Source organism: Pyxidicoccus xibeiensis, assembly GCF_024198175.1.
GTDB lineage: Bacteria > Myxococcota > Myxococcia > Myxococcales > Myxococcaceae > Myxococcus > Myxococcus xibeiensis.
Genome location: NZ_JAJVKV010000005.1, coordinates 517,463 through 748,148, shown reverse-complemented (window position 1 = coordinate 748,148; position 230,686 = coordinate 517,463). Strand labels below are relative to the sequence as shown.

Genomic DNA, 230,686 nt, shown 5'->3' with positions numbered 1-230,686 from the left:
TTCGCCAGGCGGCCTGCTACCCGTAGGACCTCTTCAGGCGGGCCTGGGAACACGCTCCCGGGCCCGCCTCTCGCGCCCGGCCTCCGGCGCGTCGGCGGCGTCCCCGGTGATGCGCAGCTCGCGCATCAGCCGGCGCCCCAGGAGGAGGCCGAGCACCATGCTGAGCAGCATCCCGCTGGCGGACACCACCGTCGCGACTGTCTTGCCCTGCCCCAGCGAGCTGCCGAAGTACGCGGTGAGCAGCGTCCCCGGCAGGGTGCCGACGAGCGCGCCCAGGCCCAGCGGCCAGAAGCGGGCCCCTGACGCAGCCGCCGTCGCGAGCAGCACGTCCGCCGGAATCACCTGATTCACACAGGCGAGGAACCCGAGCTGGAAGCCGTGCTCCCTCGCCGCGCGCTGGATGGCGGCGTGATTGGCCCCCACGAGCCGCTTCATCGGCTTGCGCCCCAGCCGGCTCGCCAGCAGGTGGATGAGCCCGGTGGCCAGCAGACTGCCGGCGAGCACGTAGGCCGTCCCCCGCGCCATCCCGAAGACGAGGCCGCCCACCGCCGAGAAGAGCTGCCCGGGCAGCAGCGTCACCGGCCGCACCGCGAGCAGCAGGATGAAGGCCGCGGGCGCCAGCGGCCCCAGCGGGCGCAACCACCCGGCAAGCCGCGCCTGGTCCAGGTACTGCGGCCCCAGCAGCCGCAGCCCCACCAGCAACCCGATGGAAGCGCAGAGCGGCGCGAGGAGCTTGAGCCAGCCACCTGGCCCCAGCCCTCCGGAACGAGGGGGCGCGGACATGTCGCAAACCTGGGGGGCTCGCCGATGCGAGGCAACGGCGCCTGCCGAGGCCCGTCGAGCGGGCGGGCGGACGGGCAGCAGGCGCCCCGCATGCGCTCGCGCCCCGGCCTCCCCGTTTCGGGCCGCGCCCCACCCGCATTAAGGTACGCCCCTTTGAACTCAAAGGGACTTGGGGACCCATGCAATTCGAGCTGGCCTTCGTACTGATTTTCGCCATCGCGACCGCGGTGGCCATCGCCGCGCGCTACTTCAAGTTCCCCTACACGGTGGCACTGGTGGTGGCGGGGCTGACCTTGGGCGCGGTGCATGTCTTCGAGCCGCCGCACCTCACGAAGAACCTGCTCTTCGCCATCATCCTCCCGGGGCTGCTCTTCGAGGCGGCTTTCCACGTGGAGTTCCGCAAGTTCTGGAAGAACAAGCTGGCCATCCACTCCATGGCCATCCCCGGCGTGGCGGCGTCGGCGGGACTCACCGCGCTCATCCTCTCGCCCGTGGTGCAGGGCATGGACTTCGTGAGCGGCTTCGGGCTGCTGCCCGCGCTGGTGTTCGCCGCGGTCATCGTCTCCACGGACCCCATCGCGGTGGTGGGCCTGTTCAAGACGCTGGGCGCGCCCAAGCGGCTGCTCATCCTGGTGGAGGGAGAGAGCCTGCTCAATGACGGCACCGCCGTCGTGCTCTTCACGCTGGTGGTTGCGGTGGCCTCCGGTGGGAAGTTCACCGTGGGCGGGGCCATCTTCGACTTCGTCAAGGTGGCGGGGATGGGGGTGCTCATCGGCAGCGCGGTGGGCTACGTGGTGGCGCAGGTCATCAAGCGCGTGGACGACGCGATGGTGGAAATCACCCTCACCGTCATCGCCGCGTATGGCTCGTTCGTGGTGGCGGAGAACTTCCACTACTCGGGCGTCATCGCCACCGTGGTGGCGGGCATGCTGTGCGGCAACTGGGCCACGCACGAGGGCATGAGCCCCACCACGCGCGTCGCGGTGGAGAGCTTCTGGGAGTACCTGGCCTTCGCGCTCAACTCGGTGGTGTTCCTGCTCATCGGCCTGGAGGTGCAGCTGGGCTCGCTGCTGGCCTCCTGGAAGCCCATCCTCGCGGCGTACGTGGCGGTGGTGGTGGGCCGTGCGGTGATCGTCTACGGCATGTCCGCCCTGCTGCGCCTCACCAAGGAGCGCATGCCGTGGACGTGGAGCGCGGTGCTCACCTGGAGCGGGCTGCGAGGCGCCATCTCCATGGTGCTGGTGCTCAGCCTCCCCACGGACTTCCCCCACCGCGAGCTGCTGGTGAACATGACGTTCGGCGTGGTGGTGCTCTCCATCATCGTCCAGGGGCTCACCATGGCGCCGCTGCTGGCGCGGCTGGGCATCACCGGCCTCAAGGACGCCTACCAGGAGCAGTACGAGCTGGCGCGGGGCCGGCTGGGCGCCGTCCACGCCGCGCTGGCCGCGCTGGAGGGCCTGCGCCGCACCCGCGAGATTCCCGCCGACGTGCTGACGCAGCTGGAGAAGGAGTACCAGGACAAGGAGGCCGCCGCGGAGAAGGAGCTGGCGGCGCTGAAGCAGCAGTCGATGCGCTTCCACGAGGAGGAGCACCAGGAGGCCGTCCGCCGCATGCTCATCGTGGAGAAGGCGTCGCTGCTGAAGGCCTACCAGTCAGCCACCATTGGCAAGGAGGCCTTCGAGCGTCTGTCGGCGGAGCTGGACGAGCGCATCGCCCAGGCGGACGCGGCCGAGGCCCACACGCCCTCCGAGGGCGCCCCACCCTCCAACGTGGGCGCCGTCGGCACCTGAGGACGCTCAGCGGGCCCCGGACGCTGCCGGGGCGTCCGGCGGAGGCTCGTGGCCACGCAGGGCGATGGCAGGCAGGGACGCGTTGAGGGTCCCCACGTCGAGGAAGCCATGGAACCCCTCGTCCAGCGCCGGGAGCATCCGGATGGAGGGAGCCCCCTCCGCCCGCGCCGCGACGCGGGGGCCGGGCGTGATGCCCATGACGTCGCAGTGGAGCGAGCCGTCCGGCTCGAGGTCACAGCCCCACCGCCGGCCCTGCGCATAGCCCAGCTCCAGGATTCGCAGGCCCGGGTCCGTCTCCGCGAGGTGCCGGGACATGGGGACGAAGTTCTCGTTCCAGGCCGCCTCCGCGACGAGCCGCGTGTGCGCGTTGCCGGCGAGCACCAGGAGGACGTCATTGGGGCGCACGGCGCGCCGGTTCAGCACCGCGCGGGCCATCCGCGCATCACGGGTGCTGCCGTGGGCCATGTCCGTGTCGAAGGCCACCACGGCCACGGTGCTGCCCCTGGCGCGCAGGGCCCGGACGCGGTCGATGAGGTCCATGACGGCCCGGCTTCCGCGCCCGTCCTGCTGCGCCTTGCGCCAGAAGTCCCCCGACAGCAGCGCATCCTGGTCCGGCGGCGCGCCGGGGCTCGCCACGTAGGCGTCGATGCGCTCCTGCTCGGTGGAGGGGATGGAGAGCGCCAGCGTGACGGACAGGCCGGCCTCGGTGGCCTCGCACACCAGGTCACCCACGGCCGCCGGGGCCTCCCGGGTGCCGAGCTGCTCGCCGATGAGCACCGTCAGCCCGGCGCGCAGCAGCGGCTGGAAGCCGGCCACCTTCCGCTCGCACGTCTCGGGGGACGGGCGCCGCCAGCGCTTGAGGTAGAACGACGGGTCTCTCGCGAAGGCGTCGTCGCCCTTGATGCGCAAGGAGCCGGTGAGCGTCTCCAGCGAGGGCCGCGACTCCAGCCGCAGCATGAGGTCCCGCTCCAGCTTCAAGTCGCGGGTGCCCTTCACCGGCCCATCCAGCTCCACCCAGGGCGCGGGCTCCTCGCGCTGCGCGAGCTGCACGGGCTGCCCCATCCGCCGGAAGCTCTGCTCCACCTCCGTCTGGAGCATGTGGTTCCAGATGAGGTTGTGGTTCGCGTCGGTCTTGATTTCCGCGTCGTTGCTGAAGGCCACCCGCGACATCCGGAAGATGCGCACGACGGACTGGCGCGGCGCGAGGGGCTCGCCCACCACGAGGTAGCGCACGTGGTCCCCGTCGCTCCGCCACTTGCGCCCCTCGGTCAGCTCCGCGGACCGCCACTGCGTGAGCAGGAAGTTGCGGTTCTCCATCGGGTGCAGCGTCCACCCGTTCTGCTTCATGAGCTCCGTGGCCTCGGCCAGCGCCCGGTCCACCGGCAGCATGTAGATGTGCTCGAAACGAGGGGTCGCCAGCTCTGCCTCCTCGCGCTGCGCGGCGTCGGCGTCGGACGGACGCGTGCCCCGGGCACAGCCCGTCGCGAGCAGCAGGAGACACGTCAGCACACGGCGCATGGGCGCGACTTCCTTCTTCCAGCGGAGACCCTGAGAACGTCCGGAGCCGGGGAGGATACCGGAACGCCTCCGCCCGCCGCTTGCCTGGCCCCTGGAGGCCCATGCGGAACCCCAGGACTCAACAGAAATGCATGGGCCCCACCACGCTCAGGCGGCAGGGTTCTTCGGCGTGTCCGTGGCCGCTTCGGCCTGGGGCTGCTCGGAAGGCGTCGCCTGCGATGCGGCCTCGCGCTGCTCCAGGCGCTCCCCGCCCTGCTCCGCGGCGCGGAGGAACTCGTCGTACTCGGACTTGCGCTCCTGGGCCTTGGCCTGGGCCTTCACGGTCTGCTGCGCCGCCGCGGCGCGGCCCAGCTTCACGGCGCGGGCGCTGAGGACGATGCCCACGGCGAAGGCCGCCAGGTTCAGCACCGACATCAGCCCGCCCAGCCACAGGCCGTCCGCGCCGCTCTGCACGAAGTTGAGCGCCAGGACGAACACCGCGCCGGAGGTGGCCGAGCCCGCCGCCGTGCTCCACGGCTTGAGCTCCATCACCCGCGCCGCGCCGTAGCAGAGCAGCGGCAGCACCCCGAGCACCCAGAGGTTCTCCAGCAGCACCGCCATCAGCACCCGCATGAACCCGAGTGGCAGCGTCTGCACCCGCGCGCTCAGCCGCATCGCCAGCGACACGCTCAGCACCGAGCCTCCGACGAGCGCCAGGAAGCCCAGTCCCACGATGAACTGGAAGCGGCGGACGCGGACGCGCAGCGGTTCGAGGACACTCGTCTTGGGGCTCACGGCCGGCAGCCTACTCCAATTCAGCCCTCGTCCTCGTCCACGTCCGGTGCGCCCCCCGGCGTGCGAGGGGGCGGGCCGTCCCCGTAGAAGACCTCCTCCAGCACCAGCCCCTGCGGCGGCGCGGTGGGCCCGGCCAGCTTCCGGTTGCGCGAGGCCAGCACCTCGGCCACCCACGCCTCCGGCCGGCGCCCCTTCCCCACCTCCACCAGCGTCCCCGCCAGGTTGCGCACCATGTGCTTGAGGAACGCCGTGCCCTCCACCACGAAGGCCATCGCGTCCCCGGCCTCGCCCTCCACCGCCACTCGCCGCAGCTCGCGCACCGCGTGCTTCGCCTGGCAGTCCGCGGCCCGGAAGGCGGAGAAGTCATGCCGGCCCAGCAGGTGCGTCGCGGCCCGCCGCATGGCCTCCACGTCCAGGGGGGCAAAGACTTCCCAGTGCGTCAGCCGGCGCAGCGGCGAGCGCGTGCGGCGGTTGCTCAGCCGGTACCGGTAGCGCTTGCCCCGGGACCAGCGGCGCGGGTCGAAGTCCGCCGGCACCTCCACGGCCTGCACCACCGCCACGTCGTCCGGCAGCAGGCTGTTGAGGCCCATGACGTACGCCTTCATGGGCAGCACCCGATGCGTGTCGAAGCAGGCCACCTGCCCGGTGGCGTGGACGCCCGAGTCCGTGCGCCCCGCGCACTCCAGGGACACCTGCTCGCCCAGCAGCCGGGCCAGCCCGTCCTCCAGCGTCGCCTGCAGCGACGGGCCGTTGGGCTGCACCTGCCAGCCCACGTAGCGCGTCCCGTCGTATTCGAGCGTCAGCTTCAGCCGGGGCATGTCAGCGGTACTTCAGCCAGGACTCGAGCAGCTCCGACACCAGCCGCCCCATGGGGACGTCGTTGCGGCGGGCCACGGCCTCCAGCGCCTCGTAGGCGGCCGGGCTGAGCGGCACCGCCAGCATGCGCGGCTCGGTGCGCTCGTCGCTCGCGGCGGCCGGGGTGGCGGGGGCCGGCGCGGGCGAGCCCTTCTCGGTGTCGAGCGCGGCCACCACCTCCGCCAGCTCCAGCGCCTCCTCGGAGGTGGGCGCGGAGGCGGCGCGCGTCGCCATGCGGCGCTGCTCCGCCTGCAGCTCCTCCTCGAAGAGCTGCTTGATGAAGTTGGACAGGTGCAGGGCCGTGGGGGTGAACTCGTACGCGTCCAGGAAGGCGTCCAGGTCCTTCTGCATCTGCGCGGCCGTCTGGTAGCGCTTGTCCCTGTCTCGCTCCAGCGCCTTCATCAGGATGGCTTCCAGCCGCTCGGGCAGGTCCTCCCGGAAGTACGAGGGTGCGTAGATCTTCCCCTCGGTGATGCTGCGCATCACCGCCACCTCGGACTCACCGGTGAAGAGCTTGAAGCCGGTGAGCCACTCGTAGAGGACGACGCCCAGGGAGAAGATGTCGCTGCGGCAGTCCAGCGGGCTGCCCAGGCACTGCTCCGGGCTCATGTAGCTGAGCTTGCCCTTGATTTCGCCGGTGCGCGTCTGGCCCACCTGGTTGGCGGCCTTGGCGATGCCGAAGTCGAGAATCTTCACCGAGCCGTCGAAGGCGACGACGACGTTCTCCGGCGACACGTCCCGGTGGACGATGTTGAGCGGGTTTCCGTAGAGGTCCACCTTGGTGTGCGCGTGGTGCAGGCCCGCGCAGACACACGAGGCAATCTTCACCGCGTACACCAGGGGGAAGGGAATCCCGAGCGCCTCCGCCTTGGGCACCACCCGACGCATGTCGCGCCCGGCCACGTACTCCATGGCGATGAAGTGGCTCTCCGCAATCTTCCCCAGGTCGTGGATCTGCACCACGTTGGGGTGGTTGAGCTGCGCGGCGAGCCGGGCCTCGTTGAGGAACATCTTCACGAAGGCCGCGTGCTTGGACAGGTGCGGGCGGATGCGCTTGATGACGACCGGTGACTCGCGGCCATCTTCGCCCTGCTGGTGCGCGAGGAAGATTTCCGCCATCCCCCCCACGGCGATGCGGTCGATGAGCCGGTACTTGCCGAATTCTCGTTGCTGCTGCTGTGCGGCGGGAGGCATGCGGTCCAAACCTACCCCTGCCGGGCCCTGGTGCGCTAACGAAGTTCGACCACGTGCACCTTGAGGGGCGGCTCGTGGCCCGACGGTGGCGGGAAGTCGAGCGGAGAGGGGCCGAGCGAGCCCACCGCCTTCCCCTTCCGGCCCGCGAGCGCGACGCCCTCGGCCACCATGGTCTCGAAGCGACGGGCGGGCAGGCCCGCGTGGTTGCAGCAGGCGACCAGCCGACCCCCAGGGGCCACCACCCGGGCGGCCGCCTCGGCCAGCTTCGCGTAGTCGCGCGCGGCGGAGAAGCGCGCGGCGCGGGTGGTGGAGAAGGACGGCGGGTCGGAGATGACGACGTCGAACGTCTCGCCCTTCTTCGCCAGGCGCTTGAGCCAGTCGAACACGTCCCCGGCCACGTAGTCGTAGCGGTCCACGGGCTGGCCGTTGAGGCGCGCGTTCTCCTCGCCCCACTCCAGCACGCGGCGGCTGGCATCCAGGTTGAGCGCCCGCTTCGCGCCGCCCGCGGTGGCCACCACGCCGAAGGCACAGGTGTACGCGAAGAGGTTGAGCACGGTGAGGCCGCGCACCTGGTCCAGGAGCCACGCGCGCGTGTCCCGCATGTCCAGGTACAGGCCCACCGACAGGCCCTGGGCAGGGCGGATGAGGAAGGACAGCCCGTTCTCCAGCGCGGTGAGCGACTCCACCGGCTCGCCCCGGGCGGGGACCTCGGGCGCGAGCGACTCCTTGGCCACGTTGGCCAGCACGCGCGCCTCCCGGGGGCGGCGCTTGAGGTAGACGCTGCGGGGGGCCCACGCGGCCACCGCGGCGTCGAGGAGCGCTTCCTCCTCCGCGGGGGTGAGGTCGCGGTAGAGGCTGATGACGTACAGGTCGCCGAAGGCGTCCGCCGTCACCTCGGGCACGCCGTCCGCCTCGCCGTTGAGGACGCGCAGGGCGGTGGTGCGGGCGTCGGTCAGCAGCGGCCCGCGCTGCTCGCGCGAGGCGCGCAGGGTATCCACCAGGGAGGAACCCATGACGCCCTCAGCTGCCCAGCCGGGCGCGCGTCCAGACGCGGTGGAGCGCGTCCGTGGCGGCGCGGGCCAGCTCCACGTAGTCGTGGCCCAGCAACTGGCCCTCGCGCACGCAGACGCGGCCGTTGACGATGGTCCACGACACCGGCGAGCGCGCCATCTGCCCGAGCAGGTGCGGCGAGTAGCCCGTCTCCGGGTCCGCCGGGGGCACGGAGTCGTAGACGACGAGGTCCGCGATGCTCCCCTCCTCCACGTTGCCCGAGGGGAGGTCGAACAGCCGGGTGCACAGCTCCGCCGGGCCGTTGATGAGCAGGTGAGCCAGGGTGCCGTCCACGTCCGGCAGGCGTCCCGCGCGGGAGATGCGCAGCACGCCCTCCATGGCGGCGTTCAGCTCATCCTGGGGGGTGCCGTGACCGCCGGTGCCCAGGCCTAGCAGCTGGACGCGGGACACCACCGCCTCCAGCGGGTCCACGCCCCGCTCCAGGGTACGGGCGTCGCGAGGGGCGAGCGCGACGAAGGTGCCGCTGTCATTGAGACGGCTGGCCTCGGCGCTGTCCAGGGCGCGGGCGTAGCCGGCGATGGCGCGGGGGCCGAGCAGCCCGAGCGCATCCAGCCGGGGCACCACGCGCTGACCGTGCCGGGAGTACGTGGTGGCGAGGTCGTCCTCGCTCTCCGCGAGGTGGAAGACGGTGGGGGCGTCCAGCTCGCGGCTCAGCCGGGAGACGCGGGTGAGCAGGGCGTGGTCACAGGTGAAGGACGCATGGAAGCCGATGGCGCCGCGCACGAGCGGGTGCTCGCGGTGGCGGCGGGTGAAGTCCGCGTTGGCGTCCAGCCACGTCTCTGCCTGAGGGGCGCCGTCCAGGCTGTGGGTGGCGTGGCTGGTGACCATCCGGAGGCCCACGTCCTGCGCCGCGCGCGCCTGGGCGGAAAGCCCTCCGGCCACGTCGAGGCACGACAGATGCTCCACCACCATGCTGACGCCGTCGCGCAGGGCCCGGGCGGCGGCGAAGCGGGTGAGAGCCTCCACGTCCTCGTTGGACAGGAGCCGGGCCACCCGCAGCGACCGCTCCAGCCGCTCGCGCTGCGGCATCAGCAGGAAGTAGCCGGTGGCGGGCAGCAGCTGCCCGTTGACCATGTGGGAGTGACAGTCCACGAGTCCGGGAGCGACGAGCCGGCCCCGGCAGGCGACTTCCCAGTCCCCTGGGAGCACGGGCACCTGGGTGTCAGGTGCTACCCGGCGGATGACGTTCTCCTCCACCACCACGGCCATGCCGGTGCGGACCCGTCCATCCGCGCGGAACACGGCGCAGTTCTTCAACAGCAGGCGGCCTTCCATGAACGGGAAGGTTCTAGCACGGCTCGGGATGGAATGTGGGCATCCAGAATACCCTCCGAGAAAGGTCCGCGCGACGAACCAGCCAACACAGACGATTCCGGGCCGACGAAGGGGACGGCTTCTTTGAGTCAGCCCTACTTCCCGATGAGGGCTGCGGGCTCCATGCCACGCACCGGCTCCGGCCCGGCGAGCGGCAACTCTGGCGGAGACAGGGGCACTGTATCAGGACTGCCAGGGCCACTCCGCCCCCCTCTAACGGACGCAGTCAAGCTGCAGAAATCCCCCCGTCGCGCTGAAGCATCCGGAGGAGGACCCGGCGTGGGTCCTCACCGGCCGGGCTGGATGGCATCGGCTGGGCGAGGAGCCTCCGGACACTTGCTCGAACTCCCGCAGCAGTCTGGCCCGGTCTCGCCCTCGGCACAGACAACCCGTAGGGAATCAAAGAAGAGACTCGCTTCCGGGAATGGGTCGCCCTCAAGCGAGACCGCCTGGAGGAAGACGACGTTCCTTCCAAGAGCGATGTGCCGGTTCACAATCCGGCTGCCGATCTCTACGGGCGAGGACTGCCACCCTAGCCAGCGGCCTTCCAGGCGAGAGGGCTCGCCGAACGCGCCCTCGCGCAGTTGGAACACCTCCCGCATCGTGTTCAGGCATTGCGCACCGGAGAGACATCCTGGAAGGATGCCTTCATACCAGTAGAAGCTCAGCGACCGTGAGCTGGGGCCATACCAGCCACACGCCACCTTCGCCGCGTTGGGGTCCTTCTGTGGCGCCATCCTCCTGCATGGCGTCGCGTCCATCGACTGATTCGTTCGTGCCTGCGTGAACGAGCGCGCCGGAGCCAGGACGCTAATGCCTTGTACTGGCTCAATGCGATCCAGCTCCATCGGCTCGGGCCAGCGCGCCCCCTCTGGTCGCGCCACCGGACGGGCCGCGCAACCTGCCACGAGCAGCCCACACGCGAGCAGAGTCGGCACGATTCGGCCTGAAGATATTCCTCTGTTGCTCAAGGAAGGACCGATTCCCAGTTAGGAGTTCCCATGGGGCTAGTCGTCTGATCGAGCATATGAAAGACAGCCCCCTGGGCATTCATGAGATAAAAATCGAGGCCGGGCACTTTCTTGGACGTACCTTTATCCCCTGGCGAGAACGCCGGATTGCATTCGGCCGGGTGCGTGTGACAGAAGGCCTGTGTCCCCGTCGCAATGAGTACTTTGCCTCCATCACACTTGTTCTGCTTTCCTGCCGGCCGTGGTATCTCGAACGGCTCCGAGTAGGCGAATTTTCCCCGGGACATGAAGATATAGAAAGCGACCTCGTAGTTACTCAGCATGAATTTCTCCCGGACGTATCTGAATCCCGCCACGGCCGCGTCAAACTCCGTATTGAACCTATACTCGAACGGCGCCAAGCCATTCACATCCACCAGCCACACTGGATTGCTCATGGCATAGGCATACACAGGCAACACAGTGGGCCCCGATGAGATCCGTGGCTCCGGCTGCAGATACCTACCAATACTGGGGTCATAGTACCGGTTCCAGTTCTCGAACAGGTCCGTCTCCGCGTCGTGGTACTGGCCCGGAAAGCGCAGCGGAGTCCAGAAGGGCTGAGCGCCCGATTGGTAACGCTGGTACTCGTACCCATCCACGACCGCCCCTTGATACGCCGGGCCACCAGCGGGCCCCGACGAGAACCTGACGGACACATTGCTTGCCGACGGAGTCACCCAGGGCGTCGTAACGCGTCCCCTGCGTGCACCGGATTGTTGGTCGAGCGTCGTTCCCGAGCTCGCATCCACTAGCCGGATGAAGTCCACCCCAGCCTCGGAGTCCACCAGGTGGTAGCGCGCACGGAGGCGGACGACGACGGAGCTGTTCTCCTTCGGCTGCGAGAACGTCGCCAGCGTGGTCGTCGTCGCGTCGGGATACGGGTGCGCCGTCTCCACGACCTGCGAGACGCGGTTAACGTGGCCGAAGGGGTCATGGTCCGCCGCAGCCGTCACGCGCCGGGAGCCATCCAACATCAGCACCGGCTTGCCGATGTGGTCCGTCACCGGGAAGTAGACGCCACACGCCGCAGGCTCTCCGTCTCGCGAGCAGTCGCCCGTGCTGTCGGGCTGTCTCACCCACGCACTGCTGAACTTCGCCCGGACCAGGGCCACGGGCCGCCCCCCCAGCCAGACATAGTCGTCCGTGGTGTAATGCCCCACTGGCACCGTGAAGGCATTGCTTCCCCGGTCGGTCAGGAGGTGACTGGCGATGTCGTGGAAGAACTCATCCGTCGTCCCGCCCGGATGGGACTTCAGTCGCCGCCGTCCCATCGCATCGTAAAAGTAGTTGTAGAAGACGCCGTTGACGTTGACGGAGCGGAACACGCTCTCGGTTGCAACCCCGGTCGTCTGCCCATACTCGAAGCCCAGGGTGTAGACAGGTGTCCCGCTCATCCCGGCAGCCCAGCGCTTCTGGGTCACCCGGCCGTCCGCATCGTGACTGAGCGCATAGCGGAAGAGACTGCCCGCAGCAGTCGAGCCCCACCCGGACAGCCGGTCCACGGCCGGGGATGCGGCCAGATCGACGTCATGGACGAAGCCGTCCTCGGACAATCCCGTGCGGTTGCCACGGCCGTCATAGCCGTAGCTGCGACTCGCGAACGCGCCTCCCGTCGCCGCGAAGTTCCCCGTCGGGCGGCCCGCCGCCTTCAGCCGCAAGGTCCGGTCGTACTCGAAGGTCTCGATGCGTGGCGTCGTAGCCCCCAGGAGGCAGGTGTCGAGCCGGGCTACCTGGTCTCCCGCCCACGTATAGGTGCGCTTGTAGATGTCGCCACTGCTGGTACCGGGAGAGAAGCTTCCGGTCGACACCCGCAGGGCCCTCAACCTGCCGGTGAGGTCGCTGCCAGCCATGCTGGGAGCCGCCGTGGGACAGGCGGAAGGCGCCTGGGAGGCGTTGTCCCCCAGCAGGTACTCGACCGCGCTGCTGGTCGCCGAGGCCGGATGATTCAGTCGGTATCCGCGCAGGCCGCCGAAAGGCTCCCAGGCAATGCCTTCGATGAGCCGGGTGTCCGCGAAGCCAGACGAGTTCCACAGCCTCACGTCGATGGCCTGGACCCTATCCAGGTTCGCACCTGTTCCATACGCATAGGTCACGACCCGTCCGTGAGGATAAATCACAGAGGCCAGATTGCCATTGGCCGTATACGTGTAGAACGTGTGGGGACGGTCAGCGAGGCCCGCGACGGAGCAACTGGTCTGCCCTTCACGCAGGCGAATCTCCCCCGCGACGCGCCCGTGCGTGTCGTACTGGTACCAGGTCCGCCCGAACGAGTCGTGCCGGTAGCGAAGGCGCCCCGCCGTGCGTGCCGGCTGCGGGCAGGTGGCAGGTGGCGTGCTGGTGGCATCCCCGGGGTCGTTCACGTCATACGACAGGACGTACAGGTTCTCCTGTCCGGCCTGCGGTGACGTGTAGTGGCGCTTCGCGCGAAGAAGGCGTCCCTGCATGTCGTACTCGTACGAGACCCGCTCGCCTCGGGCCCGCATCTCGGGCGTCTCCTTCAGAAGCATGCGGCCCAGCGCATCGTACACATAGCGGGTCACCCCGGCGCCGCCCGCCCCATCGCTGCTGTGCGGCAGCTTCACGGAGACGAGGTTGCCAAAGTCGTCATGCACATACTCCGTGGCAGGCGTGCTCGCCGAGCAACTCGCGCAGTCGCTCGTCCCCGTCGTCGCCGCACAGCCCTGACGCACGGACGTCACGTTGCTCTGGGCGTCATAGGTGAAGCAGGTACGCTGGCTGCTCCCATCGGCTGGAAACTCATCGACCTTCGCCAGCCGATCCAGGCGGTCGTAGGCCAGTGCGGTGCACAGCGCCGAGCCGGGCTGTCCCGACGAGTCCGGCCCGCCACAGACGTCCGGTGGGCCGTTGTACGGGAAACCGATGCCCGTCAGGTTGCCCTCCGCGTCGAACAGCCGCGACGCCTTCACCGGAGAAGGCAGGTTCCCCAGTCCCTGGAAGGTGGGCCTGCGGCGGGCATCCGCGCTGAACGTCATCACCCGCCGTGCCTCGGCAGTGCTCCCGTTCCACTTCAGGAAGGTGGCGGACTTCACCGTCTCGTCCGGCCAGTAGGAGTATTCGACCTTCTCGGACCAGCTCGCACCGTTCGCATCCGCCGCCTTTGCCCTCCACTGCAGCAGATACGTCGGTGCGCCACCCGTGCACCCCTGGCCCGCGGTGGTCCCCGTGCGGTAGCAGAACACGTCGTGGTTGCCCTGAGGATGCTGGATGGCCTTCAGCCGTCCCTGGTCGTAGGAGAACAGGGTCGTCGTGGACGCCGCCCCCTCCACGATGGATTGCCGCGCCAGCTGGTCCTGGTTGTACACGCGCTCGGTGATGACGCCATTCGCGTCCTGCACGCGGGTCGCGTTCCCAAAGGCGTCGTACTCCAGGTACTGGGTTTCGAGGGACGCGCCAACCCCACAGCCCGATGGATGCATCGACTGCTTCTTCAGGCGATTGCGCCGGTGCCCCGTCTCCGCTTGAGACCAGTATTCATACTTCGTCACCGGGAAGGGCGCGGTGGTGGGGCAGCCAGTGATGCTGGCGACGTTGGTCGTGGTTGCATCCACCAAGCAGGGACCATGGGTTTCGAGCACCCGCCCCTGAGCATCTTCTGCGCCCGTTCCGCCACATTGAGGGGCTCGGAGATGAAACACGCCGATACGACGCTTCTGCACGCTCCAGGCCCCGTTGCTGTCACGCACCTGCGTCCACCCGGTGTGGAACGTGGCCTTCAACCGGTTGGTCGTCGAATCATAGACGTACTGGGTCCGGGCGTTGGGGTCTGCCGTGCCCGAAGGAGCCAGGACACTGGCGGTCTCCTGTCGCTCCACGAGCTGCTCGTACGCGGGCAGTGAACGCGACGTGCTCCCGTAGGTATAACCAAACCGGACCTCAGCCAAGCTACCAGTGCCGCTCGAATCCAGAGCGCCCGCGCGCACCTGCGTCAGCAGCTTCAGCTGCTTGACGGGAACACCCTGCGCCTCGGGCACACCGGCATCAGGGACATGATGCACATAGCTCTCCCAAGAACCTCGCATGTCCTTGTGTGCCTTGGTCATGGCTGGAGCGACGGAGCTGTCCAAGCCCGGGCATTCATATTCCCAGGTCTCGGTGCCGGGAACGATGCCAGGGCAGGAGGTCCCGTCACAGCGTTGCTCGTATGAAGTGAGGCGCCAGCTCTCGTGCGAATAGAAGGCCGCGGCCGAAGTGAACCGGGAGGTCAGCGTCGTCTGTCCCGTCTGCCCGGTTCCCAGGCTTGCCCTGGAGTCGGCGAACTCACGCGTGGGCACGCTCCCGCCCATGGCGATAGAGCAGGCATCCTTGGTTCCAGGCCGAGAGCTCAGTACGTCCTCGATGGCGAAGTCATGCCCCTCCGCCTCGTCGCGCTTCGGATCTTCGCTGCTGTAATAGTAGGTATGCCGGCTCTTCAGGGCGCCCCCTTCACGCGCCTCCATGACGTCGTTCGGGCTGTTTCCCAGGGGGTAGGTGTATTCGAAGCTCCGGCCTGTCTGGGGATGGTCCACGCGCGCCAACTCGTTGCCCCCGGACGCGTACTGATATTGGACCAGGGTCCGCTCGGCGGTGCCGCCATCCGCCGTGGCTTCGACGTTGACGTGGTCAAGGACGCACTCCGTCCGCCCCCGCGTATTCTCGAGTCGCCGGTAGTAGAAGTGGAGCTTCGTCCCATCCCGGTCCGTCACCGTCCTCAGGTATGGCACGCCTGGGGTGGAGCCTGCCGCACCGCTCGGGCAGAGGGGGTCGGGCGCTGTGCCGCCATCCGTGGAAGGCTGTGCATACTCCAACGTCGCGCGAGGTACTTCCACCTGCCCGGGAGATACGTAGGCGGTGTCCTCGATGCGGCCCAGGAAGTAATGCCTGGCACCGGAACCGTCACCATGGACATACACCGCATCGTAGGTGTAGCGCCCGCTTCCTTCACGGTAGTACACGAACTTCTCGGGCCACCCGCCGTCCGCCTTGTCCTGCCAGAGGCGATCACGGCTGCCCGCGGCATTGCCATTGACGTACCACTTGCCGGCCACTGCCGGCTGATTGCTCCACTGGAGGCTGTTCCGGAACCCATCCACATCCCGGACTTCCACCTCGGCACTGGTGGGCGAGTCCTTTCGCACCGAGCTGTAGAAGTTGTGCCACCAGTTGAGACTTCCACCATTCCTGTGCTCGCCAAAAGGCCTTGGCACGTAATTCGTGTGGGTGCTGGGCAGGAAGCCCTGCGGAAAGTGCGAGTATCCGTACGAGCGCGCGGGAGTCACATACATCCGGATGAACGGAAGACTTCCCTGGCTCAGTGGGATTTCAAAGTCCGTCTCCCGTATATAGGTATAGCCGTCCGCGATGTTGACGGGATCACCAAAGAACTGAGGCCCGGCGCCCGCGCTGGGTGGAGGCGGCGGCGCGCCACCTCCACTGGGGGGAGGACTGCTAGGAGGCGGTGGACCGCCTCCGGAAGGAGGCGCTCCCCCTCCCCCACCCGGGTTTCCCTGGGAGCCGTCACAACGCGGAAGGACGTCCGCAGGGCAGAACTGAGCCTGCGCCGTCACCGGGCCGACCAGCACCAGGATGCTCACGGCCTGAAAAATCCATCTCATGGCACATCTCCGAAAGCAAAGATGCGGGTCACGGTCGAACCGGAAAGCCTCATGACGGCGTTCTCATCCTGGAAGAACAGCTCTCTTGCATCAGCGCCATACTGGGCGCGAGCCCGCCCGTCCTCTACGAGCTGGAACCTGTGCAGGACGCGCGCCGGCCGCTTGAGTGATGTCCACTCCTTGAGCAGGACTTGTGGACCGACCCGCGAAACGAAGACCAGCCGCCGACCATCAGGTGAGAATGACGGTTCATTCAGCTCTTCGGAGGCAAGAACCTCCGGCTGCACGACTCCGTTCTTCATCAGCCGCAAGCTCTTCTGCGTGACGCTGCAGAGGGTATGGACATAGACGAGCTCGCCATCCGGCCGGAATGACGGGCTGAGGTGACATCCCTGCTCGTTGCTCAGCGCCGTCAACTCGAGACCGTCGAGTCGTACACGGTAGAGCTGCGCGTTGGCTTTTGGCTGATGACGCCCCGGCGGGCCACCCATTCTGGGATGATGGGCGAAGTAGACCCACTTCCCGTCGGGACTGATGGCGGGATCCGCGTGGAACCCCTCCTCGGCCCCGATACGGACAGGACGCCCTCCCGTTCGCCAGTCCCAGCGATACAGAAGGTCATTCCGAGCAGCCTCGTCATGAGCGGTAAAGACGACATGCTGACCATTGGTCGAGATGGCCAGCGTCCGCGCTCGGTAGGGGGCAGGGAGGCGGAGCCGCTCTGGCTTTCTGGAGTGGACTTCCAACACCACCCAGCCATCCGCCCCGCCAAATGCAAGGTAACGTTCGCCTGAAACAGGAGCCGCCGACAGCAGTGCGAGAACGAGAGCGCCTGCGATCACTGGCTTCCCCCAGGCATCCTGGCAGCGCGAGGAGTCCAGTCAGCAGGAGGGATACAGAACGAGGCCCCCGGTCCCGGATGTACCGCGCCACACCGCCAGCTGTCAGGGCAGGCGGCGTCTTCCTCACATGCCTTGGAGCAGATGAACCCTTCGCCAGGGTCGGGCTTCGTATGAAGACATACTCCCGACAGACAGTCCGACTGCCCTGCCCCGGTACACGCTTCACCTACCTGCTTCGTACGCTCCGCGGCCCGCGCCTGGCGGTGCTCCCCGAAGACTTGCCCCACGGGCGCGCTCGGCTCCCCTGGCGACGGAGGCTCGTTGCAACCTGACGCCATGAGCATCACAAGCAATCCCAGCGGCACTACGTATCGAGAGCCCATGCCCACTCCTGACGAGGAACGGCGTCCTGCATCGAATGTCAGTAACTGGACTGTTGGAAATCCACAAGACACAACTCAACCCGCCACTCGATTGCATGAAGTTCGTATGCGATTTCAATTTTCCATGAGGCATTCCTGCTCCGCCACGCCGCAGCTCCAGTCGCGGTGTCGCTGAGGGCGGCCGGTACGGCACTGAAGCCCGCCCGTGGGTCCAGACCGACTGGAAGGAGCCGACACGAGGGGTGCAGTCAGGGGACGCGCGGAACGCGGCTGGAAGAGACGGGCGAGGCTCTGTCATGGTTCCGAGCACGCATGGACGCGCCCGCCCGACTTCCGATTCCACCCGTGAGCCTGCTCTTCCGGCTGCTCGTCTTCCTGGGCTCGTTCCTGCTGTTCCAGGTGGAGCTCATCGTCGCGCGCCTGCTGCTGCCCGAGTACGGGAGCAGCGCGGCGGTGTGGACGACGTGCATGATGTTCTACCAGGGCGTCCTGCTCCTCGGTTACCTGTACGCGAGCCGGCTCTCGCCGCTCGTACTGGCCGGGCGCTACCGCTGGGCCCACCTGGCCTTCGTGCTGCTCCCAGCGGTGACGTTCCCCTTCCACTTGCGGAGCGTGGAGCTGCACCCCATCGGGGCCATCCTGGTGACGCTGGCGCTGTCGCTCGGCTGGCCCTTCCTGGCCCTGTCCACCACGAGCCTCGTGGCGCAGGCGTGGCTGACCCGCACGGACCACCCGTCCCGGAGCGACCCGGCCTTCCTCTACGGCACGTCCAACGCCGGCGCGCTGCTGGCGATGCTGACCTTCCCCTTCCTCGTGGAGCCGGCGCTCGACACGACCACCCAGCTCACCGTCTGGTACACGGCCTATGCCGCCTTCGTGCTGCTCACCGCCCTGTGCATCCGGACCGTGCGGCCCGCGGAGGCGGCTGCCGCCACGTCCCCTCCCATGGTGGACGCCGGCGTTCCCACGTCCGCGACCCGGGCGGCCGGGGCCTCGCGGCTCGCCTGGCTCCTGCTCGCCGCGGGCGCAAATGCCTTGCTGATGGCGGTGACCAACGTCCTGACGCTGGACGCGTCCATGCCGCTGCTGTGGATCGTCCCGCTCACGCTGTATCTGCTCACGCTCATCATCTGCTTCGCGCGCAAGCCGCTGACGGCAACCGGCCTCAATCGCCTGTGCATCGCGGGGCTCCTGGTCGCGGGAGGGGCGGCGGTCGCCGCGCTGGCGCGAGTGCAGTCGGTGCTGCCCTCGCTCGCGCTCCACGGCTCGGTGTTGTGGGTGGGCTGCCTGCTGCTGCACGCCAACCTCGCGCGCTGCCGGCCGGAAGAGCCGCGCCTGCTGGGCTCGTACTACCTCCACATGTCGGTGGGCGGCTGGCTGGGCACGGCGCTCATCGTCCTGGGCGTGCCGCTGCTGCTGGGCTCGCTGGCCATGGCGTACGTAGACTATGGCATCGCGGGGCTGCTCGTCCTCGCGGCGCTCGCCGCGCGGGATGCCGCCCTTCAAGCGCGAGGCGAGGCCCGGCACCGGCTCGCGCCGCTGATGGCGGGGGGCACGGCGGTGGTCATGGCCGGCATCCTGGCGCTCGCCGCGGTGAAGCTCCTGCACAGCCGGGTCGATGGCTCGCGGACGTTCTACGGGCTCTACACCGTGAAGGACGAGAACGGGCTGCGCCACTTCCAGCATGGCAGCACGGTCCATGGCATCGAGAGGCTGGATGCCGAGGCGCGGGGAGAGCCGCTCCTGTACTACCACCGGGGCTCGCCGGTGGGCCGGGTGCTCACCGCCGCTCCCCCGCTTCAGCGGGTCGGCGCCGTGGGGCTCGGCATCGGAAGCCTCGCCGCGTACGGCCGCGAGGGTGAGCGCTGGGACTTCTACGAGCTGGACCCGGAGGTGGAGCGGCTGGCGCGCAGCCACTTCACCCTGCTTTCGAGCAGCGCCGCCACGGTGCGGGTCATCACAGGTGACGCCCGGCTGCGGATGCAGGAGGCGGAGGACCAGGCGTACGACGTCATCATCCTGGACGCCTTCTCCAGCGACTTCGTCCCCACTCACCTCCTGACGCAGGAGGCGCTCGGCCTGTACCTGCGCAAGCTCCGGCCCGGGGGGCTCCTGCTCTTCCACATCTCCAGCCGGCTGTTCGACCTGGCCCCGGTCCTCACCCGGCTGGGAGCCTCGCTCGGCCTGCACTCCGCGCTCAGCGGGGACGAGGTACTGAGCGAGGAGGCGCTGGCCCGGGGCCAGTCCCCGAGCCGCTGGTTCGCCCTCACCACCAGCCCGGACCAGGCCCGCTGGCTGGAGGACCGGCTCGGGTGGACCCAGGTCCGGGCCACCGAGGACCTCCTGTCACGCAGGGTCTGGACGGATGACTATGTCAACCTCCTCCAGGCCCTGCGCTGACGCCGTCCCTCGGGAGGCCCGCCGAGCGGTCCTTGCTTAGCGCGGCGCGCGAAGCGCGATAGCCTGCGCCCCTCATGCGGATGCGGTCCCTCCTCCTCCCCGGGCCGGCGGCCCTCATCGCGTTGGTGCTCGCCGCGCGGCTGGGGATGTCGCCGCTCAAGAACTTCGACCTCTTCTTCCACCTCGCAGGGGGCCGTTTCGTCCTGGAGCATGGCTTCAGCCGCGTGGACCCCTTCAGCGTCACGGGCACCGCCGGCTGGGTTCCCCATGAGTGGGGCTTCGGGGTGCTGTGCGTGATGTTGCTGCGCTGGCTGGGCGCCGCCGGCCCCGCGCTGCTCGTCGCCGCGCTGGTCTCCGCCAACCTGCTGCTCTTGTGGAAGGCCCTGGGCCGCGCCGCGTCCGGCCACAGGGGGCTGCTCGCCCTGGCCGCCCTGGGCGCCATCCTCGTGGTGCACGCCCCCACCTGGCCCCAGGAGCGGCCCTACCACGTGGGCCACCTGCTCTTCACCGTCGCGGTGCTGTGCGTCCAGTCCTGGCGCGCTGGCAATGACCGCGTCCTCTGGGTCTTCCCCTTTCTGGGCGTGGCGTGGGCCAACCTGCACGGGAGCTGGCTGCTGGGGCCCGCCCTCCTCGGCTCCACCGCCGTGGGCGCCGCGCTGGACTCGCCGGGCCCCGAGTCCCGGCGCCGTGCCGTGCGCGCCCTCGCCTTCTGCGTGGCCGCCTTCCTCGGCGCGGGCCTGGGACCGGATGGGCCGAACATCTACCTCTATCCCCTGCACCACTCGCTGCTGCCCTCCACGCAGACCATCGTCGAGTGGCGGCCCATCGACCTGAACGCGGGCTCGAGCTGGGCCTACCTCGCGCTGGCGGGCGCCCCCCTGTTCGCCGTGGGCGCGGCGTCGAAGCGCAGCGTGGCCAGCCTCCTGCCCGCCGCCGTGCTGGGCGTGGCCGCCATCAAGGTGCAGCGCCATGCGCCCTTCGCCGCCGTGCTCCTGGCGCTCGTGCTGCTGGAGCATGCCGCCGCGGCCCGGACCGTCACCGGGACGCCGGGCCCCCTCCGGCGCTTCTGGAGCCGGCTCGACGACGCCGTGGCCCGCTGGAGCGCCGGGGCCCGGGGTGGCCTGTGGCCCGCGCTGTTGCTGGTCATGCTCACGGCGGTCCATGCCCTGCACCCGACGCCCGTCGAGCAGGGCGTGCGGCGCTCGACCATCCCCCTTACGGCGCTGGCCACGCTGCGCACGCTGCCGCCGGGCAAGGTGCTCAACGGGTTCGTCATCGGCGGGCCCATCTCGTACTTCGCCGGGCCGGACTACAAGGTCTTCATCGACAGCCGCAACGACCCGTTCCCCATGTCGGTCCACGAGGACCACGACAAGCTCCTGTGGGGCGAGCCCGGCTGGGAGGAGGTCCTCACGCGGTATGACCCGGACTACCTCCTCTGGGAGGAGGAGAACCCCGGCAACATCCTGCTCGACCGGCTCCGCGCGCGCGGCGGCTGGCGCGAGCTGAGCCGGGACAGCGGCTACGTGCTCTGGGTCCGCGAGCGCTCCCAGGCGACGGGCCGGCCATGAGCCTGGCAAGAACCCAGAGGACGCGGGTGCTCCTCACCTGCGCCGGCCTGCTGGCGATGCTCGCCTTCGTGTACAGCCCCGTGCTGCGAGGGCACCTGCTCGCGGGCCGGGACGTGTTCCGCATCTTCTTCCCGGACTCGGCCTTCCTGCTGGAGTCGCTGCGCGCGGGCGAAGTCCCGCTGTGGAACCCCTACCTGCGCCTGGGGCAGCCCTTCGCCGCCACGCTCTACTCGCAGGTGTACTACCCGCCGCGCTGGGTGGCGGTGCTGCTGGCCGGCCCCATCGCGTCGATGACGGTGCTGCACGTCGCGCACGTCGCGCTCGCGGCGGTGGGCGTGTTCCTCCTGGCCCGCCGGCTGCGCGCCTCGTGGCCCGCGTCGCTGGTGGCGGGCGCGATGTTCGGCCTGTCGCCGCTGATGACGGACCTGGGCATCCAGGAGAACGTCGTCGATGCGGCGGCCTGGAGCGGCTTCATCCTGGGCGCCGCGCATGACGTGGTGCACGCCCGGGGGCGGGCGCCCTGGGTCCGGCTGGCGGTGTACACCGCGCTGTCGCTCGTCGTGGGCTCGCCGGAGACGACGCTGTGGCAGGGGCTGCTCGCGGTGCTGGTCGCGGGGATGGGGCGGAGCGCGAACGTCCGGGCGCGCGGCACGGCGATGGTCCGCGTCGCGTCGGGGCTCGCGGTGGCGGCGGTGCTCGCGGCGGTGGCGTTGCTGCCCGCGGCGGAGTTCGCGCAGCACTCGGTGCGTTCGGGCGGCGACTGGTCCGGGCAGCTCGACTGGTCCATGTCCGGGCACCAGGTGCTGGCTGCCTTCTGGCCGCTCGCGGACCTGCCGCGCGGCCCGTACTGGGGCGGGGACCAGTGGTTCCTGCTCACCCTCTTCGTCGGCGCGCTGCCCTGCGCGCTCGCCGTCCTTGGGGGCATTGGCGGGCCCCGTCGCGCCAACCCCTTCGCGGTGGGCGCCCTGCTCCTCGTGTCGCTGAGCCTGGGGCGCCACTTCCCGCCGGCGGCGTGGTTCCTCCAGGAGGTGCCGCCCTTCTCCCTCTTCCGCTTCCCCGCGAAGTACTTCGTGGGCGCGGCCTTCTGCATCTCGGTGCTCTCCGCCTTCGGCCTGGACCTCGCGGGACGGCTCGCCCGACGCGTCACGCCCTCGCTCCGGCGCGCGGCGGTGGGCCTCGTGGGCGTGGGCGTGGCCATCGCCGCGTGCGGGCCGGTGGTCCGCAGCCTGCCCCTGCGCACCTACGCCGAGGCCGGCGCGCCCTGGGTGCCCTTCGTGCTCGGGCTGGCCGTTCTCGTAGTGCTCCTGATGCCCGCGTCCCTCGCGAGGCCCCGTCGCGTGAGACACGGGCTGGCGGCGCTCGTGGTGCTGGAGCTGGCGGGGGCGCACCTGCTGCTGAAGGTCCCCGACTACACGCTCGCCGAGACGTTCGTTCGTCCCTTCGCCCTGAGCCCCTTCTTCCCCTCCCCCTTCGAGGGCCGCATCAGCGCGGACATCGAGGGCCCGAAGGAACCGGAGAAGGACGGGGAGTCGAGGACGCTCGAGCACAGCCTGGACCGGCTCACCCCCAACCGCTTCGTGGAGGAGCGCCTGACGGCGCTGGAGGGCTACGGCGCTCCCGAGCCGCGCTTCTCCCCGTACTTCAATCTCGCCGGAGAGCGCAGCGTCTATGACCTGGCCGGCGTCACCCACTACGTGCGCCGGGGCCCGCCGCCCTTCGAGGACCTGGAGCTGCTGCACCGGGCCGACGACGGCACCACGCTGTCCCGCTCACGCACCGCCCTGCCCCGCGCCTTCCTCGTGCAGCAGGCCCGCCGGGTGACGGACCAGGAGGCCCTGGAGGCGGTGCTCGACGAGGACCAGCCCTTCCGGGATATCGCATTCCTCGCCTCCGGGGAGCCGCTGGACAGGCCCGAGTGCGAGGGCACCGTGCGCATCGTGAGCAGCGGAGCCCAGCACCTGGAGCTGGACGTGAGCGCCTGTGACGAGAGCTACCTCGTCGTCACGGACACGCACTACCCCGGCTGGCTCGCGACGGTGGACGGGAAGGAAGTCCCCCTCCACCGCGCGAACCTCGCAGTGCGCGCGGTGCGCGTCTCACCAAACGCCCACCGCGTGCGGTTCGACTACCGGCCCCTGAGCTTCCGCGTCGGCCTCGCCCTGTCCCTCTTCGGATGGGCGGGGCTCGCCGTGGTGGGGCTCATCGGCTTGCGCGGCCGCCGCCGCCGCGCCTGAGCGTGGCGACACCTACTCGCCGTGCCGCTCCGCGTTGGCGATGATGGCGTCACGGGTGAACTGCGCGAGCCCCGGCCGCACCCGGTCGATGTTCTCCATGAAGCGCGAGTCGCTCACGTACATCTCGCCCAGCCCCCGGTGCATGACGTACGAGCACGGGTAGAACCACTTCGAGATGTGCTGCCGCCACGCCTCGACCAGGTCCATCGCGGCCGCGTCCGTGGGCGGGCGCCCCGCGCCGAGCAGCTCCGCCAGCCCCTTCTGGAGGCCGTCCAGCTCCGCCTTCATGCCCTGCCAGTCCTGCTTCGTGTAGCGCGCCGCCCGGCGGGCGGACTCCTTGTACGCCTCCGTCTCGCCCCAGCGCTCCTTCACCTCCGCCTCGTACTTCGACGGGTCGAAGTCGCCGAACGCCTCGAACATCTTCTCCTGGTCCATGGTCTTCCCCTTCTCCAGTGCTTCCAGCGCCGAATCCACGGCGCCCAGTAGCGCGTCCAGCCGTGCGGACCGTTCGGACAGCAACTGCCGCTGCATCAGCAAGGCGGAGCGGAGGTCGAAGGAGGGATCTCCCAGGATGCGACGAATCTCCTCCAACGGGAAACCCAGCTCCCGGAAGAAGAGCACCTGCTGCAGCCGCTGCAGGTCCCCCTGGGTGTACAGCCGGTAACCGGCCTCGCTGCGCTCCGAAGGGCGCAGCAGGCCAAGCTCGTCGTAGTGGTGCAACGCCCGGACACTGACCTTCGCCAGGCGGGCCACCTGGCTGACTGTAAGAGCCATATCCCTCCACCTCGGAAGTGAGGTGTAGGGTCTCACGTCGCGTGAGGGTCAACCCCCTGCGCCGGAAAATACGAAGGGGGGCCCGGCCGAAGCTCGGTGCCCCCCTCGAGTGCTGCCTTGGCAGCGGACGACGAACTAGTAGGCGTTGTTCTCGCCGAAGTTCTTCATCGTCTTCTTGTTCAGCGTCTCGTTGGAGCTGACGCCGTCGTTCTTCACGTTGGCGTTACCGGCCAGGGCCGCGGCGGAGGCGCCGAACAGCTTGCGGATGTTGTCGCCGAACAGCGTGATGACGCCGATGGCGGCGATCGCGATGAGGGCAACGATGATGATGTACTCGGTCATGCCCTGACCACGGGCCTTGCGCAGGTTCTTCTTGGGAAGCGTCTTCATGAGCGTCTCCAGGGGGTTTCGGGCGAGGAAGCGAACCCTGACTGCTCAGGGTTGAAAGCACCCTAGATGGATCCCCGCCCCGGCTCCATCCGTCATCGGGAGGATGCCCGGAATCCTTAGCGATTCCGGCAATTTAGCGAATTCGTGAGAGATCCGGCGGCCTTTTCAGGGGGCTTCCGGGGCCGCGACGGAGGGTCTGGACGGGGTGCACCGGCCGGCCGGGAGGGCCTTGCAGAGGGCCCCGAGCGCCCGCGTCAGCGCGGCGTCCTGCGGGTGGGCGGCGGACACCTCCTGGCCCAGGGCCAGCGCCTTGTCGGCCTCCGTGGCCGTCCACACCGTGCGGGTGTTCCACAGGCGGTCGGTGGCCATGTCCAGGTACGCGGCGATGAGCGCGGGCTCGCGGCCGCCCTTGGCCACCTCCGCCTCCAGCAGCGAGGCCGCCAGCGTCACGTCGTCCATGGCCAGCGCCGCCTTCGCCAGCGCCACCGCCGCGTCCCGGCTGTCCGGGGCCACCTCGTGCCACCGCGCCGCCACGCCGCGCACCAGCGGATCATCCCCCCGGTGGTAGCGGGACATGTTGCGGTACAGCCGCTCCAGCTGCTCCGCGGTGGGCGGGTGCTCGCGCACGTAGTCGTGGATGAACAGCCGCGAGCCGCCCTCCGGGGAGCGCCGCTCGTCGCGGTAGCGGTCCTGCTCCGCCAGGAAGAAGGCGATGGGCGACGCGTACTCCAGCAGGTTGTGGTCGTCGGTGTTGATGGGGCCCTTGCCGGCGAACTCCAGCTGCCCCTCCTGGCTGTGCACCTGCTTGGACAGGAGCGCGAAGACGTCGTGGATGTCCACCCGCGCCAGGTCCGCCTTCGCGTCCGGGCGGGCCATGCGCTCGGCCACCTGCCGCGCGTCGAAGGTCAGCGGCTTGCGGCTGGCCACCAGCACCAGGTCATACGGCCCCAGCCACGTGGTGGCGTGCGGGAAGGTGTCGCGCAGCGTGCGCACCACCAGCTGGATGAGCTCCTCCTGGTTCTCGTAGGTGTGAATCCACTGCACCAGCACGCCGTCGTCCGCCAGGTGCCGGTCCACCGTCCGGAAGAAGTCCTGGGTGAAGAGGCCGGACACACCGGCCACCCACGGGTTGGAGGGCACGCTGATGACCAGGTCGTACTTCACCGGCGCCAGCGCCATGAACGTCTTGGCGTCGTCCACCGTCACCCGCGTGCGCGGGTCGTCGATGGCATTGCGGTTGGCCTCCTTGAACAGGCGCGCCGCGTCGATGACGGACGGGGAGATTTCGACCAGGTCCATCCGCTCGATGGGGTGCGCCAGCACGCTGCCAGCGGTGATGGCGGCGCCCGCGCCCACCACCAGAACGTTCTTCGGCTCTCGCGGGTGCAGGAGCACGCCCAGGTGGCCGGCCACCACCTGCGTCTCCACGTCGCTGCCGGTGGAGGCGTCCACCTTGCCGTTGATCTTCATGAACCGGTGGCTGCCCGGGCTGTCGCCGACCAGCACCGTGGCGAAGGTGTCGTCCTCGTAGAAGACGGGGACGGTGTCCTTGGCGGCGACCGCCACCAGCTGCTCGTAGCTCTCCGCCGGCTGGCGCACGCGCGGCGAGGTGATGCTGCTCAGCCGAATGGCCCAGCCGCTCATGCTGCCCAGCACCACCAGGGCCATGGCGGCGGCGGCCCCCACCGGCCAGAAGGCGCGGGCGGGACTCTTCGGGCGGCCCGGGACGGCGGCGTAGGCCAGGCCCGCGGCGAGGAGGTTGACCACCGCGCCCGCCACGAAGTTGCCCTCCATGCCCCACCACGGCATCAGCACCATGCCGCCCAGCACCGAGCCGCTGATGGTGCCCACCGTGTTCCACAGGTACACGCCGCCCAGCTGCCGGCCCACCTCGGACACCTTCGCCGTGGCCACGCGCGCCGCCGCGGGGAAGGCCGCGCCCATGAAGAAGGTGGGAATCAGCAGCACCAGACAGCAGAAGCCGAAGGTGGCCAGCTGGTACAGGGGCCACGCATCCAGCGTCCGGTTCAGCATCCAGCTCGCCTGGCGGAAGTAGTACGGCAGCCGCACGTACAGCGGCAGCGCCACGCAGAGGCTCACCACCAGCGCCACCTGCATCCGCGCGTACAGCCGCAGCGAGTCTTCCTTCCCGTCGCGCGTCATCAGCCAGAAGCTGCCCAGGCCGATGCCCAGGATGAACGCGGTCAGGATGAGGGTGAAGGCATAGGTGGAGGCGCCCAGGACGATGGACAGCAGGCGGATCCACGTCACCTGGTACAGCATGGACGTGAAGCCCGACAGCGCCACGCCGAGGAGGGCCGCGCGCACCGCCGCCCGGGGGTAGGCCACCTCCGCCCCACCCTCCACGTCGGGTGCCGCCTGGCCCGGGGCCAGCGACGGCGGGTGCTGCCGCGCCAGCGCCAGCGCCGCCAGGGCCAGCAGCACGTTGATGGCCGCGGCGCCCTGCGCGGACGCCGCCAGGCCCACCGACGGCACCAGCTTGGTGCCCGCGAGGAACACGCCCAGCGCCGCGCCCAGGCTGTTGACGGCGTACAGCCGCGCCAGCTCCTTCTGGACGCCCGCCAGGCTGGAGGCGAAGTGCCGCACCAGCGCCGGCAGCGTGCCGCCCATCAGCAGCGTGGGCACCACCAGGGAGAGCGAGGCAATCAGCAACCGGGGCGCCACCCGTCCCCCTTCCGGGAACAGGGGGGCGAGCGCTAGCCAGAGCGCCCCCAGGGCGTCCAGCACGTACGGGAAGGCCAGGGCGTACAGGGCCACGCCCAGCTCCAGGAAGCCGTACAGGGCCAGGGGGCTCTTCACCCGGTCGGCTGTCTTGCCAAAGACAAAGGCCCCGAGCGCCAGGCCACCCATGAAGGTGGCGAGCACCACGGCATGCGCCTGTCCGCTGTTCCCCAGGACGTTCCCGAGGTACTTGGACCAGACGAGCTCGTAGACGAGCGCCGTGGCGCCTGACAGGAACAGCAGAGCCGCCACAAGGTTCTTCGGAAGACGTGCCGTGATGGACATAGGGACAGCACGCGACCTTACTCGGTATGTTTCAGCCCCATCAAATGAACGCCCAACTCTTGCAAGCCGTGTTGCTCGCCTGGTCTCCAAGCCTGCGGGTGACCCGCGTCGAGGGCGATGCCGCCAACATCCTCCGTCAGCCGGCGCAGGAGCTGCTGGAGCGTCCCCTGTACGTGGCGCTCGGCGTGTCGGCCGAGCGCGCCCGGGAGCTGGACGCCCGGGCCCGCGAGGACCGGCGGGTGGTGGAGTTCATCTCCGCGCGGCTCGGCGGCGAGGACCCCATCCCCCTGCGGCTGACGCTCGGCCTGGACGGCGGCGAGGCCTGTGCCGGGGTGCTGGACCTGAATGCCGTGCTGGAAGGCGCCCCGCCGGTGCAGATTTCGCGGCTGTCCTCGTCGCTCAGCCATGAGATTCGCAACCCGCTGTCCTCGGTGAAGATGGCGGTGCAGACGCTGGCCCGGAACACCGGGCTGAACGACAGGGACAAGCGCCGGCTCACCATCGCCAACCGGGAGATCCGCACCATGGAGCGGATGCTCTGGCTGCTGTCCGAGTACGGCCGCGACACGACGCCCAACCTGGACGCGCACCCGCTGCGCTCGGTGCTACAGGAAGCCACGGGCATGGTGGCCCCGGAGCTGGCCGAGCGCCGCATCGAGGTGCGCGTGGACGAGGAGCCGGACCTGCCGAAGGTGCGCGTGGACCCCAACCGCCTGCGGCCCGTGCTGGCGCAGGTGCTGCTCAACGTCGCCATGGGCCAGCCCGAGGACAGCCCCGTGCAGGTGGCCCTGCGCCGCGGACCCCCGGGCCAGGTGCAAATGGTGCTCAACGACCCGGCCGCGGCCCTGCCCCCGGAGGAGCGCAACACCCTCTTCGAGCCCTTCGGCTCCCGGCTGGCCCGGGGGGCGGGCCTGTCCCTCGCGGCCCTGCGCCGGGTGATGCTGGGCCAGGGCGGGGACCTGGCGGCCGAGGGCAGCTCCACGCCGGGCACCATCTTCACGCTGACGTTCGCCACCTGAGACGCCATGGAGACCCTTCTCATCGTCGACGACGACGTCTCGCTCCTCGAAACGCTGAAGATGCACTTCGAGGAGATCGAGCACGATGGCCAGCCGCGCTACCAGGTGGCCACCGCCACCAGCGCGGCCGCGGGGCTCAGGGCCGCCCAGGACAGCATGCCCAGCGTGGTCATCCTCGACATGATGCTTCCGGACCGCACGGGCCTGGAAATCATCGAGGAGATGAAGGGGCTGTGCGGGGACGCGCGCATCATCCTCGTCACCGCCTACCACGACATGGAGACCACCATCCGGGCCATGAAGGCCGGGGCCTTCGACTACATCCACAAGCCCTTCCCGGACCCGGCTGCCCTGGACCTGGTGGTGGAGCGCGCGCTGGAGTACCGCCAGCTGTCGCGCCGCGCGGACGAGGTCAACCGGGAGAACTCCGCCGCCCGCCTGGGCGACATCGTGGGCACCAGCCCGTCCATGCAGCAGCTGGTGAAGGAGATTGGCAAGGTCACCGGCAGCCACGCCACCGTGCTGATTACCGGCGAGAGCGGCACCGGCAAGGAGCTCATCGCCCGCGTCATCCACAACTACTCGTACGACGAGCCCCGCCCCTTCATCGGCATCAACTGCTCGGCCATCGTCGACACGCTGCTGGAGAGCGAGCTGTTCGGCCACGAGAAGGGCGCCTTCACCGGTGCCACCGCCGGCAAGCAGGGCAAGTTCGAGGTGGCCGAGGAAGGCACCGTGTTCCTGGACGAGATTGGCGACATGTCGCTGATGCTCCAGGCCAAGCTGTTGCGCGTGCTGCAGGAGCGCGAGTTCGAGCGCGTGGGCGGCGTCAAGCGCATCAAGCTGCGCGCGCGCGTCATCGCCGCCACCCACCGCAACCTCTCCGAGGAGGTGGCCCAGGGCCGCTTCCGCGAGGACCTCTACCAGCGCCTCAAGGTGATTACGCTCCTGATTCCCCCGCTGCGCGAGCGGCGCGAGGACATTCCCCCGCTGGTGAAGCACCTGCTCGAGCGCATCAACGAGAAGGTCCACAAGCGCGTCACCCGCGTGCCCATGGAGGTCATGGAGCGCCTCACCCGGCTGCCCTGGCGCGGCAACGTGCGCGAGCTGGAGAACGTGCTCACCCGCGCCGTGGTGCTCGCCCCCGGCGACGTGCTGCGCGGGGACGACCTGCCCGCCCTGGACGTGCCTCCCGCCGCGCCCGAGGCGGGCCGCCCCATGACGGCGGGCTCCATGTTCGCCGCCCCCGCCGTGGACGATGTCAGCCTCATCCCCACCCTGGAAGAGGCCGAGCGGCAGCTGATCGCCCGTGCGATGGCCGTCACGAAGGGGCACAAGGGTCGTACCTGCCAGATTCTTGGAATCAGCCGCCCTACCCTGGAGCGCAAGCTCCAGAAGTACGGTCTCGCACAGGGACAGGGCCCTTCAGTGCACACCTTCCCCGTGAAGGATGCTTCCTGAACACTGTTACTGCTCCGACACTCAGCCCTCGGGTTTGAACGTTTCGTTCAACTTGATCATACTGTTTGAACGTTCTGTTTCAGGTTTTGGACACAGAGCCTGGGGTGATGCGGACCTGTAGCGCTAAGTACCCGGCATTCCTGGATGTGTTACCCCACTAGCACTTCATTCCCCCTTGGCACGTAACTTGGAGAAGGGAAGGCCCGTTCGCCGCCGAAGCAGACGGCCAGTCTTTCCCTACCTTCCCTACCTGGAGTGAATGCCATGCACGGTTTCAATCGCCCCCTCGGCCCTATCGGTTCCAACGTCGTGGCGCCGCTGCAGACGACGAGCTCCGGGATGATGGTCACCGCGAACAAGCTCATCCCCGGGCAGGAGGCCATCGACTTCAAGGGGTACTTCAAGGTCGAGTCCTTCCCGCACAACTCCACCATCTACCGCCCCGGCGACAACACGGACCGCGTCTACCTGCTGAAGTCCGGCCGCGTGCGCCTGATGCGCATTGGCAAGAACAGCACCCGCTCGGTGGTGTCCATCCTCCGCCCGGGCGACCTGTTCGGCGAGCTGTTCCGCCCCGAGGGCACGCCCATCGAGGAGATGGCGGTGGCCGCGGGTGAGGCCGAGGTGTGGAGCATCGAGGGCCGTGACTTCCGCGCCCAGCTCGAGGCCCGCCCGGCCCTGGCGGTGGACGTGGTCCGCGCCTACGCCGAGCGCGTTCGCTCGCTGCGCAAGCGCGTGCTGGGCCTGACCTTCAAGGAGGTTCCGGCCCGCCTGGCGGACACCCTGCTCACGCTGGTGGAGGCGCACGGCGAGCGCTGCCCGCACGGCGGTGAGACGGACCTGCGCGGGATTACGCAGCAGGACCTCGCGGACCTTGTCGGCGCCTCGCGCTCCTTCGTGTCCACGCTCATCAACGAGATGAAGCGCGAGGGCGTGCTCGGCAACGTCGGCCGCATCCTCTGCGTGCGCGACCAGAAGGCGCTGCGCAAGATTGCCTCCAAGGAGAAGTGAGCTCCGGCTCACCGCTCCAGCGGTTTTCACCCTCGGGCCTGTCCGCGCGGAGCATGCGTGGCCGGGCCCGTGGTGCGTTCAGGGCCCGCGACTCGACGTTTCGTTCAGGCGCGGGGCGCGCGCAGCTCCTCCACCTCGGTGCGCAGCAGCCAGTCGTCGGGGAAGTCCGTGGCGGCGGCGGCAATCTGGGCCAGCCGCTCGGGCTTCACGGCGCGAGCCTCGCGCATCTGCCGGACCTCGCGGTAGAGCGCGGCCAGCGACGGGTGCAGGGACAGGGCCTTGCGCGAGCGGGCCTTCGCCTCTCCGTCCCCTTCCGAGAAGGCGCTCAGCTCACCGAACCAGCGGTCCCACGACTCCGGGTCCGCGGGGCCGCCCGCCACCGAGGGCAGGTGCGAGGTGATGAAGAGCCGGGCCACCGCGGGCAGCTCCAGCGGGCGCCCCTCCATCCGGCCTCGCAGCACCAGCACCTCGCCGCCGTCGGTGGCGAAGCCCTCCAGCTCCAGGCCGCTCTCCAGCGACAGCTTGAAGGCGCCGCGCTCGGGCAGCTTCCCCGCGCCGAAGGCGACCAGGGCCTGACCATTCCACGGCTTGACGTCCACGGCCTTGCCCCCGCGCGACGCGAGGATGGGGCCGTCCAGGCGGACCAGCGCGGTGGACAGTCCCTCCGCCACCGGCTTCGGCGCGGCCACCATGCCCACGACCTTGCCCGTCACCTCGCGGCCGTCGGCCAGCACCAGGTGGTTGACGGTGCGGGCGCGCAGCGCCTCCTCCAGCCCGAAGTCCCCGCCGCGCTTCCACGCCATGGTGGACTCGAACTCGTTCAACACCTCGAAGAGGTGCTCGAAGTCGCGCGCCACGAAGAGCTGCGGCTGCATCCGGGTGATGTCGTATTCCGTGTCGGCACAGGCCACGCTCAGCGGCAGCTTCTTCACCTCGGGGGTGAGGCAGTGGTGCGCCTCGCCGATGCTGGACAGCAGGCCGGCACCGTAGATGCGCGGGCGCTCCACGTCGCCGATGAGGCCGTACTCGGCCGTCCACCAGTACAGGCGGCTGGCCCGGGTGCTCTCGCTGACGTAGCGGCGGCTGGCGCTGGCCGCCTCCAGGCGTGCCTGCGCGTGGGAGACCTCCTCCTCGGTGGCCTCCGGGTCCTCCTTCACCACGGACAGGTTGCGGATGGCCTCGAAGACGGCCTGGTCCTCCACGCTGGCAATGGCCTTGAAGCCCACCAGCCCGCACGCCTTGAGGTACTCCGCGTACCGGCGGTTGGCGATGATGGGCGCATGGCCCGCGCTCTCGTGGACGATGTCCGGCGCCGGCGTGTACTCGATGTGCTCGTGCGTGCGGATGTCCGCCGCAATCGCCAGCACGCCCAGCGCCTGGAGCTCCGTGAAGACGGCGGGGGGAATGAAGCCGCGCACGCCCACGCAGGCCCAGCCCAGCCGCGACAGCTTCTCGTTCATCTCATCCAGGCTGGGGATGCACTCCGCGCCGATGCCCGTCGCCGCCAGGCCCTCCAGGTAGACGGGGTGGGCCTTGTCTGCTAGGTGGCCGCGCAGCTTGCCCAGGATGTTGCGCCACACGGCCTGGTCCCGAGCCGTGTAAGCCGCGTAGTCCTGGCTCACCACGTAGCGCCGCAGATGGGCGGGGAGGCGGGCAATCGTCCGTTCCGTGGGAGTCATCGTTGTTCACCCCTGACGTAATCTTCTATCCAATGAAGATAGCGCGTCCAGGGGAAAACGGAAATCCGACAGAATCCGACGTCTTCGTCGTTTTATCGTCCACCCATGAGAGGGCGACGCAGCCCGTCCAGGAGCCGCCCGGCCCCTGGGCTGAGGGAGCCCGAGGGCCAGAGGGCCACCACCTCCACGGCCTGGGGCTCCTCCTCCCGGAGGGGCCAGGCCCGGATATCGGGTGGGAAGGGGTGCATCAGGCGCAGGTCCGGGGCAATGGCGCAGGCATGGAAGGCGCGCAGCAGCTCATAGATGAGGAGGAAGCTCTCCGCGCGAGCCACCTCCACGACAGTCACCCCATGGGTGGTGAAGCGGGCGCTGTTGGCCCCTCCATAGGGGTCGTCCCGCAGCCAGTCCACGAAGGGCTGCCCCTCCAGCTCCTTCACGTGCAGCGTCCGTCGGGAGGCGGCGTCACGCACCAGCGCGTTCTCCGGGCCCGCGAGCACCACGAAGGGCATGCGCAGCAGGGACTCCGACTCCACTCCCTCGTGGGGAGGCAGCGGGGTGAAGTCCAGGGCGAGGTCGAGCTGTCGCGTCTGGACCTGCCGGGTGAGCTCGTGGGGGCCGCCGAAGCTCAGCACCAGCTTGAGTCCGGTGGCCGCGGCCTCGCGGGCGACGTTGCCGAGCAGGGACAGCGACAGGGTGGGATTGAGGCCCAGGCGCACCACCGGCTCGGCGCTGGCCAAATCCCTCAGCCGCTTCATGTCCAGCTGGTGCAGCGGCGTCTGCGTCCCCGCGAACAGGCGCTCACCGCGCGCGGTGAGCTGCAGCCGGCGGCCGGGGCCCCGCTCGAGGAGGGATGCGCCCTCCGCCAGCGCCTCTTCCAGGGCGCGGATGTGCTCGCTCACCACGGAGCGCGCCACGCCCAGGTGCACCGCCGCGGCCTCGATGCTGCCGGCCTCCACCGCGGCGGCGAAGGACTCCAACCAGACGAGGTGCCGGACGAGCTTGCGCGGGGGCATGCGGCGCATCCTGGCACCGGCCTTCCCGTGCGACACGCGGCTTGTGGCACGCGCTCGCACCCGGGCCTCGAAGGGCAGCGTCCGGCCTCCCTGCCTCCCGGGAAGGGGGGCAGGCGGGCTTCCGTCACTTCTTGAACATCCGCCGGGAGCGGGCTAGCAGGAACCGCGATGTCACACCCGATTCACGCCTCTCCCGCCGCGAGCACGGGGCTCCGCCGCCGGTGGGATGAGGCCCGACCGCTCCTGGGCCCCGCGCTGCTCTGGTGCGTGCTGCACGGCCTTGTCTCCCTCCTGCTCTTCGGAGGCTCGCTGCTGTCCGCGGTGGAGCGGCTCGCCCCCTCACTGCGGCCGCTGCTGCTGGCGGGCAGCGTCGTCCAGGCGCTGTTCCTCGGGCTGCTGACGTTCGTGGTGACGCTGCCGCTGGTGTCCCTGGGCCGCCGCTATGCGCTCGTCCCGCCCGTGCTCTCAGCGGTGGCCGTGGCGATGCTGGGCGTGGACGCGCTGGTGCTGTCGTCCCTCGGCTTCCACATCAACGGCCTGGTGCTGGCGGTGGCGCTCCAGCCGCGCGCGCTGGCGGAGACGGGCCTGTCCTCCTCCGAAGTCTGGCTGGCGGCGTTGGGAGCGGTGGTGCTGCTGGGGCTCGACGTCTGGGCCGGCGTCCGCTTCGTGCGGCGGCGCCAGGGGCCGCACCGGGTGCTCCGGGCGGTGCTCGTGCTCCTCGCCCTCTGCGCCGGGGAGCGCCTGCTGAGCGCGTACCTCATCTTCGCTCACGGCGGCGCCGTCCAGCATGCGGCCACCACCCTGCCCCTCCAGGCGCCCGTGCGGATGAACACGCTGCTGGTGCGCCTCACCGGCCACCCGCCCGCCGCGGGCCTGCGCCTGGGCGTGAGCCCGGAGGCCGGCGTCCCCGCGGCGACCATCGACCCCACCGCCGTGCGCTTCACGCGCCGCCCCGACATCGTCGTCATCCTGGTGGAGAGCCTGCGCGACGACTTCTTCCGTCCGGACGTGATGCCGTACCTGTGGCGGAGGGCGGGCAGCGGGACGCGCTTCCTGCTGCACCACAGCGCGGCCAGCTCCACGGACTATTCCCTCTTCAGCCTCTTCTTCGGGCTGGAGGCCCAGCGGCGTGACGCCGTCGTGGGCGCCGGGCGGACGCCGCTGCTCTTCCCGGCGCTGAAGGCCAATGGCTACCACCAGGCCTTCTTCGCCGCGTCCTCGGTGGACTGGATGGGGCTGAAGGACACCGTCTTCCGCGACGTGCAGGGCGGGCTGCGCACCGACTACCAGGGCCGCAGCCACGTCCGCGACGCCGCCATGGTGAAGGACGCGCTCGCGGTGGTGGAGACGGCGCCGAAGGACACGCCCCTGTTCCTCTTCCTGTTCTTCGCCGGCACGCACTTCGACTACGACTATCCGCCGCGCTCGGCCGTGTTCTCCCCCGCGTGGGATGGCAAGGGTGGCCTCGCCACGGCGCGCGTGCCGGCGGAGCACCTCAAGGCCCGCGCGTGGAACGCGGCCTACGAGGTGGACACCAAGGTGGAGGCGCTGCTGTCCCGCTTCGAGGCCGTGCGCGGCACCCGGCCGCTCATCCTCTTCACCGGGGACCACGGCGAGGAGTTCCGCGAGCACGGCCGCGTCGGCCACGCCAGCGACGTGACGGCGTCCCAGCTCCACGTCCCCATGCTGATGTTCGACGAGCGGCTCCCCCCGGGCGAGGTGGACGCCGTCACCGGCCACATCGACGTGGTGTCCACGCTGTTCGACCTGCTCGGCGACACCCACGACCCGGCGGACCTGGGCGACGGGATTCCGATGAGCCGGCCGGACCCGGAGCGCTACCTGCTCACCACCATCGGCTGGGAGCCGCGCTACGCGCTCATCGGACAGAAGCTCAAGGTGCGCTTCGGCGCGGGACTCCCCGGCACCGAGCTGACCGACATCCATGACCAGCCGCTGCCGGACGGGCAGGCCCGCTTCGCCGCCGAGGCCCCGCGCATCCTCCGCCGGCTGCGCGGTGACAAGGAGCCGCCCGCTTCCGTGCCGGCCTCCGCGCCCGCCGCCGCGAGCCCCGCACTGCCCTGAACAGACACGCTCCGCGCCCGCCGCCGCGAGCCTCGTGCTGCCCTGAGAAGACACGGGCGCCGCGAGCCCGCGGTGCCCCGTCAGAACCGGAGCCGCGCGCCCAGCGCCAGCGAGAACAGCCCCGTCTCCACGGTGACGGGGTTCCGGAGGAAGTGGACCAGGCGGTAGTCGGTGGCCACGAGCTCGACGTAGCCCTCCAGGTTGCGCAGGCCCAGCGCGGGCACCGGCCGCCCCACGCTGCCACCCAGGAGCAGGGCGGGTCGCAGCCCCGTCTTGAACCAGTAGTACCCGTCCGGGTAGCGGTCCGGCAGCGTCACGAAGTACTCATCACCGAAGGTGTAGCTGAGCAGCAGCCCTACCGTGAGGGGCCGCACACTCCAGCCGCTCCACCGGAGCCGGAACGGGTGCCACTGCCCCTTGAGGGTGACGGTGAGGAAGTCCTCTCCCGCCACGGCCGGTGGTGCCCAGCCCAGCAGCAGCTGTGCATCCAGCGCGTCGTCCAGGAAGCCCCACCCGGGCCCCGCGGACAGCAGGCCGATGGAGCCCGCGAGCTGGAGCGCCGCATGGTCCGGGACGTACCAGGGCCGCTCGTCCGGAGGCCCCTCCGCGCGCACGTCGAGCGCCAGGAGGAGCAAGGCGAGCGCGAGGGCGCGCGAATGCCACCGCGCCGCCATCAGTAGAAGACCCGCTCGACCTCCACCACCCCACCCTGCACCGTGACGAGCAGGTAGTTGCGGTGGTCGAGCGAGTCCGCGACGAAGTAGCGCACGCCCCGCCGCACCTCGTCGCGGAAGTCGTGGATGTGCGCGTGGAAGGAGATGGAGATGCCGCGCTCGGCCTGGAGCTGCTCCAGCGGCTCGACGAGGGAGGCATCGAAGTCGCCATGCCCCGGAGGCACGTGGGAGAAGGTGAAGGTGTGCGCGATGCCCAGCTCCGGTTCGAGCGCGTCACGCAGGGCCTCCAGGTCCGGGACGTTCCCCGGGAAGCCATACTCGCGCGAGTTGGAGTCGTAGAGGACGAAGCGGCTCCCCGCGTGGCGGAAGGAGAAGAACGTCGGCCCGAAGGCCCTCCGGTAGATGTCCGCGCCGTTGCCGAGCACGTCATGGTTGCCGATGACGGCGAAGGACGGCACCGGCAGCCTGTCGAGGAGCCGCGCCACCCAGTCGTACTCCTGCGCGGAGCCGAACTCGGTCAGGTCCCCGAGCTGCACGACGAAGTCCACGTCGTGCCGCTCCAGGTCCTTCATGGCCGACGCCGAGTCGTCCAGGAAGAGCTGGATGTCTCCGAGCACCGCGAAGCGCAAGGGCCCCTCATGCGCATCGCGCCGCAGCTGCTCGAGCGACGCGGCATGCCGGTCCCGGTCCGCCCCGCGCAGCTCGTAGGGGTGGAACTCGAGAGCGCCGCAGCCCGCGCAGAGCAGCAGCCATGGAACCCAGAAACGCACGGCACTCCAGCTAAGGGCCGGTTCCTCCGTCTTCAACTCGCGGTGCCCACAAATCGATGCGTCCCCAGCGGAGCACCCCGGTCCCATCGACTCCCGGACAGATGCCTCGCGTCCCGGGTCCCCTCGCCGCCGTGGCGCGTCCGCCCGTCTGTCGGAAGGCAGGCATTGCGTTTCATGTGAGTGATTTGCGATGTTCCCGCGTGCCGCGGGCCGGCGGCAGTTGCGGAGTCACGACACGCCGAGGCCCGTGTGCCCACGCACCTGGCGCTGCCGTGCCTCCATTGGACGTACCACGGCAATCCATGGGGAAGTCTGCAATGAACCGTATCTACCTGGGGTGTGCCCTGCTGCTGGCCCTGACGGCCTGCCAGGAGGCCCCGACCGAGCACCAGCCAGGCGCTGAAGAGCTGTCCACCCGCCGTAGCGCGGTGCTTCAGGCCTCACGACCGCTGTTCATCACCACGAACTCGCTGCCTCCGGGTGAGTCGGGCGTGGGCTACGTCGCCACGCTGACCTCCACCGGTGGCAGGCCTCGGCATGAATGGAGGCTCGTTTCAGGACCGCTGCCCGTGGGGCTGACCTTCTCACCACAGGGGACGCTGTCCGGCACGCCCATCACCGAGAGCCGGTCCGTCCTCATCGTGGAGGTGACGGACGGCACCCAGTCCGCGCGCAAGGCGCTGGGGCTCGTCGTCCAGTCCGGACTCGTCCTCGCCTCGGAGTCCTTCCCGACGGCCACCGAGGGCATCACCTGGCTCGCCGCGCCCCAGACCGCGGTGCGCGTGGCGACGCGAGGCGGGACGCCGCCCCTCGTCTTCAGCGCGGGCCCCCTGCCCGAGGGCCTCTCCCTGGACACCACCGCCGGCACCCTCTCCGGAGTCCCCACCCAGGGCAGCGCGGGCCGCTACGCGGTGACGGTGCGCGTCTCGGACGCGGCGGGCCGCGCCGTGGAGCGGGCGCTTCCACTGGAGGTCGTCACTCCGCGCCCCATCACCGGAGGTGGCACCGCGAGCGTCCCGCCCCGGGGCAGCCCGCTGACCGATACCCTCACCGTCTTCACCGTCGACAGCGACGGGCGGAGGCTGGCGGGCGTGGGCGTCCGCGTGCGCCGGAATGGCCAGGAGTATGACCCGCCGAGGCAGGCCCTCAGCGATGCGGCTGGCAAGGTCGTCTTCACCGGGCTGGGGCTCGATGGCGCCTCCGACACGGTGGACGTCACCGCCAATGGAAGGCAGCTGCAGAACCTGACGATGGCGAAGGTGAACGCCGCGCTGGTGACGCTGTCGATGACGGACGCCTCGCTGCCGATGCCGCGCACGGGCTTCGTCTCCGCCACCGACCCCGCCACCGGGCGCAGCCTCGTCACGGGCGGCTACAACGCCCTGGGCACCTGGGGGTGCATCGACAACGTGCTGGAGCTCGACGAGGCCAGCGCGAACGCCTGGCAGGAGCCGGTGCCTCACGGCATGCCGGGCATCATGCCCTCGCGGGTCTACGGCGCCGGGGCGTTCGCGCGCGGCACCCTCGTCGTCTTCGGAGGCATCTCGTGCCGTGACTCCTCGGACCTTCGGGAAACGTGGGAGTACGCGCCGGACACGGGGACCTGGAGCCGGTGGGACGTCGAAGGCCCGGAGGCCCGGATGTCGCCGGTGATGAGCGGAGACGGCTCGGGCGAACGCGTCCTCCTCTTCGGCGGCCTGTCACGGGGCGCCGTGGCTCCGCTCGACGACCTCTGGGAGTACGCGCCCCAGACGCACGGCTGGACGCGGCGGTTCCCCTCCGGCCCGAGGCCGCAGGCGCGCCACAGCGCGGGCGCCGCGTTCGATCCGGTCCAGGGAGAGCTGGTCGTCTGCGGAGGCCGTGGCCCCGCCGCGGCCGAGCTCGCCGACTGCCATGCGTACTCCCCGCCGGACAACACCTGGAGGCCCCTGCCCCCGCTGCCGGCGGCGCGCCGGGACTTCGCCATGGCCTTCCACGCGGGCACCGGTGAGCTGTACGCCTTCGGAGGTCAGGTCGCCGGGCAGGACCAGAACGACCTGCTGGTCCTCCGGGACGGCGCCTGGGTGACGCGGGTTCCGGATGGAGCGCCAGGGGCCCCACCCCGGCTCCATGGCCACGCGCTCCTGTCGGATGCGCGGAGCGGTCAGCTCCTCCTCGCGGGGGGCGCCAGGCAGGCGACCAACGCCATGAGCGGCGAGGTCTGGACCTTCGCGCCCGCCACGGGCCAGTGGACGTGGCGCAACGCTCCGCCGGCGCCTACCGGCCCGACGGTGCGGCTGTCGGGGAGCCTGTCCGGAGGCGCGGTGGGCACCCGCATCCAGGCCTCGGTGAACGTCGTGGGGAGCTCCGGCTACCGGGGCTTTGCGCGCGTGAGCCTGGTGAACGGCGCCGGCACCTACGAGGTGGCGGACGTGCCTCCCGGCGAGAAGCTGATGATCAGCGCCTACGTCTCGGACCGGAGCGCCTTCCCCCCCGCGCCCCTGTCCTACGTGGACCTCGGGATGGTGGGCCCGCTCACGGTCGACACGTCGCTGGACCTCCGCTTCCCGCCAGGGCCGCTGCCACTCATCACCACCACGGCCACCTTCACGCTCCCCGCGTCGTGGACGGAGGTCCACTCGCTGGCGGGCGGGGTGACGCGGCAGCGCCCTGGCTTCCCGGGGGCCGCCAATGGCTTCGTCAGCCTGTTCGACTTCGAGGGCCCCAGCCTCCAGTTCAACACCTTCGCAGTGTCACCGGGCTCGGCCCAGCGGTTCAACGCCAGCCTGTGGGCGCAGACGCCGACGGCGTGCGAGACCGCGACGCTCAACTGGGAAGGCGCGCCCACCCAGCCCCTGGTCATTCCCCGCGCCCCCACGTCAGTCGCACCCGGCGTCGCGGAGTGCCTGGGCGGCGAGCCGCCCGTGGTCGAAGGCGAGTCCTGGTCGCTCACGCCACCGGAGGGCGCACAGCTGCTGCGGGTGGGCATTGGCGCCGCGGAGGCCCCGGACGACTGGGTGTATCTGGCACCGTTGGGCGACGTGCCGGTGACGTTCCAGCTCCCGGAGCCGAGCACCCTCGCCCCGTCGCGGCCCCGTCCGCCCGGACAGCGCGTGTCCTGGTACGTGGAGACGGGCTTCTTCACCGGCGGCTTCGACTACGACGACTTCTCCCTGCAGTGGTCGCAGCCGGACGCCTGGTCGGGGGTGCAGCCCTACGTGTACGTGCGCGCCCCGGCGGCCCCCTGAGGTGACGTGAAGGCGAGGCGCCGCCCGGAAGACGGCGCCCCGGTCCTCGTCGCGGGGCGTGACGGGCAGCTCACCCCGTCACGCCTACGCCGCGGCGGACGTCACGCCGTCCCAGTCCTCCACCTCGTAGAGGAACTTCGAGCCGCCCATCAGCTTGCGGTTGGCCGAGGTGCTCTGCACGAAGACGACGTACTTCTCCAGGTTGGCGGGGCGGATGCGCACCGTCTCGCCTTCCGGCAGCCCGAGCAGCTCTCGCGCCCGCTCGCCGCTGTAGAGGTCGCCCGTCTTGCGGTCCATCAGCACCACCTCCTTGTGGCCCTGGATGGTCTCCGTCTTGGTGAACTCGTAGAAGCCGCGGCCCGTCTTGAAGCCCAGGCCGTTCTCCTGCACGAAGTCCTTGATGGGCATGGCCCGGTCCACGTCCAGCACCTGGAAGCGGCCCGGAGGCACCGCGCGCAGGTCCGCCGCTCCGTAGAGCGACGGCGTCTTGCGCCTGAGCATGGTGCTGAACATGGCGTTCAGCCCGCGGCTCATGCGGCCCTCCTTCGCGACCTCCACCTCGTACGCCTGGAGCTGCGCGTCGGAGGACTGCTTGTAGCAGACGGCCAGCAGCATGTCGGTGACGTGGGCGAACTGGTCCAGGCTCAGGTGGAAGCCGCCCGACTTCTCCGCCAGCTCCTTGTAGAAGGGCGTCGCGTGGCGGCGCGCGAGCGCCTGCACCCCGTACACCGGCACGCCCATCTTCCCCAGCGCATCCACTTCCTTGCGCCAGTCCAGCTTCTTCGGGTTCTGGTTCGGTGCGTGGGGCACGTCATCGCCAATCAGGACGAGCGCCCGCGTGTAGCCCACCGTCCATGACAGGGATTGCGCCTCGCGCAGCACCAGCTCGTAGCACTCCGGCGCGTCACCGCCGCCCGTCTGCGACACCCGGTCCACGAAGCGGACGACGGCGTTCTCGTCGTCCGTCAGGTCCAGCACCTTGGTGACATAGGTGGAGCCCGCGTCGCAGTAGTCCCCGTGCGCGATGACACCGATGCGGATGCCGGGAATCTCCTTCATCAGCCGGGACACCGTGCCCCGCAGCTTCTTGCGCACCTGCGCGAGACACGGATACATGCTGCCGGTGGTGTCGAAGCTGAAGACAATCTCGACGCGATTATCGATGACAGACGTGCCCATGTGGTTGCCCCCTCGTGTGTGGCGACGAGGACAACCATACGCGGCACGTCTGACATTCGAGGGCCGTCCCGGCGCTCACGGCGTGATGACGAGCCGGATGGGGTTTCCCTCCTTCTTCACCAGCCGTTCGACGCCGCGAGCCACCTCTTCCAGCGGCATCGTCGCCGTCACGGAGCGGGACACATCCAGCCGCTTCGTACCGACCAGCGTCACCAGGTCGTCCAGGTGCTTCTTCTCGTAGCCCAGGTGCCCGAGCATCGCGTGGGACTGCACGCCGAAGAGGACGCCGGGCCCCATCTGGATGGGCTCCGGGGACAGGCCCACCATCACCACGCGGCCATGGCGGCCGAGACATGACGCCGCCTGGGCCAGCACGGCGTTGGCGCCCACCAGGTCCACCGCCACGTCCAGCCCCAGCCCCTGGGTGTACTGGAGCACCCTCTTGCGCAGGTCCGGCTCACGCGGGTCGAAGGCTGCATCCGCGCCGAACTCCAGCGCCCGGGCCCGCGCCGCCTCGTTCGTGTCGAAGGCGAGGATGGGCGCCGCGCCCACCATCCGCGCAATCTGCACCGCGTGCACGCCCAGGCCCCCAATCCCCCACAAGCCAATGGACTGCGCGGGCCGGAGCTGGGCGGTCTCCACGAGCCCCGCGTAGGGCGTGGCCACCGCGTCCGCGAGGATGGCGGCCTGTTCGAACGGGAGGTGGTCCGGGATGAGGGACAGCGCGAAGTACGGCACCACGACGAACTCCGCCCAGGCGCCGTCGTAGTGGAAGCCCATGATTTCGAACGCGAGGCACTCCTGGAGCCGGCCGTTGGTGCACTTCGGGCAGCGCCCGCACGGCCTGCCCCCGGCCATGGCGACTCGCAGGCCCGGCTTCCAGAACGGCACGCCCGGGACTACCTCGTCGACGATGCCCGAGGACTCGTGCCCGGGCGTCACCACGGGCAGCGGCGACTTCAGCGAGCCGTCGAGCAGGTGCGCATCCGAGAGGCAGATGCCACAGGCCTTCACCCGCACCCGCACCTGGCCGGGCCCCGGAGCGGGCACGGGGACGTCTTGGACCGTCAGCGTCCGGGCGGCGGTATCGAAGCGCGCGGCCCGCATCATCCGCTGGTTGGCACCACTCATCGTCGGCTCCTCCTGGCAGCAGCGTTCGGCGCCGGAAGGAGGACGCCGGCCCGCGACAGCGCGGAGCCAAAGCTGTCAGCCCGCCGGGCCCTGGAAGGGCCGGATGCTAGCCACCCCGCGAGGCCTGGGCGAGGAACGGCGCCACCAGCGCTCAGCCCCGAACATCCGCACCTCTTTCGTTCCGCAGAGCGGAACCCATGGAGACGGGGGGCGCCTGCTCGCCAGGATGACGGTCGGGCCTCGGGTGGACGCCTGCCTGCCATGACGCATGGTGAATAGCGTGAGCGCATGCTCGGCAACCGCACTTCAGAAGAGTGGATTTCGGAGTACTCGAAGAGCCACACGCACCCGGTCAACCGCTTCTGCCATACCGTGGGCATCCCGATGATTGCGTCGTCGCTGCCGCTGATGGTGGCGTCGCCCTTCGTCCGCGGGCTCTGGAAGGTCCCCGCCAGCCTCTTCGTGGTGGGCTGGGCCTTCCAGTTCGTGGGCCACGCCTTCGAGCGCAAGCCGCCCGAGTTCTTCAAGGACTGGCGCTTCTTGTTCGTGGGCCTGCGGTGGTGGGCGGCCAAGGTGTCCGGCCGCGAGGGGCTCCACTCGGGGCAGAGCGCCGAGCCCACGGCCCTCGCGTCCTGAAGGACTTGCACGCGACAGCAGCGCCCGGGAGCAGGAAGGCGTGCGCCAACCTGGGAGCCGGCTCCGGCTGGTTTCGCGGGGCTTTCAGGACTCTTGCGGGCTTGCCTGGAGCATGCTGAAACGCCCGGCCCACAGCCCCCGGACATGGGGCTCGGAGGTCGCACGGTGGAGATTGAAAAGCCCTACCTGTTGTTCCTGGGTGACGTGCCGGATCAGCTCGCGGCGAAGACGGCGCACGGCATCGTCGACTGGCGGCCCGACTGGTGCGTGGGGCAGCTGCGGCTGGAGGGCTGCAAGGCGGACTGCGGCATCCCCGACATGGACATTGCCCAGGCGAAGGCGAAGGGCGTGAAGACGGTCATCGTGGGCGTGGCCAACGCGGGCGGCGTGCTGCCGGAGCACTGGGTGGGCAAGCTGGTGGAGGCGCTCGACGCGGGCATGGACGTGGCCACGGGCCTGCACAAGCGGCTGAGCTCCTTCCCCGCCATCGCCGCGGCGGCGGCGCGCAACGGCCGCAAGCTGCACGACGTGCGAATCCCGGACATGGAGTTCGCCACCGGCAAGGGCACGAAGCGCCCGGGCCTGCGGCTGCTGACGGTGGGCACGGACTGCTCGGTGGGGAAGAAGTACACGGTGCTCGCGCTGGAGAAGGAGATGCGCGCCCGGGGCCTCGAGGCGGACTTCCGCGCCACGGGCCAGACGGGCATCTTCATCTCCGGGCGGGGCGTGGCCATCGACGCGGTGGTGTCGGACTTCGTCGCTGGCGCGGCCGAGTGGCTCACCCCGGCCAACGACGTGGACCACTGGGACCTGGTGGAGGGCCAGGGCTCGCTCTTCCACCCGTCCTTCGCGGGCGTCACCCTGGGCCTGCTGCACGGCGCACAGCCGGACGCGTTCGTCGTCTGCCACGAGCCCACGCGCACGAGGATGCGCGGCGTCCAGCACGCCCTGCCCTCCATCCAGGCCGTCATCGACCGGACGGTGCTGGAGGGCCAGCTCACCAACCCGCGCATCGAGTGCACGGGCCTGGCCATCAACACCGAGCACCTGGCGGAGCCGGAGGCGCTGGAGCTGCTGGCGCGGACGGGCCGCGAGTACGGGCTGCCCTGCGTGGACCCCATCCGCACCGGCGTCGGCCCCCTGGTCGACGAGCTGGTGCGCCGCTTCCCCACGAAGGGCTGACCGCCCATGCGCAAGCTCACCGTCAGGCATGAGAGCTGGCCCATCGCCGGCAGCTTCACCATCTCCCGGGGCTCGAAGACGTCGGCCGAGGTCGTCGTGGTGACGCTGGAGGAGGACGGCGCGGTGGGGCGCGGCGAGTGCGTGCCCTATGCCCGCTATGGCGAGACGCTGGACGGCGTCATGGCGGCGCTCGAGGCGGCGCGCCCCCGCATCGAGGCGGGCCTCGGCCGTGACGGCGTAGCGGACGTGCTCGAGCCGAAAGCGGCGCGCAACGCGCTGGACTGTGCCCTGTGGGATTTGGAGGCCAAGCGGAGCGGCCAGCCCGTGTGGAAGCTGCTGGGCAGGCCCGAGGCGCCGCGGCCGCTCGTCACGGCGTACACGCTGAGCCTCGACACGGCGGAGGCGATGCGCCAGTCCGCCGAGAAGGCCGCGCACCGGCCGCTGCTCAAGGTGAAGCTGGGGCGCGGGGAGAGCGACATCGAGCGGCTGCGCGCCATCCGCGCGGGGGCACCGGCGAGCCGGCTCATCGTGGACGCCAACGAGGGGTGGAAGCCGGAGGAGCTGCCGGCCCTGCTCGACACCTGCGCGGAGCTGGGCGTGGTGATGGTGGAGCAGCCGCTGCCGGCCGGGAATGACGGGGCGCTGGTGGGCATGCGCCGGGCCGTCCCGGTGTGCGCCGACGAGTCCGCACATGACCGGCACGGGCTGGGGACGCTGCTGGGGAAGTACGACGCCATCAACATCAAGCTGGACAAGACCGGGGGGCTGACGGAGGCGCTGGCGCTGGCGGAGGCCGCTCGGGCGGAGGGCCTGCAGCTCATGGTGGGCTGCATGGTGTCCACGTCGCTGTCCATGGCACCGGCGATGCTGGTGGCCCGGGACGCCGCCGTGGTGGACCTGGACGGGCCGCTGTTGCTCGCTCGCGACAGGGAGCCGGGCATCCGGTTCGAGGGGAGCAACATGTTCTGGGCGCCCCGCGAGCTCTGGGGCTGAACAGGGCGTACAGGTGTCGCTTGCCCTGGGGCCCGTAGGCGCACAGCATGCGCGGCCATCGTGTCCGCCACCGCCGAGAGCCCCTCCCCGCACCGCACGTACACCGAGCGCCGCGCCTCCGCGCAGGCGGACCTGGCCGCCCTGGACCGGGTGAGTGCCCGCTATGCCAACCTGCGCACCCTGGCCTTCCTCGTCGCCGCGGTGACGGCGGGCCTCATCTTCGCGGGTCGGCTGCCGAAGGTGTGGTGGTGGGCCGCGGCCGGCGCCGTCTTCGTCTATGGCGTGCTCGCCGTCCTCCACCACCAGGTCTTCCGCCGCGAGGCCCGGGCGAAGCTGTACGTGCTGCTCAACGAGCGTGGCCTGGCCCGACTCGGCAGGGGGTGGCACGAGTTCACCGAGCGCGGTGAGCGCTTCCTGTCCCCCGGCCACCTCTTCACGCCGGACCTGGACGTCTTCGGCCAGGGCAGCCTCTTCCAGCTGATGAACGAGACGGCCACGCGCGCGGGCGAGGAGCGGCTGGCGTCCTGGCTGTCCGCGCCCGCTCCGGCGGCCGAGGTGGAGGCGCGGCAGGGCGCGGCGCGCGAGCTGGCTCCGCGCGTGGACTTCCGGCAGGACCTCTGCGTGGACTCGCGGGTGGTGGCGAAGGAGAAGGCGGAGCCGGGCCTCTTCATCCGCTGGGCGGAGGCGGGGCCCTCGCTGGACTCCATCCGCTGGGCCCGGCCGGTGGCCGTGGTGCTGCCGCTGGTGACGCTGACGGTGTACGTCCTGGAGAAGCTGGGCATCCTGCCGGACGGCGCGGTGTGGGCGGGCCTGGCCGCGCAGCTCGCGGTGGCGCTCATCACCCGCCGGGCGCTGCGGGCCATGGATGAGGCGGTGGAGGTGGGCGAGCGCGGCTTCGTCCGCTACGCGCCCCTGTTCGAGCGGGTGGAGGGCCAGCGCTTCGAGCATCCGCTGCTGCGCAAGCTCCAGGTGGGGCTCCAGCAGTCGGGGAAGAAGCCGGTGTCGGCGCACTTCAAGCGCTTCAGCCGGCTGTACTCCTTCGTGGAGTTCAAGCGGCACCAGTTCCACCCCGTCATCCACTGGCTCACGCTGTGGGACGTCCACGCGCTGTTCGCCCTGGAGCGCTGGCGGGCGGAGCATGGGAAGGACGTGCGGAACTGGTTCGAGGGGCTCGCGGAGCTGGAGGCGCTGTCCTGCGTGGCGGGCCTGGCGCATGACCGGCCGGACTTCGCCTGGCCGGTGCTGGAGACGCAGGGTCCTCGCGTGGAGGCGGTGGCGCTGGGCCATCCCCTGCTGGACGCGCCGGTGCCCAACGACGTGTCCCTGCCGGGCCCGGCGCATGCGCTGCTCATCACCGGCTCCAACATGAGCGGCAAGACGACGCTGATGCGTGCGCTGGGCACCAACGTGGTGCTGGCACTGGCGGGCGCGCCGGTGTGCGCGAAGTCGTTCCGCCTGTCGCCCTTGCAGGTGCTCACCAGCATGCGGGTGAAGGACTCGCTGGAGCGCGGCGTGTCCTACTTCTACGCGGAGGTGCAGCGCATCAAGGCGGTGCTGGATGCGTCGCAGGCGGCGAAGGGACAGGCGCTGTTCCTGCTCGATGAAATCCTGCTGGGGACCAACACCCGCGAGCGGCAGATTGCCTCGCGCGAGGTGCTGCGGCTGCTGCTGGGCACCGGCGCCATCGGCGCGGTGACGACGCACGACCTGTCCCTGGCCGTGCTCTCGGACGAGCCCGGGGCGCACGTGGTCAACGTCCACTTCCGGGACCACCTGGAGGACGGGAAGATGGTGTTCGACTACCGGCTGCGGCAGGGCGTGGTGGACACCACCAATGCGCTGCGCGTGCTGCGGCTGGCCGGCGTGCCCGTGGACGACCCCGAGGCTCCGGCGCACTGAGCCCACACCGCGGAGCGAGCGCTCAACCACAAGCGAGCCAATCGCTCGAGGCGTGACGTCAGTTTTCACCCAGGCTGTGTCAGGATTTACCCTGGCGGGCAATGACATATCTGACGCCCGCTCCTCCTTCATAATTCCAAGCAAGACATACTTTTCAGGGCGAAAAATAAGCAGACATTTGTTTCTGACTGAGCATTGAAAGGGTCGATAGGTCCAGCTAAGACAGAAGTCGCGCATTCCATCGTTCGCCAGCTCACCCCGCCATGGGTGGCCAATGCGAACCCCAGGAGCCCTGGCGCATGGCCATCCGCGGACTTCTCTCCCGCCTTGACCTGGCGGATCCTCATGCCCTTCGCCAGACCAGCCCGGTGGACACCGTCGTCGAGCACCTGAAAATGCTGCTCAACACGCGCAAGGGGCAGGTCGCGGCCAACCCTGACTACGGCATTCGGGACTTCAACGACGTCGTCCACAGCTTTCCAGCGGCCATCCACTGGATGCAGGCCTCCATTCAGCAGGCCATCGAAACCTTCGAGCCGCGGCTGAACAACGTCTTCGTCCTCCACGTGGAGGGCGAAGGCGACCCCTTCGCATTGCAATTCGAAATCACCGCGCAGCTCGTTCACCCAGACTCGCAGGGGCTCGTGCGCCTGCGCACGCGTGTGGGAACCAATGGGCGGATAGAGCTGAGCTGAAGCTCTGCCCCTGGGATAAAGAATGTTCAGCAAGTACTACATGAGTGAGCTCGCCTACCTGCGCGAGCTGGGGCGTGCCTTTGGCCTCTCCAATCCAGGCGTGGCCGGCCACCTCATCGAAGGTGGGGCGGACCCGGATGTGGAGCGCCTCCTGGAAGGCTTTGCCTTTCTCACCGCGCGCATCCGCGAGCGGGTTGAAAACGACATCCCCGAGCTGGTGCATGTGCTGGCGGACCTGCTGCTGCCGCACTACCTGCGCCCGCTGCCGGCGTGCACCATCGTCGAGCTGACGCCGCAGCTGCGGGCCCTGCGCGGGCGCACCCGGGTCGCGGCGGGCACGGAGCTGGCGGCGCGCCCCGTGGACGGCACCTCCTGCGCCTTCCGCACCACGGCGGACGTGGACCTGCTGCCCGTCACCCTGGAGGACGTGGTGCTGGACCGCTCCTCCGCCACGTCGCCCGTCCTGCACCTGGTCTTCGAGACCACCGAGCAGGGCCGCGCGGAGCTCTTCAAGCCCGGCGGCAGCCTGAGGCTGTTCATCCACGCGGAGCTGGTCACCAGCTCGCACATCCTCCTTTGGCTGCTGCGCTACTGCCGGGGCGTGGAGCTGCGCGGCGCCTCGGGGCGCACGGTGCGGCTGGGGCCGGGCGCCGTCCACCCCGTCGGCTTCGACCGGGACTTCCGCCTGCTGCCCTGGCCCCATGCGCCCGAGGGCTACCGGCAGCTCCAGGAGTACCTCACGCTGCCGGACAAGTTCGTCTTCTTCGAGGTGCGGCAGTTGGAGGCCGCCCGGGGCATCATCGTGGAGGACCGGTTCGAGGTGTCCTTCCTGCTGGAGCGCCCTCCGGCGACGGAGGCGCGCATCGGCCGGGAGACGTTCCGGCTCCACTGCGCGCCGGCCATCAACCTCTTCCCCGCCTCGGCGCACCCCGTCCGCCACCGGACGCTGGACCGCGAGCACCTGCTGCGGGCCGCGGACCTGCCCGCCGAGCACGCGGAGATCTACTCGGTGGACTCGGTGACGGGCATCCGCACGGGCCGCAACGAGCGGCACCACTACAAGCCCTTCTACGACTTCGCCCATGCCATGGCCGAGGAGGACCGGCAGCGGACCTTCTACCGCCTGCGGCGCGCCCTGTCGCCGGTGCACGAGGGCATCGACACGTGGCTGCAGCTGGACACGGCCCGGGACGTGGCGGCGCCGCTCGGCGAGGAGCTGCTGTCGGTGGAGCTGACGTGCACCAACCGCTCCCTGCCCGCGCGGCTCCAGGTGGGAGACGTCTGCCTGCCCACGCCCTCCTCCCCCATCAACGCCCGCTTCCGCAACATCACCCCGGTGAGTCGCCCCACCCGGCCGCCGCTGGGCACCGAGCTGCACTGGCGCCTGCTGTCGCACCTGGCCGCCAACCAGCAGTCCCTGTCGGACGCCGCGGGGCTGCGGCGGTTGCTGGACCTCTACAACTTCCATGCGCTGACGGACAACCTGGCGGCGCGCACCAACCGGCTGCGCATCAACGCGCTGCGCACGGCCCAGGTGCGCGCGGGCACCCGCTTCCTGGAGGGCGTGGCCGTGCGCGGCAACCGCACCACGCTGGAGCTGGATGAGTCCGGCTTCCTGGGCGTGGGAGACGCCTTCCTCTTCGGCTGCATCCTCGACGAGCTGCTCGCCACCAACGTCACGCTCAACGCGTTCCATGAGCTGGCCATCCGCCTCCTCCCCTCTCAGACGGAGTACACGTGGGCACCGCGCAACGGCGCGAAGATGATCTGCTAGCCGCGGCGGCGCAGCAGCTCGCCCCGCAGGCCTCGCAGTTCGGCTTCTTCGAGCTCGTGGCCTACCTGGAGCGGCTGACGCCGGAGGCGGTCCGCGTCGGCGACCTCGGGCCGGTGGTGGAGGAGCGCATCCGCTTCCGGCATGACCCGTCGCTGGCCTTCGCCTCGGGAGATGTCAGCGCGCTCTCCCTGCGCCAGCTGCCCGCCAGGCCGGACGTCCCGGACTCGAAGCGACCGCTGTTCGAGGTGGTCACCACCTTCCTCGGGCTCACCGGCGCAAGCAGTCCCCTGCCCTCGCAGCTGGCCGAGGAGGTGGCGCAGGAGGACCCGGACCGCCCCGTCCGCCGCGAGTTCCTGGACCTGTTCCACCACCGGCTGCTGTCACTCTTGTTCCGGGTGCTCTGCCGCTACCGGGTGACGAGCGAGCTGACCTCGGACTGCACGGACGAGTGGTCCCGGCGGATCCTGAGCCTGGCGGGCCTGGACACCTACGAGAAGACGGAGCAGCCGGGCACGCTGCAACCCTGGCGGCTCCTGCGCATCGCGCACCTGCTGGCGTGCCACACACGCTCGGCGGAGCGGCTGGAGCTGGCGCTGACCGACCTGCTGGGCGAGCACCTGGGCGAGGCGCGAGTCTCGGTGCGCCAGTTCGTGGGGCGGTGGGTGGACATCGACGCGCGCACGCAACTGGGGCGGGCGCACCACCAGCTCGGCCGCAACTTCCTGCTGGGAAGCAAGGCGATGGACCGCACGGGGCGCTTCCACATCGAGATGGGTCCGCTGCCGCCGCGCACGTGGCAGCGGCTGCTGCCGGAAGGAGACCTCTTCCCGCAGGCGCGCGCGCTGGTGGAGCTCTTCATCCGCGACCCGCTCGAGTACAGCTTCGAGCTGTTCCTGGCGGAGAGCGTGCAGCAGTCCTTCCAGCTTTCTGGCAGCGCGCCGCGCCGGCTCGGCCGGGACACGTGGATTGGCACGAACCGGCGCATGCACGTGAGTGTTCCCGGCTCGCTGTGAGCCCCTCCCCTCGCTTTCGAGGTCCGTCATCATGGTCGCAAGGTCCTCATTCCTGAGCAGCACGGCGGTGTTCCGGTTCATGGTGACTGGCTGCGCGGACGAGCTGCGGGTGACGCGCTTCTCCGGGCAGGAGGCGGTGTCCGGCCTCTTCGAGTTCCACCTGGAGCTGGCCAGCATGAGCCCTTCCCTGGACTTCGACAGCATCGTCGGCAAGCCGGCGCTGCTGACGGTGCTGGGAGACAAGGGGCCCCGGAGCGTGCACGGCCTGGTGTGCCGCTTCGAGCAGGTGCAGGCGCTGCCCCGCTTCACGCTGTACCGCGCCACGCTGGTGCCGCAGGTGTGGCGGCTGAGGCACCGGCAGAACTGCCGCATCTTCCAGGGGATGACGACGCCGGACATCCTGAAGAAGGTGCTGGCGACGGCGGGCATCGCGGCAGACCAGTACCGGGTGGCGCTGAGCGGCAGCTACGAGCCGCGGGACTACTGCGTGCAGTACCGCGAGTCGGATTGGGCCTTCATGAGCCGGCTCATGGAGGAAGACGGCATCTTCTACTTCTTCGAGCACTCGCCGGACGGGCACGTGCTGGTGATGGGAGATGCCGCGAGCGCCTTCAAGGCGATTCCGGCCGAGCAGATTCCCTTCCGGCACAGCACGGGGATGGTGACGGACGGGGACCACGTGGAGCGCTTCCGCTTCACGGAGGAGGTGCAGCCGGGGCAGGTGGCGCTGCGCGACTTCAACTTCAAGCGGCCGAACATGTCCATGGAGGTGAAGGGCACGGGGGCGAAGGACACGGACCTGGAGGTGTACGACTACCCCGGCGAGTACCAGCTTCCGGGCCGGGGCTCGCCGGGCAAGGGGGCGACGCTGGCGCAGGTGCGGATGGAGGAGTGGCAGGCGCTGCGGGTGGAGGGGCACGGGGAGAGCGACTGCGAGCGCTTCGTGCCCGGAGGGTTGTTCACGCTGGCGGGCCATGCCCGGAAGCTCTTCAACCGCCGCTACCTGCTGACGGGGGTGGCGCACGAGGGCTACCAGCCGCAAGTGCTGGAGGAGGAGTCGGGGTCGGAGGGGCAGCTGAGCTACTCCAACCACTTCTCGTGTCTGCCGGAGGACGTGCCGTACCGGCCGGCGCGGGTGTCGCCGAAGCCGGTGGTTCGGGGCATCCAGACGGCCATCGTGGTGGGGCCCTCGGGCGAGGAGATCTACACGGACGAGTTCGGCCGGGTGAAGGTCCAGTTCCACTGGGACCGGGAGGGCAAGAGCAACGAGAAGAGCTCCTGCTGGGTGCGGGTCAGCCAGCCCTGGGGCGGTGAGGCCTGGGGCGGCATGTTCATCCCGCGCATCGGCCAGGAAGTGGTGGTGGACTTCATCGAGGGTGACCCGGACCGGCCGCTGATCACGGGGCGCGTGTACAACGGAGTCAATCCCACGCCCTATCCGCTCCCTGACGAGAAGACCAAGAGCACCTTGCGGACCAATACCTCGCCCGGAGGCGAGGGCTTCAACGAGCTGCGCTTCGAGGACAAGAAGGGTGCGGAGCAGGTGTTCATCCACTCCCAGCGCAACATGGACGTGCACGTCAAGAACGACTCCATGGAGAACATCCTCCACGACCGCCATCAGACCATCGGCGGCGAGGGCAAGGCTGGGAAGGTCGGCGACCAGAACGAGCTGGTCTTCCGGGACAAGAACCTCAAGGTGCATCGCCACAGCCAGGAACACATCGGCGGAGACCTGAAGCTGCTGGTGGGCGGCATCGATGGGCCGGGCAACCAGGACGTCCACATCCAGGCCAGCCGCAAGGAGAAGGTGGATGCGGACAGCCACCTGTCGGTGGGCGGCAAGCGCAACGAGCAGGTGGGTGACACCTGGTCCATCACCGTGGGCAAGGACCTGCAGATCAAGGTGAGCAGCAACCACGCGCTGGAAGCAGGCAAGGAGATTCACCTGAGCGCGCCCACCGTGGTCATCGAGGCGTCCCAGGGCCTGACCTTGAAGGTGGGAGGCAACTTCATCACCCTCAACCCGGCCAGCATCTCCGTGATGGGGACGGTGGTGAACCTCAACAGCGGAGGAGCCCCCCTCAGTGGCAGTGGCGTGAACGCGGCCGCGCCAGAGGCGCCAGCGGACGCCCAGCCCACGGCGCCGACGCCGGCCGACAGCGGGCGGCAGTGAGCCAGCCCCCCCACCCAGGAGCCGATGATGGTGAGCAAGAACGCGGTGGAGCGGCGGCTGGAGTTGCTGCACGACCAGTGGACGGAGTTTGCCCAGCTTCCCGAGGCGCGCCTGCTGCGCTGGGTGGTGGAGCCGGACGAGGTGCGGATGGTGGAGGCCTTCCTGCACAAGGAGGGCGATGAGCGGCTCGGGGAATGTCCGGACCTCTTCCTACGCCTGGAGGAGCCCTTCGATGAGCCGGCGCGGTACGGGTACGCACTGCGCGACGCCCTGGTGCGGCTGGCGGAGGAGAGCCGCGCCGACCTCGAGGAGGACGGGCTTCCGGGCTGGAAGTGCCCGCCGGTGCAGGACGGTGGAACGGACGTGGACGCCTTCCTGGCCGCATCCGACTCGCTGCGAGCCCACTACGAGAGCCTGTGCGAGCACCTGGTGGTGGTGCTGATGCCAGCGCGAGGACAGGACGCGGGCGCGTGGCGGAAGTGGCTGGAGGACGCGGTGCGGAAGGCCGCGTCGGCGCACGTCCGCCTCGTGGTGCTGGACGACGCGAGGACGCTGGTGCTCGAGCCGCTGGCGGAAGTCTGGCCCGAGCGGGTGGTGACGATACCGGCGAAGCTGGCCATGGGACGGGCCCTGGAGGAGCTGTCGCAGGAGGCCGGGCATCTGGACACGCCTGGGGGGAAGTTCCGCGAGTTCTTCGTCCGCATGGGGAACGCGGCGACGAAGGGCGACGTGGAGCAGGTGCAACAGCTGGGAGCGCAGGCGGTGGCCGTGGCAACCGCGCAGGGCCTGTACGCATTGGTGGTGGCAGCGCGCTTCGTGATGGGAGGCGCCCTGCTGGGGGCTGGAAGGCCGAAGGAGGCGCTCGAGCACTACCGCCAGGCGGAGGCAGCAGCCGAAGCGTCGGAGGCCAAGGGCGAGCCACAGGGCGCACAGCTCCGGCTGAGGTCTCGCATGGCCCAGGGGGCCGCCTGGGTCACGGCGCGGGAGTACCCACGGGCGGCGGCGCTGTACGAGGAGACGGCGCCCCTGGCGCGCCAGTTGGAGGACGCCCGCCTGGAGCTGGAGTGCTGGCGCATGGCCAGCTGGTGCCACGAGGTGACGAAGGAGGTGGAGCGGGCCTGGGAGCACGGCCAGCGCGCGTGGGAGGTGGGCCGGGCCATGGATGCCGCGGCGCGGGAGACCTCGACGCTGCCCTACGTGGGAGAGGCGCTGGTGCGGCTGAGCCACGAGCGACAGGGGCCACGCGCCGCGCAGGCGATGGAGTCGGAGGTGCAGTCGGTCCTGGGAGATGACTGGCGGCCGGAGGCTCCGGCCGCGGGAGGTCAGGCGGCATGATGCCCGCAGTGAAGCATCTCGACCCGGTGCTGGGAGTGGACATCCACTTCATCATCACTCCGCCCGGGCCGGTGGTGCCCATTCCCCACCCGCACATCGGAATCGTGTTCGACCCGTTCGACTACCTGCCCATCATCGGGGCCACGGTGAAGGTGAACGGGTTGCCGCGAGCACAAGCGGGCACGGGCGGCCGCACGCTGCCGCCGCACTTTCCCATTGGAGGGGTCTTCGCCAAGCCCCCGGGGAATGAGAACGAGACGTTCATGGGCAGCTCCACCGTCGTGGTGGATGAAGAGCCCTTCACCTACATGCTGCTCCCGGTGCTGAGCTGCCAGGACATCGGCATGCCGTCACCGCCGCGCAAGAAGGGGCCGGGAGCGAAGACGCTGCAGCTGCCCACCTCCATCGCGCTCTCCATTCCCGCGGGGCCGCCAGTCATCGTGGGAGGGCCGCCCACCATCTCCCTGTCGGTCATGGAGACGAAGCTGAAGATGGCCCTGCTGGGCAAGGGCCTCAAGAAGCTGCGCAAGATGCAGAAGGCCAGCCGGAAGATGAAAGCCCTGTCCCTGCGCCTGCACCGCAAGGCGGCCCGGGTGATGAAGAAGATGGGCGTGGGCAAGCGCGCCCGCGACTGGACCCACAAGAAGCTCTGCTCCCTGACGGGCCACCCGGTGGACGTGGTGACGGGACGGGTGGTGACGGAGGCGACGGACTGGGAGCTGCCGGGGCCCATTCCGCTGCGGTTCACGCGCCACTACTCGTCCAGTCTGGGGTGGCGGGACACGGCCATGGGGTGCGGATGGAGCCACTCGCTGGACCTCGCGGTCTGGGAGGAGCCCGGGCGCGTGGTGTACCGGGCCGAGGACGGGCGGGAGCTCGAGTTCGACACCGCGGGCTTTCCCAGGCAGCGGATGCCGGTGCGGACGGAGCTGTATGACCCGGTGAACCGGCTGACGCTGCGGCGGGTGGCGGAGCAGCGCTGGGAGGTGGAGTCGGCGGAAGGCCTCACCCACGAGCTGCGGTGCGTCCCCGGTGAGCAGCAGGCGGGCGTCTGCCGCGTGGTACGCACGGGCAACCGGGTGGGCCACGCGGTGGAGTACGAGTACGACGGGCACGGGCACCTGCGGTGGGTGAGGGACAGCGCGGGCCGGCGGGTGCTCTTCGAGTGCGACGCTGCGGGACACCTCCTCCGGGTGGCGCTGCCGCACCCGCGCGAGCCGGGCCAGGTGACGCACAACCGCTACGTGTACTCGGAGTCAGGGCACCTGCTGGAGGCGCAGGACGCCCTGGGCCATGCCATCCGCTACGCCTACGACGGCGGCGTGCTGATACGGGAGACGGACAGGACGGGCCTCTCCTTCCACTTCGCGTACGACGGCCAGGGCCCGGATGCCTGGTGCGTGCACACCTGGGGAGACGGCGGCATCTTCAACCACCGGCTGCGCTACGACAGGAAGGCCGGCGTCACCGAGGTGACGGACTCGCTGGGCCACACCACCACGTACGAGTCGGACGGGCGCGGCGTGGTGGTGAGGGAGGTGGACGCGCTGGGTGGGGAGAAGCGCAAGGAGTACGACGAGGCGCTGCGGCTGGTGGCGGAGACGGACGCGCTGGGCCACACCACCTTCTACGAGTACGACGCGCGCGGCAACCGCACGAAGGTGGTGGGGCCGGACGGGGCCTCGGTGGTGCTGCGCTACAACGGCCACAACCTGCCCGAGGAGGCCATCGATGCGAACGGTGGCATCTGGCGCTGGCGCTACGACGTGCGCGGACAGTTGCTGGAGGAAACCAACCCCCTCAAGGAGACGCGGCGCTACGAATACGAGGGCGGCCTGCTGGCAGCGGAGGTGGGCGCGGGCGGCGAGCGGACGGAGTACGCGTACGACGCGCAGTGCAACCCCACCCGCGTGCGCCTTCCCACCGGGGGACAGGTGCGCCTGGAGCATGACAGGCGGGGCCGGAGGACCTCCCTGCGAGATGCGCGCGGTGGAGCGGAGCGGGTGCAGTACGACCTGCTGGACAGACCCGTACGAGTCGAGGCGCCCGGCCGCGACACATGGGAGAGCCGCTATGACGCGGAGGGGAATCTCCTGGAGGTGAAGGGGCCGCTGCGGCAGGTGCGCATGGGCTACGCGGGCTTCCACTGGCCCGCCTTCCGCGAGGAAGCAGGCACCCGCCTGGGCATGCGCCACGACGCCGAGGGTCGCCTGGTGGAGGTGAAGAACGAGGCGGGCGAGGTGTATCGCTATACGCGGGATGAGCTGGGCCGCGTGGCGAGCGAGGAGGGCTTCGACGGAGCCGCATGGCACTACCTGTACGACGCAGCGGGCCGGATTTCGAAGGCGACCCAGCCCAGCGGGAGGACACGTCACTTCTCCTACGACGAGGCCGGGCGGCTGACACGGGTGGAATACGGCGATGGCACCTTCCGCGCCTTCCGCTACCGGGCAGACGGGGCGCTGCTGGAGGCGGAGAACGAGTCGGGCAAGGTGACGCTGGAGCGGGACGCGCTGGGACGGGTGGTGACGGAGAAGCAGGCGGACGCAGAGGTCACGTCACGCTACTCGCCGGCCGGTCACCGGGTGGAGGTGGAGAGCACCCTGGGAGCCCACCAGAAGCTGCTCCGGGATGCACTGGGCTCGGTGAGAGGCGTGACGTACAGCTCGCCGGGACGGGCGGAGTGGACCGTCCGGATGGAGCGGGACGCGGGCGGGCTGGAGGTGACACGGTGGATGCCGGGCGGGGTGGTCGCCGCCTGGAAGCACGACGAGGCCGGCCTTCCCACCGAGCGACGGACTCTCGTCGGAGTGAGGACGGAGGCTCAACGCACCTGGCGCTGGCGCCCCGAGGGGCAGCTGGCCGCCATGTCGGACACTGCGCACGACCGAGCCACCGAGTACATCCACGACATCCGAGGCCGGCTGGTGGGAGAGAGAAGGCCCGATGGCAGGCTCCAGCATCGGGCCATGGACGCGGTGGGAAACCTCTACCGCACCCGAGAGTTGCAAGACAGGCGCTATGGGCCTGGTGGGCGCCTGCTGGAGGCGGACGGCACGCGCTACGCCTATGACGCCGACGGCAACCTGACGGAGAAGCACACGGCCGAGGGAAGCTGGCGCTATGGCTGGAACGGGGCGGGCCTGCTGCACGAGGTGCAACGGCCGGATGGCCAGCGTGTGCTCCTCGGCTATGACGCGCTGGACAGACGCACCCAGAAGGTGGTGCTGGACGCCAAGGAAGCAGGCCCGGTGGCCACCAAGCGCGCGGTGCACTTCGTATGGGACGGGCATGTGCCCCTGCACGAGGTGGTCTCATCCGAGGGAGTCACGACCTGGTTGTTCGAGCCGGAGAGCTTCTCTCCCATGGCCCGGGAGGACGCCACCGGGCGCTACTCGGTCGTGACGGACCACCTGGGCGCCCCTACCGAGATGTACGACGAGCTGGGGCAGCTCGCCTGGCGGATGCAGCTGGATGCCTTCGGGGTGGGAAGGGCCGACGTGGCCGTCCGGCACTGCCCCTGGCGCTGGCCGGGACAGTATGAGGACGAGGAGACAGGCCTCCTCTACAACCGCTTCCGCTACTACGACGCAAATGCCGGCCGATACATCAGCCAGGACCCGTTGGGGCTCACGGCGGGTCCCGTCCTCTATGGCTATCCCGAAGACCCGCTCTCCGCCACTGACCCTCTGGGGCTGAAGACATGCAATCTGAACAGCAACACCTCGACCTCAAGATTTGGAATCTATGAAATCATGGTTGGAGGCGTCCTACACAAGGTTGGCAAAGCCGACTTGAATCGCGTGACGAAAATTTCTGGGCTCCCTACGAGACTTCATCAGCAAGTGAGGATGCTGCAGAAAACTCATGGTACGGACGAGGTAACGGGTAGGGTGGTTCAGGACCTAGGAGAAACCACAACGGCCCATGCCAAAACAGTGGAAACGGCACGGCTTCAAGCCCTTTACGACAAAACCGGGAACGTACCTACAGGCAACAAGCGGAGCTTCAAGCCATGAAAGTTTCAATTGGACAAATCTACATCAAACCTGGCGTGAGCTTTCCTTTCTCGCATCTAATGCAAAGATGGCTGGCAAAGGAGTTATCATCAGCTGCCAGTGACATAGCGGAGTTCGAGAAAAAGCATGGTATTGGCTTCAGCCTCATGGTGAACGTCAGCGCTGATACGCAACTGATGGACAACCAAATAAAAGGCCCTGCCGTCTTCAAGCGGGACAAAGACGTACAGTTCACACTGTTTCTTCCGTTTGATGTCATTGCTGCGGCCCCAGACGGATGCCGTGTCGCGATGGAGTATCTCCTAAGCGGCATTCGCTCAATCTTCCAGAAAGCAGGCATTGATCCAGGAAAGCTGGATGAGAAAAGAACGTTCATCATCGACCACATCTGTGCGGACCCGACGATGCTGACCGAGCCCTGGCCAAACAAGTAGAACCCGGGTTGTTCAGGGAGGTGGGAACACGCGTGCTCGTGCCCCTCTGAAAACCCATCATCCACCAGGCTTGCATCACATGAACTCCCAGCAGACCGTCACCATCGAGCAGCAAGGCACGTCACCGCCGCGCGGTGACGAGGTCTCCCCTATCGTCCGCTACATCGTCGGCGAGATGCTCAAGAACGCGCGGTCCCGCGCGGCCACCAGCATCCAGCGCCACAACACGCTGGCCAGACAGGACTGCATCGCCGAGTACAGGGCGATGCCGTGGCTGCAGAGATTCCTGGCAGGTGGACAGTTCCTGGAGTCCTGCCACCAGACCGCCATGAGCGGAAAGCTGTTGGCCTTCGGTGAGTGGGCCTACCAGGTCCGCGAGAACGGTCCCTGGGACCACAAGCCGTACATCAAGAAGAACTTCCGGCAGGCGGACCCTTCCGCCAGCGAGCAGCACTGGCACCACCTCAACGGCTCGGTCTACTACTTCGACATCTGGTCGAACATCCACTACGGCTACGTGGGACGCGCCTGCGGCTTCTCCGCCTCCGAGCTGCTGGACGGTGCCGGACTCGAGCAGATCGGCTCCAACATCGTTGGGGGTAGGCACTTCTTCCGCCACCCCACCTCTCCAGGCGTGAAGGGACTGCGGCGCTTCGACGCCCCATCCGACCGGCTCTCCATCGACATGGGCATCAAGCTCTACCCGCACGACCCGACTGTCACCGAGATTCTGCACCTGGTGCAGAACACACAGGGCCTCAGCCGGAGACCGCTGAGGACCACGAGGTAGAGACGCCGTGCCCGAGCCGTCCTCGCGCAAGAAAGTGCCCCGGTGGCTTACTGGCACCGCGCTGGCCACCATCCTCCTGTCAGGCTGGGTGTTCCTCCAGGCCCGCCGGGCCGTGGTGACGGTCCACTTCATGCCGGAGCAGGACGTCGTCCTGGCCCCTCTCTACGTCATCGTGGGCGGCGAGAAGCAGCACGCCCCAGAGCTCCGGCGCGGGCAGTCCGACCGCTTCCGCTTCCAGCCGGACCCGGAGTTCCCCCTCGACCTGGCTTTCTGGATCGGCCCCTACAACGGCGGCTGGACCGGCCCTCACCTGCGCGCGCGCCAGCGGCTGGACGTCACCATCGACGGAGAAGGCAGCGTCACCTGGACGGAGTGCGACTGGCCCTGCTGGTAGGCCCCACAAAGCAACACGGGCCCCGGGGAGTGTCCCCGAGGCCCGCGTCCACTTCACACCGGCACCGTGACTACTTCGCCGCCTCGATGAGGCACGCGAAGCCCATGCCGCCGCCGATGCACATGGAGACGACGCCGTAGCGGCCATTGCGGCGCTTCAGCTCGCGAAGAATCGTGGCCACCATGCGCGCACCGGACACGCCCAGCGGGTGGCCCAGGGCGATGGCGCCGCCGTTCGGGTTCGCCTTGTCCAGCGGAATCCCCAGCTCGCGGAGGCAGTGCAGCGCCTGCGCGCCGAAGGCCTCGTTCAGCTCGAAGACGTCGATGTCCTTCACCTCGAGCTTGTTCTTCGCCAGCAACTTGCGCACCGCGGGCACCGGGCCGATGCCCATGACCTCCGGAGGCACGCCCACGACTGTGGAGTCCAGGAAGTAGCCCAGCGGCTTCACGCCGAGCTGCTTCGCCTTCTCCTCGCTCATCAGCACCGCCGCCGCCGCGCCGTCCGTCAGCGGCGACGCGTTGCCAGCCGTCACCACGCCCTTGGCGTTGAACGCCGGGCGCAGCTTCGCCAGGCCCTCCAGCGTGGTGTCCGGACGGAGGATGGTGTCCACCGACACCGTCACCGTCTTCGCCGTGCCGTCCTCCTCGTAGTACGTCGTGGTGACGGGGACGATCTCCTCCTTGAACTTGCCCGTCTCCCGCGCGGCGGCGGCACGGCGCTGGCTCTCGAAGGCGAACTTGTCCGCGTCCTCACGGCTGACGCTGTAGCGCGAGGCGATGTTCTCCGCCGTCGCACCCATGGAGGTGTAGACCTCCGGCAGCTTCTCCATGATTTCGGGGTGGGCGCTCGGCTTGTTGCCGCCCATCGGCACCAGCGTCATCGACTCGGTGCCGCCGCCGATGCCCACTTCAATCATCCCCGCCAGGATGGCCTGCGCCACCTGGGCCATGGACTGCGAACCCGACGAACAGAAGCGGTTGATGGTCATCGCCGCCGTCGTCACCGGCAGGCCCGCCAGCAGGGCGGACTGGCGAGCGACGTTCATCCCCTGCTCCGCCTCCGGCATGGCACAGCCCAGGACGACGTCCTCCACGTCCTCCGGCTTCAGGCCGGGGACCTGGGCGACGGCCTCCTTGATGGCCGCGGCGGCCAGCGTCTCAGGCCGCGTGTCCTTGAACTCTCCCTTGTGCGCGCGGGTGAAGGGCGTGCGCACCGCGCTGGCAATCACGACTCGACCAGGCATCTCAGTGTCTCCTCGCCCGGAAAGCATCCAGGCAGTCAGCGAAATCAGATTCAGTGGTCAATGGATACCGGCCGGCCGTCAGTTCCGCAGCGGCTTGCCCTTCTCAATCATGTGCTGCAGGCGGTCCTGGGTCTTCTCCTCGCCGCACAGGCTCAGGAAGGCCTCCGCCTCCAGCTCCAGCAGCCGCTCCTCGGTGAGCAGCACCGACGTGCTGGTGTCGCCACCGGTCAGCACCCGGACCAGCTTCTGGGCAATCTTCCGGTCATGGGCGCTCACCTGCCCGTTGAGCTCCATGTCGTAGAGCATCATGTCGAACGTCGCCGCGGCGCTGCGGCCCGGCAGCCGGAAGCGCGTGGGACGCGGCGGCTTGAAGCCCGCGTCCGCCATGCCCAGCACCCGCGCCTTCGCGTCCGACAGGAGGAAGTCGCGGTTGGAGGTAATCCCGTCCTGCTGCGACAGGAAGCCAATCTCCCGGGCCTCCTCGGCGCTGGTGGCCACCTTCGCCATGCCGATGGACAGGAACACCTTCTTCAGGAAGGGCATGGACTCGAAGTCCTTGTCCGCCGCGTACGGCCCGAAGAGGTTGCGCAGCAGCTGCATGTTGCCGCCGCCGCCGGGGATGAGGCCCACGCCCACCTCCACCAGGCCCATGTACAGCTCGGCGCTCGCCTGGACGGCGTTGCCGCCCATCGTCACCTCGGCGCCGCCGCCCAGGGTGAGGTTGAAGGGCGCCGTCACCACCGGCACCGGGCTGTAGCGCATGCGCTGGTTGGCCGTCTGGAAGTCCTTCACCATCTTCCGGATGGGCTCGAACTCGCCGCTCTTCGCCGCCCACAGCAGCGCGACGATGTTGGCACCCGCGGAGAAGTTGGAGCCGTCGTTGCCGATGACCAGGCCCTTGAAGTTCTTCTCCGTCTCGTCCAGCGCCGTGTTCATCATCTCGATGATCTGGTCATCGATGGAGTTCATCTTGCTGTGGAACTCCAGCAGCGTGGCGCCGTCGTCCAGGTCCCACAGGGTGGCGGAGTCGTTGCCGGCAATCTTCTTGTTGCCGCGCTTGAGGTACTCCACGCGCTGCGTGCGCGCGTTCTCCGGCACCACCTTCTCGGACTTCGTGGGGATGTCCCAGTAGGTGCCCTTGCTGCCCTCCACGCCGTAGAAGGACGTGCGGCCCGCGGCCAGCATCTCCTCCACCCACCTGGCGGGCTTGAGGCCCAGCTCCTTCATCCGCTCCACGCCCTTCTTCACGCCGTAGGCGTCCCACGCCTCGAAGGGCCCCAGGTCCCACGCGTAGCCCCAGCGCATGGCGCGGTCCACGTTCACCACGTCGTCGGCAATCTCCGGAATCCGGCGGCTGGTGTAGGCCAGGACGTCGAGCGTGATGCGCTCGGCGAACTTCGCGGCCTTGTCCTGGCCGTTGAGCACCACGGCGACGCGCTCGCGCACGTCCTCGACTTCCTTGGCGGCGCCCAGCGACTCGAAGCGCACCTTGTTCTGGGCGCGGTACTCCAGGGTCTTCAGGTCGAGGACCTGGATGTCCTTGCCCACCTTCTTGTAGAAGCCGCCGCCGCTCTTGTCGCCCAGCATCCCCTTCTTCACCATGTCGAGGATGAACTCGGGCATGCGGAACGTCTCACGCTCCTCGTCCTGGGTGAGCGTGTCGTAGCAGTTCTTCGCCACGTGGACGAAGGTGTCCAGGCCGACGATGTCCGTGGTGCGGAAGACGGCGGACTTGGGACGCCCCATCGGCGGACCGAAGAGCTTGTCCACCTCTTCGATGGTCAGCTCCGCCGGGCCCATTCCGGTGATGGTCTTCATCATCCCGTACGTGCCGATGCGGTTGGCGATGAAGTTGGTGGTGTCCTTGCCGTAGACGATGCCCTTGCCGAGGACCTCCTCGCCAAAGCGGTGCAGCGTCCTCAGCACCTCCGGGTCCGTCTCCTTGCCGGCCACCAGCTCCAGCAGCTTCATGTAGCGGACGGGGTTGAAGAAGTGCGTGACGAGGAAGTTCTTCTTGAAGGCCGCACCGCGGCCCTCCGTCATGCCGACAATCGACATGCCGGAGGTGTTGGAGGAGACGATGGTGCCCGGACGGGCGTGCTTCTCCACGCGCGCGAAGAGGTCCTGCTTGATGGCCAGGTCCTCCTTCACCACCTCCACCACCCAGTCGCACTCGGCGATGCGGGCCAGGTCGTCCTCGAAGTTGCCCACCTCGATGTTGGCGAAGACCTGCTCGGAGACGATGGGGCTGGGCTTCTGCTTGCGCATGTTGGCCAGCGCGCCCTGCGCGAACTTGTTGCGGAAGGCCTTGGACGAGGTGTCCTCGCCCGGGCCCGGCTTCGGCGGGACGATGTCCAGGAGGAGCGCGCGTACGCCCGAGTTGGCCAGGTGCGCGGCGATGCCGCTGCCCATGACTCCGGCGCCCAGCACAGCCACTTTGCGGATCCGCGTCGTCATCTTGAAAGGCTCCCTGAAGGTGGGAAGGAGAGGACTGCACAAATGTAGGCGATTGACTCGAAAGTCAATCGATTCAGGTGGTCGGACTGCTCGCCATGGGGTCGTGACACCGATACAAACCGGACCTCCATGGCGCGCCTCGACCCGCACTCCTACAACGACAGCACGCAGCCTGAGACGGAAACCCTGGACTGGAAGGCCCGCGTCGATTTCCGGACGCACCGCCTGCACGCGGAGGCCACGCTGACGCTGAAGGAGGCCTCGGCCGGTCCCCTCGACCTGGACACCCGGGACCTCGAAATCCAAGGAGTCGTGGACGCAAGCGGTCGCCCCTTGCCCTACATCCTGTCCCCGCCCGAGCCCATCCTGGGCAGCCGGCTGAGGGTGGAGCTGCCGGTGGGGCTCAAGCAGCTCACAGTCCGCTACCGCACGGCGCCGGGCGCCAGCGCGCTCCAGTGGCTGACACCCTCGCAGACGGCCGGGGGGCAGCACCCCTTCCTGTACAGCCAGTGCCAGGCCATCCACGCGCGCAGCGTGGTTCCGCTGCAGGACACGCCGCGCATCCGCATCCGCTACCGGGCGGCGCTGCGGGTGCCCAAGGCGCTCAAGGCCGTCATGGCCGCCAGCTTCGTGCGGCGCGAAGAGCACGGCGTGGAGGCGGAGGAGCACTACGAGATGCCGCAGCCGGTGCCTCCGTACCTGCTGGCCTTCGCGGTGGGGAGCCTGGCGCCGAAGGAGCTGGGCCCGCGCTCGCGTGTGTGGGCGGAGCCGGAGCTGCTGGAGGAGGCCGCGGACGAGTTCGCCGGCGTGGACGACATGCTGCGCGCCGCGGAGTCCCTCTTCGGGCCGTACGACTGGGAGCGCTTCGATTTGCTCACCATGCCCCCATCCTTCCCCTACGGCGGCATGGAGAACCCGCGCCTCACCTTCCTCACGCCCACGCTGATTGCGGGCGACAGGAGCCTCGTCAACGTGGTGGCGCACGAGCTGGCGCACTCGTGGACGGGCAACCTCGTGACGAACGCGTCCGCGGAGCACTTCTGGCTCAACGAGGGATTCACCGTCTTCGCCGAGCGGCGCATCCTGGAGGCGCTGGCGGGGCCCGAGGTGGCCGCGCTGCACGGCGCGCTGGGGCGGCGCGCGCTGGAGGAGGCGCTGCACCACTTCCGCGCCCACCCGCACCTCACCGCGCTGCGCACGCACCTGGCGGGCGTGGACCCGGACGAGGCCTTCTCCCAGATTCCGTACGAGAAGGGCTACCTCCTGCTGCGCGCCATGGAGGACGCCGCGGGACGCCCCGCCTTCGACGAGTTCCTCCGGCGCTACCTGGCCACGTACCGCTTCAAGGCGCTCACCACCGAGGAGTTCGTCGCCTTCACGGAGCGCGAGCTGCCCGGGGTGCTGGCGAAGGTGGACGCGGACGCGTACCTGAATCGGCCGGGTGTGCCGCCGGGTGCGCCCTCCCCCCGCTCGGCGCGGCTGGAGGCGCTGGTGCGCGTGCGCGGCACGGTGCCGTCCGCGGAGACGGTGAAGGACTGGACGCCCACCGAGTGGCAGCTCTACCTGGAGTGGCTGCCGTCGGACACGCCGCGCGACGTCTTCCGGCAGCTCGACGAGCGCTTCAGCCTCACCCGCAGCCGCAACTCGGAGGTGCTGGTGTCGTGGCTGGTGGCGGCGCTGCGCGCGGGCTGGGAGCCAGCCCTGGGGCGCGCGGAGGCGTTCCTCGGTGAGGTGGGCCGGATGAAGTACCTCAAGCCGCTGTACGGGGTGCTGTCCTCGTCCCGCGAGTACCGGGGGCTGGCGCGCACGCTCTTCAAGAAGCACGGGGAGCGCTACCACCCCATCGCCCGGCAAGGCGTGGAGCTCATCCTGTCGCGCAGCTGAGCCGCGCGCCCGGGACTACTTCGACGACGACGCCTTCAGGCGCTTCTCCGACAGGGCGAGGTACTTCTCGTCCATGTCGATGCCCACGTAGCGGTGGCCCAGCTTGAGGGCCGCCACGCCGGAGGTGCCGCTGCCGTTGAAGGGGTCCAGCACCAGCGCGTCCGGGGGGCAGGAGGCCTCGAGGATGCGCTCCAGCAGCGCCACCGGCTTCTGCGTGGGGTGGCTGCCGAAGGCCTTCTCCTCGCCGCCGCGCGGGACGGTGAGCGTCCACAGCCGGCCCTCGCCGTCCGCGGTCAGCTCCGCGTCACCGGAGGGCGGCAGCACCCACGCGTCGCGCATCTGCTTGCCGCCGTTCTCCGCCTTCATGCGCGCGTAGTTGAACGTGTGCTGCAGCTTGCCGCCCGACTTCGGCGAGGCCCAGATGAGCAGCTCCGTGGAGTGCGTGAAGTAGCGGCACGCCAGGTTGGGGCTCGCGTTGGGCTTGAACCAGGTGACGGTGTTGAGCAGCTTGAACCCGAGCTTCTGCATCGCGAAGCCCACGTTGAAGATGACGTGCTGGGTGCCGCTCACCCACAGCGTGCCGGTGGGCTTGAGCAGGCGCTGGCAAGCCGCCAGCCACGCGGTGGTGAACTTGTGGTCCTCCTCCACGCCGCGCGACTCGTCCCACTTGCCCTTCGCCACGGAGACGCGCTTGCCACCCTTGCAGGTGGTGCCGCCGTTGGAGAGGAAGTACGGCGGGTCCGCGAAAATCATGTCGAACGTCTGGGGCTCGAACTGCTCCATCAGCTCCAGGCTGTCGCCATGCAGCAGCGTGTACGCCTCCCCTTTCGCGTAGACGCTCTCGCTCAGGGAGCGGCGGACAACCTTCAGGGAAGGGGCTGCAGCGTGCGCGGACATCTCGCCTCCGTCGGACTCTCGTCGTGGACGCGGCGGAATGTGCGGTGACTTCGCTGCTACGTCTAATTTCTGGTCTGTAGCACCCTGAAACTTGACGCCTGTAGCAGGCTGTAGAAGCGCCGCGAGCAGGGCGGGAGCGCCTCTGTGGGAGGCCCTCCAACACCCTGCTCGACGGGTTACGACTCAGGCTGTGAAGAAGCCCTGGGGCCGTGAATCAGGCCTCGGCCTTCTTGCCCTTCTTGGCGGCGGGCTTCGCGGCGGGGGCGGCAGCACCCTCGGCGGCCGGCGTGCCCTCGGCGGCAGTGCCCGGAGCGGCAGACGCGCCCTCGACCTTCACCGGGTTGGCGGCGTACTTCTTGCGGAAGCGGTCGATACGGCCGGCCGTGTCGATGAGCTTGTACTTGCCCGTGAAGAAGGGGTGGCAGTTCGAGCAGATTTCCACCGAGAACGAGCCGCGGGTGGACTTCGTCTCCACGGTGTTGCCGCAGGCACAGGTAACGCGAGACGGGGGATAAACCGGGTGAATCTCGGGCTTCATGACGCTCTCCAGGGTGCCTTGCCCCCAACCGCGCCCGCGGGTGGGAGGTCCGGCGCTGAGGGTGGCCGGCGCTTATAACGGCGCGCCGGGTGCTACACAAGACCAGCTGGGACTCAGTGGGCCGCCGAGCCGGGGGGTTCGACGCGTTCCACCAACTTCTGGACGGCCGGGTCCGACGGAACCTCGTTTCCGAGCTGGATGTACGACAGTAGATGCGTGCGGCCGGCGCCCGTTGCGCCGCCCTCGGCCACTTTCTTCAAGGCCGTCCGCCGGGCTTCCAGGCTGGCGACCGCCTGCTCCAGGGAGGCCTTCGCCGCCGCATCCGGGGCGGCCTTGAGCCGCTCCTTCGCCCGGGCGAGGTTGCTCTCCACGATTCCCAGGCTCTGCTTGGCCCGGTCCGTCTCGGAGATGTCCTTGAAGCGGCCCGTGCCCTCCAGGCCCAGCTCCAGCCGCGCCAGCTGGCGGCCCCGGTCTCCCGGCGGAATCACGGTGGCCAGCGCCTGCCGCTGCGCCATGCCCACGCCGCGGCCCTCGTGCGACTGCACCACGAAGTCCACGCCTTCCACCCTCTCTGCCAGGCGGAGGGCCTCGTCGTAGGGCACCGCCGCCAGCACCAGGACGACGTCCACCTTCTCCTGCTCGCGCAGGCGCTTCGCCTCGGCCGCCACCGCGGGCTGCGTCGGCAGGCCCTGCATCGTCGGGGCGGGCTTGCCCTTCGCGCCCGGCCCCGCGGACACGGGCTTGTCCGTGGCGGGAGACACCCCCACCACGCCGACCTTCATGCCCCCTGCGTCCACCACCGTGGAGGCGGCGAAGAGGAGCTTGCCCTGGCCATCCACGAGGTTGGCGGACAGCAGCTTCAGCTGCTTTGCCTTCTTCGTCCTGCTCTTGAGGAAGTCCACGCCGAGCACGAGGTCGCGCGTGCCCACGGCCATGGCCACGGTGCCCTGCGCGTCCATCTGCGACAGCAGCAGCTCCGCGCGCGCCTTCGCGTCCGGGGCCTCGCCGCTGTCACGGCTCTTGAAGAGCGCATTGCCCGCATCCATCACGAGCACCGGCACGCCCTTCGCGCGTTCCAGCTCAATCGCCTTCTTTCGTCTGGCCAGACCGCCAGACGGGTTGTGTCTTCAACCACAGGGGGCGACTTCGCCCCCGTTGTCTCCGGTGAAGAGCAGCACGAGCTGCTTCGGCGCGGCGCCGGCCACCATCGGCAGCAGGAGCAGCAGCGCCAGCGCGGCGAGCCGCATGGGACGCAGGTTCATTTCTTCCCCTTCTTCGCGGGCGCCTTCGCCTTGTCCAGCTCGGCGAGGCGCTCCTTCGCCGTCTTGGCCGCGGGGGCCTTGGGGTAGCCCTTCACGAGCTCCTCCAGCGCCAGCCGTGACTCGTCCTTCATCTTCAGCTTGGCGAAGCACTCCGAGGAGCGCAGGTACGCATCCGCCGCGGTGGAGGCCTTGGGGTAGTCCTGCACCACCTTGCCGTACTCGAAGAGGGCCTCGCGGCAGCGCGACTCGGCGTAGTACGTCTCGCCGAGGCCGTAGTGGGCGTCACCCACCAGCGGGTCCTTGGCCCACTTCTTCATGAACTCGTTGAAGAGCTGCCGGGCCAGGGGCACGTCTCCGGCCTTCGCCTTCTCCCGGGCGAGCGCGAGGAACTCGTGCTTGTCGGCGGGGCGCTGGAGCTCCTCGGCCTTCTTCTTGGCCTCGGCCTCCTTCACGGCCTCCGCGCCCTGGATGGCGACGAGCTTCTTGTCCTGCTCGCCGATGGCGGTCTCCAGCTCGGTGATTTTGTGGAGGTAGGTCTCCACCTGGCCTCGGAGCTGGGCGAGGTCCTCCACCGACTTCTGGAGCTGGATGCCGATGTCCGCATCCTTGCGGCGCGCGGCGGTGTCGAGGCCCTGGAGGGCCTTGGTCACCTCGGCGACCTTCTCGTCGATTTTCGGGAGGGTGGCGGCGAGCTGCGCGCGCGCCTCCTTCAGCTCCGCCTGCATCTGGGCGGAGTCGGCGCCGAGCCGGTCCACCTTCGCCTCGAGGGCGCGGCCGCGGTCGGCGGGGTAGAAGCAGCCAGGAAGAGACAACAGGAGGGCGAGCGGGACGAGCCTTCGCATGGGGGTGGCATCTTACGGCCAAATCCCCCTCCCGTCCGGACTTCTCGCACCGCCGGGGCGGGGAGCCCGCCTGGTCGCCCCGTCAGCGGCGGCGGACGGCCGCCTCCACGCGCTCGGCGGCGTGGGCGCAGGCCACCTGGAGCCGGGCGGGGTTGAGGAAGAAGGGAACCGGACGGGCCCGGCCCGCCTCCAGGGACTCGAGCGCGCGACGGTACTCCACGGAAGCCTCGGAGGGCCGGAGCCCCTGCTCCAGCAGCAACCCGAGCAGATAGCGGGCGGCGGAGTGGTCCGGGTCCAGCGTCAGGCAGCGCCGCAGGTCCCGCTCCGCCGCGTCGTCCGCCACGCCCGTGGCGGCGCCGTCCAGGACCCGGGCGAACAGCAGGTCCGCCTCTTCGAAGGCAGGGTCGACGGGAGCAGTCGGGGGGGAATCCTCGGTGACAGGCTCGGCGGGCAGCCGCGTCGTGGCGGTGGATGCCAGGGCCGGCAAGGCCGGCGCAGTTGAGACTGGAGCCTGGACGACGCGCTCCGCTTCACGCATGCGTCCGGTGGCTCCCAGCCCCTTCACGCCGTCCCCCCGCCCGGGAGTCGTCGTGCTCCCCTGCCCCACCGTGTCTCCGTCCACGCGGACGTAGAAGAACGCCTGCTCCCCACGCAGCACCCGCAGCGACGGGGGCAGTTGGAGCAGCGGCTCCGAGGAGGACAGCACCAGCGTCCCGCCCGGCACCAGGCTGCCGGCGAGCGCCTCCACCGTGCGCTGGAACGCCTCCACCGTGAAGTAGATGAGCACGTTGCGGCAGAAGATGACGTCGAACCCTCCGCCTCCCAGGGGCGCCGGGTATGGCGTGTCCATCAGGTTGTGGAGCTGGAAGCTCGCCCGCTCGCGCAGGGACGGCGCCAGGGCCACGCGCTCCCCGGACGGGACGAAGTAGCGCTCGCGCGTCCCATTGGGCACCCGGCGCAGCTGCTCCTGGGTGAAGCCCAGCCAGCGCGCCCGCCGCAGCGCCTCCGCGGAGATGTCCGTGCCGAGCACCGTGCTGCCCGGGTCCGCGCCCGCCTCCGCCAGCAGCACCAGCAGCGTGGCCACCTCCTCGCCCGTGGCGCAGCCCGCGCTCCAGATGCGCAGCGGCCGCCGCGCCCGCTCCACCAGCGGCGCCAGCACCTGGGCCCGGAACGCGGAGAGCTGCACCTCGTCCCGGAAGAGGTCCGTCTTGTGCACCACCACCGCGGAGATGAGCTCCTCCAGCTCCAGCGCGCCCGACGGAGACTTGAGGAACATCAGGTACTGGTGCGGGGTGAGGCCCCGGCTGCGCTCCGCCAGCCGGTCATCCAGCCGGCGGACCTGGGGGCCGCTGAGCGACATGCCCGTACGCGCCGTGAGGAAGGCGCGCACGCCAGCCCATTGCGCGCCGGTGGCCCCCACCCGGGTTCAGCGTCCCACGGCGAGGGACTCACCGCGCGCCAGCCGCACCAGCGTGGCCGCGACGTCGTCCCCATGGATGAGGTGGTCCACCGCCTTGCGCTCCACCGCCGCGCCCGGCATGCCGAACACCACGCAGGACTCCTCGTTCTGCGCCAGCGCCAGGCCTCCCGCCTGCTTGATGGCCAGCAGCCCGTCGGCGCCGTCCGCGCCCATGCCCGTCAGCACCAGGCCCACCGCGCGCCGCCCGTACGTCCGCGCCGCGCTCTCCAGCAGCACCGTGCCGGACGGCATGTGCCCGTCCCGCTCCACGCCCGGCTTGAGCCCCACCCGGCCCCGGAAGGGGATGACCAGGTGCTGCCCTGGGGGGGCGATGAGCACGTGGCCCGGCATCAGCGGCTCGCCGTCCTGGGCCAGCCGCACCTTCAACTTGCTCGTGTTGGCCAGCCACCCCGCCAGCGACTCGGCAAAGGCCGCGTTGATGTGCTGGACGACGACGATGGGCGCGGCGAAGTCCGCCGGCAGCTCCGACAGCATCCGGAAGAGCACCTGCGGCCCGCCCGTGCTGGCCGCCACCGCCACCACACCCATGGACACCGCCGGCAGCACCGACGTGGCCACCCGGGGCGGGGTGATGTTCCCCTTCTGGGGCCGGCGGATGTGGCGGATGACGCGCACCGAGGACAGCAGCTTGATTTCGCGGACCAGGTTCCACGCGTCCGGCCCCGCGTCGATGGCCGGCTTGATTTGAAGGGCGAGCGCCCCCAGCTCCAGCGCCCGGTACGTCAGCTCCGGCGCCTGCGAGCGGGGGTCCGCCGTCAGCACCAGGATGGGGGTGGGGCACTCGGCCATGATGTGCTCGGTGGCCGTCAACCCGTCCATGACGGGCATGTCCACGTCCATGGTGATGACGTGGGGACGCAGCTCCTTCGTCATCTCGATGGCCTGCTTGCCGTCCGCGCAGGAACCCACGACGTCGATGTCGGGGTCCTTGCTCAGCGCGTCGCAGATGAGCTGTCGGCAGATGAGTGAGTCATCGACCACCAGCACCGACACTTTCTTGCCCATGCCCTGTCCATACCCCGTGCGCGAGGTTGGGAGTATAGCCAATGCACGGGACTGTCCTCAGGAGGTTGCGGGCGGCGCCCGTCAGCCCAACAGGCGCCCCACCACATCCACCAGGTCCTGGCGGACCAGGTCGCCCTTGGTGATGTAGCCGTCCGCCCCGGCCGCCAGCCCACGCCGCCGGTCCTCCTCCCCACCACGCGTGGTGAGGATGACCACAGGCAGGCGGGAGTGGACGGGGTGGCCCTTGAGGCGCCGGGTGAGCTCCAGGCCGTCCAGCCCCGGCATCTCCAGGTCCGTGACGACCAGGTCCAACAGGGGGTGGGAGCCCAGGACGTCCAGGGCCTCCGTCCCGTCCGCGGCCATGACGGTGTCGTACCCCACCGCCTCCAGGAGGTTGGAGATGAGCTCCCGGGTGAGGGGGGAGTCGTCCACCACCAGGATGCGGCGCCGGCGGGACTCGGTCCGCGAGGACGCCGAGCGCGCCAGCCTCGGGGGGGCGGTGCCCTGGGCGCTCGCCGTGAGCCAGGCGGCCGACAGCACCATGGCCAGGCGCCCATCCGCCAGGGATGTGGCCCCGGTGAGGTGGGCAAAGCGCCCCAGCACGCCCTTCAGGGGGAGGATGGCCTGGACGCGCTCCTCCAGCACCCGATCCACCACCAGCGCGGCCGCGCCGCCCTGGCTCTTCACCGCGAGGACGAGCTCGCCCTCGCGGACGGGGCGCTCCGGCGCCAGGCCCAGCAGCGAGGCCAGCGGGGCGAGCGGCAGCACGCGGCCCTCCACCAGCAGCGATGGGCGCCCGGCCACCTCGCACACGCCGGAGGGCTCCACCTTGAGGGCCCGCGAGACGTGGGTGGCGCTGAGGGCCAGCGTCTCCTCACCCACCTGGATGAAGAGCAGCGGCGCCACGGTGAGGGAGACGGGCACCCGCACCTCGAAGATGGTGCCCCACCCGGGCGCGGACTCCACGCCCACGTCGCCGCCCAGGGCCTGGATGGAGGTGCGGACCGCGTCCAGCCCCACGCCCCGACCCGACAGGTCGGTCACCACCTCGCGCGAGGTGAAGCCCGCGAGGAAGATGAGCTCCCGGGCCGCGGCGTCCGACAGGGCATTGGCGGCGCTCTCGTCCAGGAAGCCCTTGCGCACGGCCACCTTCCGGAGCTGTGCAGGGTCCAGCCCCATGCCGTCGTCCTCCACGCGGAGGATGATGCGGCTGCCCTCCCGCGCGGCGCGCAGCGTGAGGCAGCCCCGGGGGTTCTTGTCCGAGGACACGCGGTCCACCCGCGTCTCCAGCCCGTGGTCCAGAGCGTTGCGCACCAGGTGCATGAGCGGCTCGCGCAGCGCCTCCACCACGGCCCGGTCCGCGCGGGTGTCCTCGCCGTCGACGACGAGCTCCACCTCCTTGCCCAGCGCGCGCGACAGGTCCCTCACCATGCGCGGGTAGGGCTCGAAGAGGACGGACAGCGGGAGCATGCGCAGCGTCTGCACCTCCTCCACCACCATGCCCAGGTCGCGCAGCTCCGCGTTGGACAGCAGCTTGGACTCGCGGTGGAGCGCGGCCGCCAGCTCCTTCGCGGTGCCCAGCCGCGCGGCCAGCGCCGCGCCCGCGGGCCCCAGGTCCTCGGCCTCCCGCGCCAGTTGGCTCAGCTCGCGCGCCAGGGCGAGGCGCCGGACATTGGCCAGCTCCCGCCGCCGCGCCACCTGGGTGAGGTTGGTGACGGCGCTGGTCAGCAGGTCCAGGCTGGCCACGCCGATGCGCACCGCCGTGTCCATGCGCGCGTCGGTCCCTCGGGTGGCCGGCATGGTGCCGCCCCCCGTCCCGCGCGCCGCGGGGGCACCCGCGGCAGGGAGTCGGCCCATCGTCGCAGCGGCGGTGGCCGTGGCGGAGGGTGCGGTCCGCGTCGCGACCGAGGTGGCCTCACTCTCGACCCGGGGGGCCGAGGGCCAGTCCTTGCGCGAGGCGCCGGACGGCGGCGGCACGCGCGACCCGACGGCCACCGGCTCGGTTCGCCCGGGACCACTGGAACCGGGCACTTCCCACGGGACTTCGGGGCTGCCTGGCGGGCCTCCGGCACCGGCCATTTGCGAAGGGCCCCGCGCCGGGACGCCTGGAGTGCCCTGCGGACCTCCACTGCCCGCCCCGTCCATCGAACCACGCGCCAGGGCTTCCGCGCTCCCCGGTGGCCCACCCCTACCGCCCCCATCGACCGCTCCTCGCGCCGCGCCTGCCCCTCGTGCCTGAGGCGCGGAAGCCACCGCCGCGCCTCCCCGCCCCTGCGCGGAGGCTGGCCCCGAAGAGGCCCCCCCCGCGACGACGGTGGGCGGCAGGACGAGCGACGTGGGCAGACGTTCCGACTCAGAGCGGATGCACGCCTGGAGTGCCACGACGAGCTTGTCCACCTCGGGCGGCGGGTCCGCGGAGGGCAGCGCCCCGGACAGCAGGAGCACCGCGTCCGCGGCGTGCAGGAGCGCGTCGGCGGACGGCGCGGTGAGGGTGTAGCGGTGGGGCTCGGTGGCACGGACGAGCTCCTCCATCTCATGGACGAGCGCGTTGATGTCGTCGAAGCCCATCATCCGGGCCTCGCCCTTGAGGCCGTGCAGCTCGCGCAGCACGCCCCGTCCGGCCTCCGCGTTGTTCGCGCCGGTCTCCAGCTCCATCAACGACCGGTTGATGCGCTCCAGGCGCACCGTCACCAGGTCCCGGAACTGCTTGAGCAGGCGCTCGCTCGGGGTCACCCTCCATCCTCCCGAAGCGTCTCCTGGCCAATCTGGAAGCGCTCCACCACGCCGCGCAAATCCCTCGCCAGGACCAGCAGGTCCGTGTTGGCGGTGCTCACCTGCTTCGTGGCGTTGAGGCTCTGCTGGGTGATGCGGAGGATGTCCGCCATCGTCTCCGCGAGCTGATCCGTGCCCGTCTGCTGCTGCTGCGTCGCCAGCGAGATGCTGCGCACCGCGTCCGACGTCTGCCCGGCCAGGTCGACAATCTGCCGCAGCGACTCGGACACCTGCTGCGCCAGCGTGGTGCCCGTCTCCACCGCGCGCACGCCGCCCTCCGTCGCGGACACGGCGGCCGCGGAGGCCTCGCGCACCTCCTCGATGAGCCCCTCGATCTCCTTGGTGGACTCCAGCACGTTCTCCGCCAGCCGGCGCATCTCCGCGGCCACCAGCGAGAAGCCGCGCCCCACCTCGCCCGCCTTGGTGCCCTCCAGCTCCGCGTTCAGCGCCAGCAGGTCCGACTTGTCGGCCACGCCGTTGATGAACTCGACAATCTTGCCAATCTGCTGCACGCGCTTGTTCAGCCGCACCACCGCGGAGGCGATGGCCCCGTTGTCCTGGCGCATGCGCGCCATGGAGCCGAGGAAGGCCTCCGCGCTCCCCTGCCCCTGCTCCGCCGCCCCCAGCGTGCGGTGCGCAATCTCCGACACCGAGCCCGCGTTCTCCGCAATCTGCCGGGCCGAGCGCGCCAGCTCCTCCGTGGTGGCGCTCGTCTCGTCCAGCGAGCTGGCCTGCTCCGTGGCCCCCGCCTCGTAGCGTCCGGAGGTGGAGAGGATTTCCTCGGTGGTGGCCGAAATCTGCGCCCCGGCGCGCTGCAGCTGGGACATCACGTCCGCCAGGTGCGCCCGCATGGTGGTGAAGGCGGCGGACACGTCCCAGATTTCATCCTCGGCCGGCACCACGCGCGGGCTGGCCAGGTCGCCCTCGGCGATGCGCCGCGCCTCGCCGGACAGCTCGCGCAGGGGTCGGCCCAGCAGCGTGCCGCCCAGGTAGGCCGTGGTCAGCGCCAGGCCGAAGACGAGGATGACGAGCCCGCCGCCGGACGAGAGCGCCTGCATGCGCAGCGTGGCCGCCAGCGCCACCCGCGCGGCCACGTCCTGCTCCGCCATCAGCCTCACGAAGAAGTCGTGCCCCAGCGCCGAGGCGAGCCGGGCGGACAGCACCGCCGGCGTCACCACGGAGATGAAGGTGAAGGCCACCAGCCGCGCGCGAATCTCCGCCCGGCGGGGCATGGCCGCGATGAGCTGCGACGGCGACATGCCCAGCTCCGCCAGCCACAGCACCACCCGGCGGGAGCGGAGGATGACGAGGCAGTGCACCAGCAGCGAGGTGAGCGGCCCGAACAGCAGCCCCAGCCCGGCAATCTTCAGCGCCACCCCGCGCTCCACCCCGGCCACGCCCCACATGGCCAGCCCCAGCGAGACGGTGGTGAGCAGCCACATGCCCAGCGAGCCGAGGAAGGCCTCGTCCGGAGCCCGCGTCACCTCGGCCACCGCAGCGGCCAGCTTCTCCGGGGTGGAGGGCACGTCCCCGCGCTCCAGCCCGCGCAGGGTGCCCAGCCGGGTCAGCGCCACCATGGCGCCCAGGCCCAGGGCCACCGCCGTCAGCGTGCCGCCCAGCACCGCCAGCGACTCCAGCTGGAGCGCGTTCAGCTCGCTCGCCAGGGTGAGTGACGCGAAGTACAGGCTGAGCGCCGCCCCCATCAGGTTGGCCAGGGGAATGGGAAGCGTCAGGTGCCGGCTGAACGAGGCCCGCCGGGGACCGTTGCGCCCGCTCATGACTCCTCCCCCGCGCCCACGTGGAAGCGCTCCACCACCCGCTTCAAGTCCCGCGACAGCGAGGCCAGGTCCGCGTTGGCCGCGGCCATCTGCTTCGTCGCCGCCGAGTTCTGCTCGGTGACACGGAGGATGTCGCCCATGGCGGCGGCGAGCTGGTCCGTGCCCGTCTGCTGCTGCTGCGTCGCCAGCGAGATGCTGCGCACCGCGTGCGACGTCTGCCGCGCCAGCTCCAGGATGAGGCTCAGGCTCTCGTCCACCTGCGCCGCCAGCACCGTGCCCGCGTCCGTCGTCTTCAGCCCCGCCTCGGTGGCCATCACCGCCGCGTTGGTGGCGTCGCGAATCTCCTCGATGAGCTGCTCAATCGCCTTGGTGGAGCGGATGACGTTCTCCGCCAGCCGGCGCATCTCCGCGGCCACCAGCGAGAAGCCCCGCCCCACCTCGCCCGCCTTGGTGCCCTCCAGCTCCGCGTTCAGCGCCAGCAGGTCCGACTTGTCGGCAATCTCGTTGATGAACTCGACCACCTTGCCAATCTGCTGCACGCGCTTGTTGAGGCGGACCACGGCGTCGGCGATGGCCTGGTTGTCCTCCTTCATGCGCTGCATGGCGCCCAGGAAGGCGGCCGCGCCCCGCTGGCCCGTCTGCGCGGCACCGAAGGTCGTCTCGGCGATGGCGGACACGGACTCGGCGTTGCCGGCAATCTGCTGTGCCGAGCGCGCCAGCTCCTCCGTGGTGGCGCTCGTCACGTTGAGCGAGCTGGCCTGCTCGTCCGCGCCGGACTCCTGCTCACCCGACGTCGCCACCAGCTGCTCGGTGGTGGTGGAGATCTGGAGGCCCGCGCGCCGCAGCTGCGTGAGGGCCTGGCCCAGCTGGGCCTGCATCTGCGCGAAGGCGGCGGACGTGGCCCACACCTCGTCCTCCGCGGCGATGACGCGCGGCGGGCGCAGGTCACCCTGGGCGATGCGGGTGGCGTCTTCCGTGATGGAGCGCAGCGGCTCGGCGATGACGGTGCCGCCCAGGTAGGCGGTGAGCATCACCAGGATGGCGACCAGCGCCGCCACCGCCAGCCCGCTGCCGTCCTGGGCGCGCTCCACCGCCGCCTGCTGCAGCTCGGGCGAGGACGCCGCCACGATTTCGTCCATCGCGCGCACGGCCCGGGAGACGGCCGCATCGAGGATGAAGAGCGACGGGCTCAGCACCGCGATGGCGGTGAAGAGCACCATGCGCCGGCGGATGTGCATGCGCCGGGGCGGCGCCGTGGCCACCACCTCCAGCGGCGACAGCCCCTGCGCGGCGATGAGCTCCACGGCCTTGCGCCCGCGGCGCGCCACCAGCAGGTAGATGAGCAGCGCGCTCAGCGGCCCCAGGGACGCGCCCACCAGGACGATGCGCAGCCCCAGCGTCCAGGGCACGTCCGTGCGCAGGCCGAAGAGGCACGCCAGCACCAGCGAGCCGACCAGCCAGTTCTGGAGGACGAAGGTGAAGCACCGCTCCGGGAAGATGCGGGCCTCCAGCAGCGCGGTGCGCAGCGACTCCGACGAGGGCTGCTGCCGCCCCTCGCCCAGCGCGTACAGCACGCGCAGCGTGCGCCGGCCGTGCACGCCGATGAACCACAGCGAGATGGCCAGCGAGCCCAGCACCAGGAGCACCAGCGGACCCCAGGTCCCCTCCGGCACCGCGTCCGTGAGCCACCCGTGCAGCATCGCCAGGACGATGCCCACGCTGCTGCCCAGGAGCGCCGGGCGCGCCATCCACCGCGCCAGCCCGCGCAAGCCCTCCGGCGCCGTCATGCGGCCTCCCCGACGAGCCCCTGCAGGAAGCGCTCGAAGTCCACCAGCCCCACCAGGGGCCACAGCTTGCCCTGCACCTCGACGAAGCCCTGGAGGCTGCCGCCCGACGCACGCACCGCCACCGGAGGCGCGGGCAGCACCGGATGCGTCTCCGACTCGATTTCCAGCGTGTCCACGCCCACCGCCCCGCCCGTCGCGGAGACGAGCACCCGCGTGGCGCCCTCCGGAGCCTGGAAGGCGCGCCGGGCGGAGGCCGCGGCCCGGCCCGCCGGCGTGGAGATGGAGGCCACCTCGTGCGCATGGAAGGCCAGGCGGTGGGGCCCCGCATGACACAGGAGCATCCCCCGGACACGGCTGGGAGCGACCATGGCTTCAGGCCCCCTGGCTGAGGTGGTCGAAGAGGCCGTCGGGGTCGATGACGGCCACGTCCCGGGGGCCGCTCTTGGCGGGGCCGCGCAGGTGGACGTGGACGCCGGTGGGGCCCAGGGGCTCCAGCGCGCCCGTCACCGGGGAGACGCCGGCCACCGTGCTGGCCGTGAGGGCGAGGGTGCCGCGCGGCAGGCGCACCAGCACCGCCCGCCGCGAGGACTGACTGGCGCCTCCCACCAGCAGGCCCATGTCCACCACGGGGATGACCTCTCCCCGGTGGGCGAACACGCCAAGCAGGTGGGCAGGGGCACCGGGCACCCGCGTGAGCTCGGGGAAGGTAACGACCTCCGCCGCGCTCTCCGCGGGTACCGCGTACCAGCTGCTACCGCAGGCAAAGACGAGATACGACTGACGCGCTTCAGGCTCGTGGACGGCCATCGAGCGCGCAGCCTACCTCAGACTAGCGCTGGAACTCGACGCGGCGGTTTTCCGACCACGCCTCTTCGCTCGACGCGTTGGCGACGGGGCGGGTCTCACCATAACCCACCGTCTTCACCTGGTTGCTGGCCACGCCCAGGTCCGTCAGGTAGCGCTTCACGGCCGCCGCGCGGCGGTTGGACAGCTGGAGGTTGTACTCCTCCGTGCCACGCTCGTCCGCATGCCCGGCAAGCGTGAGGGGGCCCTGCTGACCCGTCTTCATGCAGTTGGCCAGGTCCGACAGGCGCTGCTGGGCCTCGGAGGACAGGGAGGACTCGTTGAAGCCGAAGCGAACGGGGCTCCAGTCGCAGCGGTCCGCGGCGGCCGTCACGCACTTGCCGGCCTGGCACTCCTGGCCCTCACCGCAGTCGGTGTTGGCGGAGCAGGTGTCCTGGGGCGCCTGGCAGCGGCCCGCCTGGCACTTGCCGCCACCGGGGCACGCCGTGTCGTCCTTGCACTGGGCCTCGGTGCAGGCGCCGGCCTCGCAGATGCGGCCGGTGCCACAGGCCGCGTCCGTGGTGCACTCGGGCGGCTTGGGAGCGCACTTGTTGGCCTGGCAGGTGAAGCCCTCCTTGCAGTTCGCGTCGGTCGCGCACTCCTGGCACGTGCCCTGGACGCAGACCTCGCCCTTCTCGGTGCAGGTCGAGTCGTCCTTGCAGTTGGGGTACGAAGGGGGGCAGCCGGTCAGCACGGCCATGGCGAGGGAGAGCCCCGCCCAAAGGGTAATCCGACGCATCATTCCTCCCGAATTCGTGAAAAACGAACGGATCAACACCCGCGCACGCGGGCAATTCGGGTCGCGTGTAGTCGCACTGGCGTGGCGAGTCAAAGCATTTGTCCCATCCGAGACACCCCCGGCCCGCTCCGAAACCCTTGAATCTCCAAATATTTTCCGTGAAATTGTCGCGTCCGCCAGCGAGTGGCCGCGCCCCGTGGCCCGCCGCCGGGAGCATCCGCCATGCCCGCCTCCGTCCTCATCGTCGATGACGAAAAGAACATCCTCCTCACCCTGAGTCAGTCGCTGCAGCTCGCGGGGTATCAGACGCACCTGGCCAGCAGCGGCCAGGTGGCGCTGGACGTGGTGAGCGCGCGGCCGGTGGACGCGGTGCTGATGGACGTGAAGATGCCGGACATGGACGGGCTGACGGCGCTGGCGCGGCTGACGGAGCTGCGGCCGGAGCTGCCCGTCATCATGATGTCCGGGCACGGGACGATTGATACGGCGGTGAAGGCGACGCAGCTGGGGGCCCGGGACTTCCTGGAGAAGCCCATTGCCCGCGAGCGGATGCTGGTGGCGCTGCGCAACGTGCTCAAGCACCAGGCGGCGATGGAGGAGCTGCAGGAGCTGCGGGCGCAGCTGGGGCGCTACGACATGGTGGGCAGCGGCCCGGCCATGCAGCGCATCTTCTCGCTCATCCAGCGCACGGCGCCTTCTGAAGGCCGGGTGCTGATCACGGGGGAGAACGGCACGGGCAAGGAGCTCATCGCGCGGGCGCTGCACCAGAACTCGAAGCGCAAGAACCAGCCGTTCGTGAAGCTCAACTGCGCGGCGGTGCCGCACGACCTCATCGAGAGCGAGCTGTTCGGCCACGAGAAGGGGGCCTTCACCGGCGCGGTGAGCGTGCGCCGGGGCAAGTTCGAGCTGGCCCACGAGGGCACGCTGTTCCTGGACGAGATTGGCGACATGCCGCAGGCCATGCAGGCCAAGCTCCTGCGGGTGCTCCAGGAGGGCGAGCTGGAGCGCGTGGGCGGGGCGGAGACGCTCAAGGTGGACGTGCGCGTCGTCGCGGCGACGAACAAGAACCTCGAGAAGGAGATTGCCGCCGGGCGCTTCCGCGAGGACCTGTACTACCGAATCAACGTCGTGCAGATCCACTCGCCGCCCCTGCGCGAGCGGCGCGAGGATTTGCCGGACCTCATCTCCACGTTCCTGAGCGAGGCGTGCGCGAAGAACGGGCGCCGGCCGCTGACCTTGTCACCGGACGCGCTGGCGGTGATGAGCGCGTATGACTACCCCGGCAACGTGCGCGAGCTGCGCAACCTGGTGGAGCGCCTGGCGATTCTGTGCGAGGGGCCGTTGGTGACTCGCACGGATGCGCTGGAGCTGCTGCCCCGGGGACGCAATGTGCCCCCGCCGGCTCCGGCTGAGGCGACCGCTTCAGTGGGTGCCCTGCCCGCTCCGGGTTCGGAGGCCGCGCTGGACCTGGCGGCCAACGTCCCCGCACCGGCCCTGGGAGCGCCCGCGCAGGCGGTGCCCGCGCCGGTACCGACGGGCTTCCGTCCCCGGGCAGACCGGACGTTCCGCGAGCAGGTGGAGGACGCGGAGCGGGACATCATCCAGTTCGTGCTCGCGCACACCCACGACAACGTCACCGAGGCGGCGCGGCTGCTCGACCTGGAGCGTGGGCACTTCTACAAGAAGATGAAGGCGCTGGGCCTGCGGCGGGGACAAGCGGAGTCGTAGGTGCACCCTGGCGGCGTTCGTACCTCACCACCAGCTCACATCGAGGAGGCGCGAAGCTGCGAGCAGGATGGCATCTTGCAACCCTGTCATGGCGCAGGGGGCCACTTGGTCATCCAGGGAAATGCATGACGAAAGGGGCGCGGACGTTCGAAGTATTGAGGGGAGCCCTGGTCGGGACACGCAAGGACGGCATCCAGAAAAGGAGCCGGCGGGCAGTACCCGTGCGCAGTGATGTAGTGGACGACCATCTCGGGGGCGATGAAGAGGTGCTCCGCGGATGGAATCCAGACGTTGCGCGCAGCGCCGGTACGAACGCCCTTCGGGCAGAACTGGCAGAAATGAGGCCCCGCTAAGGCAACAGGTGCCCAGGCGGTCCTCACGTGACGCTTCAAGGCCTCGATGTATTCGGGAGCCACGCTGCCCGTTGGGAACTCGTGCGCGACGTCGAGCCAGCCCACGGACCGCACACCGGGGCCTGCCCCCACCTGGCACTGCTCGCTCATGTCCGCGAAGTACATGGCGCTCCTTTCGGCCATCGCGGCCGTAGGGAGTAGCAGGTATCACGTTCTTCTTCCCCCCTGAGCGGCATTGGCGGCGGAGAGCAAGGCGGCACGGGCCTCGAGACGCTCGGCCAGGGATGTCTCAGGGATTGGGCACACGGAGGTCCGCAGCCCCACCGTCAGGCGCCTGCGCTGGGGAAGGCGTCGTCAGAAGCACGACCATCGCCGCCGCGAGCAGCGTGGCGCAGAGCAGTGCCGTGTGCGTCCAGGTCCAATGGTCCGTGACGCCCAGCCACAGGTAGAAGGCCCCCACGTGCGCTGCGTTCCAGCCCAGCCCCACGAGCAACTGAACGGAGCGGGAGCGGTGGGCGAGTGGACGTAGCAGCGCGATGCCCAGCGCCGAGAAGGCCGCGAGCTCCAGCACCATCTGCCCCATGCTGCCATTCGGATGCGCGTAGTAGGTGTCACAGCTTCCACCGCTCCACATCAACCCTCCCAGACAACAGAGCATGACGAGGTGGGGCAGCCACGCCGCCAGCGGGGCTTCACGCCTGCGCAGGCAGAGGGCGAACGCGAGGTTCGCCGCGAAGAGGAGGTTGAGCTTCGCGAAGAAGAAGATGTTGCTCTCACCCCAATCACAGCCCCCTTCCATGAAGAGGACCATCCCCTCGTCACACAGCGGCCCGGTAGGCAGGGTGAAGAGCAGGCCCGTGACGGTGGTCAGGGCGAGAACGAAGGGGACCAGGAGATATAGATGCAGGAGCCACGGCAGCGTCTGGTGCGCGCCGAGAAGAGCGTCCAGTTGGGAGCCCAGCGTCTTTCGCATCCGTGGGAGCCTACCCGCCGGGCCGTGGGAGAGTGAATGCAGGCCCTGCTGACGGAACCGCGGGTGCGACAGGCTCGCCCAGCGCAGGTCCGTCTCGCGGTCACACAGGTCCACGCCGATGGCCTCGATAGGCCGGCCGAGGAGCGGCACCTTGCCGACGCCTCCTCTTCGCCGCGTCCGGGATTGTGGGTAGGTTGGACCTGCCGCCGACGTGGCGGCCATGAGGTCCAGGGATGGAAAGGTTCGTCAGCCCGCAGGGTGTCATCTGCGAACTCGAGGTCCGTGGCACGCAGCTGCGCATCCGCACCGGGGCACGGCCCACGGATGAAGTGACCGAGGTCTATGCCTCCGGCTCCGACGCGCTCCTCGCCGCCGACTTCGTTCGCGAGCGCTGGGGGTCGGAGCGCTACAAGCCCCTCGACGCGCGTCCGTCGCTGCTCACCGGCGCGGCCCCGAGACCTCGTCCCGGCGGCTCGTTGCTCCTCGATGCTTCCGGCACGGTCGCTCGACGTGAGCCGCCCAGGCCGCTGCAGCGGCTCCAGGCTGCCGACCCCTGGGCCGGTGAGTCAAAGCTGGCGGCACTGGAGGGCAGCGGGCTGCTTCAAGTCCTTGAACGGCAGGAGGGTGCGCTCGTCTCCGCTCGGGTCCAGGTGAGCGCCCCCCTCGCCGGACCTCGCACGAGCCCGCTGAAGACGCTGCTCAAGGCCAGGGCCGCCCAGGCACTGCGCAGGCTGGTGGTCGAGGTTGGTCACGACGAGGACGACTTCGCCCGGGCGGTGAAGGTGCTGGGTTCGGGCGTGCCCGCGTCACTGACGTCGCTGACGCTCTGCGCGTTCGAGGTCGTCGAGGTCTTCTCGGCCACGCGAGGCGCTCCAGGCGCGGCGTATCCATCGCTCGGGTCGGTGCGACACCTCGCGCTCCAGGCCGGACGACTCGAGCTGGGGCGGCTCGCCCTGCCCGCGTTGCAGTCGCTCCACGTCCGGGCGGGCGGCCTGTCGCAGGAGGCGGTGAGCGCCGTCGTCGAGGCGGACTGGCCGGAGCTCGAGACACTCACGCTCTGGTTCGGCTCCGCGAAGTCCGGTGCCAATGTGGCCGCGCCCCAGCTGGCGCCGCTCTTCTCCGGCGAGCGCGTCCCGAAGCTGAAGCACCTGCGGCTCCAGGCCTGCGAGTTCGCCGACGAGGCAGTGGTCCTCCTCCTGGAAGCGCCGCTGCTGTCGCGCCTCGAGAGCGTGGACCTCTCATATGGGCTGCTCGGTGACGCGGGCGCGGGCGCGCTGCTCCACGCGGCGCCGAAACTCGGTGGGCTGCGGAGGCTGACCGTGCAGGAGTCGGCGGTGGGGCCCACGGCACGAGAGAGGCTCCGAGCCCTGGGTCCCCAGGTGAAGGTGGAGAACGGCGGGCATGGCCCGAACGATTCGGTGGACCACTTCGTGCCGAGCGCCGCGGAGAACGGGTTCGTCCACGTCCTCCACGTCGGCTGAACGCGACGGCCTGCTCAGTTCATGCAGTAGAAGGTCGTCTTGCCACCGTCCGTCGTGCAGGCTTCTCCCGAGGGAGAGTCCGGGCACCCACACGACTGGTTCGCGAGGCACTGGCTCCGGTCGGTGCACGGCTGCTCACAGGTGTCCTGGTCGACGTCGTGCGAGTCCTGGTGAACGCAGACCTGGCCGCTCACGCAGTCGGAGGAATCGTTGCATTCACCCTCGTTGCAACCCACGAAGGCGAGTGGAGCCAGAAGAAGAACGGCGAGTCGAAGCCTGCGAGTCATGTGCACTGCCCCTCCAAGGTGTTGTGGAGGGGATTGCAGCTGACATGCCATGGCGGCTGCCCGGTGCGCCCCAACTTCCGGGACTTCAACCACGACGCGGATGTCACGCGTTCCTGGGAGAAATCAGTGAGACACTGCGCCTGCCTGCTATGCCATGCCTGTCATACGCAGCAGCGCCGTCGTCGCCGCGGCAGCGACCACCACCACCACGAAGGGCAGCCGGAGCAGCGCCAGCGCCGCGCCCACCGCGACACCGGCTGGACGGGCCCAGCCGGCGAAGCCACCATTCGAGGTCAGCGCCGCCGTGGCCACCAGCGCGGACAGCAGCGCGATGGCCGACAAGGTCAGCAGCCGTTGCACCCGGGCGGACACCTGGATGCGCTGGCTCAGCAACGGCCCCGCGAGCCGGAAGGCGTACGTGCCAGCGGCGAGGATGAGGATGGGGAGCAGGGTCATCGCAGGGCCACCACCAGGGCGAGGAGCGCGAGCAGCACCGGCAGTCCCGCCGGCAGCAGCGGCGTCGTGGTGAGCGCGATGACGGCCCCCAGCAGCGCCACCCTGCGCGCCAGGGCCGCCGCGCGCACCGGCTCGCGGGCATCTACCCCCGCCACGTCCTCCCCTGCTTCCGCCTTCGGCTTCTCCCGCCGGGGCGCCATCAACGAGGGCAGCAGCAGCGCGAGCATTCCAGCGGGGAACGCCGCATCCAGCCCCAGCGCGTCCGGATTGCCCAGGGCCCGCCCCGCCATCGCGCCGATGACCACCCCGACATTCCACGCCACGAACAGCGTCCCACCGCAGAGCCAGTACGCCGCGCGCCGCCGCGCCGGGTCCTTCTGAGCCAGGGCGAAGGCCACCGACTCGTCCACCATCAGGTGTGTGCCCAGCAGCCGCATGGGCCAGCTCTTCCCCAGCACGTCCGCCACCACCAAGCCGAACGGCAGGTGCCGGGCGTTGAGCAGCAACCCCGCCAGCACCGCGGCCACGGGACTGCCGCCCCCGGCCACCACGCCCACCATCATGAACTGCGAGCCGCCGGCGAAGACCAGCAGCGACATCAGCGAGGCGAGCCAGACCGAGATGCCCGCAGCCACCGCGATGGCGCCAAAGGACACGCCGATGACTCCCGCCGCGGCGGAGATGGCCGCGACATCCCGGATGAGTGAACGGTCGAGGGTTCCCATCGCGGCGCATCTGCGTACGCCCACCTCCACACGTCAATGGAGAACGCGGCATCCAGGGACTGTCCGCGCCCCCCAACACCGGGACCGCCCCATGCCCCGGAGCGCCTGGTCACTTAAGTTCGACTTACCTGACTGCCTCACCTGCACAGGAAGAGTGGGCCCGTCCCGCACACCTTGGGCACTTCGGGGGCTGAACCCGTCACCCGGACGTGGGAGAGTCCGTCCTGTATGAGCACGGCCTCCATCCTCGGCATCGACTTCGGGACCACCAACACCTCGGCGGCCTTCTTCGACAAGACGGGCAAGCTTCGCGTCGTCCCCGTCACGGACAAGAGCTTCACCCTGCCCTCGGTGGTGTGGTTCCACGCAGCGGACAAGTCCATCGTCGGCCATGCGGCGCGGCGGCAGATCATCGACGACCCCCGCCACACCGTCTTCGGCGCCAAGCGCTTCCTGGGCCGCCGCTTCCAGTCCGAGTACGTCACCCAGCACAAGGACAAGTACGCCTTCGAGCTGGTGGAAGCCCCGGACGGCTACACCGCCGTGACGATGTACGGGAAGCAGACGTCGCTCACCGAGGTGGCCCACCTCATCATCAAGCAGATGCTCACCCTGGCGAACCACGCCGCCGGCGAGCCCTTCAAGGAGTGCGTGCTCACCGTCCCCGCCCACGCCAGCATCCGCCAGCGCGAGGCCGTGCGGCAGGCCGCGGAGCAGACCGGCCTCCAGGTCCGCGCCATCATCAACGAGCCCACCGCCGCCGCGCTCTACTACGCCAACCTGCGCAACCCCGAGCAGACCGTGATGGTCTTCGACCTCGGCGGCGGGACGTTCGACGCCACCCTGCTCGCCGTGCGCAACCGCGTGGTGCAGGTGCTCGCCACCGGTGGTGATGCCTTCCTCGGCGGCGCCAACTTCGACGAGCGCATCGTCGAGATGCTCGTGCAGGACTTCCAGGACAAGCACGGCATCAACCTGCGCGGCAACAAGGTGGTGATGCAGCGGCTCGTCTTCGCCGCCGAGTCCGCGAAGATGTCGCTGTCCCAGCGCGACGCCACCGTGCTGCGCGTGCCCTGCATCGCCCAGAAGGACGGCGGCTTCATCGACTTCGACTACACCCTCACCCGCAAGCAGCTCGAGGAGATGGTGTTCCAGCTCATCGAGCGCACGGCCTCGGCGTGCGACGACGTGCTGGAGCGCGCGAAGCTCAAGCCGGAGCAGATTGACGAGCTCGTCATGGTGGGTGGCCAGACGCGCATGCCCGTCATCCGCCAGCGCTTCGCGCACTTCAAGCGCCTGTCCTCGGAGAAGGAGGTCAACCCGGAGCTGGGCGTGGCCGTGGGCGCCGCCATCCTCGGGCGCAACCTGGCGCGCGGAATCACCGGGCTGTCGGACGTGGTGCCCATGTCCATCGGCATCATGGTGCCCGGCGGCGCCCAGCACGAGGTCATCCCCGCCAACACCCCCGTGCCCGCCACCAAGGCCATCACCCTGGAGCTGCCCCTCATCCCCGGCCCCCTCTCCGTGGTCCTCTTCGAGTCGCTCGATGCCACCACCGTGGACCGCGAGCTGCTGGGCAGCGTCCGCATCGACCTCGAATGGCGCACCACCCACAAGGGGCCCACCACCCTGGAGCTGCGCATGGGCCAGGACTTCGTCCTCAACGCCGCCCTCGTCTCCCCCAAGGGCGCCCGTCACCCGCTCACCATCACCGACCCCCGCGCCCCCCGGCGCGCCGCCTCGTAGGCCCTCAAGGCGGTCCGCACTGCAAACCGGTCGTTGACAGAGACCGGCTGCTCGGTTACTCCTTCTTGCGGTTTGTACCGCAGACCTGTCTGCACCGCTGGAGGCCCAGGCCATGAACGAGCAGCTCCGACGCATCCAGTTGGTGACGCGGTACTACGACTGGCTCCAGGGACTGCGCTTCCTGCCCATTGGGCTGATGTTGCTGGTGATGGCGGTCTTCCTTGCGTCGCTGCCGCTCGAGGGCGGCCGTCCGCCGAGGCTGAGCCTCACCGTGCTGGAGGTGGGGGGCCCGGTGGCCCTCGTCCTGTACTTCGTGCTGGGCTGGTACTACCGGCGCCGCTTCGGTGACGTGAAGCCGAGCGCCGCCACGCTGCAGACGCGCCGCCGCATGATGTGGACGTTCGTGCTGGCGGGCCTGGTGCTGTCGCAGGGCGTGGTGCTGGCCCTGGGCAGGAAGAGCGGCGAGCCGATGCCGGTGACGCTGGCGCTCGTGCTGGCCGCGGGCTCGCTGGTGGCCTACTGGGCGTGGATGGGACGCTTCGTGCCGCACTACCCGCCCATCGCGGGGGGCATGCTGCTGCTCGCGGGGGTGCATGGCCTGGGCTTCAACCCGCTGTGCACGCTGCTCCACCCGGGGAGCTCCGCGCTGGACTGGCGCTGCGAGATGGCCACCTTCCATGCGGTGTGGGGCCTGGTCATCGTCGCCCTCTCCGTGCTGGACCACCGGCTGCTGGTGCGGACGCTGCGGCCCCCGCACGCGGAGGAGCCCGACGCACAGCCGCCCTCCGAGCCCGGCGCACCGGGGCCCGAGGCCACGGGATGAAGGCGCCGTTCGAACAGCTGGCCGGATTGGACAGGCTCATCCACGAGCCCGCGCGGCTGGCCCTGCTCACCGCGCTGACCGCGTGCGAGAGCGCGGACTTCCTCTACCTGCAGGGGCTCACCGGCCTGTCCAAGGGCAACCTCTCCAGCCACCTGTCGAAGCTGGAGGAGGCGGGGCTCGTCTCCGTGGAGAAGCAGTTCAAGGGCAAGACGCCCCACACCGTGCTGCGCATCACCCCCACGGGACGCGAGGCGGTGGACCGCCACTGGGAGCAGTTGGAGAAGCTGCGCAGCAGCGCCCGGCGCTGGGTGCCCGAGGGCGGCACCGAGTAGCCCCGACGTCCTGAAGCCGTCCCCCTGAAACGCCACCACCGGCTCCGTGCGCCCGACGCCGGAAACCGGAGCGGGAGAGGTGTGCCCGCGCGGCCGTCCCACGCAGTCCCCCAAGGAGTCCCGACGTCATGATTGAAGCCCGGAAGCTGACGAAGCACTACGGGGCCGCCACCGCCGTGAAGGCGGTGAGCTTCACGGTGGCCCCGGGCGAGGTGGTGGGGCTGCTCGGCCCCAACGGCGCGGGGAAGACGACGCTGCTGCGCATGCTGGCCGGCGTGCTGACGCCCTCCGACGGGGAAGCCGTGGTGGCCGGCAGCAGCACGCTCACGGACCCGTTCGGGGTGAAGCGCCAGCTGGGCTTCCTGTCCGGGGACACCGCGCTGTCGCAGCGCCTGTCTCCGCGCGAGGTGCTCACCTTCTTCGGCGAGCTGCACGAGCTGCCGCGCGAGACGCTGCGCCGCCGCATCTCCGCGCTGGTGGCCGGCTTCGAGATGGAGGCCTTCGCGGACAAGCCCTGCGGGACGCTGTCGGCGGGGCAGAAGCAGCGGGCGAACCTGGCGCGCGCGTTCCTCCACGAGCCGCCCGCGCTCATCCTGGACGAGCCCACCACCGCGCTGGATGTGCTGAGCGGCCGCTTCCTGCTGGACGCCATCCGCGACGCGCGCACGGCGGGCCGGGCCATCCTCTTCTCCACGCACGTGCTGGGCGAGGCCGAGTACCTGTGCGACCGCGTGGTGCTGCTGCACCAGGGCCGGGTGCTGGACCACGGCCCCATCCCCGAGGTGTGCGCCCGCGCCGGCGCCCGCACCCTCACCGAGGCCTTCCTCCACCACCTCCCCTTCCGCACCGCCTGAGCCCGAGGCCCGCCATGCGCTTGTCCACCGCTTACACGATTCTCCGCCGCGACGTCCGCGAGTCCCTGCGCGACAAGCGGACCCTGCTGCTGCTGGTGCTGGTGCCCATGCTGCTCTACCCGCTGCTGATGGCGGGGGCCGCCGCGCTGACGGGCTCGTACAAGCACAAGCTGGAGGCAGAGCCCCTCCAGCTCGCCGTGTGGGGCCCCGTCCCCGCGTCCTTCCTGGCCTCGCTGGAGCAGCATGAGCGCGTGACGTGGGTGGAGCGCCGCGACGAGGCCCCCTCCCAGCCCGAGCCCGAGGCCCGCGCGCGCTTCGAGGGGAAGGAGGTCCAGGCCGTGCTCGTGGTGCACCGGGCGTCCGCTCCGGGCGCGGAGGACAACCTCGACGTGCGGCTCATCTTCGACTCGTCGCGCCCGGCCTCCTCGCACGCGCGGCGCCGGCTGGAGACGGCGCTCCAGCAGACGGCCACGGTGTCGCTGCGCGAGCGGCTGGCGACGGCCGCGCTGCCTCCCGCGCTCGCGGAGCCGGTGAAGCTCACCGCGCAGGACGTGAAGGCGCCGGGGGCGATGCTCGCGTGGGCGCTGCCCTACCTGCTGCTGTCGATGATGGTCCTGGCCGGCTTCTACCCGGCCCTGGACGTCACCGCCGGAGAGAAGGAGCGCGGCACGCTGCAGACGCTGCTGTGCGCGCCGGTGACACCGCTGGAGGTGGTGGCGGGCAAGTACGGCGCGGTGCTCCTCTTCACGATTGGCGGCACGCTGGCGAACCTGGCCGCCCTGGGGCTCACCTTCCTGCTGCTCGGGGGCGCGGAGGGCGTGAGCGTGAACCCCACGGCGCTGGCAGGCGCCTTCGCCGCGCTGGTGCCACTGGCCATGCTGGTGGCCGCGCTGCTGCTGGCGGTGGGGGTGATGGCGCGCAACTTCAAGGAGGGGCAGAACCTCCTGATGCCCGTGCTGCTGGCGGTGATGATGGCCGGCATGGCCAGCCAGCTTCCGAGCATCCAGCTCACCGCGGGGATGGCGCTGGTGCCGATACTCAACGTGGCCCTCCTGCTGCGCGAGCTGCTCACCGCCACCGTCAACGCGAGCGTCTTCAGCCTGGTGCTCGTGAGCAGCGCCGCGTGGAGCGTGGTGGGCATCCTCTTCGCGGCCCGCGTCTTCGAGAGCGAGCAGGTGCTGCTGTCCGGGGAGAAGCCCTGGCGTGACGTGTTCGGCCGGAAGGTGCGTCGCGGAGACCACCTGTCGCCCGGCGGCGCCCTGCTCTTCTGCGCGGTGGCCATGGTGCTCTATCTCTTCGCCGCCGTGCTGCTGATGAAGCACCTGCCGATGTGGGGGCTGCTCATCGTGCTCCAGGTGGGAGGCTTCCTCGGGCTCGCCGTGCTGTGGGCCTGGCGCTCGGGGGCGGACCTGCGCGAGGTGTTCTGGCTGCGGCTGCCCTCGGGCCGGGGCCTGCTGGCGGTGCTGATGCTGGCGCCCGGGGTGCTGGGGTTGCAGTCGCTGCTGCGCCGGGTGCTGGAGACGTCCTGGGTCCCCGGCACGGAGGAGTTCCTGCGCGGGCTGCAGAGCGTGATGGAGCAGAGCAACCGCTGGCCGCTGCCGCTGGCGCTCACGGTGCTCGCGCTGGTGCCCGCCCTCTGCGAGGAGGCCGCCTTCCGTGGCGTGGTGCTGACGGGGCTGTCGCGGACGGGCTCTCGGGTGGTGGCCGTGGTGGGCAGCGCGCTGGCCTTCGGACTGGTGCACATCCACCCGGCGCATGTGCTGCTCGCCGGGGTGGTGGGGCTGGTGCTCGGCCACGCCACGCTGCGCACGGGGTCGATGCTGGCGGGCGTGCTGCTCCACCTCTTCAACAACGGCGTCTCCGTCCTCCTCTCGCGCGCGGGAAGCACCCCGGCCTGGCTGGAGAGCTGGCCGGGCACCGTGGCGCTCTGTGGCGTGGGAGTGATGGGGCTGTGGGTGCTGCGCGGGATGAGTGGACCGGCCCTGCGCCAGGCGCCAACGCCGCTGGCCGGCAACGTCGCGCCCCAGCAGGGCTGACGCGTCATGCGCCGGGCGGACGCGCTCCTCTCCCCGGCGCGCTGCACTCCGGGCCCACCGTGAGGGCCCGGTGCGGCCCTCCTCAGCGCTTCTTTCGCGGCTTCACCAGCGAGCCCCAGGCCGCCATCGCGCAGTCGGCGACGGCCGTCATCGTCTCGAGCGTGGCGCCATCCCGGGACTGGATGGAGAGTCCTTGCAGGACGGTGGCGTAGAAGGCGGCCATGGCCGCGGTATCCGTGCCCGGTGGCAGCTCGCCTTCCGCGACGCCGCGGTCCAGCCGGCGCTGGATGTCGGTGGTGGAGCTTCGACGCAGCTCCGCGAGGAACTCCCGCACGCCCGCGCTCTCCGTCGAGCCGGCCACCGCGGCGAGCACGATCATGCAGCCCGGCGGAGTGCTGGGGCTGGCGTACTCCTTCACGTTGTCGCGCAGCATGGCCTCCACGGCCGCGCGCGCCGTGGGCGCCTCCCTCAGGGCCCGGTTCGTCGCTCCACCTTCGAGCAAGTCGTAGAACCGCACGGCCTCGCGAAACAGCTCCTCCTTCGAGCCGAACGCGGCATACAGGCTGGGCGCCTTGATGCCCATCGCCGCAGTGAGCTCGCTCAGGGACGTGCCCTCGTAGCCACGCTCCCAGAAGACCTGCATCGCCTGCCGCAGGGCGACCTCCCTGTCGAAGTCGCGCGGGCGGCCTCGCGTCGCCATCACCCGCTCCTTTCTATATCGCTCGTTAAATAATTTGGTTGCGGGCCCCAGACAACGCCATTACCCATTCTGTATCAATCGATACACAAATGGAGCGGACATGTCGGGACTGTCGGGCAGGGTGGCCCTGGTGACGGGAGGCAGTCGGGGAATCGGCGCGGCCATCGCGCGGCGGCTGGCCCGGGAGGGGGCCGACGTGGCGCTGACCTACGTGAGCGCTCCGGAGAAGGCGCAGGCGGTCATCCGGGACATCCAGGCGGCGGGCCGGCGGGGAATCGCCATCGCCGCCGACAGCGCGAGCCCGGAGGCGGTCATCCGGGCGGTGGAGGGGACGGTGGCGGAGTTGGGGCGGCTCGACATCCTCGTCAACAACGCGGGCATCTTCCCCAATGGGCCCCTGGAGGAGGTGACGCTCGAGGAGGTGGACCGGACGCTGGCCATCCACGTGCGCGCGGTGTTCGTCGCGGCGCAGGCGGCGGCACGGCACATGGGCAAGGGCGGGCGCATCATCAGCATCGGTACGTGCTTCTCGGACCGGGTGCCGGAGCCGGGCGTCACCCTCTACACGATGAGCAAGTCGGCGCTCACCGGCCTCACCCGGGGACTGGCCCGAGACCTCGGTACACGAGGCATCACCGCCAACGTCATCAACCCTGGTCCCATCGACACGGACATGAACCCGGCCAGCGCTCCGGGAGCGGAGGCGGGACTGACGCATCTCGCGGTGAAGCAGTTCGGTGAAGGGGAGGACATCGCCGCCACCGTGGCCCACCTCGCCGGAGAGAGCGGGCGCTTCATCACCGGCGCGTCCATCGCCGTCGACGGCGGCTTCTCGGCCTGAAGGGCGCACGGCCATGGCATGGCTCCTCCTCGTCGTCGCCGGACTGCTGGAGATTGTGTGGGCGCTCGCGCTGAAGCATGCGCAGGGGCTCACCCGGCTCGGGCCCAGCGTGCTGGGCATCAGCACCGCGGCGGTGAGCTTCGTGATGCTCTCTGCCGCGCTGAAGCACCTGCCCGTGGGCACTGCCTATGCGGTCTGGGTGGGCATCGGCGCGGCGGGGGTGGCGCTCGCCGGAATCGTCATGCTCGGGGAGAGCGCGTCGCTGCCCCGGCTGTCCTGCGTGGCGCTGATTCTCTCCGGGGTCATCGGACTGAAGCTCCTGGAGGAATGAGCCAGGGCGGAGCGCGGTCCCACCTCCTCTCCGGAAGGAGCGTTCCTTCCGGGAGGAGGGCAGCCCGGCTGTCACCCGCGGGCATCGTCCCGGAATGAGCGTTCCTTCCGCGAGCATGCCGCCCGGCGTCCCCCTTCGGACGGAGCGTCCCGCCGGAATGAGCGTTCCTTCCAGGGACATGTCGCCCCCGTCGAGGGTCATCTGGAATGAGCGTTCCTTCCAGGAGCATGCCGCCCCCGCCCCTGCCGAGCTCACTCCGGAATGAGCGTTCCTTCCGCGCCCGTCGCGCCCTGGCTCACCCCTCGGTGGCCACTCCGGAATGAGCGTTCCTTCCGGGAGTCCGCCGCTCCAGGTGCATGGGCAGGCCGCCCTTCGGTCGCAGGGTGATGAGCGGCTCGGGTGCCAGCACGTGGCCGGGCAGCCGCCTCGGCCGGAAGCGCTGGGCCACGGTGGCGAGGATGAGCTGGGCCTCCATCATCGCGAAGCCGTTGCCGATGCACTGGCGCGGCCCACCGCTGAACGGGAAGTACGCATACCGGGGCCGCTTCGCGGAGGCCTCCGGCGAGAAGCGCTCCGGGACGAACTCCTCCGGCCGCTCCCAGAAGTCCGGGTGGCGGTGGGTGACGTAGGGGCTGACGTCCACCCAGCTCCCCTTCGGAATCCGGAAGCCGCCGATGACGTCGTCCTCCTTCACCGCGCGGCTGTAGACGTACGCGGGCGGATAGAGCCGCATCGCCTCCTCCACCACCATGCGCGTGTAGCCCAGTCGCGGCACGTCCTCGGCCGTGGGCAAGCGCCCGCCCAGCACCGCGTCCAGCTCGCCGTGCAGCTTCGCCTCCACCTCCGGGTGCTGGTCCAGCAGCGCCCACACCCAGCTCATCGCCGTGGCCGTCGTCTCGTGGCCGGCAACGAGCATGGTGAGCACCTCGTCGCGAAGCTGCTCGTCTGTCATCGCCTCCCCGGTCTCCTCGTCCCGCGCCAGCATGAACATGGAGAGCAGGTCGCCCGAGTCCGCGCCGCTCCGGCGCCGCTCGGTGATGAGCTCCATCACCGTGCCCCGGAGCGTGCGCGAGGCCTCGCGGTACTCCCGGTCGTAGCGCGTGGGCAGCACCGGGGGCAGCAGGTGCAGGCCGCGGAACCGCTGCGTGGTCTGCTCGCTGAGCACGTTGAACGCTCGGCCCACCACCTCCGCCTTGTCGCCCAGCGCCGCGCCGAAGAGTGCCTCGCCGACGATGGTCAGCGTCAGCCGCATCATCTCCTCCACCATCACCACCGGCGCCCCGCGCGCGGCGGGCGCCTCCCAGCGCTCCAGCATGGCCGCCGTCGTCCGCGCCATTCCCTGGGCCATGGCGGAGATGCGCTGCCGGTGGAAGGCCGGCTGCGCCAGGCGCCGCTGCCGCAGCCAGAAGGAGCCCTGGCTCGTCAGCAGCCCGTTGCCGGCGATGCGGCTCACCAGCCGGTAGGAGAAGTGGTCCTTCGTGTAGTTGCCCACGTGCTCCTGCAGCACGTGGCGGACCCCATCGGGGTGGACGATGAGGTGTCCCGTCACCGGGCCGAACCGGTAGCGGACCACGTCCCCGTGCTGGCGCGCCGCCCCGAGCAGGAAGCCGAGCGTGTCGCGGCGGACCTGGGGAATCACGCCCAGCAGCAGGTGGCCTCGGGGGCCGGGAGCGATACGGGGAGCGGCGGTGTCCGGGGTACCCATCACGGTGGTCGTCATCGTAGGTCTCCTTGCGCCCCTACACATGCCGCGCCTGGACGCACGCCGCATTGACCGGCAGCGCCAACCCGTTGTCCGCCGCCGCCACCCTGGATTGCGACCCCGAGGGCCTTGGAGCCATGCTCCCCCGCCCCATGCGTCCCCAGGCGCTCCAGTCCTCCATCTTCCGCACGCTGTTCCGCGTCGGCGAGTCGCTCGGCATCGCCCGCGAGCGCCTGCTGGAGGCCACCGGTGAGAGCGAGGAGCGGCTGGCGGCCCCGGACACCCGTGTGCCCTACGAGGCGCTGCGCCGGGTCTGGGAGCTGCTCGTCTCCGTCGGGGGCGACCAGCCGCTCGGCGTGCGGCTGGCGCAGTTCCTGGAGCCCACCCACTTCGGCCTCGTGGGGTACGTGCTCGTCAACAGCCCCGACCTGCGTACGGCCCTGCTGCGGCACTGCCGCGTCTACGCGCTGCTGGACCCGCGCACCGCGTGGCGCACGCACGACACGCCCGCGGGGATGCGCGCCCAGTTGCACCTGCACCCCGACGACGCGTGGGCGGTGACGCTGCGACACCCCACCGAAGGGTTGCTGCTCAGCCTCGTGGCCACCGGCCGCGCCCTCACCGGCACGCACTGGAGCCCCCAGCGGGTCCGCCTCGCGCACCCGCGCCACGCGGCCTCCGCCGCCGTGGAGGACTTCCTCGGCGCTCCCGTCGAGTACGACGCCGGGGCCTACGTCATGGAGGCGGACGCGTCCATCCTCTCGCTGCCCATCCGCCATGCGGACATCGACCTGGGCAACCTCCTCCATGCCCGTGCCGAGGCCGCGCTCGCCGACGCGAAGTCCGCCGAGCAGCGCACCTGGAGCGAGCGCGTCACCGCGGCGCTCGCGGCCCAGCCTCGCACCGGGGAGCTGGGCCCCGCCGAAGCCGCCGCCCACCTCGCGGTGAGCGAGCGCACCCTCCAACGCCGCCTGCGCGAGGAGGGCGCCTCCTTCGCCGCGCTCGAGGACGCCGTGCGCCGCGAGCGCGCCTTCCAGCTCCTGCGCGACGGGCAGCTCGCCCAGTTCGAGATTGCCTTCCTGCTCGGATTCAGCGACCCCAGCGCCTTCACCCGCGCCTTCCGCCGCTGGAGCGGCCTCACGCCGCTGGCCTGGCAGAAGGCGAACGCCGCCCGGACGTCCCCCTGAACACGGGGGCCACACCCGACACGCAGCACCCCGCAAAGACAACGAGCGCCACCCGGGCCACGAGGGGCACGGGGGCGCTCGGCGTCACGTCCGTCGCGTCAGGCTACTTGTTGTAGCGGTACGCGCTGAACATCTGGTCCATGCGCGTGTCCTGGCCCGCCGTGAAGCGGTCCATGCAGGCGTCGTCGGTGTAGTCCATGAAGTTCTGGATGGGGTCCAGGCCCGTGCCGCTGCAGGTGTCGCGGCCCGTGGGGCAGCCGAAGGCGGCGCTGCGCTCGGCCGGGGTGTCGCTCACGGAGTCGCCCGTCTTGGCGCAGCCGCCCTGGAACGTGTGGTACAGGCCCATCCAGTGACCGACCTCGTGCGTGCCCGTGTCACCCAGGTTGTACGGGGCCGCCGAGCCGCCCGGCACCGAGGAGAAGAGGATGACCACGCCGTCATCCTTGGGCGCGCCGGCGTACCAGTTGGGGAAGGTCGCCCAGCCCAGCAGGCCGCCCGCGGGGTTGCAGCTGTAGATGTTGAGGTCGTCCGCCGTGCCCTGGCGGAGCGCCGTCTTCATCTGCGTCTCCACCGTGGTGTTGTCGCAGCTGTTGAACCAGCTGCTGTTGGTGGTGCGCGTCGTCTGCACCAGGTTGAACGTCCAGCCCCACGCCCGGTAGGCGTCGTTGAGGACGGTCATCTGGTCGTTGATCATCTGCGCCGTCAGGTCACCGTTGGAGACGCCGGTCCCCTGGTTGATGACGTGGAAGTAGACGTTGATGGCGCCGCCCGTCACGCTCGCGCCGCCGCCTCCGCCACCCGGCTTCTTCTGCGCCACCCGCTCCGAGAACTTCGACAGGTGGGCCTTGACCTCCAGCTCCTCCGCGTCCGTCAGCGGGCGCGTGCCGCAGCGCTCACCCGCACCGGGCTTCACCTTGGTCTGCGTGGCCTCCTGGGCGGTGGGCTCCGTCGGCGCGGGCTCCTCCTTCGAGACACAGGCAGTCGCCAGCACGCACGCGCTCAGCACACCGAATCGGGAGAGACTCTTCATTTCTTACGCCTCCAAGGCAGAAGGCGATGGGCCTCCACGGCCCGCCGCTGGAAACCATTATCGCATAATTGGTATCCAAGGTTTTCTGCCCGAGGCTCCTTTTTCCCGAAATACTGAACATCTCGCTCAGGCGGCCACACGCTCCACGCAGGCGGGGACGTCGTTGGTGGGGGAGTTGACCACCCGCGCCACCTCGTAGGCCTCCAGCGAGTCCCCGGAGAAGGGCACCAGCAGGGGCAGGAGCACCGCCGGGTCCTGGGGCTCGGGGCGCAGCCACAGCTCACGGGCCTCGGGCGCGAGGATGACGGGCATCCGGTCATGGATGGGCGACATCAGCGCATTGGGGCCGGTGGTGATGATGGTGCAGGTGTTGAGCACCTCGCCGGTGTCCGGCGCCGTCCACTCCTCCCACAGCCCGGCCAGGGCCAGCGCCTGACCGTCCTTGCGGTGGAAGTGGTACGGCGTCTTCGGCTTCGTGGACTGCTTCCACTCGTACCAGCCGTCCACCAGTACCAGGCAGCGCCGCTTCTTGAGGGCGGTGCGGAAGCTGGGCTTCTCCGCCACCGTCTCGCCGCGGGCGTTGATGAGCTTGCTGCCGATGCTCGGGTCCTTCGCCCACGAGGGGATGAGCCCCCAGCGGAAGGTGTCCAGCATGCGTGCGCCGTCGTTGATGACGACGGGCATCTGCTGGGTGGGACAGAGGTTGTAGCGGGGGCGCTCCACGGCGGCACGGATGCCGGCGAGGCCCAGCTCCGCTACGAGCTGATCAGGAGAGGTTCGGACGGTGACACGGCCACACATGGGGCGGAGTATCGCGCCGTCCGGCATGGAGCCCAAGCCGCGAGTTCGGGGAGTGCCAGGAAGCAGGCGGACGGGCGTCGCGGTAGACTGGCGGTATGAGCGACGACAGCCAGTCGAACTTCGGCAAGCCGGCGGAGGTGAAGAAGAACCCGAAGGTCTTCGGGGTGCCGGTGAAGATAGACCCGTACTCCTCCGTGCGGCCGGACCACCCCACCGGGGAGTTCGGCATGCCCGACGGCAAGAAGAAGCGCGACGACAAGCCGTTCGACCCGTTCGCCGTCGTCATCGAGTCCCCGAAGGGCGGAGGCTGAACACCGGACACCCGGGCCCGAAACCGGGTGCCCGGCCCGCGCGTCGTGGACTACAAGCCGCGCGCCATGACCCGGTCCACGCTGCTGTCCCTGTGTCTCGCCGCTCCGCTCCTCGCCTGCACGGAGCGCTCCGCCACAGCCGATGCCGGTGCGCCGCCCGCCAGCGCCGTGGTGACTGACGCAGGTGCCCCGGCGCCCGGCTCCGAGGCCGTCATGGACGCGGGCCCGGGGGACGCGGGAGCGTCGGCGGTGGGGATGTACCCGGCGGATGCGGGGAGCGGCGCGTGCTCGGCCTCCACGCTGACGCCCCGCGCCGAGCCGGCCCGGCCTCCGCTGCCGGCGCCCGTGGAGTCCATGCGCAGCCGCATCATCGCCGCCGCCGTCGCGTGTGACTACGCGGCGCTGGCCACGCTGGCGGACGAGCAGGGCAAGTCGGTGCGCTTCAGCTTCGGCGACGCCACCGACGCGGCGGCGTACTGGCGCGAGGCGGAGCAGCAGGGAGAGCCCGTGCTGGCGCGGATGGTCGGGGTGCTCCAGCGCCCGTACGCGCGGCAGGAGGGGCTCTACTACTGGCCCGCGGTCCACGTCACGGGCGCGAAGAAGGACTGGCAGGCGCTGCAGGGCCTCTACCCGGCGGAGCAGCTCGAGGCGATGCAGGAGGGCGGCTCGGGCTACCTCGGCCTGCGCCTGGGCATCTCTCCCAAGGGAGACTGGCAGCTCGCCGTGGCGGGGGACTGACGCGGCGCCACCACTGGCCGCGCCAGGACTCCCATTCGCAGCACGCGGCCCACCACTGGCGGCATGGCACGGCGGAGGGCCTTCGCACCGCCCCATCCTGCGGCCATGCGAAGAACCGCCCTGCTTCCGCTCGTCGTCCTCGTGCTGCTCGCCCTGCCCTCCTTCTCCGCCGGAGACCCGGCCCGCGAGCGCGTCCGCGCGGCGACGGAGGCGATGGGCGGCGAGGCCCGGCTCCGGGCGCTCTCCAGCCTGCGCATCCAGGGCATCGGCCACTGGAACCTGATGGAGCAGTCCGAGCGCCCTTCCCCGCCCTGGCTCGTCGTCTACGAGCAGGTGGAGGAGCTGAGGGTCCCGGCCCGCCACCGCCTGCGACAGAAGACCGAGGGCCGGGGCTCCGCGGGGATGGAGGCCTGGAAGCCGATGGTCATGGGGATGGACGGGGACGTGGTGGCCATGGAGCGCGAGGGGCAGATGCGTCCCGCCAGCGGCGCGCAGCTCCAGGACATGCGCGAGCGGCTCGACTTCGCACCCGAGCGCGTGCTGCTCATCGCCCTGGATGCGGCCGACCTGCGCGCCGCGCCGGACACGGTGCTCCAGGACGTGCCGCACCACGTGGTGACCTTCCGGCATGGGAGCGCGACGGTGCGCCTCTTCCTCAATGCGCACACCCGGCTGCCCACCCTGGTGGAGTCGGAGGACGCGCATCCGGCCGACCTCTTCTGGAACATCTGGGGCGACGTGAAGACGCGGCTCTTCTTCCAGTCCTGGTCGCTGGAGCCCGGCGGGCTGCGCTACCCGCGGCACTGGGAGTGGGAGCGCAACGGCCACTCCTACCACTCCTTCACCGTGACGAAGCTGGAGCTGGACGTGCCGGTGTCCGACGCGGACCTCGCCATCCCGGAGGACGTGCGGAAGGCCTTCGACGCGCGGCGCACCGCCACGGCGGATGACCTGCCGCTGGGCCACCCGAGTCGCCCCGCCGCCGAGCTCGCTCCCGGCGTGGTGCACCTGCCGGGCCGCTGGGACGTGGCGCTGGTGAAGCAGGACGACGGGCTGGTGGTGCTGGAGGCGCCCATCGCCTCGGGCTACTCGGCGCGTGTGCTGGAGGAGGCCTCGAAGCGCTTTCCCGGTGTGAAGGTGAAGGCGGTGGTGTCCACGAGTGATGCCTGGCCGCACGTGGGGGGCCTGCGTGAGTACGCGGCACGGGGCATCCCGCTCCAGGTGCTGGACCTCAACCGCCCGCTGGTGGAGCGGCTGCTGAAGGCGCCCCGGACGCGGGTGCCGGATGCGCTCGCGAAGGCGCCCCGCGCCGCGAAGCTCCAGGCCGTGGGCCGGCGCACGTTGCTCGGCACCGGGAAGAACCGGGTGGAGCTGATACCGGTGCGCACCGAGACGGGCGAGCGCATGCTCTTCGCGTGGCTGCCGGAGCAACGCCTGCTCTACACCAGCGACCTGGTGCAGCCAGTGCCGGGCGGCGCGTTCTTCAACGTGCAGCAGGTGGCCGAGGTGCTGGAGGTGGCCACGCGGGAGAAGCTGGACGTGGCGCGAGTGTTCGGCATGCACCTGGATGCCACGGAGTGGACGGCGCTCACCACGGCTGTCGAGAAGGCTCGCGCTCCCGTCACGAAGGCCACGCCCTGAGCGGGGCTACCGGGCCCGGCCCAGCCGGCGCTCCAGGTGCTCGCGGCGGCTCCGGCTCACCCGGAGCCGCTGTCCCGTGCCCAGCACGACCACCAGCTCCGTGGGCGAAGCCTGGTGCAGCTCACGGATGCGCTCCACGTTGACGATGGCCGAGCGGTGGATGCGCACGAAGCGCTCCGGGTCCAGCCGGGCCTCCAGCGCCGCCAGGCTTTCACGCATGAGGTGCTCCTCGCCTCCCACGTGCAGCGTGACGCAGTAGTCCTCGGCTTCAATCCAGTCGATGTCCGCCACCGGTACGAGCACCGAGCGGGCGCCCACCTTCACCAGCAGCCGCTCTCCGCGCTCCACCGTGGGCGCGGGCCGGGCCGGCACGTCGGCGGCGGGAGCGGCCCCCGGCGCACGGGGGCTCCCGGTGTCGGCGAGCAGGTCCGCGAGCCGCCGGCCCAGCTCCACCGCCTCACCCTGGCGAAGACGTTGCCGCGCGCGGTGCAGGGCCTCGTCGAAGCGCTCGTCCGCGAAGGGCTTCACCAGGTAGTCCACCGCGTGCGCGTCGAAGGCGCGCACCGCGAAGGTGTCGTACGCGGTGATGAAGATGACGGCGGGCATGTCGGCCACGCCGACTTCGCGGATGACGCCGAAGCCGTCCAGCTCCGGCATCTGCACGTCGAGCAGCACCAGGTGCGGCCGCAGCTCGCGGATGGCGGCCACCGCCTCGCGCCCATCGCGGCACTCCCCGCACACCCCCACGTCCGCGTGACGCGCCAGGGCGCTTCGCAGGCCCCGTCGGGCCAGCGGCTCGTCATCCACCAGCAGGACGCGCAGCTCAGCCATGCGTGAGCACCTCCGGTGCGTCCGGGGCTGTCAGGCGCAGGGACGGCAGTGCGCACAGCTCAGCCATGCGCGAGCACCTCTGGTGCACCCATGGCTGCCAGGCACAGCGGCAGCAGGGCATTCAGCTCAGCCATGCGCGAGCACCTCCGCCGCATCTGGGGCCATCATGCGCAGCGGCAGCAGGACGGTGGCAACGGTGCCGGTGCTCCCAGACCGATTGGCCACGCTGACGCGCCCGGCATCCCCATAGAGCTGGCCCAGCCGGGCCCGCGTGTTGGACAGGCCGATGCCTGGCCCGCGCTCCAGCTCGAAGCCCGCCGGCAGCCCCGGTCCATCGTCCTCCACCACCAGCACCAACATATCCCCCTGACGCCGGGCGCGGATGAGCAGGTCCCCCGCCGCCGAGCGCTGGGATATCCCGTGGCGGATGGCGTTCTCCACCAGCGGCTGGAGCACCAGGTGGGGCACGCGCGCGTCCAGCACGCCCGCGTCCACGTCCCACACCACGCGCAGCCGGTCCTGGAACCGGAGCTGCTGGATTTCGAGGTAGCGCGACAGCACGGCCACTTCTTCACGCAGGGGGACTTCCTGCGTGGCGCCCTGCTGGAGCAGCTGACGGAGGATGTCGCTGAGCAGCACGAGCATGCGGGCCGCGGTGTCCGTCTCCTTCTCACGCACCAGCACGACGATGGCGTTGAGGGTGTTGAAGAGGAAGTGCGGGTGGAGCTGCGTCTGCAGCGCCTGCAGCCGGGCCTCGGCGAGCTGCACGGCGAGCGCGGCGGCCTGACGCTCGTTCTCCCGCGCGCGCCGCTGCGAGTCCACCGCGTGCGCCACGCCCAGCACCGCGGCATACGTCATGGCCGTCATGGGCAGCCACCCCAGCCAGAAGCGCAGCATCAGCAGGGCCAGCGGCGTGGCGGACGCCGACGGCTGGAATGCCACATGGGACAGCGTGTACACGCCCCCGAACAGCGCCCCCACGCCAAGACACATGGCCAGGTGCGCCCCCACGGCGCGGGCCTCCAGCGGGCGACCCAGGCGCAGCCGGCGGGAGAGGTGCACGACGGCGGGCGTGGCGGGCACCCACACGTACCAGGCGGGCAACTGCGAGACGAACGCGCGCCACAGCGCCAGCGGCTGGGGCCCGGAGCGGCTGAAGAAGTACGTCTCCAGCGCGGCGAGCGTCGCGGGCACGGTCCACACCGCGCCCAGCCACGCCCACCGTCGCCAGGGAGCAGCCGGTGCTTTCTGCATTGGGGACACGATGCCCTGGAGCCTACTCCAGCGCGAACCTTGGTTCCGAGGCCAGGCTGTGGCAGATACGGCGCCCGCCCCCCCGAACAGTCGAGTGAAGCTCCACCATGGAACTCATCAACATCCGTTGCATCAACAGGCTGCTCGCGGCAGGGCTCGCATTGCTGTTGAGCTCATGCGGCGGCACTCGCCATGCCGCACCTTCACGCGCCGATGAGCTCGCCGGCTTCGTGCTCATCATTGAGAAGCACCAGATGGTCGAATCCGCCACGCTTGGCACCGCGCCTCCGAGTTCGACCTGTCGCGGTACGACCTCCACTCCAGCATTCATGGTGCGGGTGGAGGCATCCTGTTGGCTTCATCCCGCCCGCGGGACTGCGACCAGGAACATATCGACTGCTTCCGGAGCTGCATGAAGCGCAGGCTTCCGTCCTATCTGAACCACGTCAAGCGCGGAGACGGCAGCAAGAATGGCTACTGCGCCGGAGAGTGCCTGTCGCAATACCAGGACTGCCTCAAGCTGCAGCAAACACGAGCGCTGGAGTTCAACGGTACGAACGAGGCGGTCGACTGGCTGAAACAACACCGCACGGAGCTCCTCGTCGGAACGGTCATCGTCATCGCGGGTGTTGCTTTCGTGACCCTCTCGGCTGGCGCGGGACTGGTTGTCCTGGCCCCTGTCGTGCTCGTTGCCGGTTGAACAAGGATGGCCACTTCACGGCGCGATGGAGCTCCCGCATGACTCCCAATCTCATCCAGAGCACCCTGGCCATGCTCCGCGAGGTGGAGCGGCATGCATCCACCGCAGAGCAGCTCGATGCAATTCAAGCAACCAAGCCCCTCCTGCACTTCATCTTGGAGAGAGGCGAGTCAGGTGAGTTCGCAGCGTTCATCGAGCATTTCGACACCGCGCCCCTGACTGCCCTGCTCTCCTTCTCCACCCGGACAGAAGCAGACGACTGGCTGCTCAATCACCCCGCCCCGCCTCACGGCGCCATCATCCGGGCGGCGAATGACCTCTACACCGTCGTCGATGCACGTGCCCTGAATCAGCGGACACTGCTCCACCTTCCCTCAACAGACGAGGCCACAGGTCTGGATGGCTCTGAAGAGGAGCAAGAAGTCAGGGAGGAGGCTCCCCCTCCAGCGCCACGTCCCGGAGCGAGGTTCAGCCTCTTCGACCACTACAAGTGGGCCTGCTACTACCTCTCTGCATTGGAGAAGCGGCTGTCCTCACCCCAGCACCTCGAGGCCATCAGGACCGCCAGGCTCGCATTCGATTTCGTGATGCGAATGGGGGAGGAGCATGGCTTCGAGGACTACGTGGGGAGCATCCGCTCCGCCAGAGCCGCCCCCCCCTTCAGGTCCTTCGCGAGGCAGGAGGACGCAGACACCTGGCTGGACGCCCAACCCGAGCCTCCACCTTCGGTGGTGGTCGCCGTCGGGAATGAGCTCTACGCCGTGGGTTACAATCGCCGCGGAAGACGGCGTGTGCTGACCCGTATCCCCACGAACCAAGAACTGGCTGCCGGAGAGCTCTGACAGGTAGCGCCATTCCAGCCTGTGAAGACGGAGCTGCCTACGTCGGCAGCTTGATTCCGGACAGGCGCTGGAACAACTCCACCGCGAAGCCGTCCGTCATCCCGGAGATGTAGTCCGTGACGCACAGCAGCCGCTGGTACTTCGACAGCCGCTCAATCGCCACGTCGCGCTCGGGCGGCTTCTTCTGGTCCTCCTCGGCGAACTCCGGCCGCTGGAAGGACTCCATGGGCAGCAGCTGGCGCAGCTTGCGCTCCTCGCGGTTGGGCCGGTCCGTCACCACCGCCGAGGCGAACATGTCCAGCAGGCCGCCCAGCGTCTTGAAGCCCGCGCTCTCGATTTGCAGCACCCGCTCGCTCTCGTAGCCCTGGCGCCGGGTGATGCGCTTGATTTCGTCGAGCTGCCCGCGCACGTCCGGATGCGCCGACACCAGCGGCGTCTCCCACTCGCCCTGCTCCATCTCCTCCGCGTGCTCCAGGAACACCTTCACGCAGGCCGGAATCAGCATGCCGATGGCCCGCGCTCGCGCCTGCGCCATGCGCGTCTCCAGGTGCGAGGGCGGAGGCCGGACCGGCTTGCCCGCGGGCGCCGGGGGTGGCGGCAGCACCGCCTCCAGCAGCTCACACGCCTGCTTCAGCGGCACCAGGCCCAGCTTCGCAGAGTCCTCCAGGTCGATGACCGCGTAGCAGATGTCGTCCGCCGCCTCGACGAGGAAGGCCAGCGGGTGGCGGGAGAACACGCCAGGCTCGCGCTCCCGCAGCCCCAGCTTCTGGAACGCCTCCACCGCCAGCTTCTGGTCGTCCTGGAAGTAACCGAACTTCTTCTCCGACACGCGCCCCTTCACCGGCGTCCGCCCGTCGGGCAGCACCGAGGGACGCGGGTACTTGCTCATCGCCCCCAGCGTCGCCGCCGTGTAGCGCAGCCCTCCCCACCGCTCCCGCGACTGGAGCCTCGTGAGGATGCGCAGGCCCTGCGCGTTGCCCTCGAAGCTCTGCAGGTCCTTCCACTCCGCCGGCTCGCGGAAGGGGCTCGGGCGCTCCGTCCCCGGCGGCGCCAGCCGCTGCTCCACCCAGTGTTGAATCGCCGCCTCACCCGAGTGGCCGAAGGGCGGGTTGCCGATGTCGTGCGCCAGGCATGCCGCCGCGACGATGGTGCCCAGGTGCGAGGGGTCCACCTCCACGCCCTGCTCACGCGACAGGTGGCGCCCGGCCAGCTGACCCAGCGAGCGCCCCACGCAGGAGGCCTCGATGCTGTGGGTCAGCCGCGTGCGCGTGTAGTCGCTCGTGGACAGCGGGAAGACCTGCGTCTTGTCGTGCAGGCAGCGGAACTCGCTGGAGAAGACGATGCGGTCGTAGTCCTGGTCATACGGCGTGCGCTCGTCCGGGAGGATGCGCTCGTCCGGCGGTGGCGCGGCCCTCTCCGGTGCGCCCTCCTTCGGTGTGGGCGTGCCCACCCGGTGAGGAGAGAGGAGCTGCCGCCACCTGTCCGTTCGATTGCTGCTGACCACGACGACCTCACTGTGCGGACCGACCCGACCGCCCATGCTGCTCCCGCCCCCGGCCGAGGCAAGTTTTCCCGGGCACCTGCCCGGGCGCACCGTCCACCGGACGAACAGCCGGGCCCCGCGCCGCATGCTCCGGGGACTTCACCGCGCTGGACGTGGAGGGCGCCCCTGGGCAGCCTAGTGCGCCGTTCCACTTCGAACCCGAGGAGTTCTCCATATGAAGCTCAAGGCCCTGTGCCTCGCCGTGTCGCTGCTGGCCATCCCCGGGGTGGCCGCCGCGCAGAGCCCGTTTGATACCATCAAGAAGACCGCCGGTGACGCCGGCAAGGGCGCCGTCGAGAAGCGCGTCAACACCAAGCTGATGGACGAGGGCAAGAAGAACCAGTGCAGCTTCAAGACGGGCACCGCCGAGCTGGACCCCGGCTGCGACGCCAAGCTCAAGAAGCTGGCCAATGCCCTCATCGACGCCAAGAAGCAGCTCGATGGCGCGGGCATCAAGAGCTACAAGTTCGAGGTCTCCGGCCACACCGACTCCTCCGGTGATGCCGCGAAGAACAAGAAGCTCAGCGAGCAGCGCGCGGAGACCATCGTCAAGGAGCTCGCGTCGCGCGGCGTGCCCCGCTCGGAGATCATCGCCGTGGGCCACGGCTCCGAGAAGCCCCTGGTGAAGCCGGACGACACGGCGGCCAAGAAGGCGAAGAACCGCCGCTACGAGCTCCAGGTCCGCCTGTAGCCCTCAGCGTCCCACCGCGGCCACGGGGCCTACCCCGCCCCTGGCCGCGGGCTCCAGCACCGCGTCCGTGTCGCCGCGCGGCAGCTCCTTCGCCGCCGGGATGAAGGTCATCGCGCGCTCGGCCAGCGCCGTAATCGTGAGCGACGGGTTGACGCCGGGGTTGGCGGAGATGGCCGAGCCGTCCACCACGTACAGCCCGTCGTAGCCGAAGACGCGGTGGCGGTGGTCGATGACGCCCGTCCCGGCCGAGTCCCCCATGCAGCACCCGCCCAGGATGTGCGCGGTGGTGGGGATGCCCAGCAGCGTCTCGCTCACCATCGTCATCGGGTAGCCGTCCAGCTTGTCCGACACGCGCTTCGCCAGGTCGAACGCCTCGGGCATGTTGGACGTGGGCGCGGGCCCCTCCTGCAGCCCCGTCGTCACGCCCTTGCGCAGCCCCGTCGTCAAGCCGCGCCCGCGCCGCATGCGCAGGTGGCCTTCCAGCGTGCGCATGTAGAGCAGAATCATGGTCCGCTTCGCAAAGTCCGGGACGAACCACGCCTTGAGGAAGCGCACCGGATGGCGCGCCAGCATGCCGAACAGCCGCGCCAGCCGGGCGAACATCGTCGCCCCGGACACCTGCGGCGCCATCAGCAGCCGGAAGAAGCCCGAGCCCTCCGAGTAGCGCACCGGCTCCAGGTGGGAGCGCGCGTCGGTGTGCAGGATGGAGCCGATGGCGATGCCCTTGGACAGGTCCAGCTCCTTGCGCCCGCTGACGACGCCGACGAGCGCCTCCGAGTTGGTGCGCACGCCGTCACCCAGCCGCTCGGACAGCCGCGGCAGCCCGTCCGGGTGCTCCTTCAGCTTCAGCAAGAGGTCCATCGTCCCCAGCACGCCGCCGGCGAAGATGACGTTGCGCGCGGTGAAGCGCAGCTTCTCGCGGAAGAAGCGCCGGGCGCCGCGCAGCGCCTCCACCTCGTAGCCGCCGTCGGGCAGCGGGCGCACCCAGGTGACTTCCGTGTCCGCGTGGAGCGTGAGGCCGCGCTGCTCCGCCAGGTACAGGTAGTTCTTGTCGAGCGTGTTCTTGGCGTTGTGCCGGCAGCCGAGCATGCAGCCGCCGCACGAGTTGCAGCCGGTGCGCTCGGGGCCCTGGCCGTTGAAGTAGGGGTCCTTCACGGTGACGCCGGGCTCGCCGAAGTAGACGGCCACGGTGGTGGGCTGGAAGTCGGTGCGTCCCAGGTCCTCGCCCACCTCCTTGAGCACCTTGTCCGGGAAGGTGTTGAGCGGGTTGACGGTGGCGCCCAGCATCCGCCGCGCGGTGGCGTAGTGCGGCGCCAGCTCCTCCTTCCACCCGGCGAGATGGCCCCAGGAGGAGGACTGGAAGAAGTCGTCCTTCGGGATGGGCAGCGTGTTGGCGTAGACGAGCGAGCCGCCGCCCACGCCCACCCCGGACATCACGGTGACGTGGCGGAAGAAGGTCATCTTGAACAGGCCCCGCCAGCCGAGCTGCGGCATCCACAGCCAGCGCCTGAGGTCCCAGTTCGTCTTCGGGAAGTCCGGCGCGCGCAGGCGGCGCCCCTTCTCGAGCACCGCCACGCGGTAGCCCTTCTCCGTCAGCCGCAGCGCGCTCACGCTGCCGCCAAACCCCGAGCCGATGATGAGCCAGTCGAAGTCCATGACCGTCCGTCCTCCCAACCCATGCCGGCACCGCGCGTTCGGCGCCAGGCGGGCCCCACTCTACGTCAGAGTCCGAGCCTGTCCGGAGGTGACGGCAGAGGCCAGCCTGGTGCCGGGTCGCCTGCCCCCACCCCCGGTGTACGGACGTCCCCTGCCCTTCACGCCCTCCGGGCTCAGCGGGCCTCGGCGGGGCCCAGCAGGCGGGCCACGGCGTGGAGCACCGAGGCCGCGGTGGCCGGGCTCTTCACGTACGCCGCGGGGTTGAGGTTCGTCAGCCGGCCCACCAGGGAATCCGGCCCGCTCACGTTGACCATGACGACCCGCGCCCCCAGCCGGCCCGCGGCCCGGAGCACGTCCAGGGCCGAGCCCGTATCCACGACGATGATGGGCGCCGGCTTGTCCGTCTCCGTCACCACCCGGACGCCCTGCTGGGTGAAGAGCTCCGTGACGAGCGTCATCAGCCGCGTGTCCGTCAGCCGCACCAGCACCATCGGCCGCGTGTCCACCTCCTGCGCCTCCGCGGCCTGGGGCGCGGGCGCCTTACCCAGCTCGCGCACGTCCGTCTTCAGCAGCGCCACCACGTCCGTCTTCAGGACGCTGCGCACCCGCTTGAGCAGCGAGGCGTCCGCCGTGAGGAACGCCTTCAGCCGCCGCTCGCCCTCGGCGGGAAGCTGGGTGAAGGCCACGCCCATCCCGTCCTCGCGCGACCAGGCCACCTGGCCGAACGCTTGAAGTGGCTGGGGCGCGTCCGGAAGCGTGATTCGCAGCTCCAGCGTGCTGCCCACCGGCAGCGGCCGCGACGTCCGGATGGCCAGGCCGCCCGCGCCGATGTTCTTGCTGTACGCGCGCACCACGTCGTCCTGCGTGGCGAAGGTGAGCTCCAGCACCGCATCCGCGCGCGCGGGCCGGGCGGGCTGCCCGCTCCCGGGCGCCGGCAGCGCGCCCAGCTCCAGCAGCACGTCACGCAGCAGCTCCAGGCGCTGCTCCTGCTCCGGGCTCAGGGGTTGGCGCTTCTGCTGCTCCTGGAGAGCGTTGTACTCGTCCAAGGCGCTGGCGCTGTTTCGTCCCATCCATGTCCCCCGGTGAGGAGCGAACTGTACCGCTCCCAACCCCCGGATGGGCCCATCACGCACTGCGCCAGCCTCCCAGGTCGCACACCATCCGGGCCCCCTGGACTGTTCTCTACTTCACATTCCCTTTAAAGCCATTTATTTTAGGAATTCCTGGAAAGCAGGATACGGACGCCCGCCATGTCCCCCCTCTCGCAAGCTCTCGCGGGCTGCCGTGCAGCACCCTGGTCCCCTTGGAGGAGTGATGCGCTTGAAGAGACTGTTGCCCGCCCTGATGTTGCTGAGCACCACGCCGGCCCTCGCCGAGAAGTCCCCGGCCTCGCTGAAGAAGGACCCGGAGCTCTGGGTCACCCTCGGCACCGACACAGTGGAGTCGGTCCGCGAGTCGTTCCGCAGCGTGGGCTGGGAGGAGCCCACGCAGGAGTTGGTGAAGGGCGAGGCCACGATGTTCCGCGTTCGCGAGTCGCAGCTGGAGAAGCTGGCGACGCTCATGCACGAGAAGTTCAACCGGTGCGCGGGCTTCATGACGTACGAGACGCGGGACGAGGCCATCGCCTCGCTGACGCCCGCGCCCGCGCTGGCGACGCAGAACCTCGTCACCTACACGCTCGACAACGCCGCGACGGCCACCGCGCTGATGAGCTCGATGACGGAGGCCAACGTCCGCAGCACCATCACCCTGCTGGCGGGCTACACGACGCGCTACTACACGTCGACCACGGGTGTGAACGCGGTCAACGCGCTGCGCAGCAAGTGGCAGGGCTTCATCCCGGCCGGGCGCACCGACGCCAGCGTGGCGCTGTTCACCCACGCCGCCTGGGCCCAGCCGTCCGTCATCTTCACCATCCGCGGCAGCACCCTGCCCGACGAGGTGGTGGTGGTGGGCGGGCACCTGGACTCCATCAGCTCCGGCAGCACCGCGCCGGGCGCGGATGACAACGCGTCGGGCATCGCGTCGTTCACCGAGGTCATCCGCGTGGCCATGCTCCGCAACTACCGGCCGCAGCGCACCGTGAAGTTCATCGGCTACGCCGCCGAGGAAGTCGGCCTGCGCGGCTCCAAGGAGATTGCCGCCTGGCACAAGAACAACGGCATCAACGTGGTGGGCGTGCTCCAGCTGGACATGACGAACTACAAGGGCTCCAGCGTGGATGCCGCCATCATCACCGACTACACCAACGCCGCGCAGAACACGTTCCTGCGCAACATCATCACCACCCGCGCCGGGTACACGCACACCAACTCCACGTGCGGTTATGCGTGCTCGGACCACGCCTCGTGGACCAACCAGGGCTTCGCCGCCTCCATCCCCCACGAGGCGACGGTGAGCGCGGGCAACCGGTACATCCACACGTCGAGCGACACGCTGACCAACTCCGGCGGCACGGCCAACCACGCGCTGAAGTTCGCGCGCATCGCCGCTTCGTACGTAGCGGAGCTCGCCAAGGGCACCGCGCAGTAGCCGTGTGAGCGCCCCGGGTGTACGCCATGCGTCCGGGGCGTCGTGTCACACAGCTGGCTCCCGGTGGAGCAGGAACCGGGAGTCTGGAACACACGGCGACCGGGGCACCCGCCGCAGGCCCCGGTCGCCCATGCCGCCTCCGGCAGGAGCCTCAGGCCGGCTCTACCGGACGGAGCCGCCGGGGCGAGGGGCCGACCCCGGCCTGCGGCCTCCGCTCCGGGCCCGACTGCCCACGACGCGCGAGCCCCCGCTGGGGAGGCTCGGAAACGAGCGAAGCGACGGGGCCCCGAGGGGCTCCGGACTTCGGCGCGGGCATCTCGGGCATCATCATGATCATCCACAGGACGTCGAGCATCGGTGCGGACCTCACGGCGCGGAAGGAGTGCGGCGGGGAGGAGTAACCGCGGCGGAGAGGCGCGGCCTGCGTCAAATCGACGCACGGTGCCCATTGCGCTTCAGAAGCCGCGGACCAGGGGCCGTCCGTGGGACAGGCCGGGCCAGGGAATCGCGAGCGCGACGAGGAGCATGACGGCCAGCAGCCCCAGCGCCCACACCCGGTGCTTGCGGGTGGGCTCCTCCGCCCTGCGGCTCAGCGCGGACGCCACGTGGGCGACGGCGAGCGCGACGAGCATCAGGGCCGGGTGCTCCACGCTGAAGAACCGCAGGAAGGACACGGACAGGTTCGCCCGGAGTGCCTCCAGCGACCTGGGCGTCAGCGGGCTGAGCACGAAGTAGAGCGTCAGCCCGAGCAGCATCTGCGTGTCGAAGAGGGAGACGACGGCCACCTGGAGCCGCCGGTGCGACGGCAGCCAGTCCTGGCCCCGCAGCCAGGCCCGCAGGGAGCTGCCCAGCGCCAGCACGCCGAACACCACGACGCCCCAGCGCAGCCAGGAGTGGAGGAAGAGCACCACCGTGTAGAGCATGTCGTTCACCCTACCGACGCCGCCCGGGCGCACTCGTGCGTCTTGATGACGCACCCGGCGGGCACGGCGTCACTTCAGCACGGGGTGCTTGGCCAGCTTGCGCTGCAGGCTGCGGCGCTGGATGCGCAGCAGGCGCGCGGCCTGGGAGATGTTGCCTCCACAGTCCGCGAGCACGCGCTGGATGTGCTCCCACTCCGCGCGCGCCAGCGAGGGCACCTCGTGCTCCTTCGCCGCCGCCTCCCCCTCCGGCAGCGTGGCGCCAGCGAAGGCGAGCAGGATGTCGTCCACGTCCGCGGGCTTGGCGAGGTAGTGCGTGGCGCCCCGCCGCACGGCCTCCACCGCCGTGGCGATGCTGCCGTACCCGGTGAGGACCACCATCGTCGTGCGCGCGTCCACGGCCTTCAGCTCGCGCACCAGGTCCAGCCCGGAGCCGTCCTGCAGGCGCAGGTCGATGACCGCGTAGCCGGGGCGCAGCTCCCGGGCGCGCCCGAGCGCCTCCTTCGTGCTGGCCGCGCCGTGCGCCACGAAGCCCTTGCGGCCGAAGGCGCGCACCAGCCGCTCGCGGTAGGGCTCGTCATCGTCCACGACGAGCACCGTGGGCTGCGTCTCACCGGGCCGCATGGGCCACCTCCGTCCGGCAGGGCAGCTCCAGCGTCACCCGCGTCCCCTTCCCTTCCTCGGAGGCCAGCTCCAGCCGGCCGCCGCACAGCTCGGCGTACGTCTGGGTGAGGAAGAGGCCCAGCCCCATCCCCTGCCCCGCGGGCTTGGTGGTGAAGAAGGGCTCGCCCAGGCGAGCCAGCAGCGCGGGCGGTACGCCGGTGCCCTGGTCCTCCACCGTGAAGCGCAAGAGGTCCGCATCCCCGCGCGCCGTCACGGTGACGTGCCCCTGCGTGGCGTCGCTGGCCTGCAGCCCGTTGCGCACGAGGTTCGCCAGCACCTGCACCAGGCCCCGCACGGGGCACCACAGGTGAAGGTCCGCCCCGGCATCGAAGTGGACCCGGGCCAGCTCCGCGGCGACGAGCTGCTCCCGCAGTCCGGCGAGCACGGCGCCCGCCGTGGTCCGCTCGGGAGACTCACCGAGCGTCCGGCCGGCCCGCGCGCTCATGCGCTCCAGGATGTCCCGGCACCGCTCCACCTCGTCGCGGATGAGGCGCGCGTCCTCCAGCGCCTCGTGGGGCTCCTCCAGGATGAGGGACTCCAGCTCGTTGGCGGCGATGGCGATGGTGCCCAGCGGCGTGCCCAGCTCGTGCGCCGCGCCCGCGGCCAGCGTGCTCAGCGATGCGAGCTTCTCCGCGCGCGCCGCGAACTGCTGGGCCCGCACCACCGCCTCCTGCCGGTCCTTCAGCGCCGCGGCGACGCGCGCCACCACGAAGGCGATGACCATCGCCGTCAGCATGCAGGCCACCCACATGCCCAGCTGGTAGAGCGAGTCCGTGCCGCTGGCATCCCGGGGATGCGCGGCCTCCGGCAACGGGACATGGGCGGCGAAGAGGCTCGCATGGCCCAGCACCGCCAGCAGCGCGAGGAGCACCGTCCAGCGCGGGCCCAGCACCAGCGCGGCGAGCGTCACGTGGACCAGGTACAGCACGCTGAAGGGATTGGCGGGCCCGCCGGAGAGCGCGAGCAGCCCCGTCAGCAGGAGCACGTCGAACGCGAGCACCCCGCCGAGCAGGCCCGGGCGCACGGGGTGGGAATGGCGGAGCCGGATGACGAGCAGGAGGTTGGACACCACCGTCGTCGCCACCAGCGCCAGCAGCGGCAGCACCGGCAGGTCCAGCCCGAAGCCCCGCGTGGCGATGAGCACCGTGAGCGCCTGCCCCGCCGCGGCGTGCCAGCGCAGCCGCACGAGCCAGCCGAGCGCGATGGCACTGGAGGAGAGCCGCGCCACCACATCCAGGGCGGAGCGATGGAAGACGTCGCGCGGCGGCTCGTGCTTCAGTGGCGGAGCACCGTGCAGGGCCGTCCCGGCGTCGGTCGGCAGGCTGGACACGCCACCCTTCATACCCCGGGCCGTCACGGAAGGAGTGCGTCAAAGTGACGCACGGCCGTGTCGCACTCAGGCCTCCAGGTACTCGCTCGTCAGGCCCACGACACGCACCGTGGCGGACTGGCTCAAGAGACAGGCCGGGAGCTGAGGGCCCCCGGCCCGCCCTCGCCGGGCTATGGGTCCGGCAGCATGAACGCGACCTTGTAGGCCCGCGCGGATGCCGGGAAGCCTCCCGCCACCGCCGCGGCGACGTAGCCGGCGAGGTTCGGGAACACGTAGTCACGCTCCGCGGCCGTCGACAGCCCCAGCCAGGAGGCGATGGAGAAGGAGTACTGGTCCACCGTCAGCGAGGGAATCCAGCGCCCCTTGGAGTCGGTGGTGTCCGGGTTGCTCGCCCCACCCCCCGTCAAATCCAGGCTGGGGAAGGTACCGTAGAGCCGCCGCCCCTGGACGCGCTTGCCGAGCACGATGGAGTGGTTGCCCCAGCCGTGGTCGGTGCCCCGCTCCGAGTTCTCCAGCAGGGTGCGGCCGAAGTCGCTCATCGTGAAGAGCGTGGCCTGCGGGGGACTGGCGCCGAAGGCCGTCTCCGTCTCGAGCAGCGTCACCGCCTGGTGGAAGGCATCCAGCGCGAAGTCGAGCTCCGCCAGCAGCTCGTCCTGCGTCTGCCGCTGGTTCGCGTGCGTGTCGAAGCCTCCCAGGCCCACCGAGTACACCTGCCGCCGCACGCCCAGACCACCGCCCGCGGTGGGCATGGCCCCCGCGATGAGGTCCCTGAGCACCTGGTAGAGCTGCGTGTGCAGCGTCCAGTTCGTCACGCCCGCCGGAGGGACGAACAGCGCGTCGAGGCTGTTGCGCGTCGCCACGGGCAGCGCGCTCCAGGCTGCCTCCCGCGCCTCGGCGCGCGCCGTGGCGAAGGTCTGCGCCGTGGTGAACACGCCCCCGTAGGACGCCTCCAGGGTCACACCGTTGTCCAGGGCCACCACCTGGGCCAGCGCGCCCTCCTGCAGGGCGTTGAAGTTGGCGTCGCCCGTCTCGCGGAAGGCGAGCACGCCGCTCGACGACACCATCATCGGCTGCCGGTCCGCGCCCGCGGCGAAGAGCGGCTTGCCGCCGAACGAGGTCACCTCCGGGTACTCCCCCGGGTTGAGCCCATGCAGCTTGTCCGCCGTCCGGCCGCCCCAGCCTGTGGCCTTGCCGATGAGCGGCAGGGGCAGCGTCACGGTGGAGGGGTTGGCGATGGCGCTCGCCCAGGCGTCCTGCTGGTCGCTGTGGGAGAACAGGTTGTCGGGCCGCGCCGCCGTGCCGCCGGTGTAGTCGGCCTTGCGCAGGGGGACCACCATGGGCCCCACGTTGCACACGAGCGCGGCGCGGTCCGCCTCGAAGTGCGTGCGCAGCTTCGTGAGCGCCGGGTGCAGCCCGTAGGACGCCGCGGCCTGCCCCACCGGGTTGATGGCGAGCAGCTCGCCCGTGTCGAACCCGATGTTCGGCCGCACGTCGCGATAGAGCCCGTGCGGACCGCTCGTCAGCGGGACGAGGACGTTGTTGCCGTCATTGCCGCCCAGCAGGAAGACACAGACGGCCGCGCGGTAGCCGGCATAGCCACCGAGGGTGGCGGCCTCGGCCTGACCGAACCACCGGGGAAACGTCGAGGACGCGGCCAGGAGCCCCAGGGCGCCGGAGGTGCCACGCAGGAAGAGTCGTCGTGAGATGGACATGGGGCTCACCGCTGGATCTGGAACTCGGGAGAGAGCGTCGTGAGGTAGAGGGCCAGCTTCTTCGTGCGCAGCGCATCGCCCGCGCGCGAGTCCGCCAGTGCGTTCTGGAGGATGAGCTGGAGGTCCGCGGACATCGTGTCGTGGAGCAGGTACCGGTCCAGCCACGTCACCAGGTCCGTGGGGGGCGCGGGGACGGCGTTCAGGTCGATGACGATGCCGGCGTTGGCGGCGGCACCGGTGTAGAGGAACTCGTGTACGAAGTTGGCACGCGCGGTGATGGTCGCCGTGTCGAGGATGGCGAACTCGGGGCCGAGCAGGCCGTTGGCCCCGGGCGCCGGCGCGTTGGGCGGGTAGTAGCTGAAGACCGACGGCGGGCGGGGCACGTACTGCCCCAGGTTGCGGCTCCAGGTGCTGAGCCTCGCGCCAGGGTCCTTGCCGTCCGTCGTGTCGAGCGTGCCGCCCAGCCACCGGACGAGGGTGGTGACGAACAGCGCCGGAGAGCGCAGGTGCCCATAGGAGGCCTGCAGCGCCGACGAGGGCGTCGGCCCGCGCGCCTCGACGTCCTCGATAATCCGACGGACCACGAAGCGCAGGTTGCCGCGCACGCCCGTGCCGTCATCCTTGAAGGCGTTCACCACGCGCTGGACGTAGGCGGGGCTCGGGTTGCTGGTGACCAGGTGCTGGATGAGCTGCTTGCAGATGAACGGCGGCACGTTGGGGTCGGCGAAGACGTTGTCGAGCGCTTCCTGCAGGTGCTGCGCGGCCCCGGCTCCGGCGGTCGTCAGCTGCCCCCGGAGGAGCAGCTGCGCGCGCCCATCGTGATTCACGTCACAGCCAATCATCGGCGCCGGGTAGTTGGCCGGATTCGAGCCGCCCCGCGCCGGGCAGCCCGTGGCGCTGGCGTAGGTCCACCCGGAGAGGGCGGCGGCGAAGGCCTGCACGTGGGCCTCGGAGTACGCGGGAATGGGCGCGCCGTTGGCGTCCAGCTTCTGCGTGCCATCCTCGTCGAGCTGGTGGAGGCCCAGCGTGAAGAGCTGGAGCATCTCCCGCGCGTAGTTCTCGTTCGGCTCGACGCGCTGGCCGTTGCCCTTGAAGGCCTTGTTGTTCGCCATGTCCAGGTACGTCCCCATGGCGGGGTCCAGCGTGATGGCCTCCAGCAGCTGGCGGAAGTTCCCGAAGGCGCGCTGCGAGAGCAGGTTGAGGTAGCCCGCCATCGCCAGCCGGGGCTCGTTCTCCGGCGTGGGGGGATTGGGAATGCCGTTCTGCGAGACGACGAAGACCTGGCTCAGGGCGAAGGCCACCCGCTGGCGGAGCTGGTCCTGCCCCTGGATGGCGTTGGAGAAGAACTGGGAGCCGAGGTCCGGGACGGCCGCCGGGTCGAACGTGGAGCGCGGGGCGTTGAACTGCGCGGTGATGGACGCGGGGACGCCGACGGCGACCACCTGCTCCACCGAGTCGAGGGGCAGCGGGCTCGCCCCCCGGGCGAGGCGCGGGCCGAAAGTCGCCTGCTCCAGGAAGCGGATGGCGTTCTGCTCGGAGGGTGTGGCGAGCGTGTCGACGCCCTGCTCCTCTTGTCCGAGCGGAGGGCTGGCGGCGACGTCAGGTGGGCCTTCGTCAGGCGCGCACGCGGTCGCGCACACGGCGAGGGCAAGGGCGATACGTCGTTTCATCCGGAGCTGCTCCTGGAGAGGTGAGGGAAACCGCATCTCCAGGTAAAATCTCATAAACGCCCCCAGCCAGTAAATCACGCACCTACCCAGGACACAGGCCAGACAGTCCTGGTGCGCTGCCGCGGATTCCCAGGTCCTGGACCCGGCCTTCGCCCCCTCCTGACGCCCGCTGCTGGAGCACGCCCGAGAGGTCTACGACTTCGTGCGGCCGAGCCTGGCCATCACCTTCTCGACGCGGACCGTGTACTTGGTCCCCGAGGACATCGTCGCGGACCTGTAGCGGGGGCGCCTGGAGATCAACACCGAGCACTTCGAGCACCTGCGGTGGACGCCGGAGGAGAACTGCCTCTTCCGCATCGTCCACGACATCATTTCGCACGCCTTCTACCTGCGGCCATTCTCGCTGAAGGGCGAGGTGCTCGCATTCCACGACCACGTCCGGCGCGCGCCACCCGAGGCCTGACTGGCGGTGTTCACGGAAATCTTCGGCTACGCGGCCATCCGGTATTCGACAGGCGTGTACCCCGACACGCAGAAGTGCATCGTCTTCCCGGAACTGCTCGCGGACTACGAGACAGCCTTCCTGTCGCCCGGCGGCTTCTCGCTATAGAGAAACCATCTCATCTACCAGCGACTTCAGGCTGGGATTGGAGGCAAGCACGACGGCACGCAGGTCCGCATTCCGCGCAATCTGTCCGAGCAACCTGGGCCCGTGAATCGCCTTGTCGTACTTCCGCTTCTCATTGGCGCGAAGGCGCTCGCTCACAGCCTCCGCAGCTTGCCGTACCGAATAGACATCCTTGACCGGCTCACCGAGTCCAAGCACGTCGCATGCTGGAAGGATGAGGGACTCACGCTCCCAGACAAGGACATGCGGATGAAAGCCCTCTGAAGAGCGCGCCCACTCTTCAGAGGGCTTTCGGCCACGGGCAATGAGCTCCATTCCGGCCTTCACGCCCTCGATGAGCTTCGGCAGCGACCTTTCCAGAGGAGGCTCCGGCGCCTGGACGCCCAACTGAGGAAGTCGCCACACATTTCGCGCGTCGAGCACGAAGAAGACATGGTGAAACCTGGGTGCGTAATTGAAGCGATAGAGTTCGTACTTCTCGCACTCCTTCAAGAGCTGCGCGGCGCCATCTACGGTGGCCCGCTGCGGAGGAAACCAGAGTCGCTCGCGTCCAGCCTGAGCGCGCAAGGCCTGGACACAGGTCTGGACCACCTCGCTGAGCCCGCCGCCGGTCCGGTCCTCCGTCACGAGGTTGACGCGAATCACGATTCAGGACTCCATCCTTCCAGGTCCCGCCGCATCTCACGCAGGCTGAACGTCTTGAGCCACTCCTGAAGCTGCTGGAGGTCCGGGCGGACAAGTGTTGTTCCCGCATCCCCCCGGCTGGCTACGACAATGGCCTCGGGCGTTTCATCCAGCAGGCCGATGAGTGCGTCCGACTGCGTAGCGAAGACGATAGGTTGCCGGTCCGAAAGAGAGCGGGCGGCGCCCACAAGCCTCCGCAGTGCATCCGGGTGCAGGTGCTGCTCGGGCTCGTCCACGGCGATGAGCGCGCTCCCAGGCTGGAACATGGCGCAGAGAATGGCCAGGAAGCTCAGCGTCCCGTCCGACAGTTCCGACGCGTCGTACGACTGGCCGTGGATGTCATCCCAGAAAAGCTGCACTGTGCCACGACTGACTGCGGGCATGCGCAGGTCCTTCAACGTCGGGAAGGCCAGACGGACGATGCCAAGGAACTCCTCCCAGTCTCCGGGACGCTCATCTCGCAAGGAGGAGAGAACCGCGGACAGGTTGCCTCCAGACCGGTCCAGCCTCGCCCCCGGCTCCAAGCGGACCGGGCGGCGCATGGGCACGGCGTCCGGGTCCGCCCATGCGGCCCCCGTGCGGAAATAGGGGTAGACAGCAATGGCCGCGAGGGCAGCCCGCACGGACTCAACGACAGGTGCTGCGATGCCTAGCTGCGAAAGGATGGACTCCCTCTCATTGGGGACAATCAGAGCCCGTCCGGAAAGCATCGCCTGGGAACCCTGTCGCGTCAGGAAGGGAGTCCAGCGGCCATCCGATTCCCGTGAGGCGAGTTGCTCGTCGGTGATGGAGAAGTCATAGGAACCCAGCGGGCCCACGGAGATGCGATAGCGCAGAGCAGTTGTGCCAGAAGTCGCCAGGTCCGCCTCGATGACCATAGCGGAGCTTCCAGCCCCACGCGTCAGCAGCGAGGCCAGTCCACCCCTCCTCCGCGCAAGCCCATCAGAGAACTCTCCTCGAGCCGCCTCCGATAGAAGCTGCAAGGCATCCAGTATCGAGCTCTTTCCACTCTGGTTTGGGCCGACGACAACGGCGAGGGGATGCGTCAAGTCGAGCTCAACTGAACGAAGCAATCGAAAGCCGGCGACATGGAGTCGCGTCAGACGGGTACCAGCTGGTGGCGCTTCGATTTCGGGAGCAGGGCGAAGGCGGGGTACAATCACCAAACTCGAAATGGTGTTTACATATTGCCGTTCCTCACGACTAACATCCGTACGCAGCAGCAGTTCGGGCACTCCCGTCACATAGATATTGACCGCAGCCGGGAACAGTCCCTGGCTATCCATTTTAGCAACGTAAGATGCACTCTCCGGGTCAGTTGAAGAAGCGGACTGCCACCGGAGGCTTGAAGCGTCAAAGCGTCGATCCTGAACTGCCCCTTCCACATTCAAGATGAAGCGAGAGGTATCAAGGCCGGAAAGCCCCTGAAGTTCCACGTGCAGTGAGTCACCATGTCGGTTCGCCGCCAACGTGTGAATTGGCCAGGGCGCCACAAGCTCAAGGGTGGCATGCTCGTTGTTGAGTCCTGGCCGCCCCATCTTCAGGCCCGTATAAGCCTTGATGACGCGGGAATACGACGCGTAGGCATAGTCAGTTTCCTGAGCCAGGAGCGAGTCATCCAGCTCTTCCTGGGCTATGAGGTCACTTATCTGCCGCCCGCGCGTGAATACCCTGCAACTCAATCCGACGCCGTCTTGGGCCTTGCGCTCGAAGTACCACCCTGGATCCACGCCGGGGAGAAGCGGAAGCAAGCGTGGGGGGCCAAACTCAATCGCCCTGCCATTGCCCAGCGCGAGATGTTCCAGTGATTGCTGGTCCAGCTGTACCAGCAGTTCCACGAGCCCTGAAATGGGCACCAGGAACTGATGTGCCGTCACTCGCGTCGTGACAAGCTCGGGCAAGACCGATGCAACGGTGCTGGCGCGAACCAACCTCGCGCTCAGCGCGATGATGGTCCTGGGCTTGAAACCCGAAGCCGTTGCAACCAGTCCCACCCGGACCGCGTCGAAGCGAGAGATGGCGGCAAGGCGCTCCGCAGCTTCGCGAAACTGTGTGAGAGCGTTGTTCACACTGAGGGAAGCTACCACGCGCGCAAGCGCCTCCAGCAAGCTATCGCGCCCCGCTGTCCTGGGGCCCACGGAGCACGCGCCCGTGGGCCCTGGCAGCTATTTCGGCCCGCTACTGCGGGTCCCACCCGGCATTGACCGTCATCCGGTCCAGCGCGCGTACGGAGACGTAGGGCACGAAGCCCGCGGCGCGCGCGCGCGTGTACGCATCCGCCACGTGCGCGGCCTGCACCGCGTAGTCGACGGAGAGCACCAGCTTGCCCGCCGCCCGGACGCGCGCGGCATTCGCGCGGTTCTCCGCGCACCATGACTCGCTGCACGCCACGTCGTCGGACCAGTACATGTCCTCCATGCCCAGTCCGTCGATGGCGGCCAGGTAGCCCGTCTGGTCGACGAGCTCGGGCGAGTTCTGCGGCATCACCTTGAAGGCCGGGTTGCGCGCCTTCGCGTACTGGTTGATGCGCGCGATGAGGTCCACCATCTTGCGCGCCAGGTCCGCCCGGTTGGTGCCCGCCGCGTTGGCCGGAATCTCCTCGTACGTCACCACCATGTCCAGGTAGCACCCGGTGAAGCCCCCCGCGAGCGCCCGGTCCAGCCGCCCCTGGACAACGGGCCACCAGCGCTCGTCCCAGTACTTGACGTACTGCTCGTCCGGCCACCCATCCACTGGCCCCAGCTTCAGGTCCGCGGGCACCTGCGCCCACTCGGGCCGGTACTCCTCGATGGCGCCAATCTCGAAGTACGCCAGCACCTGCTTGCCGCTGGCCTTGAGCGCCCCGATTTCCGCGGCGGTGAAGTAGTTGCTGTGCCCGTCTCGCGCCAGCTCGACGACGGCCAGGTCGAACTTCGAGCCGGCAATCTGGTCCAGCCGGTCATCCGCGTAGTTCGTCAGCTGGTACGTGAAGCTGCTGACGCCCGTCCAGGGCAGCGGCGTCCCGCCATCCCCCGGCGTGCCGGCGTCCGTAGGCGTGCCGGCGTCCACCGGCGTGCCGGCATCCGTGGGCGTGCCCGCGTCCACCGGCGAGCCCGCGTCGGTGCCCGACACCTGGACGCGCACCACCAGCAGGTCGAGCAGCGAGGCATCCGCAGAGGACTCGGTGCGGTAGCGCAGCTTCACCGGGCCGCCGCTCAGGAAGCGGCCCACCGGTGCGGGCAGCGCCAGCGACGTCGCGCTCCACCGCCACGAGGTGGCGAAGGCGTTGTCACCCACCACCACCCAGGCCCCCGTCGTGTAGTCCCAGGCCTCGAACACCCAGCGCATCGCCGACTTCGCGGGCCCTCGGAAGTTCACTCCCAGCTCCGCGGCCGTCACCGTCGCGGCGCTCACGCCCGCGGGCAGCGGATAGGTGCACGTCACCGAGGTGTTGGGGCTGAACTCCACGTACTCCGCCCAGCGGTCCTGCGTGCCGCTGAGCGTCTGCGTGGCAAGCCCCTGCACGCCCTGCCCCGAGCCGATGGAGCCCCGGAGCACCTGGAGGCTGGAGCAGGTGAGCGTCTGGGCGTTGGCCAGCACCCGTGCCTCCTGCTCCTCCAGCGTTTCGCTCGAAGGCGGCCCTCCACAGGCGGCGAGCACGGCGAGCAGGACCCATGACATCCGGGCGACGGCGACTCTCATTGAAGAGGCTCCCTGGATAGAGGCGCGGCGTCGGGAAGATTGCCGACGCGCTCCGTTACCCGGGCAGCTTGAAGCATCTCCAGACACTCTCCAATGAGGAACAGGGACATGGGAATTCTCACAGGCAAGGTGGCAATCGTGACGGGCGCGAGCTCGGGTATCGGCTTCGCGACGGCGGTTGCGCTCGCAGCGGAGGGCGCGAAGGTGGTGGCGAGCGCGCGTCGCGCGGCGCAGGGTGAGAAGCTCATCGCGCTCATCAAGGACCGGGGCGGCGAGGCCACGTGGGTGAACACGGACGTGCGCGTGGAGGGCGACGTGCGTGAGATGGTGCGCACCGCCGTGTCGAAGTACGGGCGGCTCGACTGCGCCTTCAACAACGCGGGCACGGGCGTCATGAAGCCCCTGCATGAGACGACCAACGAGGACTACGACGCGCTGATGGACGTCAACCTGCGCGGCGCCTTCTGGTGCATGAAGTACGAGCTGCAGGCCATGCTCGAGGGCGGTGGTGGCTCCATCGTCAACTGCGCGTCGGTGGGCGGCACGGGCGCGCTGCCGGGCATCTCCGTCTACAGCGCGACCAAGTCGGCCCTCCTCGCGCTCACGCGGGGCGCCGCCGTGGAGTATGCGCAGCGCGGCATCCGGGTGAATGCGGTGAGCCCCGGCGTCGTCGAGTCGGAGATGGGCACCTCGGGCTGGCGCCTGGACGACCCGCGGGCCCGCGCCTTCGCCTCCTCGCTCCACCCGATGAACCGGGTGGGCGCGCCGGAGGAGATTGCCAGCGTCGTCTCGTTCCTCTTCAGCGACAAGGCGTCCTTCCTCACCGGCCAGGACGTCATCGTGGATGGCGGTCTGCTGGCGGCGGCCAATGGCGCCACGCAGATGTTGATGGCCGCGCGCTGAGCCCGGAGCGTCAGCGCCGGGTCGCCTTCTTGCGCGCGGTCCTCGCGGCCGCGGTGTTCCTCACGAACTGCTTGCCGCGCCGCGAGCCCGCGCGCTTGGTGCGCTCGGTGGCCTGCTTCTGCGCCGGGCTGAGCCGGGCCCACGCCTTCTTCGGGAGATAGCGGGAGGTGGTGCTCCCCTTGCGGGCGCGCGTGCCCCCTTCCTTCGTGCCCCACTCCTCCCGGGTCCAGGACTGGAGCGACTTCTGCCCCCCGCTCCTGCCCCCGCTGTAGCCACCGCCGGCCTTCTTGTACTCGGCGGCCACGAGCTGCGCCTTGCGCGCGCTCCACTCACCGGCCTTGCCCCCCTTGCTGCCGCGCTTCACGCGCGCCTTGATGCGCTCGCGCAGCTCGGGCTGCGTGTACCGACTCTTCGTGGCGCTCTTGCGGGTGCTCTTCCTCGCACGCGCCGGAGTGCTGGACGCGGCGTGCTTCGTCCGCGGGGACGCGCGAGGGGTCGAGGTGCGTGAGCGCTTCCTGGCGGCCATGAAGGCCCTCCTTCCGGCATTCGAGCCCAGCCAAGAGGTGGTGACAGGCCCCCTCCCCTGGCAAGCGCCACCACTGGCCAGGCTGGCAGGGAGCCGAGGCCCTGGCCGCTACTGCGGGTCCCACCCGGCATTGACGGTCATCCGGTCCAGCGCACGCACGGAGGCGTAGGGCACGAAGCCCGCCGCGCGCGAGCGCGTGTATGCATCCGCCACGTGCGAGGACCGCACCGCGTAGTCCGTGGACAGCACCAGCTTGCCCGCCGCCCGGACTCGCCCGGCGTTGGCGCGATTCTCCTCGCACCAGTCCTCGTCGCACGCCTCGTCGTCGGACCAGTACATGTCCTCCATGCCCAGTCCGTCGATGGCGGCCAGGTAGCCCGTCTGGTCGACGAGCTCGGGCGAGTTCTGCGGCATCACCTTGAAGGCCGGGTTGCGCGCCTTCACGTACTGGTTGATGCGCGCGATGAGGTCCACCATCTTGCGCGCCAGGTCCGCCCGGTTGGTGCCCGCCGCGTTGGCCGGAATCTCCTCGTACGTCACCACCATGTCCAGGTAGCAGCCCGTGAAGCCCCCCGCGAGCGCCCGGTCCAGCCGCCCCTGGACAACGGGCCACCAGCGCTCGTCCCAGTACTTCACGTACTGCTCGTCCGGCCACCCATCCACCGGCCCCAGCTTCAGGTCCGCGGGCACCTGCGCCCACTCGGGCCGGTACTCCTCGATGGCGCCAATCTCGAAGTACGCCAGCACCTGCTTGCCGCTGGCCTTGAGCGCCCCGATTTCCGCGGCGGTGAAGTAGTTGCTGTGCCCGTCTCTCGCCAGCTCGATGACGGCCAGGTCGAACTTCGAGCCGGCAATCTGGTCCAGTCGGTCATCCGCGTAGTTCGTCAGCTGGTACGTGAAGCTGCTCACCCCCTCCCAGGCCACGGGAGGGCCCTCGTACGGGCCATCCGGCGCGTCATCCGAAGACGAGCCACCACAGGCAGCGAGCACGGCGAGCAGGGCCCATGACAGCCGGGCAAGGGCGCTTCTCATGATGGCCTCCCTGGAAGGAGCGCTGCCAAAGAGAAGCCGGGAGCGCGCCGTAGGTGGAGCGGGCTTAGACCACCCGCGCCGACACCTTCAAGGGCGGTTGCAAGAACAACTGTGTCCTCACGCGGACCAGATGGTCTCCACCCGGGCGCGCACCTTGCGCCGCGCCTCCGCGAAGCCCGGCAGCGAGCGCAGGGGTGCGAGCACCGAGCAGCGCTCCATCCACTCCAGGTCGATGAGCGAGGTGTCCGCCGCCCGCTGGAGGTAGTGGAGCGCACGTTCCGTGTCGCCCCGGATGCTCATCTGCTCCGTGGCGAGCTGGCACAGCATCGATGCGAAGCGGGAGTTCAGCTTCCGGGAGAGCACCTCATCCAGCGCGGCGGCCGCCTCCGCCACGTCCAGCTCGCCCAGCACGACGGTGCAGTAGTTGGCGGCGTAGGCGGCAATCGGGCTCGGGTCGTCGCTCAGCTCGGTCCGGCACCGCCGGACCTCGTCGAGGTCCCCGTTCCACGCGGCGACGCGCATGCGGACGATGAGCGTGGGCAGCGACAGCAGCGGCTGCGCATCCAGCCGCTCCGTACACCAGTGGTAGGCGTCCCACTCCCCGTGCAGCGCGCTGCAGCGGGCGACCTCCATCAACGCGATGGCCAGCGTGGGGTCCAGGGCATACGCGAGCCGCAGCCGCGCCATCCCCTCGCCCGCCCGTCCTGCCTCGCACTGCAGGCTGCCCAGCATCTGCAGCGCCGGCGCATAGGTGGGCGCCGCGTCGAGGATGCCGCGCAGCGCCACCACGGCGTCGCGCCAGCGCCCCTCGTGGGTGGCCAGGATGGCTCGCGCGTGCTGCGTCTCCACCACGTCCGGCGCCAGCCGCTGGGCCCGCTCCAGGCTGGCCCGCGCCATGGCGTGCCAGTCGCGCTCGGCCTCCGTGGCGCGCAGGAACCCGGCTCGCAGGACGGCCACGGCATGCAGTGCCACCGCCGGGAGGAAGGCCGGCGACGCCGCGATGAGTTCCTCCAGCGGGGTGACGACCTCCTCGGCCATCTGCCGGGACATGGCGCGCAGGTGGGCGGCCCCCTGCCGGTAGCGCGCCAGCGCGTCGGGAGGGACGGCGTCACGGTACGCCACGATGAGCAACTCGCCGCGCAGGGCCTCCGCCAGTCGCTGCGCCAGCCGGTCCTGGAGCGCGAACGGGTCCTCGTCAGTCTCGTCGAAGCGGCCGCTCCAGAGCTGGGTGCCGGAAGCGCCCTCCACCACGCGCAGCGTGGCACGCAACGTCTTCCCCGACCCCTGTACCGTCCCGTCCACCACCAGCGCCACGCCCAGCTCCCGCGCCGCCACCCGGGGGTCGCGCTCCTGGCGGAAGCGGGCCGTGGCCCCGCTGCTCTGCACCCGCATGCCGCGCGTGCGCGACAGCAGGTCGATGAGGGCCTCCGTCACCCCCTCGCCCAGGAACTCCTGCTCGCGAGCGCCCATGAAGCGCAGCGGCAGCACCGCCAGCGAATGCTCGCCCACGCGCAGCGGCGTGCGCGGCGTCGGGCGCCTGGCGTCCGTGCCCGTCGCCATCGTGGGATGGAAGTCCCCGCCGGTGGAGACTCCTGGTGCCGGCGTCAGGGGCGCCTCCACGAGCTCACCCACGGAGACGAGCCACTCGCGCAGCGCCACCGCCACGGCGTGGGCCCCGTCGGGCCGCGCCTCCCGCTCTCGTGAGAGACAGCGCAGCACCAGCTCCGCGAGCGCGTCCGGCACCTCTGCCCGCAGACGTGGGTCCGGCGGTGGCTGCCGCAGCCGGGCGACGGCCACCGCCATGGCCGACTCGCCGGTGAAGGGCGGCTCGCCGGTGAGCAACTGGTAGAGCACCAGCCCCATGGCGTACAGGTCCGCGCGCGCGTCCACCTCGCCGCCCTCGAGCTGCTCGGGGGACATGTACAGCGGCGTGCCCACCAGCCCCTGCGTGCTCGAGGCCGTGTCCCCCGCCGTCGCCCGGGCGATGCCGAAGTCGGTCAGCACCACGCGGCCGCCCGCCTCCACCAGCACGTTGGCGGGCTTGAGGTCCCGGTGGACGACGCCGGCGGCATGCGCCGCGGCCAGGCCCTCGCAGAGGGCCAGCGCGATGCGCGCCGCCCGTGCAGGCGCCAGGGCGCGCTCCCGATCCAGCACGGTCTGCAGGGTCTCTCCCTCCACGTACTCCATGGAGAGAAAGAGCCGCCCGGCGTGCTCGCCCAGGTCGAACGTCCGCGCCACGTGGCGGTGCGAGACGCGCCGGGCGAGGCGGACCTCGCGGCGGAAGCGCTCCAGCCACTCCGGGGCGGGCGTGGAGCCCAGCTCCAGCACCTTCAGCGCGACCAGGTCTCCCACCAGCGTGTCGCGCGCCCGGTACACGGCGCCCATCCCGCCGCGCCCCAGCAGGCCCAGCATCTCGTAGCGCCCCGCGAACAGCTCGCCCTGCTCCGTCGCCCCCGGCGTGGAGGCCGGCCGGGGCGTGAGCATCGTCGCGTCGCTCCCGTCAGGCGGGGGTGGAGTGGTGGAGTCTTTCTCCTCGGACAAAGCGGTGGGACTCTAGCCGTCCCGCTCCTTCCATGCCCGGCAATCGCCCTGTGGAGGGCCCGCTCGCAGGCCTGCCTTGAAGACGGGCCCGCCTCCTCCCGGGATTCTTCACTCCCCGTCCGTCCCGCGATGCCTCACGCGCCCGGGCCCCGCGCCTCCGCCGGACGGAACAGCGCGCAGGCACGCACCGGCTGGGGCGGGTACTTCTGGGGCAGCAGCGGGCACATGATGAACGTGGTGGTCCGCGACTGGACGTAGCGCGGGGGCGCCGCGCAGCGGTGGCAGAGGCTCTCCGGGAAGGGCAGCGCGTCGGGCGGGGGCGTCGTCATGGGCTTGGGCGGCGGGAGCATCGCATGCCCCACGCCCGCCTGGCGCTTCATCGCCGTCCCGCCCGGAGCCAGTCGATGGCCTCGCGCGCCACCTCGGGGGGAATCACGTGGCCGCCCTTGAACTCGTGGTAGCGCACCTCCAGGCCCACCGCCTCCAGTTGGGGGACGATGCGCCGGCTGCACAGCGCGATGGGAAGCACGGCGTCCTTTTCCCCGTGGGAGACGAACAGGCGAGGCTCGCCCAGCGTGTCCCGTGCGGCCGCGAAGCCCGGCGAGAAGGCGATGAGGTGCCGGAAGAGGTCGCCGTTGATGAGGCCCAGCGACAGCGCATACGACGCCCCGTCCGAGAAGCCCCCGAGCACCACCCGCTCCGGGTCCACCGCATAGCGCGTGAAGACGTCCGCCAGCACCTGGTCCAGGAAGGCCACGTCCTGGCCGTAGTCGCCCTGGATGAGGTCCCAGGTGGGGCCTCGCGACTCGGGGGACAGCAGGAGGAAGCCCTCCGCGTCCGCCAGGTCCTGCAGCACCCCCAGCATCTGCCGCGCGTTGCCTCCCGCGCCGTGCAGCATCACCACCAGCGCCGCCGGTTGCTCGGGCCGGTACCCCTCCGGCACGTACAGCAGCCCGTCGCGCCTGCCACCGAGCCCCAGCGGGTGCAGCCCGCGCGGGCCCGCCTCGCCTCCCGCCGGCTTCGGCCGCGCCGTCAGCCGTCCATCACTCCTCAGCGTCTGCAGGGCCACGCCCCGCGCTCCGTCGTATGCCATCGTCGTGCGTCCAGGTTCCTGGGTGTGTACACACCCGGCGCCCGCCAGGAGCACCGCCGCGGTCCCCAGCGCCCATCCGGCACGAGGCCACCGCCCACCGCCGCTCCCGCGGGAAGACCGCTGTCTCATCTCGCCTCCTCCAGGCCCCTACTGGCCTGACTTCTGGAGTCGCGCTGCGCGAGAGACACCCGGGTGTTGGGAGACAACATCTCGCGCGCGTCTGACATTTGCGTGTGACGCCTGGCCGACTGCCCTCCTTAGTATCCTCGCATGCGTATCGATGAGATGGCTGTCGAGCCTGCCCGCCTGCGGCTGTGGGGCCCGCGGGCCACCCTGGAAGTGTCGTGTCCCCTGCCCGGCGTGCTGCGACTGCGCCACGCGCCGACCTCCGCCACCGTCGGCTTCCTGCACCCCCAGCTTCCGTCCAAGCGCTCGTGGGCCGTGGTGGGCGCTTCGGGCCTGAGGCCCCTGGAGGTGACGCGCGAGGAGGGCCGCGTGCGGGTGCGCGCCGAGGACGTGGCGCTGGAGCTGGCGACGGACACCGGCACGTGGAGCTTCCGGGACGGTGAAGGGCGCGAGCTGGCGCGCAGCACGCGCGTGGCGGGCGAGGTGAAGGCCGGCTACCCGATGAGCACGTACCGCTCGTGGCTGACGCTGCACGCGCCGCCGGGCGAGGCCTACCTGGGCTTCGGCGAGAAGGTGGGCCCGCTGGACAAGCGCGGCATGCACTTCACGTTCTGGAACACGGACGTGATGCCGCACCACCCGGACACCGACCCGCTGTACCAGTCCATCCCCTTCTTCGTGGGCCTGCGCGGCGGCGTGGCGTGGGGGCTGCTGCTGGACGAGACGTGGCGCTCCGAGGTGGACGTGGCGCTGGAGGACGCGGGCCAGGTGGCCTGGGAGTCCTGGGGGCCGGAGCTGGACTGCTACCTCTTCACCGGGCCCCAGCCGGCGGACGTGGTGCGGCGCTACACCACGCTCACCGGCCGCATGCCGCTGCCGCCGCTGTGGAGCCTGGGCGCGCAGCAGAGCCGCTGGGGCTACGAGAACGCGCAGGAGGTGCGAAGCGTCATCCGCGGCTATCGCGCCAGGGATTTGCCGCTGGACTGCGTGTACCTCGACATCGACTACATGGACACCTACAAGGTCTGGACGTGGGACCGGACGCGCTTCCCGGACCCGGCCGCGCTCGTGCGCGACGCGGCGGCCGAGGGCGTGCGGCTGGTGCCCATCATCGACCCGGCGCTGAAGCAGGAGCCCGGGTGGTCCGTGTACGAGGAGGCGCGCAAGCGCGACTACCTGGTGCGGTATGACCGGGGCGACGTGCTGGTGGGCGAGGTATGGCCGCGCCCCGCCGTCTTCCCGGACCTGACGCGCGAGGAGGTGCAGCGCTGGTGGGGCGGCCTGCACCGCGACTTCGTGGCGCTGGGCGTGGCGGGCTTCTGGAACGACATGAACGAGCCGTCCTGCTTCGCGGTGCAGCCGGACGTGGGCATCCTCACCATCTCCAACGAGCGCGCCGACGGCATCGGCCGGGTGGAGGGCAAGACGCTGCCGTACGACGCCCGGCACGGCGACAAGCGACACCTGGAGGTGCACAACGTCTATGCCCTGGGCATGGCGAAGGGCGCGTGGGAGGCGCTGCGGGAGCTGCGGCCGGAGGCGCGCCCCTTCCTGCTGACGCGCGCGGGCTCGGCGGGCATCCAGCGCTACGCGGCGGTGTGGACGGGGGACAACTCCAGCCACTGGACGCAGTTGGAGACGTCCATTCCCATGCTGCTGGGGCTGGGCCTGTCGGGCGTGCCCTTCACGGGCGTGGACATCCCCGGCTTCATCGGCATGCCCAGCGGCGAGCTGCTCATCCGCTGGATGCAGACGGGGACGTTCTATCCGCTGATGCGCAACCACGCAGGCAAGGGCACCCAGCCGCAGGAGCCGTGGCGCTTCGGCGAGCCCTACCTGTCCCTGGCGCGCGACGCGCTGAAGCGCCGCTACCGGCTGCTGCCCACGCTCTACACGCTGATGCACGAGGCTTCAGAGACGGGCCTGCCCCCGCTGCGTCCGCTGGCGCTGCACGCGCCCGGTGACACCGAGGCGGTGGCGGCGTTCGACCAGTTCCTCTTCGGCAAGGACTTGCTGGTGGCGCCGGTGGTGCGCCCCGGGCACACGAAGCGGCTGGCGTACCTGCCGGAGGGGCTCTGGCTGGACTGGCCGGGGCTGGAGCGAGCGGGCTCGATTGTCGAGGGCGGCCGGCACGTCATCGCGGAGGGGCCGCTGGACACGGTGCCGGTGTGGCTGCGCGCGGGCGGCGCGGTGACGCTGACGCGGGCGGCGAAGCACACCACCACGGCCAACTGGGACCACCTGGAGTGGCACCTGCACGCGGCAGCGGAAATCCACGGCCGGCTCTACGAGGACGCGGGGGACGGGTACGGGGACTCGCGCCTCACGCGCGTGAGCGGTGGGCTGGGCGCGGGCGTCCTCAAGCTGGAGCGGCGGGTGGAGGGCCGGCTGCCGCTGTCGCGCTCGGAGGAGACGATTCGCGTGTACGGGCTGCCCTACGCGAGCGGGGTGACGGGCGCGCTGTCCTTCAAGTTCGAGCGCGGTGTGCTGGAGATGCGCGTGGCCGCGGGCTGGTCGGAGCTGACGGTGGACACCTGAACCCGGAGAACAGGTTGAGGCATGATGCGGGAGCCCGCGGCCTCCCGGGCTCCCCGCAGTCGAGGTCTCCCCATGCCCCGCCCCCTTCTCGTCCGCGCGCTCTTTGGCGCGCTCCTCGCCATTCTCACCGCATGCAGCGAAGGCGACCCCAAGCCCCCTCCCACCGAGCCGGTGCCCCCGGCCACCTGGCACAAGGACGTCGCGCCGCTGATGCAGCAGAAGTGCGGAGGCTGTCACACCGAGGGAGGCATCGGCCCCTTCGCGCTCCAGACGTACGCCGACGCGCAGACCCACCGCGCTGCCATCAAGGAGTCCATCCAGTCCGGCACCATGCCGCCCTGGCCACCGTCCGCCGACTGCAACACGTACCAGCATGACCGCTCGCTCACCGCGGACCAGGTGGCCCTCATCACCCGCTGGGTGGACGAGGGCGCCGCCGAGGGCAACCCCGCGGACGCCGTCGCCGCCCCGCCTCCCACGGGCGGGCTGGCCCGCGTGGACCTCCGGCTGGAGATGCAGGACCCCTACCTGGCCCGGCGCTCCCCGGACGACTACCGCTGCTTCCTCATCGACTGGCCCGAGACGCGCACGCGCTACGTCACCGGCTTCCGCGTCGACCCGGGCAACCGCGCCACCGTCCACCACGTCATCGCCTATCACGCGAAGCCGGACCTGGTGCCCCTGTACCAGCAGCTCGACGACCAGGAGCCGGGCCCCGGCTACACCTGCTTCGGCGGCCCCGGCGGTGACCTCACCCGCGCGTCATGGATTGGCGCCTGGGTTCCCGGCACGCAGGGCCTCACCTTCCCCGCGGGCTCCGGCATCCGCGTCGACCCGGGCTCCAAGGTCATCCTCCAGGTCCACTACAACGACCATGGCGCGCGCGCCGTCGCGGACAAGTCCTCCGTCGCCCTCATGCTGGAGGACTCCGTGCAGAAGGTCGCCATCCTCCAGCCCTGGGCGAATCCCGACTGGCTCAACTCCCCCGCCACCATGCGCATCCCCGCGGGCGCCGCGGACGCCACCCACACCTGGTCCCAGGAGCTGACGCCCTTCGTCTCCTCCATCACCAGCGGCACCTTCGTGAACAACGTCCCCCTCACCATCCACACCGCCGCCCTGCACATGCACACCCGGGGCACCCGCGCCCGCGCGGAAATCGTGCGCCAGTCCGGCACCCGCGAGTGCCTGCTGGACATCCCCCGGTGGGACTTCCACTGGCAGGGCGGCTACAGCCTCCAGAAGCCCGTGCAGCTGTGGAACGGGGACCGGCTGAACGTGGAGTGCCACTGGGACAACAGCGCCCCAGGCGCCACCGACCGGCAGTGGGGAGAAGGCACCGACGACGAGATGTGCCTCGGCGCCTTCTACCTCACGCAGTAGGCCCGGCCTTGGCCACGGCCCCGCTCACCACAGCGGGGCCATGTTCTCCACGTACTTGAAGCCCGTGCCGGTGTTGAACACCACCACGGACTCGTCGGGCGTCACCTGCCCTGCCGTCTGGAGCTTGCGCAGCGCCGCCACGCACGCGCCGCCCTCCGGCGCCACGAACAGGCCCTCCGCGGCGGAGGCGTCCTTCACGCCCTGGATGATCTCCGCCTCGGTGACGGCCACCGCCGTGCCCCGGCTCTCCTTCACCGCTCGCAGGATGAGGAAGTCACCCAGCGCCTTGGGCACCCGCAGGCCGTGCGCGTGCGTCGTCGCGCCCTGCCACATCGGCGCGTCCGGCCTGCCCTCCTCGTGCGCCTTCACGATGGGCGCGCACCCCTCCGCCTGCACCGCCACCATGCGCGGCCGCTTCGAGCCGATGAGGCCCATGGTCTCCATCTCCTCGAACGCCTTCCACATGCCGATGAGCCCGGTGCCGCCCCCCGTCGGGTAGAGGATGACGTCCGGCAGCGTCCACCCGAGCTGCTCCGCCAGCTCGTAGCCCATCGTCTTCTTGCCCTCCACGCGGTAGGGCTCCTTCAGCGTCGCGCACTCGTACCAGCCGTGCTCCTTCGCCAGCCCGGCGCAGATGCGGCCCGCGTCCGTAATCAGCCCGTCCACCGTCTCCACGTGCGCGCCGTACGCGCGCGTCTCCATGAGGAACAGGCTGGCGATGTCCTTGGGCACGAAGACGTGCGCCTCCAGCCCGCCGCGCGCCGCGTAGGCCGCCAGCGCGCTGCCCGCATTGCCCGCCGACGGCAGGCACACCGCCTTCGCGCCCAGCGCCTTCGCCATGGACACCGCCGCGGACAGCCCGCGCGCCTTGAACGAGCCCGTCGGGTTGCCGCCCTCGTCCTTCACCCACACCCGCTTCATGCCCAGCCGCGCACCCAGCCGCGGCGCCGGTAGCAACGGCGTGAAGCCCTCCCCCAGGCTCAGCCGGTGCGCCGGGTCCTCCACCGGCATCACCTCGTGGTAGCGCCACATGGAGCGCTCCCGCGTGGGCAGCGCCTCCGGCCGCAGCGTCCGCGCCGCGCGCTCCAGGTCGTACCTCGCGAACAGCGGCGCACCACAGGTGCCGCACAGGTTCAGGACTCTGCCCGGCGCATAAGTCACATCGCACTTCGTGCAGTCCAAACGAATCAAGGCCATGGGGCTGAATCTACGCCTCGCGTCATCGAGGGAAACACAGAGTTGTCAGGAAGAAATCGCGCGGACCACGTTCAAACCAACGCTGTACCAGAGAATCCAGAATCTCACCCCTAACAGGTCAGGAGGTCCCGTGAGACGTATCACATGGCTCTTTGTCCTGCTGTCCGCGGCTGTCGCCGGTGGCGTCATCCGCGAGAACAGCAGTCACCCAGGAGCGACTTTCAACGTGCTCCCGAAGGAACCGGGTGTCTACCCCGTCGATACGCTTGGAAACCCCATCGACGCGCTGACCATCGGCCAGTCCCTGCACGTGGGCGTGGTGGGGCTGAAGCCGAACACCGTCTATGAGTTCCGCATGGGCGTGGACGTATCGGAGATGCCGGACCTGCGCACCGCGGTGTCCTTCGGCCGCGCGAGGACGAACGCTCGCGGCACCATCGAACCGCACATCCTCTGGTACCAGTCCGGCGTCGTGGGCTGCAACGACCGGCCGAAGTTCCGCGAGGCGCCGTTCCGCTTCCGTGACTTCGACCAGGCCAACGAGTTCCTCGAAGGACGCACGCTCACCGTCACCGTCCACCCGGTGGCGGAGGACCCGAAGGGCACCATCCCGCCGATGAAGCTGCCGGTGGGCGCGGCCGAGGGCGGCTTCCGCCTCCCCATGAAGCGCGTCCCGGACGCGCCGCTGGTCTTCGCGTCCAACAGCGCCGGCTGCCTGCTCAACGCGGGCGAGACGGGCACCGACGAGATGTACGTCTCCGGCCGTGGCTTCCTGCCCGGTGAGGCCCTGGAGGTGGCGGTGGTGTCCAACCAGCGTGCCTGGCGCGAGGGCGACACCCTCACCGACGTCACCGGCGAGAACTTCGCCCAGGCCACCGAGCGCGTCTTCGTCGACAGCAGCGGCCGCTTCACGGTGGCCACCTGGAAGTCGACGCTCCAGCGCCGCGGCGTCTACGACATCGTCGTGCGCCGGCTCCAGTACGAGCCGCCGCAGGGCCGGCTGGGCCGCATGGACGTGGTGTCCTACGGCATCGACACCGGCTACGTGCTGTACCTCATCTACCCCATCGGCGGTCCCACCATGGACATCGCCGGCCGCCCCGTCGGCGGCTTCCCGTACTTCGAGTTCGCCGACGCGTTCGCCGACACCGCCGACCCCGTCTGGGGCGCGGTAGACCCGACCTACGTCCCCGCGGGCCACCCCGGCGGCACGTGGGCCGCGTACTACGTCGTCAACCACCGCACCCCGCTGCAGTGGGCCGCCAACACCACCCTGGTGGACGTGTCCGGCGGAATCGAAATCCATCCGGTGAAGGCCGGCTGCATCAACGGCACGGACACCATCATCTGGAACTCGCCGCTCAACGTGGGCAAGTACGACGTGGTGGTGGACTTCGGCTCCACGGTGGCCAACACCCCATCGGACTACTCCACGGACGGCAACTACAGCAGCACGCTCGACTTCCTGGACGGCTCGGATCAGATCGGCTTCGAGGTGGGCAAGGACCCGTACACCATGGGCACCTTCCCCATCGGCCAGGACAGCTACAGCGCCGACAACTACTTCCCGACGATGGGCGCCGCGGCCAACGTGGACCTGCGCGCGGTGGTCCGCTACCCGGCGACGGTGGCGGGCGTCGGCACGCCGGTGGCGGCGGGCACGCACCCCATCTTCATCATGCAGCATGGCAACCACCGCATCTGCTACAACGCCGGGCAGAACCACGCCACGTGCACCAGCCGCGTGCCCAACCACCAGGGCTACATGCGGCTGCTCGACAACCTGGCGAGCCACGGCATCATCGCGGTCTCCATCGACGCGTACGACTTGTCGGGCCCGGTGCCGCAGTGGATTCCCGAGCGCGGCACGCTCATCCTCAAGCACCTGGAGCTGTGGTCGCACCTGAACAACGCGGCCACCTTCCCCTCGTACCCGAACTACTTCGCGGGCCGCTTCGCCGGGAAGGTGGACATGACGAAGATCCACGTGTCCGGGCACTCGCGCGGCGGTGAGGCGTCCGTCTCGGCGTACATGCTCAACACGACGTTCAACATCGGCTCGGTGTCGTCCATCGCCCCGGTGGACGGGCAGAGCTACGTGCTGCCGGCCGCAGTGCCCTACTTCGTCATCCTGCCCTCGGCGGACGGCGACGTGTCCAACCTGGCCGGCGCGCGCATCTACGACCGGGCCCTGGGCACGAAGTCGAGCATCGACGTCTACGGTGCCAGCCACAACTACTTCAACACCGTGTGGGCCACGGACGGGGACGACTCACCGTCCACCCGCCAGGACTTCATCACCGCCGCCAACCAGCAGCGCATCGGCGAGGCATGGCTGGCGGCCTTCGCCCGGCTGCACCTGAAGGGCGAGGCGGTGTACGGCGACATGTTCCGCGGCCGCCTGGTGTTCCCGTCGTTCGCCGGGTTCAAGATCTACCCGACGCACCACGAGAACTCGCACATCCGGCTGTCGAGCGGCAGCGCGGCGGACTTCGTCGGCGGGGGTGCCATCACCCTGGCCAACGCGACGAACCCGGCGCCCCACCAGACGGCGGCCATGCGCGTCGGCTGGACGGCGGGCACGGCCACGGCGACGCACACGGTGCCGCTGGCCAAGCGCGACACCACGGGCCACGAGGTGGTCGCCTTCCGCGTGGCGCAGACCACGTCGGCGTCCAACCCGGCCACCGGCACGCAGGACTTCCGCATCGAGCTGGTGGGCGGGGGCATCACCCGCGGCACCACCGTGGCGAAGTTCGACACCATCCCCAAGCCGTATCCGCACCCCTACGGCTTCTTCCACACGGTGATGACGTCCGTGCGCGTGCCGCTGCATACCTTCATCATGAACAACTCGGGCCTGCCGCTGAACAACGTGGACACCGTGCGGTTCCTCTTCACCAGCCCTACCTCTGGAGACATCTATGTCGACGACGTCGAGTTCTCGCGCTAGCCGGCTGCTGGCCCTGGCCTTCACCTGCGTCGCGCTGACCGGCTGCACGGAGGAGGCAGGCGCCATGGCCGACAAGTCCCAAGGCAACCCGCCCGCCACGGCCACGCCGGCCGGGCTGACGGCCCCCACGCCCGCGGCCCCGAGCGTGGCGCCACCGAAGCCGGTGGAGCTGCGCTCGGTGGAGGTGCGCCGCGTGCGCAGCGACACCGAGCTGTCGCGGCTGGCGGGCGAGCGCCTGCTCGCGGGCAACGCCGAGCCGGTCGCCATCGAGGTCCGGACGGCCGAGCCCCTGGGCAACCTGGAGCGCACGGCCTCGCCGGAGATCTACGTCAACGGCGAGCGGCTGGGTGACACCTGGGCCCTGGGGCAGGACCGGCTGGTCGTCATCGTCCCCGAGGGCGACCTCGAGAAGCTGCGGGACATGAACGAAATCACCGTGGCGTGGCTGGGCGCCGAGCAGCTGACGCGCACCCAGAAGCCGCTGCGGCTGGACAAGTCGCTGCTGCCGTAGTGCCCTGCTCGCGGGCCCCGGTGGAGCAGGCGCCGGGGCCCGTGGGCCGTCTCAGCTGGCCGTGGGCGGGATGAGGGGCAGCTCCACCACGAAGGTGGAGCCCCGCGCCGGCTCGCTCTGCGCGTGGATGGTGCCGCCCAGGGCCTGGACTATCTGCCGGGTGATGTAGAGCCCCAGCCCCAGCCCGCCGTAGTGCTTGTCGCTCACCGCGCGCTCGAACTTCTCGAAGATGCGGGGCAGCGACTCCGGGGCGATGCCGATGCCCTCGTCGCGCACCACCAGCCGCGCCCGCTCCCCGTCGCGCGACAGCCGCACGTGGACGGGCTTGCCCCCGCCATACTTGAGGGCGTTGGACAGGAGGTTCGTCAGCACCTGCTCCAGCCGCTGCCGGTCCCAGATGCCCTCGACGGCGTCGGGGGTCTCCACGTCGAGCCGGCCTCCCTGGCGGAGGACCTCGGGCTCGAAGCGAGCGGCCGTGTCACGCACCAGGACGGCCAGGTCCATGAACTCCAGGGTGAGCGAGAAGCGGCCGGAGGTGATGCGCGAGATGTCCAGCAGCTCGTCCATCAGCGACGACAGGCGCTGGACCTGCTGCCGCATCATCTCCACGTCGCTCGCCAGGCGCGGGAAGCGCTCCTGGGGGAAGGCGCCCACCATGCGGGCCAGCATCTGGAGCTTGAGGGACAGCGGGGTGAGGGGCGTCTTCAGCTCGTGGCTGGCCACCTGGAGGAACTCCTCGCGCACGCGCACGGCGCGCTGGGCCTCGCGGTAGAGCCGCCCGTTGTCCACGGCCAGGGCGGCGCGGCGGGCCAGGTCCTCGGCCGTCTCCAGGTCGGCCTGGGTGAAGCGCCGGCCGGGGCCAATGGCCAGGAAGGTGATGACGCCCAGCGTCCGGCCGCGCGCCACCAGCGGCACGGCCATCACCGACTGGAAGCCGATGGCCTTCATGTGCGCCAGGTGCTCCGGACCGAAGGCCGCCTTCTCCTTGTACGCGTCGCCCGCGTCCTCGACGAGGATGGCCCGCCCTTCCCGCAGGGCCTGGCTGGGTGAGTGCCAGGGGTGCCCTTCCAGCAGGGGCGGGAAGCGCACCGTGTCCGTGACGAGGGTCTCCAGTCCGGAAATCGATGAGCAGGACACCTTCACCCGCTTGATGCCCCCGCCCTCCTGGAGCATGTCGAGCATGCACCAGTCCCCCAGGGTGGGCACGGCGAGCTGCGTGGCGCGCGCCAGCGTGGCCTCGTAGTCGAGCGACTCGGACAGGATGCGGCTCGCCTCGGACACGAAGGCCAGGCGCTCCTCGCCGCGCTTGAGGTCGTGGATGTCGATGACGGAGCCGATGTAGCCCAGGAACTCGCCGGAGGCCCCGAGCCGGGGGCTCGCGGAGTCGATGGCCCAGCGGTACTCGCCGTCGCGAGAGCGGATGCGGTACTCCACGCGGAACGGGGCCTGGCTGCCATGCGACGAGAGGAAGGCGTCGCCGGCCCGCCCGCGGTCATCGGGGTGGACGGCGTCCAGCCATCCCAGGCCCCTGCCCTCTGCCTCCGTCTGCCCCGTGAAGTCGTGCCACTGGCGGTTGAGCCAGATGCAGGCCCCCGACACGTCGGTCATCCACAGCATGACGGGGGCGTTGTCCGCCATGTTGCGGAAGCGCGCCTCGCTCTCGCGCAGGGCCTGCTCCACCGCCGTGCGCTCCGTCACGTCGAGGCTGATGCCAGCCAGCCCCTGGAGCGTGCCATCCGGCGCGTACACCTTGCGCCCGCGGGCCACCAGCTGGCGCACCCCGCCTCCCGGTAGGAGGACACGGTACTCGGCCGAGTAGTCCGAGGAGGTGGTGAGGGCCCGCTCCACGGCCTCCGTCATCGCGGGGCGGTCGTCCGGGTGGACGAGCGCGCTCAGCGCTTCGAAGGAGGACAGGTTTGCGTCCGGTGCCAGGCCGAAGTTGGCCCTGGCGCCCTCGGACAGCTCCACCCTCCCGGTGGCCCGCTCATGCCGCCAGTAGCCCAGCCCGCCCGCCTCCAGGACGAAGCGCAGCCGGTCCTCCCGCTCCTTCAGCTCCCGCGCGACGCGCCGCCGCTCCGTCACGTCGCGGATGAAGATGAGCAGGCCGGTGGACGATGGACAGGCACGCCCCTCGAACCAGGCATTGGACTGCGGGACGAAGTCCTCGTGGATGACCTCGATGCCCTCGCGCATCGCGCGGCGGTAGGCGGCCCCGAAGGAGCTCGTCGCGAGCGAGGGGAACTCCGCCCAGAGGTCCCGGCCCAGCAGCTTCTCGCGGGAGCGGCCGAGGACGCGCTCCATCCAGGCGTTGACGAAGGAGAGGCGCCACTGGCGGTCCACCGCCACCACGCCGCTGCTCATGCCATCCAGCATCGCCGCGAACTCGGTGGCGGTGGCCCCCCGCACCGGGTCCGCGAAGTCCCGACCCGCGCCCTCCTGGCTGGCAGGCTCGGGCCGGGACGACAGCTCGGAACCGCTGAAAGACTCACTCGAAGCCACGCTGCTCCCGTCTCCGCTGGTGTCCCAGCGCATGCCCTCGCCTGGGGGCCACGGGCAAGGAGACACAATATGGAGCAGGGGCAGGCGCGGTTTCACCTCCAGGCGAAGCGCCTCCCGTGCATTCAGGTGGGCGGACGACACCCGCACTTCCGGGAAGGGCGGGCCGTGCCGCACCGTCCCTGAACGCACCCTCCACGGGGCTTGAACACAGCCCCGTCAGAGGCTCATTCGCGCAGCTCTATCCACACGGGAGCGTGGTCGGAGGGCTGCTTCCCCTTGCGCGCCTCGCGGTCCACGTCCGAGCCCTTCAGGCGGGCGGCCAGGGGCTCCGTCACGTAGAGGTGGTCGATGCGCAGGCCCCGGTTCTTCGGGAAGGCCAGCATGCGGTAGTCCCACCAGGAGAACTTCTGCACGTCCGGGTAGAGCGCGCGGAAGCCATCCTTCAGCCCGAAGGCGCGCAGGCGCTCGAGCGCGTCCCGCTCCCGCGGCGTGCAGAGCGTCTGGCCTTCCCACTCCTTCGGGTCGTAGACGTCCAGGTCGGTGGGCGCCACGTTCCAGTCACCACCGAGGACCAGCGGCTCGCCGGGCTTGTGGCGGGTGTCCAGGTAGCGGCGCAGGCGCTCGTACCACTGGAGCTTGTAGTGGTACTGCTCGGAGTCCACGGACTGCCCGTTGGGCGCATAGGCGCTCACCACGCGGATGCCGTGCACCGTGGCGGCGATGAGGCGCGCGTGCGAGTCGTCCACGCCGTCCGACAGGCCCCTCACCACGTCCTGGGGCTCCTCCTTCGCGAGGATGGCGACGCCGTTGTAGGTCTTCTGCCCATGGACGGCCGCGTGGTAGCCCACCTCGCGCACTGCGTCGGTGGGGAAGTCGGCGTCCGTGCACTTGAGCTCCTGCAGACAGACGATGTCCGGCTGCGTGGTCCTCAACCAGTCGAGCACCCGCTCCTGCCGGGCCCGCACCGAGTTCACGTTCCAGGTGACGATCTTCATCGCGCGGACCGTCGCATGACACCCGCGCCCCCGCCACGCTTTTCCCCTCGCCTGTGGCCAGGGGGACACACCCCCTCTGGCGCTCCCGGGGCGGGCCCCTGGCACGGCCGTCGCAATGCCTCCAGGTGGGAGTCCCGCACACGGCTCCCCGGCGCGCCCCTTTCCGGCGCACCGACGGAAGCCGAGGTCGCCGCCATGAGCACGAGGTCGAGGAAGGCCACTCCCACCGCCGGTTTCACCCTGCCCGCCGCGCTGAGGAAGTCGCTGCTGCCCGCCTGCCTCGCCGCGCTCGGCGTCGCCGCCTGGGACGACGTGCCCCTGCCCGCGGCGTGGCGCCCGTGGGTGGCCGTGGCCCAGCAACACGTGCGGCCGGAGACGGCGCCCGTCGAAGCCGGTACGCCAGCCGCCGCTCCGGCCCTGGCGGAAGCGCTGCCCCCAGAGCCCCACGAGCCGCGCGAGGTGACGGCCTCGGAAGCGCCGTCGGACGCGGTGCTCGCCGTGGCGCACACGCACGGCCGGCGCGTGGACCACCTGGCCCGGGCGCGCACCCTGCGCGAGCTGGGGGACCTGTCCGGTGCCCTCACCGAGTGCCGCCGCGCCCTCCATGACGACCCGACCGACACGGACGCCCTGACGCTGGCCGCGCGGCTCGCCCGCCTCACCGGGCAGACGGAGGTGGCGGTGCTGGCGTACGAGCGGCTGGGCCGACTGCACTCCGAGGAGACTGGCGCGCTGGTGCAGCAGGCGCGGCTGCTGGTGTCCCTGGGCCGCCATGCGGAGGCTGTGCGCGTGGGAGAGGAGGCGCTGCTGAGGAACCCGGAGGACGCGGAGGTGTACCAGGTGCTCGGCCGCGCGCACCTGAGCGCGGGGGAGCTGTCCGCTGCCATCCTCCGCTTCCAGCAGGCCGTCCACCTGGACCCGGAGCATGGCCATGCGCTCAACAACCTGGGCTTCGCGTACCTGCGCGCGGGCGAGGACCGGAAGGCCGTGGACGTGCTCACCCAGGCGGCCTCCCTGCTCCCCCACGTGGCCTACGTGCACAACAACCTCGGGGTGGCCTGCGAGCGGCTGGGCCGGCTGGAGGAGGCCCGCGCCGCCTACGCGGCCGCCACCCGCCTGTCCCCGCGCTACGTCCAGGCCCGCCTTAACGAGGACCGGGTGAATCGGCTGGCCCGGGCGGACGTCCCCCTGCCCGGGGCCCGGGCGGGTGGGCCCCCGGGCTCCGACTTCGGGGCGCCGGGGGAGCCGCTCGTGCCCTCCACGCCATAGAGAGTGTCGCCCCCGGAATCCCCCGGGGGGGCGGACTCCGGGCCGGTTCCCGTTCCCGTCCCCCCGGTCTAACGTGCAGCCCTCTTCGAAAGCGCCATGACCTCGGCTCCCGTGATGCCCCCTCCGTCCGATTCCTCCACGCCCACCCCGGGGGCGACTCCGCCTCCCGCGCGCCCCGGCTTCGGTGCCCGGCTGTGGCGCTGGACGAAGCGGCTGCTCATCACCGGCGCGGTGGGCCTGGTGCTCGCGCTCCTCGCCATCGTGGGCGGCTACTTCTATTACAGCCAGGACCTGCCGTCGGTGGAGGCGCTGCGCAACTACCAGCCGCCGCAGGTCACCAAGGTGACGTGCGCGGATGGCAGCCTCTGCGCCGAGTTCGCCGTGGAGCGGCGCACCCTGGTGCGGGTGGAGGACCTGCCGCCCCACGTGCGCAACGCCTTCCTCGCCGCCGAGGACGCGGACTTCTACAAGCACGAGGGGCTGGACCCGTTCGGCATGGCCCGCGCGGCCGTGAAGAACCTCATCCCGGGCAGCCGCAAGTCCGGCGCGTCCACGATTACGCAGCAGGTGGTCAAGAACCTGCTGCTCACGCCCGAGCGCAGCTTCACGCGCAAGGCCCGCGAGTGGATCCTCACCCCGCGTGTGGAGCAGGCGTTCACCAAGGACCAGATTCTCTCGCTCTACATCAACCAGTCCTACTACGGGCAGCGCCGCTACGGCCTGGAGGAGGCCGCGCTCTTCTACTTCGGCAAGCACGCGAAGGACCTGAGCGTGGGCGAGGCGGCGGTGCTCGCGGGCACCGTGCAGATTCCCCACCGCATCAACCCGGTGACGAACATGACGCGGGCGAAGTCGCGCCAGCGCTACGTGCTGGGGCAGATGGCGCGGCACGGCTTCGTGCCCAGCCACCTCACCGAGGCGGAGCTGGACAAGCCCATCGTCCTGGCGCCGCGCAAGGAGAAGCAGGTGGGGCTGTTCTACGCGGAGGAGATTCGCCGCACCCTCATCGAGCGCTACGGTGAGCAGGCGGTGATGCAGGGCGGCCTGCGCGTGGACATCGCCATGGTGCCGAAGCTGCAGGCCGCGGCGGAGCAGGCGGTGCGCGAGGGCCTGGAGGCGGTGGACCGGCGCCAGGGCTACCGCGGCCCCCGGGGCACGCTGGGAGACGCGCAGTGGACGCGCTTCCGCGGGCTCATCGCCACGCGCATCGAGGAGGCCGGGCGCCGGCAGAAGGACCAGGGCTACGTGGCGGACCTGGCGCCGCTGGCCCAGGCGGAGAAGGAAGAGGCGAAGCCCGAGCAGAAGCCGCGCGCGGCGGAGCTGGAGGAGGACGGCGCCGAGGAGCTGCGGCCGGAGCTGACGCCCGAGGGGGAGGCCCCCCCGTCCCAGGAAGAGGTGCTGGCGCGCTCCGTGCTGCTGAAGCCGCTGGAGGAGGGGCTGCGCCTCACCGGCTACGTCACCGAGGTGGACGAGAAGCGCAACGTGGCGCGCGTGGACCTGGTGGGCCGCGTCGCCGAGGTGCCCTTCTCCACCGCGGCGTGGGCGCGCCAGCAGAAGAAGGGGACGCCGAAGAAGATTTCGGACGTCTTCGAGAAGGGGCAGCTCGTCTACGTGCGCGTGCTGAAGGCGCCGCCCGCGCCGGCCTTCGTGGAGGCCGCGCTGGACCAGGTGCCGGTGGTACAGGGCGGCCTGGTGGTCATCAACCCGGAGAACCGCAACGTGGTGGCGCTGGTGGGCGGCTATGACGCGGAGCGCTCGTCGTTCAACCGGGCCACGCAGGCCAAGCGGCAGCCGGGCTCGTCCTTCAAGCCCTTCCTCTACGCGGCGGCCATGGGCAGCGGGCGCTACACGCCGCTGTCCAAGGTGAACGACGCGCCCGAGGCCATCCGCGACACGTACACGGGCAAGACGTGGAAGCCGCAGAACTACGACCGCCAGTTCGAGGGGCCGATGACGCTGCGCGAGGCGCTCACCAAGTCGAAGAACACGGTGTCCGTGCGGCTCATCGAGTCGCTCACGCCGGCGAGCGTCATCGACTTCGCGCGCCGCGCCGGCATCCACTCGGCCATGCCGGAGAACCTGACGCTGGCGCTGGGCACCGGCGAGGTGACGATGCTGGAGGCCGTCAACGCGTACGCGACGCTCCAGGCCAACGGCCGCTACGCGGAGCCGCTGCTGCTGCTGCGCGTGCGCGACGTGCGCGGCAAGCTGCTGGAAGAGCACCAGCCCGCCTTCGAGGAGACGCTGCCCCCGCCGGTGGCCTACCTCACCACGTCGCTGATGCGCAGCGTGGTGGAGGAGGGCACGGCCAAGGCGGTGCGCGAGCTGAACCGGCCCGCCGCCGGCAAGACGGGCACCACGCAGAACTCCATGGACACGTGGTTCTCCGGCTACACGGCGGACTGGGTGGCCAGCGCGTGGGTGGGCTTCGACGACAACTCGCCGCTGGGGGGCAGCGAGACGGGTGGCCGCGCCGCGCTGCCCATCTGGCTCCAGTTCATGCGCGTGGCGCACGAGGGCCTGCCCTCGCGCGAGTTCGAGGTGCCGCCCGGCGTCGTCCAGGTGCGCATCGACCCGGTCAGCGGGCTGCTGGCCGGCGCCTCCGTGCCGGGGCGGCTGGAGCCGTTCCTCGAGGGCACCCAGCCCACCGCCGAGGCGCCTCCGCCGGGCCAGGTGACCGCCGAGGACTTCTTCCTCGACAACGGCACCAGGAAGGGTTTGTGAGCCGAGCCCTGCTCCTCGCCCCACTGCTGGCCGCGCTCGCGGCCGGCGCCGCGCCCCAGACGCCCGCCCCCACCCCCACACAGGACGCCTCCGCCGTCGACCGCCTCGCGAAGTCGCTGGCGGACGAGGTGCGCGCGGTGCCCGCCGAGGCCCCCGTGGCGCTGCACCTGTCGGGAGGCTCGGCCGAGCTGCGGCGCGCCGTGGCCACCGTGCTGGCGGCGCGGCTGTCCGCCGCGGGGCTGGCGCCAGTGGTGGTGGACGCGCCCACCGCCGAGGCCGCCGAGGCGGCCGCCCGCGCGCAGGGGGCCCGCACGCTGGTGCGCCTCACGCTGGACGTGGACGGCGGCGAGCTGCGCGCCCGTGGCGACGTGGTGGGCACCTGGGTCAACTTCTGGTCCGGCCGCACGCCCACGCGTCCGCCGAAGCCCGCCGCCGCGCTGGTGCGGGCCGTGGAGGCGGACGCGGCCGTGCTGGCGCTGGCGTCGGTGGGCGCCACGTCGACGCCCGCCACGCCGGGCACCACCGCCCGGGGCATGCGCCTGGTGGGCGCGGTGATGGCGCGGCTGGAGTTCCCGCTGGCGGCGCTGGCCGCCGGAGACCTGGATGGGGACGGCCGGGACGAGGTCGCCGCCCTCACGGAGCACGACGTGTCCGTGTTCGCCGCGGACGGCAAGCTGCTGGCACGCCGGGAGCTGGACGCACTGCCCTTCTCCGCCACCACCACCCGCGAGCCCTTCGGCGCGCTGGCCGTGCTGCCGGGGCCGCCGAGGCTGGCCGCGTGGAGCACCCGGCATGCGCATGGGGAGGTGCTGGCGCTGGAGAAGGCACGTGGCGCGCTGCGGCCCCTGGGGACGCTGGAGGCGGCGCCGCTGGGGCCAGCCGAGCGCGGGGCCTTCGTTCCCGGGCAGACGGCCTTCGCGCCGGAGGTGCGGCTGGCGGACGGGCGCTCGCAGGTGGTGCCCGCGCCCTTCACCACCGCGAGCCTCGTCCCGCCGCAGCTGCTCTTCGTGCACCCGGAGGGAGCCGCGTCCCTCTACCCGCGCGCGGGCGCCGCGCCCACGCGGCTGAGTGGACTGGGCGCGGGCAGCGCGCTGGGCGACCTGGACAACGACGGCGCGGCGGAGCTGCTCACCACGTCGCCCCAGCTCCAGCCTTCGCCGGACGTGCTGCGCGTGTTCGCGGCCACGAGGGAGGACCCCACCGCGCACGAGCCGCTGTGGCAGGGGGCACTGCCTCCGGGCCGCGCGCTGTACGTGGTGACGGCCGACCTGGACGGCGACAAGCGCCGCGAGGTGGTGGTGGGCCTGACGAAGCCGGATGGCACCGGTGAGCTGTTCCTCCTGCGCCAGGGGACGCCATGATGCTCCGCTCCGCCCTCGCGTGTGTCGTCCTCCTCTCCTCCATGTCCGCGCTGGCGGCCGGCCGGCCCCGTTATGGAGGGGAGCTGCGCGTGGCCCACGCGGGCCCGCCCGAGGTGGGTGAGCCCGCGCTCGCCGACACGCCCCTGGAGGCCACCCTGCTGGGCCTGCTGTCGCGCCCGGTGTGCCGCGTCTCGCCCGAGGGGGCCGTGCGGCCCGAGCTGGCCCGGGAGCTGTCCCGCCCCACGTCGCAGGCGGTGCGAATCGTCCTGCCCAGCCCGACGGCCGCGAGCGCGATGGCTCGCGCGTGGATGCGGCTGTCCAGCACCGAGGGTGCGTCGCCCTACCGCGCCCTGCTCTTCCCGCTGCGGGGCGAGGGCCGGCAGGTGGCCGCCAGCGGCGCCACGCTGGACCTGATGCTCGCCTTCCCCTGGCCGGACCTGGAGCGCGCGCTGTGCCACCCGGCGCTGGCGGCGCCCGTGTCTTCAGCGGCCTTCGGCCCCTTCAGCGCCGCGGGCCGTGGCGCGCTCGGGGCCCAGACGGCGTGGCCCCAGGGCCGTCCGTACCTGGATCGGCTGCTGCTCACCGCCACGGATGACCGGGGCCTGGCGCGGCTGTGGTCCTCGCGGCAGGTGCAGGTGGAGCTGGACGTCGGGACGGAGACGGACGCCGTGGCGGGCGCGGCCTTCTACGCCACGTACCTGGCCTTCTCGCCCCGGCGGCTGCCCGCGGACTTCCGGCAGGCGGTGGAGAGCGCCATCGACCGGGAGGACCTCACCCGCCTCTTCGTCCGTGCGCCAGCGGTGCCCATGCCGCACCTGCTGCCGCCCTCGCTGCTGCAGCAGGGGCCCCGGCCCCGGCCCACGGCGCCCGCCGGGCCGCCGCGCTCGGTGACGCTCCTTTATGACGCCGCCCTGGATGACCAGCGCGCGGTGGCCGAGCGCATCCAGGTGAAGCTGCACGAGCGGGGCTACACCGTGGCGCTGGAGCCGATGTCCCGCGCGGCGCTGCGCGCCCGGTGGGCCTCGGGAGACTTCGAGCTGATGCTGCACGCACTGCTGCTGCCCGGCGTTCCCGGCCCCGCGCTGGGCGTGGTGCTGGACGCGGCCGGGCGGAGGGATTTGCTCGGCGTGGAGCTGCCCGCCATCGGCGCGATTGCGGACGCGGGGGCCCGGGATGCCCGCGCGCGGGAGCGGGCGCTGGCGCTGGCGCCGACGCTGCCGCTGGTGCCGCTGTACGCGCAGGCGATGGGTCTGCGCCTGGCCCCGGAAGTGGGCGGCCTCAAGCTGGACGCGCAGGGCCTGCCCGCGCTGGATGGCCTCTTCCTGCTGCCGCCCGAGGGCGCGGTGCCTGGAGGACGTCCGTGAGGAGGCCCCCATGCGCCTGAGGACGCGGCTGGCGCTCGCCTTCGCCCTGCTGGCCCTGGTGCCACTCGCGGTGGTGGTGCCCACCACCCTCACCCGGCTGCGCGACACGCTGTCGCGCGAGCTGGACGCGCGCATGGAGGCGGCCACCACCTCCGCGCAGGAGTCACTGGAGCGCTCCGCCGCCACCGCCCGCCGCGCGGTGGAGGAGCTGGTGGACAGCCCCGCCATGGAGGACCTGGCACGTGAGGCCCGCGAGCGCCCCACCCGCGCCATCCAGGCCGGCACCGCCGAGGCGCTGATGCGCAGCCGCGGCCTGTCCGTGCTCGCCCTCTTCGACCGGAATGGCACGGTGCTGTCCTCCGGCCACCTGCCGGCACGGCGCGGAGACCCGGACCCCGTCCTCTTCGCGGTGACGCGCGAGAAATCTCCGAAGCCCGTGCCGGTGCGCGTGGATGTGCGCACCCCCTCCGGCCTCCGTCAGCTGCCCGCGCTCGTCACCGCGCGTCCGGTGGACTACGGGGACCTGCGCCTGTGGGCGGTGGGCGGCGTGCTGCTGGACGAGGGCCTGGCGCAGCACCTGTCGCGGCTGACGCAGGCCCAGGTGTCCGTGGTGTCCGGAGACTCCGAGCTCGCCCGGGCCGGCGCCGCCGAGCCGCCAACGGTGGAGCGCGCACTGCCGCTGGGAGAAGCCGTCACGGTGAAGCTCGTGTTCAGCCGCGCCGCCGCGCGCGAGGCCGAGCAGGGCGTGATGCGCGCCTTCCTTCTGCTGGCCGGCCTGGGCGGCACCTTCGCGGTGCTGCTCGGCCTGCTGGTCTCTCGGTGGATGACGCGGCCGGTGGAGGCGCTCACCGAGGGCGCCCGGCGCGTGGCGGAGGGCGCGCTGGACGCGCAGGTGGCGGTGGAAGCCAGCGGAGAGGTGGGCGAGCTGGTGCGGACGTTCAACCGCATGACGGGAGAGCTGCGAGCCACCACGGAGCGACTGGTGGCCAGCGAGCGCATCGCCGCGTGGCAGGAGGTGGCGCGGCGGCTGGCGCATGAAATCAAGAACCCGCTCACGCCCATCCGCATGTCGCTGGAGACGCTGCTGGCCGCGCAGGACGCGCGCCACCCGCGCTTCCCGGACATGTTCAAGGAGAGCGCGGGCGTGGTGCTGGAAGAGGTGGACCGGCTGCGGCGCATCGTCGACGAGTTCAGCCGCTTCGCGCGGATGCCCAAGCCGCAGCTCGCGCCGGTGGACCTGGGCGAGCTCGCGCAGAGCGTGCTGGCGCTGTACGCCACGCCGCCGGAGGGCATCCAGATTCTCCCCGCCCTCCAGACGGGGGTGGTGGCGAAGGTGGACAGGGACCAGCTCACGCAGGTGCTGGTCAACCTGGTGAAGAACGCCGAGGAGGCGATGAAGGACAAGGGCGGCGCGCTGCGCGTGCGGGTGAAGGGCACCGACGCGGACGCCATCATCGAGGTGGAGGACAGCGGCCCGGGCATTCCCCCCGAGCACCGCGCCCGCATCTTCGAGCCCTACTTCACCACCAAGGACGGCGGCACCGGGCTGGGGCTGGCCATTGCCGCGCGCATCCTCCAGGAGCACGGCGGCAAGCTGGACGTGGGCGGCGAGCCCGGCCAGGGCGCCCGCTTCAGCGTGGTGCTGCCCCGCGCCGAGGGCCTGGCCCACTTCCGCCAGTCCAACCCCTGAGGTATGTCACTCCTGCCTGGAGGCGGGAGGTCCCATGGACGAAGCAGTGGCGTGTCAGGTGGGAGTCGGCTTGCGAGGCGCACGGCTGCGGGCCGGGCTCACCCTGGCGCAGGTGGCGGACGCGGCCGGACTTGCGCCGGAGGCGTACGTGCGCATCGAGCGGGGCAAGCTGCTGCCCAGCATGCCCACCCTCGTCGCGCTGTGCCGCGCCCTGAGCCTCAGCGCCGGGTGGCTGCGCAACCCGTCCTGAAGACAGACCGGGCCGCGCCGGAAAGTCCACCTCAGGGCTTGGCGCCGCCCCGGGCCTTGCGCAGTCGCGCGGAGAGCTTCGTCATGGAGTCCGCCTGGCAGCGCGTGGCGTGCTCCAGGGTGTCGTAGCCCCGCCGGGAGAACTGCACGCGCAGCGGCGCTCCGGGCGCGCAGTCCAGCGTCAGCGACACGGGCGTGACGCCCTGCTTCACGCCGTCCACGCTCACCGAGGCACCGGAGGGCTCGGAGTCGGCCATGAGGAGGATGCCTCCCTCGATGGCGGCCCGCTGCTCCCCCACCTCCCCCTCACGCACCTTCGTGGGCGCGTCGAAGCTCGGCGCCAGCGTCGTCTCGATGCGCAGCGCGGGCTCCTCGGGGCCCGCTCCGAAGCGCTGGAGCTCGGGCAGCACCAGCACCAGCGCCGCCACCAGCGTACAGGCCGCGGAGCCGAGCTTCAGCGCCGCCAGCACGGGCCTCGGCGGAGGCGGCGGAGGCGCGAAGGCCTCCATGTTCACCTTCCGCGACGGCGCCTGCGCGGCCCCGCCCGGGCCTGCCGGCGCAGCTGCACGGGACGGCGTCCCGGCCACCGGCGCGTCCGACTGCGACTGGACGTGGCGCAGCTCGTCGGTGCGCCCCATCAGGGACGAGGACCAGTTGTCACGGTCCGAGTCGTCGCCAGCGGGCATCCCGTTCCTGGGTTCTTGCGCGTTGCTCATCTGTCGTCACTCCACCCGCTGGGCTCAGCCACCAACCACCCGGAACACTTCTCGCAGCGTCGTCGCCCCGGTGCGCGCGCGCTCGACGCCCGCGGCCAGCAGCGGCACCATGCCCTCGCGGACGGCAATCTCCTGGATGCGGGCGCTGGGCACCTTGGCGTTGATGGCGTCGCGGATGGCCGGGGTGACGGGGAGCATCTCGTAGATGGCCGTGCGTCCCAGGTAGCCGCTGCCGTCACACCGCTCGCAGCCCACCGGCCCGTAGAAGACGCCCCGCGCGATGCCCGCCGCGTCCAGCCGCACCGCGTCCTCGGGCGTCAGGGCCTGCTCGGTGCGGCAGTGCGGGCAGAGCCCCCGCACCAGTCGCTGGGACAGCGTGGCCGCCGTCGAGGACGCGAGGAGGAAGGGCTCCACGCCCATCTCGATGAGGCGGTTGAACGCGCCCGCGGCCGAGTTGGCGTGGATGGTGCTGAGCAGGAGGTGGCCGCTCAGGCCGGCCTGGATGGCCGTGCGCGCCGTCTCCGGGTCGCGAATCTCGCCCACCATGATGACGTTGGGGTCCTGGCGCAGCACCGCGCGCAGGCCCTGGGCGAAGGTGAAGCCCTGCTCGGAGTTGACCTGCGTCTGCGCGAAGAGGGGCACGTCGAACTCGATGGGGTCCTCGATGGTGGCGATGCGGGTGAGCTGCCCGCGCGACGCCTGGATGTGGCCCAGCGAGGCGTACAGCGACGTCGTCTTGCCGCTGCCGGTGGCGCCCGCCACCAGGATGAGGCCCTGGGGCAGCGCCAGGATCTGCTGGTACCGCTCCAGCAGGGCCTCGGGGAAGCCGAGCGTGGCCAACTGCGGCAGCTTCATGCCACTGCGCGCGATGCGCAGCGCCACCGCCTCACCGTGGTTGGTGGGGAGGATGGAGACGCGGATGTCCGCGGGGCCGTCCTGCGAGGAGAGCGGGAAGTGCCCGTCCTGGGGCTTGTCGAGCTGGTACAGCGGGAGCTTCGCCAGGACCTTCACGCGGTTGACGAGCCGTGAGTGGTGCTCGCGCGGAAAGACAATCACCTGCTCCAGCATGCCGTGCACCCGGAAGGCGATGCGGGTGCCCTCCTCCAGCGGGTGGATGTGCACGTCGCTGGCGACCACGCGCATCGCCCCCTCCATGAGCAGCTCCATGATGGCGATGATGTCCGGCTCCGGCCGCCGGGCCATGACGCGCAGGTGCCGCCCCAGCTCCAGAATCATCTCCCGCGCGGCGGTGTGCACGTCCTCGTTGACCACCGCGAGCGGGGACAGCGTCGGCTTGCGTGACACGAAGGCCCGGGGCTTGTTGGGAAGCGCGCCCACCGCCACGGACGCGAGGCCCAGCACGAGCGCCCCGCTCACCGTCCCCACCAGCAGCGGGCTCATCGCGGACTGGAGGTAGAGCTTGCCCAGCTCCAGGGAGGAGCCCGCGCCGAGCGACGCATGGCGGTGGAGCCACGAAGCAAGCCCGGCCACCAGCGCCAGTCCCGCGAGAGCCCATAGCAGGTGGGCGGCCCTGTTCATCTGAGCAGTCATTGAATGGACCCGAACGCTACCACCTCGGCGGAGTCCTCCTCCACCCCGTCAGGCTTCCCCCTCCACCAAATCCAGACAGGCCGCGAAGTTCCGGACTCACAGGTGGGCAGGCGGCGCACGGGCCCGAAGCAGGAAGGCCCGCGACCTCGCCAGGAGGTCACGGGCCTTCGGGGCGCCACGGGTGCGTCAGGTCAATCCTTGACGGGCGTGGCCTTGAGGGCGGCCTTGCCCTCCTTCACGTAGACCTGGAAGCGCACCGTCTTGCACGCGTACTTCTGGACGAGCTGCTCCTTGTTCTTGCGCAGCTTCTGCACGAACTTGTCGTATGTCAGGCCGTCGGCCGCCTCGCCACAGCGCTCACGCGTGGTGACGAACTCGCGGAAGACCTCCTGGAAGTGCTGCTCCTCGGAGAGCGCCACCGCGGAGTTGCCCAGGCCGGGCAGCGGAATCGCGGCCGGCGGCGGCGCCACGGAGCGCGGCGGCGGCATGGGGATGGCGACCTCGGCCGGACGGGCGCTGGCCTGGAGCAGCTCGCGCGGAATCGCGGCCACGCGCGTCGTCTCCGGGTTCTCCGGCACCGCCTGGGCGGCCGCGAGGGAGAACGGGTCCGCCGCCTGCTGCAGCGAGTACGCCGCCGTGGGCTGGTCCTCGAAGGCGAACGCGCCACGGCGCGGGGACGCCGGGGCCAGCGGCTCGCCGCCGAAGGACGCGGGGTCGGGCTCGAAGGGCATGGCCGCCGCGGAGAACGGCGCGGGCGCCGGAGGCGGCGGGGTGTACGGAGCGGGCGTCGGCGGCGGGGCGGGGAACGGGAACGCGTCAGCCGAGCCGAACGGGTCCGCCGCTGAGAACGGGGACGCCGCGGGCGCCGGCGCGGGAGGCGGCAGCGCGAACGGGTCGCCCATCGGCGACTGGGCCGGAGGCGACATGGCGAACGGGTCGGCCATGGGCCCGGGCGTCGGCGCGGACATGGCGAACGGGTCGGCCATGGGCGCGGGCGTCGACGCGGACAGGGCGAACGGGTCCGCCGCGGGCGCATGGGCCGGCGGAGGCATGGCGAACGCATCACCCAGGGGGGCGGCGGGCTGCGGCGCCGAGGCGTGCTGCGGCGCGGGGGGCGCCGCGGCGGCCATGGCGGCCGACAGGCTCAGCGTGTCGGAGTTGCCCTGGACCTCGTCACCGCGACGGCCGGAGCCCATCAGCAGCGTCCACAGGAGCGTGAGCCCCAGCAGGCCGCCCAGGCCCATCACCGCGGTCTGCTGATACGCGGCCAGCGCGCCCAGCACCGCGCCGGTGTCCGCCACGGCGAGCACCTCCAGCGGGGTGCCCTCCAGCGCGCGGCGAGAGCCCACCATCAGCGGCGCCTTGCCGCCCATGAAGTCGCCATTCGTGAAGACGGGCAGCAGCACCGGGCCCAGGGCCTGGAGGTGACCGCTGCGCAGCACCACGGGACTGCCGTTGAGCTGCACCTGGGCCAGCGAGCCCTCCGCCAGCACCTTCTCCGGGCCGGCGGCGGCCACCACCGCGTCACCCTTCACCAGCGCGAGCGCGGAGGCGCCGGACGCCTGCACCGCGGCCTCCAGCACGGACGCGTCCACCAGCGGCGCGCCCAGCACCAGCGTCGCCAGCGGCTGCCCGCGCGACCCGCCGTTGGACAGCAGGGGCACGGCCGCGAACGCGTGCGGAGCGCCGAGGGCCTCCACCACCGTCGTGCCGGCCTTCGCCACCGCCGCCACGTCCAGCTTCGCGGTGTCCTGCGACGGCTCGCCGCCCGCGACGGCGTGGAACTGGACGTCCTGCGCCACCAGCGCCACCACCGCGCCCTGGAGCTCCTTGGGCAGCGCGGCCTCCACGGCGGTGCGCACCGCGGCGAAGCGCTCCGGCGTCAGCGGCTGCGGACCGGAATCGTCCTCGTCGCGCTCTCGCGGGTTGCGCGGCGCGGCCGAGCGGGCCGGCTGCAGCGCGGCCACCGCGGAGACGACCTCCGGCGTGGCGGCCAGCTTCAGGGTCAACGACTGCACCTGCGCACGACGTGCGTCCACGCGGCGCGCCACCTCGGCGGCGCCAGCGCCCGCCTGGGTGGCGGCTCCCGCCACGGCGCGCTCGCGCAGCGGTCCCGACAGCATCGGCAGATGAGCAAGGCCCAGTCCGATGACCAGGAATGCGAAGACGAGGAACTTGAGGCGGACCATCGCCATCCTTTAGCCCGAGGGTGAAGGGTTCCGCTTATAGCGTTCACCATTCAGCCCCAGCAAGATTCGGGCAGGGGACACGACGAGGCCCGGCCGCCAGGTGGACGACCTGGAAGACCGGGCCCCTCCTGCTGCTCATCCCGACTAGTAGGTAGGCACGTCGGCCGACAAATCCTGCGGCAGACCATTGGTCTGGACGTCGCGCCGCTTCTCCAGCGAGCGCTTCAGGCTCCGCTCCAGCCTATCACGCGATGCGTCGATGGCCGGGAACAGCGAGTCGGCCGTCTCCGTCACATGCACCGCGGAGAAGCCGGGCAGCCGCACCGTCACCCGGCACTCCTTGTCCACGCCTCCCTTGGGCCCGTTGGTATCCACGAGCGAGATGTCGATTTCCGCCGCCTCATCGTCCGCGAAGCGTTCGATATGGGCGACCAGATGCTCGTCGACGTACGCCCTGATGTTGTCCGACAGGTCCAGGTGCACTCCACGCAGCAACACCTTCATGGCATCACCTCCGGGAGCAAAGATGGACAGCCCTCCGCCCGCCGGTGAGAGGGGGCCCCATTGCTCCCCTGCTCCTCCGGCATGCGAGCAGAGGGGCGCTTCAGGGAGGCGAGGAACGATTCAGGCCGACACGTGGGTTTCCCAGGCACATGGGCGCCGAGCGAATCAAGGTCCTGCTGGTGGAGGATGACGGGGACAGCCGGGAGCTGCTGGCGGAGTTGCTGGAGGCGGAGTTCGACGTGAGCACTGCTCCGGACGGGCTCGCCGGGCTGCGCGCCTTCGAGACCTGGCATCCGGACGTGGTGGTGACGGACGAGTCCCTGCCGGGCATCTGCGGCACGGAGCTCGCCCAGCGGGTGAAGGAGCGCGAACCGCGCGCCCGCGTCATCCTCGTGTCCGGCTACACACAGGTCCAGGGAGCCGAGTACTGCGACGTGGTGCTGCGCAAGCCCATCGACGTGGAGCGGCTCAGCGCCGCGGTGGGCCGGCTGGGCGACGAGGCCCGCCATTGGCCGGCCGATGAAGCTCGCCATTGAACGAAGCGCCCGGCCGCGGGTGCCGCTCGCGGGGGCCGGACCTACTATGTCCCTCCAGACACCACACGGGCAGGAGGGACCGGAATGAAATACTGCGCCAGGTGCGGCTCCGAGTATCAGGACAGCGTGAACGACTGCGCTGACTGTCCAGGCAATCCACTCCTCGTGAGCGAGGCGGAGATGCGGGCCCGGGGCCTGCCGCTGCCCCACGAGATGGACAAGCGCGTCTTCGTGCGCGCGGCGAGCGCGGAGGACCCGTTCACCGCGGAGGCCTTCGTGGAATTGCTCTCCGAGGCCAACATCCCCGTGCTCGTGCGAGCCGGCCGCTCCGGCCTGGTGGACACGCTCACCACGGGCAACCTGCTGCCCTGGTGGGAAATCCTCGTGCCCGAGGACCAGGCCGCCCGCGCCATCCCCCTGCTGGAGCAGGAGCGGGTGCAGGAGGAGGCCACCGCCGACGAGGCCGTCGCCGCCGCCGAGGAGGAGGAGCGGGAGATGGAGCTCACGTCGTCCGCCCCTCCGCCCGCCCACTGAGCAGGCGGGCAGGCGGGCCCCGCCTCAGGGCGAGCGCACCACCGCGCCGGTGCTATCGGAGTCCGGCCGGCGCACCTCGAAGAGGCTGACGCCGGTCACCTTCCACTTCGCATAGCGCGCGTTGCGGGCGAGGAACGTCTCCAGGTCCTCGTCCACCACGCGGTTGTAGCCGCCGCGCGAGGCGTGGCGGAGGAACGTGCGCTTCTTGCGCTGCACCACGAAGCCCAGGTGCGTCACCCGGGTGGCCTTCAGCGGCAGGTCCTCGCGCAGCACCACGAGGATGGTGCCGGAGGGGATGGCGCGCGCGTGCGCCATCACCCGCTCCAGCGGGAGCATGTTCAGCGTGTACGTGCCCACCGGCCGCCGCTCCTTCGGGAGCCCCAGCGCCGCCGAGGAGCGCGACTGCCAGGTGAGCGGGGTGAGCGTCTTGGTGACGGGCACCGCGTCCTCACCGCCGTAGCGGCGCGTGACGTCGGCCAGGAAGCCCTTGCGGATGTTGTTGGGCAGCCACTGCGCCTCCATGAGGTGGTTGCGGTCCTCGTAGGAGGGCGTGCTGGCGTAGCGGAGGGTGTCCAGCAGCGGCCCCACGTCCGCCTCGGAGCGCGCCAGCCCCAGCGCCAGGGACTGCTCCACGAAGGTGAGGCAGTCCACCGCGTCCAGCCGGAAGGTCGGGTCGGGGTCCACGCCGCCGCCCTCGCCCAGCGGGGACAGCACGTAGGGCGTGTTGATGAAGCGCTCGCTCATCCGCAGCAGGCGGTCCGGAAGGGGGGCGTCGGCGGACTCGGCCACCAGCGCGGCGCGCTGCTCCGCGGACAGGCCCACCCAGCCGTTGGGGTGCGTGGGGGTGGAGGTGGCGGCCTGCGCGGACGCGGCGGGGGACTCGAGCACGGCCTCGGCGCCGGGACGGGCGTCCCCCTCCGTCACCGGAGGCTGCGAGGCGGGAGAGGGAGGCTTCGGGGCCGAGGGCGCCTGGGACAGCAGCGCCGCGGCCAGCACGGCGGCCTTCATGGGGCGACACCCGCCTTGCGGAGGATGGCCTTGCGCCGGTCATCCTGCAGCTGGAGCGTCTCCAGCTCCTTCTCGTACGTGAGCTTCTCGTCCGCCTTCGCGTTCCACGAGGCCAGCACGAGCCAGTCCAGCATGGCCGCCTCTCCGCCCTGGTAGAGGATGCGCGCGGCCCCGGCGGCCAGGGCGCGGTCCTTGTCCTCCAGCAGCGGCTTGAGCGCGGGGGCGGCCTTCTTGGCGGCGACGCCCTCGTACAGCTCCAGCCCCTGCCGGCGCACGAAGCGGTCCTCGGAGCCCAGCAGCTTGCCGGCGAAGGCGAAGCCGTCCTGCGAGCCCAGCCGGCACAGCCCCCGCGCCGCCGCGAAGCGGGTGCTCTCCGAGTCGCTCGCGAGGAACTCCTTGAGGGCGGGTGCCTGCTTCGCGTCCCCGGCGTCGCCCACCGCGGCCAGCATGACGGCGCGCACCTCCAGTTCCTTCTCCGCCTTCGCCGCCTTCACCAGCGTCCCGCCCATCTTCGGGTTGCGGGACGCGCCCAGGGCCCGCGCCGCCTCCTTGCGCACCCCGCTGCTCTTGTCCGTCAGCAGGGGCAGCAGCACCTGGGTGTTGCGGCTCTTCAGCCGGGCCAGGCCCTGCGCGGCGTACATGCGCACCGCGCTGTCGTCGTCGGACGCCAGGCGCGTCAGGGTGCCCTCGGCGTTGCGCGTCTCCAGCGCGGCCAGCACCGCGACGAGGTTGCGGCGCACCCGCTCGTCCACCGCCTTGCGCAGCGCGAGGGAGATGGCATCCGCGGCGTGGGCCTCCTCGCGCAGGTAGCGCAGGCGGGAGATGGCCGCGGGCACCGCGCCCCCGGCGACGACGCCGTCCACGACCTGCGAGGCCTGGTTGCGCCGCTCGCCCCGCTTCTGGGCGGAGGAGGACGCGGACAGGGCGAGCAGCGGGAGCAGCAGCGCGAGGAGGAGGGCTGGGCGGACGGGCGGGCGCACGGGGGCGGAACGATGGCAAGCGCGGCGCCAGCCGTCAAAGTCCCGCCTCCACGCCCGGTCCCCCGGCCGGCACGGTCTGCCCGATTCTTGACCCCCCAAGGGGTGATTGATACGACCGGATGGTCATTCCCCTCTCTAGAGGCGCCACCCTATGAAGAAGCTGATGGTGCTGGTGGCGGTGTCGGGGGCGCTTGCCGCATGCGGCCCCGTGAAGTCCACCGCGAACATCCTCGACGCCGAGGTGCAGATCCAGGCCGCCCGCACGGCCGGGGCCGACAAGCTCGCCCCGTTCGAGTGGACCGCCGCCAATCTGTATCTGGCCAAGGCACGCGAGGAGGTGGGCTATTCGGACTATCAGGCGGGCGTGGACTTCGCCGTGAAGGCGTCCCGCTTCGCCAACGAGGCCCGCGAGAAGGCCATGTCGGTTGCAGGCAGTACCCCCGAGTCTGGTGTCCGGGCTCTGAGCCCGGACACCGAGTCCGGCAACCGGCCGAACCCGTGACGCCCGAGCGCTCCCCGATGAAGCGTCCCTCCCATGTCGCGCTGCTCCCCCTGCTCCTCTCCCTCGCCTGTGTCAGCGGCAGCAAGATTCGCGCGGACACGGAGGTGCTCGCCGCGGACGTGGAGCGCGCCCGCCGCAGCGGCGCCCTCCGCTGTGCCCCCGTGGAGCTGGCCACCGCCGAGGCCCACCTCGACTTCGCCAAGGGCGAGCTGAGCCAGGGCAACAGCGGCCGCGCCGCCAACCACGTGCGCACCGCGGACACCGCGGTGGACCGCGCGCTGGAGCTGTCCAAGAACTGCGGACCGCGCCAGGTGCTCGTCCGCGAGCGGCCCGAGGCCCAGCAGCCCCGGCAACCGCAACAGCCCCAGCAGCCGCAGCCGCCCCAGGTCGTGGTCCGCATCGAGGAGACGGACAACGACGGGGACGGCGCCCTGGACAAGGACGACCCCTGCCCCGACCAGGCCGAGGACAAGGACGGCTTCCAGGACGAGGATGGCTGCCCCGAGCCCGACAACGACAGCGACGGCGTGCTGGACGGCAACGACAAGTGCCCGCTCAACCCCGGCGTGCAGGACAACCAGGGCTGCCCGCAGGAGGCGCCGAAGGACCGCGACGGCGACGGCATCTTCGACGGCCAGGACAAGTGCGGCGACCAGGCCGAGGACAAGGACGGCTTCCAGGACGAGGACGGCTGCCCCGAGCTGGACAACGACACCGACGGCATCGTCGACAGCGCGGACAAGTGCCCCACCGAGTCGGGCCCGCTGCAGAACCTGGGCTGCCCCATCGTCGACAAGGACTCCGACGGGCTGAACGACCCGCAGGACAAGTGCCCGGACGAGCCCGAGGACAAGGACGGCTTCCAGGACGAGGACGGCTGCCCGGACCTGGACAACGACGCCGACGGCATGCCGGACGGTCAGGACAAGTGCCCGCTGGAGGCCGGCCCCGCGGAGAACGGGGGCTGCGCGGACAAGGACCAGGACGGTGACGGCGTCGTCGACCGGCTGGATGCGTGCCCGGACCAGCCCGGTGTGAAGGAGGAGCGCGGCTGCGCCAAGCAGTACAAGATGGTCGTCATCAAGAAGGACCGCATCGAGATCAAGAAGCAGATCACGTTCGGTGCCGGCTCGGCGAAGGTCGTCGGCAAGCAGAGCTTCGCCATCCTCGATGACGTGGCCCAGGCCCTGCGGGATGCCCCGTGGATCAAGAAGATCCGCATCGAGGGGCACACCGACTCGCTGGGCAAGGACGCGGCCAACCTGCGGCTGTCGCAGAAGCGGGCGGACGCCGTCATGGCGCAGCTCCTCCGTCGTGGCATCGACCCGGGCCGCATGCAGGCGGTGGGCTTCGGCGAGACGAAGCCCATCGGCCCCAACAACACCAAGGCCGGCCGCGCGCAGAACCGGCGCACGGAGTTCAACGTCGTCGAGCAGTGAAGTGAGTCACTCCGCCCCGGCCTCATGGCCGGGGCCCTGACGTGAGACGGCGCCTCCCGGGATTCGAGCCCGCGGAGGCGCTGGCGTTTTCAGCCGTCCTTCAGCAGCTCGTGGAGGACTTCCGTCGCGTAGGAGCCCCGGGGCAGCTCGAAGGAGAGCCACACGTCCGTGCCCACCTCGCCCGGCTCGGGCGTCAGCTCCGGCGAGCCCAGGCGGACGCGGTAGGCCCTGCGGCCCCCTTCCGTCTCCCCGCCGCCGCGCTTGAAGTCCTCCAGGGTGACGCCCTCGGCCACCAGCAGTCGCGCCTCGGCCTCGGCCACCTCCGCGGCGGAGGCCGGCATCTTCGGGCCGAACAGCGGCCCCGCCGGGCTCACCTCGAAGGCGGCCACGCGCGGGCCGTCCACCTCGGGCGCCTCGCAGACGAAGAGGCCGCCCGTCTCCTCCTTGCGCAGCACGTCCCCGCGCAGCGCGGTGGCCAGCGTGCCCGCGCGCAGCCGCTCCACCAGCGCCCGGTTGAACAGGCGGGACTGGAAGGCGGACAGGTACAGCTTGCGCTGGAAGCGGTCCGGCCGCTTCGGCAGCCGCTGCCCCAGCACGAGCAGCCGGCCCAGGTCCGCGTTGTCACCCGCGCGGCCGAAGCGCTGCTCCCCGAAGTAGTTGGGCAGGCCCCGCTCCACCAGCCGGGAGAACGTCTCCCGCGCGGCGCCCACGTCGCGCACGTCCCGCAGGCGCAGGCGGAAGCGGTTTCCGCGCAGGTGCCCGGTGCGGAGCTTGTTGCCGTGCCGCTTCGTCCACAGGACGCGCACCCCGTCCAGCGCGAAGTCGGCCACCTTCGGCTCGGCGCGCGCGGGCACGGAGAGCAGCTGCCGGGTGACGGCCTGCCGGTCCTTCATCCCCGCCACGCCGATGTCGTCCTCGGACACGCCCAGCGCCGCGGCCAGCGCCCGCACCACCTCGCGGGTGTCCCGGCCGCGCTTCTCCAGCCAGAGGTAGAGGTGCTCTCCCTCGCCGGAAGGCAGGTACGCGGGGACCTCCTCCACCTCGAAGTCGTCGGGCACCAGCTTGAAGGCGCCGCCGCACCCAGGAACGTCCGCGGTCAGCCGCGGCAACTCGGTGTCCGTCACGGCGCCTCGAGCGTGGCCAGCAGTTCCTTCACGCGCCGGGCCAGGTCCTCGTCCGCGCGCGACTCCAGCAGCTCACCGGCCTGGAAGAGCAGGAAGAACATCACGTCGCTGAGGGCCTGCTTGAAGGACGCCAGCGGCTCGCTGCCCAGCTGCGCACGGTGCCGCTCGAAGCCCTCGATGAGCTTGGGCTCCGGCAGGCTGCCGTCGGCCGCGAAGGCCAGCCCCTCCAGCACCGGCGAGGACGACAGGGCCTGGCCCGTCAGCGCGGCGTTGGCCGCGGCAATGAACTCGCGGTCCATGCGCTGCTTGGCCACCTCGTCGCGAATCTCCCGGAAGATGAAGTTGAAGACGCGCGCCACCGGGCGCGGGTCCACCACGGGGACGGCGCGCGCGGGCGGCTTGGGCGCCACGGGGGCTGCCGCGGCGACCACCGGGGCCTTCTCCTGAGGCAGCGGCGTGGGCGCGGTGGCGCTCCCGGGCACCATCAGCGGCTTGTCCGTCACCGACGCGAAGCCGCCCTCCAACAGCCGGAAGACGACCTTCGTGATGTCGAACTCGGACAGCCGGGCCGCGTGGCCCAGCTCCAGGATGGTGCGCCGGCCGTCGAGCAGGGCCAGCACCCGGTCCTCGTCCTCCTCCAGCTTGCCGTCCGACGGGCGCTTGCGCGTCACGTACAGGCGGCCGTGGGGGATGCGCTTCCGGAAGTGCGCCATCTCGTCGATCTTCCGGATGCTGTCCATCAGCAGGCTCTGCGTGGACAGCTGGATGATGTGGCCCGTCTTCTCGTCCACCGGCTGGTCCACGAGGAAGAAGCTGCCCTCGCGGCACAGGACGATGGCGTGGAAGATCTCGCTCACCTGGTGGGTGACGCACTTGAAGAGGTCGTGCGCCTGCAGGAGCCCCTTCTCCACCAGCGCGCGGCCCACCTTGGACGGCGGGTGCTCGCGCAGCACCGTCTCCACCTGGGGGCGCTCCACGTAGCCCAGGCGCACCAGCACCTCGCCCAGCCGGTCCGCCGGGTCATCGGACGAGGCGCCACGCACCTCGCCCTCGCGGAAGGTGACGGAGCGCTCGCCGCCGGGCGAGCTGACGCGGATGACGCCGCTCCACCGGGACTGGCTGAGGAAGGCGATGAGGTCCGACAGCGGGAAGCCGCCGGCGTCCCCGGACAGCACCACGCGCGGCACCGGGATGGAGCCCCCCGCCGCCGGGGTGCGCGAGAAGACCAGCAGGTCGGGCGCCGTCGGCATCAGCGCGTACGTCCCCGTCCGCCCCGCCAGCGGCGAGGGGGCCTGTCGGTCCTCGGGGACGAGCTGCGCCGTCCCGTCGATGCGGAAGCGTGGTGTCATTCCCGCGGTCAGTCAGCGCCCCAGGCGTTGTTGTTGGTGCGCCACTCCAGCTCGTCCTCCAGGCTGTGCGTGAGCATCTCTTCCTGGATGAAGCCGAGGTCGACCGGGCGCCCGTTGAAGAACACGGAGGGCGTGCCGCTGAGTCCGGCGGCGCGGCCCTGGTTGCGGAAGCCCTCCAGCTCCTGCTTGTAGGCGTCCGACTTGAGCGCCGCCGCCAGCTTGCTGCCGTCCAGCCCCAGCTTCGTGGCCAGCGCGGGCAGCGCCTCCGGCTTGAGGTTCTCCTGCTGCTCGAAGAGGCCGTCGTGCATCTCCCAGAACTTCCCCTGGTCCCGGGCCCACAGCGCCGCCGTCGCGGCGGGCACCGCGTTGACGTGGTTGGACAGCGGGAAGGGCAGGTAGCAGAAGCGCACCTGCTGCGCGTTCTTCTTCGCGAAGGCCTCCAGCACCGGGCGGGCCCGGGCGCAGAAGGGGCACTCGAAGTCGGAGAACTCCACCACCGTCACCGGGGCGCTCGCGGAGCCCATGCACATCCGCTCGTCCACCTTGAACTGCGCGCGCGTGTCCCGGAAGGCGGCGTAGTACTGGGACAGCGAGACGATGACCTCGGTGGCGGGGCTGCCGTCGGACACCATGCGCGCGGCCAGCCGGGCCATCCGCCTGGCGTGGCGGCAGCCGGTGTGCTGCTTCAGGCAGGCGCCCAGCGTGTGGGGGCAGCCGCAGTAGCAGAACTCGTCCGTCATCACGGTGGCCAGCTCGCGCTTCGCCGTGGGCGGCAGCGACGAGAAGTCCATGCCCGGAATCCCGCTGATGGCGGCCGTCGGGTCCGCGGGCGCCGCGGCGGGCGCGGCCGGCGGAGGCGAGGCGGCGGGCGGCGCCGAGGGCTTCGGGGCTGGCGAGGCGGGAGCCTGGGAGCCGGCGGCCTGGGAGCCGGCGGGAGTGGCACCCTCGGGGCTCTTGCAGCCCGGACCCGTCAGGACGGCGGCGGCCGCCAGCAGGGGAAAGACACGCTTCCAGCAGGAAAGGAGCACGGCGCGGGTCTTAGCCACGCTCGCGGGGCTTGTAAAGGAACGCCAGCCTTGGCAGGGAAGCCCCCTTGCCCATCATGCCCAGAGTCCTGCTGCTGCACACCGGGGGCACGCTCGGGATGGCCGGCGGTCGCCCGTCCGCCCTGCGCCCCTCGGCCTTCTTCAAGACGCTCAAGTCCCGGGTGCCGGAGCTCTTCCAGCTCGCCGACATCGAGCTGGAGCTGTTCAGCAACCTCGACTCCTCGGAGATGCAGCCGGAGCTGTGGAGCCGGATGGCCACCCACCTCCACCACCGCCTCCCCCACTTCGACGGGGCCGTGGTGACCCATGGGACGGACACGCTCGCCTACACGGCCAGCGCCCTCTCCTTCATGTTGCGCAACCCGCCCTGCCCGGTGGTGCTGACGGGCTCGCAGCGGCCGCTGGGCGAAATCCGCTCGGACGCGCGGCTCAACCTCATCGACGCGGTGCTGTCCGCGCTCCAGGGTCCGCGCGAGGTCACCATCTGCTTCGACTCGCACCTGTACCGGGGCAACCGCACCCGCAAGGTGAAGGTGGCGGAGTACGACGCCTTCGAGAGCCCCAACTGCCCCGTGCTGGGCACGCTGGGCGTGGATGCCACCTTCGAGCCGGGCCTCAAGCCGCGCGGCGCCTTCCGCCTCTTCGAGAAGCTGGACCCGCGCGTCTTCCTCTTGAAGGTGTTCCCCGGGCTGGACCCCGCCCTGCCGCTGCAGCTGCTGCCCCACGTCCACGGCCTGGTGCTGGAGGCCTACGGGGCGGGCAACTTCCCCATCGACCCCGAGCTGGGGCGCTCCCTCAAGCCCCTCTTCCTCCAGGCCCGGGAGCGGGGGGTCCCCATCGTCGTGGTGAGCCAGGCGTACCGCAACGGCGTGGACCTGAGCCTCTATGAATCCGGAGCGGAGGCGCTGGCCGTAGGGGCCATGGGCGGCGCGGACCTGACCCCCTCCGCCGCCCTGGTGAAGCTGATGCAGGGGCTGGCGTACCACCCCCGCTCTCCGGAGGCCCTGGCCCGGTTCATCCAGACCCCGGTGGCAGGCGAGCTGACCGTCGGACGGCCGACAGTCCCCCCTGCCCGCCCCGGACGCCGCCGGCCCACGCGCCGGGTACGGGCGGAGTGACGGACTGTCATGAAGAGAAGGGATGCATGCTTGCCGACGCGAAAAGGCGGCCCGTAAGATGGGAAGCGCGATGTCCGAGGAGAAAACTTCCGTCCATTCCATTTCGGACCTGCTGGGCAGCGCCCAGCAGCAGAGCGCGTATCTGATCGTCATCAGCGCCAAGTCCGCGGCGGGCATCGGACGGATGTTCAAGCTGGACCGCTCGGAAGTCGTCCTGGGGCGCAGCTCCGAGGCGCAGTTCCAGGTGGAGGATGACGGCATCTCCCGCAAGCACGCCAAGGTGGTGGCGCTGGGGGACGGCCGCTTCCAGTTGGTGGACCTGGCCAGCACCAACGGGACGTACCTCAACGGCCTGAAGGTCAACGCCGCGCCGCTCTACGACGGCGACAAGATCCAGATCGGCTCCAACACCGTCCTCAAGTTCTCCATCCAGGACGCGCTGGAGGAGCAGTACCAGCGCAGCATCTACGAGTCCGCCACCCGCGACGGCCTCACCCGCGTCTACAACAAGAAGTACTTCCTGGAGACGGTGCGCAAGGAGTTCAGCTACTGCCTGCGCCACCGGGTGCCGCTGTCGCTCGTGCTGTTCGACGTGGACCACTTCAAGAAGATCAACGACGCGTACGGGCACCCGGCGGGCGACTACGTGCTCACGCGCATCGCCCAGCGCGTGGCGGACACGGTGCGCACCGAGGACCTGCTCGCCCGCTACGGCGGCGAGGAGTTCGCGCTGATGCTGCGCGAGTCCGCCGAGGAGCAGGCGCTGGCATGCGCCGAGCGCTGCCGGTACGCGGTGGACAAGGCCGACTTCGTCTTCGGCGGCACGCCCATCAAGGTCACCATCAGCCTGGGCGTGGCCACGCTGCTGGACTCGGACTTCTCCCAGCCCGAGGACCTCATCGCCGCGGCGGACAAGTACCTGTACCGGGCCAAGCGCGCGGGCCGCAACCGCGTGGACGCCAAGGCCGTCAGCGGCCTCTGACGCCTCCCTCCCCGCCCTCTTCCTAGAGCCTGGAGCCCGGCCCGAAGCCCAGCCGCTTCAGGCTCTCGCGCGACACGTGCTGCACGTGGGTGTCCGTGTCGCGGGTGGCCGCGTCGGACAGGGCGGCGGCGGCGTGGGGCCCGCCGATGTAGCCCAGCGCCTGCGCGGCGGCCACGCGCACGGCGGCCACCGGGTCCTCGCGCAGGCACACGGCCAGCTCCTTCACGTGCGGCGGGCGGCCGATGTGCTCCAGCGCCCGGGCGGCGGCGGCACGCACCGCCGGGTGCTCCGAGCCGAGCAACCCCGCGGCCTCGTCCCCGCGCGTCGACTGGCGCTGCCCGGCCACCACCTCCAGCGCCGCGGCCACCACCTCCGGCGCCGGGTCCTCGAGCGCACGCGTGGTGGCCTCCGCCACCTCCGTGCGCCGGGAGGACAGTGTCCCCAGCGCGCGGACGGCCCCGGCCCGCACCAGCGCCTGCGAGTCGTGGAGCAAGGGCGCGAGCCGGACGGCGCGCTCGCGGGCGCCCTCGTCACACTCCGCCAGGTACGTCAGCGCGTCGCCGCGCAGGGCCGGTGGCTGCTGGGTGTCCCGCGCCACGCCCAGGAAGAAGGCCGCGCAGCCCTTCTCGCGCACCATCGCCTCCAGCCAGGGCCGGGCCACGGCGGCGTCCTTCGTCTCCAGCCGGCGCTCGGCGGCGGCGCCCAGCGTCAGCCCGTCCGTCTCCGCCAGCCACCGGGCGGCATCCATGCGCACCCACCGGTCCGCGTCCTCCAGCGCGCGCTCCAGCTCCTTGCGCGCCAGCGGCCCGTACAGCCGCAGGGCCTGCACCGCCTTGCGGCGCTGGAGCGCGACGGGCGCCGCCAGCTCCGGCTGCAGCGCCTCCAGCTCGCGCGAGTACACGGCGAAGAGCCGGTTGATGCGGGCCTCGTCCGCCGGCTTCGCCTCCTCCAGCAAAAGGCGCCCCACCGAGGTCCGCTTGCGCTCGGCCACGACCTTCAGCGCGGTGGCCGGGATGGTGTCCGTGCTCTCCGGCCGGGACTCGAGGGCCTCCAGCACCAGCCGCGCCGGCCGCCGGCCCAGGAAGCCGGACAGGTGCGCGAGCGCCGCGCCCCGGACGGACAGCTCCTCCGCATACACCTCCAGCTCCAGCGCCTCGCGGATGGCGTTGCGGCGCGCCCACACCCGGCCCGCGGCCTCCAGCCCCCGGGGGCCCGCCGCCTTGAGGAAGTCCGCCGAGGACTGGCCCGCCTCCGCGGCAGCTCGGGCGGCGGTGAGACACGCGGTCAGCTCCGAGGCCGAGGCCGAGGGCGTCCCCACCACCCACTCCGCCAGCTGCTGGCGCTCGGAGACGCCGCGAGCGCGAGCCTCCGCCCGCACCGCGGCCCACCGCACCCTCCAGTCCGCGTCCTTCCGGGCGGAGACGAGCGGCTCGCGGGGGACGGGCCGCATGCTGCCCACGGCCGCCACCCAGGCATCCACCCGGCCGGCCGGCAGACACGCGGCACAAGCCCGCGCACGCGTGGCGGAATCCTGCACATGCCGCTGGCAGGACATCCAACAGTCCTTCGTCCCGGTGCCGCCCTGCTGGCCGGTCGCCAGGAGCACCACCAGGAGGAGGGCAGGGCTCACAGGGCAGACACTCTAGTCCAACGGCAGTAGCGTTTTCGTCCTGCGCCCTTGCGTTTTCCCGGGCGCTGGGACATACCCGCTGCCCCTTACGATTCACACCCACATCTACGCACGGCGGAAGGAGGTGACAGCATGCCCGGTATCCGAGTCAAGGAAGGCGAGTCCATCGAGAGCGCCCTCAAGCGTTTCAAGAAGGCCACCGAGAAGGCCGGAATCCTCTCCGAGATCCGCAAGCGCGAGCACTACGAGAAGCCTTCCGTGAAGAGGAAGAAGAAGGCCCTCGCCGCCAAGAAGCGCGCTGTGAAGAAGGCCCGCAAGTCGTTCTAGAGCGAGCCTCGCGCGCGAGCCGGGGCACCCCTGAAGCTGTCAGGTGCCCTGGCTCCCGTCGTCCAGTCCCCGAACACACTTCCCCCTGAGGAGTCGCGACATGGCCACCCTGAAGGAGCGGATCGACGCGGACCTGAAGGACGCGATGCGGTCCAAGAACGAGCTCACCCTCAGCGTCCTGCGGATGCTCAAGAGCGCCGTGAAGTACAAGGAAGTGGAGCCCGGTGCCTCCGCGCTCGATGACGCGGGCATCCAGACCGTCATCACCGGCCTCATCAAGCAGCGCCGTGACTCCATCGACCAGTTCAAGTCCGGCGGTCGCCCGGAGCTGGCGGAGAAGGAGGAGGCGGAAATCACCGTCCTCCAGAACTACCTCCCCAAGCAGCTGTCCGCCGACGAGCTCACCGCCGAGGTCCAGGCCGCCATCGCCGAGGTCGGCGCCAAGGGCCCCAAGGACATGGGCGCGGTGATGAAGAACCTCAACCCCAAGCTCCAGGGCAAGGCCGAGGGCCGCGCCATCTCCGAGGCCGTGAAGGCCCAGCTCGCGAAGCTGTCGCCCTGAGCCGTCCGGAAGCCTGAAGCTCCAGTGACGCCGCGGCGCTGTCGGGAAACCGGCGGCGCCGTTGCTTTTCACGGGCAGCCAGGGAGGCGGAAACTTGCCCCCTCGCCCCCCCGTCATTAAGTGCCTGGGCCAGCCCCCACCGGGCTCCAGGAGTCACGCCGTGCCCCTCCCCTCCCCGCGCCTGCCCCGCCGTCCCTCCTCCCTGCCTGTGGGAAGGATCCGCCAGGTCGCCCGGGCGCCGGGGGACGTCAGCCCCGTATGCGAGGATGTCATGCCTACGCCTACCTACGCGTGGGCCTGGGGGTGGCAACCGTGATTCCGGAACACAAAATCCAGGAAATCCTCGACCGGGTGGACCTCGTGTCGCTCATCTCGCGCCACGTGGAGCTGAAGAAGGCCGGGCGCGAGTGGAAGGCGTGCTGTCCGTTCCACCAGGAGAAGACGCCGTCATTCTACGTGGTGCCGGAGAAGCGCTTCTACTTCTGCCATGGCTGCCGGGCGAGCGGCGACGCGGTGTCCTTCGTCCAGCGCTACCTGGGCAAGACGTTCGTCGACGCGGTGAAGGACCTGGCGCAGGAGCTGGGCATCGACGTGCAGGGCGAGGAGGACCCCGGCGTCCGGGAGCGCCAGCGCATCAAGGACGCCACGGACTTCGCCGCCGAGCACTTCCGCGCGCTGCTGTGGCAGCAGGACGAGGGCCGCGCGGCGCGCGCCTACGTCGCCAGCCGGGGCATCTCGGAAGAGACGGCCATGGCCTTCGGGCTGGGCTGGGCGCCCGACGCGTGGAGCCTGCTGGCGGACCGCTTCCAGAAGCAGGGCATGCTGGAGTGGGGACAGCAGGCGGGCCTGGTGACGCCGCGCTCCTCCGGCGAGGGCTACATCGACTTCTTCCGGGGCCGGCTCGTCATCCCCATCCGCTCCCCCGAGGGCCGCGCCATCGCCTTCGGTGGCCGCCTGGTGGGCAGGGAGGACGGCCCCAAGTATCTCAACTCGCGCGAGTCGCGCATCTACAACAAGAGCGAGACGCTCTTCGGGATGAACCAGGCGCGGGAGGAAATCCACAAGCGCAAGGCCGCCATCCTGGTCGAGGGCTACTTCGACTGCATCGGCCTGTACCAGGTGGGCGTGCGCCACTCGGTGGCGCTGTGCTCCACCAACCTCACGGCCGGGCACCTCCAGGTGCTGAAGCGCGCGGACGCGAAGAAGCTCTTCCTGCTGCTGGATGGGGACAAGGCCGGCCTCGCTGCTGTCGAGCGGCTCGCCGGTCCCCTGCTTGCCGCGGGGGCGGACGCCCGGGTGGCGCTGCTGCCCCAGGGCGACGACCCGGACACCTTCGCGCGTCGCCAGGGGTTGGAAGGTGTGGAGCGTCTGCTCGAGAGCGCGCAGCCGCTCACCACCCACCTGTTCTCGACCGTCCTCCCTCATGGCACGGCGTCGCCTTACGAGGAGAAGATGGCGGCGCTGGATCGGCTCAAGCCCATGGTAGGTCAATTTGTGCCAGGCCTGGAGCGCAACGAGTTCCTCAAGGCCATAGCCGCGTGCTTTGGATGGACGGTACGGGTGGTTGAAGACTCCCTGCGCAACCTGCGCCCCAAGCCCCCACCCCAGGGCGCCCAAGGGGCCCCGGCGCAGCAGCCGGAAAAGCCCTCGGAGAAGCCGCCCCCCTGGCTGGAGACGCTCTATGTGGCCTCCATACTCCGGGATTCACGGCTGCTTGCCCGCGACACCTTCCGCGTCTGTGATGAGCTGTCCCACATGGGGCTGCGCATGGCGCTCGCCCATGCCACGTCCGGGCACGGCACCGAGGACGCCCTCTACGAGGCGTCAGACGCGGTGAAGCGCGCCGTCGAGGAAGCCTGGCGTCAGCTCCCCGAGCGGGGAATGACGCTGGACCACGATTTCTCCAACATCTGCAGGGAAATCATGGTGCGGCGCATCGACGAGAGGCTCGCTTATATAAGACGTGCGACGGAGCAGACGCCGGGGGCGTTTGACCTCACGGAGGAGACGCGCGAGCTCCTGACGGAGCGCGTGGAACTGTTGGCCCTCAAGAAGCGTGTCCTGGAAGAGCTCAAGCCCGCCTCCTCGGGAACAAAGGCGCCCATGCAACCGGTTTGAGTTCGCGTTTGTAAGAAACCCTGACTTTGCGGTAGATCGGCCGGCTCGCCCCTGGCCTCAAGCCCCTGAATTTCCTAAGGAGAAGTACCCGAATGCCGACGCAGAAGCCCTCGAAGGCGTCCGTGAAGCCCACCAAGAAGAAGGTGGATCCGGTGATCCGCAAGAAGAAGGCGCCGGAAAGCTCCGCGTCCGTGGCGAAGGGGACCAAGGCAGGAGCCGAGGAGAAGGAGGCGATTGCCGCGAAGAGCGACGTCGTCGCCGAGGCCACGGAGAAGCTGAAGAAGAAGAAGGGTGTCGCGCCCGCCATGGGTGATGACGTGGACCCCGAGGAGGCCGCGGAAGAAGCCGCCGCCGCCGTCCAGGTGGACCCGGACGCCGTGGAAGACGACGTCGAGGAGGATCCGGTCGCCGAGCGCAAGGAGGTCAAGGACCTGCTCGCCGCGGGCCGTGAGAAGGGCTTCCTGACCTACGACGAGGTCAATGACGCGCTCCCCGCCGACATCGTGTCGTCCGATCAGATCGACGACGTGATGAGCATGTTCGGCGACAACGACATCGAGATTGTCGACGCGCAGAAGGCCGCCCAGAACAACGAGATCAAGCCCACCGTCACCGTCGAGGAGGAGAAGGAAGACGCGGACGAGGACGAGAAGGACGAGGACGACGAGCCGGGTGGCAAGTCGAACGACCCCGTCCGTCTGTACCTGCGCAAGATGGGCAGCGTCAGCCTCCTCACCCGCGAGGGCGAGGTCGAAATCGCCAAGCGGATTGAAGAGGGCGAGAAGGAAGTCCTCCGCGCGCTGCTCGCCTGCAAGGTGGCCGTCGAGGAGATCCTCGACATCGGCAACAAGCTGAAGACGGCCAAGCTGCGCGTGCGCGACGTCATCAAGGACGCGCCCGAGGAGGCCCAGGCCGAGGGCGCCGACGAGGCTCCCGAGGAAGTCGGCGAGGGTGACGCCCCGGCGCAGCTGGCGCAGAGCGAGCTCAACAAGATCGAGCAGATCTGCAAGCAGATCGAGCGCTTCCGCAAGTTCGCCAAGGACTGCGACGTCCTCGAGGAGGAGCTCGCCTCGAAGAAGAAGCTGACCGAGGTGCGCAAGAAGGAGCTCAAGCAGGAGATGAAGGACCTCCGGACCAAGATGATGGAGGTCCTGGAGGAGATGCGGCTCAACAAGAAGCAGGTGGACCGCATCGTCATCAACCTGAAGGCCCTCATCGAGCGCGTCGACAAGGCCGAGGACGAGCTTCGCGAGCTGGAGCGCCGCTACGGCATCTCCATGAAGGAGCTTCGCCCGCAGCTGAAGGAGTCGCGGGAGAACCCCAACATCGGCAAGAAGCTGCAGAAGCAGCTCAACCTCACTCCCGAACAGCTCGAGGTCCTCGACCGCGACGTGCGCACGGCGGTGCGGAAGATCAAGAAGGTCGAGGAGGAGGCCAACCTCCCCGTCGAGTCCCTGCGCCGCAACTACGACGCCATCCGCCTGGGTGAGCGCCGCGCCGAGCGCGCCAAGAGCGAGCTGGTGGAGGCCAACCTCCGCCTCGTGGTCTCCATCGCGAAGAAGTACACGAACCGCGGCCTCCAGTTCCTGGACCTCATCCAGGAGGGCAACATCGGCCTGATGAAGGCCGTGGACAAGTTCGAGTACAAGCGCGGCTACAAGTTCTCCACGTACGCCACGTGGTGGATCCGCCAGGCCATCACCCGCGCCATCGCCGATCAGGCCCGCACCATCCGCATCCCGGTGCACATGATCGAGACCATCAACAAGCTCATCCGCACCAGCCGCTACCTCGTGCAGGAGATTGGCCGCGAGCCGACGCCGGAGGAGATTGCCGAGAAGATGGAGCTGCCGCTCGACAAGGTCCGCAAGGTCCTGAAGATTGCCAAGGAGCCCATCTCCCTCGAGACGCCGATTGGCGAGGAAGAGGACAGCCACCTGGGCGACTTCATCGAGGACAAGAGCCTCGTGTCGCCGGCGGACGCGGTCATCAACATGAACCTGGCGGAGCAGACCCGCAAGGTGCTCGCCACCCTGACGCCGCGTGAGGAGAAGGTGCTCCGCATGCGCTTCGGCATCGGCGAGAAGAGCGACCACACGCTGGAAGAGGTCGGCCAGGACTTCGAGGTGACGCGCGAGCGCATCCGCCAGATTGAGGCCAAGGCGCTTCGCAAGCTGCGCCACCCGAGCCGCTCCAAGCGCCTGCGCTCCTTCGTGGAGAGCTAAGGCTGGAGTGACGGCCCGCGGCGCTTGAGCGACCGCAGGCAGGCTCCAGCGGTGCAGCACCTGGGCCTCCGGTTCCTTTCATGGACCGGGGGCCTTCGTGTTTCTAGAGTCCGGGGTCGTGGCCCTCCTCCGACGCGCTGTGAAGACGATGAAGCCCGAGTCGAAGTCCGACGCACCACCGTCCTTCACGGAGACGGTGTTCAAGGCGGTGCGCTCGATTCCGCGCGGGCAGGTGCGCTCGTACGCGCAGGTGGCGCTCTACGCGGGCAGGCCGGGCGCGGCGCGGGGCGTGGGGCACGAGCTGACGGGGCTGCCTCCCGCGCGGCAGCGGGACGTGCCCTGGTGGCGGGTCATCCGCTCGAACGGGACGCTGGCGCCCCTCGTGGCACACGAGCAGGCGAAGCGCCTGCGCGCGGAAGGCGTGGGGGTGCAGCAGCGTGGGGAGGTGTTCCGCGTGAAGGTGGAGCGGGAGGAGCCCCCTGCCCTGCCCCAGGGGCGGAAGAAGGGGTGAGCGGAGTGCGGCGGCCGGCATCGGGGGAAGCGACCCACTTGCCAGCGGCGCGCGCCCGGGGATATGCAACCGGCCCAGGCGGTTGGTTGCACATGGGGGCCCTTAGCTCAGCGGTTAGAGCTGTCGGCTCATAACCGATTGGTCCCTGGTTCGAATCCAGGAGGGCCCACTCCCCCTAACCCCGCCTGGCGCCTCGGGAATCTCTCCGAAGACGCCTGCGCGTTGAGCCACCTCCGCCGAGTTCCGCACCACCGGCGCACCATGCGGGCCGCCTACGGCCAGCGGGAGCACCACTGCAAGAGGCTCCTCGGTTGGCTGGAAGCTGAGCTGCTCCAGGCCCGCGCGCATGTCCTCGACATCGAGGTGGCCGTAGACGCCTGACGTAACGGTGGGCGAGGAGTGCCCGAGGATGCGCTGCACCACCGCTAGCGACACCCGCGCCTTGAGCAGCAGCGTTGCCGTGGTGTGGCGCCAGACAAGTCCGCGAAGAAGCAGGCCAGGTGCCTCTCTCCCAGCGATTCTCTCGTGTACTGCGGCAGCAACCGCCCCTGCTCCGGCTGCCACGGTCGGAACGGCCGCGGCGACACGAAGCGCCCGGGCGCCCGGGCTCCCTCCTCAGCTCCCGCTGGCTTCTGGCTGGCGGACACTTCCATCAGGGCGCTCTGCTCGGCTGGCTTCCTCGTCGAGCCTCGGCTCATTCCCCCCTTCAACCACACCACGTCCTACGGGGGAGGCACTACCCATAAGGTTCTCCGACGCGCTCCTAGAGCAGCTTCGCCATGATCTCGCGCTCGCGCTGCTCGAGCTTGATCGACGCGAGCGTCCAGTCGATGAGCTCGTCGGCGGCCGACATGTCGAAACCGAAGGCGCTGGCGGCCTCCTTCACCGACGCGCGCTCCTCGTTCGAGATCGCGCCGTCAGCGCACGCCACCTCGACGAGCATCCGCAGCAGGGAGACGCGCAGCTCGCGGATTTCGATCTGGCTGACGATGTCGGTGAGGCGGCCAGGCTTCTGGAACTCCCGCTCGATGAGCGCGGCGACCTGCGCGTCGCGGGGCGACAGGCCGAGGCCCGACACCACGTCATCGAGGTGCTGACGCTCGTCCTCGGTGATGCGGCCATCGCTCGCCGCTACGTTGGCCATGGCCTGGACGAACGCCAGTAACTGCTCCTGGGGGTACTCACGCGTCATGTCGTCTCCTGCCGGGAGGCTACCTGTGTGCGCTCTGGCTCGCGACAGGCTCCGTCGCTCAGGGCCTGGACGTGGCGTGCTGCTTCAGCCACTGGGAGGCCCGCTCTGCGTCCGCCTTTCGGCCCACGCGGCTCCAGTAGTCGCGGGCCTGGGTGGCCAGCTCGATGGCGCGCGCCCTGTCTCCGTGGGAGTCCCAGAGCGCGCGTGCCAGCGGGAATTGAACCCGCGCCCTCTCATTGATCAAGGTCAGCTTCAGGGCGCCCTCGAGGAAAGGCACGGCCTCGGCGGGCTTGCCCTCGGCCAGACAGAGCCGGCCCATCCCCAGCAGGGGCCCCAGGCGCCCCAGATCGTCCGGCGCCAGTACCTTGTCCTGAAAGGCCATGGCGCGCGTGAACTTCTCCCGCGCCTCCGCGTGGCGACCCAGTTCCACCAGCGCCTCGCCTTGGTCAGTGAGCGCCCAGGCGACGAGCGGGCTCTCGGGGCCCAGCAGCTTCAGGTTCAGCTCCAGCACGCGCGCGTAGGCCTCGAGCGCCTCCTCGGCCCTCCCCATGTCGCGGAGCACGTGGCCTCGCGCGCCGATCGAGTCGGCCACGGACGGATGCTCGGAGCCCAGCACCTTCTGCTTCAGCGCCAGGGCGCGCGCCTGGGCCTCGAGCGCCTCCTCGAACCGGCCCATCTCCTGGAGCGTGGTGCCGAGGTCTCTGAGGGACTCGGCCACCCGTGGGTGCTCCGGGCCCAACACCTTCTTCCGCAGCTCCAGCGAGAGGGTATGGGCCTCGAGCGCCTCGTCCACCCGGCCCATGCTCTGGAACAGCAGGCCCAGGTTGTGGAGCGTGGAGGCCACCTCCCAGTGCTCGGGGCCCCACACCTTCTTCCTCAGCGCCAGGGCGTGCTCGAACGCCTGCCGTGCCTGCTCGTGCTTGCCAACGGCCATGAGGATGGTGCCCTCGCTGTTGGAGGCAAAGGCGCGGATGCGGTCATCGTCCGCCAGCTCCACCATGCTCTGCGCCATGGGCACCATGTGCAGCGCGTCGTGCGGCCGCCTCAGGCGGTTGCCCGTCACCCAGACCAGGGAGTTCGAGGCCTGGGCCAGCGTATAGGCGTCCCTGCCACGGGCCGCCACCGCCATGGACTCGCGCAGGCCTTCCACGGTGGCTCGGTAGTCGCCTGCCCCTTCTCTCATCCATGCCATGAGGTAGCGGGTCTGAGCCTCCAGCGAAGCGTGGCCTGCCGCCTTCACCTGGGGGAGCAGGGAGTCCGCCAGCGCGAGCCCCTCCTGGACGCGGTGGGTATCCAGCAGCACCCGCAGGGAGTCGACCTGCTGCTGGAGCGCCTCCACCTTCCCGCGCACCACCGGGTCCTCGGGCGGCGGCACCGCGGCGGTGAGCGCCTTGGCGTCCTCGCAGTACTCCAGCGGCGGCAGGGCCTGCACCGCCTCCACCGCCTTGCTCACCAGGGGTGTGTCTGGACTCTGGGACAACAGCTCGGTGAGCGCGCGCAGCTGGCCGCGCCTGCGCTCCAGGCAGGCCTCCTCCAGCACCAGCAGCCCCGAGTTCTTCGGGCGCCCCTCCTGGCTCGCGCGCAGGCACAGCGCGGTGCGCTGCCTCACCCAGGCTCCCGCATAGGCCTCCAGCCCCTGAACCACCCGCTCGGCGGTGGCCCGAGCGTAGGGTGCCCCCGTGGCGACCAGCCCCTGCTCCAGCCGGGCCCTGACCGCCGCATCCCAGACTCCGCTCAGCCGCAGCTCCATTCGACCGCACACCTGCTCCTGCGGGCGAGCCCACACCCACAAGGCCAGCCCCGCCGCCGCCCCCACCGCGCCGACCAGGGCCCAGCGCGAGGGCCTCGCCCGCCGCTTCTTCTCCGGGTCGTCCGCCAGCGCGTGCAGCAGCGCCTTCATGGAGGAGGGACGCTTCGCCGGATCGGTGCTCAGCCCCTGGAGGAGCGTGCGCGTCACCCACGCGGGGACCTGGGAGTCCTCCGGCGGCTCCACCCTGCCCGCGCGCTGAGCCGCGCGCAGTTCCGCCACGGTGTTGCCCTGGAAGGGGAGCTGGCCGTACAGCCCCTCATAGAGGGACACGCAGAAGGCATACAGGTCGCTGCGCGCGTCTCCTCGTTGGCCTCGGAACTGCTCGTCCGCCATGTAGCTCGGCGTCCCCATCCACTGGCTCGAGCGCGTGGTCAGCGCCGCGAGCGCCACGGCCGGCTGCGCGGGGAGGAGTTGCGCGGGGACCTCGCGCGGCTCGTCCACCGAGGCGGACTCGAGCCAGGCCAGGCCGAAGTCCGTCACCCGTGCCCGCCCGTCCTGGCCCACCAGCACATTGTCCGGCTTGAAGTCATGGTGGATGAGGCCCGCTTCGTGGGCGGCGGCCAGCCCCTGCCCTGCTGCCAGGTACTGCGCCAGCACCTCGCCCCACGGGCGCCCCTGCTGCCAGCGGTGCAGCGTCTGCCCCTCCACGTACTCCATGGCGATGAAGAGCGCGCCGTCCTCCAGGGTACCCGCGTCGTACACCGCCACCACCTGGGGGTGGCTCAGGCGGGCCATCGCCTGCGCCTCGCGCACGAACCGGGCCTGCTCCTCGTCGCGGCGGCTCTCTCCTCCGCTCCAGGGTCGCAGCAGCTTGAGCGCCACGCGCCGATCCAGCCGCGCATCATACACGCTCAGGACCACCCCCATGCTGCCCTGGCCCAGCGTGCCCAGCACCGTATAGCGACCCAGCAGCGTGTACCCGGGCTCGAGGGGTGGAGCCTTCGTGGGCTCCCCTTCATAGGGCCAGGTGGTGGGCCCCCCGTCTTCGAGCCTGGGCAGCGACTCCCCGTCGCGGGAAGGGACCTCCTCGGCATGCCCGCCGGGAGCGCCCTTCTCCCAATGCTCGTTCCTCATTGCCGCCTCTCCCCGTACATGCTGCCACCTCCAGCCCGGTCGGCGGCGTGGCGCGGATACTACTGTATCCAGGTGCAGGGACCGATGACGCGCCCGGCTGCTCGGGTGGTACCCGTTGTTACCAGGGCGCGGCTTTGACACGCGGGAGACCCGTGCCTGGAGCTCGTTTTGCGGGGGCTTACCCACGCGTCTGCCGCGTTCAGGGCCGCTGGAGTGTCGAGGCGCTGGAAACGGGTGTGATCACGCTGAGGGCCCTCCCTGGGCACACGCGTTATCAGTGACAACACTCGTTACCAGGGCTCTGGAAGAAGCCAACCCCAGGAAATCAAAGGGCTCTGCGGAAATAGAGCCATCCCAGTGAGGGTGGCGCGCTGCGTGCACAAAGGCCGCGCGCCGTAACCATTCACTGGAGAGGCTCACAATGATGAAGGCAGTATCCAAGGCCCTGGCGATGCTGGCGCTCACTGCGTCCACCTTCGCGTCCGCGCAGGATTACCAGGACACCACGCCGTACGTCGTCGACTCGGCGAAGTACCCGTACACCCTCTATCCGTCCAACACCCAGCTGGACGACAAGACTCCGTGGGAGACGCCGATCCTCCCGTTCAACCCGAGCAGCATCTACACGGCGCCGGAGCAGGACGCCGTCGTCCAGGGTGAGTCGGAGCTGCTCAACGCGCCCGTCTATCTCGACATGAATGACGGCATGAGGCACCTGCAGTACGGCCAGGCCACCATTCCGGAGGCCGCCACGCAGAACGTGCCGCCGCCGACGGAGACGGTGCCGACGCAGGACCTGTCCGGGCTGCGCTCCTCGGAGCTGGGGGCGGCGCTCACCGGGCCCGTCACCAAGAGCTACCAGCGCACCGAGCTGTTCGGTAACAACATCTTCGGCGCTGGCTACAACGTCAGCGCGGCCATCACCGCGACGCCCGCCACCAGCACCACGGCGAAGAAGCAGGAGGCGCTCACCGAGGGCCGGGTCCACGGCACCGCCTTCAACATCAAGAAGGAGCTGGTGCGCGGTCGCGCCACCGTTTGCGGGCAGCAGGGCGGCTGCAACAGCGGCAACGCGGCGCTGTACGCCATGAGCGCGATGATCTGGAGCACCAACCTCGCCGGCAACTTCGCGCCGACCCCGATCAACTGGAGCCGGTCCTTCTTCTCCGTGTCCAAGACGTTCATGGTCGGCCCTGTCCCGCTCACCGTGAAGGCCTCGCTGACGGGTGGCGTGACGATGCGCGTGAATGGCCAGGTGAACCCCCTGGTCGCCTCGCTCACCGGCGCCGCGGGCGGCTTCGCCAACGTGGTGGCCTCCGCCGCGGTGAACGTCGCCATCGCCAGCTTTGGCGTGACCGGCACCCTGCGGCTGATCAACGCCACGGTGGAGGCCCTGGCCAGCCTCGACTGGAGCCTCTGCATGGCTTCCTGGAAGCTCAAGGCGTCCCTCAACCTGAACGCGCTCTCGGGCACGCTGACGGGGTTCGTGAAGATCAAGCTCCTGTTCTTCAAGAAGACCTGGAACGTCACCATCGCGAACTGGTCCGGCATCGTGAGGAGCCTCGTCCTCTACAACGCCTCCGGCTCCATCTCGGCCTCGGGCTGCTAGCCGGGCTGACCCTGCCACCGCGCGGCTGCGCCCCGGAGGCGCTGGCCGCGCGCGGGGCGGGATGACCGGGCGCTGGCTCCTCGGCTGAGCGATCGGCCGAGGAGACCGGGCCCGCCCTTCCAACCAGAACTGAAGCGGCCAGGGCCGCTGACTCGGGAGTTTCCCATGCGGAAGTCGGGGAAGTCGGTGAACGTGGGCGGCAAGCCCTTCAGCAAGGTCCTCGGGGTGGGGCTCCCCCTCCTCCTCGTGAGCCTGCTGGGGCTCTGGGGGGTTGCATCCCGGTCCGCCGCGGTGGCCCCCTCGGAGACGTCGCGCTCCCCCCAGGCCGCTCCCGCGGTGGCGGGCCTGTCGACGCAGCCCCAGGGCGTGTCTCCCAGCCCCTCAGCGGGGACGCGGGCGTGGATCCCCGGGGCGCTCTACCGCTACGCCCTGAACGCTGATCAGAAGATCTCCTTCCGCCCCGCCCAGCCTGGCGCGCAGGCGCTGCCCGGCATGAGGTTCATCCTCCGGGGCGAGTGGACCGTGGGGATCGTCTCCGCGGAGGCCGAGCGCGTCGACGCGCGGGTGAGCCTGCAGCTCTCCTCGCTGACGGTGGAGGTCGGCGACAATGGCCCTGTCGCCCCCGACGTCCAGCAAAACCTTGCCACGGCGTTGCAGTTCCCCTTCTTCCTCACGCACGACAAGAGCGGCCGGGTGACGCTCACGCACTTCGAGCAGGCGGCCGACCCGCTCGTGCGAGGCATCCTCCGGTCCATCGTGGCGAGCTCCCAGTTCGTCGTGGTCGGAGCGCCGGGCGCCACCTGGACGGCGGAGGAGTTTGACACCACGGGGCGGTACAGCGCCGGGTACCGGCGCCTGGAGCCGGGCCGCTTCGAGAAGCGCAAGCTGTCCTACTCCCATGTGGCTTTCCCTCAGGGGCTCGAGCCGCTGGGCGGGCAGGTCCGCATCGACGTGAGCGCCCGAAGCACCTTCGCGCTGGCGCAGGATCTCTGGACGAGCTCGCTCGATGCCCAGGAGCGGGTGGAGGTGGAGGCGGGCCAGACCATGCCCCCCACCACCTATGAGTCCTCTCTGAGCCTGAGCCTGCTGGAGCGCCGCGTGGACCCGACGTTGATTGGCGCATTCGTGGCGCGCCGGGCCTGGCTGAGCTCCGCCGCCATGTCCGCCTTCCAGGGCATGGAGCAGGACCCGATGGATCAGTACCGCCAGGTGCTGGGCGGCAAGGACTTCGACGCGCTGATCAAGGAGCTGCGCGCGCTCCCGGGGGAGCCCACGGCTCGTGACGAGGTGCGCTCCATTGCCCTGGAGCAGCTGCGCGCGCTCTTCATGCTCCACCCCTCCGAGGCCGCGAAGGTCCCCGTCATCATCCGCGCCGGCATGGATCCGCTCGCGGCCAGCCCCATGCTCGGCGCGCTCTCCGCGGCCAGCACCCGCGAGGCCATCCAGGCCCTGGCGGAGGTCACGGGTGATCGCTCCATCCCCCATGACATCCGCATGGACTCGGTGGCCGCGCTGGGCGTGGCGACGGCTCCCACGGCGGAGGGCCTCGAGGCCCTTCGCGGCGTGGCGGGCGAAGAGGACGGGATGCTGCGCGACACGGCCAGGCTGGCGCTCGGCAACGCCGCGGCCCAGCTGACCGACACCGACCCCAAGGGCGCGGAGGACCTGGTCGGCGAGCTCACCCGTGACTACCGCTCCGCCTCCACCGCGGAGGCGCGGGCGGGGGCGCTCAACAGCCTGGGCAACACCCGCTCGCCGAGCGCGCTCGCCACGCTGGAGGACGCGCTCCGGTCGCAGGATCCCCGGGTGCGCCAGGCCGCGCTCAACGCGCTGCGCATCATCCAGGATCCTCGCGCTGACCAGCTCCTCGCCAGGCACCTGCTCAAGGATCCGGCCCCGGAGGTCCGCCAGGCCGCCGTCTTCGCCAGCAACTTCCGGCCCCTGGCGCCCCTGCTGCCCGCCCTGGCGCAGGCGCTGCGCATGGATCCCGCGGACGGGGTGAGGAACGAGGTGATCCACCTGCTGGGAGATCAGCGGGCCCTGGTGCCTGAGGCCCTGCCCTTGTTGGCCTGGGCCAGCCAGCACGACGCGAACCCGGACCTCCGGCAGGCGGCCGCGGTCTTCGTCAACACGCCCACGACGAGCAGCTCCACTCCGCTCGCCTCTCCGTAACGAACACTCACCGGCTTCCCGCGCCGCATGGCGCGGCATGAACAAGCAAGGACATCCCGATGTCGCAAAAGATCTGGAGGGCCATGGCCCTGGTGGTGGTGGCGATGGTGTTGCCAGCACAGGTGCAGGCGCAGCCTCTCCTGCTGGGCCGATGCACCGTCGACAACCTGTCGACGAGTGACGCGGCGAAGCTGCGAGTCGAGTGGGCTCGCAAGTGCGCGCTGAACCAGAACGTCGGGCACCCGGGGGCCGCGTTCAACACGGGCCTGAGCTCCGCGAGCGGTGGGACGCTGAAGGACTATCTGGAGTCGGACCTGGCTCGGAACCCGGCGGGAGAGGGCTCGTTCGCGGGCTCGAGCTTCCAGGTGAACAACGCGGCCATGTTCGCGCTCTATAACTCGGGCCCCACCTACCAGGCGCTGGACACCGACGGCTACCTGCAGTGGTCACGCGACTCGTGGCGGAGGAAGGGACGCCCGCTCTACCCCACCTTCGGCACGACGCCCGACATCGCCGATGGGGACAACCTCCAGCTCTTCCCTCACAAGGAGCTGGCGAACTGCAGGCTCTACTTCGACAAGGAGAGCACCCAGCCGGCCTTCACCGCCTTCTATGTGAACGGCTACTGCGAGTCGGCCTGCTACACCGCCGAGCAGAAGATCCTCTTTGCCGACGGCGACCTCCCCATCCGTGAGGCGATGGAGGCGCTGCGTGAGGATCTGATCACGCTGACGCCGGACTCCACGTTCGATGATCTCCAGCTCCAGCCGAACCTCACCTACAGCTACACGCGAGAGCTCCGGGACGCGGAGCACACGCTCTCCGTCATCACCGCCCGGTCTGGCGGTCAGCTCCGCCTCACCCTCGAGCACCCGGTCATCACCGGCGAGGGCCGCATCGTGCAGGCGCAGACCCTCAAGGTGGGCGACGCGCTGGTGAAGGCCGACGGCACCCTGGATCCCATCGTGGACATCCAGAAGGCCACCTTCTTCGGCAAGGTCTACAACCTCGCGCCGGTGACGACAGATCGGGTGTCCAACATCCTCGTGGCCCAGGGCTACCTGGTGGGCTCCGTGCGGTTCCAGAACGACGAGGTGGGCTACCTCAACCGCATCATCCTCTACCGGAGCATTCCCGCCGACGTGCTCCCCCAGGTGGAGAGCCCATGAAGCGCCCTCTCTACCCGTTCGTCATCGCAGGGCTCGCGGGGCTGGTGCTCATCGCCTCGGCGCTCGACGGCGCGGAGGACGCTGCCCCCGTGACGGCGGCTCCGGCGCAGGTCTCTCCCGCACCGACCCCGCTGGCTCGTGACGCGGCGCCGGAGCCCACCCCCGCGCCTCGCCCGTCCCCCCTGTCCGCGGCACCGGCGGCAGCCCCGGGGGACGACGGGGAGCCCGGCGAGTTCACCACCACCACCGACCGGGTCAAGGCGGAGATCTTCAAGACGGAGCCGGAGCTGGCTCGGTTCGACTCCTTCCGCGAGCATGTCCTCCTCGACTCCAACGGCCGCGAGGACTACGAGGCGCTGCTCGCCGACACGCAGATGTATGAGCAGCTGCGCCGGGCGCTGAGCGCCTCGACGGAGGCCGAGCAGACGCTGGAGTCCAGCTTCAAGCGCCTGATGCAGATCGACTACCTGCGCGAGGCGCTGGCCTGGAGGCAGAACCCGGCGCGCGCGCAGCTGGTGTCCACGGTCGAGCGCATCATCCTGGAGGACTCGTTCACCGCGGAGCTGTCGCCGGGCGCCAGGCGCTCGATGGCCGCGACCCGGATGGAGCTCTTCGAAATCTTCGCGGATCAAGAGCCCGAGAGAGCGGGTGCCCTGGTCGAGGCCGCGAAGGGGACGCCGCTCGAGAAGCTGGTGCAGCACTTCGCCGCGCGCAACCAGCGTCGACTCGTGAAGGAGCGGGAGCTGAGCGTTCGAGCACAGGCGCGCCGTGGCGTGACGCCCTGATGGGCCGCGCCGCCAACTCATCGGTTGAAAGGGAGAGCAGATGCGAAGCGTGAAGAGCTTGAGCAGGTGGATCACCCTGGGCCTCGTCCTGGCCTCGGTGGGGGTGCTCGCCGCGCCGCCTCAGAAGTCAGGGCCGGGCAGGTTGATGCGGGCCGACAACCCCGTGACGGGCGAGTACCTGGTGGTGCTGAAGGAGAAGCCCGGGCGCGGTCTGTCGAGCATGGCGGCGAAGGCGGGCGCGCTGGCCAGGCAGTACGGTGCGCGCGTCCTCACCACCCACGAGACCGCCTTCCGTGGCTTCCTCGTCTCCGCCAGCGAGGAGCAGGCCCAGGCGCTCGCCGAGGATCCTCAGGTGGACTACGTCCTGGAGAATGGCATCGTCCAGCCCTCGGGCGTCCAGAGCCCCGCGGACTGGAACCTGGATCGGATCGACCAGGAGGCCCGCCCGCTGGACAACAGCTACCTGGCCGAGGACGCGACGGGCGTCAACGTCTACGTCATCGACTCGGGCATCCGGGCGTCACACCTGGAGTTCGAGGGGCGCGCCCAGGTCGTGTTCAACGCCGTCCCCAACCAGACCGGGGATGACGTCACCGGGCATGGCACCGCCGTCGCGGGGATCATCGGTGGCAAGACGCATGGCGTCGCCAAGAAGGTCAACCTTCGCGCGGTGAAGGCGTTCAACGAGTTCGGGACGACCGTGGATCGCCTGGTGACGGCGCTGGAGTGGGTGGCGAACAACGCCGTCACGCCGGCCATCGTCAACCTGAGCTTCACCGCCTCGAGCGAGATCCCGGCGATCGATGCTGCCGTGGATGTCGTCGCGATGAACCCCGGGCTCGTCGTGGTGATCGCGGCGGGCAACGCGAACATTGACGCCTGCGACTGTTCGCCGGCCCGCCTCCAGCCGGATGCGGTCCACCCCTTCCGGACGCGCATCATCACGGTGGGCGCGATCGACGAGAGCCAGGCGCGCTGGGTGGGCGTCACCAACGCGTCCAACAAGGGAGGGTGTCTGGACCTCTGGGCTCCGGGCGCGAACCTCCGCTCCGTGAGCTCGACCAGTGACACAGACTCGACCTTCTTCCCGCTCGAGGGGACCTCCTTCGCCGCGCCACACGTGAGCGGCGTGGCGGCCATCCTGCTGGCCAACGGCGTCGCTCCCGCCGACATCCCCGCGCGACTGATCAACGACGCGAGCGTGGGGCAGGTGGAGCTGGACTTCGGTGACACGAGCTCACCCAACCGGTTGTTGTACAAGCGCCCTCACGCCACGCCCCTTGTCAACGGCGCGGGCGTGAGCGTGTCCGACGTCACGGGCGGCCGGCGGAACTTCAAGCTGGACGTCCCCGCGGGCCGGCCCTCGGTGACGTTCTCCATCTCCGCGGGCACCGGGGACGCGGACCTCTACATCCGCCACGGCCAGTTCCCGGAGCTGCACGCCTACCAGTGCCGTCCGCTGCGCAAGGGCAACAACGAGACCTGCGTGGTGAACAACCCCGCGGGGGGCACCTGGCTCATCCAACTGGGAGCCTTCTCCACCTACACCACCACCTTGAAGGGCCAGTACTGATGAGGACACAAGCGATGAAGAGCTGGAACGTGTTGTGGATGTCGACCCTTGCGCTCGTGGTGGCGTGTGGTGTGCCCGCCGGCGAGGACGTGAGCGTGTCGGAAGTGACGCTGGCCACCCAGGAGTCGGCGCTGTGCGTGGGGGTGAGCTTCGACTCGCTCGAGGTGGAGGGGGTGAGTTCCTTCTCGGGAGAGCTGGCGGGAGCAGGCTCCTGGGTGGTGGGCAACGGCGCCAACGCGGTGTACCTGGAGTACTCCGTGGACGGCGCGGACCACGGCTTCGATGAGCGCGTAGGAGAGCAGGGGGAGTGGTTCTTCAGCGAGGCTGCGGCCGGACTCGGCTGTGGGGTGCATTCCTTCGTGGTGAAGGCCTCCCCCATGGTCATCGACAGCAATGGCAACCGCTCCAAATGCGGCATCTCCCGGGAGGTGCTCCGCAACTTCGTCCAGTCCTGCCCGAGCGTGAACCCGGGCGTCTACCACACGCTGGAGGTGAAGTCGGACGGCAACGTGTGGGCCTGGGGCTACAACTACTACGGCCAGTTGGGCAATGGGCAGAGGACCCAGCGTAACGCGCCGACGCGGGTGAGGGGCTTGAGCCATGTCGTCTCCGCTTCGGCCGGAGCCGATCACTCGGTGGCGGTGACAGAGGACGGGAGCGTGTGGACGTGGGGCTCCAACTCGTACGGCCAGCTCGGAGACGGCACCACCACGATGCGCACGGTGCCTGTGCAGGTGCCGGAGCTGAGCGACGTCGTCGCGGTGGCAGCCGCCGGCTCGCGGACGGTGGCGCTGAAGGCGGATGGGAGCGTGTGGACCTGGGGGATCAACTCCTCGGGAGAGCTCGGGAATGGGACCACCACCAACAGCTTGCTCCCCATCCAGGTGCCCAACCTCAGCGGTGTCACCAGCATCGCCGCGGGCTTGTGGCACACGCTGGCGGTGAAGAAGGACGGAAGCGCCTGGAGCTGGGGGAGCAACGCCTACGGACAGCTCGGGGACGGGACCACCCTCAACAGGTTGAGGCCCGTGCTGGTGGCGAGCCTCAGCGGCGTCCGCGCGCTCTCCGGAGGCGTCGTCCACACGGTCGCCCTGAAGTGGGACGGCACGGCGTGGAGCTGGGGCTACAACAGCGCTGGGCAGCTGGGCAACGGGACGACCACCAACAGCTCCATCCCGGTGCAGGTGGCAGTGCTCACCCAAGCCGTCGAGATTGACGCGGGCGGTTATCACACCCTGGCCAAGCGGCAGGATGGCACCTTGTATGCCTGGGGCGACAACTTCTACGGCGCGCTGGGCACCGGGAACACCACCAGCAGCTCCGTGCCGGTGCAGGTCCCGCTCGCGGGGGTGCGCATGTTCGGTGCGGGCTATTACTCCTCCGTGGCCGAGCGGAAGAAGGTGATCGTGACCCAGGTGCGCACCCTGTTTGCGTGGGGCTACAACGCCAACGGCGAGCTCGGTGATGGGACCACCACCCATCGCTCCTCCCCCGTGGCCGTCGTGGTCAGCGGGATCGTGAAGACCGCAGGCGGCAATGCTCACTCGGTGGCCCTGGGGCGCGGTGGGGCGGTATGGACCTGGGGCTCCAATGCCTATGGCCAGCTGGGCAACGGGACGACCACCCACGTCGTCACGCCCACGCAGCTCCCGGGCCTGAGCGGCGTCATCGACGTGGCGGCGGGGGTCAACCACACGGTGGCGCTGAGCGCGGACGGCACCGTGGCCGCCTGGGGTTACAATGCCTATGGCCAGCTCGGCAACGGGACGAACGCCAACCAGCTCACACCGCAGTCCGTGCCGGAGCTGGACGGCGTCACCGCCATCTCCGCGGGCTCCACGCACACGGTGGCACTGAAGGCGGACGGCACCGTGTGGGCCTGGGGCTCCAACCTCTACGGCCAGCTCGGAGACGGGACCTTCACCCATCGCTACTCGCCGGTGCAGGTGCCGTCCCTCGAGAATGTCGTCTCCATCGCCGCGGGCCACTTCCACACGGTGGCGGTGAAAGCGGATGGCACCCTGTGGGTCTGGGGCTACGGCCCCCAAGGGCAGCTGGGCCTCGGGACGACCACCAACCGCTCCGTGCCGGTGCAGGTCTCCGGACTCGGTCATGCCCTCGCCATCGCCGCGGGCGGTTACCACACGGTGGCGCTGCTCGCGAGCGGCCAGGTGTGGACCTGGGGTTACAACTCCTCCGGCCAGCTCGGCGATGCGACGACCACCCAGCGCTACTCGCCGGTGCAGGTCCCCGGCCTCAACAATGTCATCGCGCTCGCCGCGGGTGGTTACTCCACGGCGGTGTTGAAGCGGGACGGCACGGTGTGGGCCTTTGGCTACAACTACAACGGCCAGCTCGGAGATGGGACGACGACCTCGCGCAGCTCACCGACCGTGACGCTCCTGGACTCTGTCGTGGACCTCTCCTCGGGCGGCAGCCATATGATGGGGCTGCGCAAGGACGCCTTCGTCCGGGCCTGCGGCTACAACGCCACCGGCCAGCTCGGCGACGGGACGACCACCCAGCGCCCGACGCCGGTGCAGGTGACGAACCTCCCAGGTGATGGGAGCATCACCTTCCCCGGGGGAGGTGGCGTCGTCCTGGACAGTCGCTGAGGCTCCGACGGAGGGGCTCCTGGCTCGCCGCGCCGTCGAGCGAGCGAGGAGACGACCCTCGCAAAACTGGGATTTCAGCTTGGAGGATGTTTTCTTGGGTCGGCTCCGGATGGTAGCGTCCCTCACTACCAGTGGTTCCGGCCCCGGATGACAAGAGCCCGTCGTCGATGATGAGCACGACCCCCGATCCGGAGGTCCTGCTGCCCATGCTTCGAAGGAAGCTCGTCATCCTGTCGGGGAGCGACGCGGGCCGCAGCTTCTCGCTCCGGGTCCGGGGCTACCGACTGGGGACGGATCCGGCGTGTGACATCGTCCTGAACGACCGGACCGTCTCCCGGCAGCACTTGTCTCTGGAGGTGAGAGAGGATCGGGTGCTGGCGCGGGACCTGGGGTCTCGCAACGGCTCGTTCTGCGAGCGCATGCGCTTCCGGGAGCTGGAGCTGCGCATGGGCGCCATCGTCAGGCTGGGCGCCACCGAGCTGAAGGTCGTCCCCGAGGAGGTGCGCGAGCACATCATCCCGCTCTCGTCGAACACCCGGTTCGGGGGGCTGGTGGGGGGCAGCCGGAGGGTGCGCGAGGTCTTCACGCTGCTGCAGCGGCTGGCGCCGGGGGACGCGGACGTCCTCATCCAAGGCGAGACGGGGACGGGCAAGGAGCTGTGCGCGGCGGGCATCCACGCGGCCAGCCCGCGCAGCCGGGGGCCGTTCAGCATCGTGGATGTCGCGGGCATCACCCCGTCGCTGGTGGAGTCCGAGCTCTTCGGCCACGTGAAGGGCGCGTTCACCGGAGCCCACTCGGAGCGGCCTGGGGCCTTCGAGCAGGCGGATGGAGGCACCGTCTTCCTGGACGAGGTGGGGGAGCTGTCGCTGGAGATCCAGCCGCGCCTGCTGCGAGTGCTGGAGGGGCGCCAGGTGAAGCGGGTGGGCGCCAACGAGTACCGCACCGTGAACGTGCGGGTGGTGGCGGCGACGCACAGGGATCTGGAGGCGGACGTCAAGGAGGGCCGGTTCCGCGAGGATCTGTTCCACCGGCTCGCGGTGCTGCGGGTGACGCTGCCGCCGCTGCGCGAGCGCCCCGAGGACATCCCGCTGCTGGTGGACACGATGCTGGAGCGGCTGGGCCGGCCGCCCAGCGCGCTGTCCGAGCAGACGCGGGCCTTGCTGGAGCAGTACCCGTGGCCCGGCAACGTGCGCGAGCTGCGCAACGTGGTCCAGCGCGTGGTGAACCTGGGAGAGCATGCGCTGCCGGAGATGTCTGCCTCGGAGCGGGCGCGCTTCACCAGCGCCGAGCTGGAGATGCCCTTCAAGGAGGCCAAGGAGCGCCTTATCGATGGCTTCGAGCGCGACTACCTCAAGAACCTGCTGGAGCGCTGCGGGGGCAACATCTCACGGGCCTCACGTGAAGCGGGCCTCGCGCGGCTCTATGTGCGCAAGCTGCTCAAGAAGTACGGGCTGCACGCGAGCAAGGATTCGGAGTGACGCAGGGAGCGCTGCTCGTCTGTGGCCGTGAGCCAATGCCAATAGGAAGGACGAGGGCACTGTTGCGGGGAGCGGCCCGGGGCACTGCGGGGCAAGAGGGTTCGAATCCAGGAGGGCCCACTCCCCTTCCCCCCGCCTGGCGCCTCATCGAGGAAGTTGGATCAAATTCCAAGAAACTCCGAAACCCCGACCGTCGACAATCAGGTCAGACACCTTCGGTTTCAGGAGTTTCCCCGAATGACGACGTCCCAGATCCGGTCCGGACACACCCCGAGTGGAATCACCTCCAGGCTCAGCACCGGGGAGAAGCCGGCTCAGAAGAAGTACGTGGATTACACCGTGAAGAGCGGTGACACGTTTTCGGGCATCGCGGCGAAACACGAGCTCTCACTGGCCGCTCTGAAGAAGCTGAACCCCCAGGTCGAGAACATCAACGTCATCCAGCCGGGCCAGAAGCTGCACGTGAAGGTCTTGAACGCGCCCGCGCCTGAGCCGAAGCCGAAGCCGAAGCCCGACAGCAGCACCGGCGTGCTCCCCAAGGGCATCCCGAACACCGAGGGCATGTCCGAGGCGAAGGAGTACGCGCTCTACTCGAAGTACGTGGACAAGTACGGCGACGCCAGGGCGAAGCAGGACCTCGCGGCCGGCAAGCGCGTCATCGTCGGACTGAGGGTGAACACGCCCTTCACCAACGCTCAACGCTCGGGCGGCACCTACGACGATCGGCTCGTCGTCATGTGGAAGGACAGCAGCGGCAAGCCGCACGTCGAGGAGTTCAAGGCCAACACCGAGCCCAACCGCCGCTGGGCCGATGACCCGAGCCAGAGCACCAAGCCGGTCGGCCGCCTCGTCGGCAACAAGACCTACCACTACCGGAAGAGCTTCAACGGCAACTTCGGTGGCAACATCCTCGCGCCGGACCTGCGCTTCGGGAACCCGACCGTGCAGCGCGACACCAACCGCAATCACCGGATCGACTCGAAGGACGACGTGTTCAGCGGCGACTGGGGCGGACAGGGCTACTACTTCCATCGCGGCGGAACGACCGACACGTACTCCGCCGGCTGCCAGACGATGGACCAGGGCCGCTTCAACAACTTCTGGGCCGCGCTCGGCTCTCAAGGCGAGTTCAGCTACGTCCTGGCCCAGGTCGGCTGACGTGGCGTAGCGCATCGGCTCGCTCCACGTGCGGTTCTCGAAGAACTGATCTACACCCCCGGGGAGCGGCCCCCTTCCGGCTCGAGCGGACGGGCCGGGAGGAGCACCATGCACCGCCACCCCACTGCCGTTGGCCTTCGCCTCGCCCTGCTGGGGTGGCTGCTGTTGAGCGCATCCCACGCGGCAGCCGCGGAGAAGGCCAGTGAGGGCAAGGCGCGGATTCGCATCCTCGCCACCGGGGGCACCATCGCCGGAGCCCAGACGCGCCAGGAGGACTCCGCCTACAAGGCGGGCGCCCTCGACGTGGAGCAGCTCATCGCCGCCGTGCCGAGCCTGAAGCAGCTGGCGAGTCTCGGCGGCGAGCAGGTGGCCAACATCGGCAGCCAGGACATGAACGACGCCGTGTGGCTGAAGCTGGCCCGGCGCATCAACGCGCTGCTCGCGACCCCGGACGTGGACGGCATCGTCGTCACGCACGGCACGGACACGATGGAGGAGACGGCGTACTTCCTCAACCTCGTGATTCGCAGCGACAAGCCCGTGGTCCTCGTCGGAGCCATGCGCCCGGCCACCGCCCTCGGCGCCGACGGGCCCGCCAATCTGTACAACGCCGTCGCGGTCGCCACCCACCCCGGCGCGCGGGGCCGGGGCGTGCTGGTGGTCATGAACGACGAAGTCCACGCCGCCCGCAACGTCATCAAGACGAACACCACCAACGTGAAGAGCTTCGAGAGCCCCAACCGCGGCGCCGCCGGGCTCGTGCACACCGGCAAGGTGACGTGGTTCGAGCCGGTGGACACGAAGCACACCCACCGCAGCGAGCTCTCCCTCGAGAAGGTGGAGAAGCTCCCCCGCGTCGACATCCTCTACGCACACGCCAACATGAGCGCGGACCTGCTGGAGGCCGCGGTGAAGAGCGGCGCGCGGGGGCTCGTCATCGCGGGCGTGGGCAATGGGAACATGAGCCAGCAGGCACTGGAGGTCCTGGCCAGGGCCGTCAAGCAGGGCGTGGCCGTGGTCCGCAGTACGCGCCTCATGAGCGGGCTCGTGCTGCGCAACAGCGAGGTGGACGACGACAAGCTGGGCTTCGTCGCCTCCGGTGAGCTCAACCCCGCCAAGTCCCGCGTGCTCCTCCAGCTGGCGCTCACCCGGACGAAGGACCCGGCGCAGCTCCAGCGCTACTTCCAGGAGTATTGACGACCCGGAGGCTCCGCTCCGCCAGCACCTTTCGCCTGCCTCCATCCAGGTGACGGGGGCGCCCGGGAACTTTCGTGCCTGCCGGAACGTCCGGAATACGTCACAATGAGGCCCGAGGCCTTGAACCTGCTCGCCTGTCACCCCGCGTGAACCCGGGGACGGCCAGCGGAGGGCCGGAGCCGGAATCGTCCGGGGAGCAAGAGATGTCCCAACCTGAGCTGTACCTGAAGCAGAACGTCGTCGCCGAGCCCCTCTACAACCAGTGGTACGCATGGTGGTTCCTGGCCTCGCCCATGACGGCGCCGCTGTTCGTGGCCAACCTCCATGTGAAGATCATGGAGTCCTTCGTGGCCAATCCCGCCATCCACGTGGCGGCGCTGAAGAGCCCCGCGCTCCAGGGTGGCCCGTACATCAACCACGGCGTGGACCGGCTGGGCGACATCAAGGCGCTGCTGGAGCGGACGGTGCGGGAGGAGGCGCTGTCGCTCGAGTACGCCCGCGCCGTGCTGGAGCTGGACGCGCTGCTGGACTCGGCGGAGGGCTTCTCGCTGGAGGAGCTGTACCCCCGGGTCCCCGACGTGCTGCGCGGCTACGTGGAGCTGACGTATGACCTGAAGAACCGCGCCTCGCCGCGCTTCTTCGAGCCCCTGCTCTACCGCAGCCCCTTCCACCGCACGTCGTCGCAGAGCCTGTCCATGCGGCTCGTCCACAAGGACGCGCGGCCGTATGTCTTCAGCACGCCCCGGCTGGACACGACGGACGGCAGCCTGATGGCGAAGGTGCCCTACCGCAGCGAGGCCATCGACCGCCTCTTCGCCATGCGCCACCAGCCCGGCCCCGTGGCGCCCGTGCGGGAAGCGCTGGCCATCGAAGCGAAGGACCATGACACCTTCGCCTCGTTCTTCACCGAGCAGCCCCCGCGCCCCGCGCCCCGCTACGACGGCGAGGGCGTCCGCGTCCGGTACTTCGGCCACGCGTGCGTGCTCATCGAGTCGCGCCAGGTCAGCCTGCTCACCGACCCGGTCATCAGCTACGACGTCCCGTCGGACCTGCCGCGCTACACGTACGCGGACCTGCCAGAGCGCATCGACTACGTCCTCATCACCCACGGCCACGCGGACCACCTGATGTTCGAGCCGCTGCTCCAGCTGCGGCACCGCATCGGCACCGTCGTGGTGCCGGCCAGCAGCGGCGGCGGGCTGGCGGACCCGTCCCTCAAGCTGATGCTCCAGCAGCTCGGCTTCCAGAACGTGGTGGCCCTGTCGGAGCTGGAGTCACTCCCCATCCCCGGCGGAGAGCTCATCGGCCTGCCCTTCATCGGCGAGCACGGCGACCTCAACATCCAGGCCAAGCTGGCGCACCTCGTCCGGCTGGAGGGCAAGACGCTGCTGATGGCGGCGGACTCCAATGCCCTGGAGCCCCGCCTGTACGAACACGTCCACCGGGAGGTGGGCGCCATCGACATGATGTGGCTGGGCATGGAGTCCGAGGGCGGCCCGCTCAGCTGGATGTACGGCCCGCTGCTGCCCGCGCCGCTCCAGCGGAAGATGGACCAGTCGCGGCGGCTCAACGGCTCCAACGCCGCGCGCGCCATTGAGCTCGCACGGCGGCTGAAGCCCGGCCAGGTCCACGTCTACGCCATGGGCCGCGAGCCCTGGCTGGGCCACGTCATGGTGATGGGCTACCACGAGAACTCGCCGCAGCTCGTCGAGTCCCGGAAGCTCATCGCCTGGTGCCGCGAGAATGGCATCCACGCGGACATGCCCTACGGTCAGGCCGAGCACTTCCTGCGCTGACCGGCCCGCGCGTCAAGACATGTCTCGGATGGACGAACGTGCCACGTGCCCCGCCCTCCCTGCGGGAGGGTTGCAAGAGATGAGGAACCCACATGTTGTTGGATGAAGAGCTCCCACTGGTCGGCATGACGGAGGACATGCAGATCAACTCCGTCCTCTTCGGCGTCGTGGGCCTGTACCAGATGCTCTTCCCGGGCCGCCTCCGGGCCTGCTACCTGCTGGGAACCCACGTGACGGGTGAGGCGGTGGAGGAAAGCGATCTGGACCTGACGGTGGTCTTCAAGGACGGGTTCCTGGAGGGCGAGCGTGAGGGCTGCGAGCGCGCCCGCCACTATCTCGGCTCGCTGGCCCGGGTCCCCCTGGACGTGAGCGTGGTGGACGAGGCGCAGCTCCAGGCGCAGGGCGAGGTCAGACTCAAGCTGAGCTCCCTGCTGCTGGCGGGAGAGGACATCCGGGAGCGTGTTCCGCTGATGGCCCAGGAGCGATGGCTGCGCTTCTGCATGCACCGGCCCTACATGTTCCTGGAGCGCGCCCGGGCCCGGAGCGAGGGCGAACCGCTGCGCTACCCGCTCGACTACCCGGACCGGCGGGGCGAGCTCTACGGCTACGACTACCGCGAGGCCATGGACGCCCAGGGCAACCTGCACCGGGGCATCAAGGAGCTCGTCACCCTGGCCGGCTGGCTCGCGGCGGCCAGTGTCGCGCGGGCAGGCGAGTATTCCGCCACCAAGCGCAAGACCTTCGAGGCGCACCGCCAGCACGTCAATGACGCGTGGACGCCCCTGTTCCAGGACATCTACGCCTGCCGCCAGCGCTGGGGCTACCGGGTGCCTCAAGCCCCCGCCGACCGCGAGCACCTGCGCAGGCTCTGCGCGCGGATGCTGGAGGCGGAGAACCACTTCCTCGCCGGGTATCGGGACTACCTGCTGGCCGAAGTGCAGCGTGGCGAGGTGGCGGACCGGGTGCTGGCGGCCCGGCGCCTGGGAGAAATCCTCTACCCCGGCGACGAGGTGCCCGCTGCGCTGAGGCAACTGGAGGAGTCGCCGGAGGAGGCGCTGCGCGAGGCCGCCCGCGAGTCGCTTCGCCGGCTGGAGCAGTACGGCGCCCCCCAGCGGCAGCCGGCGCCCTGAGCAGGGGCGCCGGCCACCCGCGGGCCGGCGCTACCCCGCCCTCTGGAGCGAGCCTCCCGTCCGGGCCCGCTCCAGCAGAGTCCGCAGCCGCGCGGCCAGCTGCTCCACGTGGGGCAGGGCCATCAGGCTGAAGTGGTCGCCCGCCACCTCGTACGTCTCCACTCCGCCCCGGGCGAGCGCGCTCCACCCGAGGTCTTTCTCGTGCTGGCCCTCGGGCTGCTCGGCGGCCCGCAGCAGCACCAGCGAGCCGGAGAACGGCTCCGGCACGTACTGGCGTGAAGCCCTCCGGTTCCGCGAGAACATCGCCCAGAGTGCCCTGAGCTCCGTGCACGACTCCTCATCCAGGCCCGCGACAGGCTGCCCGTCCAGCACCGCCCCCAGCTCCACGGCGTCCACCTGCTCCAGGACCTCGGCCGCCCCCGGGTGGAGGCCCGCCAGCCGGGACAGGTGGAGCGCGAACTCCAGCACTCCCTCCGCCTCCTGCGCCTCGGTGGGCGCGTCCTCCCGGCCTCGCGCGTCGACGATGACCAGCAGGCCCACCTCCTCGCCCCGGGCCTTCAGCTGCCGGGCCATCTCGTACGCCACGCGGCCGCCCATGGACCAGCCACCCAGGAGGTACGGGCCTTCCGGCTGCACCCCACGCACGGCCTCCAGGTAGTGCGCGGCCATCTCCTCCACCGTCTCGCCGGAGCCGCCCCTGGGCACCTGCAGGCCGTAGAAGGGCTGCTCTGACTCCATCCGCTTCGCCAGCTCCAGGTACGCCAGCACGCCACCGCCCACCGGGTGCACGCAGAAGAAGGGCTTGGCGCCTCCGCCCTTCCTCAGCGTCACCAGCGGCGAGTCCGACGTGGCCCCCGCCTCGATGCGCGCGGCCAGTGCCTCCAGCGTGGGCGCCTCGAAGAGGTCGATGACCGCGAGCTGGACGTCAAAGAGGGGCCGCACGCGCGCCACCACCTGCGTGGCCAGCAGCGAGTGGCCACCCAGCTCGAAGAAGTCGTCGCGCGCGCCCACCTCGGACACGTTGAGCAGCTCCTTCCACAGCGCAGCCAGCCGTTGCTCCGTCTCCGTGCGCGGCTCCACGTACTCCGCCACGGCCCGATTCCGGGACGGGGCCGGGAGTGCCTTGCGGTCCACCTTCCCGTTCGAGGTGAGCGGCAGCGCCTCCAGCACCACGCAGGCCGACGGCACCATGTAGTCCGGCAGCCGCTCCGCCAGGTACTCGCGCAGCGCCGGCTCCTCCAGCGCCTTGCCCGACCTGCCCACCGCGTAGGCGACGAGCTGTCTGAGGCCGGGCACGTCCTCCCACGCCACCACCACGCACTCGGCCACGGCCGGGTGGCCCGCGAGCACCGCCTCCACCTCGCCCAGCTCCACCCGGTAGCCGCGAATCTTGAGCTGGTGGTCCACGCGTCCGAGGAACTCGATGCTGCCGTCCTCCAGCCACCGCACCCGGTCTCCCGTCCGGTACATCCGGGCCCCGGGCTCGCCACGGAAGGCGTCTGGCAGGAAGCGCTCGGCGGTGAGGTCCGGCCGGCCCAGGTAGCCCCGGCCCACGCTCTGCCCGCCCACGTACAGCTCCCCCGGCACGCGTGGCGGCACCGGACGGCCGTACCCGTCCAGCACGTACACCCGCACGTTGCCCAGCGGCCGGCCCAGCGGCACCGACTGCGCCCCCGGCACACGCCCGCCGCGCTCCACCCGCTGCGCGAGCACGCCCACCGTCGTCTCCGTCGGGCCGTAGTGATTGAAGACCTCACACTCCGGCGCCAGCGCGTGCACCCGCTCCACCAGTGCCCACTCCGCCCTGTCGCCGCCCAGCACGAGCCTCCGGCGCGGCAGCACCTCCCGTGCGTCCGCATCCGCCAGCAGCGCCTCCAGGTGCGTCGGGACGATCTTGAGCCCCTCCACCGCGTGCCGCCGCCCGTACGACGCCAGCAGCGCCGCGTCCGCGGCCGTCGCCTTGCCCACCAGGTGCACCGCGCCGCCCGCGCACAGCGTGGGGAAGAGGGCCGTGTGCCCCAGGTCCGCCGCCAGCGTGGACACCGACGCGAAGCTCATCCCGGCAGGCAGCTCCAGCCGCTGGCTGACACCCGCCACGTAGCAGGCCAGCTGCCCGTGCTCGATGCACACGCCCTTGGGCTGCCCCGTGCTCCCGGACGTGTAGATGATGTACGCCGCATTGCCCGGAACGGCGCGGCTGTCCGGCGCCTCCTCCGGCTGGGACTCCAGCAGCCCGTCCTCCGCGTCCAGGCTCACCAGGAACTCCCCCTGCGACGGCAGCTCGCTGGCCAGCGACTCCTCGGTGACGATGACCTGCACGCGCGCGTCCTTGAGGACGTGCCGCACGCGCTCGCTCATGTGCGCGTAGGACGGGTCCAACGGGACGTAGGCGCCGCCCGCCTTGAGGATGCCCAGCAGGCCCACCAGGGCATGCGCCCGCCGCTCCACGAACAGGGCCACCCGCATCTCCGGCTCCACGCCCAGCGCCTTCAGCCAGTGCGCGAGCTGGTTGGCCCGCCGCTCCAGCTCCGCGTAGGTGAGCCGCTCGTCCCCGGCCACCACCGCCGTGGCGTCCGGCGTCCTCGCCGCCTGCTCGGAGATGAGCTCGTGGACGCACCGCCGCGGGTATGGCGCGTCGGCGCCGCTCCACGGCCCCAGCACCCGGCGCCGCTCCTCCTCCGTCAGCAGCGGCAGCTCGGACAGCCGCTGCCGCCCCTCCTGCGCCACCACCGCCTCCAGCACGTGCTGGAAGTGCCGCGCCATGCGCTCCACCGTGGCGGGGTCGAAGAGGTCCGTGCTGTACATCCACGCGCACTCCAGCCCACCGGATGCTGGCCCCACCAGCACCGTCAGGTCCTGCTTGGACGCGGCCGCCTCCTGCTCCCGAGGGGGGACCGTCAACGTCAGCCCGGGCAGCTCCGGCGCCGCCTGGGGCGTGTTCTGCAGCACGAACTTCACCTGGAACAGGGGCGCGTGGGACAGGCTGCGCTCCGGGTTGAGCGCGCGCACCACCTCCTCGAAGGGCAGGTCCTGGTGCGCGTACGCGCCCAGCGCCGCCGCCTTCGTCTGCTCCAGCACGTCGCGGAAGGAGGGGTTGCCGTCCAGCCGCAGCCGCAGGACGAGCTGGTTGATGAAGAAGCCGATGAGCCCCTCTGTCTCCGCGCGGTTGCGGTTGGCCACGTCCGTGCCCACCACCAGGTCCGTCTGCCCGCTGTAGCGGTGCAGCAGGGACTGGAAGGCCGCCATCAGGACCATGAAGAGCGTGGCGCCCTCCCGCCGGGCCAGTGCCTCCAGCTGGCCGGTGAGCTCCGGACTCAGGAACACCGGGTGCGAAGCGCCCCGGTAGGTGCGCACCGCGGGCCTTGGCCGGTCCGCGGGCAGCTCCAGCACCGTGGGCGCGCCCTCCAGTTGCTGGCGCCAGTACCCGAGCTGGGCCTCCAGCACCTCGCCCTGCATCCACTGCCGCTGCCAGGCCGCGTAGTCCCCGTACTGCACCGCCAGCTCCGGCAGCGGCGAGGGCCGGCCCTCACGGAAGGCCGCGTACAGCGCCACCACGTCATGCACCAGCACGCCCATGGACCAGCCGTCCGAGGCGATGTGGTGCATGGTCAGCAGCAGCAGGTGCTCCTCGTCCCGCAGCGACACCAGCATGGCGCGCAGCAGCGGCCCCCTGGAAAGGTCGAAGGGACGCCGTGTCTCCTCCGCCTCCAGCCTCCGGGCCTCCTCCTCGCGCCGTCCAGGCGGAAGGACCCGCAGGTCCACCCGCGCCAGCGGCAGCTCCACCTCCGGAATCACCACCTGGGCCGGCCCCTCGGGCCCGTCCACGAAGAAGGTCCGCAGCGACTCGTGCCGGCGCACCACCTCCTGGAAGGCCTGCTCCAGGGCCCGCACGTCCAGCGGCCCCTCGAGGCGCAGGGAGCTGGGCATGTTGAAGGTGGGCAGGCCGGGCTCGAGCTGCTCCAGGAACCACAGCCGCTGCTGGGCGAACGACAGCGGCAGGCGCTCCTGGCGCGGCCTGGGCCGCAGTGGCGGAGCCTGGAGCGGCAGCGCGCCCACGGCCAGTGCGTCGACGCGCCCGGCCTGCGCCTCCAGGGTGGGCGCCTCGAAGAGCACCTGAAGGGAGAGCTCCACCCCGAAGGAGACGCGGATGCGGGACTGCAGCTGGGTGGCCAGCAGCGAGTGCCCCCCCAGCTCGAAGAAGTCATCCCGGAGGCTCACGTCCTTCACACCGAGCAGCCCGCTCCACAGTGCCGCGAGCTGGCGCTCGGTGTCCGTGCGAGGGGCCATCACCTCCCCGGCGCGCGACGTCGTGGGCGCCGGGAGTGCCTTGCGGTCCAGCTTGCCGCTGGAAGTGAGCGGCAGGGCCTCCAGCATGACGAAGGCCGAGGGCACCATGTACTCAGGCAACGTCTGCCGGAGGAAGGCTCGCGCGGCGGCCGTCTCCAGCACCGCCCCCGGATTCGGGACGAGGTACGCCACCAGTGCCAGGCCCTCGCGCGCCAGCACCGCGGCCTCTCGCACCGCCGGATGCCGGCGCAGCGCGGCTTCCACCTCTCCCGGCTCGATGCGCAGCCCGCGCAGCTTCAGCTGTGTATCCAGGCGGCCCAGGTACTCCAGGGTGCCGTCGGTCAGCCAGCGCACGCGGTCTCCCGTGCGGTACAGCCGCGCGCCGGGCTGGGTGCTGAAAGGATGGGGGACGAACCTCTCCGCCGTCAGCTCGGGCCGGCCGAGGTAGCCACGCGCCAGGCCCACGCTGTCCACGCACAGCTCTCCGGGCACCCCCACGGGCACCGGCTGGCCCGAGGCGTCCAGCACGTACACCCGCACGTTGGCCCAGGGCCGGCCAATGGTGAGCTGCTGCCCCGGGCGCATCGGCTCGGAGAGGGTGGCGCACACGGTGACTTCCGTGGGGCCGTACGCGTTGAGCAGCCGCACCCTGCCCCCCCAGCGCTCCACCAACTCCGGCGTGCACGCCTCGCCGGCGGAGATGAGTGTCTCCAGGGCCCAAGAGTCCTCCGGCGTCAGTTGCGCCAGCACGGAGGGCGTCAGCGTCACGGCGGTGATGGACTCCTCGCGCAGCAGGGTGCGCAGGGGGGCGTCCGGCATCAGCCGCTCGCGCGGCGCCAGCACCAGCGTGGCGCCGGCCAGCAAGGTGCCGAGGATTTCGGCCACCGAGGCGTCGAAGCCGAAAGCTGCGTACTGGAGGACGCGGCTGCCGGGATGGAAGCCGTGCTCGCGCGCGGCGGTGAGGGCCGTGTTGCACAGGCCGCGGTGTTGCAAGAGCGTGCCCTTGGGCCAGCCCGTGCTGCCCGAGGTGTAGATGACGTAGGCCAGGTTGCCCGCGCCCGCTCCGCCCTCCACGGCGGTAGTCGGCTGCGCCTGGATGAGGGGAGCCTCCGCGTCCAGCAGCAAGAGCCGCTCGCTGCCGGAGGGCAGCTCATCGGCGATGGCCTCGGTGGTGACGAGCACCGGCGCGGCGCAGTCGCGCAGCATGTACGTCAGGCGCTCCACCGGGTAGCTCGGGTCCATGGGCACCCAGGCGCCGCCCGCCTTGAGGATGCCGAGGATGCCCACGACCATGTCCAGCGAGCGCTCCACGCAGAGGGCCACGGGCACTTCGGGCCGGACGCCCAGCGAGCGCAGGTGCCAGGCCAGCTGGTTGGCGCGCGCGTCGAGCTGCGCATAGGTGAGCTCCACGCCCTCGAAGCGCACGGCCGTCGCCTGCGGAGTGCGGGCGGCCTGGGCCTCGAAGAGCTGGTGGGCGCAGGCGTCACGCGGGAAGTCGCGCGCGGTGGCATTCCACTCCACCAGCACCTGGCGCTGCTCGGCCTCCGTCATGAGGGGCAGCGTGGACAGCGGGGCCTCGGGCCGGGCTACCGCGGCCTCCAGCACCGTGCCCAGGTGCCGCACCATCCGGCCAATGGTCTCCGCCTCGAAGAGGTCCGTGCGGTACTCGCACGAGCACTCCAGCCCCTGAGCGGTTTCAGTGACGGAGAAGGTGACGTCCAGGCGCGAGGTGCCGGAGTCCGTGTGCTGCGGGCGCAGGGTGAGGCCCGGGAGGGTCAGCTCGGAGGCGGGCTGGTTCTGCAGCACCAGCTTCACCTGGACGAGGGGGGCATGGCCCGGGTTCCGGTCCGGGTTGAGCGCGCGCACCACCTCCTCGAAGGGCAGGTCCTGGTGGGCGTAGGCGCCGAGCGTGGCCGTGCGCACGCGGGCGAGCAGCTCGCGGAAGGAGGGATTGCCGTCCAGCCGGGCGCGCAGGGCGAGCTGGTTGATGAAGAAGCCGATGAGGCCTTCGGTCTCCGAGTGGTCGCGGTTGGCGATGTCGGTGCCGACGACGAAGTCCTCCTGGCCCGAGTAGCGCGACAGCATCACCTCGAAGCCGGCCAGCAGGGCCATGAAGAGGGTGGTGCCCTCACGGCGGCTGAGCGCCAGGAGCGCGCCGGCCAGCGGGCGCGGCAGCAGCAGGCCGCTGAGCATGGCGCCGTGGAAGCCCTGCGTGGCCGGACGCGGGAAGTCGGTGGGCAGCTCCAGCAACGGGGGTGCACCGGCGAGGTGCTCGCGCCACCAGGAACGCTGCGCTTCGAGGGCCTCGCCCTGCAACCAGCCCCGCTGCCAGGCCGCGTAGTCCGCGTACTGCACGGACAGCTCGGACAGCGGAGAGGGCTGACCGGCGGAGAAGGCCGCGTAGAGCGCGGCCGACTCGCGCACCAGCACGTCCAGCGACCAGCCGTCGGCGGCGATGTGGTGCAGCGTCAGCAGCAGCAGGTGCCGTGTGCCTGACAGGCGCACCACGCTGGCGCGCAGCATCGGTCCACGGGTGAGGTCGAAGGGGCGCTGAGCCTCCTCGCGTGCCAGGCGCCCGGCCTCGGCTTCGCGTTCATCCTCCGGCAGGCTGGACAGGTCCACCACCGGCAGGGGGACGGAGCCAGGCGGGTGGATGACCGCGACCGGGCCGTCCCCGTAGGTGGTGCGCAGCACCTCGTGACGGCGTACCAGCTCCGTGAGGCCGCGCCCCATCGCGCTCAGGTCCACCGGGCCGTCCAGCCGCAGCGCGATGGGCATGTTGAAGACGGGGCTTCCGGGCCGCAGCCCGTCGAGGAACCACAGGCGCTGCTGGGCGAAGGACAGCGACAGGTCTCCAGCACGAGGCACGGGGAGCAACGGCGGCGCCCGCACGCCAGACCGGGTGGACTCCACGCGCTCGGCCAGCGCGGCCACCGTGGGCGCCTCGAAGAGCGCGCGCAGGGAGAGTTCCACTCCCGCGATGGAGCGCAGCCGCGCCACCAACCGGGTGCCGAGCAGCGAGTGGCCGCCCAGCTCGAAGAAGCTGTCGGTGGCGCCCACGCGCTCGAGGCCCAGCACCTGGGCGAAGAGTCCGGCCAGCAGCTCCTCGGTGGGGGTGCGCGGGGCCACGTACTCGCGGGAGGACTCCCGCGGCTCCGGCGCGGGCAGGGCCTTGCGGTCCACCTTGCCATTGGGCGAGAGGGGCAGCGCCTCCAGCACCACGAAGGCCGAAGGCACCATGAACTCGGGCAGCCGCCCGGCGAGGGCCGCACGAAGCTCCTGGGTATCCAGCCCCGCCGAGGCGGACACGAGGTAGGCCACCAGGCTGGGGCCCTGCGGCCCATCCTCGCGGACCACCACCACCGTGTCCGCCACCCGCGGGTGGGCGCGTAGCGCGGCCTCGACTTCACCCAGCTCGATGCGGAAGCCGCGCAGCTTCACCTGGAAGTCAGCCCGGCCGAGGTACTCCACCGTGCCGTCCGGCAGCCACCGCGCCAGGTCTCCCGTGCGGTACAGCCGCGCGCCCGGAGTGCCGCTGAAGGCGTCTGGGATGAAGCGCTCGGCGGTCAGCTGCGGCCGGTTCCAGTAGCCGCGGCCCACCTGGATGCCACCGATGAAGAGCTCGCCGGAGACACCCACGGGCGTCGGCTGGCCATGGGCGTCGAGGATATGGATGCGGGTGTTGGCCACGGGCCGGCCGATAGGCACGCTGTGGCGCGCATCTCCTCTCGGGCACTCCCACCAGGTGACGTCCACCGCTGTCTCGGTGGGGCCATAGAGGTTGTGCACCTCCGCGGCCGGTAGCCGCGCGTGGGCCCGGCGCACCAGCTCCGCGGGCAAGGCCTCGCCGCTGCACACCACGCGGCGCAGGCCCGTCAGGCCCTCCAGCCCTGGCTCCTCCACGAAGGCCCGCAGCATGGAGGGCACGAAGTGCGCGGTGGTGACGCGCTCACCGGCCATCAACTGCACGAGGTAGGTGGGCTCCTGGTGGCCGCCCGGACGGGCCACCACCATGCGTGCTCCCGTCAGCAGCGGCCAGAAGAACTCCCAGACCGACACGTCGAAGCTGAAGGGCGTCTTCTGCAGCACCGTGTCGGCCGGGGTGAGGCGGTACTGCTGCTGCATCCACAGCAGGCGGTTGACGACGCCGGAGTGGGCGTTCATGGCCCCCTTGGGGCGGCCGGTGCTGCCGGAAGTGAAGATGACGTAGGCCAGCGACTCGGGCCCGGCCAGCGGGGCCGGGCGCGTGGTGGGCTGGCGGGCCACGGTGGCCCACTCGGAGTCCAGGCACAGCACCTGGCTGGAATGGGGCGGCAGCACCCCTCGCAGGTGCTCCTGGAGGAGCAGCACCGGGGCGGCGGTGTCCTCCAGCATCCACGTCAGGCGCTCACGCGGGTAGGACGGGTCCAGCGGCACGTAGGCGGCACCGGACTTGAGCACGCCCAGCAGCGCCACCACCATCTCCAGCGAACGCTCCAGGCACACGCCCACCAGGGACTCGGGGCCGGCGCCCAGCGAGCGCAGGTGGTGCGCCAGCTGGTTGGCGCGTGCATCGAGCTGCGCGTAGGTGAGGGCCTCGCCCTCGAAGCGCACGGCCTCGGCGTCCGGCGTCCGCTCCACCTGCGCCTCGATGAGCGAGTGCAGGCACACGTCACGCGGGTACGCCTCGTCGCTGCCTCGGAAGTCAGCCAGGAGCTGGCGCTCCTCCTCGGCCGTCAGCAGCGGCAGCTCGGACAACCGCTGGTCGGGGTTCGCGGCCACGGCTCCCAGCAGCGTGTAGAAGTGCCCCCGCATCCGCTGGATGGTCGTCGTGTCGAAGAGGTCCGTGTTGTATTCGAGCCAGCCGAAAATCTCGTCCGGCCGGTCCTCGCGCAGCTCCAGCAGCAGGTCGAACTTCGCCGAGCCCGGGTCCACCAGCAGATACGTGGACTGGAGCCCCGGCATGGACAGGTCCTGGCGCGGGGTGTTCTGGAAGCTGAACATCACCTGGAAGAGCGGGTGGCGACTCAGGTCGCGCGGAGGCTGCAGCTCCTCGACCAGCTTCTCGAAGGGCAGCTCCTGGTGCGCGTACGCGGCCATGCAGACCGCCTTCGCGCGGCGCAGCAGCTCGCGGAAGGTGGGGTTGCCGTCCAGGTCATTGCGCAGAATCAGCGTGTTGACGAAGAAGCCGATGAGGGCCTCCACCTCGGGCACGTTGCGGCCGGCGATGGGCGAGCCGACGGTGACGTCCGTCTGCCCCGAGTGCCGGTGCAGCAGCGTCTGGAAGACACTCAGCAACGTCATGAAGAGGGTGGCGCCCTCCTGCTGGCTGACGTCCTTCAGCGCGCGCGTCAGCGCCACCGGCAGCGTGACGAACTGGCGCGAGCCCCGGTACGTCTGCTCCGGCGGGCGCGGCCTGTCGGTGGGCAGCTCCAGCGGCGAGGGCAGCGTGCGCAGGTGCTGCTTCCAGAAGTCCAGCTCCGTGCGCAGCCGTTCGCCCTGCATGCGCTCGCGCTGCCACTCGGCGAAGTCCGAGTACTGAATCGCCAGCTCCGGCAGCTCCGCGGCCTGGCCGGTGACTTCCGCCGCGTAGAGCGCCATCAGCTCGCGCACGAAGACGCCCAGCGACCAGCGGTCGGTCACCAGGTGGTGCATGGTGACGAGGGCGATGTGGTTGTCCGGCCCCAGCCGCAGCACCCTGCCCCGTAGCAGCGGCCCCCGCGTCAGGTCGAAGGTTCGCTGCGACTCCTCGCTGGTGCGCCGCTCCACCTCGGCGTCCTGCTCCTGCCTGGGCAGGTGCGAGAGGTCCTCGACGGGGATGCCCAGCCGCAGCTCGGGGAGCACCACCTGCACGGGCATGCCGTCGTCGCGCGTGGCGAACACGGTGCGCAAGGACTCGTGCCTGCGCACCACGCCGTTCACACAGCGCTCCAGCAGAGGGATGTCCAGCACACCGGTGAACTGCACGGTGATGTGGACGTTGTAGGCGAAGTTGCGACCGCCCTCGAGCTGGTCTACCACCCACAGCCGCTGCTGCGAGAAGGACGCCAGCGCGGGGCCGGTGTCCTGGCGCTGGGGGATGGTGCGCTCCTGCGACTGCGTGGCGGACGCCTGGAGCTGGTCCTTTTTCTCCTTGAGGAGTAGCTCGTACAGCGCCCGCTGCTTGGGACTGAGTTGGTCGGGGTTCTTCGTGCTGCCGCTCATGAGACAACGCTCCAGGCTCCCCGGCGGAACGGGGCGGGCGGCGGTCGCACCGCGCCCGCCCTGCTCCAGCGCTTCGGTGGGAACAGGAACTGACTAACACTACTGTGCCGGGGTCCTGAAGGCGGAACGGAGAAGCCAGGAAGTACGTCCCCTTCGCCGGGCCATGAAGCCGGGTGATGTCCCAGCACCAGGTCGTCGCGGCCAACGAGAGGCTCTCCTTCTGTGCGCCCGCCTCCGTCCCCACTTGAGGGAGCCGATGATGACGTGCCCTCGGTGAAACACCCCAGCGCTGCACGTCACGACAGCGCGCCCTGCATTGCATGGTCGGTCATGCCCAGGAAGCAGGGGCGCCCGCACTCTTCGCAGTTTGTGAGGAAACGTTGATGAGAATCGGCTCCTTCTCGGCGGTGAGGAGCCTGTGTCCAGCGCATGCCCCGGCTCAGCTCCTCACCTCCCCTGCCCCGTGTACACGCAGACGCCACCCGTCCAGGTCTCCAGGACGGGGATGTCGCGCATCTTCAGGTAACTGTCGGTCAGGGTGAGCGGGTCCTGGCCCAGGATGACGAAGTCGGCGAAATGGCCAGCCTCCAGGGAGCCCACCCACGCGTCGGCGTAGCACTGCCAGGCCGCATCGTAGGTGGCGGCCCGCAGGGCCTGCTCGTGGGTGAGGCACTCCGCGGGGTTCAGCACGGGTGGGGTGGCTCCCTGCGCGGGGGCTGCCTCCATGATGCGGGTGATGGACTGTTCCATCATCCGCAACGGCCCCAGCGGACTCACCTCACAGTCGCTGTGGAACGAAATCCGCATCCCGGCGTCGAGCGCGGAGCGGCAGAGGTCGAGGCGCACTGCCTTCTCCTTGAAGATGATCTGGTTGAAGGCGTATCCCCAATAGCTCACATGCCCGATGAGGAAGCTGGGCGAAATGCCCTGCTTCTTCATCGTCTGGATCTGATCGGACGTCAGCAACGAGCAGTGCTCGATGCGGTGGCGGCGAGCCGGTCCTTTCCGCGAGTCACCTCTTGCAGCAACTCCGGCTGGAACAACTCTGACTCGAGGGCGGTCACCGCCGGATTGCTACAGGCGCAATTTGCGCATCCCGTTGCGGCAGATTGAGAGGGACTCCCGGTGGATGGCTTTTGGGAAGCTGGCATCTGGCTCTCCTCAAGCGGCACAGCTCATCCAGCGACAAGGTCTTCCGCCAATCATTGGACGCCGTCCCTGGTCGAAGCATGGGACGACTTCTGGTCAACGGCGTGCGTCAACCGGACTTCGAGTTGCAGGTGCTTACGTGCTCCCTTCTGGGAACTCCATGCGGGCTTGAAGGCCAAGTCCGTGAGCCTCCTGGCAGAGGGCTCGTGCGGCACTGAGGGTGAGGTCCTTGAACACCCAGTAGCTCTGGCTCCCAAGCCGAGCGCGCACTTCTGGAATGGAAAGATTCCGGAACGGCTCGACGAGTCTTCGCATCGCGAGTGCGTCGCGCGCCCCCGGCGGTAAGGAACTGCACTCGATGACTACGCTCCCCCGGGGAATGATGGACCCGTAAAGCGCCTCGGCCGGAAGCGAATAGTGGGACCACTCCGTCCATTCGCACGCGGAGCAGGCCGCCTCGGTGACGAGCCCGGGATGACTCTTGATGGTGACGACTCCAGCACACCTGGGACAACTCGGGAGCGAGTGGGGCTGCATGGCCCAATTCTAACCCGGAATCCAGATGACGCTGTTGGTGGGGGCCTACTCCCTGTCGAGCTTCGCAACCGGAGGCGGAAACGTCGCGCCGCCTCGCTCAAAGCAACTGGGCTCGGCCATGGCGGTAGTCGAGTAGACGCCCCTTCTCCTCGGGGTGCCCCACGCGAGCACGCTGCCGCGGTGGCGAACCCTTCACCGTCATCTCCAGGCCCTCCAGGTGGCGGCCCACTCGGACCTCGTGGCCTTCGTGCCATCTCGCCTGGTCGCGGCCATGGCGGAGGTGTTGGACCTCGCGTCCCTGCGTCCTCCCGTGGCTCCCGGCCCGGACGAGCCGTTGGCGGCACGCTGCTCCCCCTGGAGCATCAGCGCGCAGTGCCGACGAAAGCACCGCGACCCGCCTGGCCTTTCCGGGCGGGCCGCGCAGGACAGCCTAGAGGTAGTAGTCCGCGTAGTAGTGCGGCGGCGCCCAGTAGGCGTTGAAGAGGGTGGTGCCGCGGTGGCGACACACCATCTCCGCCCAGCTGGTGCAGTTCTGCGTCACGTTGGGGCCGGCGTAGATGAGGCCGTTGTAGCAATTCGAAAAGCACCACTGGCCGTTGTGGGCGCCCTGCTCCTGCGAGGCGAGGTCCTCCTGCGCGACCTCGGCCGGCTCCATGGACTCCTCGGGAGCTCCGCCGCAGGCGACGAGCGACGCGGCCGCGAAGCCAACCGCGACGACGAGTGACAGGCTTTTCATGACAGTTCCTTTTGCCAACAGCTACCCGTTAATCGGGATCAGCGTCCTTCGCACGGTAAGCCATCCTCCAAAGCCATCCAAGCGTCAGGGCGTATAGGCGGGATTGAACCCATATTGAGGGTGAGGGCTGGAGGGCACCGTGGGCCACGCGGCCCGGGCCGCCCCGAGGTGCTCCTGCAGCAGCGTCTCCATCCCCACACTGCTGTCCAGGCTGGAGAAGGAGCTGGACAAGGACCAGCTGGCGCGGGCGCGGAACATGCTCGGCGTCGCCCAGGCAAAGACGCCCGAGGAGGCCGCGAAGCTGGAGGCCCAGGCCATCAAGGACGGGACGAATGCCAGGAGGCCGGACCGCAGACGTCCTGGTCATTCCTCTGCGAGAACAACGGGCATCCCCGCCGCCATCATTCGCTCTGCGACTCGCCGCGCTGTCTCGGCATCCTTGATGAGCCACGAGCGCCCCGTCTTGCTGTTCACTGGCAGGTAGAAGTCGAGGACGAGACTCTCGACCTCGAACCGCAGCCCGAGGTGCTTCACCTTCGCTGCAACGTCCCGCACCAGGTGCCCGTAGAACTCGCCGATGAGGACCCGGCCATCCGCGGGGATGGCGCGCTTGAGGTCACGATGGGGCACTTCTTGAAGAGGACCGGGGAGCATTCGCAAGGCGCGAAGTTGCGACACCGTGACGGGCGTGGGGCCGAGCAGAACGAAGAGCTTGTGGCGCACTGTGTAGCTGCGATGGAGCGTCCATCCGCTCTCGGGGCCTGACCAGAGCTCACGGAACTCCTCGATGTCCTCGGCCATCTTCCACCTGTCATCCGGGTCTCCAGGCGAAGGGAGCTCCGCCCTCCCCCACCCGGCGCTTCAAGGGGCCGCAGCCCCCTGCCACGCACCTCAGTCGCTCTGCGGCTCGGCGGTCTTATGCGGCTTGTCGCTGATGGCGTCCATGCCGCCGGTGTAGAAGAACTGACGGCTCGACGTACGGGATGACGGGACGTGCCTCCGCCGGTCAGTCGCCAGCGGAGGACGCGCCAGGGGTCCACTGGAAGTCGTGGTACCAGCTGGCCACGTCCACGCTGAGCCCCACCACGGTGGTGTCTTCCTCGTGGGGCAGGGCATCGCCGCCCAGCTTGCGCGTCCAGGTGTGCTGCACGAAGCCCTTCACCCACTTGTAGCCGGCCTTCACGGTCACCGCTGGCTCCGCGAAGAGCCACACCGGGTCGGTCACCTCGTCGGCCACGAGGAACTCCCGCGCGCGCTCCGGCTCCGTGTAGCCCTCCACGTCCAGCGAGACGTACTTCACGGCGGACAGGCGCAGGGAACCGCCCACCTCGAAGTACGGCGTGACGTAGCCCAGGTTCGGCTGCACGAACGCGCGCAAGCCACGCGCCGTGAAGCCGACGTCCCGGAAGGCACCGCCACCCGCGTCGCGCTGGTCGCTGGCGGTGGACTGTCCGTAACCCACGCCTCCGTAGGCTTCCCACACCCCGTTCTCCAGGAAGCTGCCATGGAGGCCGCCCCCCAACTCCGCGAGCAGCCCGTTCGCGTCCCGGCGCCCCTCCTCGTAGGACTCGTAGTAGCCATTGGCCAGCAGTCCCACGCCGGCCCGTGGCGACCAGGCCACCTGCACGTTGCTGGGGCTGATGCTGCCTTTCAGCTCACCCTGCTCGCGCAGGAGCGGGGCACTGACCTGACTCGACTTGTACAGCGTGGTGGTGCAGCCGGTGGACGCGAGTGTGACGGCCCCTGCGAGGACGCTGACGCGTAGCGGGTTCATGGACGCCTCCCGAGGGACGAACACAGCAACGGGTGTGCCCGCTTCCGCCAGCCCCTGGACGCACTGCGCTGTAGAGGGGAAGCCCGGGAATGTTCCAACGTCACTCCCACCGGAGCGAGGTGGACGCGAAGCCCGGGACGCGGTGCGAAGCGCGCGATGCGCTCCCGGGCCTTTCTCCTGCCTCCACACCGCGCAGGGGGCTCAGTCCTCCGGCAGTTGGAGCTCGAGCTCGATCCGCTGCGCGCTGCCCACCACCGTCTCGAAGTCGGCCGTCACGGAGCTGGCAGGTTCGCCAGTGTCACGGACCCGGACCTGCATGGGCCGGGGGGCCTTGCCCTCCTGGACGTAGCGCGCGGTGATGCGGTACCGGCCGACGGGCACATCCTCCACGGCGTCGCCATCTCCCGTCCGCGCCAGCTTCTTCGTGATGGGCGCCCCGTCGCTACCATCCACGAGCTTTCCGTCCGGGGTGAGGGTCAGCTCGATGTCTTCGGAGTCGATGCCCCGGCTCGGGTCCGCTGGGTCCAGGAGCTGGCTCACGTACGCCACGACGAAGCCCCCATAGCTGCCGAGCTCGGGCCGCTTGCCCGAGAGCCTCCAGGTGAAGTTGCGCACGGCCCCGGCGTTGCCCGCGAACACGCTGTCGTCGCTCGGGTCCAGGTCGAAGGTGTAGGACCTGCCGTTGTACTGCCGCTGCAGGGTGGCGCTGGCGTGCCAGGTGCCCGCGGGCTGGCGCACGTCGATGCGGTACGTGCCGTCCGTGCCCGTCGTGGCTCCCGCGTTGGTGTTGTAGAGCAGCGTGTTGTCCGCCCAGACCTTCACGCCTGCCAGGGGCGTGCCCCGGGCATCGACGGCCCGGCCCGTCATGTAGCCCTCGGCCTGCTCGCCGCCCCCACCTCCTCCGCCGCCCCCACCGCTGCAGCCCACCGCTCCCCCGAGCAGCCCCACGAGGCAGCAGGTCACCGCGTTCTTCATCCAATGCATCAACGTTCCCCTTCGAGGTCCCGACCTGGGCGACGCGCCTCGAGCCGCGCGAGGCCTCGCGCGAGGCGCCTCCCGTAGCTGCGGTAGGTGCCGTCGAAGAAGTCCCCGCCGGCCGCGTACTCGGCCTCCATCTCCAGCAGGACGCCGCCGCTCCCGGCCGCGGTGTGCCGCGGCGTGACGCACGCCATCCCGGTGTGCGTACCCTCCAGGTCCCCTTCCTCTGCTGCCCGTGCTCCACCCATGTCCAGAGCCTCCCTGCGCTGATGATGGACAAGGAGTAGCGGGCGGGGGCCGCGGCCGCGTCATCCGAAAGGATGACGGCCCCACGGGGAGCGGGCCTCAGAGCAGGTGCAGGGCGCGGGCGCGGGCGGCGGCCTCGGTGCGGCTGGCCGCCCCCAGCTTGGACAGGAGGCGCGCCACGTGCGTCTTCACCGTGGGCAGCGACACGCCCAGCGCGGTGGCCACCTCCTGGTTTCCCAGGCCCCCGGCCACGAGGCGCAGCACCTCCAGCTCGCGCGCCGTGAGGGCCAGCCCCGTGTCCGGCACGGCCACGCCGCGCCTGGCGCCCAGCGGGGCGAGGGCGCCGGCGAGCAGCTCCGCTCCCGGCGCGGGGGTGCCGCGCTCCAGCGCGAGCCGCAGCACCGGCAAGAGGCCGGGCCCCTCCAGGCAGAGCAGCCCCGGGATGCCCAGCGCCGCGTGCGCGGTGAGCGCCGCCTCCAGCGCGTGCAGGGCCTCCGCGCCGCGGCCGGCCTCCAGTTGGGCCCGGGCGAGCAGCGCGCGCGCGTCCCCGAAGACGAGCGACAGCGGCGTGCGCCCCTGCAGCGCGACGGCCTCGCGCGCGTGGCGCACCGCTTCGGCCACCTGCCCCTCGGCCAGCGCGAGCGCTCCGGCGAGCATGGCGCGCGCCGCGGGCGCCACGGGCCACTCGCGCGCGCCCGGCCCGCCGATGCGCGCCACCAGCGCCCGCGCCTCCGGGAGCCTTCCCTGGGCGAGCCGTACGCGCGCGTGCACATAGAACATGCCGGCGCGCCACTCGTCGAAGTGCTCCACCAGCAGCGCGTGCTCCGCGAGCCCCCGGTCCGCTGCCGCGTTGTCGCCGTGCAGGGCGAGCAGCGCGCTCGCCAGTACGCCGGTGTCCACCTGCAGCCAGGCCGGCGCGCCCAGGCGCTCGCTCGCGGCGAGCGCGCGCACGGCGGCCGCGTGCGCCTCCCCCAGCTCGGCGCGCACCAGGTGCAGCACCATCGCGTGCGACTCGGCGCACGCCGTCACCACCGGGGCGGGCGCGCGGGCGCACATCCCGCGGAAGCGCTCGAGCAGCGCCACGGCGCCGGGCGCCGGCAGGAAGGTGGCCCGCAGCTGCATGGCGCAGATGTGCAGCGCGCCTGCGTCCCCCGACGCCTCCGCGACGTCCAGCGCGGCCTGCACCTCGGTGACGGCCTCGGCGAACGCGTCCCGGCCCAGCGCCAGGTAGCCGCGCCCCATGTGCAGCTGCGCAAGGCTGCGCGGGGACAGGGGCAGCGCCCACGCCTGCTCCAGCAGCGCGCCTGCCTGGGCGAAGTCTCCCCGCGTCTGATGGACGATGGAGAGCTGCACGAGAGCCTCGCCCTGGCCCGGGGCATCGCCTGCCGTCTCGAAGCCCTTGCGCGCCGCCTGCAGCAGGGCCGCCGCGCGCGGGAAGTCGCTGCGGCTCCACGCGTGCACGCCGAGGAAGTGGAGCAGCCGCGGGTGGCGCGCCCGCACCTCCCCGGGCAGCGCCTCCAGCAGCGCGCCCAGCGTCTCGAGCAGCCCCTGGCTGAAGAGCGCGGGGGCCTCCCGCTCCAGCAGCGCCGCGGCCGGCTCCCCGTCGCCTGCGCGCAGCAGGTGCCCGACGGCGCGCACGGCCCAGGGGTGCGCCGCGGCCGCGCGCCGGTGGAGCTGCGGCACCTGCTCCGGATGCAGCTGCGCGAGCCGGTGGCGCAGGAAGTCCGAGAGCAGCGCATGGAGGCGGTACACCGGCCCCACCGCCTGCATCGCCGGGCCGCCGCCGGGGGGCTGCTCCTCGGCGGAGAGCAGGAGGTTTCGCCGCGAGAGCTCCTGCAGCAGCGGCCCCGCGTGTGCGTGCCCGGTGACAGCCTCGCACAGGCCGGGCGTCAGCTCCTCGAGGATGGCGCTGCGCAGCAGGAAGTCCTGCACCTCGGGCGGCTCGTGCCCGAGCACCTCCTCCGCGAGCAGGGCAAAGACGGCGTCCATCTGCGCGGCCGGCACGCCTGCGGTGGCGCCCGGCGCGGCAAAGCGCGCGAGTGCCTGGGCGCGGGCCTCGGCGGACGGCAGTCGCGCGAGGCCCGCGGCGAGCAGGCGTAGCGCGGCCGCCCAGCCGCCCGTGCGCTGCTCCAAGGCCCCGAGTGCCTCGGGGGACAGGCCCAGCGCGAGCCGGCCATTGAGCAGGACCTCGGCCTCGGCGGGAGTGAAGCGCAGGTCCTCGAGCCGCAGCTCCGCGAGCTCGCTCCGCGCGCGCAGCCGTGCGAGCGGCAGCGGCGGCGCGTGGCGCGCGGCGGCCACGACGTGGACGGTGGGCGGGAGCCGTTCGAGCAAGACCTCGAGCACTTCCAACGCGGCGGGGCTCGTGAGCACGTGCAGGTCATCGAGCACCAGCACCCGCAGGAGCGCGGGTGCCTCCAGCAGCGCATTCGCCAGCACTCCCGCGACGCGACGGGGCGCGCCCGCCAGGGCGTCGAGGGCGGCCTGCACGCGCGCACTGCAGCCGGGGGCCCCCCGTTCGAGCGCGCCCGCGAGGCCCAGCAACAGCGAGGCGGGGGCGTCGTCGCCCGCGTCGAGGGAGAGCCACGCGAAGTCCGCCGCGGGAAGCGCCGCGGGGAGCGCGGCGAGCAGCGTCGTCTTGCCCGCCCCCGCCGGAGCGGACAGCAGCGTGAGCCGATGGGAGGGGACTGCATTGAGCAGCACCTCCAGCAGGCGAGGCCTCGGAAGGTGGTCCTCGCGCAGGCGCGGAGGCTGCAACTTCACGAGCGGGAGCCAGGCAGGAGTCACCCTCGGAGCATGCCACCCCCCGAGAGCGTCCGGGCGCCTGTGTTCCACAACGCATGGGTCAGTCGGGAGCGGGCTCCTCCGCCCACTCGCAGGCTTCAGCGGTGATGAAGAACCTGGACACATGGTCCGGGTACGGATTGTCGATGCCATCGGAGCCCGGGTCCAGGTCCAGGGTCACGGCTCCGTCCTTCCAGCTGATGCGGGCGCCATCCGAGATGACCTGGTAGGACACGTTGCCCTCGGTGAACTGGAACGCCTTGACGTTGAGGAACCGCAGGCGCAGGTGCATCCAGTTCGGGCCCGCCCCTGCTTCTCGCGCGTAGATGACCACCTCCGCGGCCATGCGCCGCGTCCGGTCCGGGAAGTCGACGTGGAGCGAGTAGATGACGTCGTCGTAGAGGTGCCCGTACCGCACGAGCAGGTCTCCATCCGCGGGGCTCAGTCGGGTCATCGTCATCTTCCAATCAGCGCTTCTTCGGACCCGCCGGCTTCCGGGGCGGCCGCTGGGTGGCGAGGTCCTCGAAGAGGGAGAACACCTGCTCGGCGCCCCGGCGCATGGCGGGCGCTCCGGCACGCCCCCACTGCTCGAGGAGCCAGAGATCCGTGGCCTGCCCCACGCCCATCAGGGCCGCCAGCAAGAGGTCCTCCGGGACATCGGTCCGCACGGCGCCGACCGCGCGGCCATCCGCGAGGACACGCTGGAGCCACCCCAACATGGGGGCCTCGAAGCGCTGCCAGGCGGCCTGGAGCTTCGGGTTCAGCCGCGCCTGTGACAGGCCCCGCAGGAGCCGGGCGGAGCGCTCGTCGGCGATGACGAAGTCGAGCAGCGCGAAGTAGCTCCTCCGGAGCTCGCGCCAGAACGCCTCCGCGTCCCCGGGGGGCGCCCACTCGCCCACGAGCCCCACCAGCCGCGCCACGGTGCCTTCCAGCACGGTGGCGTACAGGTCCTCCTTGCCCTCGAAGTAGTAGTAGGCGACGCCCTTCGAGTAGCCCGCCTGTTCGATGATGCGGTTGTAGGAGGCGCCGTCGAAGCCATGCTCCGCGAACTCGTCCGCGGCGGCATCGAGGATGGCCTGGCGGCGCTCCGGGGCGAGCTTGTGGAACCGGGCGTGGGCCATGTGGACGACCGCTTGTATCAGGACGCGGAGGCGGTGTCGCCGTGCTGGCCGAGCGCGGCCTCGTGCAGCCGATGCCATGCGACGATGGCCCGGTCCGCGCGCACCATGGCGCCCTGCCCCAGCGCCCCGGAGCGCGGGAGGCTATGGCGGACCATCCGGTAGTCGTCCGGCTGGATGAAGCCGAACTCGAGCGCGAGCGCCATGCGCGAGGCGAGCCAGCCCAGCACCGGCACGCGCAGAGAGTCCTGGCGGAAGCGCGCGCAGATCCACGTGTGCTCGGTGTCGATGGGCGTGCATACCACCGCCCCCTGGAGCCGCGGCGTGAAGCGCAGGTGGACGACGCCCGGGTAGCCGACGCGGATGTCGAAGTGGAGCCCCGACCCCGACGGGCCCGTCTCCTCCCGGAGCCACCCGGTGGTGTGGATGGTGCTTCCCTCCTCGCGGACCTCGAAGGGCTCCAGCCGCGTATAGGCCGAGGGAGCGTAGCGCCGGTGTGCGAATGGAAAGTGGTGCAGGTCCATCATCCCTTCCATCACCCGGGTGAAGCGGGCATTCCACACGGCCTCCACGGAGGCGGCGCGGGGGCCCGGCTCGGGGGCGCCCGGGAGCCAGGGCAGCTCCGGCAGGGCACCCTGCCCCCTCCCGCCGAGCCAGGCCCAGATGAAGCCGTGCGCCTCACGGACCGGGTGCATGCGCAGACACAGCGCGCGGGAGGGCTTCGCGTCGCGACCTTCGCACGGCATCGCCGTACAGGCTCCGCCGCCGTCGAAGCGGAAGCCGTGGTAGCCGCACTCCAGCTCCCCCCGCACCACGCGCCCCAGCCGCAGGTCGGCGCCCCGGTGCGGACAGGCCGCGTCCGCGCAGTGCGCCGTTCCCGAGGCGTCACGCCAGAGGACCCGGGGCTGCCCCAGCCGGACGACTCCGAGCGGCGCGTCCCGCCCCAGCGACGACGCACGCGCCACCGCGTACCAATGGGCACTCCACCGCTCCGACACCTCGCGCACGGAACTCTCGCTCATCCCTGCCTCGGATTGGACCATCAGTTGGACCACTGGTCTAATCCGGACAGAGGTTCCGTGCAACGACGACGGAAGCGTGAGGGGGCGTCCCCGCCCTACTTCCCCTGCCCCCCGTAGAAGTACACCGACAGGCGGCGACGCAGGCCCCGGTCGCGCTTCGGGTCCTTCATCAAGGCCATCAGCGGCTCATCCACCTCCGGCGTCCCCTTCGAGGTGACTTCCAGCGAGTCCACGTACTCGTGCCACAGGTGGCGCTCGCTTCCCTGGAGCCACTTGACCAGCAGGGGCGCGAGCCGCGCGTCTCCGGCCTCGCTGAGGGTGCCCACCGCCGCGCGCTCCACGGCGAGGAAGGCCGAGAGCACGTTCATGTAGAAGCGCAGCCTGTCGTGCTCCTTGGGCTCCGACTTGGGGCCCAGCGTGGCGCGGAAGGTGTCCAGGGTCTTCTGCCGCACCAGCCGCTCCCCGCGCAGCTTGGACGCGCGCGCCTCCAACATCTCGAGGGCCCGGTCGTGTTTCAGCGCGCCCAGCAGGCCCGTGGCGCAGAGCAACCGGCGAAGCGCGACGGGGTCTCCCGCGGCGGCATCGACGCGCGCGGGCTCCAGTCGCTCATTGAGCCGGTCGGTGTACGGCTCCGGGTCGTCCTTCATCTCCTCCAGCCACTTCAGCGGCTCGGGACCGCCCTGGGGCGCCACCCCATGGAAGGTGCCGCACAGCCGGTCGATGCGCTGGTCCGCCTCGGCGGGCTCCAGGGCGAGCGCGGGCAGCGCGGTGAAGAGCAGCAGCACCGCCGGCAGCAACACGGGGAGGCGCATCGGAGCCGCGCGGAGCTCGGGGCGCGTCAGGAGGTGGGAAGGCATGGAGTCCTCGGAGGTGGAAGGCAGGGCCGGGTCGGGGAGCCGGGAGCGAAGACTCATGGCTGCACCAGCAGGGTGTTGCCAGGGTCGCTGAAGTGATCGACGCCCGCGTCGCGCACCGAGCGAGCCGCCTCGCGCGTGCTGTCGGGGAAGCGGCGCATGACGAGGAGGTCGTTGTCACCCTCGTCACCCACGTCGCCACTCACCTGTGGGAAGAACCACCACTGCGGGCCCGTGTAGTCCGTGTCATTGGTCAGCGCGTGGCCAATCTCGTGCGCCAGCACCCGGCGGTCCAGCGGGGTGTCCGGCCGCATCAGTATCCACGTACTGGTCCCCGAGCCTGTCAGGCGGTCGACGGCGGGGAAGTACGTGACGGCGTAGGCGGACGTGTGTTGCAGGAAGATCTCCAGTGGGCCGTAGAAGACCTCCAGGACGTCAGGGCGCATGTGCGGCGCGTAGTGCTCCTGGATGACCGCAGGCTCGTAGATGCCCGTGCGGACGTCGGTGACAGCCACGTCGCGCAGGACGTCCGAGCCCGTGGCGCGGTCGCGGGGTGCATCCTCTTCCACGATGTCCACGACCTGCACGTCCACGCACGCGGGGGCCCATGCCAGCCGCGCCTTGGCCACCTCTTCGAGGACCTGGGCGCGCGACACCACCGGCCCCCGGGCGTTGAGCTGCGCGGGAAGCCCCACGCCACCATCCGGGAGCACGGGCCCGGGCCCCCCAGCGACAAAGGTCCACTGGCCCTCGCTGAGGTCCGCGTAGCGCTCGCTGGGCTCCGTCACGTCGTGAACCGCGTTGCCGTTGAGGTCCGCGTAGTTGAAGCGGTGGTCGTTGTCGCCCTCCTCCATCCCGGTCAGCGGGTTGAGGAACCCGATATCGACGAAGGGCTCGTTCCAGATGTGGACATGCAGGCGCAGCACCCGCCGCTCCTCGGGGGCTCGGCCGCAGGTGGGGACCTCCAGCTGGTGCAGCTGGCCATCCGGGGAGGTGTAGAGCGCAATCACGCCCCCGCGCAGATAGCCGGCGCCGTTGAAGCCGAGCCGGTGGGTGCGGTCTCCAGTCGTGTCATCCGCCACGAAGCCCAGCTGGTTGTCGCGGGCCCGGAACTGGTCGTCCGGGTTCATCATGAGGTCGTCGTTGGTGGTGAGCAGCTGCGAGGCGGACACGAACACGCCGGTGTCCGGCCCGGTCTCCCGCAGAGCCAGCATGTCGGGCGAGTCCGTGTAGCCGCCGGCCAGGCTGGAGGGCACGGAGTCCAGCGTCCCGAGCCTCGCCTCCACCGTCTCCACCGCGCCCGGGTCGTGGTTGGCTGACGGGTCCGTCACCCGGACGTAGAAGCGCGCGGGGTCCCGGTCGATGAAGTGCTGCCCCGGCGAGACGTGATTTCGCACGTAGACGGGAACGCCAGGGCCCGCGTCACCCACGCCACCATCCGGCAGCGTGGACGGGCTCACCACCTCCACGGCGTACGCGTCCTGCCACAGGCCCGGCACCACCGAGAAGGCCGGCGCGTCCGGGACGTGGTCCGCGGGCACCGTGGTATCGCGCATCACTTCCAGTCCCACGATTTGGAGCGCCATCCGCTCGGAGCTGAGGGTGACGCCATCGTGAGTCACGAAGCCCAGCTCCAGCGTGGCCGCGCCGGGCCGCACGCCCTCTACGCCCACCTCGGCCGGCACCAGCTCCGTCGGAGTGGAGAACCGGCGCGGGAGCACGTGCTCGGTGGTCTTCGCCGGGTCCGTCCAGGCCCGCACCGGGAAGGGGGCCGCACCGTCGGCCGTCAGGGTCGCCGTCCCTCGCAGCCCCGCGGGCTCCACCCGCAGCGCCACGCGCACCAGGTCGTTCTCGCGCGCCACGGAGGTCTCCGTGGAGTCCAGCGCGCCGCTCAGGTTGTCGTCATCCAGGTTGGCCATCAGCACCAGGCCCGGGGCAGGCAGGCCGGGCTGGGGTCCCAGCTGCATCCGGTACACGGTGAAGCGGTGCGTGGCGGTGGCGAGCTGGAGCGTCCCGCGCCACGCCGTCACGGTGAGGGCGTACTCGCCGGGGGCCTGCGGCACGCTGCCCGACAGGCCTGTCCAGTCGATGAAGCCAGCGGGCCCCCACGTCATGAGGCGGCCGCTCATCACTTCGACGGACGGCGACGCGAGGTTGACGAGCCGGTAGCGCACCTGGTCCATGGACAGGGCGCCGTTCACCTGGAAGGTGACGCGCATGGGTGTCGTGGGCCCCAGGGACGGGTGACGGACGTAGGCAGGGCCGGTGAGGGCGATGGTGGGGTGCTCGTAGAGAATCGCGAGGCGCTCGCGCGTGGTGGCCAGCTCGGCGCCCCCCGAGCTGAAGACGCTCACCCGCACGTCGTAGCTTCCCGCGGGCACCGGCGTGCCATCCGCGCGGCGGCCGTCCCACGGGTACAGGAGCAGCTGCCCCGGATACCAGCCCGTCTCGTTGAGACGGACCGTGCTGAAGACGGCCGTCTCGCTGCTGGCGGGCAGGATGGAGATGCGCGTGTAGCTGCCCGGGAAGTCCAGCAGCCAGCGGTAGAGGGCCTCGTCCAGCGAGTAGACGATGTCCACCCGGGACTTGTCCGGCGCGACCATCTCGGGATGGGCCTGCGTCGGCCGGTCGATGCAGACGCCCCCTTCCGTGCGGCAGTTGCCGAAGAGGTATTCCCGCGTCAGCACCCCGGTATTGGGCGTGGGCAGGTCGTTGTCGGTGACCGTCAGATGCACCCGCCAGATGCCCAGACACGCGGCCGGCAGCGTCGCTCCCGCCGGGAAGAGCTCCCAGGTGTGGGCATGGGCGTCCGTCGGAGGCGTGGGCGCCACGCAGCCCGCGGGCGGGCTCGCGCTCCAGGAGTACTGGTCGATGCCGAGCCCCGGTTCCGGAGAGCTCAGGTCGGTCATGTCGTCCGGGTCGTAGCTGCCATGGCCGCTGATGGAGACGCTCGCGGGGAACACCCCGCCCTCGGTGAAGAAGCGCGAGGTGGCGGTGAGATGGGGCAGCGGGTTCACCTGGACCGGCAGCACCCGCACCGTATGTGAGGCGCTCACGCGGTTGCCCTCCGCGTCGCGCACCTCCAGCCGGAAGCGGTAGGTGCCGGGGAGAATCTGCCCCGAGCCCAGCGACAGCGTCTCGGAGCTGCTGTCGATGCCCGGGTCACCCAGTGCCTCGAAGACGGGACCGGTGCGGTAGTGGCCGACGTACTCCAGGGGGAAGGCGTCCAGGAACCAGCCACGGGACGTCACGCCCCCGGAGATGGGGGCCTGCAACGCGCCCCCCACGAACACGTGGCAGCGCGCGAGGTCCATGGGGCACGGCGAGTCCGGGTCACTCGACTGCTCGCGCAGCCGCAGGGGGAAGGCCTGGTCGCCGCTCAGGCCCGGCCCCACCACCGAAGGGCCCTGCACGCTCGCCTCGGGAAAGGCGTCGACGATGATGGCGACGGGCGCACTGGAGCCCTCTTCCCCTTCGTCATCCATGGCGTGCAGGCGGAACACCCACGTGCCCGCGTGCGCCAGGGTGGTGGTCTGCGTGAGGGTCTGGAGGGCCGGGTAGACGTGGCCGATGGGCACGCCCGCGCGCGCGGGGGCCTGCAACAGTTCCCAGCGGTAGCCGGCGATGTCGCCCCCGTCCGGGTCCGTGGCCGCGCCGGTGAGCTGGATGGGGCTGTCCACGGAGACCTTCGCTGGCGAAATCGGGGGGCCCGTCACCGTCACCACGGGCAGGTCGTTCACCACCATGACGGTCAGCTCGCCCTCCCCTTCCGCGGGCGGCGTCTCGTTGTCACGGACGCGGACGCGGAAGCGCCAGGCGCCCGGCGCATTGGCGGTGAAGCCCAGCGTGGGCTGGGACGAGGTGCCAGGGGGAGGAGCCCACGTGTCCGTCCCCGGGCGCCGCACGTCCCAGGCGATGTTCGTGTACTCGCCGCCATCCTCGTCGCGCGGGTCCATGGAGAGCGTGAAGGCCCGGTTGACCAGGACGCGTCCGCTCGGCGGGGTGATGATGGGCCGGGGCGTGGGGTTGGGGACGTCCACGGTGACGCTGCCCAGGCTCACGCGCTCCCCTTCGTTGTCCTCGACATTCAGGGTGAACACCCACGTGCCCAGGTCCTGCTCGCCATGGAAGGTGATGCGGGGCGCCCTGGCACCGACGTCGGAGAGCACCGTCGACGGATGGTGGGGCCGCGGGGCCACGGTCCAGAAGTAGAGCAGGCCGGCGGTGCGGTCGCCCCCGTTGTCCGGGTCCTCGGCGGTGGTGGTCAGCGTGAGGGTGGCGTTGTGCGCGGGCGTGCCGCTCAGGCCCACCATGCCGCGCGGCGGGTCGTTGTAGACGGTGATGTTGTAGGTGACGGACAGCAATTCGCCGTAATGCCCGCTGTGGTAGCCGCAGGCATTGGCATCTGCGCCGTAGTAGGCGTTCACGTTGAAGTGGCACGTCACCGCCCAGGTGCCGAGGTCGCTCAGCGAGGGGAAGCGCACCTGGAAGGGGTACTGGTTGAAGTTCCCCCCTGCATAGGGGCAGCCCGAGCTGGGAGGGGCCGAGACGGTCGCCGCCCCACCGGGGGACGGCCTCGCCGAGACGAAGCAGTTCGGGAGCCACCCGGAATAGCCGAAGGCCAGCCGCGTGCCCCCCGGCTCCTGGAGGGTGTAGGTGCGCTCCGTCTTCACCAGCTGTCGCTCGGAGAACGTGCCCACGGAGCGCTGGGCCAGGGCGGGTGGTGCGAAGAGCAGGAACAGGAGCACGGCGGGCAGCGCGCGGGCTTGAAGCGAACGCATGGGGAAGACCTCTGCGGGAAGGCGATGACGTGAGGCCGCGCTGGCGTGAGGACGCAGCGGCGGCCGGAAGGGGGCTGGCGCTTCAGGAGTCCTTGTCCAGCACGTTGGGAAGCCCATCGAGGTCCACGTCCCCGGGCTTCTCCTTGCCATCGAGGACCTGGTCGTTGTCGCTGTCCGGGTCCTGGTGGTTCAGCAGCCCGTCCCCGTCGGCGTCTCCGGTGAACTCGTCCTTGTCCGGCAGCCCGTCGCCGTCCTGGTCACCCGTCTGCATCAGGTCCAGGTAGAAGCCCTTGCTGGCGCGCGCGGAGCCCGAGCACTGCGTGCCGGGATAGAGGGCCGTGGCCTCCCACTCTCCGCCCTCGAAGGCGCGATGGGTCACCACGAAGCAGCCCGCCGTGTCCGTGCCCACCTGGTGGTGGACGAGCATCCCGGACGGCTCCCGCAGGCGCACGCTGAGCGCCTCCAGCGGGCGCTTGGGCGTCGTGCAGCCCTGGAGCTTGACGCGCATGCAGGGACGCTTGTTCTGGTACTCCTTCGGGTCGCACTTGGAGACGCCGAGCGTCAGGGTGGTGTCGGTGCGCTCGCGCAGCGCCACCTCCAGCGTGGCGCCCCCCAGCCGCACCAGGGTGTCGGAGCGCCGGGCCCAGGCTGAGATGTGGACTGGCACGTCCTTGCACAGGGGCGCCTTGTCGGGCGGCTTCACCTCGAGGCCACCGAAGGCGTACTCCCCCGGGGGCAGCCACTGCTTCGCGGGCCACACGCTGTGCTCCCAGCCCTCGGGGACACCCTGGGCACGGAAGTACACCAGCTCGCCCTCGGGCAAGGTGTTGTGGAGCTGGAAGGCGAGCTTCGCAGGCGTGAAGCCGACGCCGGGCGCCCCCTCCAGCCCCGTCGCCGAGTACAGCAGGGTGCGCCTCAGCATCCCGTCCATCGGGGTGCCGCTGCTCTGCGCGAGGGTGAAGTTCTGCTGGGCCTCGTTGTTGGCGGGGTTGCTGTCGTTGACGAGCCGGCGCAGCTGCACGAGCACGCAGCGGTGCGGGTCCTCGGACTGCGCCGGGCGCCAGAGGACGCGCGCGTTGACGGAGCCGCCCGCCGGAATCTCCGGGATGATGACGCTGCGGTACGTGACGAACTGGTCACTCGGGCCCAGGGCGTGGTTCGGGTCGGAGAGGCTGAACTTCACCTCCACGTTGTAGGCACTCACCCCGCCACGGTTGTGGACGCGCGCGTAGAGCCAGTTGTCGGTGGCCCCCACGGGCTGCTCGGTTCCCGGCAGCGCCGCCTGGGGATTCATCTCCGTGCCGTTGGTGGGCGCGTCCACCCAGATGTCCGGGCTCAGCCACGGCACCTCCGGGTTCTGGTCGATGGCGACTTCCGTGGTGGCCGGTGGCGCGTAGTCCACCTGCACGTCGTAGCCACCCGAGGCGCCCTCGCGCCGCGCCATCACGCGCACGGCGAGGCCCAGGCCAGGGATGTTCTCCGTGAGCCCCAGCGGCACCAGCGCGTCCTCCACGCCCGGCGTGGAGAAGACGTGGTCCGTCACCACCATGGCCCCCTCGCCCTGCGGGATGTCGCGGTTGACGGCGTAGACGAGCACGCCCTCGGCGCCCGCGGGCAGCCGCGCATCCAGCCCTCCGGCGGAGAGGCTTCGCGGCTCCACGAAGTAGAAGTTGCGCTCGGCCTCGAAGCTGGTGACGAACGGCGTCAGGCCGATGGCGACGGCGCGGTAGCTTCCCGCGCTCGCGGCGGCTCCGGGATAGAGCAGCCGGATGGAGCCCGCGCCGGTGCGCGGCGCGCGTGGGATGAAGAGGATGTCGCCTCCTCCGGGGTCCAGCCAGGTGGCGAGCGACTTCGAGGCGGCGAGCGGATGCACCGGGGCGGCTCGCGCGGGCGCGGCCGGAAGGGCCATGGGGTCCCAGCCCAGCGGCACCTTGAGGCCGGGGAGCACCTCGGCCCCGGGGTAGAGGTGCAGGTCCTGGAGGCCGAACTGGTGGCTGAAGCCGTGTGCGTACTCGGGCAGCTCGCTGAGCGGGCCGTGCACGGAGGTGGAGAGCCAGCGCGTGACGCCATTCACCTCGTAGGGCCACGCGCCGGGCGTGGCGCGGTCCACGGCGAAGGCCTCGTCATTGACGACCACGAGCAGGCGCTTCACGTCATCGTCGGGGCTCGCCGTGGGCCCGTCGAGCAGCGCCGGGTCCACTCGCTGGAGCAGCTCGCGCGTCAGCTCCATGAGCGGGTCCTGGTCCGCGCTCTCGTAGTCGGCGCGAAGGCCGCTCAGCTCGAAGGGGCCGGCCAGCTCCCAGCGCAGGGCCGCCCGCCCGCCGCTGGCCTCCGCGAGCCAGGGCCCCAGCTGCATGAGCCGCAGGCGCACCTGGGCCGGGTCCACCCTGGCGTCCTGGCCGCGGAAGTGGGCGACGACCACCAGCGCGTTCTGGTCTCCCGTGGGAGCCGGGCCGCGCTGCACGGTGAAGCGGCGCAGGCCCAGGTTGTTGCTCCGGCGCACCCGCTCCAGCCCCGGGCCCGCCACCGTCTCGTCCCCCGGGAGCACGAGGCTCACGAGCAGGTCCACGCGCCCGTCCCACGTCGGCGCGTCGCGAGGCGCGCGCGGGCGCCAGATGAGCGGCCCCACCACCGTCACGCCGGGCACCAGGGAGGTCCCCGCCCCCGTCGCCGCGGGCACCCGCTCCACCTCGAGGGTGTGGCGAGGGCGGTTGTCATCGGGCGCGTGGTACTCGCTGAAGAAGTCGTCGCGGGAGTAGTCGGCCGGGAAGGCATGCGCGGAGCCAGGCGTCGTGGTGTAGAGCTGCACGGAAGCGCCCAGGGCCGTGGCGGCGGCGCGGTTGCGCACGGCCACGTAGACGTAGTTGTTCTGGCCCATCCTCGGCGTGTGGAACTCGTACGCGTCCAGTCCGTCGCGCGCGGCGCGCTCCAGGTCCACGTTGGGCGTGTTCCGGACGAGGATGTCGGGGGTCGCCAGCTCGGGCCCTGGCGGCAGCGGCCCCGCGGCGGGCTCCTCCCCGGTGTCGCCGGCGAAGTCGCGCACGAAGACCTCCGCCGCCGACGCGGCCCCGCTCACCAGCGCCACGAGCTCCGCGCGCGCCGTGTCGGTGATGTAGAGGTTCCCCGCGTGCAGCGCGAGCCGCTCGGGCTGGGACAGGCCGCCCGCCGGGACGAACTCGGTCTGCGCGCCGGTGCTCAGCGAGAGCAGCGCCAGGCGGTGGTTGCCGGTGTCGGCCACGACGAGCTCGTCCGGCGAGCGCAGCACCACGTCATGCGGGTCTCTGAGCTGCCCCGGGCCCACGCCTGACATGCCCCGCACGCGCAGCGGCAGCAGCATGTCGCGCGGCACCTCGACGATGGGCTGCTCGCCGCCGCAGGCCAGGAACACGCGCTCTCCCCCGGGGCTCACATCCAGGCCGGAGCACGAGCGTGGGATGCCCGTGTCCTCGCGGTACACGGTCCACCCGGTGGCGGCGGCTCCCACCGCGGTCAGGATGCGCTGGCGGCCGGCATCGAGGACGTACAGGCGCCCCATGCCATCCACCGCCAGGTCCTGCGCGCCCGCGAAGGGGCGCCCCGCCGCGCTCCGCCCGGTCGCCGCGACGAAGGCGGGCTCATGGACGTAGGTATCCACGGGTGCTGGAGCGCGCACGAAGCGCTGCACCTCCCCCACCCCGCTGTCGAGCACGTACACGCTGCCCGCCCCGTCCGCGGCGATGCCCGTGGGGAGGTCCAGCCGCTCCACGGACATCGGCGCGCTCATGTGGCCGAAGGCCGTGAAGGCCGGCGCCATCGTCACCGCGCCCACGGGCGCGTAGTAGGCAGCCGCGCCGAGCAGGTCCGTCACGAGGACGCGGCTCGGGGCCTGGGCGTCCACCGCGACGCCCATGGGGGCCATGTAGCCGCCGGACAGGTGGTAGGCGGGGCCAAACTCCTGCGCGAAAGCGGGCAGCGGGAGCAGCAACAGGAGGAAGGTGAGCGAGCGCATGAAGACCTGGCGAGGTGGAGCTGCGCTGGCTCCCCAGTGCGACGAATGTGCCAGGGCGGTCTTCCCCTCTGGGCGAGATGCCGCGTCACCCATCGGTTGTATTCCGCCAGGCAACGGCCCCGGGAGCGTGTAGCCGCCGGGTCCACAGCCCGCCCTGCCGGTACGGCAGCGGGTCCCCAGCGCCCCGCCCCGAGGCTCCGTGCTTGCGTTCGAGGAGGAGCTGCCGGGCGCGCGCCACCTGTCACCGGACCGTCAGGCTCCTCGGGCGCCCCGGCGCTCCCCTTCGGCCCGGCACCGCGAATGCGTGAGGTCTCGGACCTGCGTCACCCGGTGAAGACGCCCCAGCAGATGTCGTTCCGCGCCCGCTGGTCTTCGAGGACCCGCTCACGGACGGTCGATGGCAACCGCGTGTCGCGCGGAAGGCAGCAACCCAGCTCGCCTGCCTCCGCCAGCAGCGTGGCGAGGTTGTCGTCAGGTCGAGCGAGCCGAGGTCGGTGCGAAGTACGGACGCGCGGCCTCGTCAGCCTCAGCGCGGGAGTGTGCAATCTTCCCGGCATCGGCCTGCGCCAGCGCGGCTTTCAGCCCGGCCGTACCGAGGTCGTGGCAGTACGCCGGTGTGCCGGGCTGCTGCCGCCAGGAATCGGCGAGCGTGCCGGCGTCGAGGCCGTCGAAGCCCAGCGCCTCGATGAGGCCCAGCACCACCTGCTTCGCACGCACGTCGTCGCCAGCGACGGGGAGACAGACACGGCCCGGGGTACCGGCGGGTACGCCTCGCGTGGCCAGGCTGTTGGCAACGATGTTGTTGAATGCCTTCACCACGGGGCGGCCCAGCATCTGCGCCACCCACTGGCTCTCGGCCAGCCCTCCGTCAATTTCGGCAATGCGGCCATCGCGCGACGGGTAGTAGTTGCCGGTATCCACCACGACCGCGGACGCTGCGGCGAACACGTGGCGCGGCAGCTCGGACACGGCCTTCTGCGGGATGGTGACGATGACCACGTCGTGAGCACGAGCGGCCTGCTCCACGGTCGCTGCAGTCGCGCCCGTCTCGGCCGCCAACGCGGCCAGCGAGGCGGGGCCACGCGAGTTGGCAATCGACACCCGGTGCCCGAGCGCCGTGAGCTGCCGCGCGAGCGTGCCGCCGATGTGACCTGAACCGATGATTCCGATGTCCATGACGTTCCGTTTCGTTTGGCGAGAGGAGTGGACCGACCGCAACCGGCGCAAAGTCACATGAACAATGCGCGACTGATGCGGACTCCGAAGTCCGCATCGGGATTCGTGGTGCTGTCCCCCATCCGTTCCTGGAACGCCGCCACGGCCAGGTCGCGCCGCTTCGGCAAGCGCGCCGCGTCGGCTGCTGCCAGCGCGGTCGGCAGCTGCTCGCGAGTGAGGTCCGTACAATAGCAGGGGGCACCTGGCTGCTGCCGCCACGACTCCGCAAGCGTGCCCGCGTCGACTGCGTCGAACCCGGTGTCCTCGACGAGCGCCATTGCCACGTTGCGATCCGCTTCCCGGTCCGCCGCAACGGGAAGTGCGATGCGCCCCGGGCTCCCCGAGGTCATTCCCTTGGTTGCGAATGAGGAAGAGCCGATTGAGTTCCACGCCTTGGCGACCGGCCGCCCCAGCCGCTCAACGACCCACAGGCTTTCGACCTGGCCGGCTTCGATGGCGTCAATCCGGCTGTCACGCACGGGATAGTAGTTCGACGTGTCGATGACCACCGTCTCGCGTGGGACGCGGGCCATCAGCGGCGCGACCTCGGGGAGACGGTTCAGGGGAATCGAGAGGATGACGACGTCCACGTCGGCCACCGCTTCGGGGACCTTGACGGCGCGTGCGCCAGAGGCCAGCACCTCGGCCGCGATCGTCTCCGGACCGCGCGAGTTGGCCACCTTCACGTCATGTCCGGCCGCACCCAGTCTGAGAGCCAGGGTCTTGCCGATGTGGCCAACGCCGAGAATGCCGATCTTCATATCGAGTCTCCTTGTGTTCCTTGGGGGCGTTCACTCGACCGTAGCCGTGGGTGAGCTGCAGGCACCGGAGCCCCTGTCGGCGTGTCATCGACGGTCCTTCGGCTGAGGTCGGGTGAAGCGGAGACAGCCTCCGCTTCCCTGGAAACAATACGGAGGCAGCCTCCATTTCGCAATATGATGAGATCCGCTGAGGAGGATGGGCCGATGAGCACCGGGGAGACGGAGGGACGCAAGCCGCGGGCAGACGTACTGCGCAACCGAGCGAGCATCCTGGAAGTGGCACAGCGCCACTTCCTGGCGCACGGGATTGGCACCTCGCTGGAGTCGGTCGCCAAGGAGGCAGGCGTCGGGCCGGGCACCCTGTACCGCCACTTCCCCACGAGGGAGGCGCTGCTGGCGGCGGTGCTGCAGCTGCGCTCGGAGGAACTGGTCGCGCGCCGCGCGGAGATTGCTCGGGTCGCGGACCCCGATGAGGCGCTCCGGCAGTGGATGCGGACACTGGAGGACTACTTCAGTGCCTTCAGCGGCCTGCCTGAACCGCTCATGGTCGCCGCTCGGGAACGCGAGCCGGAGAATCCGCTGACCCTTCCGTGCGACAGCCTCATCGCCACCACGAACGAGTACTTGAAGGCCGCGCAGCTCGGGGGCCACGCGCGCTCCTCGGTCAGGGGCTACGACCTGTTCCTCACCGCGATTTCCGTCGCCTGGCTCAAGGGCACCGGCGCCGCCGACGACGCCTCGCTCACCGCCGTGCGCACCATCGTCGAGACCGGGTATAGCAGTGGCTCCGACCAGGGTTGAAGCGTAGGGGGCGCTCCCGGGGTCAGCTCTCGCGCGCCGCGGCTTCCAGCGCTGCGATGTCCATCTTGATCATGCCCATCATGGCCTGCATGGCCTTGGGATGGCTCACCAGCTCCTCGACATTGCGTGGCACCACCTGCCAGCACAGGCCGAAGCGGTCGGTCAACCAGCCACACGCCATGGGCTGGCGGTGGTTCTTCCCCCGCCGTTCAAGGGCACACAGGGGCTGCTTCCTGGGAGCAGGCCGGATGTCCACCTCAGGTGTTCTCCGGGCAGATCACGTCGTGCCACTTGCGGCCGTCGAACATCGCGATGTCGAACGGGCCGAAGGAGTACAGCACATCCTGCGTCGCCGACAGGCGATAGGTGGTGCGCGGTTCCTTCGGATGGATCTTGACGTCCCGAAGGCCACCCTGGCGAAGGACCGCCAGGCGGTTGTCCGACAGCGCAAGGTAGAGCTTGCCCTTGAATTCCTCCACGGCCCAGCAGTTGCCGTCGAAGGAAGGATCGCCGATGGATTGCAAGTGTGGCCCCGAACCCCGGAAGACACCACCTTCCGCGCCGCAGGCCACCAGATCACCAGATGCGAGGCAGCGAACGTCGTAGAGGTTCTGGTGGGTCGGGCTGTCGATCGTTCGCCACTGCCGGCCATCGAAGTGCCAGATGATTCCTTTCAGCCCGACCGCATAGACGTCATGCTCCGAAAAGCCATCGATCGCCATGAAGTTGAGGTTCTTGCCCTTCTTCCCGAGGTCGAACTGTTCCCACACGCGTCCGCTTCGACGGTAGAGCTGGCCGGCCCAGCCGCACGCGAAGACGGCTGAGCCGATCGCGCGGACGCGCTCCATCGGCCCCGCCTCTTCGGCGCCTGGAAGTTGCTCCGCCTGGAACCGGCCGGCCATGTTGTCCACTGCCAGCTGCGCCTTGCGGGGCGTCGCATGTTTGACCAGCCCATTCTTGCCGAGGGCCACCACCTCGGCCCGCTCGCGCACAAAGGTAATCGAAGTAATGAAGTCCTCTTCGACCGAGTGGTAGCCCCATTCGCCGTCGAGCAGACAGCCGATGACGGACGAATCAGCGTCACGGTGCTCGTGCATGCCTGCGCCGAAGAAGAACTGGTCGCCGTCGATGGCCACGCCGTCGGAAAAGAAGAGTTCAGGCCTGGCCATTTCGGCTCCGCGGTCCGACAGGGTGTTGTCGTCGACGTTCTGGTGGGTCTTGAGACCGCGCGGACGCGTACCGCCACCGGGAAGCGCCGAGCGCGTCTTCGAGTACTCCGGCACCGGCACCACGGGGTGACCGGTCTTCCCATCACAGCATCTGGCCGCGTTGGGCGTGCCCACGGTCTTTGCCGTCGGGTTGAACGGAACGAGCATGCAGCCGAGCATAAGCTGGATAGGGACTCTGTTGAGGGTGGAGGGCTGGAGCCCGAGGCCAACCAACTCGAGCTCCACCCGTGGTCGCAGAAGCCCGCGCTGGTGCAGGACCTCGCCCGGCGCGGCATCACCCCCATTGCCTATAGCAGCCTGGTGCCGCTCTCGACGTGGCGGGTAGCCCGCGGGCACGACAGCGCGAAGACCGAGCAGATGCGGGCAGACGGCCAGCGCGCCGACTCCCCCTTCAAGGCGATGGCCGCCCGGTACGGGGTGAGCGAGGCGCAGGTGCTGCTGCGCTGGGGCATCCAGAAGGGATACCCGGTGCTGCCCAAGAGTACCAACCCCCGGCGCCTGCGGCACTACGTACTGGTGTTCGAGGACGAAGACACAATCAGGAGCCTCACTCCCGACCGGAACCTGCTCGACCGCATCAACCTCGACCCGGGGGTGTGGTTGCAACCGCCAAGGGGCGCGACGTCGATTTCGTATCGCGATACTTCACGCCTCAGGCCAGCATCTTCGAAGACCCTGTCACCGGCTCCGCGCATTGCTCGCTCGTGCCCTACTGGGCCGAGAAGCTGGGCGCCGTAACGTATCTCGAAGGGCACCTGACGATCCACCTCGAAGCCTTGTGAAGCGGGCGGAGATTCCGTGCAACGACGACGGAAGCCGCGTGGGGAATGCGCCGTCGAGAGGCTTTCCACCTGGCCGGCTTCGATGGCGTCAATCCGGCCGCCGCGCCCGGGATTGGAACGGCGATCAAACTGCCGGGAGGTCGTGTTTCGGCGAGGCGCCGAACTTGCGCCTGTAATCGCGGCTGAACTGTGCGGCACTCTCGTAGCCGACATCGAATGCCGCCTCGGAAACCGAGAGCGTGCCGGCGCGCAACAGGCGGCGGGCCTCAAGGAGCTGCAGGCCCTTTCGATACTGAAGCGGTGACGACGCCGTGATCGTCTTGAAGTGCTTGTGAAACGAAGACGCGCTCATCCCGACGCTGCGCGCGAGCTTGGGGATCTCGACGGGCGATCGAAAGTCCCGCCGCAGCTGGGCGATCGCTCGCGCGATCGCGCTGGCGTGGCTGTCATGGCGGAGCAGGTCGCGCAACATGCCGCCAAACGGCGCCGTCGCGAGCCGGTAGTGGATCTCGCGCGAGACGAGCGGCCCCAGCGCCGCCGCATCCGTCGGCGCAGCCGCGAGTGCGAGATAGCGATGGAGCGCGTCGACGAGCTTCGCATCGCAGGTGTGGACTGAGAGCGAGCAAGACTGCGCGGCGGAGGGAGGCGCGTCGGCCATTGCCTCGTACAGGTCGCGCAGCGTGTCCAGTTCCACAGCGAAGAGCAGCGCGAGGTATGGGGCTTTCGTGACGCGTGCGATCACTGGAAGGTCGTGACTGGCGAGCAGACACTCGCCAACGCCCATCGGAAACGAATCGGCTCCCAGTACCGTTTCTTTTCGTCCCTGGAGGACGAGGATGATGACCGGCTCGTAGATCGCCGCTTCGAACGATGTCGGCTGGTGGTGCCGGAGGATGCCGAGGTTCTTCAGCGGCCGCACGTACTGGCTGGCGCGGCCATCAGGGCGAGGAAGCTGGCGCGCTGCGAGTTCGGCGAGGTCCGCGAGGTCCATGCAGCGAGCGTAGCACCCTCGCGTTATTGTCTCCGGCGAGAGGATCGAGCAAGAAGCAAAGAGCTACCGGCAAGCACCTCACGAGGTGCAGTCGTAGATTGGGCTCATGACGAACAACACGCTGACCGTGCATCACCTCGGGCGTTCCCAATCGGAGCGGATCGTCTGGCTTTGCGAGGAGCTTGGGCTCGAATATGAGCTGAAACGGTATGAGCGCCGGAAGGACAACAGGCTGGCGCCGCCGGAATACAAGGCCCTGCACCCGATGGGGACGGCGCCCATCATCACCGACGGGCAACGGGTGCTCGGCGAGTCCGGGGCAATCGCCGACTATCTGATCGCGACCCATGGCCAGGGACGGCTCGCAGTGATGCGCGGCCAGCCCGGCTTCGCCGACTATCTCTACTGGTTCCACTTCGCCAACGGGACCTTGCAGCCTGTCGTCTTGCAGGTGAGGTATCTGGAGCGCGTCGATCCTTCCGAGAAGAATGCGGCGCTGCAGGCGGCGAAGGAGCGGTTCAACCTCGTCTTCTCCACGGTGGAGAAGCGTCTGGGTGAGGCGCCCTATCTCGCCGGTCCGGAGCTGACGGCGGCGGACATCATGACGGTGTTCTCGCTGACCACCATGCGGCTGTTCAAGCCGTATGACCTCTCGCCGTGGCCGAACATTCTGGCCTATCTGCAGCGGATCGGCGCGCGCCCCGCCTATCAGCGCGCGATGCAGAAGGCGGACCCGGACATGACACCGTTGTTGGGGGCCACTCCATGACCGAGAGCGCCGTCACCCTCGCGACCGGAGCCGACCGAGAGCTGAGTTTCCCCGCGTAGATCCAGGTTCACGCGCCCATGCCACGTATACCTATCCAGTCCAGGAGGGTCATACACAATGGGAAAGCCGTCCAGCGACGCAATGACCGAAATGAAGTCCCTTTACACAAGTAAAGGCCTGCCGGAAAAGCCTGACATCATCGTCATTCTCACCGACCAGGAGCGCTACCCGACCCATTGGGATGGCTTTGAGGACACGCTCACGAGCTGGCTGCGGCTCCAGCGGCACGGCCTGACCTTCGAGCGAGCCTACACCTCCGCCTGCATGTGCACGCCCTCGCGCGGTGTGATGCTGACCAGCAACTACAGCAACCTCACCGGGCTGGCGATGACGCCCAGCACGCTGTCCTATTCCGACCCGCGCATCCCGAAGCTCGCGGCACTGATGCAAGCGCAGGGCTACGACGTCATCTGGAAGGGCAAATGGCACCTGTCCTCGCCAGCCGACGTCATGCAATGGACGCAGTACGACATCACCAACATGCAGGAGCAATACGGCTTCTCCGACTGGAACCCGCCGGATGCCGGCACGGTGACCGGCTTGTCCACCTACGAGTCCTGGGCCACCGCCGGCTCGGGCACTCCGGGCCGCGTCAATGCAGCCAATGACAAGCGCTACCTGCACAAGGACGGCAAAGGGGTGGAAGCCCACGGCTTCGGCGAGGGCGCCATCGAGTTCCTGGAGGCGCGGGCCCTCGGCCGGAAGAGGAAGGACGCCGCCGCCCAGCGGCCTTTCCTCATGTTCATGTCATTCGTGAACCCGCATGACATCAACTTCTTTCCCTGGGGCTGGCAGAGCTTCGGCTACGGCCCGGAGGACCTTGCCAATCTGGACATCAAGCTGCCGCCCAACGCGGTGGACAGCCTGGTGACCAAACCCACCATCCAGACCCATATCCGCGACATCC

The 230,686-nt window shown here is 70.4% G+C and carries 174 protein-coding genes, 1 tRNA gene and 3 pseudogenes (2 of these 178 cut by a window edge); 83 read left to right on the top strand and 95 right to left on the bottom strand.

From position 1 onward, the window contains the following. On the top strand, positions 1-26 hold the end of the coding sequence (gene argC, locus LXT23_RS25550) for an N-acetyl-gamma-glutamyl-phosphate reductase (RefSeq protein ID WP_253982901.1). It extends 1,048 nt beyond the left edge of the window; the window shows 26 of its 1,074 coding nt (coding positions 1,049-1,074); its start codon lies beyond the left edge, outside the window; its stop codon occupies positions 24-26. Between the two features lie 7 nt (positions 27-33). Here the strand turns inward: argC and LXT23_RS25545 are convergent, their stop codons facing one another. Next, entirely contained in the window at positions 34-783 is a 750-nt protein-coding gene (locus LXT23_RS25545; RefSeq protein ID WP_253982900.1) for a TVP38/TMEM64 family protein, read from the bottom strand. Between the two features lie 179 nt (positions 784-962). Between LXT23_RS25545 and LXT23_RS25540 the strand changes: the two genes are divergently transcribed. Beyond that, positions 963-2,573: a Na+/H+ antiporter gene (locus LXT23_RS25540; protein ID WP_253982899.1), complete on the top strand. Its 1,611-nt coding sequence runs from the start codon at positions 963-965 to the stop codon at positions 2,571-2,573. Between the two features lie 6 nt (positions 2,574-2,579). On the opposite strand, the gene LXT23_RS25535 is transcribed toward LXT23_RS25540, so the two are convergent. From LXT23_RS25535 to LXT23_RS25500, 8 genes are all read right to left on the bottom strand, one after another. Then, positions 2,580-4,091, bottom strand: coding sequence for a hypothetical protein (locus LXT23_RS25535; protein ID WP_253982898.1), 1,512 nt, complete (start codon positions 4,089-4,091; stop codon positions 2,580-2,582). 147 nt (positions 4,092-4,238) lie between these two features. Next, on the bottom strand, positions 4,239-4,865 hold the full coding sequence (locus LXT23_RS25530) for a hypothetical protein (RefSeq protein ID WP_253982897.1): 627 nt from the start codon (positions 4,863-4,865) through the stop codon (positions 4,239-4,241). Between the two features lie 20 nt (positions 4,866-4,885). After that, positions 4,886-5,683, bottom strand: a complete 798-nt coding sequence (truA, locus tag LXT23_RS25525; RefSeq protein WP_253982896.1) for a tRNA pseudouridine(38-40) synthase TruA — start codon at positions 5,681-5,683, stop codon at positions 4,886-4,888. A 1-nt stretch (position 5,684) separates the two neighbouring features. Then, the gene (locus LXT23_RS25520; RefSeq protein ID WP_253982895.1) at positions 5,685-6,914 is read right to left on the bottom strand and encodes a serine/threonine protein kinase; all 1,230 of its coding nucleotides are present in this window, start codon (positions 6,912-6,914) and stop codon (positions 5,685-5,687) included. Between the two features lie 35 nt (positions 6,915-6,949). Then, entirely contained in the window at positions 6,950-7,927 is a 978-nt protein-coding gene (locus LXT23_RS25515; RefSeq protein WP_253982894.1) for a class I SAM-dependent rRNA methyltransferase, read from the bottom strand. A 7-nt stretch (positions 7,928-7,934) separates the two neighbouring features. After that, complete coding sequence (locus LXT23_RS25510; protein WP_253982893.1) at positions 7,935-9,260, bottom strand: amidohydrolase family protein; 1,326 nt, start codon at positions 9,258-9,260, stop codon at positions 7,935-7,937. Between the two features lie 1,006 nt (positions 9,261-10,266). After that, entirely contained in the window at positions 10,267-15,357 is a 5,091-nt protein-coding gene (locus LXT23_RS50410; protein ID WP_253982892.1) for an RHS repeat-associated core domain-containing protein, read from the bottom strand. Positions 15,358-15,920: 563 nt separating this feature from the next. Beyond that, entirely contained in the window at positions 15,921-16,766 is an 846-nt protein-coding gene (locus LXT23_RS25500; protein ID WP_253982891.1) for a TolB-like translocation protein, read from the bottom strand. Positions 16,767-17,494: 728 nt separating this feature from the next. On the opposite strand from LXT23_RS25500, the gene LXT23_RS25495 reads away from it, so the two are divergent. The 3 genes from LXT23_RS25495 to LXT23_RS25485 all read left to right on the top strand — a co-directional run bounded on the left by LXT23_RS25495 (position 17,495) and on the right by LXT23_RS25485 (position 23,354). Beyond that, a complete protein-coding gene (locus LXT23_RS25495) occupies positions 17,495-19,549 on the top strand; it encodes a fused MFS/spermidine synthase (RefSeq protein ID WP_253982890.1) in 2,055 nt (684 codons plus the stop codon). Between the two features lie 74 nt (positions 19,550-19,623). Beyond that, entirely contained in the window at positions 19,624-21,120 is a 1,497-nt protein-coding gene (locus LXT23_RS25490; protein WP_253982889.1) for a hypothetical protein, read from the top strand. After that, a complete protein-coding gene (locus LXT23_RS25485; RefSeq protein ID WP_253982888.1) occupies positions 21,117-23,354 on the top strand; it encodes a YfhO family protein in 2,238 nt (745 codons plus the stop codon). The genes LXT23_RS25490 and LXT23_RS25485 overlap by 4 nt, the downstream gene beginning before the upstream one ends. A gap of 12 nt (positions 23,355-23,366) precedes the next feature. Here the strand turns inward: LXT23_RS25485 and LXT23_RS25480 are convergent, their stop codons facing one another. From LXT23_RS25480 to LXT23_RS25470, 3 genes are all read right to left on the bottom strand, one after another. Further along, on the bottom strand, positions 23,367-24,128 hold the full coding sequence (locus tag LXT23_RS25480; protein ID WP_253982887.1) for a MerR family transcriptional regulator: 762 nt from the start codon (positions 24,126-24,128) through the stop codon (positions 23,367-23,369). Between the two features lie 135 nt (positions 24,129-24,263). After that, entirely contained in the window at positions 24,264-24,518 is a 255-nt protein-coding gene (locus LXT23_RS25475; RefSeq protein WP_253982886.1) for a hypothetical protein, read from the bottom strand. 165 nt (positions 24,519-24,683) lie between these two features. Further along, entirely contained in the window at positions 24,684-27,512 is a 2,829-nt protein-coding gene (locus LXT23_RS25470; protein ID WP_253982885.1) for a fused MFS/spermidine synthase, read from the bottom strand. A 77-nt stretch (positions 27,513-27,589) separates the two neighbouring features. Between LXT23_RS25470 and LXT23_RS25465 the strand changes: the two genes are divergently transcribed. The 3 genes from LXT23_RS25465 (at position 27,590) to mrpC (ending at position 31,036) form a co-directional block, all read left to right on the top strand. Further along, positions 27,590-28,564 (top strand): sensor histidine kinase, encoded by a 975-nt coding sequence (locus LXT23_RS25465; protein WP_253982884.1) that lies wholly within the window; start codon positions 27,590-27,592, stop codon positions 28,562-28,564. A gap of 6 nt (positions 28,565-28,570) precedes the next feature. Then, complete coding sequence (locus LXT23_RS25460; protein ID WP_253982883.1) at positions 28,571-30,025, top strand: sigma-54-dependent transcriptional regulator; 1,455 nt, start codon at positions 28,571-28,573, stop codon at positions 30,023-30,025. Positions 30,026-30,289: 264 nt separating this feature from the next. Continuing rightward, positions 30,290-31,036 (top strand): Crp/Fnr family transcriptional regulator MrpC, encoded by a 747-nt coding sequence (mrpC, locus tag LXT23_RS25455; RefSeq protein WP_163999786.1) that lies wholly within the window; start codon positions 30,290-30,292, stop codon positions 31,034-31,036. A gap of 104 nt (positions 31,037-31,140) precedes the next feature. Here mrpC and LXT23_RS25450 read toward each other — a convergent pair whose 3' ends face one another. Together LXT23_RS25450 and LXT23_RS25445 are read right to left on the bottom strand one after the other, a co-directional pair. Beyond that, positions 31,141-32,715: an aromatic amino acid hydroxylase gene (locus LXT23_RS25450; protein ID WP_253982882.1), complete on the bottom strand. Its 1,575-nt coding sequence runs from the start codon at positions 32,713-32,715 to the stop codon at positions 31,141-31,143. Positions 32,716-32,807: 92 nt separating this feature from the next. Then, positions 32,808-33,728, bottom strand: a complete 921-nt coding sequence (locus LXT23_RS25445) for a LysR family transcriptional regulator (RefSeq protein WP_253982881.1) — start codon at positions 33,726-33,728, stop codon at positions 32,808-32,810. Between the two features lie 168 nt (positions 33,729-33,896). Here LXT23_RS25445 and LXT23_RS25440 point away from each other — a divergent pair, with 168 nt between their 5' ends. Beyond that, complete coding sequence (locus tag LXT23_RS25440) at positions 33,897-35,813, top strand: sulfatase-like hydrolase/transferase (protein WP_253982880.1); 1,917 nt, start codon at positions 33,897-33,899, stop codon at positions 35,811-35,813. 80 nt (positions 35,814-35,893) lie between these two features. Here LXT23_RS25440 and LXT23_RS25435 read toward each other — a convergent pair whose 3' ends face one another. Beyond that, positions 35,894-36,487, bottom strand: coding sequence for a hypothetical protein (locus LXT23_RS25435; protein ID WP_253982879.1), 594 nt, complete (start codon positions 36,485-36,487; stop codon positions 35,894-35,896). Continuing rightward, positions 36,487-37,257: a metallophosphoesterase family protein gene (locus tag LXT23_RS25430; protein WP_253982878.1), complete on the bottom strand. Its 771-nt coding sequence runs from the start codon at positions 37,255-37,257 to the stop codon at positions 36,487-36,489. The genes LXT23_RS25435 and LXT23_RS25430 overlap by 1 nt, the downstream gene beginning before the upstream one ends. 317 nt (positions 37,258-37,574) lie before the next feature. Here LXT23_RS25430 and LXT23_RS25425 point away from each other — a divergent pair, with 317 nt between their 5' ends. Next, the gene (locus LXT23_RS25425; RefSeq protein WP_253982877.1) at positions 37,575-40,484 is read left to right on the top strand and encodes a Kelch repeat-containing protein; all 2,910 of its coding nucleotides are present in this window, start codon (positions 37,575-37,577) and stop codon (positions 40,482-40,484) included. 84 nt (positions 40,485-40,568) lie between these two features. On the opposite strand, the gene LXT23_RS25420 is transcribed toward LXT23_RS25425, so the two are convergent. Then, positions 40,569-41,663, bottom strand: coding sequence for a vWA domain-containing protein (locus LXT23_RS25420; protein WP_253982876.1), 1,095 nt, complete (start codon positions 41,661-41,663; stop codon positions 40,569-40,571). A 75-nt stretch (positions 41,664-41,738) separates the two neighbouring features. Next, positions 41,739-42,794 carry a zinc-binding dehydrogenase gene (locus tag LXT23_RS25415; RefSeq protein WP_253982875.1) on the bottom strand — a complete coding sequence of 352 codons (1,056 nt, stop codon included), beginning with the start codon at positions 42,792-42,794 and terminating at the stop codon, positions 41,739-41,741. A gap of 288 nt (positions 42,795-43,082) precedes the next feature. On the opposite strand from LXT23_RS25415, the gene LXT23_RS25410 reads away from it, so the two are divergent. The 13 genes from LXT23_RS25410 to LXT23_RS25350 all read left to right on the top strand — a co-directional run bounded on the left by LXT23_RS25410 (position 43,083) and on the right by LXT23_RS25350 (position 60,134). After that, positions 43,083-43,430, top strand: coding sequence for an Mpo1-like protein (locus tag LXT23_RS25410; protein WP_253982874.1), 348 nt, complete (start codon positions 43,083-43,085; stop codon positions 43,428-43,430). A 144-nt stretch (positions 43,431-43,574) separates the two neighbouring features. Continuing rightward, the gene (gene dgcN, locus LXT23_RS25405; protein WP_253982873.1) at positions 43,575-44,612 is read left to right on the top strand and encodes an N-acetyltransferase DgcN; all 1,038 of its coding nucleotides are present in this window, start codon (positions 43,575-43,577) and stop codon (positions 44,610-44,612) included. A gap of 6 nt (positions 44,613-44,618) precedes the next feature. Next, on the top strand, positions 44,619-45,605 hold the full coding sequence (gene dgcA, locus LXT23_RS25400) for an N-acetyl-D-Glu racemase DgcA (RefSeq protein WP_253982872.1): 987 nt from the start codon (positions 44,619-44,621) through the stop codon (positions 45,603-45,605). A gap of 60 nt (positions 45,606-45,665) precedes the next feature. Next, positions 45,666-47,504, top strand: coding sequence for a MutS-related protein (locus tag LXT23_RS25395; protein ID WP_253982871.1), 1,839 nt, complete (start codon positions 45,666-45,668; stop codon positions 47,502-47,504). Between the two features lie 299 nt (positions 47,505-47,803). Then, on the top strand, positions 47,804-48,199 hold the full coding sequence (gene tssE, locus LXT23_RS25390; RefSeq protein WP_253982870.1) for a type VI secretion system baseplate subunit TssE: 396 nt from the start codon (positions 47,804-47,806) through the stop codon (positions 48,197-48,199). A 22-nt stretch (positions 48,200-48,221) separates the two neighbouring features. Further along, a complete protein-coding gene (gene tssF, locus LXT23_RS25385; RefSeq protein ID WP_253982869.1) occupies positions 48,222-49,973 on the top strand; it encodes a type VI secretion system baseplate subunit TssF in 1,752 nt (583 codons plus the stop codon). Then, positions 49,937-50,986, top strand: a complete 1,050-nt coding sequence (gene tssG, locus LXT23_RS25380) for a type VI secretion system baseplate subunit TssG (protein WP_253982868.1) — start codon at positions 49,937-49,939, stop codon at positions 50,984-50,986. The genes tssF and tssG overlap by 37 nt, the downstream gene beginning before the upstream one ends. Before the next feature lie 31 nt (positions 50,987-51,017). Further along, positions 51,018-53,162 carry a type VI secretion system Vgr family protein gene (tssI, locus tag LXT23_RS25375; protein WP_253982867.1) on the top strand — a complete coding sequence of 715 codons (2,145 nt, stop codon included), beginning with the start codon at positions 51,018-51,020 and terminating at the stop codon, positions 53,160-53,162. Between the two features lie 24 nt (positions 53,163-53,186). Next, positions 53,187-54,497 (top strand): hypothetical protein, encoded by a 1,311-nt coding sequence (locus LXT23_RS25370; protein WP_253982866.1) that lies wholly within the window; start codon positions 53,187-53,189, stop codon positions 54,495-54,497. Continuing rightward, on the top strand, positions 54,494-58,516 hold the full coding sequence (locus LXT23_RS25365) for a DUF6531 domain-containing protein (RefSeq protein WP_253982865.1): 4,023 nt from the start codon (positions 54,494-54,496) through the stop codon (positions 58,514-58,516). Before LXT23_RS25370 ends, LXT23_RS25365 begins: the two co-directional genes overlap by 4 nt. Further along, entirely contained in the window at positions 58,513-58,950 is a 438-nt protein-coding gene (locus tag LXT23_RS25360; protein WP_253982864.1) for a hypothetical protein, read from the top strand. The genes LXT23_RS25365 and LXT23_RS25360 overlap by 4 nt, the downstream gene beginning before the upstream one ends. 79 nt (positions 58,951-59,029) lie before the next feature. Beyond that, positions 59,030-59,740: a polymorphic toxin type 44 domain-containing protein gene (locus LXT23_RS25355; RefSeq protein WP_253982863.1), complete on the top strand. Its 711-nt coding sequence runs from the start codon at positions 59,030-59,032 to the stop codon at positions 59,738-59,740. 7 nt (positions 59,741-59,747) lie between these two features. Next, a complete protein-coding gene (locus tag LXT23_RS25350) occupies positions 59,748-60,134 on the top strand; it encodes a hypothetical protein (RefSeq protein ID WP_253982862.1) in 387 nt (128 codons plus the stop codon). Positions 60,135-60,204: 70 nt separating this feature from the next. Here the strand turns inward: LXT23_RS25350 and LXT23_RS25345 are convergent, their stop codons facing one another. Together LXT23_RS25345 and LXT23_RS25340 are read right to left on the bottom strand one after the other, a co-directional pair. Further along, entirely contained in the window at positions 60,205-61,377 is a 1,173-nt protein-coding gene (locus LXT23_RS25345; protein ID WP_253982861.1) for a thiolase family protein, read from the bottom strand. A 78-nt stretch (positions 61,378-61,455) separates the two neighbouring features. Continuing rightward, entirely contained in the window at positions 61,456-63,834 is a 2,379-nt protein-coding gene (locus tag LXT23_RS25340) for a 3-hydroxyacyl-CoA dehydrogenase/enoyl-CoA hydratase family protein (protein ID WP_253982860.1), read from the bottom strand. Between the two features lie 129 nt (positions 63,835-63,963). Here LXT23_RS25340 and LXT23_RS25335 point away from each other — a divergent pair, with 129 nt between their 5' ends. Continuing rightward, positions 63,964-65,718, top strand: a complete 1,755-nt coding sequence (locus tag LXT23_RS25335) for a M1 family metallopeptidase (protein ID WP_253982859.1) — start codon at positions 63,964-63,966, stop codon at positions 65,716-65,718. A 15-nt stretch (positions 65,719-65,733) separates the two neighbouring features. On the opposite strand, the gene LXT23_RS25330 is transcribed toward LXT23_RS25335, so the two are convergent. From LXT23_RS25330 to LXT23_RS25275, 13 genes and pseudogenes are all read right to left on the bottom strand, one after another. Next, entirely contained in the window at positions 65,734-66,615 is an 882-nt protein-coding gene (locus LXT23_RS25330; RefSeq protein WP_253982858.1) for a DNA-methyltransferase, read from the bottom strand. A gap of 319 nt (positions 66,616-66,934) precedes the next feature. After that, positions 66,935-67,153 (bottom strand): annotated as a pseudogene (gene rpmE, locus LXT23_RS25325) (50S ribosomal protein L31); the annotation flags it as partial. Between the two features lie 113 nt (positions 67,154-67,266). Further along, complete coding sequence (locus tag LXT23_RS25320) at positions 67,267-68,208, bottom strand: metallophosphoesterase family protein (protein WP_253983151.1); 942 nt, start codon at positions 68,206-68,208, stop codon at positions 67,267-67,269. A gap of 72 nt (positions 68,209-68,280) precedes the next feature. Next, positions 68,281-68,415: a hypothetical protein gene (locus tag LXT23_RS49750; RefSeq protein ID WP_256561126.1), complete on the bottom strand. Its 135-nt coding sequence runs from the start codon at positions 68,413-68,415 to the stop codon at positions 68,281-68,283. After that, complete coding sequence (locus LXT23_RS25315) at positions 68,412-69,257, bottom strand: tetratricopeptide repeat protein (protein WP_253982857.1); 846 nt, start codon at positions 69,255-69,257, stop codon at positions 68,412-68,414. Before LXT23_RS25315 ends, LXT23_RS49750 begins: the two co-directional genes overlap by 4 nt. An 82-nt stretch (positions 69,258-69,339) precedes the next feature. Continuing rightward, a complete protein-coding gene (locus LXT23_RS25310; RefSeq protein ID WP_253983150.1) occupies positions 69,340-70,617 on the bottom strand; it encodes a CheR family methyltransferase in 1,278 nt (425 codons plus the stop codon). A gap of 66 nt (positions 70,618-70,683) precedes the next feature. After that, on the bottom strand, positions 70,684-71,742 hold the full coding sequence (cheB, locus tag LXT23_RS25305) for a chemotaxis-specific protein-glutamate methyltransferase CheB (protein ID WP_253982856.1): 1,059 nt from the start codon (positions 71,740-71,742) through the stop codon (positions 70,684-70,686). An 81-nt stretch (positions 71,743-71,823) separates the two neighbouring features. Further along, positions 71,824-74,475, bottom strand: coding sequence for a hybrid sensor histidine kinase/response regulator (locus tag LXT23_RS25300; protein ID WP_253982855.1), 2,652 nt, complete (start codon positions 74,473-74,475; stop codon positions 71,824-71,826). Beyond that, the gene (locus tag LXT23_RS25295; RefSeq protein ID WP_253982854.1) at positions 74,472-76,292 is read right to left on the bottom strand and encodes a methyl-accepting chemotaxis protein; all 1,821 of its coding nucleotides are present in this window, start codon (positions 76,290-76,292) and stop codon (positions 74,472-74,474) included. The genes LXT23_RS25300 and LXT23_RS25295 overlap by 4 nt, the downstream gene beginning before the upstream one ends. Beyond that, complete coding sequence (locus LXT23_RS25290) at positions 76,289-78,079, bottom strand: methyl-accepting chemotaxis protein (protein WP_253982853.1); 1,791 nt, start codon at positions 78,077-78,079, stop codon at positions 76,289-76,291. Before LXT23_RS25290 ends, LXT23_RS25295 begins: the two co-directional genes overlap by 4 nt. Beyond that, positions 78,076-78,447, bottom strand: coding sequence for a protein CrdC (locus LXT23_RS25285; RefSeq protein ID WP_253982852.1), 372 nt, complete (start codon positions 78,445-78,447; stop codon positions 78,076-78,078). Before LXT23_RS25285 ends, LXT23_RS25290 begins: the two co-directional genes overlap by 4 nt. Before the next feature lie 4 nt (positions 78,448-78,451). Continuing rightward, positions 78,452-78,886: a chemotaxis protein CheW gene (locus LXT23_RS25280; protein WP_253982851.1), complete on the bottom strand. Its 435-nt coding sequence runs from the start codon at positions 78,884-78,886 to the stop codon at positions 78,452-78,454. Positions 78,887-78,908: 22 nt separating this feature from the next. Beyond that, positions 78,909-79,661 carry an OmpA family protein gene (locus LXT23_RS25275; protein ID WP_323379084.1) on the bottom strand — a complete coding sequence of 251 codons (753 nt, stop codon included), beginning with the start codon at positions 79,659-79,661 and terminating at the stop codon, positions 78,909-78,911. Between the two features lie 222 nt (positions 79,662-79,883). On the opposite strand from LXT23_RS25275, the gene LXT23_RS25270 reads away from it, so the two are divergent. Then, the gene (locus LXT23_RS25270; RefSeq protein WP_253982849.1) at positions 79,884-81,389 is read left to right on the top strand and encodes a sigma-54-dependent transcriptional regulator; all 1,506 of its coding nucleotides are present in this window, start codon (positions 79,884-79,886) and stop codon (positions 81,387-81,389) included. A gap of 86 nt (positions 81,390-81,475) precedes the next feature. Here the strand turns inward: LXT23_RS25270 and LXT23_RS50880 are convergent, their stop codons facing one another. Together LXT23_RS50880 and LXT23_RS25265 are read right to left on the bottom strand one after the other, a co-directional pair. Further along, complete coding sequence (locus tag LXT23_RS50880; protein WP_456106203.1) at positions 81,476-81,907, bottom strand: DUF7919 family protein; 432 nt, start codon at positions 81,905-81,907, stop codon at positions 81,476-81,478. A gap of 124 nt (positions 81,908-82,031) precedes the next feature. Further along, positions 82,032-82,865, bottom strand: coding sequence for a hypothetical protein (locus LXT23_RS25265; protein ID WP_253982848.1), 834 nt, complete (start codon positions 82,863-82,865; stop codon positions 82,032-82,034). An 83-nt stretch (positions 82,866-82,948) separates the two neighbouring features. Here LXT23_RS25265 and LXT23_RS25260 point away from each other — a divergent pair, with 83 nt between their 5' ends. Then, positions 82,949-84,196, top strand: a complete 1,248-nt coding sequence (locus tag LXT23_RS25260) for a hypothetical protein (RefSeq protein WP_253982847.1) — start codon at positions 82,949-82,951, stop codon at positions 84,194-84,196. Between the two features lie 434 nt (positions 84,197-84,630). On the opposite strand, the gene LXT23_RS25255 is transcribed toward LXT23_RS25260, so the two are convergent. Together LXT23_RS25255 and LXT23_RS25250 are read right to left on the bottom strand one after the other, a co-directional pair. Then, complete coding sequence (locus LXT23_RS25255) at positions 84,631-84,939, bottom strand: AzlD domain-containing protein (RefSeq protein ID WP_253982846.1); 309 nt, start codon at positions 84,937-84,939, stop codon at positions 84,631-84,633. Next, the gene (locus tag LXT23_RS25250; protein WP_253982845.1) at positions 84,936-85,664 is read right to left on the bottom strand and encodes an AzlC family ABC transporter permease; all 729 of its coding nucleotides are present in this window, start codon (positions 85,662-85,664) and stop codon (positions 84,936-84,938) included. The genes LXT23_RS25255 and LXT23_RS25250 overlap by 4 nt, the downstream gene beginning before the upstream one ends. Positions 85,665-85,892: 228 nt before the next feature. Between LXT23_RS25250 and LXT23_RS25245 the strand changes: the two genes are divergently transcribed. The 5 genes from LXT23_RS25245 (at position 85,893) to LXT23_RS25225 (ending at position 91,455) form a co-directional block, all read left to right on the top strand. Next, positions 85,893-87,410, top strand: coding sequence for an Hsp70 family protein (locus LXT23_RS25245; RefSeq protein WP_253982844.1), 1,518 nt, complete (start codon positions 85,893-85,895; stop codon positions 87,408-87,410). 112 nt (positions 87,411-87,522) lie between these two features. Continuing rightward, positions 87,523-88,233 (top strand): hypothetical protein, encoded by a 711-nt coding sequence (locus tag LXT23_RS25240; RefSeq protein WP_253982843.1) that lies wholly within the window; start codon positions 87,523-87,525, stop codon positions 88,231-88,233. Continuing rightward, positions 88,230-88,565: a winged helix-turn-helix domain-containing protein gene (locus LXT23_RS25235; RefSeq protein ID WP_253982842.1), complete on the top strand. Its 336-nt coding sequence runs from the start codon at positions 88,230-88,232 to the stop codon at positions 88,563-88,565. The genes LXT23_RS25240 and LXT23_RS25235 overlap by 4 nt, the downstream gene beginning before the upstream one ends. Positions 88,566-88,693: 128 nt before the next feature. Next, positions 88,694-89,419, top strand: coding sequence for a heme ABC exporter ATP-binding protein CcmA (gene ccmA / locus LXT23_RS25230; protein WP_253982841.1), 726 nt, complete (start codon positions 88,694-88,696; stop codon positions 89,417-89,419). A 14-nt stretch (positions 89,420-89,433) separates the two neighbouring features. Next, entirely contained in the window at positions 89,434-91,455 is a 2,022-nt protein-coding gene (locus LXT23_RS25225) for an ABC transporter permease subunit/CPBP intramembrane protease (RefSeq protein ID WP_253982840.1), read from the top strand. Positions 91,456-91,537: 82 nt separating this feature from the next. Here the strand turns inward: LXT23_RS25225 and LXT23_RS25220 are convergent, their stop codons facing one another. Next, complete coding sequence (locus LXT23_RS25220) at positions 91,538-92,155, bottom strand: TetR/AcrR family transcriptional regulator (RefSeq protein ID WP_253982839.1); 618 nt, start codon at positions 92,153-92,155, stop codon at positions 91,538-91,540. 100 nt (positions 92,156-92,255) lie between these two features. On the opposite strand from LXT23_RS25220, the gene LXT23_RS25215 reads away from it, so the two are divergent. Further along, positions 92,256-92,996 (top strand): SDR family NAD(P)-dependent oxidoreductase, encoded by a 741-nt coding sequence (locus LXT23_RS25215; RefSeq protein WP_253982838.1) that lies wholly within the window; start codon positions 92,256-92,258, stop codon positions 92,994-92,996. A gap of 13 nt (positions 92,997-93,009) precedes the next feature. Further along, on the top strand, positions 93,010-93,327 hold the full coding sequence (gene sugE / locus LXT23_RS25210; protein WP_253982837.1) for a quaternary ammonium compound efflux SMR transporter SugE: 318 nt from the start codon (positions 93,010-93,012) through the stop codon (positions 93,325-93,327). A 295-nt stretch (positions 93,328-93,622) separates the two neighbouring features. On the opposite strand, the gene LXT23_RS25205 is transcribed toward sugE, so the two are convergent. Further along, positions 93,623-95,047 (bottom strand): cytochrome P450, encoded by a 1,425-nt coding sequence (locus LXT23_RS25205; protein ID WP_253982836.1) that lies wholly within the window; start codon positions 95,045-95,047, stop codon positions 93,623-93,625. 119 nt (positions 95,048-95,166) lie between these two features. On the opposite strand from LXT23_RS25205, the gene LXT23_RS25200 reads away from it, so the two are divergent. Beyond that, complete coding sequence (locus LXT23_RS25200; RefSeq protein WP_253982835.1) at positions 95,167-96,216, top strand: AraC family transcriptional regulator; 1,050 nt, start codon at positions 95,167-95,169, stop codon at positions 96,214-96,216. Positions 96,217-96,319: 103 nt separating this feature from the next. Here LXT23_RS25200 and LXT23_RS25195 read toward each other — a convergent pair whose 3' ends face one another. Together LXT23_RS25195 and LXT23_RS25190 are read right to left on the bottom strand one after the other, a co-directional pair. Next, on the bottom strand, positions 96,320-97,246 hold the full coding sequence (locus LXT23_RS25195) for a zinc metalloprotease (RefSeq protein WP_253982834.1): 927 nt from the start codon (positions 97,244-97,246) through the stop codon (positions 96,320-96,322). A 126-nt stretch (positions 97,247-97,372) separates the two neighbouring features. Then, complete coding sequence (locus LXT23_RS25190) at positions 97,373-98,047, bottom strand: SOS response-associated peptidase (RefSeq protein WP_253982833.1); 675 nt, start codon at positions 98,045-98,047, stop codon at positions 97,373-97,375. A 95-nt stretch (positions 98,048-98,142) separates the two neighbouring features. Between LXT23_RS25190 and LXT23_RS25185 the strand changes: the two genes are divergently transcribed. The 3 genes from LXT23_RS25185 (at position 98,143) to LXT23_RS25175 (ending at position 100,737) form a co-directional block, all read left to right on the top strand. Further along, positions 98,143-98,358 carry a hypothetical protein gene (locus LXT23_RS25185; protein WP_253982832.1) on the top strand — a complete coding sequence of 72 codons (216 nt, stop codon included), beginning with the start codon at positions 98,143-98,145 and terminating at the stop codon, positions 98,356-98,358. A gap of 66 nt (positions 98,359-98,424) precedes the next feature. Then, positions 98,425-99,096: a hypothetical protein gene (locus LXT23_RS25180; RefSeq protein WP_253982831.1), complete on the top strand. Its 672-nt coding sequence runs from the start codon at positions 98,425-98,427 to the stop codon at positions 99,094-99,096. A gap of 105 nt (positions 99,097-99,201) precedes the next feature. Then, on the top strand, positions 99,202-100,737 hold the full coding sequence (locus tag LXT23_RS25175; protein WP_253982830.1) for an MBL fold metallo-hydrolase: 1,536 nt from the start codon (positions 99,202-99,204) through the stop codon (positions 100,735-100,737). 6 nt (positions 100,738-100,743) lie between these two features. Here the strand turns inward: LXT23_RS25175 and LXT23_RS25170 are convergent, their stop codons facing one another. Continuing rightward, positions 100,744-101,568, bottom strand: a complete 825-nt coding sequence (locus LXT23_RS25170; RefSeq protein ID WP_253982829.1) for a LytR/AlgR family response regulator transcription factor — start codon at positions 101,566-101,568, stop codon at positions 100,744-100,746. Between the two features lie 126 nt (positions 101,569-101,694). Next, positions 101,695-102,762, bottom strand: coding sequence for a sensor histidine kinase (locus LXT23_RS25165; RefSeq protein ID WP_253982828.1), 1,068 nt, complete (start codon positions 102,760-102,762; stop codon positions 101,695-101,697). 167 nt (positions 102,763-102,929) lie between these two features. Here LXT23_RS25165 and LXT23_RS25160 point away from each other — a divergent pair, with 167 nt between their 5' ends. Genes LXT23_RS25160 through LXT23_RS25150 form a run of 3 tightly spaced genes read left to right on the top strand, consistent with a single transcriptional unit; the run spans position 102,930 to position 104,364 of the window. Further along, positions 102,930-103,238 (top strand): hypothetical protein, encoded by a 309-nt coding sequence (locus tag LXT23_RS25160; protein WP_253982827.1) that lies wholly within the window; start codon positions 102,930-102,932, stop codon positions 103,236-103,238. Beyond that, the gene (locus tag LXT23_RS25155; RefSeq protein WP_253982826.1) at positions 103,235-103,522 is read left to right on the top strand and encodes a hypothetical protein; all 288 of its coding nucleotides are present in this window, start codon (positions 103,235-103,237) and stop codon (positions 103,520-103,522) included. Before LXT23_RS25160 ends, LXT23_RS25155 begins: the two co-directional genes overlap by 4 nt. Positions 103,523-103,560: 38 nt before the next feature. Beyond that, a complete protein-coding gene (locus LXT23_RS25150; RefSeq protein ID WP_253982825.1) occupies positions 103,561-104,364 on the top strand; it encodes a hypothetical protein in 804 nt (267 codons plus the stop codon). A 37-nt stretch (positions 104,365-104,401) separates the two neighbouring features. Here LXT23_RS25150 and dgt read toward each other — a convergent pair whose 3' ends face one another. After that, positions 104,402-105,868, bottom strand: coding sequence for a dGTP triphosphohydrolase (gene dgt, locus LXT23_RS25145; protein WP_253982824.1), 1,467 nt, complete (start codon positions 105,866-105,868; stop codon positions 104,402-104,404). A gap of 214 nt (positions 105,869-106,082) precedes the next feature. Here dgt and LXT23_RS25140 point away from each other — a divergent pair, with 214 nt between their 5' ends. After that, a complete protein-coding gene (locus LXT23_RS25140; RefSeq protein ID WP_253982823.1) occupies positions 106,083-106,598 on the top strand; it encodes an OmpA family protein in 516 nt (171 codons plus the stop codon). A gap of 3 nt (positions 106,599-106,601) precedes the next feature. Here LXT23_RS25140 and LXT23_RS25135 read toward each other — a convergent pair whose 3' ends face one another. Both LXT23_RS25135 and LXT23_RS25130 read right to left on the bottom strand, forming a co-directional pair. Then, positions 106,602-108,254 (bottom strand): GMC family oxidoreductase, encoded by a 1,653-nt coding sequence (locus LXT23_RS25135; RefSeq protein WP_253982822.1) that lies wholly within the window; start codon positions 108,252-108,254, stop codon positions 106,602-106,604. Positions 108,255-108,427: 173 nt separating this feature from the next. After that, complete coding sequence (locus LXT23_RS25130) at positions 108,428-109,324, bottom strand: TIGR02266 family protein (RefSeq protein ID WP_253982821.1); 897 nt, start codon at positions 109,322-109,324, stop codon at positions 108,428-108,430. Between the two features lie 244 nt (positions 109,325-109,568). Between LXT23_RS25130 and LXT23_RS25125 the strand changes: the two genes are divergently transcribed. Further along, a complete protein-coding gene (locus LXT23_RS25125) occupies positions 109,569-110,786 on the top strand; it encodes a M20/M25/M40 family metallo-hydrolase (RefSeq protein ID WP_253982820.1) in 1,218 nt (405 codons plus the stop codon). A gap of 455 nt (positions 110,787-111,241) precedes the next feature. On the opposite strand, the gene LXT23_RS25120 is transcribed toward LXT23_RS25125, so the two are convergent. The 6 genes from LXT23_RS25120 to LXT23_RS25095 form a co-directional block, all read right to left on the bottom strand. After that, on the bottom strand, positions 111,242-111,709 hold the full coding sequence (locus LXT23_RS25120; RefSeq protein WP_253983149.1) for a hypothetical protein: 468 nt from the start codon (positions 111,707-111,709) through the stop codon (positions 111,242-111,244). Between the two features lie 69 nt (positions 111,710-111,778). After that, positions 111,779-112,330 (bottom strand): response regulator transcription factor, encoded by a 552-nt coding sequence (locus LXT23_RS25115; protein ID WP_253982819.1) that lies wholly within the window; start codon positions 112,328-112,330, stop codon positions 111,779-111,781. Continuing rightward, positions 112,317-113,699: an ATP-binding protein gene (locus LXT23_RS25110; RefSeq protein WP_253982818.1), complete on the bottom strand. Its 1,383-nt coding sequence runs from the start codon at positions 113,697-113,699 to the stop codon at positions 112,317-112,319. Before LXT23_RS25110 ends, LXT23_RS25115 begins: the two co-directional genes overlap by 14 nt. A 170-nt stretch (positions 113,700-113,869) precedes the next feature. After that, the gene (locus tag LXT23_RS25105; RefSeq protein WP_253982817.1) at positions 113,870-115,411 is read right to left on the bottom strand and encodes a DUF1501 domain-containing protein; all 1,542 of its coding nucleotides are present in this window, start codon (positions 115,409-115,411) and stop codon (positions 113,870-113,872) included. 5 nt (positions 115,412-115,416) lie between these two features. Further along, positions 115,417-117,081 (bottom strand): DUF1800 domain-containing protein, encoded by a 1,665-nt coding sequence (locus tag LXT23_RS25100; protein ID WP_253982816.1) that lies wholly within the window; start codon positions 117,079-117,081, stop codon positions 115,417-115,419. A gap of 192 nt (positions 117,082-117,273) precedes the next feature. After that, positions 117,274-117,438: a hypothetical protein gene (locus LXT23_RS25095; protein ID WP_253982815.1), complete on the bottom strand. Its 165-nt coding sequence runs from the start codon at positions 117,436-117,438 to the stop codon at positions 117,274-117,276. Between the two features lie 112 nt (positions 117,439-117,550). Between LXT23_RS25095 and LXT23_RS25090 the strand changes: the two genes are divergently transcribed. Next, a complete protein-coding gene (locus tag LXT23_RS25090; RefSeq protein WP_253982814.1) occupies positions 117,551-117,691 on the top strand; it encodes a hypothetical protein in 141 nt (46 codons plus the stop codon). Here LXT23_RS25090 and LXT23_RS25085 read toward each other — a convergent pair. From LXT23_RS25085 to LXT23_RS25075, 3 genes are all read right to left on the bottom strand, one after another. Beyond that, on the bottom strand, positions 117,686-118,354 hold the full coding sequence (locus LXT23_RS25085) for a DUF4276 family protein (RefSeq protein ID WP_253982813.1): 669 nt from the start codon (positions 118,352-118,354) through the stop codon (positions 117,686-117,688). The genes LXT23_RS25090 and LXT23_RS25085 overlap by 6 nt on opposite strands. Further along, complete coding sequence (locus LXT23_RS50405) at positions 118,351-120,462, bottom strand: AAA family ATPase (RefSeq protein WP_253982812.1); 2,112 nt, start codon at positions 120,460-120,462, stop codon at positions 118,351-118,353. Before LXT23_RS50405 ends, LXT23_RS25085 begins: the two co-directional genes overlap by 4 nt. 109 nt (positions 120,463-120,571) lie before the next feature. Beyond that, positions 120,572-122,074, bottom strand: a complete 1,503-nt coding sequence (locus LXT23_RS25075; protein ID WP_253982811.1) for an endo alpha-1,4 polygalactosaminidase — start codon at positions 122,072-122,074, stop codon at positions 120,572-120,574. 108 nt (positions 122,075-122,182) lie between these two features. On the opposite strand from LXT23_RS25075, the gene LXT23_RS25070 reads away from it, so the two are divergent. Further along, positions 122,183-122,977 carry a glucose 1-dehydrogenase gene (locus tag LXT23_RS25070; RefSeq protein ID WP_253982810.1) on the top strand — a complete coding sequence of 265 codons (795 nt, stop codon included), beginning with the start codon at positions 122,183-122,185 and terminating at the stop codon, positions 122,975-122,977. A 10-nt stretch (positions 122,978-122,987) separates the two neighbouring features. Here LXT23_RS25070 and LXT23_RS25065 read toward each other — a convergent pair whose 3' ends face one another. The 5 genes from LXT23_RS25065 to LXT23_RS25045 form a co-directional block, all read right to left on the bottom strand. After that, on the bottom strand, positions 122,988-123,503 hold the full coding sequence (locus tag LXT23_RS25065) for a hypothetical protein (protein WP_253982809.1): 516 nt from the start codon (positions 123,501-123,503) through the stop codon (positions 122,988-122,990). A 108-nt stretch (positions 123,504-123,611) separates the two neighbouring features. Continuing rightward, entirely contained in the window at positions 123,612-124,535 is a 924-nt protein-coding gene (locus LXT23_RS25060; protein ID WP_253982808.1) for an endo alpha-1,4 polygalactosaminidase, read from the bottom strand. 117 nt (positions 124,536-124,652) lie between these two features. After that, positions 124,653-127,019, bottom strand: a complete 2,367-nt coding sequence (locus LXT23_RS25055; RefSeq protein WP_253982807.1) for a protein kinase domain-containing protein — start codon at positions 127,017-127,019, stop codon at positions 124,653-124,655. A gap of 191 nt (positions 127,020-127,210) precedes the next feature. Then, positions 127,211-127,405: a hypothetical protein gene (locus LXT23_RS25050; RefSeq protein WP_323379083.1), complete on the bottom strand. Its 195-nt coding sequence runs from the start codon at positions 127,403-127,405 to the stop codon at positions 127,211-127,213. A 47-nt stretch (positions 127,406-127,452) separates the two neighbouring features. After that, positions 127,453-128,169 carry an alpha/beta hydrolase gene (locus LXT23_RS25045; protein ID WP_253982805.1) on the bottom strand — a complete coding sequence of 239 codons (717 nt, stop codon included), beginning with the start codon at positions 128,167-128,169 and terminating at the stop codon, positions 127,453-127,455. A gap of 270 nt (positions 128,170-128,439) precedes the next feature. On the opposite strand from LXT23_RS25045, the gene LXT23_RS25040 reads away from it, so the two are divergent. Together LXT23_RS25040 and LXT23_RS25035 are read left to right on the top strand one after the other, a co-directional pair. Then, on the top strand, positions 128,440-130,833 hold the full coding sequence (locus LXT23_RS25040; RefSeq protein WP_253982804.1) for a glycoside hydrolase family 31 protein: 2,394 nt from the start codon (positions 128,440-128,442) through the stop codon (positions 130,831-130,833). A gap of 72 nt (positions 130,834-130,905) precedes the next feature. After that, positions 130,906-132,216: a monooxygenase gene (locus tag LXT23_RS25035; RefSeq protein ID WP_253982803.1), complete on the top strand. Its 1,311-nt coding sequence runs from the start codon at positions 130,906-130,908 to the stop codon at positions 132,214-132,216. Positions 132,217-132,240: 24 nt separating this feature from the next. Here LXT23_RS25035 and LXT23_RS25030 read toward each other — a convergent pair whose 3' ends face one another. Further along, a complete protein-coding gene (locus tag LXT23_RS25030; RefSeq protein ID WP_253982802.1) occupies positions 132,241-133,413 on the bottom strand; it encodes a threonine synthase in 1,173 nt (390 codons plus the stop codon). Positions 133,414-133,543: 130 nt separating this feature from the next. On the opposite strand from LXT23_RS25030, the gene LXT23_RS25025 reads away from it, so the two are divergent. Next, a complete protein-coding gene (locus LXT23_RS25025; RefSeq protein ID WP_253982801.1) occupies positions 133,544-136,366 on the top strand; it encodes an alpha/beta hydrolase family protein in 2,823 nt (940 codons plus the stop codon). Further along, entirely contained in the window at positions 136,338-136,877 is a 540-nt protein-coding gene (locus LXT23_RS25020) for a hypothetical protein (protein WP_253982800.1), read from the top strand. The genes LXT23_RS25025 and LXT23_RS25020 overlap by 29 nt, the downstream gene beginning before the upstream one ends. A gap of 51 nt (positions 136,878-136,928) precedes the next feature. Here LXT23_RS25020 and LXT23_RS25015 read toward each other — a convergent pair whose 3' ends face one another. Beyond that, positions 136,929-139,409, bottom strand: coding sequence for a sensor histidine kinase (locus LXT23_RS25015; RefSeq protein WP_253982799.1), 2,481 nt, complete (start codon positions 139,407-139,409; stop codon positions 136,929-136,931). Positions 139,410-139,600: 191 nt separating this feature from the next. Then, complete coding sequence (gene xth / locus LXT23_RS25010; protein ID WP_253982798.1) at positions 139,601-140,371, bottom strand: exodeoxyribonuclease III; 771 nt, start codon at positions 140,369-140,371, stop codon at positions 139,601-139,603. A 195-nt stretch (positions 140,372-140,566) separates the two neighbouring features. On the opposite strand from xth, the gene LXT23_RS25005 reads away from it, so the two are divergent. The 6 genes from LXT23_RS25005 to LXT23_RS24980 all read left to right on the top strand — a co-directional run bounded on the left by LXT23_RS25005 (position 140,567) and on the right by LXT23_RS24980 (position 149,029). Further along, positions 140,567-141,640 (top strand): tetratricopeptide repeat protein, encoded by a 1,074-nt coding sequence (locus tag LXT23_RS25005; RefSeq protein ID WP_253982797.1) that lies wholly within the window; start codon positions 140,567-140,569, stop codon positions 141,638-141,640. A 96-nt stretch (positions 141,641-141,736) separates the two neighbouring features. Beyond that, positions 141,737-144,364: a penicillin-binding protein 1A gene (locus tag LXT23_RS25000; protein WP_253982796.1), complete on the top strand. Its 2,628-nt coding sequence runs from the start codon at positions 141,737-141,739 to the stop codon at positions 144,362-144,364. Beyond that, entirely contained in the window at positions 144,361-145,725 is a 1,365-nt protein-coding gene (locus LXT23_RS24995) for a VCBS repeat-containing protein (RefSeq protein ID WP_253982795.1), read from the top strand. The genes LXT23_RS25000 and LXT23_RS24995 overlap by 4 nt, the downstream gene beginning before the upstream one ends. Further along, positions 145,722-147,089: a periplasmic substrate-binding domain-containing protein gene (locus tag LXT23_RS24990; RefSeq protein ID WP_253982794.1), complete on the top strand. Its 1,368-nt coding sequence runs from the start codon at positions 145,722-145,724 to the stop codon at positions 147,087-147,089. Before LXT23_RS24995 ends, LXT23_RS24990 begins: the two co-directional genes overlap by 4 nt. A 10-nt stretch (positions 147,090-147,099) precedes the next feature. Continuing rightward, the gene (locus LXT23_RS24985) at positions 147,100-148,779 is read left to right on the top strand and encodes an ATP-binding protein (protein ID WP_253982793.1); all 1,680 of its coding nucleotides are present in this window, start codon (positions 147,100-147,102) and stop codon (positions 148,777-148,779) included. A 34-nt stretch (positions 148,780-148,813) separates the two neighbouring features. Further along, positions 148,814-149,029 (top strand): helix-turn-helix domain-containing protein, encoded by a 216-nt coding sequence (locus tag LXT23_RS24980; protein ID WP_253982792.1) that lies wholly within the window; start codon positions 148,814-148,816, stop codon positions 149,027-149,029. Positions 149,030-149,060: 31 nt separating this feature from the next. Here LXT23_RS24980 and LXT23_RS24975 read toward each other — a convergent pair whose 3' ends face one another. The 4 genes from LXT23_RS24975 to hpf form a co-directional block, all read right to left on the bottom strand. Beyond that, positions 149,061-149,744, bottom strand: a complete 684-nt coding sequence (locus tag LXT23_RS24975) for a PEGA domain-containing protein (RefSeq protein ID WP_253982791.1) — start codon at positions 149,742-149,744, stop codon at positions 149,061-149,063. Between the two features lie 24 nt (positions 149,745-149,768). After that, entirely contained in the window at positions 149,769-151,283 is a 1,515-nt protein-coding gene (locus tag LXT23_RS24970) for a GspE/PulE family protein (protein WP_253982790.1), read from the bottom strand. Between the two features lie 203 nt (positions 151,284-151,486). Next, positions 151,487-153,484: an MXAN_5187 family protein gene (locus tag LXT23_RS24965; RefSeq protein ID WP_253982789.1), complete on the bottom strand. Its 1,998-nt coding sequence runs from the start codon at positions 153,482-153,484 to the stop codon at positions 151,487-151,489. 144 nt (positions 153,485-153,628) lie between these two features. Next, positions 153,629-153,988 carry a ribosome hibernation-promoting factor, HPF/YfiA family gene (gene hpf / locus LXT23_RS24960; RefSeq protein ID WP_253982788.1) on the bottom strand — a complete coding sequence of 120 codons (360 nt, stop codon included), beginning with the start codon at positions 153,986-153,988 and terminating at the stop codon, positions 153,629-153,631. A gap of 149 nt (positions 153,989-154,137) precedes the next feature. Between hpf and LXT23_RS24955 the strand changes: the two genes are divergently transcribed. Beyond that, positions 154,138-154,524, top strand: a complete 387-nt coding sequence (locus LXT23_RS24955; RefSeq protein ID WP_253982787.1) for a response regulator — start codon at positions 154,138-154,140, stop codon at positions 154,522-154,524. An 84-nt stretch (positions 154,525-154,608) separates the two neighbouring features. Further along, positions 154,609-155,058, top strand: coding sequence for a putative signal transducing protein (locus LXT23_RS24950; RefSeq protein WP_253982786.1), 450 nt, complete (start codon positions 154,609-154,611; stop codon positions 155,056-155,058). Between the two features lie 24 nt (positions 155,059-155,082). Here LXT23_RS24950 and LXT23_RS24945 read toward each other — a convergent pair whose 3' ends face one another. Both LXT23_RS24945 and LXT23_RS24940 read right to left on the bottom strand, forming a co-directional pair. After that, positions 155,083-156,066, bottom strand: a complete 984-nt coding sequence (locus LXT23_RS24945) for an N-acetylmuramoyl-L-alanine amidase-like domain-containing protein (protein ID WP_253982785.1) — start codon at positions 156,064-156,066, stop codon at positions 155,083-155,085. Continuing rightward, positions 156,063-157,046: a HEAT repeat domain-containing protein gene (locus tag LXT23_RS24940; protein ID WP_253982784.1), complete on the bottom strand. Its 984-nt coding sequence runs from the start codon at positions 157,044-157,046 to the stop codon at positions 156,063-156,065. Before LXT23_RS24940 ends, LXT23_RS24945 begins: the two co-directional genes overlap by 4 nt. Positions 157,047-157,197: 151 nt before the next feature. Here LXT23_RS24940 and LXT23_RS24935 point away from each other — a divergent pair, with 151 nt between their 5' ends. Both LXT23_RS24935 and LXT23_RS24930 read left to right on the top strand, forming a co-directional pair. After that, a complete protein-coding gene (locus LXT23_RS24935) occupies positions 157,198-157,548 on the top strand; it encodes a DUF4398 domain-containing protein (protein ID WP_253982783.1) in 351 nt (116 codons plus the stop codon). A 17-nt stretch (positions 157,549-157,565) separates the two neighbouring features. Then, on the top strand, positions 157,566-158,987 hold the full coding sequence (locus LXT23_RS24930; protein WP_253982782.1) for an OmpA family protein: 1,422 nt from the start codon (positions 157,566-157,568) through the stop codon (positions 158,985-158,987). An 89-nt stretch (positions 158,988-159,076) separates the two neighbouring features. Here the strand turns inward: LXT23_RS24930 and truD are convergent, their stop codons facing one another. The 3 genes from truD to LXT23_RS24915 are packed head-to-tail and all read right to left on the bottom strand — an operon-like array spanning position 159,077 to position 162,488. Next, positions 159,077-160,111, bottom strand: a complete 1,035-nt coding sequence (truD, locus tag LXT23_RS24925) for a tRNA pseudouridine(13) synthase TruD (protein WP_253982781.1) — start codon at positions 160,109-160,111, stop codon at positions 159,077-159,079. Further along, complete coding sequence (locus LXT23_RS24920) at positions 160,108-161,460, bottom strand: DUF4388 domain-containing protein (protein ID WP_253982780.1); 1,353 nt, start codon at positions 161,458-161,460, stop codon at positions 160,108-160,110. Before LXT23_RS24920 ends, truD begins: the two co-directional genes overlap by 4 nt. 8 nt (positions 161,461-161,468) lie before the next feature. Next, positions 161,469-162,488, bottom strand: a complete 1,020-nt coding sequence (locus LXT23_RS24915; RefSeq protein ID WP_323379082.1) for a DsbA family protein — start codon at positions 162,486-162,488, stop codon at positions 161,469-161,471. 74 nt (positions 162,489-162,562) lie between these two features. Between LXT23_RS24915 and LXT23_RS24910 the strand changes: the two genes are divergently transcribed. Next, on the top strand, positions 162,563-163,624 hold the full coding sequence (locus LXT23_RS24910; RefSeq protein WP_253982778.1) for an asparaginase: 1,062 nt from the start codon (positions 162,563-162,565) through the stop codon (positions 163,622-163,624). Between the two features lie 70 nt (positions 163,625-163,694). Next, positions 163,695-164,606 carry a GGDEF domain-containing protein gene (locus tag LXT23_RS24905; protein WP_253982777.1) on the top strand — a complete coding sequence of 304 codons (912 nt, stop codon included), beginning with the start codon at positions 163,695-163,697 and terminating at the stop codon, positions 164,604-164,606. Between the two features lie 22 nt (positions 164,607-164,628). Here the strand turns inward: LXT23_RS24905 and LXT23_RS24900 are convergent, their stop codons facing one another. Next, a complete protein-coding gene (locus LXT23_RS24900; RefSeq protein ID WP_253982776.1) occupies positions 164,629-166,236 on the bottom strand; it encodes a HEAT repeat domain-containing protein in 1,608 nt (535 codons plus the stop codon). Between the two features lie 132 nt (positions 166,237-166,368). Here LXT23_RS24900 and rpsU point away from each other — a divergent pair, with 132 nt between their 5' ends. The 7 genes from rpsU (at position 166,369) to LXT23_RS24865 (ending at position 172,360) form a co-directional block, all read left to right on the top strand. Then, entirely contained in the window at positions 166,369-166,563 is a 195-nt protein-coding gene (rpsU, locus tag LXT23_RS24895; RefSeq protein ID WP_002614080.1) for a 30S ribosomal protein S21, read from the top strand. A 100-nt stretch (positions 166,564-166,663) separates the two neighbouring features. Further along, complete coding sequence (locus LXT23_RS24890; protein WP_253982775.1) at positions 166,664-167,125, top strand: GatB/YqeY domain-containing protein; 462 nt, start codon at positions 166,664-166,666, stop codon at positions 167,123-167,125. Between the two features lie 258 nt (positions 167,126-167,383). After that, positions 167,384-169,243 (top strand): DNA primase, encoded by a 1,860-nt coding sequence (dnaG, locus tag LXT23_RS24885; protein ID WP_253982774.1) that lies wholly within the window; start codon positions 167,384-167,386, stop codon positions 169,241-169,243. 92 nt (positions 169,244-169,335) lie between these two features. Next, a complete protein-coding gene (rpoD, locus tag LXT23_RS24880; protein WP_253982773.1) occupies positions 169,336-171,468 on the top strand; it encodes an RNA polymerase sigma factor RpoD in 2,133 nt (710 codons plus the stop codon). A 118-nt stretch (positions 171,469-171,586) separates the two neighbouring features. Then, complete coding sequence (locus tag LXT23_RS24875) at positions 171,587-171,979, top strand: MGMT family protein (RefSeq protein WP_253982772.1); 393 nt, start codon at positions 171,587-171,589, stop codon at positions 171,977-171,979. Positions 171,980-172,075: 96 nt separating this feature from the next. After that, positions 172,076-172,148, top strand: a tRNA-Ile gene (locus tag LXT23_RS24870). A 53-nt stretch (positions 172,149-172,201) separates the two neighbouring features. Next, positions 172,202-172,360 carry a hypothetical protein gene (locus tag LXT23_RS24865; RefSeq protein ID WP_253982771.1) on the top strand — a complete coding sequence of 53 codons (159 nt, stop codon included), beginning with the start codon at positions 172,202-172,204 and terminating at the stop codon, positions 172,358-172,360. A gap of 382 nt (positions 172,361-172,742) precedes the next feature. Here LXT23_RS24865 and LXT23_RS24860 read toward each other — a convergent pair whose 3' ends face one another. Continuing rightward, positions 172,743-173,171 carry a tellurite resistance TerB family protein gene (locus tag LXT23_RS24860; RefSeq protein WP_253982770.1) on the bottom strand — a complete coding sequence of 143 codons (429 nt, stop codon included), beginning with the start codon at positions 173,169-173,171 and terminating at the stop codon, positions 172,743-172,745. Positions 173,172-173,229: 58 nt separating this feature from the next. Further along, the gene (locus tag LXT23_RS24855) at positions 173,230-176,055 is read right to left on the bottom strand and encodes a tetratricopeptide repeat protein (protein ID WP_253982769.1); all 2,826 of its coding nucleotides are present in this window, start codon (positions 176,053-176,055) and stop codon (positions 173,230-173,232) included. Positions 176,056-176,476: 421 nt separating this feature from the next. On the opposite strand from LXT23_RS24855, the gene LXT23_RS24850 reads away from it, so the two are divergent. The 11 genes from LXT23_RS24850 to LXT23_RS24800 all read left to right on the top strand — a co-directional run bounded on the left by LXT23_RS24850 (position 176,477) and on the right by LXT23_RS24800 (position 192,737). Further along, positions 176,477-177,664, top strand: a complete 1,188-nt coding sequence (locus LXT23_RS24850) for a hypothetical protein (protein ID WP_253982768.1) — start codon at positions 176,477-176,479, stop codon at positions 177,662-177,664. Between the two features lie 165 nt (positions 177,665-177,829). After that, complete coding sequence (locus LXT23_RS24845; RefSeq protein WP_253982767.1) at positions 177,830-179,836, top strand: HEAT repeat domain-containing protein; 2,007 nt, start codon at positions 177,830-177,832, stop codon at positions 179,834-179,836. A 59-nt stretch (positions 179,837-179,895) separates the two neighbouring features. Further along, on the top strand, positions 179,896-181,005 hold the full coding sequence (locus LXT23_RS24840) for a Hint domain-containing protein (protein ID WP_253982766.1): 1,110 nt from the start codon (positions 179,896-179,898) through the stop codon (positions 181,003-181,005). Continuing rightward, positions 181,002-181,790 carry a hypothetical protein gene (locus LXT23_RS24835; RefSeq protein WP_253982765.1) on the top strand — a complete coding sequence of 263 codons (789 nt, stop codon included), beginning with the start codon at positions 181,002-181,004 and terminating at the stop codon, positions 181,788-181,790. The genes LXT23_RS24840 and LXT23_RS24835 overlap by 4 nt, the downstream gene beginning before the upstream one ends. A gap of 40 nt (positions 181,791-181,830) precedes the next feature. After that, on the top strand, positions 181,831-183,363 hold the full coding sequence (locus LXT23_RS24830) for a S8 family peptidase (RefSeq protein ID WP_253982764.1): 1,533 nt from the start codon (positions 181,831-181,833) through the stop codon (positions 183,361-183,363). Positions 183,364-183,401: 38 nt separating this feature from the next. Then, positions 183,402-185,978, top strand: coding sequence for an RCC1 domain-containing protein (locus LXT23_RS24825; protein WP_253982763.1), 2,577 nt, complete (start codon positions 183,402-183,404; stop codon positions 185,976-185,978). Positions 185,979-186,148: 170 nt separating this feature from the next. After that, positions 186,149-187,456: a sigma 54-interacting transcriptional regulator gene (locus LXT23_RS24820; protein WP_253983148.1), complete on the top strand. Its 1,308-nt coding sequence runs from the start codon at positions 186,149-186,151 to the stop codon at positions 187,454-187,456. Between the two features lie 237 nt (positions 187,457-187,693). After that, positions 187,694-188,614 carry a LysM peptidoglycan-binding domain-containing protein gene (locus LXT23_RS24815; protein ID WP_253982762.1) on the top strand — a complete coding sequence of 307 codons (921 nt, stop codon included), beginning with the start codon at positions 187,694-187,696 and terminating at the stop codon, positions 188,612-188,614. 108 nt (positions 188,615-188,722) lie between these two features. Continuing rightward, complete coding sequence (locus tag LXT23_RS24810) at positions 188,723-189,811, top strand: type II asparaginase (protein WP_253982761.1); 1,089 nt, start codon at positions 188,723-188,725, stop codon at positions 189,809-189,811. A 203-nt stretch (positions 189,812-190,014) separates the two neighbouring features. After that, positions 190,015-191,607: an MBL fold metallo-hydrolase gene (locus LXT23_RS24805; protein ID WP_253982760.1), complete on the top strand. Its 1,593-nt coding sequence runs from the start codon at positions 190,015-190,017 to the stop codon at positions 191,605-191,607. Between the two features lie 92 nt (positions 191,608-191,699). Then, positions 191,700-192,737: a nucleotidyltransferase domain-containing protein gene (locus LXT23_RS24800; protein WP_253982759.1), complete on the top strand. Its 1,038-nt coding sequence runs from the start codon at positions 191,700-191,702 to the stop codon at positions 192,735-192,737. Between the two features lie 30 nt (positions 192,738-192,767). On the opposite strand, the gene LXT23_RS24795 is transcribed toward LXT23_RS24800, so the two are convergent. The 17 genes and pseudogenes from LXT23_RS24795 to LXT23_RS24715 form a co-directional block, all read right to left on the bottom strand. Further along, on the bottom strand, positions 192,768-203,207 hold the full coding sequence (locus LXT23_RS24795; RefSeq protein ID WP_253982758.1) for a non-ribosomal peptide synthetase: 10,440 nt from the start codon (positions 203,205-203,207) through the stop codon (positions 192,768-192,770). A 447-nt stretch (positions 203,208-203,654) separates the two neighbouring features. After that, positions 203,655-204,236 (bottom strand): annotated as a pseudogene (locus LXT23_RS24790) (amidohydrolase family protein); the annotation flags it as partial. Between the two features lie 1,087 nt (positions 204,237-205,323). Continuing rightward, positions 205,324-205,629 carry a hypothetical protein gene (locus LXT23_RS24785; protein WP_253982757.1) on the bottom strand — a complete coding sequence of 102 codons (306 nt, stop codon included), beginning with the start codon at positions 205,627-205,629 and terminating at the stop codon, positions 205,324-205,326. 84 nt (positions 205,630-205,713) lie between these two features. After that, on the bottom strand, positions 205,714-205,947 hold the full coding sequence (locus LXT23_RS24780) for a hypothetical protein (RefSeq protein WP_253982756.1): 234 nt from the start codon (positions 205,945-205,947) through the stop codon (positions 205,714-205,716). A gap of 45 nt (positions 205,948-205,992) precedes the next feature. Then, positions 205,993-206,430: a hypothetical protein gene (locus LXT23_RS24775; RefSeq protein ID WP_253982755.1), complete on the bottom strand. Its 438-nt coding sequence runs from the start codon at positions 206,428-206,430 to the stop codon at positions 205,993-205,995. A 205-nt stretch (positions 206,431-206,635) separates the two neighbouring features. Then, entirely contained in the window at positions 206,636-207,403 is a 768-nt protein-coding gene (locus LXT23_RS24770; RefSeq protein ID WP_253982754.1) for a hypothetical protein, read from the bottom strand. Between the two features lie 201 nt (positions 207,404-207,604). Then, entirely contained in the window at positions 207,605-208,378 is a 774-nt protein-coding gene (locus LXT23_RS24765; protein WP_253982753.1) for a carboxypeptidase-like regulatory domain-containing protein, read from the bottom strand. Positions 208,379-208,386: 8 nt separating this feature from the next. Then, positions 208,387-208,629, bottom strand: a complete 243-nt coding sequence (locus LXT23_RS24760) for a hypothetical protein (RefSeq protein WP_253982752.1) — start codon at positions 208,627-208,629, stop codon at positions 208,387-208,389. Between the two features lie 97 nt (positions 208,630-208,726). After that, on the bottom strand, positions 208,727-211,387 hold the full coding sequence (locus LXT23_RS24755; protein ID WP_253982751.1) for a LuxR C-terminal-related transcriptional regulator: 2,661 nt from the start codon (positions 211,385-211,387) through the stop codon (positions 208,727-208,729). Positions 211,388-211,469: 82 nt separating this feature from the next. Then, a complete protein-coding gene (locus tag LXT23_RS24750) occupies positions 211,470-211,862 on the bottom strand; it encodes a hypothetical protein (protein WP_253982750.1) in 393 nt (130 codons plus the stop codon). Positions 211,863-211,875: 13 nt separating this feature from the next. After that, positions 211,876-212,529: a TetR/AcrR family transcriptional regulator gene (locus LXT23_RS24745; protein ID WP_253982749.1), complete on the bottom strand. Its 654-nt coding sequence runs from the start codon at positions 212,527-212,529 to the stop codon at positions 211,876-211,878. A 17-nt stretch (positions 212,530-212,546) separates the two neighbouring features. Beyond that, on the bottom strand, positions 212,547-213,548 hold the full coding sequence (locus tag LXT23_RS24740; RefSeq protein WP_253982748.1) for a Rieske 2Fe-2S domain-containing protein: 1,002 nt from the start codon (positions 213,546-213,548) through the stop codon (positions 212,547-212,549). A 95-nt stretch (positions 213,549-213,643) separates the two neighbouring features. Further along, positions 213,644-214,462 carry a hypothetical protein gene (locus LXT23_RS24735; RefSeq protein ID WP_253982747.1) on the bottom strand — a complete coding sequence of 273 codons (819 nt, stop codon included), beginning with the start codon at positions 214,460-214,462 and terminating at the stop codon, positions 213,644-213,646. Further along, positions 214,459-219,183, bottom strand: coding sequence for a PKD domain-containing protein (locus LXT23_RS24730; RefSeq protein ID WP_253982746.1), 4,725 nt, complete (start codon positions 219,181-219,183; stop codon positions 214,459-214,461). Before LXT23_RS24730 ends, LXT23_RS24735 begins: the two co-directional genes overlap by 4 nt. Positions 219,184-219,265: 82 nt before the next feature. Further along, positions 219,266-223,171 (bottom strand): CARDB domain-containing protein, encoded by a 3,906-nt coding sequence (locus LXT23_RS24725; RefSeq protein ID WP_253982745.1) that lies wholly within the window; start codon positions 223,169-223,171, stop codon positions 219,266-219,268. A gap of 471 nt (positions 223,172-223,642) precedes the next feature. After that, positions 223,643-224,404: an NADPH-dependent F420 reductase gene (locus tag LXT23_RS24720; RefSeq protein ID WP_323379078.1), complete on the bottom strand. Its 762-nt coding sequence runs from the start codon at positions 224,402-224,404 to the stop codon at positions 223,643-223,645. Then, a complete protein-coding gene (locus LXT23_RS24715) occupies positions 224,401-225,147 on the bottom strand; it encodes an NADPH-dependent F420 reductase (RefSeq protein WP_253982743.1) in 747 nt (248 codons plus the stop codon). The genes LXT23_RS24720 and LXT23_RS24715 overlap by 4 nt, the downstream gene beginning before the upstream one ends. Before the next feature lie 204 nt (positions 225,148-225,351). On the opposite strand from LXT23_RS24715, the gene LXT23_RS24710 reads away from it, so the two are divergent. Next, a complete protein-coding gene (locus tag LXT23_RS24710) occupies positions 225,352-225,948 on the top strand; it encodes a TetR/AcrR family transcriptional regulator (RefSeq protein WP_253982742.1) in 597 nt (198 codons plus the stop codon). A 22-nt stretch (positions 225,949-225,970) separates the two neighbouring features. Here the strand turns inward: LXT23_RS24710 and LXT23_RS24705 are convergent, their stop codons facing one another. Beyond that, complete coding sequence (locus LXT23_RS24705; RefSeq protein WP_323379077.1) at positions 225,971-226,204, bottom strand: VOC family protein; 234 nt, start codon at positions 226,202-226,204, stop codon at positions 225,971-225,973. Position 226,205: 1 nt separating this feature from the next. Further along, positions 226,206-227,324 (bottom strand): WD40/YVTN/BNR-like repeat-containing protein, encoded by a 1,119-nt coding sequence (locus tag LXT23_RS24700; protein ID WP_253983158.1) that lies wholly within the window; start codon positions 227,322-227,324, stop codon positions 226,206-226,208. Between LXT23_RS24700 and LXT23_RS24695 the strand changes: the two are divergent. Both LXT23_RS24695 and LXT23_RS50400 read left to right on the top strand, forming a co-directional pair. Then, positions 227,244-227,687, top strand: a pseudogene (locus tag LXT23_RS24695) (aldo/keto reductase); the annotation flags it as partial. The gene LXT23_RS24700 and the pseudogene LXT23_RS24695 sit on opposite strands and share 81 nt — an antisense overlap. A gap of 86 nt (positions 227,688-227,773) precedes the next feature. Continuing rightward, positions 227,774-227,959, top strand: a complete 186-nt coding sequence (locus tag LXT23_RS50400; RefSeq protein WP_253982740.1) for a PhzF family phenazine biosynthesis protein — start codon at positions 227,774-227,776, stop codon at positions 227,957-227,959. A 124-nt stretch (positions 227,960-228,083) separates the two neighbouring features. On the opposite strand, the gene LXT23_RS24685 is transcribed toward LXT23_RS50400, so the two are convergent. Beyond that, positions 228,084-228,950, bottom strand: coding sequence for an AraC family transcriptional regulator (locus LXT23_RS24685; protein WP_253982739.1), 867 nt, complete (start codon positions 228,948-228,950; stop codon positions 228,084-228,086). A gap of 106 nt (positions 228,951-229,056) precedes the next feature. On the opposite strand from LXT23_RS24685, the gene LXT23_RS24680 reads away from it, so the two are divergent. Continuing rightward, complete coding sequence (locus LXT23_RS24680) at positions 229,057-229,719, top strand: glutathione S-transferase family protein (RefSeq protein ID WP_253982738.1); 663 nt, start codon at positions 229,057-229,059, stop codon at positions 229,717-229,719. Positions 229,720-229,836: 117 nt separating this feature from the next. Then, a protein-coding gene (locus LXT23_RS24675; RefSeq protein WP_253982737.1) for a sulfatase-like hydrolase/transferase crosses the window boundary here: on the top strand, positions 229,837-230,686 show its 5' portion. 782 nt of this gene lie beyond the right edge of the window; only the first 850 of its 1,632 coding nucleotides appear in the window; the start codon lies at positions 229,837-229,839; its stop codon lies beyond the right edge, outside the window.

Bases quoted from the DNA above. Each gene is read 5' to 3' on its own strand.
- LXT23_RS25055 (WP_253982807.1), bottom strand. From the start codon at position 127,019: ATGCTCACGCCCCGGCCGGCCTCCACGCCGGGGGCGACGGAGCAGGGC.
- tssF (WP_253982869.1), top strand. From the start codon at position 48,222: ATGTTCAGCAAGTACTACATGAGTGAGCTCGCCTACCTGCGCGAGCTG.
- LXT23_RS24745 (WP_253982749.1), bottom strand. From the start codon at position 212,529: ATGGCCCACGCCCGGTTCCACAAGCTCGCCCCGGAGCGCCGCCAGGCC.
- LXT23_RS24890 (WP_253982775.1), top strand. From the start codon at position 166,664: ATGGCCACCCTGAAGGAGCGGATCGACGCGGACCTGAAGGACGCGATG.
- LXT23_RS24835 (WP_253982765.1), top strand. From the start codon at position 181,002: ATGAAGCGCCCTCTCTACCCGTTCGTCATCGCAGGGCTCGCGGGGCTG.
- LXT23_RS25485 (WP_253982888.1), top strand. From the start codon at position 21,117: ATGAGCCTGGCAAGAACCCAGAGGACGCGGGTGCTCCTCACCTGCGCC.
- dgcA (WP_253982872.1), top strand. From the start codon at position 44,619: ATGCGCAAGCTCACCGTCAGGCATGAGAGCTGGCCCATCGCCGGCAGC.
- LXT23_RS24850 (WP_253982768.1), top strand. From the start codon at position 176,477: ATGATGAAGGCAGTATCCAAGGCCCTGGCGATGCTGGCGCTCACTGCG.
- LXT23_RS24985 (WP_253982793.1), top strand. From the start codon at position 147,100: ATGCGCCTGAGGACGCGGCTGGCGCTCGCCTTCGCCCTGCTGGCCCTG.
- LXT23_RS25100 (WP_253982816.1), bottom strand. From the start codon at position 117,081: ATGAAACGACGTATCGCCCTTGCCCTCGCCGTGTGCGCGACCGCGTGC.
- LXT23_RS24765 (WP_253982753.1), bottom strand. From the start codon at position 208,378: ATGAAGAACGCGGTGACCTGCTGCCTCGTGGGGCTGCTCGGGGGAGCG.
- LXT23_RS24905 (WP_253982777.1), top strand. From the start codon at position 163,695: ATGTCCGAGGAGAAAACTTCCGTCCATTCCATTTCGGACCTGCTGGGC.
- LXT23_RS25180 (WP_253982831.1), top strand. From the start codon at position 98,425: ATGACCCGGTCCACGCTGCTGTCCCTGTGTCTCGCCGCTCCGCTCCTC.
- LXT23_RS25465 (WP_253982884.1), top strand. From the start codon at position 27,590: ATGAACGCCCAACTCTTGCAAGCCGTGTTGCTCGCCTGGTCTCCAAGC.
- LXT23_RS25130 (WP_253982821.1), bottom strand. From the start codon at position 109,324: ATGGGACGAAACAGCGCCAGCGCCTTGGACGAGTACAACGCTCTCCAG.
- LXT23_RS24715 (WP_253982743.1), bottom strand. From the start codon at position 225,147: ATGAAGATCGGCATTCTCGGCGTTGGCCACATCGGCAAGACCCTGGCT.
- LXT23_RS25310 (WP_253983150.1), bottom strand. From the start codon at position 70,617: ATGTCGCTCAGCGGCCCCCAGGTCCGCCGGCTGGATGACCGGCTGGCG.
- LXT23_RS24800 (WP_253982759.1), top strand. From the start codon at position 191,700: ATGTTGTTGGATGAAGAGCTCCCACTGGTCGGCATGACGGAGGACATG.
- LXT23_RS25240 (WP_253982843.1), top strand. From the start codon at position 87,523: ATGAACGAGCAGCTCCGACGCATCCAGTTGGTGACGCGGTACTACGAC.
- LXT23_RS24955 (WP_253982787.1), top strand. From the start codon at position 154,138: ATGGGCGCCGAGCGAATCAAGGTCCTGCTGGTGGAGGATGACGGGGAC.
- LXT23_RS25540 (WP_253982899.1), top strand. From the start codon at position 963: ATGCAATTCGAGCTGGCCTTCGTACTGATTTTCGCCATCGCGACCGCG.
- LXT23_RS24945 (WP_253982785.1), bottom strand. From the start codon at position 156,066: ATGAAGGCCGCCGTGCTGGCCGCGGCGCTGCTGTCCCAGGCGCCCTCG.
- LXT23_RS25225 (WP_253982840.1), top strand. From the start codon at position 89,434: ATGCGCTTGTCCACCGCTTACACGATTCTCCGCCGCGACGTCCGCGAG.
- ccmA (WP_253982841.1), top strand. From the start codon at position 88,694: ATGATTGAAGCCCGGAAGCTGACGAAGCACTACGGGGCCGCCACCGCC.
- LXT23_RS25005 (WP_253982797.1), top strand. From the start codon at position 140,567: ATGAGCACGAGGTCGAGGAAGGCCACTCCCACCGCCGGTTTCACCCTG.
- LXT23_RS25140 (WP_253982823.1), top strand. From the start codon at position 106,083: ATGAAGCTCAAGGCCCTGTGCCTCGCCGTGTCGCTGCTGGCCATCCCC.
- LXT23_RS25415 (WP_253982875.1), bottom strand. From the start codon at position 42,794: ATGAGTGGTGCCAACCAGCGGATGATGCGGGCCGCGCGCTTCGATACC.
- LXT23_RS25245 (WP_253982844.1), top strand. From the start codon at position 85,893: ATGAGCACGGCCTCCATCCTCGGCATCGACTTCGGGACCACCAACACC.
- LXT23_RS24750 (WP_253982750.1), bottom strand. From the start codon at position 211,862: ATGACCCGACTGAGCCCCGCGGATGGAGACCTGCTCGTGCGGTACGGG.
- LXT23_RS25520 (WP_253982895.1), bottom strand. From the start codon at position 6,914: ATGCCTCCCGCCGCACAGCAGCAGCAACGAGAATTCGGCAAGTACCGG.
- LXT23_RS24970 (WP_253982790.1), bottom strand. From the start codon at position 151,283: ATGAACAGGGCCGCCCACCTGCTATGGGCTCTCGCGGGACTGGCGCTG.
- LXT23_RS25185 (WP_253982832.1), top strand. From the start codon at position 98,143: ATGAGCGACGACAGCCAGTCGAACTTCGGCAAGCCGGCGGAGGTGAAG.
- LXT23_RS24920 (WP_253982780.1), bottom strand. From the start codon at position 161,460: ATGACACCACGCTTCCGCATCGACGGGACGGCGCAGCTCGTCCCCGAG.
- hpf (WP_253982788.1), bottom strand. From the start codon at position 153,988: ATGAAGGTGTTGCTGCGTGGAGTGCACCTGGACCTGTCGGACAACATC.
- LXT23_RS24805 (WP_253982760.1), top strand. From the start codon at position 190,015: ATGTCCCAACCTGAGCTGTACCTGAAGCAGAACGTCGTCGCCGAGCCC.
- LXT23_RS24815 (WP_253982762.1), top strand. From the start codon at position 187,694: ATGACGACGTCCCAGATCCGGTCCGGACACACCCCGAGTGGAATCACC.
- LXT23_RS25045 (WP_253982805.1), bottom strand. From the start codon at position 128,169: ATGGCATACGACGGAGCGCGGGGCGTGGCCCTGCAGACGCTGAGGAGT.
- LXT23_RS25515 (WP_253982894.1), bottom strand. From the start codon at position 7,927: ATGGGTTCCTCCCTGGTGGATACCCTGCGCGCCTCGCGCGAGCAGCGC.
- LXT23_RS25255 (WP_253982846.1), bottom strand. From the start codon at position 84,939: ATGACCCTGCTCCCCATCCTCATCCTCGCCGCTGGCACGTACGCCTTC.
- LXT23_RS24910 (WP_253982778.1), top strand. From the start codon at position 162,563: ATGCCCAGAGTCCTGCTGCTGCACACCGGGGGCACGCTCGGGATGGCC.
- LXT23_RS24735 (WP_253982747.1), bottom strand. From the start codon at position 214,462: ATGAGTCTTCGCTCCCGGCTCCCCGACCCGGCCCTGCCTTCCACCTCC.
- LXT23_RS24930 (WP_253982782.1), top strand. From the start codon at position 157,566: ATGAAGCGTCCCTCCCATGTCGCGCTGCTCCCCCTGCTCCTCTCCCTC.
- LXT23_RS25295 (WP_253982854.1), bottom strand. From the start codon at position 76,292: ATGAGCGGGCGCAACGGTCCCCGGCGGGCCTCGTTCAGCCGGCACCTG.
- LXT23_RS25235 (WP_253982842.1), top strand. From the start codon at position 88,230: ATGAAGGCGCCGTTCGAACAGCTGGCCGGATTGGACAGGCTCATCCAC.
- LXT23_RS25040 (WP_253982804.1), top strand. From the start codon at position 128,440: ATGCGTATCGATGAGATGGCTGTCGAGCCTGCCCGCCTGCGGCTGTGG.
- LXT23_RS24845 (WP_253982767.1), top strand. From the start codon at position 177,830: ATGCGGAAGTCGGGGAAGTCGGTGAACGTGGGCGGCAAGCCCTTCAGC.
- LXT23_RS25280 (WP_253982851.1), bottom strand. From the start codon at position 78,886: ATGGCCGTCCACGAGCCTGAAGCGCGTCAGTCGTATCTCGTCTTTGCC.
- LXT23_RS24740 (WP_253982748.1), bottom strand. From the start codon at position 213,548: ATGAGCGAGAGTTCCGTGCGCGAGGTGTCGGAGCGGTGGAGTGCCCAT.
- rpoD (WP_253982773.1), top strand. From the start codon at position 169,336: ATGCCGACGCAGAAGCCCTCGAAGGCGTCCGTGAAGCCCACCAAGAAG.
- LXT23_RS25370 (WP_253982866.1), top strand. From the start codon at position 53,187: ATGATGGTGAGCAAGAACGCGGTGGAGCGGCGGCTGGAGTTGCTGCAC.
- LXT23_RS25275 (WP_323379084.1), bottom strand. From the start codon at position 79,661: ATGCGTCGGATTACCCTTTGGGCGGGGCTCTCCCTCGCCATGGCCGTG.
- LXT23_RS25330 (WP_253982858.1), bottom strand. From the start codon at position 66,615: ATGTCCGCGCACGCTGCAGCCCCTTCCCTGAAGGTTGTCCGCCGCTCC.
- LXT23_RS24935 (WP_253982783.1), top strand. From the start codon at position 157,198: ATGAAGAAGCTGATGGTGCTGGTGGCGGTGTCGGGGGCGCTTGCCGCA.
- LXT23_RS25060 (WP_253982808.1), bottom strand. From the start codon at position 124,535: ATGAGAAGCGCCCTTGCCCGGCTGTCATGGGCCCTGCTCGCCGTGCTC.
- LXT23_RS24860 (WP_253982770.1), bottom strand. From the start codon at position 173,171: ATGACGCGTGAGTACCCCCAGGAGCAGTTACTGGCGTTCGTCCAGGCC.
- LXT23_RS25015 (WP_253982799.1), bottom strand. From the start codon at position 139,409: ATGCGCTGGGACACCAGCGGAGACGGGAGCAGCGTGGCTTCGAGTGAG.
- LXT23_RS25480 (WP_253982887.1), bottom strand. From the start codon at position 24,128: ATGGCTCTTACAGTCAGCCAGGTGGCCCGCCTGGCGAAGGTCAGTGTC.
- LXT23_RS25035 (WP_253982803.1), top strand. From the start codon at position 130,906: ATGCCCCGCCCCCTTCTCGTCCGCGCGCTCTTTGGCGCGCTCCTCGCC.
- LXT23_RS25215 (WP_253982838.1), top strand. From the start codon at position 92,256: ATGTCGGGACTGTCGGGCAGGGTGGCCCTGGTGACGGGAGGCAGTCGG.
- LXT23_RS25475 (WP_253982886.1), bottom strand. From the start codon at position 24,518: ATGAAGACGCTTCCCAAGAAGAACCTGCGCAAGGCCCGTGGTCAGGGC.
- LXT23_RS25260 (WP_253982847.1), top strand. From the start codon at position 82,949: ATGGAAAGGTTCGTCAGCCCGCAGGGTGTCATCTGCGAACTCGAGGTC.
- LXT23_RS25270 (WP_253982849.1), top strand. From the start codon at position 79,884: ATGCCCGCCTCCGTCCTCATCGTCGATGACGAAAAGAACATCCTCCTC.
- dnaG (WP_253982774.1), top strand. From the start codon at position 167,384: ATGCGAGGATGTCATGCCTACGCCTACCTACGCGTGGGCCTGGGGGTG.
- LXT23_RS25200 (WP_253982835.1), top strand. From the start codon at position 95,167: ATGCTCCCCCGCCCCATGCGTCCCCAGGCGCTCCAGTCCTCCATCTTC.
- LXT23_RS24855 (WP_253982769.1), bottom strand. From the start codon at position 176,055: ATGAGGAACGAGCATTGGGAGAAGGGCGCTCCCGGCGGGCATGCCGAG.
- LXT23_RS25440 (WP_253982880.1), top strand. From the start codon at position 33,897: ATGTCACACCCGATTCACGCCTCTCCCGCCGCGAGCACGGGGCTCCGC.
- LXT23_RS25490 (WP_253982889.1), top strand. From the start codon at position 19,624: ATGCGGATGCGGTCCCTCCTCCTCCCCGGGCCGGCGGCCCTCATCGCG.
- LXT23_RS25030 (WP_253982802.1), bottom strand. From the start codon at position 133,413: ATGGCCTTGATTCGTTTGGACTGCACGAAGTGCGATGTGACTTATGCG.
- LXT23_RS25190 (WP_253982833.1), bottom strand. From the start codon at position 98,047: ATGTGTGGCCGTGTCACCGTCCGAACCTCTCCTGATCAGCTCGTAGCG.
- sugE (WP_253982837.1), top strand. From the start codon at position 93,010: ATGGCATGGCTCCTCCTCGTCGTCGCCGGACTGCTGGAGATTGTGTGG.
- LXT23_RS25425 (WP_253982877.1), top strand. From the start codon at position 37,575: ATGAACCGTATCTACCTGGGGTGTGCCCTGCTGCTGGCCCTGACGGCC.
- LXT23_RS25435 (WP_253982879.1), bottom strand. From the start codon at position 36,487: ATGGCGGCGCGGTGGCATTCGCGCGCCCTCGCGCTCGCCTTGCTCCTC.
- LXT23_RS24810 (WP_253982761.1), top strand. From the start codon at position 188,723: ATGCACCGCCACCCCACTGCCGTTGGCCTTCGCCTCGCCCTGCTGGGG.
- LXT23_RS25535 (WP_253982898.1), bottom strand. From the start codon at position 4,091: ATGCGCCGTGTGCTGACGTGTCTCCTGCTGCTCGCGACGGGCTGTGCC.
- LXT23_RS24680 (WP_253982738.1), top strand. From the start codon at position 229,057: ATGACGAACAACACGCTGACCGTGCATCACCTCGGGCGTTCCCAATCG.
- LXT23_RS24730 (WP_253982746.1), bottom strand. From the start codon at position 219,183: ATGCGTTCGCTTCAAGCCCGCGCGCTGCCCGCCGTGCTCCTGTTCCTG.
- LXT23_RS24980 (WP_253982792.1), top strand. From the start codon at position 148,814: ATGGACGAAGCAGTGGCGTGTCAGGTGGGAGTCGGCTTGCGAGGCGCA.
- LXT23_RS25450 (WP_253982882.1), bottom strand. From the start codon at position 32,715: ATGACTCCCACGGAACGGACGATTGCCCGCCTCCCCGCCCATCTGCGG.
- LXT23_RS24775 (WP_253982755.1), bottom strand. From the start codon at position 206,430: ATGGCCGAGGACATCGAGGAGTTCCGTGAGCTCTGGTCAGGCCCCGAG.
- LXT23_RS25315 (WP_253982857.1), bottom strand. From the start codon at position 69,257: ATGCGAAGGCTCGTCCCGCTCGCCCTCCTGTTGTCTCTTCCTGGCTGC.
- LXT23_RS25445 (WP_253982881.1), bottom strand. From the start codon at position 33,728: ATGCCCCCGCGCAAGCTCGTCCGGCACCTCGTCTGGTTGGAGTCCTTC.
- LXT23_RS25410 (WP_253982874.1), top strand. From the start codon at position 43,083: ATGCTCGGCAACCGCACTTCAGAAGAGTGGATTTCGGAGTACTCGAAG.
- LXT23_RS25285 (WP_253982852.1), bottom strand. From the start codon at position 78,447: ATGGTCGCTCCCAGCCGTGTCCGGGGGATGCTCCTGTGTCATGCGGGG.
- LXT23_RS25360 (WP_253982864.1), top strand. From the start codon at position 58,513: ATGAAAGTTTCAATTGGACAAATCTACATCAAACCTGGCGTGAGCTTT.
- LXT23_RS25290 (WP_253982853.1), bottom strand. From the start codon at position 78,079: ATGACGGCGCCGGAGGGCTTGCGCGGGCTGGCGCGGTGGATGGCGCGC.
- LXT23_RS24725 (WP_253982745.1), bottom strand. From the start codon at position 223,171: ATGCGCTCGCTCACCTTCCTCCTGTTGCTGCTCCCGCTGCCCGCTTTC.
- LXT23_RS25000 (WP_253982796.1), top strand. From the start codon at position 141,737: ATGACCTCGGCTCCCGTGATGCCCCCTCCGTCCGATTCCTCCACGCCC.
- LXT23_RS24710 (WP_253982742.1), top strand. From the start codon at position 225,352: ATGAGCACCGGGGAGACGGAGGGACGCAAGCCGCGGGCAGACGTACTG.
- LXT23_RS25220 (WP_253982839.1), bottom strand. From the start codon at position 92,155: ATGGCGACGCGAGGCCGCCCGCGCGACTTCGACAGGGAGGTCGCCCTG.
- LXT23_RS24950 (WP_253982786.1), top strand. From the start codon at position 154,609: ATGAAATACTGCGCCAGGTGCGGCTCCGAGTATCAGGACAGCGTGAAC.
- LXT23_RS25120 (WP_253983149.1), bottom strand. From the start codon at position 111,709: ATGCTCTACACGGTGGTGCTCTTCCTCCACTCCTGGCTGCGCTGGGGC.
- LXT23_RS24770 (WP_253982754.1), bottom strand. From the start codon at position 207,403: ATGAACCCGCTACGCGTCAGCGTCCTCGCAGGGGCCGTCACACTCGCG.
- LXT23_RS25160 (WP_253982827.1), top strand. From the start codon at position 102,930: ATGGAACTCATCAACATCCGTTGCATCAACAGGCTGCTCGCGGCAGGG.
- LXT23_RS25075 (WP_253982811.1), bottom strand. From the start codon at position 122,074: ATGAGAGTCGCCGTCGCCCGGATGTCATGGGTCCTGCTCGCCGTGCTC.
- LXT23_RS25135 (WP_253982822.1), bottom strand. From the start codon at position 108,254: ATGGACTTCGACTGGCTCATCATCGGCTCGGGGTTTGGCGGCAGCGTG.
- LXT23_RS25170 (WP_253982829.1), bottom strand. From the start codon at position 101,568: ATGGCTGAGCTGCGCGTCCTGCTGGTGGATGACGAGCCGCTGGCCCGA.
- rpsU (WP_002614080.1), top strand. From the start codon at position 166,369: ATGCCCGGTATCCGAGTCAAGGAAGGCGAGTCCATCGAGAGCGCCCTC.
- LXT23_RS25340 (WP_253982860.1), bottom strand. From the start codon at position 63,834: ATGACGACGCGGATCCGCAAAGTGGCTGTGCTGGGCGCCGGAGTCATG.
- LXT23_RS50880 (WP_456106203.1), bottom strand. From the start codon at position 81,907: ATGTACTTCGCGGACATGAGCGAGCAGTGCCAGGTGGGGGCAGGCCCC.
- LXT23_RS25250 (WP_253982845.1), bottom strand. From the start codon at position 85,664: ATGGGAACCCTCGACCGTTCACTCATCCGGGATGTCGCGGCCATCTCC.
- LXT23_RS25020 (WP_253982800.1), top strand. From the start codon at position 136,338: ATGTCGACGACGTCGAGTTCTCGCGCTAGCCGGCTGCTGGCCCTGGCC.
- LXT23_RS24830 (WP_253982764.1), top strand. From the start codon at position 181,831: ATGCGAAGCGTGAAGAGCTTGAGCAGGTGGATCACCCTGGGCCTCGTC.
- LXT23_RS24780 (WP_253982756.1), bottom strand. From the start codon at position 205,947: ATGGCCTGGGCCTCCAGCTTCGCGGCCTCCTCGGGCGTCTTTGCCTGG.
- LXT23_RS24795 (WP_253982758.1), bottom strand. From the start codon at position 203,207: ATGAGCGGCAGCACGAAGAACCCCGACCAACTCAGTCCCAAGCAGCGG.
- LXT23_RS24785 (WP_253982757.1), bottom strand. From the start codon at position 205,629: ATGAAAAGCCTGTCACTCGTCGTCGCGGTTGGCTTCGCGGCCGCGTCG.
- truA (WP_253982896.1), bottom strand. From the start codon at position 5,683: ATGCCCCGGCTGAAGCTGACGCTCGAATACGACGGGACGCGCTACGTG.
- LXT23_RS25365 (WP_253982865.1), top strand. From the start codon at position 54,494: ATGATGCCCGCAGTGAAGCATCTCGACCCGGTGCTGGGAGTGGACATC.
- LXT23_RS24990 (WP_253982794.1), top strand. From the start codon at position 145,722: ATGATGCTCCGCTCCGCCCTCGCGTGTGTCGTCCTCCTCTCCTCCATG.
- LXT23_RS25205 (WP_253982836.1), bottom strand. From the start codon at position 95,047: ATGACGACCACCGTGATGGGTACCCCGGACACCGCCGCTCCCCGTATC.
- LXT23_RS24700 (WP_253983158.1), bottom strand. From the start codon at position 227,324: ATGCTCGTTCCGTTCAACCCGACGGCAAAGACCGTGGGCACGCCCAAC.
- mrpC (WP_163999786.1), top strand. From the start codon at position 30,290: ATGCACGGTTTCAATCGCCCCCTCGGCCCTATCGGTTCCAACGTCGTG.
- LXT23_RS24685 (WP_253982739.1), bottom strand. From the start codon at position 228,950: ATGGACCTCGCGGACCTCGCCGAACTCGCAGCGCGCCAGCTTCCTCGC.
- LXT23_RS25335 (WP_253982859.1), top strand. From the start codon at position 63,964: ATGGCGCGCCTCGACCCGCACTCCTACAACGACAGCACGCAGCCTGAG.
- LXT23_RS25095 (WP_253982815.1), bottom strand. From the start codon at position 117,438: ATGCGGAAGAGGCAGTTCTCCTCCGGCGTCCACCGCAGGTGCTCGAAG.
- LXT23_RS25345 (WP_253982861.1), bottom strand. From the start codon at position 61,377: ATGCCTGGTCGAGTCGTGATTGCCAGCGCGGTGCGCACGCCCTTCACC.
- LXT23_RS25115 (WP_253982819.1), bottom strand. From the start codon at position 112,330: ATGCGGCCCGGTGAGACGCAGCCCACGGTGCTCGTCGTGGACGATGAC.
- cheB (WP_253982856.1), bottom strand. From the start codon at position 71,742: ATGGGCAAGAAAGTGTCGGTGCTGGTGGTCGATGACTCACTCATCTGC.
- LXT23_RS25175 (WP_253982830.1), top strand. From the start codon at position 99,202: ATGCGAAGAACCGCCCTGCTTCCGCTCGTCGTCCTCGTGCTGCTCGCC.
- LXT23_RS25420 (WP_253982876.1), bottom strand. From the start codon at position 41,663: ATGGGCACGTCTGTCATCGATAATCGCGTCGAGATTGTCTTCAGCTTC.
- LXT23_RS24825 (WP_253982763.1), top strand. From the start codon at position 183,402: ATGTCGACCCTTGCGCTCGTGGTGGCGTGTGGTGTGCCCGCCGGCGAG.
- LXT23_RS24820 (WP_253983148.1), top strand. From the start codon at position 186,149: ATGAGCACGACCCCCGATCCGGAGGTCCTGCTGCCCATGCTTCGAAGG.
- dgcN (WP_253982873.1), top strand. From the start codon at position 43,575: ATGGGGCTCGGAGGTCGCACGGTGGAGATTGAAAAGCCCTACCTGTTG.
- LXT23_RS25105 (WP_253982817.1), bottom strand. From the start codon at position 115,411: ATGTCCATCTCACGACGACTCTTCCTGCGTGGCACCTCCGGCGCCCTG.
- LXT23_RS25195 (WP_253982834.1), bottom strand. From the start codon at position 97,246: ATGAAGAGTCTCTCCCGATTCGGTGTGCTGAGCGCGTGCGTGCTGGCG.
- LXT23_RS24760 (WP_253982752.1), bottom strand. From the start codon at position 208,629: ATGGGTGGAGCACGGGCAGCAGAGGAAGGGGACCTGGAGGGTACGCAC.
- LXT23_RS25150 (WP_253982825.1), top strand. From the start codon at position 103,561: ATGACTCCCAATCTCATCCAGAGCACCCTGGCCATGCTCCGCGAGGTG.
- LXT23_RS49750 (WP_256561126.1), bottom strand. From the start codon at position 68,415: ATGAACCTGCGTCCCATGCGGCTCGCCGCGCTGGCGCTGCTGCTCCTG.
- xth (WP_253982798.1), bottom strand. From the start codon at position 140,371: ATGAAGATCGTCACCTGGAACGTGAACTCGGTGCGGGCCCGGCAGGAG.
- tssI (WP_253982867.1), top strand. From the start codon at position 51,018: ATGGTCGCAAGGTCCTCATTCCTGAGCAGCACGGCGGTGTTCCGGTTC.
- LXT23_RS24975 (WP_253982791.1), bottom strand. From the start codon at position 149,744: ATGAGCAACGCGCAAGAACCCAGGAACGGGATGCCCGCTGGCGACGAC.
- LXT23_RS25125 (WP_253982820.1), top strand. From the start codon at position 109,569: ATGCGCTTGAAGAGACTGTTGCCCGCCCTGATGTTGCTGAGCACCACG.
- LXT23_RS24965 (WP_253982789.1), bottom strand. From the start codon at position 153,484: ATGGTCCGCCTCAAGTTCCTCGTCTTCGCATTCCTGGTCATCGGACTG.
- LXT23_RS25355 (WP_253982863.1), top strand. From the start codon at position 59,030: ATGAACTCCCAGCAGACCGTCACCATCGAGCAGCAAGGCACGTCACCG.
- LXT23_RS25070 (WP_253982810.1), top strand. From the start codon at position 122,183: ATGGGAATTCTCACAGGCAAGGTGGCAATCGTGACGGGCGCGAGCTCG.
- LXT23_RS25155 (WP_253982826.1), top strand. From the start codon at position 103,235: ATGAAGCGCAGGCTTCCGTCCTATCTGAACCACGTCAAGCGCGGAGAC.
- LXT23_RS24840 (WP_253982766.1), top strand. From the start codon at position 179,896: ATGTCGCAAAAGATCTGGAGGGCCATGGCCCTGGTGGTGGTGGCGATG.
- LXT23_RS25050 (WP_323379083.1), bottom strand. From the start codon at position 127,405: ATGACGACGCCCCCGCCCGACGCGCTGCCCTTCCCGGAGAGCCTCTGC.
- tssE (WP_253982870.1), top strand. From the start codon at position 47,804: ATGGCCATCCGCGGACTTCTCTCCCGCCTTGACCTGGCGGATCCTCAT.
- LXT23_RS25545 (WP_253982900.1), bottom strand. From the start codon at position 783: ATGTCCGCGCCCCCTCGTTCCGGAGGGCTGGGGCCAGGTGGCTGGCTC.
- LXT23_RS25460 (WP_253982883.1), top strand. From the start codon at position 28,571: ATGGAGACCCTTCTCATCGTCGACGACGACGTCTCGCTCCTCGAAACG.
- LXT23_RS25065 (WP_253982809.1), bottom strand. From the start codon at position 123,503: ATGGCCGCCAGGAAGCGCTCACGCACCTCGACCCCTCGCGCGTCCCCG.
- LXT23_RS25510 (WP_253982893.1), bottom strand. From the start codon at position 9,260: ATGGAAGGCCGCCTGCTGTTGAAGAACTGCGCCGTGTTCCGCGCGGAT.